At 60.2% G+C, this 205,590-nt stretch carries 203 protein-coding genes and 4 tRNA genes; 82 read left to right on the plus strand and 125 right to left on the minus strand.

Annotated elements, in window-relative coordinates:
• Nucleotides 1-282 precede the first annotated feature (282 nt).
• On the plus strand, nucleotides 283-696 hold the full coding sequence (gene mscL, locus KVG87_RS23135) for a large-conductance mechanosensitive channel protein MscL (protein ID WP_024014404.1): 414 nt from the start codon (nucleotides 283-285) through the stop codon (nucleotides 694-696).
• A gap of 45 nt (nucleotides 697-741) precedes the next feature.
• On the opposite strand, the gene KVG87_RS23140 is transcribed toward mscL, so the two are convergent.
• Nucleotides 742-1,518, minus strand: a complete 777-nt coding sequence (locus KVG87_RS23140) for a ferredoxin--NADP reductase (protein WP_217852749.1) — start codon at nucleotides 1,516-1,518, stop codon at nucleotides 742-744.
• A gap of 313 nt (nucleotides 1,519-1,831) precedes the next feature.
• Between KVG87_RS23140 and KVG87_RS23145 the strand changes: the two genes are divergently transcribed.
• Nucleotides 1,832-2,542 carry an autoinducer binding domain-containing protein gene (locus tag KVG87_RS23145; protein WP_041477771.1) on the plus strand — a complete coding sequence of 237 codons (711 nt, stop codon included), beginning with the start codon at nucleotides 1,832-1,834 and terminating at the stop codon, nucleotides 2,540-2,542.
• 174 nt (nucleotides 2,543-2,716) lie between these two features.
• Nucleotides 2,717-3,841 carry a methyltransferase gene (locus KVG87_RS23150; RefSeq protein ID WP_217852751.1) on the plus strand — a complete coding sequence of 375 codons (1,125 nt, stop codon included), beginning with the start codon at nucleotides 2,717-2,719 and terminating at the stop codon, nucleotides 3,839-3,841.
• Nucleotides 3,842-3,913: 72 nt separating this feature from the next.
• Here the strand turns inward: KVG87_RS23150 and KVG87_RS23155 are convergent, their stop codons facing one another.
• From KVG87_RS23155 to KVG87_RS23165, 3 genes are all read right to left on the minus strand, one after another.
• Entirely contained in the window at nucleotides 3,914-4,081 is a 168-nt protein-coding gene (locus KVG87_RS23155; RefSeq protein WP_016773090.1) for a DUF2474 domain-containing protein, read from the minus strand.
• 84 nt (nucleotides 4,082-4,165) lie between these two features.
• Nucleotides 4,166-5,173 carry a cytochrome d ubiquinol oxidase subunit II gene (gene cydB / locus KVG87_RS23160; protein WP_016773089.1) on the minus strand — a complete coding sequence of 336 codons (1,008 nt, stop codon included), beginning with the start codon at nucleotides 5,171-5,173 and terminating at the stop codon, nucleotides 4,166-4,168.
• A gap of 3 nt (nucleotides 5,174-5,176) precedes the next feature.
• The gene (locus KVG87_RS23165) at nucleotides 5,177-6,622 is read right to left on the minus strand and encodes a cytochrome ubiquinol oxidase subunit I (protein ID WP_024014409.1); all 1,446 of its coding nucleotides are present in this window, start codon (nucleotides 6,620-6,622) and stop codon (nucleotides 5,177-5,179) included.
• Nucleotides 6,623-7,092: 470 nt separating this feature from the next.
• Here KVG87_RS23165 and KVG87_RS23170 point away from each other — a divergent pair, with 470 nt between their 5' ends.
• From KVG87_RS23170 to KVG87_RS23180, 3 genes are all read left to right on the plus strand, one after another.
• Nucleotides 7,093-8,328: an MFS transporter gene (locus tag KVG87_RS23170; RefSeq protein WP_217852753.1), complete on the plus strand. Its 1,236-nt coding sequence runs from the start codon at nucleotides 7,093-7,095 to the stop codon at nucleotides 8,326-8,328.
• 100 nt (nucleotides 8,329-8,428) lie between these two features.
• The gene (locus KVG87_RS23175; RefSeq protein WP_041477766.1) at nucleotides 8,429-8,707 is read left to right on the plus strand and encodes a type II toxin-antitoxin system RelE/ParE family toxin; all 279 of its coding nucleotides are present in this window, start codon (nucleotides 8,429-8,431) and stop codon (nucleotides 8,705-8,707) included.
• A gap of 14 nt (nucleotides 8,708-8,721) precedes the next feature.
• Entirely contained in the window at nucleotides 8,722-9,009 is a 288-nt protein-coding gene (locus KVG87_RS23180; protein WP_016773085.1) for a HigA family addiction module antitoxin, read from the plus strand.
• A 4-nt stretch (nucleotides 9,010-9,013) separates the two neighbouring features.
• Here KVG87_RS23180 and KVG87_RS23185 read toward each other — a convergent pair whose 3' ends face one another.
• On the minus strand, nucleotides 9,014-9,565 hold the full coding sequence (locus tag KVG87_RS23185) for a DJ-1 family glyoxalase III (RefSeq protein ID WP_122506658.1): 552 nt from the start codon (nucleotides 9,563-9,565) through the stop codon (nucleotides 9,014-9,016).
• A 66-nt stretch (nucleotides 9,566-9,631) separates the two neighbouring features.
• On the minus strand, nucleotides 9,632-10,078 hold the full coding sequence (locus tag KVG87_RS23190) for a DUF4879 domain-containing protein (protein ID WP_095181869.1): 447 nt from the start codon (nucleotides 10,076-10,078) through the stop codon (nucleotides 9,632-9,634).
• A 220-nt stretch (nucleotides 10,079-10,298) separates the two neighbouring features.
• Between KVG87_RS23190 and KVG87_RS23195 the strand changes: the two genes are divergently transcribed.
• The 4 genes from KVG87_RS23195 to KVG87_RS23210 all read left to right on the plus strand — a co-directional run bounded on the left by KVG87_RS23195 (nucleotide 10,299) and on the right by KVG87_RS23210 (nucleotide 14,241).
• Nucleotides 10,299-11,594 (plus strand): NCS2 family permease, encoded by a 1,296-nt coding sequence (locus KVG87_RS23195; RefSeq protein ID WP_217852755.1) that lies wholly within the window; start codon nucleotides 10,299-10,301, stop codon nucleotides 11,592-11,594.
• Complete coding sequence (gene trmA / locus KVG87_RS23200) at nucleotides 11,591-12,670, plus strand: tRNA (uridine(54)-C5)-methyltransferase TrmA (RefSeq protein WP_217852757.1); 1,080 nt, start codon at nucleotides 11,591-11,593, stop codon at nucleotides 12,668-12,670. The genes KVG87_RS23195 and trmA overlap by 4 nt, the downstream gene beginning before the upstream one ends.
• A gap of 270 nt (nucleotides 12,671-12,940) precedes the next feature.
• Nucleotides 12,941-13,381, plus strand: a complete 441-nt coding sequence (gene aroQ / locus KVG87_RS23205) for a type II 3-dehydroquinate dehydratase (protein WP_076564187.1) — start codon at nucleotides 12,941-12,943, stop codon at nucleotides 13,379-13,381.
• Between the two features lie 5 nt (nucleotides 13,382-13,386).
• Nucleotides 13,387-14,241 carry a shikimate dehydrogenase gene (locus tag KVG87_RS23210; protein WP_217852760.1) on the plus strand — a complete coding sequence of 285 codons (855 nt, stop codon included), beginning with the start codon at nucleotides 13,387-13,389 and terminating at the stop codon, nucleotides 14,239-14,241.
• A gap of 118 nt (nucleotides 14,242-14,359) precedes the next feature.
• Here KVG87_RS23210 and KVG87_RS23215 read toward each other — a convergent pair whose 3' ends face one another.
• Both KVG87_RS23215 and quiC read right to left on the minus strand, forming a co-directional pair.
• Nucleotides 14,360-15,037 (minus strand): TetR/AcrR family transcriptional regulator, encoded by a 678-nt coding sequence (locus KVG87_RS23215; protein ID WP_217852762.1) that lies wholly within the window; start codon nucleotides 15,035-15,037, stop codon nucleotides 14,360-14,362.
• Nucleotides 15,038-15,138: 101 nt separating this feature from the next.
• A complete protein-coding gene (gene quiC / locus KVG87_RS23220; RefSeq protein WP_217852764.1) occupies nucleotides 15,139-17,040 on the minus strand; it encodes a 3-dehydroshikimate dehydratase QuiC in 1,902 nt (633 codons plus the stop codon).
• Nucleotides 17,041-17,314: 274 nt separating this feature from the next.
• On the opposite strand from quiC, the gene KVG87_RS23225 reads away from it, so the two are divergent.
• Nucleotides 17,315-18,652, plus strand: coding sequence for an MFS transporter (locus KVG87_RS23225; RefSeq protein WP_217852766.1), 1,338 nt, complete (start codon nucleotides 17,315-17,317; stop codon nucleotides 18,650-18,652).
• A gap of 131 nt (nucleotides 18,653-18,783) precedes the next feature.
• Here the strand turns inward: KVG87_RS23225 and KVG87_RS23230 are convergent, their stop codons facing one another.
• Nucleotides 18,784-19,662 carry a DMT family transporter gene (locus KVG87_RS23230; protein ID WP_041477756.1) on the minus strand — a complete coding sequence of 293 codons (879 nt, stop codon included), beginning with the start codon at nucleotides 19,660-19,662 and terminating at the stop codon, nucleotides 18,784-18,786.
• Between the two features lie 391 nt (nucleotides 19,663-20,053).
• Between KVG87_RS23230 and ypfJ the strand changes: the two genes are divergently transcribed.
• Both ypfJ and KVG87_RS23240 read left to right on the plus strand, forming a co-directional pair.
• Nucleotides 20,054-20,938, plus strand: coding sequence for a KPN_02809 family neutral zinc metallopeptidase (gene ypfJ, locus KVG87_RS23235; RefSeq protein WP_217852768.1), 885 nt, complete (start codon nucleotides 20,054-20,056; stop codon nucleotides 20,936-20,938).
• Nucleotides 20,939-21,892 carry an alpha/beta hydrolase gene (locus tag KVG87_RS23240; protein WP_217852770.1) on the plus strand — a complete coding sequence of 318 codons (954 nt, stop codon included), beginning with the start codon at nucleotides 20,939-20,941 and terminating at the stop codon, nucleotides 21,890-21,892.
• 133 nt (nucleotides 21,893-22,025) lie between these two features.
• On the opposite strand, the gene KVG87_RS23245 is transcribed toward KVG87_RS23240, so the two are convergent.
• From KVG87_RS23245 to KVG87_RS23255, 3 genes are all read right to left on the minus strand, one after another.
• Nucleotides 22,026-22,619: an HAD family hydrolase gene (locus KVG87_RS23245; RefSeq protein ID WP_056790576.1), complete on the minus strand. Its 594-nt coding sequence runs from the start codon at nucleotides 22,617-22,619 to the stop codon at nucleotides 22,026-22,028.
• Entirely contained in the window at nucleotides 22,616-23,485 is an 870-nt protein-coding gene (gene tesB, locus KVG87_RS23250; RefSeq protein WP_016773073.1) for an acyl-CoA thioesterase II, read from the minus strand. Before tesB ends, KVG87_RS23245 begins: the two co-directional genes overlap by 4 nt.
• A gap of 111 nt (nucleotides 23,486-23,596) precedes the next feature.
• On the minus strand, nucleotides 23,597-24,166 hold the full coding sequence (locus KVG87_RS23255) for a GNAT family N-acetyltransferase (protein WP_110603105.1): 570 nt from the start codon (nucleotides 24,164-24,166) through the stop codon (nucleotides 23,597-23,599).
• Between the two features lie 82 nt (nucleotides 24,167-24,248).
• Here KVG87_RS23255 and KVG87_RS23260 point away from each other — a divergent pair, with 82 nt between their 5' ends.
• Together KVG87_RS23260 and KVG87_RS23265 are read left to right on the plus strand one after the other, a co-directional pair.
• Nucleotides 24,249-25,169 carry a histone deacetylase family protein gene (locus KVG87_RS23260; protein WP_076564195.1) on the plus strand — a complete coding sequence of 307 codons (921 nt, stop codon included), beginning with the start codon at nucleotides 24,249-24,251 and terminating at the stop codon, nucleotides 25,167-25,169.
• A 280-nt stretch (nucleotides 25,170-25,449) separates the two neighbouring features.
• Nucleotides 25,450-26,697, plus strand: a complete 1,248-nt coding sequence (locus KVG87_RS23265) for a TIGR03862 family flavoprotein (protein WP_217852773.1) — start codon at nucleotides 25,450-25,452, stop codon at nucleotides 26,695-26,697.
• Nucleotides 26,698-26,766: 69 nt separating this feature from the next.
• Here the strand turns inward: KVG87_RS23265 and rhlE1 are convergent, their stop codons facing one another.
• From rhlE1 to KVG87_RS23290, 5 genes are all read right to left on the minus strand, one after another.
• Nucleotides 26,767-28,107 (minus strand): RNA helicase RhlE1, encoded by a 1,341-nt coding sequence (gene rhlE1, locus KVG87_RS23270; RefSeq protein ID WP_024014423.1) that lies wholly within the window; start codon nucleotides 28,105-28,107, stop codon nucleotides 26,767-26,769.
• A gap of 52 nt (nucleotides 28,108-28,159) precedes the next feature.
• Nucleotides 28,160-29,095, minus strand: a complete 936-nt coding sequence (gene yedA, locus KVG87_RS23275; protein WP_217852776.1) for a drug/metabolite exporter YedA — start codon at nucleotides 29,093-29,095, stop codon at nucleotides 28,160-28,162.
• 325 nt (nucleotides 29,096-29,420) lie between these two features.
• On the minus strand, nucleotides 29,421-30,026 hold the full coding sequence (locus tag KVG87_RS23280) for a 3'-5' exonuclease (RefSeq protein WP_217852778.1): 606 nt from the start codon (nucleotides 30,024-30,026) through the stop codon (nucleotides 29,421-29,423).
• Between the two features lie 35 nt (nucleotides 30,027-30,061).
• Complete coding sequence (locus KVG87_RS23285) at nucleotides 30,062-30,541, minus strand: LabA-like NYN domain-containing protein (protein WP_016773064.1); 480 nt, start codon at nucleotides 30,539-30,541, stop codon at nucleotides 30,062-30,064.
• A gap of 290 nt (nucleotides 30,542-30,831) precedes the next feature.
• Complete coding sequence (locus KVG87_RS23290) at nucleotides 30,832-31,593, minus strand: DUF2076 domain-containing protein (protein ID WP_076564199.1); 762 nt, start codon at nucleotides 31,591-31,593, stop codon at nucleotides 30,832-30,834.
• A 177-nt stretch (nucleotides 31,594-31,770) separates the two neighbouring features.
• Between KVG87_RS23290 and KVG87_RS23295 the strand changes: the two genes are divergently transcribed.
• Nucleotides 31,771-32,445 carry a YciC family protein gene (locus KVG87_RS23295; protein WP_217852780.1) on the plus strand — a complete coding sequence of 225 codons (675 nt, stop codon included), beginning with the start codon at nucleotides 31,771-31,773 and terminating at the stop codon, nucleotides 32,443-32,445.
• A gap of 75 nt (nucleotides 32,446-32,520) precedes the next feature.
• Nucleotides 32,521-33,600, plus strand: coding sequence for an endonuclease/exonuclease/phosphatase family protein (locus KVG87_RS23300; protein ID WP_217852783.1), 1,080 nt, complete (start codon nucleotides 32,521-32,523; stop codon nucleotides 33,598-33,600).
• Nucleotides 33,601-33,612: 12 nt separating this feature from the next.
• On the opposite strand, the gene KVG87_RS23305 is transcribed toward KVG87_RS23300, so the two are convergent.
• The 3 genes from KVG87_RS23305 to hrpB form a co-directional block, all read right to left on the minus strand.
• A complete protein-coding gene (locus KVG87_RS23305; protein ID WP_217852785.1) occupies nucleotides 33,613-34,038 on the minus strand; it encodes a hypothetical protein in 426 nt (141 codons plus the stop codon).
• Between the two features lie 13 nt (nucleotides 34,039-34,051).
• The gene (locus KVG87_RS23310) at nucleotides 34,052-34,624 is read right to left on the minus strand and encodes a hypothetical protein (RefSeq protein WP_217852787.1); all 573 of its coding nucleotides are present in this window, start codon (nucleotides 34,622-34,624) and stop codon (nucleotides 34,052-34,054) included.
• A gap of 129 nt (nucleotides 34,625-34,753) precedes the next feature.
• Entirely contained in the window at nucleotides 34,754-37,273 is a 2,520-nt protein-coding gene (gene hrpB, locus KVG87_RS23315; protein WP_217852790.1) for an ATP-dependent helicase HrpB, read from the minus strand.
• 110 nt (nucleotides 37,274-37,383) lie between these two features.
• Between hrpB and pmcY the strand changes: the two genes are divergently transcribed.
• Together pmcY and KVG87_RS23325 are read left to right on the plus strand one after the other, a co-directional pair.
• Nucleotides 37,384-37,803, plus strand: coding sequence for a periplasmic Zn2+ metallochaperone PmcY (pmcY, locus tag KVG87_RS23320; RefSeq protein WP_016773056.1), 420 nt, complete (start codon nucleotides 37,384-37,386; stop codon nucleotides 37,801-37,803).
• 13 nt (nucleotides 37,804-37,816) lie between these two features.
• Nucleotides 37,817-38,725 carry a cation diffusion facilitator family transporter gene (locus tag KVG87_RS23325; protein ID WP_217852792.1) on the plus strand — a complete coding sequence of 303 codons (909 nt, stop codon included), beginning with the start codon at nucleotides 37,817-37,819 and terminating at the stop codon, nucleotides 38,723-38,725.
• Nucleotides 38,726-38,773: 48 nt separating this feature from the next.
• On the opposite strand, the gene KVG87_RS23330 is transcribed toward KVG87_RS23325, so the two are convergent.
• Nucleotides 38,774-39,709 carry a DUF6515 family protein gene (locus KVG87_RS23330; RefSeq protein WP_150638423.1) on the minus strand — a complete coding sequence of 312 codons (936 nt, stop codon included), beginning with the start codon at nucleotides 39,707-39,709 and terminating at the stop codon, nucleotides 38,774-38,776.
• A 449-nt stretch (nucleotides 39,710-40,158) separates the two neighbouring features.
• On the opposite strand from KVG87_RS23330, the gene KVG87_RS23335 reads away from it, so the two are divergent.
• Complete coding sequence (locus KVG87_RS23335; protein WP_007909658.1) at nucleotides 40,159-40,638, plus strand: Lrp/AsnC family transcriptional regulator; 480 nt, start codon at nucleotides 40,159-40,161, stop codon at nucleotides 40,636-40,638.
• A gap of 171 nt (nucleotides 40,639-40,809) precedes the next feature.
• Complete coding sequence (locus KVG87_RS23340) at nucleotides 40,810-41,019, plus strand: DUF2788 domain-containing protein (protein WP_016773053.1); 210 nt, start codon at nucleotides 40,810-40,812, stop codon at nucleotides 41,017-41,019.
• Here KVG87_RS23340 and KVG87_RS23345 read toward each other — a convergent pair.
• From KVG87_RS23345 to KVG87_RS23360, 4 genes are all read right to left on the minus strand, one after another.
• Entirely contained in the window at nucleotides 41,014-41,649 is a 636-nt protein-coding gene (locus tag KVG87_RS23345) for a pseudouridine synthase (RefSeq protein ID WP_225930979.1), read from the minus strand. The genes KVG87_RS23340 and KVG87_RS23345 overlap by 6 nt on opposite strands.
• Nucleotides 41,650-41,721: 72 nt before the next feature.
• Nucleotides 41,722-43,221: an AMP nucleosidase gene (gene amn / locus KVG87_RS23350; protein WP_167351308.1), complete on the minus strand. Its 1,500-nt coding sequence runs from the start codon at nucleotides 43,219-43,221 to the stop codon at nucleotides 41,722-41,724.
• A gap of 183 nt (nucleotides 43,222-43,404) precedes the next feature.
• The gene (locus KVG87_RS23355; protein ID WP_217852794.1) at nucleotides 43,405-45,054 is read right to left on the minus strand and encodes an acyl-CoA dehydrogenase family protein; all 1,650 of its coding nucleotides are present in this window, start codon (nucleotides 45,052-45,054) and stop codon (nucleotides 43,405-43,407) included.
• Between the two features lie 95 nt (nucleotides 45,055-45,149).
• The gene (locus tag KVG87_RS23360; RefSeq protein WP_217852796.1) at nucleotides 45,150-47,501 is read right to left on the minus strand and encodes a hybrid sensor histidine kinase/response regulator; all 2,352 of its coding nucleotides are present in this window, start codon (nucleotides 47,499-47,501) and stop codon (nucleotides 45,150-45,152) included.
• 301 nt (nucleotides 47,502-47,802) lie between these two features.
• On the opposite strand from KVG87_RS23360, the gene KVG87_RS23365 reads away from it, so the two are divergent.
• The 4 genes from KVG87_RS23365 to KVG87_RS23380 all read left to right on the plus strand — a co-directional run bounded on the left by KVG87_RS23365 (nucleotide 47,803) and on the right by KVG87_RS23380 (nucleotide 51,320).
• Nucleotides 47,803-48,600 (plus strand): hydroxymethylpyrimidine/phosphomethylpyrimidine kinase, encoded by a 798-nt coding sequence (locus tag KVG87_RS23365; RefSeq protein ID WP_007909650.1) that lies wholly within the window; start codon nucleotides 47,803-47,805, stop codon nucleotides 48,598-48,600.
• An 18-nt stretch (nucleotides 48,601-48,618) separates the two neighbouring features.
• A complete protein-coding gene (gene thiE, locus KVG87_RS23370) occupies nucleotides 48,619-49,242 on the plus strand; it encodes a thiamine phosphate synthase (protein ID WP_076564266.1) in 624 nt (207 codons plus the stop codon).
• Between the two features lie 15 nt (nucleotides 49,243-49,257).
• Complete coding sequence (gene hemL / locus KVG87_RS23375) at nucleotides 49,258-50,541, plus strand: glutamate-1-semialdehyde 2,1-aminomutase (RefSeq protein WP_217852799.1); 1,284 nt, start codon at nucleotides 49,258-49,260, stop codon at nucleotides 50,539-50,541.
• A gap of 224 nt (nucleotides 50,542-50,765) precedes the next feature.
• Nucleotides 50,766-51,320, plus strand: a complete 555-nt coding sequence (locus KVG87_RS23380) for a tetratricopeptide repeat protein (RefSeq protein WP_041477733.1) — start codon at nucleotides 50,766-50,768, stop codon at nucleotides 51,318-51,320.
• Between the two features lie 176 nt (nucleotides 51,321-51,496).
• Here the strand turns inward: KVG87_RS23380 and KVG87_RS23385 are convergent, their stop codons facing one another.
• The gene (locus KVG87_RS23385; protein ID WP_016773045.1) at nucleotides 51,497-51,826 is read right to left on the minus strand and encodes a DUF1820 family protein; all 330 of its coding nucleotides are present in this window, start codon (nucleotides 51,824-51,826) and stop codon (nucleotides 51,497-51,499) included.
• A 132-nt stretch (nucleotides 51,827-51,958) separates the two neighbouring features.
• Here KVG87_RS23385 and miaB point away from each other — a divergent pair, with 132 nt between their 5' ends.
• From miaB to lnt, 5 genes are all read left to right on the plus strand, one after another.
• On the plus strand, nucleotides 51,959-53,287 hold the full coding sequence (miaB, locus tag KVG87_RS23390) for a tRNA (N6-isopentenyl adenosine(37)-C2)-methylthiotransferase MiaB (protein ID WP_041477732.1): 1,329 nt from the start codon (nucleotides 51,959-51,961) through the stop codon (nucleotides 53,285-53,287).
• 216 nt (nucleotides 53,288-53,503) lie between these two features.
• Nucleotides 53,504-54,496 carry a PhoH family protein gene (locus tag KVG87_RS23395; protein WP_217852801.1) on the plus strand — a complete coding sequence of 331 codons (993 nt, stop codon included), beginning with the start codon at nucleotides 53,504-53,506 and terminating at the stop codon, nucleotides 54,494-54,496.
• Nucleotides 54,489-54,983 carry an rRNA maturation RNase YbeY gene (gene ybeY, locus KVG87_RS23400; RefSeq protein WP_217852803.1) on the plus strand — a complete coding sequence of 165 codons (495 nt, stop codon included), beginning with the start codon at nucleotides 54,489-54,491 and terminating at the stop codon, nucleotides 54,981-54,983. Before KVG87_RS23395 ends, ybeY begins: the two co-directional genes overlap by 8 nt.
• A 5-nt stretch (nucleotides 54,984-54,988) precedes the next feature.
• Nucleotides 54,989-55,828 (plus strand): CorC family transporter, encoded by an 840-nt coding sequence (locus tag KVG87_RS23405; RefSeq protein WP_016773041.1) that lies wholly within the window; start codon nucleotides 54,989-54,991, stop codon nucleotides 55,826-55,828.
• 17 nt (nucleotides 55,829-55,845) lie between these two features.
• A complete protein-coding gene (gene lnt, locus KVG87_RS23410; RefSeq protein WP_217852805.1) occupies nucleotides 55,846-57,369 on the plus strand; it encodes an apolipoprotein N-acyltransferase in 1,524 nt (507 codons plus the stop codon).
• Between the two features lie 117 nt (nucleotides 57,370-57,486).
• On the opposite strand, the gene KVG87_RS23415 is transcribed toward lnt, so the two are convergent.
• Both KVG87_RS23415 and KVG87_RS23420 read right to left on the minus strand, forming a co-directional pair.
• The gene (locus KVG87_RS23415; protein WP_217852807.1) at nucleotides 57,487-58,248 is read right to left on the minus strand and encodes a YdcF family protein; all 762 of its coding nucleotides are present in this window, start codon (nucleotides 58,246-58,248) and stop codon (nucleotides 57,487-57,489) included.
• A gap of 104 nt (nucleotides 58,249-58,352) precedes the next feature.
• Complete coding sequence (locus KVG87_RS23420; protein WP_024014441.1) at nucleotides 58,353-58,676, minus strand: hypothetical protein; 324 nt, start codon at nucleotides 58,674-58,676, stop codon at nucleotides 58,353-58,355.
• A 255-nt stretch (nucleotides 58,677-58,931) separates the two neighbouring features.
• On the opposite strand from KVG87_RS23420, the gene leuS reads away from it, so the two are divergent.
• The 6 genes from leuS (at nucleotide 58,932) to KVG87_RS23450 (ending at nucleotide 66,317) form a co-directional block, all read left to right on the plus strand.
• Nucleotides 58,932-61,538: a leucine--tRNA ligase gene (leuS, locus tag KVG87_RS23425; RefSeq protein WP_217852810.1), complete on the plus strand. Its 2,607-nt coding sequence runs from the start codon at nucleotides 58,932-58,934 to the stop codon at nucleotides 61,536-61,538.
• Nucleotides 61,539-61,626: 88 nt separating this feature from the next.
• Nucleotides 61,627-62,232 (plus strand): LPS-assembly lipoprotein LptE, encoded by a 606-nt coding sequence (locus KVG87_RS23430; protein ID WP_073475660.1) that lies wholly within the window; start codon nucleotides 61,627-61,629, stop codon nucleotides 62,230-62,232.
• A gap of 39 nt (nucleotides 62,233-62,271) precedes the next feature.
• On the plus strand, nucleotides 62,272-63,309 hold the full coding sequence (gene holA / locus KVG87_RS23435) for a DNA polymerase III subunit delta (RefSeq protein ID WP_041477726.1): 1,038 nt from the start codon (nucleotides 62,272-62,274) through the stop codon (nucleotides 63,307-63,309).
• A gap of 309 nt (nucleotides 63,310-63,618) precedes the next feature.
• Entirely contained in the window at nucleotides 63,619-64,614 is a 996-nt protein-coding gene (locus KVG87_RS23440) for an IS110 family RNA-guided transposase (protein WP_217849813.1), read from the plus strand.
• 154 nt (nucleotides 64,615-64,768) lie between these two features.
• Nucleotides 64,769-64,933 carry an alternative ribosome rescue factor ArfA gene (arfA, locus tag KVG87_RS23445; RefSeq protein ID WP_016773035.1) on the plus strand — a complete coding sequence of 55 codons (165 nt, stop codon included), beginning with the start codon at nucleotides 64,769-64,771 and terminating at the stop codon, nucleotides 64,931-64,933.
• A gap of 61 nt (nucleotides 64,934-64,994) precedes the next feature.
• A complete protein-coding gene (locus KVG87_RS23450; protein WP_016773034.1) occupies nucleotides 64,995-66,317 on the plus strand; it encodes a lytic murein transglycosylase in 1,323 nt (440 codons plus the stop codon).
• A gap of 100 nt (nucleotides 66,318-66,417) precedes the next feature.
• Here KVG87_RS23450 and KVG87_RS23455 read toward each other — a convergent pair whose 3' ends face one another.
• The 13 genes from KVG87_RS23455 to KVG87_RS23515 all read right to left on the minus strand — a co-directional run bounded on the left by KVG87_RS23455 (nucleotide 66,418) and on the right by KVG87_RS23515 (nucleotide 78,979).
• Entirely contained in the window at nucleotides 66,418-67,383 is a 966-nt protein-coding gene (locus tag KVG87_RS23455; RefSeq protein ID WP_217852812.1) for a S66 peptidase family protein, read from the minus strand.
• A gap of 132 nt (nucleotides 67,384-67,515) precedes the next feature.
• A complete protein-coding gene (gene lipA, locus KVG87_RS23460; RefSeq protein ID WP_160768663.1) occupies nucleotides 67,516-68,514 on the minus strand; it encodes a lipoyl synthase in 999 nt (332 codons plus the stop codon).
• Nucleotides 68,515-68,539: 25 nt separating this feature from the next.
• Entirely contained in the window at nucleotides 68,540-69,187 is a 648-nt protein-coding gene (gene lipB / locus KVG87_RS23465) for a lipoyl(octanoyl) transferase LipB (protein WP_217852814.1), read from the minus strand.
• On the minus strand, nucleotides 69,187-69,462 hold the full coding sequence (locus tag KVG87_RS23470; protein WP_217852816.1) for a DUF493 domain-containing protein: 276 nt from the start codon (nucleotides 69,460-69,462) through the stop codon (nucleotides 69,187-69,189). The genes lipB and KVG87_RS23470 overlap by 1 nt, the downstream gene beginning before the upstream one ends.
• A gap of 86 nt (nucleotides 69,463-69,548) precedes the next feature.
• Entirely contained in the window at nucleotides 69,549-70,706 is a 1,158-nt protein-coding gene (locus KVG87_RS23475) for a D-alanyl-D-alanine carboxypeptidase family protein (RefSeq protein ID WP_016773028.1), read from the minus strand.
• Between the two features lie 187 nt (nucleotides 70,707-70,893).
• On the minus strand, nucleotides 70,894-71,904 hold the full coding sequence (locus KVG87_RS23480; protein WP_016773027.1) for a septal ring lytic transglycosylase RlpA family protein: 1,011 nt from the start codon (nucleotides 71,902-71,904) through the stop codon (nucleotides 70,894-70,896).
• Nucleotides 71,904-72,914 (minus strand): lytic murein transglycosylase B, encoded by a 1,011-nt coding sequence (gene mltB / locus KVG87_RS23485; protein ID WP_217852818.1) that lies wholly within the window; start codon nucleotides 72,912-72,914, stop codon nucleotides 71,904-71,906. The genes KVG87_RS23480 and mltB overlap by 1 nt, the downstream gene beginning before the upstream one ends.
• A 17-nt stretch (nucleotides 72,915-72,931) precedes the next feature.
• Nucleotides 72,932-74,035 carry a rod shape-determining protein RodA gene (gene rodA / locus KVG87_RS23490; protein ID WP_050977864.1) on the minus strand — a complete coding sequence of 368 codons (1,104 nt, stop codon included), beginning with the start codon at nucleotides 74,033-74,035 and terminating at the stop codon, nucleotides 72,932-72,934.
• Between the two features lie 31 nt (nucleotides 74,036-74,066).
• The gene (gene mrdA / locus KVG87_RS23495) at nucleotides 74,067-75,962 is read right to left on the minus strand and encodes a penicillin-binding protein 2 (RefSeq protein ID WP_217852820.1); all 1,896 of its coding nucleotides are present in this window, start codon (nucleotides 75,960-75,962) and stop codon (nucleotides 74,067-74,069) included.
• A gap of 10 nt (nucleotides 75,963-75,972) precedes the next feature.
• A complete protein-coding gene (gene rlmH / locus KVG87_RS23500; RefSeq protein WP_011063671.1) occupies nucleotides 75,973-76,440 on the minus strand; it encodes a 23S rRNA (pseudouridine(1915)-N(3))-methyltransferase RlmH in 468 nt (155 codons plus the stop codon).
• Nucleotides 76,441-76,449: 9 nt separating this feature from the next.
• Nucleotides 76,450-76,944 (minus strand): ribosome silencing factor, encoded by a 495-nt coding sequence (gene rsfS / locus KVG87_RS23505; RefSeq protein ID WP_016773024.1) that lies wholly within the window; start codon nucleotides 76,942-76,944, stop codon nucleotides 76,450-76,452.
• 72 nt (nucleotides 76,945-77,016) lie between these two features.
• Nucleotides 77,017-77,739: a nicotinate-nucleotide adenylyltransferase gene (nadD, locus tag KVG87_RS23510; protein WP_024014451.1), complete on the minus strand. Its 723-nt coding sequence runs from the start codon at nucleotides 77,737-77,739 to the stop codon at nucleotides 77,017-77,019.
• A complete protein-coding gene (locus KVG87_RS23515) occupies nucleotides 77,708-78,979 on the minus strand; it encodes a glutamate-5-semialdehyde dehydrogenase (RefSeq protein WP_217852822.1) in 1,272 nt (423 codons plus the stop codon). Before KVG87_RS23515 ends, nadD begins: the two co-directional genes overlap by 32 nt.
• A 177-nt stretch (nucleotides 78,980-79,156) precedes the next feature.
• Between KVG87_RS23515 and KVG87_RS23520 the strand changes: the two genes are divergently transcribed.
• From KVG87_RS23520 to KVG87_RS23535, 4 genes are all read left to right on the plus strand, one after another.
• On the plus strand, nucleotides 79,157-79,882 hold the full coding sequence (locus KVG87_RS23520) for a DNA-3-methyladenine glycosylase (RefSeq protein ID WP_076564277.1): 726 nt from the start codon (nucleotides 79,157-79,159) through the stop codon (nucleotides 79,880-79,882).
• Nucleotides 79,883-80,034: 152 nt separating this feature from the next.
• Complete coding sequence (locus KVG87_RS23525; RefSeq protein ID WP_217852825.1) at nucleotides 80,035-81,351, plus strand: bifunctional DedA family/phosphatase PAP2 family protein; 1,317 nt, start codon at nucleotides 80,035-80,037, stop codon at nucleotides 81,349-81,351.
• Between the two features lie 588 nt (nucleotides 81,352-81,939).
• Nucleotides 81,940-83,625 (plus strand): hypothetical protein, encoded by a 1,686-nt coding sequence (locus tag KVG87_RS23530; RefSeq protein WP_225930981.1) that lies wholly within the window; start codon nucleotides 81,940-81,942, stop codon nucleotides 83,623-83,625.
• A 68-nt stretch (nucleotides 83,626-83,693) separates the two neighbouring features.
• The gene (locus tag KVG87_RS23535) at nucleotides 83,694-87,164 is read left to right on the plus strand and encodes a calcium-binding protein (RefSeq protein WP_367616693.1); all 3,471 of its coding nucleotides are present in this window, start codon (nucleotides 83,694-83,696) and stop codon (nucleotides 87,162-87,164) included.
• A gap of 87 nt (nucleotides 87,165-87,251) precedes the next feature.
• On the opposite strand, the gene KVG87_RS23540 is transcribed toward KVG87_RS23535, so the two are convergent.
• Genes KVG87_RS23540 through KVG87_RS23550 form a run of 3 tightly spaced genes read right to left on the minus strand, consistent with a single transcriptional unit; the run spans nucleotide 87,252 to nucleotide 88,931 of the window.
• A complete protein-coding gene (locus tag KVG87_RS23540) occupies nucleotides 87,252-87,842 on the minus strand; it encodes an LON peptidase substrate-binding domain-containing protein (protein ID WP_217852828.1) in 591 nt (196 codons plus the stop codon).
• Between the two features lie 10 nt (nucleotides 87,843-87,852).
• Complete coding sequence (locus tag KVG87_RS23545) at nucleotides 87,853-88,569, minus strand: LrgB family protein (protein ID WP_016773013.1); 717 nt, start codon at nucleotides 88,567-88,569, stop codon at nucleotides 87,853-87,855.
• Nucleotides 88,569-88,931, minus strand: coding sequence for a CidA/LrgA family protein (locus tag KVG87_RS23550; RefSeq protein ID WP_217852831.1), 363 nt, complete (start codon nucleotides 88,929-88,931; stop codon nucleotides 88,569-88,571). Before KVG87_RS23550 ends, KVG87_RS23545 begins: the two co-directional genes overlap by 1 nt.
• Before the next feature lie 193 nt (nucleotides 88,932-89,124).
• Here KVG87_RS23550 and KVG87_RS23555 point away from each other — a divergent pair, with 193 nt between their 5' ends.
• From KVG87_RS23555 to KVG87_RS23565, 3 genes are all read left to right on the plus strand, one after another.
• Nucleotides 89,125-89,580 carry a MaoC family dehydratase gene (locus KVG87_RS23555; protein WP_016773011.1) on the plus strand — a complete coding sequence of 152 codons (456 nt, stop codon included), beginning with the start codon at nucleotides 89,125-89,127 and terminating at the stop codon, nucleotides 89,578-89,580.
• Nucleotides 89,581-89,682: 102 nt separating this feature from the next.
• Complete coding sequence (locus KVG87_RS23560; RefSeq protein ID WP_217852833.1) at nucleotides 89,683-91,410, plus strand: C13 family peptidase; 1,728 nt, start codon at nucleotides 89,683-89,685, stop codon at nucleotides 91,408-91,410.
• 27 nt (nucleotides 91,411-91,437) lie between these two features.
• Entirely contained in the window at nucleotides 91,438-92,079 is a 642-nt protein-coding gene (locus tag KVG87_RS23565) for an oxidoreductase (RefSeq protein WP_217852835.1), read from the plus strand.
• A 130-nt stretch (nucleotides 92,080-92,209) separates the two neighbouring features.
• Here KVG87_RS23565 and KVG87_RS23570 read toward each other — a convergent pair whose 3' ends face one another.
• The 4 genes from KVG87_RS23570 to KVG87_RS23585 form a co-directional block, all read right to left on the minus strand.
• Nucleotides 92,210-92,494 (minus strand): YceK/YidQ family lipoprotein, encoded by a 285-nt coding sequence (locus KVG87_RS23570; protein WP_024014461.1) that lies wholly within the window; start codon nucleotides 92,492-92,494, stop codon nucleotides 92,210-92,212.
• Nucleotides 92,487-93,134: a flavin prenyltransferase UbiX gene (gene ubiX, locus KVG87_RS23575; protein WP_217852837.1), complete on the minus strand. Its 648-nt coding sequence runs from the start codon at nucleotides 93,132-93,134 to the stop codon at nucleotides 92,487-92,489. The genes KVG87_RS23570 and ubiX overlap by 8 nt, the downstream gene beginning before the upstream one ends.
• Nucleotides 93,131-94,480, minus strand: coding sequence for a UDP-N-acetylmuramate:L-alanyl-gamma-D-glutamyl-meso-diaminopimelate ligase (gene mpl, locus KVG87_RS23580; RefSeq protein ID WP_016773007.1), 1,350 nt, complete (start codon nucleotides 94,478-94,480; stop codon nucleotides 93,131-93,133). The genes ubiX and mpl overlap by 4 nt, the downstream gene beginning before the upstream one ends.
• Nucleotides 94,481-94,677: 197 nt before the next feature.
• Nucleotides 94,678-96,576, minus strand: a complete 1,899-nt coding sequence (locus tag KVG87_RS23585) for a sigma-54-dependent Fis family transcriptional regulator (protein WP_217852839.1) — start codon at nucleotides 96,574-96,576, stop codon at nucleotides 94,678-94,680.
• A gap of 302 nt (nucleotides 96,577-96,878) precedes the next feature.
• Between KVG87_RS23585 and exaC the strand changes: the two genes are divergently transcribed.
• From exaC to KVG87_RS23635, 10 genes are all read left to right on the plus strand, one after another.
• Entirely contained in the window at nucleotides 96,879-98,399 is a 1,521-nt protein-coding gene (gene exaC / locus KVG87_RS23590) for an acetaldehyde dehydrogenase ExaC (RefSeq protein ID WP_024014465.1), read from the plus strand.
• Nucleotides 98,400-98,592: 193 nt separating this feature from the next.
• Complete coding sequence (gene eat, locus KVG87_RS23595) at nucleotides 98,593-100,044, plus strand: ethanolamine permease (RefSeq protein WP_016773005.1); 1,452 nt, start codon at nucleotides 98,593-98,595, stop codon at nucleotides 100,042-100,044.
• Nucleotides 100,045-100,096: 52 nt separating this feature from the next.
• Nucleotides 100,097-101,491, plus strand: a complete 1,395-nt coding sequence (locus KVG87_RS23600; protein WP_217852841.1) for an ethanolamine ammonia-lyase subunit EutB — start codon at nucleotides 100,097-100,099, stop codon at nucleotides 101,489-101,491.
• A gap of 5 nt (nucleotides 101,492-101,496) precedes the next feature.
• Nucleotides 101,497-102,321, plus strand: coding sequence for an ethanolamine ammonia-lyase subunit EutC (gene eutC, locus KVG87_RS23605; RefSeq protein ID WP_122610987.1), 825 nt, complete (start codon nucleotides 101,497-101,499; stop codon nucleotides 102,319-102,321).
• A gap of 115 nt (nucleotides 102,322-102,436) precedes the next feature.
• On the plus strand, nucleotides 102,437-102,898 hold the full coding sequence (locus tag KVG87_RS23610) for a GNAT family N-acetyltransferase (protein WP_016773002.1): 462 nt from the start codon (nucleotides 102,437-102,439) through the stop codon (nucleotides 102,896-102,898).
• A 228-nt stretch (nucleotides 102,899-103,126) separates the two neighbouring features.
• Complete coding sequence (locus KVG87_RS23615; RefSeq protein ID WP_016773001.1) at nucleotides 103,127-103,777, plus strand: DedA family protein; 651 nt, start codon at nucleotides 103,127-103,129, stop codon at nucleotides 103,775-103,777.
• A 4-nt stretch (nucleotides 103,778-103,781) separates the two neighbouring features.
• Entirely contained in the window at nucleotides 103,782-104,594 is an 813-nt protein-coding gene (locus KVG87_RS23620; protein WP_217852843.1) for a M90 family metallopeptidase, read from the plus strand.
• A gap of 112 nt (nucleotides 104,595-104,706) precedes the next feature.
• The gene (gene ppa / locus KVG87_RS23625) at nucleotides 104,707-105,234 is read left to right on the plus strand and encodes an inorganic diphosphatase (RefSeq protein WP_003205933.1); all 528 of its coding nucleotides are present in this window, start codon (nucleotides 104,707-104,709) and stop codon (nucleotides 105,232-105,234) included.
• Between the two features lie 217 nt (nucleotides 105,235-105,451).
• On the plus strand, nucleotides 105,452-106,198 hold the full coding sequence (locus tag KVG87_RS23630) for a S24 family peptidase (protein WP_071173711.1): 747 nt from the start codon (nucleotides 105,452-105,454) through the stop codon (nucleotides 106,196-106,198).
• Nucleotides 106,199-106,606: 408 nt separating this feature from the next.
• Complete coding sequence (locus KVG87_RS23635; protein WP_367616694.1) at nucleotides 106,607-107,041, plus strand: hypothetical protein; 435 nt, start codon at nucleotides 106,607-106,609, stop codon at nucleotides 107,039-107,041.
• Nucleotides 107,042-107,047: 6 nt separating this feature from the next.
• On the opposite strand, the gene KVG87_RS23640 is transcribed toward KVG87_RS23635, so the two are convergent.
• Genes KVG87_RS23640 through KVG87_RS23665 form a run of 6 tightly spaced genes read right to left on the minus strand, consistent with a single transcriptional unit; the run spans nucleotide 107,048 to nucleotide 117,239 of the window.
• The gene (locus KVG87_RS23640) at nucleotides 107,048-107,860 is read right to left on the minus strand and encodes a YfaP family protein (RefSeq protein WP_217852845.1); all 813 of its coding nucleotides are present in this window, start codon (nucleotides 107,858-107,860) and stop codon (nucleotides 107,048-107,050) included.
• Nucleotides 107,861-107,863: 3 nt separating this feature from the next.
• A complete protein-coding gene (locus KVG87_RS23645) occupies nucleotides 107,864-109,492 on the minus strand; it encodes a DUF2300 domain-containing protein (protein WP_217852847.1) in 1,629 nt (542 codons plus the stop codon).
• Nucleotide 109,493: 1 nt separating this feature from the next.
• Nucleotides 109,494-114,068 carry an alpha-2-macroglobulin family protein gene (locus KVG87_RS23650; protein ID WP_217852849.1) on the minus strand — a complete coding sequence of 1,525 codons (4,575 nt, stop codon included), beginning with the start codon at nucleotides 114,066-114,068 and terminating at the stop codon, nucleotides 109,494-109,496.
• Nucleotides 114,065-114,715, minus strand: coding sequence for a DUF1175 domain-containing protein (locus tag KVG87_RS23655; RefSeq protein WP_076564292.1), 651 nt, complete (start codon nucleotides 114,713-114,715; stop codon nucleotides 114,065-114,067). Before KVG87_RS23655 ends, KVG87_RS23650 begins: the two co-directional genes overlap by 4 nt.
• Entirely contained in the window at nucleotides 114,700-116,412 is a 1,713-nt protein-coding gene (locus KVG87_RS23660; protein WP_217852851.1) for a DUF2138 domain-containing protein, read from the minus strand. The genes KVG87_RS23655 and KVG87_RS23660 overlap by 16 nt, the downstream gene beginning before the upstream one ends.
• A 35-nt stretch (nucleotides 116,413-116,447) precedes the next feature.
• Entirely contained in the window at nucleotides 116,448-117,239 is a 792-nt protein-coding gene (locus tag KVG87_RS23665) for a YfaP family protein (RefSeq protein WP_217852853.1), read from the minus strand.
• Nucleotides 117,240-117,517: 278 nt separating this feature from the next.
• Between KVG87_RS23665 and KVG87_RS23670 the strand changes: the two genes are divergently transcribed.
• From KVG87_RS23670 to KVG87_RS23690, 5 genes are all read left to right on the plus strand, one after another.
• The gene (locus KVG87_RS23670; protein ID WP_217852855.1) at nucleotides 117,518-118,651 is read left to right on the plus strand and encodes a Fic family protein; all 1,134 of its coding nucleotides are present in this window, start codon (nucleotides 117,518-117,520) and stop codon (nucleotides 118,649-118,651) included.
• 105 nt (nucleotides 118,652-118,756) lie between these two features.
• Nucleotides 118,757-118,999 carry an exodeoxyribonuclease VII small subunit gene (locus KVG87_RS23675; RefSeq protein ID WP_016772991.1) on the plus strand — a complete coding sequence of 81 codons (243 nt, stop codon included), beginning with the start codon at nucleotides 118,757-118,759 and terminating at the stop codon, nucleotides 118,997-118,999.
• On the plus strand, nucleotides 118,996-119,883 hold the full coding sequence (gene ispA / locus KVG87_RS23680) for a (2E,6E)-farnesyl diphosphate synthase (protein WP_056790708.1): 888 nt from the start codon (nucleotides 118,996-118,998) through the stop codon (nucleotides 119,881-119,883). Before KVG87_RS23675 ends, ispA begins: the two co-directional genes overlap by 4 nt.
• A gap of 91 nt (nucleotides 119,884-119,974) precedes the next feature.
• A complete protein-coding gene (dxs, locus tag KVG87_RS23685) occupies nucleotides 119,975-121,873 on the plus strand; it encodes a 1-deoxy-D-xylulose-5-phosphate synthase (RefSeq protein ID WP_217852857.1) in 1,899 nt (632 codons plus the stop codon).
• Nucleotides 121,874-122,013: 140 nt separating this feature from the next.
• A complete protein-coding gene (locus KVG87_RS23690; RefSeq protein WP_217852860.1) occupies nucleotides 122,014-123,897 on the plus strand; it encodes a TonB-dependent receptor domain-containing protein in 1,884 nt (627 codons plus the stop codon).
• A gap of 136 nt (nucleotides 123,898-124,033) precedes the next feature.
• Here the strand turns inward: KVG87_RS23690 and KVG87_RS23695 are convergent, their stop codons facing one another.
• From KVG87_RS23695 to nrdR, 12 genes are all read right to left on the minus strand, one after another.
• The gene (locus KVG87_RS23695; protein WP_217852862.1) at nucleotides 124,034-124,834 is read right to left on the minus strand and encodes a cobalamin-binding protein; all 801 of its coding nucleotides are present in this window, start codon (nucleotides 124,832-124,834) and stop codon (nucleotides 124,034-124,036) included.
• Entirely contained in the window at nucleotides 124,834-125,253 is a 420-nt protein-coding gene (locus KVG87_RS23700; protein ID WP_217852864.1) for an MFS transporter, read from the minus strand. Before KVG87_RS23700 ends, KVG87_RS23695 begins: the two co-directional genes overlap by 1 nt.
• A complete protein-coding gene (ribA, locus tag KVG87_RS23705; RefSeq protein ID WP_024014485.1) occupies nucleotides 125,250-125,867 on the minus strand; it encodes a GTP cyclohydrolase II in 618 nt (205 codons plus the stop codon). The genes KVG87_RS23700 and ribA overlap by 4 nt, the downstream gene beginning before the upstream one ends.
• A 234-nt stretch (nucleotides 125,868-126,101) precedes the next feature.
• Nucleotides 126,102-126,839: a substrate-binding periplasmic protein gene (locus tag KVG87_RS23710; protein WP_217852866.1), complete on the minus strand. Its 738-nt coding sequence runs from the start codon at nucleotides 126,837-126,839 to the stop codon at nucleotides 126,102-126,104.
• Between the two features lie 25 nt (nucleotides 126,840-126,864).
• Entirely contained in the window at nucleotides 126,865-127,368 is a 504-nt protein-coding gene (locus KVG87_RS23715; protein ID WP_024014487.1) for a phosphatidylglycerophosphatase A family protein, read from the minus strand.
• Nucleotides 127,365-128,330, minus strand: a complete 966-nt coding sequence (gene thiL / locus KVG87_RS23720; protein WP_217852868.1) for a thiamine-phosphate kinase — start codon at nucleotides 128,328-128,330, stop codon at nucleotides 127,365-127,367. The genes KVG87_RS23715 and thiL overlap by 4 nt, the downstream gene beginning before the upstream one ends.
• Before the next feature lie 27 nt (nucleotides 128,331-128,357).
• On the minus strand, nucleotides 128,358-128,858 hold the full coding sequence (gene nusB / locus KVG87_RS23725; RefSeq protein WP_217852870.1) for a transcription antitermination factor NusB: 501 nt from the start codon (nucleotides 128,856-128,858) through the stop codon (nucleotides 128,358-128,360).
• Nucleotides 128,855-129,331, minus strand: coding sequence for a 6,7-dimethyl-8-ribityllumazine synthase (gene ribH / locus KVG87_RS23730; RefSeq protein WP_003228649.1), 477 nt, complete (start codon nucleotides 129,329-129,331; stop codon nucleotides 128,855-128,857). The genes nusB and ribH overlap by 4 nt, the downstream gene beginning before the upstream one ends.
• A gap of 90 nt (nucleotides 129,332-129,421) precedes the next feature.
• Entirely contained in the window at nucleotides 129,422-130,513 is a 1,092-nt protein-coding gene (ribBA, locus tag KVG87_RS23735; protein WP_039761895.1) for a bifunctional 3,4-dihydroxy-2-butanone-4-phosphate synthase/GTP cyclohydrolase II, read from the minus strand.
• A 21-nt stretch (nucleotides 130,514-130,534) separates the two neighbouring features.
• Nucleotides 130,535-131,197 carry a riboflavin synthase gene (locus tag KVG87_RS23740; protein WP_016772981.1) on the minus strand — a complete coding sequence of 221 codons (663 nt, stop codon included), beginning with the start codon at nucleotides 131,195-131,197 and terminating at the stop codon, nucleotides 130,535-130,537.
• Nucleotides 131,198-131,244: 47 nt separating this feature from the next.
• The gene (ribD, locus tag KVG87_RS23745) at nucleotides 131,245-132,378 is read right to left on the minus strand and encodes a bifunctional diaminohydroxyphosphoribosylaminopyrimidine deaminase/5-amino-6-(5-phosphoribosylamino)uracil reductase RibD (protein ID WP_217852872.1); all 1,134 of its coding nucleotides are present in this window, start codon (nucleotides 132,376-132,378) and stop codon (nucleotides 131,245-131,247) included.
• Entirely contained in the window at nucleotides 132,375-132,839 is a 465-nt protein-coding gene (nrdR, locus tag KVG87_RS23750; RefSeq protein ID WP_007910946.1) for a transcriptional regulator NrdR, read from the minus strand. Before nrdR ends, ribD begins: the two co-directional genes overlap by 4 nt.
• Nucleotides 132,840-132,967: 128 nt before the next feature.
• On the opposite strand from nrdR, the gene KVG87_RS23755 reads away from it, so the two are divergent.
• The 3 genes from KVG87_RS23755 to trxA all read left to right on the plus strand — a co-directional run bounded on the left by KVG87_RS23755 (nucleotide 132,968) and on the right by trxA (nucleotide 135,136).
• The gene (locus tag KVG87_RS23755) at nucleotides 132,968-133,432 is read left to right on the plus strand and encodes a YbaY family lipoprotein (protein WP_217852874.1); all 465 of its coding nucleotides are present in this window, start codon (nucleotides 132,968-132,970) and stop codon (nucleotides 133,430-133,432) included.
• On the plus strand, nucleotides 133,429-134,082 hold the full coding sequence (locus KVG87_RS23760) for a class I SAM-dependent methyltransferase (RefSeq protein WP_217852876.1): 654 nt from the start codon (nucleotides 133,429-133,431) through the stop codon (nucleotides 134,080-134,082). The genes KVG87_RS23755 and KVG87_RS23760 overlap by 4 nt, the downstream gene beginning before the upstream one ends.
• 181 nt (nucleotides 134,083-134,263) lie before the next feature.
• A complete protein-coding gene (gene trxA / locus KVG87_RS23765) occupies nucleotides 134,264-135,136 on the plus strand; it encodes a thioredoxin (RefSeq protein ID WP_217852878.1) in 873 nt (290 codons plus the stop codon).
• Between the two features lie 4 nt (nucleotides 135,137-135,140).
• Here trxA and KVG87_RS23770 read toward each other — a convergent pair whose 3' ends face one another.
• A complete protein-coding gene (locus tag KVG87_RS23770; RefSeq protein WP_217852880.1) occupies nucleotides 135,141-135,500 on the minus strand; it encodes a hypothetical protein in 360 nt (119 codons plus the stop codon).
• A 135-nt stretch (nucleotides 135,501-135,635) separates the two neighbouring features.
• On the opposite strand from KVG87_RS23770, the gene KVG87_RS25945 reads away from it, so the two are divergent.
• From KVG87_RS25945 to KVG87_RS23815, 8 genes are all read left to right on the plus strand, one after another.
• Complete coding sequence (locus KVG87_RS25945) at nucleotides 135,636-136,217, plus strand: PAAR domain-containing protein (RefSeq protein WP_225930982.1); 582 nt, start codon at nucleotides 135,636-135,638, stop codon at nucleotides 136,215-136,217.
• Nucleotides 136,214-137,161, plus strand: a complete 948-nt coding sequence (locus tag KVG87_RS23785; RefSeq protein WP_217852883.1) for a CHAP domain-containing protein — start codon at nucleotides 136,214-136,216, stop codon at nucleotides 137,159-137,161. Before KVG87_RS25945 ends, KVG87_RS23785 begins: the two co-directional genes overlap by 4 nt.
• A complete protein-coding gene (locus KVG87_RS23790) occupies nucleotides 137,158-137,724 on the plus strand; it encodes a hypothetical protein (RefSeq protein ID WP_024014498.1) in 567 nt (188 codons plus the stop codon). Before KVG87_RS23785 ends, KVG87_RS23790 begins: the two co-directional genes overlap by 4 nt.
• A gap of 155 nt (nucleotides 137,725-137,879) precedes the next feature.
• Nucleotides 137,880-138,473, plus strand: a complete 594-nt coding sequence (locus KVG87_RS23795) for a DUF2796 domain-containing protein (RefSeq protein WP_041477685.1) — start codon at nucleotides 137,880-137,882, stop codon at nucleotides 138,471-138,473.
• A 139-nt stretch (nucleotides 138,474-138,612) separates the two neighbouring features.
• Entirely contained in the window at nucleotides 138,613-139,323 is a 711-nt protein-coding gene (locus KVG87_RS23800; protein WP_056790807.1) for an ABC transporter ATP-binding protein, read from the plus strand.
• 1 nt (nucleotide 139,324) lies between these two features.
• Nucleotides 139,325-140,590 carry an ABC transporter permease gene (locus KVG87_RS23805; RefSeq protein WP_024014501.1) on the plus strand — a complete coding sequence of 422 codons (1,266 nt, stop codon included), beginning with the start codon at nucleotides 139,325-139,327 and terminating at the stop codon, nucleotides 140,588-140,590.
• An 11-nt stretch (nucleotides 140,591-140,601) separates the two neighbouring features.
• The gene (locus tag KVG87_RS23810; protein WP_217852885.1) at nucleotides 140,602-141,120 is read left to right on the plus strand and encodes a DUF3299 domain-containing protein; all 519 of its coding nucleotides are present in this window, start codon (nucleotides 140,602-140,604) and stop codon (nucleotides 141,118-141,120) included.
• Nucleotides 141,121-141,340: 220 nt separating this feature from the next.
• Nucleotides 141,341-142,039 carry an OmpW/AlkL family protein gene (locus KVG87_RS23815; RefSeq protein ID WP_016772968.1) on the plus strand — a complete coding sequence of 233 codons (699 nt, stop codon included), beginning with the start codon at nucleotides 141,341-141,343 and terminating at the stop codon, nucleotides 142,037-142,039.
• Between the two features lie 183 nt (nucleotides 142,040-142,222).
• Here KVG87_RS23815 and KVG87_RS23820 read toward each other — a convergent pair whose 3' ends face one another.
• The gene (locus tag KVG87_RS23820) at nucleotides 142,223-143,155 is read right to left on the minus strand and encodes an NAD-dependent epimerase/dehydratase family protein (RefSeq protein WP_217852887.1); all 933 of its coding nucleotides are present in this window, start codon (nucleotides 143,153-143,155) and stop codon (nucleotides 142,223-142,225) included.
• Nucleotides 143,148-144,032, minus strand: a complete 885-nt coding sequence (locus KVG87_RS23825; protein ID WP_130902598.1) for a sugar nucleotide-binding protein — start codon at nucleotides 144,030-144,032, stop codon at nucleotides 143,148-143,150. The genes KVG87_RS23820 and KVG87_RS23825 overlap by 8 nt, the downstream gene beginning before the upstream one ends.
• 303 nt (nucleotides 144,033-144,335) lie before the next feature.
• Between KVG87_RS23825 and KVG87_RS23830 the strand changes: the two genes are divergently transcribed.
• Entirely contained in the window at nucleotides 144,336-148,622 is a 4,287-nt protein-coding gene (locus tag KVG87_RS23830; RefSeq protein ID WP_217852889.1) for a DEAD/DEAH box helicase, read from the plus strand.
• 121 nt (nucleotides 148,623-148,743) lie between these two features.
• On the opposite strand, the gene KVG87_RS23835 is transcribed toward KVG87_RS23830, so the two are convergent.
• Entirely contained in the window at nucleotides 148,744-150,846 is a 2,103-nt protein-coding gene (locus KVG87_RS23835; protein WP_217852891.1) for a mechanosensitive ion channel family protein, read from the minus strand.
• A gap of 291 nt (nucleotides 150,847-151,137) precedes the next feature.
• On the opposite strand from KVG87_RS23835, the gene KVG87_RS23840 reads away from it, so the two are divergent.
• Genes KVG87_RS23840 through KVG87_RS23855 form a run of 4 tightly spaced genes read left to right on the plus strand, consistent with a single transcriptional unit; the run spans nucleotide 151,138 to nucleotide 155,112 of the window.
• Nucleotides 151,138-152,064, plus strand: a complete 927-nt coding sequence (locus KVG87_RS23840) for a DUF72 domain-containing protein (RefSeq protein WP_217852893.1) — start codon at nucleotides 151,138-151,140, stop codon at nucleotides 152,062-152,064.
• Nucleotides 152,061-152,858: an endonuclease/exonuclease/phosphatase family protein gene (locus KVG87_RS23845; RefSeq protein ID WP_217852895.1), complete on the plus strand. Its 798-nt coding sequence runs from the start codon at nucleotides 152,061-152,063 to the stop codon at nucleotides 152,856-152,858. The genes KVG87_RS23840 and KVG87_RS23845 overlap by 4 nt, the downstream gene beginning before the upstream one ends.
• A complete protein-coding gene (gene clsB / locus KVG87_RS23850) occupies nucleotides 152,855-154,129 on the plus strand; it encodes a cardiolipin synthase ClsB (RefSeq protein WP_071173735.1) in 1,275 nt (424 codons plus the stop codon). The genes KVG87_RS23845 and clsB overlap by 4 nt, the downstream gene beginning before the upstream one ends.
• The gene (locus KVG87_RS23855) at nucleotides 154,126-155,112 is read left to right on the plus strand and encodes a lysylphosphatidylglycerol synthase domain-containing protein (RefSeq protein ID WP_024014510.1); all 987 of its coding nucleotides are present in this window, start codon (nucleotides 154,126-154,128) and stop codon (nucleotides 155,110-155,112) included. The genes clsB and KVG87_RS23855 overlap by 4 nt, the downstream gene beginning before the upstream one ends.
• Before the next feature lie 111 nt (nucleotides 155,113-155,223).
• On the opposite strand, the gene KVG87_RS23860 is transcribed toward KVG87_RS23855, so the two are convergent.
• The 3 genes from KVG87_RS23860 to KVG87_RS23870 all read right to left on the minus strand — a co-directional run bounded on the left by KVG87_RS23860 (nucleotide 155,224) and on the right by KVG87_RS23870 (nucleotide 158,362).
• On the minus strand, nucleotides 155,224-155,982 hold the full coding sequence (locus tag KVG87_RS23860; RefSeq protein ID WP_042610641.1) for an alpha/beta hydrolase family protein: 759 nt from the start codon (nucleotides 155,980-155,982) through the stop codon (nucleotides 155,224-155,226).
• Nucleotides 155,972-157,081 carry a DUF3182 family protein gene (locus tag KVG87_RS23865; RefSeq protein ID WP_217852897.1) on the minus strand — a complete coding sequence of 370 codons (1,110 nt, stop codon included), beginning with the start codon at nucleotides 157,079-157,081 and terminating at the stop codon, nucleotides 155,972-155,974. The genes KVG87_RS23860 and KVG87_RS23865 overlap by 11 nt, the downstream gene beginning before the upstream one ends.
• Before the next feature lie 279 nt (nucleotides 157,082-157,360).
• The gene (locus tag KVG87_RS23870) at nucleotides 157,361-158,362 is read right to left on the minus strand and encodes a GlxA family transcriptional regulator (RefSeq protein ID WP_110646978.1); all 1,002 of its coding nucleotides are present in this window, start codon (nucleotides 158,360-158,362) and stop codon (nucleotides 157,361-157,363) included.
• A 101-nt stretch (nucleotides 158,363-158,463) separates the two neighbouring features.
• Between KVG87_RS23870 and KVG87_RS23875 the strand changes: the two genes are divergently transcribed.
• The 7 genes from KVG87_RS23875 to KVG87_RS23905 all read left to right on the plus strand — a co-directional run bounded on the left by KVG87_RS23875 (nucleotide 158,464) and on the right by KVG87_RS23905 (nucleotide 163,727).
• The gene (locus KVG87_RS23875) at nucleotides 158,464-159,018 is read left to right on the plus strand and encodes a cysteine hydrolase family protein (RefSeq protein ID WP_217852900.1); all 555 of its coding nucleotides are present in this window, start codon (nucleotides 158,464-158,466) and stop codon (nucleotides 159,016-159,018) included.
• 230 nt (nucleotides 159,019-159,248) lie between these two features.
• On the plus strand, nucleotides 159,249-159,830 hold the full coding sequence (locus KVG87_RS23880; RefSeq protein WP_225914461.1) for a YjfI family protein: 582 nt from the start codon (nucleotides 159,249-159,251) through the stop codon (nucleotides 159,828-159,830).
• A 17-nt stretch (nucleotides 159,831-159,847) separates the two neighbouring features.
• A complete protein-coding gene (locus tag KVG87_RS23885) occupies nucleotides 159,848-160,546 on the plus strand; it encodes a PspA/IM30 family protein (protein ID WP_041477670.1) in 699 nt (232 codons plus the stop codon).
• A 210-nt stretch (nucleotides 160,547-160,756) separates the two neighbouring features.
• Nucleotides 160,757-161,407 carry a DUF2491 family protein gene (locus KVG87_RS23890; protein WP_217852902.1) on the plus strand — a complete coding sequence of 217 codons (651 nt, stop codon included), beginning with the start codon at nucleotides 160,757-160,759 and terminating at the stop codon, nucleotides 161,405-161,407.
• A 15-nt stretch (nucleotides 161,408-161,422) separates the two neighbouring features.
• Nucleotides 161,423-161,848, plus strand: a complete 426-nt coding sequence (locus tag KVG87_RS23895; protein WP_016772952.1) for a DUF350 domain-containing protein — start codon at nucleotides 161,423-161,425, stop codon at nucleotides 161,846-161,848.
• A gap of 18 nt (nucleotides 161,849-161,866) precedes the next feature.
• Nucleotides 161,867-162,568: a DUF1190 domain-containing protein gene (locus KVG87_RS23900; protein WP_217852905.1), complete on the plus strand. Its 702-nt coding sequence runs from the start codon at nucleotides 161,867-161,869 to the stop codon at nucleotides 162,566-162,568.
• Between the two features lies 1 nt (nucleotide 162,569).
• Nucleotides 162,570-163,727: a glutathionylspermidine synthase family protein gene (locus tag KVG87_RS23905; RefSeq protein WP_217852907.1), complete on the plus strand. Its 1,158-nt coding sequence runs from the start codon at nucleotides 162,570-162,572 to the stop codon at nucleotides 163,725-163,727.
• A gap of 194 nt (nucleotides 163,728-163,921) precedes the next feature.
• Here KVG87_RS23905 and KVG87_RS23910 read toward each other — a convergent pair whose 3' ends face one another.
• Both KVG87_RS23910 and KVG87_RS23915 read right to left on the minus strand, forming a co-directional pair.
• A complete protein-coding gene (locus tag KVG87_RS23910) occupies nucleotides 163,922-164,443 on the minus strand; it encodes a single-stranded DNA-binding protein (protein WP_041477666.1) in 522 nt (173 codons plus the stop codon).
• Nucleotides 164,444-164,452: 9 nt separating this feature from the next.
• The gene (locus tag KVG87_RS23915; protein ID WP_041477665.1) at nucleotides 164,453-165,850 is read right to left on the minus strand and encodes an MFS transporter; all 1,398 of its coding nucleotides are present in this window, start codon (nucleotides 165,848-165,850) and stop codon (nucleotides 164,453-164,455) included.
• Between the two features lie 191 nt (nucleotides 165,851-166,041).
• Between KVG87_RS23915 and uvrA the strand changes: the two genes are divergently transcribed.
• A complete protein-coding gene (uvrA, locus tag KVG87_RS23920; protein WP_016772948.1) occupies nucleotides 166,042-168,876 on the plus strand; it encodes an excinuclease ABC subunit UvrA in 2,835 nt (944 codons plus the stop codon).
• A 64-nt stretch (nucleotides 168,877-168,940) separates the two neighbouring features.
• Here uvrA and bfr read toward each other — a convergent pair whose 3' ends face one another.
• From bfr to birA, 50 genes are all read right to left on the minus strand, one after another.
• On the minus strand, nucleotides 168,941-169,408 hold the full coding sequence (bfr, locus tag KVG87_RS23925) for a bacterioferritin (RefSeq protein WP_016772947.1): 468 nt from the start codon (nucleotides 169,406-169,408) through the stop codon (nucleotides 168,941-168,943).
• A 167-nt stretch (nucleotides 169,409-169,575) separates the two neighbouring features.
• A complete protein-coding gene (locus KVG87_RS23930) occupies nucleotides 169,576-171,012 on the minus strand; it encodes a catalase (RefSeq protein ID WP_024014520.1) in 1,437 nt (478 codons plus the stop codon).
• A 239-nt stretch (nucleotides 171,013-171,251) separates the two neighbouring features.
• Nucleotides 171,252-171,638 carry a 50S ribosomal protein L17 gene (rplQ, locus tag KVG87_RS23935; protein WP_003176402.1) on the minus strand — a complete coding sequence of 129 codons (387 nt, stop codon included), beginning with the start codon at nucleotides 171,636-171,638 and terminating at the stop codon, nucleotides 171,252-171,254.
• 42 nt (nucleotides 171,639-171,680) lie between these two features.
• Entirely contained in the window at nucleotides 171,681-172,682 is a 1,002-nt protein-coding gene (locus KVG87_RS23940) for a DNA-directed RNA polymerase subunit alpha (protein ID WP_016772946.1), read from the minus strand.
• 22 nt (nucleotides 172,683-172,704) lie between these two features.
• The gene (gene rpsD, locus KVG87_RS23945; protein ID WP_003176404.1) at nucleotides 172,705-173,325 is read right to left on the minus strand and encodes a 30S ribosomal protein S4; all 621 of its coding nucleotides are present in this window, start codon (nucleotides 173,323-173,325) and stop codon (nucleotides 172,705-172,707) included.
• Nucleotides 173,326-173,343: 18 nt separating this feature from the next.
• Complete coding sequence (gene rpsK / locus KVG87_RS23950) at nucleotides 173,344-173,733, minus strand: 30S ribosomal protein S11 (protein ID WP_002555466.1); 390 nt, start codon at nucleotides 173,731-173,733, stop codon at nucleotides 173,344-173,346.
• A 30-nt stretch (nucleotides 173,734-173,763) separates the two neighbouring features.
• Nucleotides 173,764-174,120: a 30S ribosomal protein S13 gene (gene rpsM, locus KVG87_RS23955; protein WP_003186020.1), complete on the minus strand. Its 357-nt coding sequence runs from the start codon at nucleotides 174,118-174,120 to the stop codon at nucleotides 173,764-173,766.
• 130 nt (nucleotides 174,121-174,250) lie between these two features.
• Nucleotides 174,251-174,367, minus strand: coding sequence for a 50S ribosomal protein L36 (rpmJ, locus tag KVG87_RS23960; protein WP_002555468.1), 117 nt, complete (start codon nucleotides 174,365-174,367; stop codon nucleotides 174,251-174,253).
• 27 nt (nucleotides 174,368-174,394) lie between these two features.
• Entirely contained in the window at nucleotides 174,395-175,723 is a 1,329-nt protein-coding gene (secY, locus tag KVG87_RS23965) for a preprotein translocase subunit SecY (protein ID WP_016772945.1), read from the minus strand.
• Nucleotides 175,724-176,161: a 50S ribosomal protein L15 gene (rplO, locus tag KVG87_RS23970; protein WP_003228720.1), complete on the minus strand. Its 438-nt coding sequence runs from the start codon at nucleotides 176,159-176,161 to the stop codon at nucleotides 175,724-175,726.
• Between the two features lie 3 nt (nucleotides 176,162-176,164).
• Entirely contained in the window at nucleotides 176,165-176,341 is a 177-nt protein-coding gene (rpmD, locus tag KVG87_RS23975; protein WP_003176408.1) for a 50S ribosomal protein L30, read from the minus strand.
• 2 nt (nucleotides 176,342-176,343) lie between these two features.
• Nucleotides 176,344-176,844, minus strand: coding sequence for a 30S ribosomal protein S5 (rpsE, locus tag KVG87_RS23980; protein ID WP_007955637.1), 501 nt, complete (start codon nucleotides 176,842-176,844; stop codon nucleotides 176,344-176,346).
• A 3-nt stretch (nucleotides 176,845-176,847) separates the two neighbouring features.
• Nucleotides 176,848-177,198 (minus strand): 50S ribosomal protein L18, encoded by a 351-nt coding sequence (gene rplR / locus KVG87_RS23985; protein WP_003186037.1) that lies wholly within the window; start codon nucleotides 177,196-177,198, stop codon nucleotides 176,848-176,850.
• 10 nt (nucleotides 177,199-177,208) lie between these two features.
• Complete coding sequence (gene rplF, locus KVG87_RS23990; RefSeq protein ID WP_003228722.1) at nucleotides 177,209-177,742, minus strand: 50S ribosomal protein L6; 534 nt, start codon at nucleotides 177,740-177,742, stop codon at nucleotides 177,209-177,211.
• 12 nt (nucleotides 177,743-177,754) lie between these two features.
• Nucleotides 177,755-178,147: a 30S ribosomal protein S8 gene (gene rpsH, locus KVG87_RS23995; protein ID WP_016772944.1), complete on the minus strand. Its 393-nt coding sequence runs from the start codon at nucleotides 178,145-178,147 to the stop codon at nucleotides 177,755-177,757.
• A gap of 208 nt (nucleotides 178,148-178,355) precedes the next feature.
• Complete coding sequence (gene rpsN / locus KVG87_RS24000) at nucleotides 178,356-178,661, minus strand: 30S ribosomal protein S14 (RefSeq protein WP_003186042.1); 306 nt, start codon at nucleotides 178,659-178,661, stop codon at nucleotides 178,356-178,358.
• A 13-nt stretch (nucleotides 178,662-178,674) separates the two neighbouring features.
• Nucleotides 178,675-179,214: a 50S ribosomal protein L5 gene (gene rplE, locus KVG87_RS24005; RefSeq protein ID WP_003210069.1), complete on the minus strand. Its 540-nt coding sequence runs from the start codon at nucleotides 179,212-179,214 to the stop codon at nucleotides 178,675-178,677.
• A gap of 20 nt (nucleotides 179,215-179,234) precedes the next feature.
• Entirely contained in the window at nucleotides 179,235-179,549 is a 315-nt protein-coding gene (gene rplX, locus KVG87_RS24010; protein ID WP_003186046.1) for a 50S ribosomal protein L24, read from the minus strand.
• Nucleotides 179,550-179,560: 11 nt separating this feature from the next.
• Entirely contained in the window at nucleotides 179,561-179,929 is a 369-nt protein-coding gene (gene rplN / locus KVG87_RS24015; protein WP_002555479.1) for a 50S ribosomal protein L14, read from the minus strand.
• A 23-nt stretch (nucleotides 179,930-179,952) separates the two neighbouring features.
• Nucleotides 179,953-180,219, minus strand: a complete 267-nt coding sequence (rpsQ, locus tag KVG87_RS24020; protein WP_003194644.1) for a 30S ribosomal protein S17 — start codon at nucleotides 180,217-180,219, stop codon at nucleotides 179,953-179,955.
• A gap of 2 nt (nucleotides 180,220-180,221) precedes the next feature.
• On the minus strand, nucleotides 180,222-180,413 hold the full coding sequence (rpmC, locus tag KVG87_RS24025) for a 50S ribosomal protein L29 (RefSeq protein WP_002555481.1): 192 nt from the start codon (nucleotides 180,411-180,413) through the stop codon (nucleotides 180,222-180,224).
• Nucleotides 180,413-180,826 carry a 50S ribosomal protein L16 gene (gene rplP / locus KVG87_RS24030; RefSeq protein ID WP_003228729.1) on the minus strand — a complete coding sequence of 138 codons (414 nt, stop codon included), beginning with the start codon at nucleotides 180,824-180,826 and terminating at the stop codon, nucleotides 180,413-180,415. The genes rpmC and rplP overlap by 1 nt, the downstream gene beginning before the upstream one ends.
• 12 nt (nucleotides 180,827-180,838) lie before the next feature.
• Nucleotides 180,839-181,525, minus strand: coding sequence for a 30S ribosomal protein S3 (rpsC, locus tag KVG87_RS24035; RefSeq protein WP_003176422.1), 687 nt, complete (start codon nucleotides 181,523-181,525; stop codon nucleotides 180,839-180,841).
• Between the two features lie 13 nt (nucleotides 181,526-181,538).
• Nucleotides 181,539-181,871, minus strand: a complete 333-nt coding sequence (rplV, locus tag KVG87_RS24040) for a 50S ribosomal protein L22 (protein ID WP_003103908.1) — start codon at nucleotides 181,869-181,871, stop codon at nucleotides 181,539-181,541.
• An 11-nt stretch (nucleotides 181,872-181,882) separates the two neighbouring features.
• Nucleotides 181,883-182,158, minus strand: coding sequence for a 30S ribosomal protein S19 (gene rpsS, locus KVG87_RS24045; RefSeq protein WP_011336172.1), 276 nt, complete (start codon nucleotides 182,156-182,158; stop codon nucleotides 181,883-181,885).
• 16 nt (nucleotides 182,159-182,174) lie between these two features.
• Nucleotides 182,175-182,999, minus strand: coding sequence for a 50S ribosomal protein L2 (rplB, locus tag KVG87_RS24050; protein ID WP_016772943.1), 825 nt, complete (start codon nucleotides 182,997-182,999; stop codon nucleotides 182,175-182,177).
• A 14-nt stretch (nucleotides 183,000-183,013) separates the two neighbouring features.
• The gene (gene rplW, locus KVG87_RS24055; RefSeq protein WP_002555488.1) at nucleotides 183,014-183,313 is read right to left on the minus strand and encodes a 50S ribosomal protein L23; all 300 of its coding nucleotides are present in this window, start codon (nucleotides 183,311-183,313) and stop codon (nucleotides 183,014-183,016) included.
• Entirely contained in the window at nucleotides 183,310-183,912 is a 603-nt protein-coding gene (gene rplD, locus KVG87_RS24060) for a 50S ribosomal protein L4 (RefSeq protein ID WP_003228735.1), read from the minus strand. The genes rplW and rplD overlap by 4 nt, the downstream gene beginning before the upstream one ends.
• Before the next feature lie 12 nt (nucleotides 183,913-183,924).
• Nucleotides 183,925-184,560: a 50S ribosomal protein L3 gene (rplC, locus tag KVG87_RS24065; RefSeq protein WP_003228738.1), complete on the minus strand. Its 636-nt coding sequence runs from the start codon at nucleotides 184,558-184,560 to the stop codon at nucleotides 183,925-183,927.
• A gap of 80 nt (nucleotides 184,561-184,640) precedes the next feature.
• Nucleotides 184,641-184,952: a 30S ribosomal protein S10 gene (rpsJ, locus tag KVG87_RS24070; protein ID WP_003186070.1), complete on the minus strand. Its 312-nt coding sequence runs from the start codon at nucleotides 184,950-184,952 to the stop codon at nucleotides 184,641-184,643.
• Between the two features lie 154 nt (nucleotides 184,953-185,106).
• Nucleotides 185,107-186,300: an elongation factor Tu gene (gene tuf / locus KVG87_RS24075; protein ID WP_064361246.1), complete on the minus strand. Its 1,194-nt coding sequence runs from the start codon at nucleotides 186,298-186,300 to the stop codon at nucleotides 185,107-185,109.
• Between the two features lie 31 nt (nucleotides 186,301-186,331).
• Nucleotides 186,332-188,437: an elongation factor G gene (gene fusA, locus KVG87_RS24080; protein WP_016772942.1), complete on the minus strand. Its 2,106-nt coding sequence runs from the start codon at nucleotides 188,435-188,437 to the stop codon at nucleotides 186,332-186,334.
• 30 nt (nucleotides 188,438-188,467) lie between these two features.
• Nucleotides 188,468-188,941 (minus strand): 30S ribosomal protein S7, encoded by a 474-nt coding sequence (gene rpsG, locus KVG87_RS24085; protein WP_016772941.1) that lies wholly within the window; start codon nucleotides 188,939-188,941, stop codon nucleotides 188,468-188,470.
• 107 nt (nucleotides 188,942-189,048) lie between these two features.
• On the minus strand, nucleotides 189,049-189,420 hold the full coding sequence (gene rpsL, locus KVG87_RS24090) for a 30S ribosomal protein S12 (RefSeq protein WP_003186084.1): 372 nt from the start codon (nucleotides 189,418-189,420) through the stop codon (nucleotides 189,049-189,051).
• 216 nt (nucleotides 189,421-189,636) lie between these two features.
• Complete coding sequence (gene rpoC / locus KVG87_RS24095; protein WP_016772940.1) at nucleotides 189,637-193,836, minus strand: DNA-directed RNA polymerase subunit beta'; 4,200 nt, start codon at nucleotides 193,834-193,836, stop codon at nucleotides 189,637-189,639.
• A 64-nt stretch (nucleotides 193,837-193,900) separates the two neighbouring features.
• A complete protein-coding gene (gene rpoB / locus KVG87_RS24100) occupies nucleotides 193,901-197,974 on the minus strand; it encodes a DNA-directed RNA polymerase subunit beta (protein ID WP_016772939.1) in 4,074 nt (1,357 codons plus the stop codon).
• Nucleotides 197,975-198,195: 221 nt separating this feature from the next.
• Entirely contained in the window at nucleotides 198,196-198,561 is a 366-nt protein-coding gene (gene rplL, locus KVG87_RS24105; RefSeq protein WP_007962228.1) for a 50S ribosomal protein L7/L12, read from the minus strand.
• 73 nt (nucleotides 198,562-198,634) lie between these two features.
• Nucleotides 198,635-199,135, minus strand: a complete 501-nt coding sequence (rplJ, locus tag KVG87_RS24110) for a 50S ribosomal protein L10 (protein WP_008081912.1) — start codon at nucleotides 199,133-199,135, stop codon at nucleotides 198,635-198,637.
• Between the two features lie 198 nt (nucleotides 199,136-199,333).
• Nucleotides 199,334-200,029, minus strand: coding sequence for a 50S ribosomal protein L1 (gene rplA, locus KVG87_RS24115; protein ID WP_024014523.1), 696 nt, complete (start codon nucleotides 200,027-200,029; stop codon nucleotides 199,334-199,336).
• Complete coding sequence (gene rplK, locus KVG87_RS24120; protein ID WP_003176435.1) at nucleotides 200,029-200,460, minus strand: 50S ribosomal protein L11; 432 nt, start codon at nucleotides 200,458-200,460, stop codon at nucleotides 200,029-200,031. Before rplK ends, rplA begins: the two co-directional genes overlap by 1 nt.
• A 118-nt stretch (nucleotides 200,461-200,578) precedes the next feature.
• The gene (nusG, locus tag KVG87_RS24125; protein ID WP_007957598.1) at nucleotides 200,579-201,112 is read right to left on the minus strand and encodes a transcription termination/antitermination protein NusG; all 534 of its coding nucleotides are present in this window, start codon (nucleotides 201,110-201,112) and stop codon (nucleotides 200,579-200,581) included.
• Nucleotides 201,113-201,121: 9 nt separating this feature from the next.
• Nucleotides 201,122-201,490, minus strand: coding sequence for a preprotein translocase subunit SecE (gene secE, locus KVG87_RS24130; RefSeq protein ID WP_016772937.1), 369 nt, complete (start codon nucleotides 201,488-201,490; stop codon nucleotides 201,122-201,124).
• Nucleotides 201,491-201,535: 45 nt separating this feature from the next.
• Nucleotides 201,536-201,611 (minus strand) — tRNA-Trp (locus KVG87_RS24135).
• Nucleotides 201,612-201,664: 53 nt separating this feature from the next.
• Nucleotides 201,665-202,858 carry an elongation factor Tu gene (gene tuf, locus KVG87_RS24140; RefSeq protein WP_064361246.1) on the minus strand — a complete coding sequence of 398 codons (1,194 nt, stop codon included), beginning with the start codon at nucleotides 202,856-202,858 and terminating at the stop codon, nucleotides 201,665-201,667.
• An 85-nt stretch (nucleotides 202,859-202,943) separates the two neighbouring features.
• A tRNA-Thr gene (locus tag KVG87_RS24145) sits at nucleotides 202,944-203,019 on the minus strand.
• Between the two features lie 27 nt (nucleotides 203,020-203,046).
• Nucleotides 203,047-203,120, minus strand: a tRNA-Gly gene (locus KVG87_RS24150).
• 25 nt (nucleotides 203,121-203,145) lie between these two features.
• A tRNA-Tyr gene (locus tag KVG87_RS24155) sits at nucleotides 203,146-203,230 on the minus strand.
• 142 nt (nucleotides 203,231-203,372) lie between these two features.
• Nucleotides 203,373-203,804 (minus strand): hypothetical protein, encoded by a 432-nt coding sequence (locus KVG87_RS24160; protein WP_217852909.1) that lies wholly within the window; start codon nucleotides 203,802-203,804, stop codon nucleotides 203,373-203,375.
• A gap of 7 nt (nucleotides 203,805-203,811) precedes the next feature.
• Complete coding sequence (locus KVG87_RS24165) at nucleotides 203,812-204,564, minus strand: pantothenate kinase (protein ID WP_217852911.1); 753 nt, start codon at nucleotides 204,562-204,564, stop codon at nucleotides 203,812-203,814.
• Nucleotides 204,554-205,507, minus strand: coding sequence for a bifunctional biotin--[acetyl-CoA-carboxylase] ligase/biotin operon repressor BirA (gene birA, locus KVG87_RS24170; protein ID WP_217852913.1), 954 nt, complete (start codon nucleotides 205,505-205,507; stop codon nucleotides 204,554-204,556). Before birA ends, KVG87_RS24165 begins: the two co-directional genes overlap by 11 nt.
• Nucleotides 205,508-205,590: the final 83 nt, after the last annotated feature.

Consider the following 205,590-nt stretch of genomic DNA (forward strand, 5'->3'; position numbering starts at 1 on the left):
AGGTTCCTCTGGTTTTATTGGGCGCATCCAGGTGCGCCACACCAAGGCTAGAGGCCTGTGCCGCAGAACATAAATAGAAAGAACGTAACACCATGATTGAAGAAATTGGCTTTCCCGTCAGCGGGTTAGCGCGTATTCCGCGCGCGATTGCTGGCAATTTGCAAACTAATCGTCAATCGATGTGTCGATAAAAACGGGCATTGTAAGAAGGTGTTTCGCGCAGGAGGCGTTTCGCTGATTTACACTGCCTACACCAAACTCATCTGTAACAAGGAAATAACTATGGGCGTGCTTAGCGAGTTCAAGGCCTTCGCGGTCAAAGGCAATGTGGTCGACATGGCCGTCGGTATCATCATCGGCGCGGCGTTCGGCAAGATCGTTTCGTCGTTTGTCGGCGACGTGATCATGCCGCCGATCGGCCTGTTGATCGGTGGGGTGGACTTCAGTGATCTGGCTGTCACGCTCAAAGCCGCCCAGGGCGATGCGCCCGCAGTGGTGCTGGCTTACGGCAAATTCCTGCAGACGGTGCTGGATTTCGTGATTGTCGCTTTCGCGATTTTCATGGGTGTCAAAGCCATCAACCGCCTCAAGCGCGAAGAAGCCGTAGCACCGACCGCGCCGCCGATCCCGAGCAAGGAAGAGCAACTGCTGGGCGAAATTCGCGACCTGCTCAAGGCGCAGAACGAGCGGCCCTGAGGCATTCGGTACTCGTCAAAACGGCACCCGCGGGTGCCGTTTTCGTTACCAGTAATTTTCCACCGCAACTTGCCCCGGCTTGCGCGTCAGGCTCAGGCGCATGTCGCGCTGTTTAAGCAAGGCGCGGGTGTCGTCGATCATCTGCGGGTTGCCGCACAACATCACACGCGAATGCTCTGGCGAGAGCTCAACGCCCGCCGCGCGTTCCAGTTCACCGTTTTCGATCAACGTGGTAATCCGGCCCTGCAGCGCGCCTGGGTGAGCTTGGCGGGTCACAGTGGGGATGAATTGCAGCTTGTGGGCGTATTCGCTCAGATAGTCCCGTTGCGCCAACCCGGCGATCAACTCCTGATAAGCCAGTTCCCGCGCCTCCCGCACGCTGTAAACCAGAATGATTCGCTCGAATTTCTCCCAGACCTCGAAGTCCTGCAGGATCGACAGAAACGGCGCCACCCCGGTGCCGGTCGACAATAACCACAGGTCACGGCCGTCGACAAAACGATCCAGCGTCAAATAGCCGAACGCCTGGCGCTCGACCATCAGGCTATCGCCGACCTGTAGCCGGCTCAGCTCACTGGTGAATTCGCCGCCCGGCACGACGATGGAAAAGAATTCGAGAAACTCGTCGAACGGCGACGACACCATCGAATAGGCGCGCCAGACCGTACTGCCATCGGCCTTGCTCACGCCCAGCCGGGCGAACTGGCCGGCACGGAAGCGAAAGCCGGGGTCGCGGCTGGTGCGCAGCGTGAACAGGTTCGGCGTCAACGTTTGCACATCGAGCAAGGTCTGGGTGGTGTACTTCTCGGCACTGGCAGTCATGAGGCACTCCTTGAAACGATTGCCTACAGTGTCCCGCAAAACCGCGCTGCCAAACACCTGCCATTGGTAATGATATTGACAGAATCAGCGCTGCACATTCGATGTGATGTCAATGTTAGATCTAGAGTAATAACTTTAAGATGGCAGTTAAAATATAACAGCGCGCATTGCTAAGAACACTTTATTAAAAACATTAAAGTTTCAATCTCGAAAAAATGTAAGGCGTTTCGCAGGAAAGATCCTACACTTCGATTCGTGCCGGATCTTTTGGATCCATTCCGCACCCCGATATCAAGATACAGAGGCAAAGTTCATGGAAACGTGGAAGGAATCACAATTGAAACAACTGACATTTGCCAAAGGCATTGAAGCGGCGTACCCGATACTGCTGAGATTTGCCGAGAATCTGGGCTTTAACTACTGTGCAATAGCAGTGACGTCCCCTCATCGTGATGTCCACCTGAATGCCTTGCAAATCAATAACTATCCAAAAGAATGGAACATCCAGTACAACAAAGAGAACTTCCGCAATATTGATCCGGTAATAGCGCATTGCAATCACTCAATATTACCCATCGTCTGGGAAGAAAGAGTCTTCAACGATGCACCCGAGTTGTGGCAGGCGTTGAAACAGAATGGGCTGCAGCATGGCTGGTCGCAGGCCTTTCATGACGAAACCAGCGGTTTGTGCAGCATCATCAGTCTGGCTCGAACCCACTGCCCGATCAGCCCGCTCGAACTGTATGAGCATTACGGTTATCTGTTTTTTGCCAACCGACACTTCAGTGACCTGTATGCCCGCACCGTGCCCACACCGGCCAAACCCAGCAAGCCGAGGCTATCGTCCCGGGAGCTGGAGATCATGAAATTGTCCGCCATGGGCAAAACCGCTCACGATATTTCGAGAATCCTCAGCCTGAGCGAACGCACCGTTAACTATCACGTACAAAACGTCATCGAAAAATTCAACGTCTGCAACAAGATTTCCGCAGTGATTGCCGCCGCTCGTGCCGGGATTATCTGACTGACGAGCGATATCGCACGGTAATCCTGCGAGTATTTACGCGCAAAAAAACGTACCATTCAGGCCTTTCCGAGTGATGACGCAACCTGCTTGCATCGCAGTCCACTCGGTCGGATCCCGTCGCACCATCTGCCGGCAACGGGATATCTGCCGAATATCCTGAGTCCCCGCCCCATGCCCTTGCTTGAAACGCCTTTCGCCCAGCTCGACCTGATCCGCCAGCCTGAACAGCAGAATGAACCGCTGCAAGCTTTCGATGCGGCGGACGAATACCTGCTCAATCATCTCGCCAGCGAACAACCTCAGAGCAGCACCCGCGTGCTGGTGCTCAATGACAGCTTTGGCGCCTTGGCGATCAGCCTGCTGGGCAAGGTCGAGGTGAGCAGCAGCGGCGACTCGTTCCTCGGTTTCGTCGGGCTGGAAAAGAATCTGCTGCGCAATGGCCAGGCGTTCGACGCGATCCGTCCGATTCCGGCCGGTGAGCCTTTGGTCGGGCCGTTTGACCGGGTGCTGATCCGCGTTCCCAAGACGCTGGCGCTATTGGAAGAGCAGTTGATCCGCCTGCAAGGGCAACTCGCTCCGGGCGCGCAAGTGATCGCCGCCGCCATGGTCAAGCATCTGCCGCGCGCTGCCGGCGATCTGCTCGAGCGCTACATTGGCCCGGTGCAGGCGTCGCTGGCCGTGAAGAAAGCCCGACTGCTGATCGCCACGCCTGAAAGCAAAGCGCCCGCCACATCGCCCTATCCGACTCGTTATCGTCTCGACGAACCAGCGATCGAATTGCTCAACCACGCCAATGTGTTCTGCCGTGAAGGCCTCGACATCGGCACCCGCGCCTTTCTGCCCCATCTGCCGAAGAACCTTGGCCACGCGCGAGTCGCCGACCTGGGTTGTGGCAACGGCGTTCTGGCAATCGCCAGCGCCTTGCAGAACCCGGATGCGCATTACACGCTGGTCGACGAATCGTTCATGGCGGTGCAATCGGCTGCCGAGAACTGGCGCGCGGCATTGGGCGATCGCGAAGTGATCGTGCGCGCTGGCGATGGTCTGGCCGGGCAGGCGCCGCAGTCGCTGGACGTGGTGCTGTGCAACCCACCGTTCCATCAGCAACAGGTGGTCGGCGACTTCCTCGCCTGGCGCATGTTCCAGCAGGCGCGCGAGGCATTGGTGGTCGGCGGTGCGCTGTACATTGTCGGCAATCGGCATCTGGGCTATCACAGCAAACTGGCGCGCCTGTTCCGCGGTGTCGAGCAAGTGGCGGCCACGCCGAAATTCGTCATCCTCAAGGCGCGCAAATAAATCTGCGGCATAAAAAAACCCTCCGTGAGGAGGGTCGCAAGTCCATACCCGAAGGCGCCGGGACGGGATGTTTCAGTGGGTGGTCAAACCTGCGGCATTCATGAACATGCGCATCAGGCTGGCGGCGATGAACAACACGCCGACACTGCCAACCCAGATCAGGGCCAACCAGCCGAGCCGCTGCCACAGCGGCTTTTTTTCAGCTTCTTCAATGTCGTGCAGGGAATGTTTGCCGGTCATTGCATCGATCTCCGTTAAGCCAAGGCGTCACTGCGGACGCCTTCGCGAGCAGGCTCGCTCCCACAGGGCAAGCCCAGCATGGGATTAGTGATAGCCGTCTTCGTGGGTGACCTTGCCGCGGAACACGTAGTAGCTCCAGAAGGTATACCCCAGGATGAACGGAATGATGAACAACGTGCCGACCAGCATGAAGCCCTGACTTTGCGGCGGCGCGGCGGCGTCCCAGATCGAGATCGACGGCGGCACGATGTTCGGCCACAGGCTGATGCCCAAGCCGCTGTAGCCGAGGAAGATCAGGACCAGAGTCAGCAGGAACGGCGTGTAGTTGGCGTTACGTGCCACCGCGCGGATCAGGCCGTACAAGGTGACCAGCACCAGGATCGGCACAGGCATGAACCAGAACAGATTCGGCATGCTGAACCAGCGCGAGGCGATTTCCGGATGCGACAGGGGTGTCCACAGGCTGACGATACCGATCACTGCCAGCAGGACGAACGCCAGCGGCCGCGCCAGGTCGTGCATTTGTTCCTGCAGCTTGCCTTCGGTTTTCATGATCAGCCAGGTGCAACCGAGCAAGGCATAAGCCACTACCAGCGCCGCGCCGCAAAACAGCGTGAACGGCGTCAGCCAGTCCAGTGAACCTCCAGCGAACTGGCGATTGACCACCGGCAAACCATCGATGAACGCTCCCAGCGCCACGCCCTGAAAGAACGTCGCCGCGATCGAACCACCGATAAATGCCTTGTCCCACAGGTGACGTTTTTCATCCTTGGCCTTGAAGCGGAATTCGAAAGCCACGCCGCGGAAAATCAGGCCCATCAGCATGAAGATCAGCGGCAGGTACAGCGCCGACAACACCACCGAATAGGCCAGCGGGAAGGCGCCGAACAACGCCGCGCCACCCAGCACCAGCCAGGTTTCGTTGCCGTCCCACACAGGGGCGACGGTGTTCATCATCACGTCGCGATCGGTCTTGCCGGGCACGAACGGGAAGAGAATGCCGATGCCCAGGTCGAAGCCGTCCATGACCACGTACATCATGATGCCGAAGATGATGATCACGGCCCAGATCAGCGGAAGATCGATACCCATGAGTCAAATCTCCTTGGTCAAGCGAGTGTTGTCTTCGTGCTCGCCCTCGGCCGGGTCGTCGGCTGCGGACAACGGACGCGCCGGGGTGCGTTTCTTGCCTGGACCACCATCCGGCGTTTCGCTGCCTTCGCTGATCTTCGGCCCTTTGCGCACCAGGCGCATCATGTAGCCGAGACCGGCGCCGAACAGGGCGAAATAGACCACCACGAACATGATCAGGGTGATGCTCATCTGCATGAAGCTGTGGTTCGACGAAGCATCGGCAGTGCGCATCAGGCCGTAGACCACCCACGGTTGACGGCCGATTTCCGTGGTGAACCAGCCGGCGAGAATCGCGATCAGGCCGGACGGCCCCATCCACAAGGCCAGATGCAGGAACGGCCGCGAGGTATACAGCGAGTCACGCTTGCGCAGCCACAGACTCCACAACCCGGTGAAGATCATCAGGAAGCCGAGGCCGACCATGATCCGGAACGACCAGAACACGATGGTCGAATTCGGCCGGTCTTCCGGTGGAAATTCCTTCAGCGCCGGTACTTGTTTATCCAGCGAGTGGGTCAGAATCAGGCTGCCCAGATACGGAATTTCTACGGCGAATTTGGTGCGCTCTTCTTTCATGTCCGGCCAGCCGAACAGGATCAGCGGCGTCGCTTCGTCGCCATGGTTTTCCCAGTGGCCTTCGATCGCAGCGATTTTTGCCGGCTGATGCTTGAGCGTATTGAGGCCGTGGAAGTCGCCGATCACAGCCTGGATCGGCGCGACGATCAATGCCATCCACATGGCCATCGACAGCATGGTGCGGATCGCCGGGTTGTCCCTGCCGCGCAGCAGGTGCCAGGCCGCTGACGAGCCGACGAAGAAGGCAGTGGCGACGAACGCCGCCGTGGCCATGTGCATCAGCCGGTAAGGGAATGACGGGTTGAAGATGATTGCCAGCCAGTCGGTGGGGATCACCTGACCGTTGACGATTTCAAAGCCTTGCGGGGTCTGCATCCAACTGTTGGAGGCGAGAATCCAGAAGGTCGAAATCAGCGTGCCGATCGCCACCATCACCGTCGAGAAGAAGTGCAGGCCGCGCCCGACCTTGTTCCAGCCAAACAGCATGACGCCGAGGAAACCGGCCTCAAGGAAGAACGCCGTAAGCACTTCATAGGTCAGCAACGGCCCGGTGACGGCACCGGCGAAGTCGGAAAAACGACTCCAGTTGGTGCCGAACTGATAAGCCATGACCAGCCCGGAAACCACGCCCATGCCGAAGTTGACGGCAAAAATCTTCGACCAGAAATGGTAGAGATCGCGGTAGGTGTCGTTGCGGGTCTTCAGCCACAAGCCTTCGAGCACCGCCAGGTAACTCGCCAGGCCAATGGTGATGGCCGGGAACAGAATGTGGAACGAGATGGTGAACGCGAACTGAATTCGGGCGAGATCGAGAGCCTCTAAACCGAACATATGGCTTCCTCTGTCAGGTAATACGGGTAGCTGGCCCGGAGGCCTGCACCACTGCCCCCACGGATATGGAGTGCGGCGAATTCGGATTCGTTCTTTTTTTGCAACCATCGCAACGCAGGGAGTCTGGCCAAATGGCCGCCAGATCAGTTCCGGTCGGGGTCTTGATCTGGATCAAGCAACGTTGAAAGAGTAGTCCCATTTTTGCCAATGAACTGCGTGGTGGTTTGCCGCGTGACAAGTTGCCTCACTCCCCTGTGGCGAGGGGATTTATCCCCGTTGGGTCGCGCAGTGGCCCCAAAATCTCGAAGCGACGACTGCTGCGCAGCCGAACGGGGATAAATCCCCTCACCACAGGGTTGATTGTCAGCATGAAAGATCGATGTCTGGCTAACTGAATTATTTCTCGTAGCAACTTCCTGTTACAGACTGGTGATAATCTCGCCGTTCATTCGTCTAAGACCTGCCTTCAGATGCCCACACAAGAGCCCCTGCTGTTACGTCACCATCGTCCGTTCATGGCTTTCTGGCTGGCGCGGATCTTTACCGCCAGCGGGTTCCAGATGCTCACCGTGGCGATCGGCTGGAATCTGTATCAACTGACCGGCAACGTGCTGGATCTGGGCCTGGTCGGGCTGGTCGAATTCGCCCCGCGGGTGCTGTTCATGCTGCACACCGGGCACGTCGCCGACCGCTATGACCGGCGCAAGGTCGCCGCACTCTGCCAGTCATTGCAGGCATTGATTGCCTTGGCGCTGGCCATCGGCAGCGCCACCGACCATGTCACCCGCGAGATGATTTTCATCCTCGCCTTCCTGCTCGGCGCCGCCCGTTCGTTCGAGATGCCGACGACTCAGGCCTTGCTGCCCAGCATCGTCCCCAGTGCGCTTTTCCCCCGTGCGGTTGCCGCCGCGCAATCGGCGCAGCAGTCGGCCACTATCGTCGCTCCGGCTCTTGGCGGTTTGCTCTACGCGTTCGGCAGCGTCTGGGTCTACGGCCCGACCGTGCTGCTGTACGTGATCGCCTGCACGCTGATGCTCAACCTGCCGGCACGCCAGACGCCATTGAACAAAGGCAAAGCCACGCTGGACTCGCTGCTGGCGGGAATTCGCTTCATCCGCAGCCGCCCGGACATCCTTGGCGCGATCTCGCTGGACCTGTTCGCCGTGTTGCTCGGTGGCGCCACGGCGTTGCTGCCGGTGTTCGCCAAGGACATTCTGCTGACCGGCCCGTGGGGTCTTGGCCTGTTACGCTCGGCGCCGGCGGTGGGTGCGTTGCTGATGTCGCTGTTTCTGGCGCGATTTGCCGTGGAACGCAATGTCGGCCGGGTGATGTTCACCGCCGTCGGCATCTTCGGCGTCGCCACTATCGCGTTTGGTTTGTCGACCTCGTTCTGGTTCTCCCTGGCGGTGCTGGTGGTGCTCGGCGCAGCGGACATGATCAGCATGGTCATCCGTGCCTCGTTCGTACAGCTGGAAACTCCGGACGAAATGCGCGGCCGGGTCAGCGCGGTGAACGGGCTGTTCATCGGCGCTTCGAACCAGTTGGGCGAATTCGAATCCGGCCTCACCGCCCACTGGTTCGGCACCGTGCCGGCCGTGGTGATGGGCGGGATCGGCACGCTGGTGGTGACGGGGACGTGGATCAAACTGTTTCCGACGTTGGCGAGTCGGGATCGGATGCATGTGCCGGTGGAAGAGAAGGTCTGAGTTTTTTGGAAAAAACTCACCTGCTCAGCACCTATCAAGCGACAACGTGCGGTACATAGTTACCGCACCAGGTGTAATGTATCGCCTTACACTCGCCGCCATGATCAAATCCTTTCAGCACAAAGGCCTTCGTGGCTTCTATGAAACAGGTACGACTCGTGGAATTCGTGCCGACCATGCAAAACGGCTTTCGCGCATGTTGCAGTTCATGGATCGAGCGACGCTTCCCGCAGACCTGGACTTGCCCGGCTGGCGCCTGCATCCGCTGAAAGGTGAGCTGAGCGAATATTGGTCGCTCAGCGTTTCAGGCAACTGGCGAGTGATCTTTCGTTTTGTCGGTTCGGATATCGAATTGGTCGATTATCTGGACTACCACTGACAGGAGGCAGGCTCATGCCCATGCACAACCCGCCACACCCCGGTGAAACCCTGCTGCTGGATGTCTTGCCCGAGCTTGGTATCAGCGTGAGCGAATTGGCCCGGCACCTTGGCTTTGCACGCCCGCATCTTTCGCGCGTACTGCACGGACACGCGCCGATCAGCCCGGATCTGGCAGTACGACTTGAGCGTGCAGGGATCGGCAAGGCGCGCGTTTGGCTAGGCGTCCAAACCGACTACGATCTTTGGCAAGCGGAGCACCGTGAGCAACCAATGATAGAACCCCTCGCAGCCCACGGCTGAACCGTCAGGCCATCAACTCCCCCGCCACCCTCGCCCGCAACGCCTTGCCACCAAGCTGCTCGACCAGGGTCAGGGCAAATTCCAGCGCCGCGCCCGAGCCTTGGGCGGTGATGCAGTTGCCGTCGACCACCACCGGTTGATCAACAAACGTACAGCCGGACAACTGATGGCTGGCGCCGGGCAGGCAGGTCATGCGTCGCTGGCGCAGCACGCCTGATGCCTGGAGGGCGGTGGCTGGGGCTTCGCCGATGGCGGCGAACAGGCGGCCGGCGCTGGCTTGATCCTTGAGCAATTGCTGCAAGGGCTGATGCGCCGCCAGATGCAGGGAACCGACGACACCGCCCGGCAGGACAATCAGGTCAAAAGTCTGTGCCAGTACATCGACCAGCATGCCGTCGGCAGTCAGCCGGGTGCCGCGCGCACAGGTCAGCATGCGTCGGCCTTCGATGCTGGCGGCGACCACTTCGATGCCGGCGCGGCGCAGCACGTCGATCAGGGTCACGCTTTGCAAATCGTCGATGCCCTCGGCGAGGGCAATCAGGGCTCTGGAAGTCATGGGCGCTTTCCGCTGGATAGTCAGTCAAGCGTAGTCAGCTTTGTCCACCCTGTTCGCAGACAGCCGTTACTTGATGTAAAGCTGAGTCGAAAGCGTGTTGCGCGGAGCGTTGATCGAGGTGTTGCTGAAGTTGAAGGTGCCTTCCTGTTTGCCGGCCAGATCGAAGGTATAAAGAGAGCCGACGGTTTTGCTACCAGGCGTGCATTCGGTGAGGTTGCCATTATCGAAGGCGCACACCGGACCTCGGGTGCCGTTGACCTCGAAGCCATCCAGAGTCACGTGTGGCTGGTTCTGGCCATAGCCGACTTCCAGCACGAAGACTTTGATATTCGGCCCGCTGTGATTGCATTGGGTTTGCGGCTGGTTATCGGCAATATCTTCCAAGCCGCACGACGGTGACTGCACTTTGATCACCTTCACCTCGGAGAGTGGCGGCGCCGATGCCGCGAACGCCGGAGCTGTCACCAGTAGTGCTGCAATCCATCCGAAAATCCTGATCCAACCGTTGCGCATGCCTGCCCACTCCAAAAAATCAGCGCGCAGTATGGCGCAGTTGTCGGCTGCGCAAAACTTCGCCGACGATCGACACCAACATCCGCCAAATTCCTCACGCGGCTGGTATGATGCGCGGCTTTTTCCGGCCCACGACAATTTTCCAGGCGCTTGCGACGGTCTGTGCTTTGCTGTTGAGGTCGATACATTCACGGCGCCACGCGCGCCACGGGGAGCAGACATGCTGGAAAGGCTGTTTCAACTCAAGGCACACAATACCAACGTGCGCACCGAAATTCTTGCGGGCGTCACGACTTTCCTGGCCATGGCTTACATTCTGTTCGTCAACCCGAGCATCCTCGGCGAGACCGGCATGGACAAAGGCGCGATCTTCGTCGCCACCTGTCTGGCGGCTGCAATCGGCTCGACCGTGATGGGCCTGATCGCCAACTACCCGATCGCTCTCGCTCCGGGCATGGGCCTGAACGCCTTCTTTACCTACACGGTGGTGCTGCACATGGGCCACACCTGGCAGGTGGCGCTGGGTGCGGTGTTCATTTCCGCCGTGCTGTTTTTCCTGCTGTCGATCTTCCGCATCCGCGAATGGATCATCAACGCCATTCCGCTGCCACTGCGCTCGGCGATCGCCGCGGGTATCGGCCTGTTCCTGGCGCTGATCGCCCTGCACAACGCCGGTATCGTGGTCAGCAACCCGGCGACCATGGTCGGCCTCGGCGATCTGACCAAGCCGGCGCCGATTCTTGCGACTATCGGTTTCGCAGTGATCGTTGCCCTCGAAGCGCTGAAAGTGCGCGGCGCGGTGCTGATCGGCATTCTCGCCGTAACCATCGCCTCGATCGTACTGAACGTCACCGAGTTCGGCGGCATCATGTCAATGCCGCCGTCGCTGGCGCCGACCTTCCTGCAACTGGACATCAAAGGCGCACTGGACATCGGTCTGGTCAGCGTGATTTTCGCCTTCCTGTTCGTCGACCTGTTCGACAACTCCGGAACCCTGATCGGCGTCGCCAAGCGCGCCGGCCTGATGGGCAAGGACGGCCACATGCCGAAAATGGGCCGCGCGCTGATCGCCGACAGTACGGCGGCCATGGCCGGCTCGCTGCTGGGTACGTCGACCACCACCAGTTACATCGAATCCGCTGCCGGCGTCAGTGCCGGTGGCCGCACAGGCCTGACCGCCATCGTCGTGGCGATCCTGTTCCTGCTGGCGCTGTTCTTCTCGCCCCTGGCGGCCAGCGTTCCGGCATTCGCCACCGCACCAGCGCTGCTGTTCGTCGCCGTGCTGATGACTTCCGGCCTAGCGGAAATAGACTGGGACGACATCACCGTGGCGGCGCCGGTTGTGGTCACCGCACTGGCCATGCCGTTCACCTATTCGATCGCCAACGGCATCGCCTTCGGCTTCATCGCCTGGACTGCCATCAAGCTGCTGTCCGGCCGTGCCCGTGAGCTGAACCCGGCACTGGTGATTCTGTCGATTCTGTTTGTGATCAAGTTGGGTTGGTTCAACGCATGAGTTTCGATTCCCAAGCCTACGCCGAACAACTCGAAGCCAAGGTCACGCGCTTGCGTGATCTGCTGGCACCGTTCGATGCACCCGAGCCGACGGTGTTTGATTCGCCGTTGCAGAACTTCCGCCTGCGCGCCGAATTCCGCCTGTGGCGCGAGGGCGGCGAACGCCACTACGCGATGTTCTCCCAGAACGACAAGCGCACGCCGATCCTCATCGAAGAATTCCCGATTGCCAGCCTGCGCATCAACCAGTTGATGCCGCAGTTGAAGGCCGCGTGGCAAGCCAGTTCGGCGCTGAGCCACAAGCTGTTCCAGGTCGAATTTCTGACCACACTGGCCGGCGACGCGATGATCACCCTGTGCTATCACCGTCCGCTGGACGAGCACTGGCATGCGGCAGCAACGAAGCTGTCGGCAGATCTCGGCGTGAGCATCATCGGCCGTTCCAAAGGCAAGCGCGAAGTGCTCGGTCAGGACTATGTCGTCGAGAAACTCGAAGTCGGCGGCCGCACCTTCAGCTATCGCCAGCCCGAAGGCGCGTTCACCCAGCCCAACGGCACGGTGAACCAGAAGATGCTCAATTGGGCATACGAAGCGCTGGGCGATCGCAGCGACGATCTGCTCGAGTTGTACTGCGGCAACGGCAACTTCACCCTGCCGCTGGCGACTCGCGTGCGCAAAGTGCTCGCTACCGAAATCAGCAAGACTTCGGTCAACGCGGCCCTGAGCAACCTCAGCGAAAACGCTGTGGATAACGTCACGCTGGTGCGTTTGTCCGCCGAGGAGCTGACCGAAGCGCTCAATGAAGTGCGCCCGTTCCGCCGCCTGCACGGCATCGATCTGAAGAGCTACGAATTCGGCAGCGTCTTCGTCGACCCACCGCGCGCCGGCATGGACCCGGACACCTGCGAACTGACCCGGCGCTTCGACAACATCCTCTACATCTCCTGTAACCCGGACACCCTGGCGGCCAACATCGCCCAGTTGCATGACACCCACCGCATTACCAAGTGCGCGATGTTTGACCAGTTCCCGTGGACCCATCACATGGAATCCGGTGTGCTGCTGACCCGACGCTAATCGCGGGTAGTTGGTACGAGAAAGCCGTCGTGATTGACGGCTTTTTTGTGGGTGCTCTAAAAGATCGCAGCCTTCGGCAGCTCCTACATGTGGAACGCGGTTATCTGTAGGAGCTGCCGAAGGCTGCGATCTTTTGATCTGTGCGATCACCGAACATAAAACGCCCAGGTCATTTCTGTTCAATTGACCGATGTAACCATCTAGTACATTTTATCTCCACAGGCCGGAACCTCTCGGCCCATGCCAAAAACAATAATTGGAGTTGCCCCCATGCCCCCTATCGTTCTGGTGCTTAACGGCCCGAACCTGAACCTGCTCGGCACCCGCGAGCCGGCGACTTATGGTCATGAAACCCTGGCGGATATTTCGGCGCTGTGTGGTCGCGCGGCTGACGAGTTCGGCCTGACCGTGGAATTTCGCCAGACCAATCATGAAGGCGAGCTGCTCGACTGGATTCACGCCGCGCGTGGTCGTTGTGCCGGGATCGTGATCAATCCGGCGGCGTGGACGCATACGTCCGTGGCAATTCGCGATGCACTGGTCGCCAGTGAATTGCCGGTGATCGAGGTGCACCTGTCCAATGTCCACGCCCGTGAGCCGTTTCGTCATCATTCGTTTGTTTCCGGCATCGCCACGGCCGTGATGTGCGGGTTCGGCAGCCATGGCTACCGCCTGGCGCTGGAGCATTTCGGTCAGCGGTTGCAGAGGTAAGAACCATGTCGCGTTCCAAGGTGATACTCGCCGGGCTGATCGGCGCCGGGATTCAGGCTTCACGTACACCGGCACTGCATGAGCACGAAGGTGATGCGCAGGGCCTGCGTTATCTGTACCAACTCATCGACCTCGATCAATTGCACCTCGACAGCACGGCCCTGCCCGACCTGCTGCAAGCGGCGGAGCGGATGAATTACACCGGACTGAACATCACTTTCCCGTGCAAACAGGCGGTCATCCCGCTGCTCGACGAATTGTCCCCGGAAGCACGCGGTATCGGCGCGGTCAACACCGTGGTGCTGAAGGACGGCAAGCGTGTCGGCCACAACACCGATTGCCTCGGTTTCGCCGAGGGTTTTCGCCGGGGTCTGACAGACGCTGCCCGAGAACGTGTAGTCCAGATGGGCGCCGGCGGGGCTGGCGCGGCGGTGGCCCACGCGCTGCTCAGCGAAGGCGTATGGCAATTGACGATTTTTGATGTCGACCGCGAGCGTGCCGAGAGCCTGGCAAACAATCTGAATCAACATTTTGGCGCCAGTCGCGCGCAGGCGGGACGGGATTTGCCCGGGGCGCTGGCGAAGGCCGATGGCCTGGTCAACACCACGCCGATGGGCATGGCCAAGCTGCCGGGTTCACCGGTGCCGGCCGGGTTGCTGCGCAGGGAAATGTGGGTCGCGGAGATTGTGTATTTCCCGCTGGAAACCGAACTGCTGCGCGACGCCCGCGCCTTGGGCTGCCGCACCCTGGATGGCGGCAACATGGCGGTGTTTCAGGCGGTGAAGGCGTTTGAACTGTTCAGCGGCGTGGTGGCGGATGCGCAGCGCATGCTTGAGCATTTTCAGAGCATGAATGGCTGAACAACAGGGTAACTCTTGTGGGAGCGAGCCTGCTCGCGAAGGCGTCGAGTCAGTCAACAAACAGGGCGACTGACGCACCGCTTTCGCGAGCAGGCTCGCTTCCACAGGGAAGATCGAGTCAGACCTTCAGGTAGCGCAACACCGATTCGCAGATCATCTCGCGGTGGCGCTGCTTGATGGTTTCGTCCGGCAGGTCGATCTGGAAGATTTCTCCCAGCGTGTGGCGGTTCGACACGCGATAGAAGCAAAACGAACTGATCAGCAGGTGCACGTCCAGCGCATCGATGCCACGCCGGAACAGACCTTCGTCCGCGCCCCGTTGCAGAATCCCGCCCAAGGTGTCGAGGATCGTGTTGTTCAGCGCCTTGATCGCATCGGAACGCTTTACGTATTCGGCGTTGTGGATGTTTTCGATGCTGACGATGCGCACGAAATCGACGTTGTGATCGTGGTGGTCGAAGGTGAATTCCACCAACCGACGGATCGCCAGCTCAGGCGGCAGTTCGTCCAGGTGCAGGCGGTTTTCCGTGCTGCGGATATCGCCGTAAAGCTTCTCCAGCACCTCGACGTACAACTGCTCCTTGCTGCCGAAGTAGTAATAAATCATGCGCTTGGAGGTGTGGATACGCTCGGCAATCGCGTCGACGCGGGCACCGGACAAGCCCTGCTGGACGAACTCGACGATCGCCTCCTGCAGAATGTTCTCGCGGGTCTTTTCCGGGTTGTTCTTGCGACTCTTGCGCGGCACTGCGTCGGACTCGACAGCAGCGGCGGAAAGTTCTGAATTCATGGTCATCGCGGGCTCACGGCCATCACTGCACAAGCGGCGATTATGGGCCGCGCGGGACAGTGAAGGAAGCCGCGCAGCCGGTGTTTGATCCCGCGTTTACGAATTCCCTACAACTTCGCCTGACGCACCGCACCGCTGCGGGATTTGGCCATCGCCGCCAGCCGCACCGCAACGTTGGCCGCGCCGTAGCCGGCATAGCCATTCTTGCGCTGGATGATCTCGAAGAAGAACCGCCCCTCGAACGGCTCGGTGTAGACATGAAACAACTCGCCGCCCTGGGCATCACGGTCGTAGAGCACGTTGTAATAGGCCAGTTCGCTGAGGAATTCATCGTCGAAATCGAAACGCGCGGCGAGGTCGTCGTAATAGTTCAGCGGGATGTCCAGCAGCGGCACACCGGCCTCCTTGGCGCGACTGACCTGGGCGAAAATGTCGTCACAATCGAAAGCGATGTGATGCACACCGGAGCCGCGATAACTCGACAGCGCGTGGGAGATGGCGGTGTTGCGGTTCTCGGAAATGTTCAGCGGCAGCCGGATCGAGCTGTCGCGGCTGCGCAGTGCGCGGCTCTTCACCAGACCGTACGGATCGGGCAAGACCACTTCATCGTCGGCTTCGAAATCCAGCAGGCTTTTATAGAACAGTACCCAGCTGTCGAGGCTGTCCGCCGGCAACGCCATGGCCATGTGATCGATACGCTTGAGGCCGCCGCCGGTCTGCGCGTCCGGCAACAGATTGAAATCGGTGCCGTACACGTCGGCGTCCGCATCGACCAGATAAATCAGGCTGCCGTCCGGTGCGCGCACCGCCGCCAGCTCCAGTTCATTCGGCCCGACCAGCCCGCGATAGGGCTGCCCCTTGTAAGCGACCGCCCGGGCCAGCGCACTGGCGCTGTCCTTGACCCGCACCGCCGTAGCGCACAGCGACGGGCCGTGGGCTTCGAAAAAGCTGTGGGCGAACGAATACGGCTCGGAGTTGAGGATCAGGTTGATATCGCCCTGACGCAGCAGGCTGACACTCTTGGAGCGATGCTGCCCGGCCTTGGCAAAGCCGAGGCGTTGCAGCCAGTGACTGAGCTTCGCGCCCAGCGCTTCGTCGACGGCAAACTCGAGAAATTCAACGCCGTTGTATTCGCTGGCCGGCGGCGTTTCGAAAAGGATTTCACGGTTGGCCACCGGCGCCGCTTCCTGCTCGAGACGCTGGCGGGTCTTCTCTTCCAGATACAGCAGCGAGCGCAAACCGTCGGCGGCATTGGCCCGTGGCGGCGCGGCGCGGAAGCCATCGTTAAAGATTTCCAGCGACAACGGCCCGGTATAACCACTCTTGATGATCGGCGCGAGGAAACCCGGCAGATCGAATTCGCCCTGCCCCGGGAAACAGCGGAAATGCCGGCTCCACTCCAGCACATCCATGGCCAGGATCGGCGCGTCGGCCATTTGCACGAAGAAGATCTTGTCGCCGGGAATGTCGGCGATCGCGCCGGGATCGCCCTTCAGCGACAGGGTGTGAAAGCTGTCGAGCAGCACGCCGAGGTTGGGGTGATCAGCCTGACGGACGATGTCCCAGACCTGTTGATAAGTATTGACGTGACGCCCCCACGCCAGCGCTTCGTAACCGATGCGCAAGCTACGGGCGCCGGCGCGTTCGGCCAGCAGGCGCAAATCATCGACGAGGATTTGCTGATCGCCGACACTGTCCGGCGAGGCGTTGCTGCAAACCAGCACCAGGTCGGTGCCGAGCTCCTGCATCAGATCGAACTTGCGCTCGGCACGCTCCAGGTTACGCGCCAGGCGATCGCGGCGGCAGCCTTCGAAGTCACGAAACGGCTGAAACAGGGTTATGGCGATCCCCAGATCGGCGCACATCTGTTTAATTTCCCGGGGACTGCCGTCGTAGTACAGGAGGTCGTTTTCGAAAATCTCCACGCCGTCGAACCCGGCGGCGGCAATGGCTTCGAGTTTTTCCGGCAGGGTGCCGCTCAAGGAAACGGTGGCAATGGAACGCTGCATGTTTCAACTCCCGTTTGGAGACGGCGGCTGCGTGAGCCGCGCCGCTTTTATAGGATGAGCAAATTATTGGCTGCATCCCTGCGCGCAGCAATTTAAAGTGTACTACCCGGTTAGTTTTGCGTGCGATTATCGAACACTAAGGCGATTTGGCGAATTGACGATTTTTTGTTCACTGCCCAACATCGGTTGCACATCGAGTCCGGCCACTAACCGCCGGGCAAGGTGTTCGACAGAAAAGAACACCAAATAACAAATCCAAAAACGGGTGGAACACATGATTCCTTCACAGACTTCCCGCATGGCTCCGGCCATGAGCACTGCCACGGGTGGCATAGGCGACAAGATCCGCGGCGCCATGGCTGTCGGCAAGACCCGCTGGGGCATGCTGGCGCTGGTGTTTTTCGCCACCACCCTCAACTACATCGACCGCGCCGCCCTCGGCGTCATGCAGCCGATCCTCGCCAAGGAAATGAGCTGGACGGCGATGGATTACGCCAACATCAACTTCTGGTTTCAGGTCGGCTACGCGATCGGGTTTGTCCTGCAGGGACGCCTGATCGACCGGGTCGGCGTCAAGCGCGTGTTCTTCTGCGCCGTACTGCTCTGGAGCCTGGCCACCGGCGCCCATGGCCTGGCGACCTCGGCGGTCGGCTTCATGGTCTGCCGCTTCATCCTCGGCCTGACGGAAGCGGCCAACTACCCGGCCTGTGTGAAAACCACGCGCCTGTGGTTCCCGGCTGGTGAACGTGCAGTCGCTACCGGCATTTTCAACGCCGGCACCAACGTCGGCGCGATGTTCACGCCGATGCTCCTGCCACTGGTCCTGCATGTGTGGGGCTGGCAAGCGGCGTTCCTGTGCATGGCGGCACTGGGTGGCATCTGGCTGTTGTTCTGGGGCTTGAAGTATTTCAATCCGGAAGACCATCCGACGGTGAAACAGTCGGAACTCGATTACATCCAGCAGCAAGTCGAACCGGAACAGGCCCGCGTGCCGTTCAGCAAGATCCTGCGCATGCGCGGCACCTGGGCCTTCGCCCTTGCCTACTCGCTGACCGCGCCGGTGTTCTGGTTCTATCTGTACTGGCTGCCGCCGTTTCTCAATCAGCAATACAACCTCGGCATCAACGTGACGCAGATGGGTATTCCACTGATCATCATTTATGTCACGGCTGACTTCGGCAGTGTCGGCGGCGGGATTCTGTCCTCGTTCCTGATCGGTCGCGGGATGAACTCGATCAAGGCGCGGCTGCTGTCGATGTTGCTGTTTGCCTGCTGCATCATCGGCGTGGTGATGGCCGCCGGCTCGGCGAATCTGTGGGTGGCGGTGGCGGCGATCTCGCTGGCGATCGGCGCGCATCAGGCCTGGACTGCGAACATCTGGAGCTTGGTGATGGACTACACGCCCAAGCACATGATGAGCACGGTGTTCGGCTTTGGCGGCATGTGCGCAGCGATCGGCGGGATGTTCATGACCCAGATCGTCGGCCACATCCTCACCGTTACCAACAACAACTACACGGTGCTGTTCACGCTGATCCCGGCGATGTACTTCCTCGCACTGACGTGGATGTACTTCATGGCACCGCGCAAGATTCCGACCATTTCCGAATAACCTGCCTGCATACATCCCATTGTGGGAGCGAGCCTGCTCGCGAAGGCGTCACGTCAGCCACCGAATATGGCGAGTGACACACCGCTTTCGCGAACAGGCTCGCTCCCACAAGTTGTACCGGGCCCCCTTCTTCAGCGCCGGCTCTGCTGCCACGCTGCCGCCAATCCGCTGCAACAGATCACCGCGATACCGATCACCGTCAACCCGCTCGGGGTGTGATTGAACAGCAGCCAGCCCAACAACCCGGCAAAGACGATCTGGCAATAGCCGAACGGCGCCAGCAATGCCGGCGCGGCGTGACGGAAGGCCTGAGTCAGAAACAAGTGCGCAGTCATCCCGCAACTGCCCAGCGCCAGCATCAGCGCGGCATGAGGCAACGTCGGCACCTGCCAGAAGAACGGCACCAGCGCGCTCATCACCAAGGTATTGCACAGCCCGGCAAAGAAGTTGCTGGTGGTCGGGCTGTCCACTTCGGCGAGTTTGCGCGTCAGCAATTGGTAGAAGCAGAAGAACAGTGCCGAGCAGAACGGCAGCAGGATCGCGGGGGTGAACAGTTCGCCGCCCGGGTGGACGATGATCAGCACGCCGATGAAACCGCAGATCACCGCGATCCACTGCCCGCGCGTCACGCGTTCCTTGAGCAGCGGCACCGACAATGCGGTGACCAATACCGGTGCGAGAAAGTTGACCGCCGTGGCTTCGGCCAGCGGGATGTACAGCAGCGCAGTGGTGAAAAACAGGCTGGTGCCGAGCAGGCACAGTGCACGGGCGAGCTGCCATAACGGTTTCTTGGTGCGCAGCACGCGCAAACCGGACTGCGGCAGGAAAATCCCCGCCATCAACAAGGTGTGCACCACATAGCGCGCCCAAACCACCATCACGATCGGATAAAAACCGGAGAGGTATTTCGACAACGCGTCGTGGCTGGAAAACAGGAACGTCGCCACGACAATCAGCAAGATCCCCTTGAAGGGCTGGTTGACACCGGAGAGCGGGGTGCTGACGGTCATTGGCAATCTCTGAAAAAATACCCGGGCGAGCGTTCGCGCTGGCGGCAATCGGTTTGGCAATCATAGTCGGCAGAGCTTTCAGCAACCGCACAGGTTGCACTCTTCTTCGCCGGGAAACCGCCGCCAGGCAAAACCTTGAGGCAAGATTCCCGCCACTTCGGCGCCCGGCCAGTGTGCAACATCACAGACTGCCGTCGAAACAGCGGGTTCATGAATTCGACGGAAGAAATTCCACTCGGGATTGAATTCACGGCCCGCTCGACCGTCAATACCAGGCCCGCACCATGTGGGCGCGTGTGCATGGACGGACGACCGGACTGGCGCCACACTCACACAGCGGCAACACTCATCACCAGCAGATTCATCACCGGCAATAAAAGAGGATTCCCACATGCTATGGAAAAAAGGCCGACGCAGTGACAACGTCGTCGACGCCCGGGGTGATGATGCCGGCGGTGGCGGCGGCATGCGCTTCGGTGGCGGCAAGGGCCTGAGCCTGACCGCTATTGTGCTGATTGTCGGCATCGGCTGGCTCACCGGCCAGGACCCGATGCAGATCCTCGGCCAGTTGACCGGGCAGATGGAGCAGCCGGCGCCCTCCTCGCAAACCCGTCACGCGCCACCGGCCAATGATGAACAGGCCGAATTCGTCCGCTCGATCCTCGGCGACACCGAAGACACTTGGGGTCCGATCTTCCAGCAGGCCGGACGCCAATACAAAGACCCGACACTGGTGCTGTTCAGCAATCGGGTGAACTCCGCGTGCGGCATGGCCACTTCTGCCACCGGCCCGTTCTACTGCCCGGCCGACCAGAAGGTCTATCTGGACATGGCGTTCTTTCAGGAAATGTCGCAGCGCTTCAAAGCCGCCGGCGATTTCGCTCAGGCTTACGTGATTGCGCACGAAGTCGGCCACCATGTGCAGACGCTGCTGGGCGTCTCGGCGAAGATGCAGACGGCGCGTCAGCAAGGCCGGCAAATGGAAGGCGACGGCGGCTTGCTGGTTCGTCAGGAATTGCAGGCCGACTGTCTCGCTGGCGTCTGGGCGTATAACGCGCAGAAACGCCTGAACTGGCTGGAGCCCGGCGACATCGAAGAAGCCTTGAATGCCGCCAACGCCATCGGCGATGATCGCTTGCAGCAACAGGGTCAGGGCCGCGTGGTGCCGGACTCGTTCACCCACGGTACGTCAGCGCAAAGAGTGCGCTGGTTCAAAACCGGATTCGCGCAAGGCCAGGTAAGCCAGTGCGACACCTTCGCGGCGAAAACCCTGTAAATGCATAAATGGCTTGTGGCGTTACTGTTCATCGCCGGCACTGCGCAAGCGGCCGGCGTCGATGCGATCAGCCCCGGTCGCCTGCAACTCAAGGCCGGGGAAATGGCGGTGGGCATCGGCCCGGCACCGGAGAAGATCGAGCGGGTGCTGATCGTCATTCACGGTCGCCTGCGCAACGCCGAGACCTACCGCAAAAGCGCGGAAAGCGCCGCCGAACTCGCCGGGCAGACCGCGCACACGCTGGTGATCGCTCCGCAGTTTCTCAATGAAAGCGACGTCACCCTGTATTCCTTGCCGCCGACGGTGCTGCGCTGGCAGGGCAACGAGTGGATGGGCGGCGGCTTGTCCACCGGGCCGAATCCGCTGAGTTCCTACGCGGCGCTGGACGAAATCGTCGCGCGGCTCAGCGACCGCAAACAGTTTCCGGACGTGAAGCAGATCGTGATCTTCGGCCACTCCGGTGGCGGTCAGGTGGTGCAGCGTTACGCCCTGCTGGCCAGGGATCAGCCAGCGCTCAAGGCCAACGGCATTCGCTTGCGCTATGTAGTGGCCAATCCTTCTTCTTATGCGTACTTCAACGAGCAGCGGCCAGTGGCGTTCGACCACGCACAATGCCCGGGCTTCAATCGCTGGAAGTACGGCCTGGCGGACATGCCGGTGTACGCCGGAGGGCAAACGCCGTTGCAGGTCGAGAGCGCTTACGTCAAACGCGAGGTGATTTATCTGCTCGGGCAGCAGGACGTCGACCCGGAACATCCGGCGCTGGACAAGAGCTGCGCGGCCGAGGCGCAAGGGGCTTACCGCTTGATGCGCGGAAAAATGTATTTCGGCTACTTACTGCGCCGGCATCCCGAGGGGGTCAATCAGCGGCTGATTGAAGTGCCCGGGGTCGGGCATGACGGGGATGGCATGCTGACGTCGGCGGAGGGGCAGAAGGCTTTGTTTGATCAGTGAGTTTTCTAATGAATCCACCGGCCCCTTCGCGAGCAGGCTCGCTCCCACATTTGGAATAAATGCCACACTCGGAATGCATTCCCCTGTGGGAGCGAGCCTGCTCGCGAAGGCGTCCGATCAGACAACAACGATCTCAGGCCTGCAGCATCCGCCGCAACTCAACACAATCCTTCGCATGCCAATCGGTCAACTCCGGCCACGGGTTATCCGGCAGGTTCACCAGCACCGTCCGCGCCCCCGCTGCTCGACCGCAATCCAGATCAAAGCGGTAATCGCCGACCATCACCATGTCACTGGCCGGCACTTGCCAGGCCTCGGCCAGTTTCAGCAAACCGCCCGGATGCGGCTTCGGCGGTGCTTCGTCGCGACCCAGCACATCCTCGACCGCAAAGCAGTCGGCCAGGCCGATCGCCTCCAGCGTGACATGTGCCAGCTCCCGCGCATTGCGCGTGAGAATGCCGAGGCGATAACCGCGCGCATGCAGGTCGCGCACCAGCTCCACCGCGCCGGTGGCCGGGGTCGAGCCCAACGCCAGATCGCGTTCATGCTCGAGCAACCAGGCATGCTTGGCCGCCGCTTCATCCGCTGGCAATGCGGCGAGATGGGTGAGGATGTCGTCCTCGGGTGGAATCGCCAGTGCCACACGAATCGCCGCGAAATCATGCACGGCGACAGTCAGCGTGCCGTCCATGTCGAACACCCAATGACGAACCTCGGTCAGGCTCATGCCCAGTCCTTGCGATGGCGGATCAGACCTTCCTGAGTCACCGAAGCGACCAGTTGCCCGGCGCGATTGAACACGCTGCCACGGGAAAAACCACGGGAGTTGCCGGCCCACGGGCTGTCCATCGCGTAGAGCAACCAGTCATCGGCGCGCAGATCATTGTGGAACCACAGCGCGTGATCGAGGCTGGCGACCTGCATGTCTTTCTGCCAGACCGACTTGCCGTGGGGCAGCATCGACGTGGTCAGCAGACCAAAGTCCGAGGCATACGCCAGCAGGTATTTGTGCAGCGCAGGAATGTCGGCCAGAGCGCCATCGGCGCGGAACCACACATATTTGATCGGATCGGCCGGTTGCGGGTTGTACGGGTCTTTTTCGGTAACCGGGCGTACTTCGATCGGTTTCGGACACAGCAGTTTTTCACGCATGTGCTCGGGAATCAGGTGCGCTCGCTGCTGGATCAGTTCCAGCTCCGAGGGCAGGTTTTCCGGGCCGACCACCGCCGGCATCTGGCCCTGATGCTCGAAGCCTTTTTCGTCGTACTGGAACGAAGCGCTGCACGTGAAGATCGGGTGGCCCTTCTGGATCGCCGTCACGCGGCGAGTGCTGAAGCTGCCGCCATCACGGACGCGATCAACCGAATAGACCACCGGCAACTTGGCATCGCCCGGGCGCAGGAAATAACCGTGCAGCGAGTGCACATGGCGCGCCTCTTCCACCGTCTGACTGGCGGCCGACAGCGACTGACCGAGCACCTGACCGCCGAACAACTGGCGGAACCCCAGATCCTGACTACGACCACGGAACAGGTTTTCTTCGATCGGTTCCAGGGTCAGCAGATCGACCAGATCTTCCAGCACTTGGCTCATTCAGACTCTCCTCACACAAAGCAATGGCCGCGCAGTCTTGGCTGCGGCGGACGATTCAGGTTCTGGCACGGGCCAAATACGATGGCGGCCATTGTAAACGTCCGTGTCGGCTTATTCATGCAAGGTTTGCAGCCATTGTTCGCGGCTGATGCGATACAGAACATGACGGCGCAACGGGTGATCGAGCGCAAGCCTGGGGTGATCGAAATCATCCTGCGGATCGTGATGCATGCCGATCGCCTGCATGACCTTCTCCGACTGCGCGTTCTGCCCGGCGGTAAACGAGACGATTTCCTCCAGTTTCAATTGGTCGAAACCCGCGCGCAGTGCCGTCCACGCCGCTTCGCTGGCGTAACCCAGGCCCCAGTGTTCCTTGGCCAGACGCCAGCCGATCTCCACCGCCGGGGTAAACGGCGCATCGAAGCCGACCACGCCTAACCCGGTGAAACCGATGAACTCGCCCGTGTCCTTGCGCTCCAGCGCCCACAGGCCAAAGCCGTGCTCGGCGAAATGCCCGCGCACGCGGCCGATCAATGCGGCGCTTTCGAGCCGGGTCAGCGGCGCCGGAAAGTAGCGCATCACCTGCGGATCGGCGCACATCGCGGCGAATGCCGGCAAATCCTCGTCCTGCCATTGACGCATCAACAAACGCGCGCTTTGCAGCTCCAGTATCGGCTCCATCGTCCCCTCCATTTCCATGCCGTTGAGTCTACATCGCTGGTAGGATCGTTCATTCTTTCCCTGGTTCTGCGCGAAACAAGCCATGCCCTTGCCGTTGATCTATCACGAAGACTACAGCCCCGAGTTTCCCGCGGATCACCGCTTTCCCATGGACAAGTTCCGGCTGCTGCGTGATCACCTGGTCGACAGCGGCCTGACCCGCGACGCCGACCTGCTGCGCCCGCAGATCTGTCCCAACGACATCCTCGCCCTCGCCCATGACCGCAGCTATATCGAACGCTACATGAGCGGCGAGTTGTCCCGCGAAGACCAACGGCGCCTCGGCCTGCCGTGGAACGAGGCGCTGGCGCGACGCACCGTACGTGCGGTGGGCGGTTCGATCCTCGCGGCAGAGCAAGCGCTGGAACATGGTCTGGCCTGTCATCTGGCCGGCGGCACCCATCACGCTCACTACGATTACCCCGCCGGGTTCTGCATCTTCAATGACCTGGCGATTATCAGCCAGTACCTGTTGCAGAGCGGCCGGGTCAATCGCGTGCTGATCTTCGACTGCGACGTGCATCAGGGCGACGGCACCGCGCGGATTCTCCACGACACGCCGGAGGCGATTACTGTTTCCCTGCACTGCGAAAAGAATTTTCCCGCACGCAAGGCAGAAAGTGACTGGGATATTCCGCTGCCCAAAGGCATGGGTGACGCCGATTATCTGCAGGTGGTCGATGACACGCTCAACTACCTGTTGCCGCTGTATCAACCGGATCTGGTGCTCTACGACGCTGGCGTTGATGTGCACAAGGACGATGCCCTTGGTTATCTGCAATTGACCGACTCCGGCGTGGCCGAGCGCGATGAACGGGTGATGCGCCATTGTCTGGGCCGCGACATCCCGGTGGTCGGGGTAATCGGCGGCGGCTACAGCAAGGACCGCCACGCCCTCGCCCGCCGCCACGGCATCCTCCATCACAGCGCGCAACGGGTCTGGGATTCACACGGCTGTCATTGAAACATGCTGCGTTACCCACAATCGCTGTGGAACTGCCTGTGGATAACCTGAGCGAAAGGGACTGCAGGCCATGCTGGGCAAGGCGCCCAGCGCACTGTTTTTTTTTTAACCAGCCTCGTAATACACCGCAGCCCCGGTGGGAGCGAGCCTGCTCGCGAAAGCTTTAGCACCTACAACATCTAATTGACTGACAGACCGCGTTCGCGAGCAGGCTCACTCCTACAGGGGTTCAGCGCTGTTAGAATGCGCGCCTTGTCCCGCCATACCGCAGCGCACGCCCATGACCCAGAATTCCGCCCCCGCCAACACCCACGTCGCCATCATCGGCGGTGGCCCCGCCGGCCTGATGGCCGCCGAAGTGCTGAGCCAGGCCGGAATCCGCGTCGACGTGTACGACGGCATGCCCTCGGTGGGGCGCAAGTTCCTGCTGGCCGGGGTCGGCGGCATGAACATCACCCACTCCGAAGCCTACCCGGCATTCCTCTCCCGCTACGCTGAGCGCGCACCGCAGATCGCCCCGCTGCTGCGCGCATTCGATGCCGATGCGCTGTGCCAGTGGATTAATGAACTGGGCATCGAAACCTTCATCGGCAGCTCCGGCCGCGTGTTCCCCACCGACATGAAAGCCGCCCCACTGTTGCGCGCCTGGCTCAAGCGCCTGCGCGACAGCGGCGTGGTTATCCACACCCGCCATCGCTGGCTCGGCTGGGACGCAAGCGGTGCACTGCGCATCGCCAGCCCGGAAGGCGAAATCAGCGTAAACCCCGACGCCACCCTGCTTGCCCTCGGCGGCGGCAGTTGGTCGCGCCTGGGCTCGGATGGCGCGTGGATGTTGCCGCTGGAGCAGCGCGGCGTGGATCTGGCGCCGTTGCAGCCAAGCAATTGCGGCTTCGAGGTGCAAGCTTGGAGCGAGCTGATGGTGAGCAAATTCGCCGGCGCGCCGCTGAAAAACATCGCCATCGGGTTAAACGACGATATCCCGCGTCTGGGCGAATGCGTCATCACCGCGACCGGGATCGAGGGCAGCCTGATCTATGCGCTGTCGGCGCCGATTCGTGAGGAAATCAACTGCTATGGCGCAGCGGTTATCCACATTGATCTGCTGCCAGGTCGCCCTGTGGATAAATTACAGGCAGCCCTGAGCAAACCACGCGGCTCGCGCTCGATGGCCAAGCATCTGCACAGTCAGGTGGGGATTGATGGGGTTAAAGCAGCGTTGTTGCGCGAGCTGACCGACGCCGAAACCTTCGCCGATCCGGCGCTCCTGGCGCGAGCGATCAAGGCATTACCGCTGACCTTGGTGAAAACCCGTCCGCTGGACGAAGCGATCAGCAGCGCCGGTGGCGTGCGGTTCGAGGCGATGGATGAACGCTTGATGCTCAAGGCGCTGCCGGGGGTGTTTTGCGCCGGCGAGATGCTTGATTGGGAAGCGCCGACCGGAGGGTATTTGCTGACCGGGTGTTTTGCCAGTGGGCGGGCGGCTGGGTTGGGAATCGTCCAGTGGTTCAAAAGCAGCAGCAAGTTCTGAGCTGCAAGCAGCAAGCCGAAGCAAAGCGCTTCTAACTTGCAACTTGCAGCTGAACGCTCGAAGCTGCTTTCAGGGTTTGCGCTTACGCGGCCCAGTATTGAACACCGGCACTTTGCGCACTGGCTTGATCGATGGCTCCGGTGCCGAGGTCTCGCCGCTGTCGACCCACTTGCCCAGATTGCGTTTACCACCGCCACCGCCCGACGCTTTCGGCTTCTTCGGTTTTTTCGGTTTCTTGATCACCTGACCGCTGGCATCGGTGTCCGGCACGCGGTGCTCGGGTTCGAAATCCGGTTCGTTCTGGCGCTTCAGGTTCTGCCGCGTCAGCATTTCGATCGCCGAGAGCATGTTCACTTCATCGGCACACACCAGCGAAATCGCCTCACCGGTGGCACCTGCGCGGCCAGTGCGGCCGATGCGGTGAATGTAATCCTCGGCGACGATCGGCAGATCGAAGTTGACCACCAGCGGCAGATCTTCGATGTCCAGACCACGGGCGGCGACGTCGGTCGCCACCAGAATCTGCACTTCGCTGAGCTTGAAACGGTCCAGCGCGCGCTGGCGCGTAGCCTGCGGTTTGTCGCCATGGATGCCGTCAGCATTCACACCGAGGCCCTGAAGTTTTTCCACCAGCGCATCGACGCCGTTGCGGGTCTTGGCGAACACCAGCACCTGCTTCCACTTGTTCTTGCGCATCAGGTGCACGAACAGTTCAGCCTTGCGCTTCTTGTCCACGGTGACGATCCACTGCTTGACCGTGTTGGCGGCGACGTTGCGCGGGCTGACTTCGACACTCAGCGGATCATTGAGCATCTGCCCGGCGAGCAGGCGGATGTCATCGGAGAAGGTCGCGGAGAACAGCAGGGTCTGGCGCTTTTTCGGCAGCATGCGATAAATGTTCGCCAGTTCTTCCGAGAAGCCCAGGTCGAGCATACGGTCGGCTTCATCCAGCACCAGCGTTTGCAGCTGATTGAGTTTCAGCGCGTTCTGGCGGAACAGGTCGATCAAGCGACCGGGCGTGGCGACCAGCACATCGACGCCGCCGCGCAGCTTCATCATCTGCGGGTTGATGCTGACACCGCCGTACACCGCATATGTGCGCAGCGGCAGGTTCTCGGCGTATTGGCGCACGGCTTCGTGGACCTGCTCGGCCAGTTCGCGGGTCGGCACCAGAATCAGCGCACGCGCCGAGTTGGCGGTGACTTTCGGCCCTTCCATGGCCAGCAACTGCAACAGCGGCAAGGCGAAACCGGCAGTTTTACCGGTGCCGGTCTGGGCCGCTGCCATCAGGTCGCGACCGGCCAGCACCGCCGGAATGGCTTGCGCCTGCACCGGCGTCGGGGTCTGGTAGCCGAGCGTCTCGAGGGAGCGCAGCAAGGGTTCGATCAGGCCAAGGGAGGCGAAAGTCATGGGAGTACCGTAGGAAAAAATGACGCGGGGATGCAATGCCGCGCAGTTTACCCTAATTCGTACGCGCTTCCGTCGGAACGGCTTTCGCCTCTTCCAAGGGTGGCTGCGCAGGTCGACGCCACTGCGGCAGGCTGATCAGCAGCACCGCGCTGATGATCACCAGCATCGCCAGCGCTTCTTCGATGCCGATGGTCTCGCCGACAAACACTACGCCGAGCAACACCGCCACCGCCGGGTTGACGTAGGCATAACTGGTCGCCGCCGCTGGGCGCACGTGTTTGAGCAGATACATGTAGGAATTGAAGGCGATGATTGAGCCAAAGAAGATCAGATAGGCCAGCGCCAGCCACCCTTCGAGCGGCGGCATGGCTTGCAGATGCTCGCCACTCAGCGCACTGCCGATCAGCAAGACCACGCCGCCGACGAGCATTTCCACCGCACTGGCCATCGCCCCCGCCGGCAATGGCAGGTATTTGCTCCACACCGAACCGAACGCCCAGCTCGCCGCCGCGAAGATCAGCAACATCGCGCCGAGCGGGCTCGATTGCAGGTTGGACCCCATGTTGAGCATGGCGATGCCAATAATCCCCAACGCCACACCGGCCCACTCCAGCCGCGTATTGCGCGCGCCCCAGAAGTAGCCGAACAACAAGGTGAACAGTGGCACCGTCGCCACCGCCAGCGCAGCAACACCTGAAGCCACCCCGGTGTGCTCTGCCACGCTGACCGCGCCGTTACCAAAACTGAGCAACAAAATGCCGACCAGCCCCGCCGCTTTCCACTGCGCCCAGGTCGGCGCCGCAGCCCCGCGCCAGCGCAGCCAGGCGTACATCAAGCTGCCGGCAATGACGAAGCGCACCCCGGCCAGCAACAGCGGCGGCCAGTATTCGACGCCGATGCGAATCACCAGATAGGTCGATCCCCAAATCACGTACAACGCAAAAAACGCAGCGATCAACGGCAGGGAAAAACGGCGCAAGGCAGGCATGCGCAGCTCGACAGTCAGATTTCTGTGGACCGGTCATTCTAGAAAGACCGCCACGCAAAAATAAGTTACAAAACCTGTTTTTCGCGCCGGTACACTTTTGCATGAAAGCAACTGAGACCGACAAGGTCCTTGTGGGAGCGAGCCTGCTCGCGAAAGCGGTGTATCAGTCACAGTTGCGTTGAATGACACACCGCATGGATCGTTCCCACGCTCCGCGTGGGAATGCCTCAACGGACGCTCTGCGTTCGGCTTTGAAAGGGACGCGGAGCGTCCCGGGCTTCATTCCCACGCAGAGCGTGGGAATGATCAGTCGGAGTACCCGGGATCAGCGATAACGCTGCAAATGCTCGCCCACTTTTGCGGCAGGGACTTTCTGCAATTTGCACAGCAGGTCGTGATTCAACTCGCGCACTCCATGTTTGCCCCGCAGCTCTTCAGCCAGATGCGCCATCAGATTGGCCGCCATCTCGGCATCGGCCATGGCCCGGTGAGCCTGGCCGGTATGCGGCAACCGCGCGAAAGTGGTGAGCGTGCCGAGCTTGTGATTCGGCGCCGCCGGCATCAGGCGCCGCGCCAGCAGCAGTGAACAGGCAAAGTTCTGCAAGCGCGTGCGCTTGATCCGGCCCAGTTCGAAATCCCAGAACTTCTGGTCGAACGAGGCGTTGTGCGCCAGCAGCGGCGTGCAGCCGACGAATTCGTTGACCTCTTCCATCACTCGCTCGGCCGACGGCGCGGTGCGCAGCATGGCGTTGCTGATGCCGGTCAGCTGCTCGATGAACGCGGGGACGCGCACGCCGGCGTTCATCAGGCTCTGGTAACGCTCGACGATGCGGCCGTTTTCCAGCATCACCACGGCAATTTCCGTGGCGCGGCAGCTGCTGTTCGGCGACAGGCCGGTGGTTTCAAAGTCGATGACTGCAATGCGTTCCAAACCGGGTTCAACTCCGTACAGATCAGTTCTTGAGCTTAATTCTTTAACAGCAGCGCGCCTTCGATCGGCACGTAGCGGCTGGCGGCGCGGATCAGCGAGTTGGCGGTCAGGCCGGGAACGCCGTAGGCCACCGCTTGCACGCCGTGCTTGTTGATGATGCGTTCGAGCAACATGTCGAAATCGCCGTCACCGGAGGCCAGCACCACTTCGTCGACATGGTCGGCGGCGTCCATGATGTCCAGGGTAATGCCCACGTCCCAGTCGCCCTTGGCCGAGCCGTCGCTGCGCTGGATGTAGGGCTTGAGCTTCACGGTGAAACCAAGGTTGCGCAGGATCTGCTGAAACTGCTGCTGCTTGCTGTCGCCACGGTCGATCGCGTAGGCATAGGCCTCGACGATCTGCCCGTTCTTGCTGATGTCGGCCCACAGTGCGGCGTAGTTGAAGTGGCAACCATAGGCCTGACGCACGGTGTAGTAGAGGTTCTGCACATCGGCGAACACTGCGATTTTTTTCACCGGAGTTCCTGTGGGCGCGCAAGCGCACGAAGCGGGGTCAGGCGATCAGGCCCGAAAAAGGCGCTCAGTATGCCAGCCCGAAGGAGGGTTCCGCGAATAATCGGCCACAGGCGCAAAGGTGCTGCTGACGAGTGGTGAGTGTGGCGAGGGGATTCATCCCCGTTGGGCTGCGCAGCAGCCCTCGCTCCAATCAGGAAAAGCGGGGCTGCTGCGCAGCCAACGGGGATGAATCCCCTCGCCACAGTGTTTATGTCAGCCTTCAGAGGCTATGTCAGCCTTCAAACACGATGTCAGACAAAGGAATCGTCGTCATCGAAGAACGACGAATTGTCGCTGCTGTAATCGGCGTCGCTGAAACCGCCCTGGTCATTGCCCGAGAAGCCGTTGTCCGCCACGCGCTGATCATCGCCCCAGCCGTTGTTGCTTTGATCGGCGACCTGCGCCGGTTCTTCCTTGATGACCTCGACGATTTCTTCCGGTTGCTGATTGTGGTGGAACAGGCTGCTGATGCCCTGCGCCAGCATCACACCACCCGCCACGCCAGCGGCGGTTTTCAGCGCACCGCCGAGAAAGCTGTTGCCCGCCGCCGGGGCTGCCTGCTGCGCATAGTTGGGCGGCGCAGCGGCGAAGTTCTGTTGCGGTGCCGGAGCCTGGTAGCTCTGCTGCGGCGCCGGTTCACGCCAGCCGCCGGTGGACGACGGCGCTGCGCTCTGGCTCGGCGCCGGACGCGAACTGCCACCGCCAAAAATGCTCGACAGGAAGCCACCGCCGCCGCTCGCCGCTGGCGCGCCGCTCTGGGCCTTGGCCGATTGCAGTTCGGCCTGCAGGCGCTGGACTTGCTGGGTCAGTTGCTTGTTCTGCTCGTCGAGGCTTTTCAGCGCGGCCTCTTGCACCAGAATCGCCTGGGTCATGAAATAGCCTGCCGCCGGTTGGCGCGTCAGGTGTTCCTTGATCCGCGCCTCGGCCTGGGCGTCGCGCGGGGCTGCCTCCGTTTCGGCCTGTTGCAGCCGGGAAAACAGTCCATCGATCAGGGTTTGCTCTTCGCTGTTCATGGCGACCTCGTAGATTGCCGGTAATAACGTGCCCGCACCCACTCTGGGCGTGGTGCTCTCCTGTAATGGAGACAGTGACAAAACGTTTCAATGACCTTTACCGAATGTTTACGTTTGTGTCGGCCCGCGTTGCATCGGTTAAAGTGAGCCACTGTTTTCGACCTGCGATACCGACTGATGAATGCCCTCGAAGTACTGCGCGACTCTTTGTATTTTTTCAAACGCCATCTGGGCAGCATCGTGCAGTTGTGCCTGCCGCTGGTGATTGTCGAAGCTTTCTTGCAGCAGGCGGTCGATCACGCCACCGGGCCGGACACCTTTGCCGGGGTCAGCATCATCGTCGGCCTGCTGGTGTATCCGCTGTACACCGCCGCGCTGATCCTGTTTCTCGATGCACGCAGCCGTGGCGAGTCGCCGCGCAACCGCGACCTGCTGGCGATGGCCGCAACCCTGTGGCCACGCTTCGCCGTGCTGACCGTGCTCAATACCTTGCTGATTCTGCTGGGCCTGTCGCTGTACTTCCTGCCGGGCCTGATGCTGATGGTCATGCTCGCCTTCGCTGAATATCTGCTGGTGCTGCGCGGCCTCGGGCCGTTGCAGGCAATGAAGGAAAGTCTGCGCCTGACGCGCGGGCACTTCTGGCGCATCCTGCTGTGCATTCTCTGCGTGATGACTCCGTTGTGGTTGCTCAAGGGCGCGACGCTGGCGGTGTACCCCGAACCGCAGAATCCGCTGATTGCCGGGCTGATCGACAGTGCCCACAGCTTTCTGCAACTGTTCACCAGTGTGGTGCTGTTCCGCCTGTTCATGCTGATCAGCGAATTGCCTGACAAACGTAACGGAGCGGTCTGACCGCGCCGTGCTTGGGCTTCGCGGCTGCCGTCAGGTATGCTCGGGGCCACTTTCTGTAACGCTATAAGCCGAGCCATGACCCGTCTGCTGCGCTACACCCTGCTCCTCGTCATCCTTGCCGTCGTCCTGTTCGGCGTACTGCTGTTCAGCCTGACCTGGCGCCCCGATGCCCGCGAAACCCTGCCGGTCCGTTGCAGCGCCACGGCGCCGTCGCTGGTGCCCGGGCAAGCGCTGAAAGTCATGACCTGGAACGTGCAGTTCCTCGCCGGCAAGCGCTACGTGTTCTGGAATGATCTGGCCGAAGGCGACGATGAAGCGCCGACCGCCGAAGACATGGCCTTCAGCCTCGACGAAGTAGCGCGGGTGATCCGTGACGAACAACCCGATGTGGTGCTGTTGCAGGAGCTCGACGACGGCGCCAAGGCCAGCGATTACCAGAACCAGCTCAAACTGTTGCAGGAACGTGTCGCCGATCTGTACCCGTGCAGCACCAGCGCCTTCGACTGGAAAGCCGATTTTGTCCCCGAGCCCCACATCTACGGCAGCGTCGGCCGCCAGTTGGCCACGCTGAGCCGCTATCGCATCGAACACGCCGAACGCCTGCAATTGCCCGTCGCCCCGAGCAACTTCATCAGCCGCCAGTTCCAGCCCAAAGACGCTTTGCTCGCAGTCAAACTGCCGCTCAGCGATGGCGGACAACTGACCGTGTTCAACACCCACTTGCAGCGCGCCAGCCAGGCGGACGGCAACGTGCAGGCGCAAGTGGCTGCCGTGGCCAAAATCCTCGACAAATATGAAAGCCAAGGACTGCCGTGGCTGATCGGTGGCGATTTCAATCTGTTGCCGCTGGGCCAGTATCGACGCCTGCCGGTTGAGCGGCGCACGCCCTATTCTGCCGACAGCGAACTGCATCTGCTGTGGGACAAGTACCCGATGATCCCGACCAACAACGAGGCCGGCGGTATCGACCGGGCGAAATGGCTGACCCATTACCCCAACGACCCCGGCCTCAACGGCCCGGATCGCACGGTGGACTATCTGTTCTACAGCCCCAAGCTCAAACGCCTGCAAGCGCAGGTGCGGCAGGACGATACCCTGCGCATCTCCGACCACTTGCCGGTGATTGCGCGGTTCCTCCTGCCCGCTGCGCCGTAATCGCTGTAGCCTTCACAGACCGGGCGGAACGTAGCCCGGAACATAGCGAACATTGGTGCACTTGCCATGCAGAATTCGCCCGTCTTCGATCAGGAACTGGGCGATTTTCTTCTGCTGATTGACCTTCGCCTGCAACTTGCAATTGGAGCTGTGCCCGACCTGCTGGTAATGCTCGGTGTACACCATGCCATTGCCGGTATGGTTCATCGAAGTGCCGGCCGCTTCGGTGGTAGTCCAGCTCGAGGACTTGTACCAGGTCAGCACAGCGAAGGGTTCGCCGTTCGGGCCGACTTCCTTCTTCATCGAGTCGGGCGTGCCGAACAGGTCCAGTGCTTCCTGCATATCACGGCCTTCCCAGCGGCTTTGCGCGATAGTGGAACAGCCGCTCAAGAGCAATCCTGCCAGCAGGGTTGCCAGCCATAAACGTGTGTAAGTCATTGGATGCCTCGGCTTATTTCTTCAGTTCGAGCAGGCTGTCGATGTTGTCCATCATCTGGCTCTTTTGCTGGATCGGCGCGAGCTTGAAAAACATCTGCTGCAGCATCTCGATCATCTGCAGGTATTCCATCTTGCCCACGGCGGCCATGTCGTTTTTCGCGCGACTGCCAGGGGCGCAGGCAAACTTCAGCGCTTGCTGGACCCAGAACTCTTTCGGGGTCTGCCATTGGTTGGCAACTTTCAGATGACGCATGGTGTAGGCCAGACGCTCGATGGATTGGCCATTGATAAAACGCACCTTGCCCGTAGAGCAGTGGGCTTCGAGGTTGTAGACGTCGATCATCGGTTTGCCGGGTTCTTCATACACCAGCGTCACCGCGACCATGGTCGCGCCTTTGGTTTTCTGCGAAGGCACCACCGAGGTGGCATCAGCGACGTACATGATGTTTTTCTGGGGCACGCCATTGCCGTAGATAATCCACCAGTCTCCAATCGGATTGGGCTCTTCGGCCATGGCCGGATTGGAGGCGGCCAGCAGCGCAGCCGACAAGAAGATCAACTTCTTGAGCTTGAAAAAAGAGGTCATGGGCAGTTCCGTTCCTTGGGCCAAGCTGCCAGGCAACAAGGCTTGTTATTGTTCAGGCGGCGATTTTGCGAGCCTGAACAACCAAGGGCAATTAGCACGGATGGGCTAATGGCGCGCAGCCATTGCGGGTCAGGTGCCCCGGGGTTTCGCCCGCGCCGTGGCTTCAGCCACCAGCGGATCATCCGGCCAGTAATGCTTGGGGTAGCGCCCCTTCAGATCCTTCTTCACCTCGGCATAGGTGCTGCGCCAGAAGTTGGCCAGGTCCTGCGTGACCTGCACCGGCCGCCGCGCTGGCGACAGCAGATGCAGCTTGACCACTTGCCGGCCGCCGGCAATCCGTGGCGTATCGGCCAGACCAAACAGCTCTTGCAAACGCACCGCGAGAATCGGTGGATGTTCGCTGTAATCCAGACGAATCGATGAACCCGACGGCACGCTCAAATGATGCGGCGCCAGTTCGTCGAGCTTCTGCGGCAGCGGCCACGGCAGCAGATTGCGCACGATGTTCGACAGGTCGAGGTTGGCGAAATGGCTCAGCCGCGCGACCTTGCCCAGATAGGGCATCAGCCAGTCTTCCAGGGTATTGAGCAGCGCTGCATCGCTGACATCCGGCCATTGGCTGTCGTCCTGAGTGCTCAGATCGAGCTGGCGCAACATCGCCACCCGCGCCTGCCACTGGCGCAGTTCCGAGGTCCACGGCAACAACTCCAGACCTTTGCGCCGCACCAGATTGACCAGTGCCTGACTGCGCGCGTTTTCATCGAGACCGGTCAACGGTTCGCGGCTGAGAATCAGCTCGCCGACCTTGCGCTGGCGCTCGGCACGCAGCACGCCTTCGCGTTCATCCCAATCGAGTTGGTCGACGCTGCGCACTTGCTCGGCGAGCACCGAATCGAACAGCGCCGGATCGAAATCCGCCGCCAGATAGATGCGTTCTTCGCGCTGGCCCTGGCGGCTGCCAAGGTCGGCGATGACGATCCACTCGTGCTTCATCAGGCTATCGGCCTCAGCGAACAGCGCCGCGCGACCGTTGGCCAAACGGAATTCAGCCCCACCGGAACGCCGTTGCTGGGCGACGCGATCCGGGTAGGCCAGCGCCAACAGAGCACCGAGCCAGCGCGGATGCTCGGCATCTTTGACCGGCTCGCTCGCCTTGCCGCGCAGATAACCGCGATATTGCCGAGCCAATTGCCGGGCACGTTGCACCCCGCCCTGCGTACCACGACCGGCGCGCTCTTCGCCGGAAAGCAGCACCAGCCTGCTGTGCAGATCCGCACCGGCACCGCGCAAGATATCGCGCTCGCCGAGCAGCGCCGCCACATCGCAGGCCATCGCCGCCAGCCCCAGCGCCTGACCGCGCAACAGCAAATGCGCAATGCGCGGATGCGCCGGCAATTCAGCCATGGCCTGGCCGTGGGTCGTCAGCGTGTCGCCGTGCAAGGCGCCGAGGCGTTGCAGCAGATCCTGCGCTTGCGCATACGCGGCCGCCGGCGGCACATCCAGCCAGACCAGTTCGCCCGGGGTCACGCCCCAGCGCCCCAGCTGCAAAGCGAGGCTGGCCAGATCCGCCGAGAGAATTTCCGCGCTGCCATAGGCCGCCAGTTGTTCGTGCTGATCCTGTGACCACAAGCGATAACACACGCCCGGCTCCAATCGCCCGGCGCGGCCGGCACGCTGGGTGGCGCTGGCCTTGGAGATGCGTTGAGTGTCGAGGCGGGTCATGCCGCTGCCCGGGTCGAAACGCGGCACCCGCGCCAGCCCGGCATCGATGACCACGCGCACGCCGTTGATGGTCAGGCTGGTCTCGGCGATGTTGGTTGCCAGCACCACTTTGCGCTGACCGGGCGGCGCCGGATCGATCGCCGCGCGTTGCGCATTGAGGTCGAGTTCGCCGTGCAACGGGCACAGCAAAACGTCCTTGCGCTCACCGATGGCGTCGGCCAATTGCTGGTGCACGCGGCGGATTTCCGCTTGTCCCGGCAGGAACACCAACAGGCTGCCGGTCTCGTCGTGCAGCGCTTCGAGCACGGTTTGGGTAACCCGCTGGTCGATATATTCGCCCGGCTGAAACGGCCGGCCCCAGCGCATCGTCACCGGGTACATGCGCCCTTCACTGCGCAGAATCGGCGCGTCATCGAGCAAGCCCGCCAGGCGCTCGCCTTCGAGGGTGGCCGACATCAGCAGAATCTTCAGCGGCTGTTCAGCGCGAAACAGCTCGCGACCGTTCAGACTGAGCGCCAGCGCCAGATCGGCGTCGAGGCTGCGTTCATGAAATTCGTCGAAGATCAGCAGACCCACGCCTTCCAGCGCCGGATCGTCCTGCAAGCGCCGGGTGAGAATGCCTTCGGTAACCACTTCGATACGCGTCTTCGGGCCGACCTTGCTGTCGAGGCGGATGCGATAGCCGACGGTTTCACCGACCTGCTCGCCGAGCTCGCTGGCCAAACGCTCCGCCGCCGCCCGCGCAGCCAGACGCCGAGGTTCGAGCATGACGATGGTCTGCCCGGCCAGCCAGGCTTCGTTGAGCAAGGCCAAAGGCACGCGGGTGGTTTTACCGGCGCCGGGCGGTGCTTCGAGCACGGCTTCGTGGCGTGACGCGAGGGTTTCACGCAGGGCGGGTAAAACATCGTCGATCGGCAAAGAAATCATGCTGGCTCCAAAACAGAGGGCCGAGTATAACGGCGAACTGCCGGGCGTTCGTCAGGGTCTTAACTTCACAAGACGAAGCTTCGTTATTTGATGACTCAGGAGACATTTCCATGCGCTTACCCTCTCGCCTGATCGGCGGTGTTCTGGTTGCCACTCTGCTCACGCAACTGTCGGCGTGCGGTTCGATTTTCTACCCGGACCGGCGTGGCCAGATCGACGGCAAGATCGACCCGGCGATTGCCGTGCTCGATGCCGTCGGCCTGCTGTTCTACATCATTCCCGGGCTGATCGCGTTTGCCGTCGACTTCGCCACCGGGGCGATCTATTTCGAACCGGGCCACACCGCGCAGATCGATCCGGCCAAGCTCAAGCAAGCCATCGGCCCGGATGGACAGGTCGACAATCACAAGTTGCAGGCGATTCTTGAGAGCGAGCTGGGAAGAGACTTTCCCCTCGACGATCCACGCCTGATCCAGCACAAGGGCAGCACCCAGCAACTGGCGATGTTCGGCCTGCAACCGGCCGCTTGAATAAGGACGTTCAATGACCTCCAGCCCCGAACACGCCCGCCTGCTGCGGCTGGCGACCCGCGCCTCGGTGGCGGTCGCCTGCACGCTGATCATCGCCAAAGCGATTGCCTGGTGGCTCAGCGGATCGGTGAGCATGCTCGCCGGCCTCACCGACTCGGCGCTGGATGGCGTCACCTCGATGCTCAATCTGCTGGCGGTGCATTACGCCTTGCGCCCGGCGGATGACGATCACCGTTATGGCCACGGCAAAGCCGAATCGCTGGCGGGCATGGCGCAGGCGTTGTTCATCGGTGGCAGCGCGGTGCTGATCGCGTTTCAGGCCTACCAACGCTTGCAGACGCCGGAGCCGCTTGGCGCACCGTGGCTGAGCATCGGCGTGATCGTGTTTTCCCTGCTGCTGACCGCGGCGCTGCTGATGTTGCAGCACCGGGTAATCAAGCAGACCGGCTCCAACGCCGTACGCGCCGACTCGCTGCATTACCGTTCGGACCTGCTGCTCAACGGCAGCATCCTGATCGCGCTGGTGTTGGCCGGGATGGGTTTTGCGCAACTGGATGCGTGGTTCGGTTTGGGCATCGCCGTGTACATTTTCTGGAGTGCGATCCAAATTGCTCGGGAAAGTTTTTCGGTGTTGATGGACGAGGAACTGCCGACCGATGTCAGCCAGCACATGCTCGAACTGGCGTGCAGCGTGCCGGGGGTGCTCGGTGCACATGACCTGCGCACGCGGATTTCCGGCAATCACTGGTTCGTGCAATTGCACCTGGAATTGCCGGGCGAACTGACCCTGTCAGTTGCCCATGGCATCAGCGATCAAGCGGCGGCGGCAATTCACAGGGCTTATCCGAAGGCCGAAGTGCTGGTGCACGCTGACCCTGTAAAAGCAGCCACAAGCGACAAGCCTCTAGCTTCAAGCTCGTAGCTCGTAGCTCGTAGCTCGTAGCTCGTAGCTTGCAGCTTGTAGCTGCCCCTATCTGACCTGATAACCGCGACTGCTCAGGCAATTGCCCTGCGCCTGGCGATAGGCCTGAACCACTTCGGGTGCCGGTTGGTAGGTCGCGGTGCGCGGGTCGAAACCGCTTTGCTGCACCGCGTACTGCGAGCACTGGTAACCGTCCTGTTGCACCTGCTGCGGCGACTGGCCGTTGGCCGGATAGGCTTCGACGTCATAGCCCTGAGCTTGCGGTTGCGGCGGTTGCTGCAGCGGCGGCTCGACCACCACGTAATCCTGCGTCGCCTCCTGATAGGCGTAATACGAGCCGGCGGCGAGGAACAGCAGCGAGCCGCCGATCCACACTTCACGGGCGTAATCCGGCAAATACTGGATGCGGATCCCGCGCGGTGGTTGCACGACGATGTAGCGCGGGCCTTGCGGGCGATACCAGTAGCCGCCGGAATAGAAGTAATCCTGACCGCGATACGGCACACGGTAATCACGATCCGGAAAACGATCGATCACATGGCCCGGACGATATTGCGGGCCAGGCCCCCAGCCATTGCCATGACCGTTCGGCCGTCCCGGCCAGCGGTTGTCATCGGGACGCGGCCGCGTCTGCCACTGTTGATTGTGGTAACCGTTCTGCGGGCGCTCGTCGCGGTAGTAACCCTGACGCGGCTCCTGAGTCTGGTGCACGGCGTCGGGTCGCGGCTGGATCGGCAGGTTGTTGCCCGGCTGGCGAGGCGGTTCTGGACGATCATCGACACGGTTGCGGTTCTGCCATTGACCGTCATTGTTGTGCGGCTGGCCGTTGTGCTCGAACTGACGGCTGTTGTCGCCACGGATGATCCCGTCGTTCTGCGGCCCGTTGCCAGGCCCACGATTCTGCGGCTCATCGGCCAGCGCTTGCGCACTGACACCCACACACAGCAAACCAACACCGGCCAGACGCCAGATGCGCGAATTCATGCTTTTCCTCACTGCGGGAGCCTGTCGTGGGCAGGGCTTGTTGCTGAGACTCGAAACAGCCCCACCGGGTTCTGCAACAGGTTATCAGTCGCGCGACTTATTTATTGAGGCGCCAACATGAAATCGCAGGCAAGAAAAAAGGGAGACCCGTCGGCCTCCCTTCTGAGAACTTCGTCCTGGCTCGACGCTTTTGACGTCGGCTCACCTCACGCCGTCTTCTGGACAGTGTGCAGCTCGGGGGCCGGCACATCCCCGGTGGGGGTGGCGGCCGCGGCGGGCCTGATTGGGCGGGCCGCGTGGACTGTGTTACCGAGCAGTGATTCTGGTGTTAAGAATAAGCCTGAGGCTGCGACAAAGGATTGCGAAAATTGCTCAATTAAACACCGCTTGCGCAATTTTTAACCCTGGATAGATAATCTGCCGCAATAGTTACGACCAAGGACAGATTGATGAGCAAACTTGACCGGTATGACCTGAGTATTTTGGCGGAATTGCAGCGCGACGCCCGTATCTCCAACCAGGAACTGGCCGAGCGCATCGGTCTGTCGCCATCGCCTTGCTCGCGCCGGGTCAAGCAACTGGAAGACGATGGCTATATCTCGCGCCAGGTGGCGCTGCTCGATCGCAAGATGCTCGGCTTGAGCCTGACCGCGTATGTGCTGATCGGCATGGACCGGCACACGCCGGAACGCTTCGAGAATTTCGAAGCGGCAATCCGCACATTGCCGCAAGTGCTGGAGTGCAGCCTGGTGACCGGAGTGGATGCCGACTACCAGTTGAAAGTGGTCGTACCGGATATGGATCACTATCAGAAATTACTGCTGGGGCACCTGACTCGGATCGAGGGGGTCACCAGCGTGCGGTCGAGTTTTGTGCTGAATCAGGTGCTCAACAGCACCGAACTGCCGCTGACTCATTTGCGTAGCTGATATCCCTTTCGCGAGCAGGCTCGCTCCCACATTTGGAATGCATTTCAACCTGTGGGAGCGAGCCTGCTCGCGAAGGGGCCGGCACAGGCGACGCAGATCAATACCCCGCCATCCGCCCTTGGCGTATACTCGCCGCCGCCCTTTCAGCCCTGTCCGCGCCGGAGATCGCCAATGGATCCAGCACTGTTCGAAGAGTGGATGATGACCGGTCTGGTCAGCATCCTGATCATTTTCATGGGTTTCATCGTCTGGGATCTGGCGAAGAAGTCCAAGGCCGGGCGGTTCGGCTCGTTCATTCTGTTTTTCGTGCTGGGCCTGGGCGTGGCCGCGTTCATCATCAAGAGTGTGGTGATCGGCCTGATCGAATCCGGCGCCTTATAAGCGCGCCGGCACTTCCCGCCACTGGCCCTGATCCAGCCCTTCAAGGGTCCAGTCGCCAATCCTCACCCGCACCAGACGCAACGTCGGCAACCCGACTGCCGCCGTCATGCGCCGCACCTGACGGTTGCGCCCTTCGCGAATCACCAGTTCCAGCCATGAAGTCGGTATGGTCGCGCGAAAGCGTACCGGCGGATTGCGCGGCCACAACTGCGGCTCAGCCAGTTGCCGCGCTTCAGCGGGCAGGGTCATGCCGTCATTCAGCTCGACGCCATCACGCAGGCGCTGCAACTGCTCGGCAGTCGGCTCGCCCTCCACCTGCACCCAATAGGTCTTCGCCAGTTTGTATTTCGGATCGGCGATGCGCGCCTGCAACTGGCCGTCGTTGGTCAGCAGCAACAAACCTTCGCTGTCACGATCCAGACGTCCGGCCGGATAAATCCCCGGCACATCGATGTAATCCTTGAGCGTCGCCCGCCCTTCACCGTCGCTGAATTGCGTCAGCACATCGAAGGGTTTGTTGAACAGGATCAGTTTCGGCTCGGCCGGTGGTGCCTTGGCAACACGGCGCGGGGCAGAAGACTGAGGCTTCACGCCGGGGCGGCGGGAAGGTGGACGCGGGGGACGGGACATAAGAGACAGAACATTTAGCGATCAGGGCTGACAATGCTAGTGCCCCGACCGCCAAATGACCACGACTAACCGTTAACGGAATGGCGGCTCGTCGAAGCTGCGCAACTTGCGCGAGTGCAGCGAGTTGAGTTCGGTACGCAGCAGATCCACCGCTTCGATGCCGATTTTCAAATGCTGGCTGACCGCGCGCTCATAGAAGGCGTTGGCCGAGCCCGGCAGTTTGATTTCGCTGTGCAGCGGCTTGTCCGAAACGCAGAGCAACGTGCCGTAAGGCACACGCAGGCGATAACCCTGCGCTGCAATCGTGCCGCTTTCCATGTCCACCGCAACCGCGCGGGACAGGTTGATCAGCGGCCGTTCCTGAGCCCAGCGCAGTTCCCAGTTACGGTCGTCGTAGGTCAGAACCGTGCCGGTGCGCAGGCGCTTCTTCAGATCGTCGCCCTTCTCGCCAGTGACATTCGCCGCTGCCTGTTGAAGCGCAAGCTGCACTTCGGCCAGTGCCGGGATGGGAATATTTGGCGGCACCACGCGATCAAGAATGCCGTCGCGACGCATGTAGGCGTGGGCCAGCACGTAATCGCCGATGGTCTGCGACTGACGCAGGCCGCCGCAGTGGCCGATCATCAGCCAGCAATGCGGGCGCAGCACGGCCAGGTGATCGGTGATGTTCTTGGCGTTGGAAGGGCCGACACCGATGTTCACCAGCGTGACGCCGTGGCCGTCGTTGGCGATCAGGTGATAGGCCGGCATCTGGTAACGGTGCCAGACCACACCGGCGGCAATCGCCGAGGCTTCGCCGTGGTCCATGCTCTTCTCGATGATCACGTTGCCCGGCAGGACCATGCGCACGAAACGCGGGTCGCGGCGCAACTGCTCCAGACCATGAACGATGAACTGGTCGACGTAGCGGTGATAGTTGGTCAGCAGAATCCACGGCTGCACATGGCGCCAGTCACTGCCGGTGTAATGCACCAGCCGGCGCAGCGAGAAGTCCACGCGCGCGGCGTCGAACAGTGCCAGTGGCAGCGGATCGGTGTTTTCCCAGTCGTAGAGACCGTCGGCAATGCCATCGGTAGCGGCGGACAGATCGGTACTCGGGAACACCCGCGCCAGCACCGCCGCAGTGACGCCGGAACCGGCCAGTTCATCGCCCTGCTCGACCACGTACGGATACGGAATGTTCTGCTGGCTGACGCCGACTTCGACGGTCACGGTGAAGTCGTGCATCAACGGCGTCAGTTGTTCAAGCAGGTATTTGCGAAACGCCGCCGGGTGGGTGACGGTGACGCTGTAAGTACCGGGCAACTGCACCTTGGCGTAAGCGCGGGTGGTCTGCGGCACTTCGCCCTGGCAGTGGTAGGTCAGACGCAGTTCGGGATAACGAAACAGGGCACGCTGTTCGGCGTCGGGCTCGACGCGGTCCTTGAGGTAACGCTTGAGGGCAGAATTCAGCGCAGTGGTGGCCCGCTCATGCAGCTCGGCCAGACGATCCACGGCTTGTTCGGCGGTTTGAACGACAATAAACGCTTCGGTCACGATCAGCTTCCTGTGTTCTGACTTGCAGAGCTTCATCTTGCCTGCATCGTGGACGCACGGGAACAGTGGCGTTGTGGCGACACTTAAATCTGCAGACCAATGATGTCCCTGTGGGAGCGAGCCTGCTCGCGAATGCGGTGGATCATCCAATAAAGATGTCGACTGACACACCGCTTTCGCGAGCAGGCTCGCTCCCACAGAGGGGGGATTTGAGGTGGGTCAGAAAAGCTGTGGAGTCGAGCGGGCGACAATCGCTTCGACGTCCAGCCCACGCGGCAACCCGCCGTAGACGCGACCGCCACCGCTCAGACGGCTGGCAATGAAAGCATCGCTTACGGCTGAATTCCCCGCTTCCAAAAGAAGCCTGGCCTGCAATCCAAGGGCGATGTCTTCGGTCAACTGCCGCGCCCGATACTGAATATCACTGGTGTCCTGGAACTGCGCCTGCAACTGCTGGATATGCGCGGCGAGACGCTTGTCGCCATGGCCATCGCCCAATTCGCTGAACAGCACATCCAACACACCCGGCTCCTTCGACAATGCGCGCAGCACATCCAGACATTGCACATTCCCCGAGCCTTCCCACGTCGAGTTCACCGGCGCTTCGCGGTAAAGGCGCGGCAGGATGCTGTCTTCGACATAACCGGCGCCGCCCATGCATTCGGCGGCTTCGTTGATCATTCCTGGCGCACGTTTGCAGATCCAGTATTTGCCCACCGCCGTCACCAGCCGCGCGAATTGCGCTTCGTGGCGATCATCCAGATGATCGAGCGCCTTGCCCATGCGCAGACTCAGGGCCAGCGCCGCTTCGCTCTCCAGCGCCAGATCGGCCAGCACGTTTTGCATCAGCGGCTGCTCGCTGAGCAGTTTGCCACCGACCTTGCGGTGCGCGCAGTGATGACTGGCCTGGGTCAGCGCCTGACGCATCAGCGAACTGGAGCCGACCATGCAATCGAAACGGGTCATCGCCACCATCTCGATAATGGTTGGTACGCCGCGCCCTTCTTCGCCGATCATCCACGCCAGCGCCCCACGAAACTCCACTTCGCTGGAGGCGTTGGACTGGTTGCCGAGTTTGTTTTTCAGACGCTGGATGTAGAACTGATTGCGCGTGTCGTCCGGGCGATGGCGCGGCAGCAGGAAGCAACTCAAGCCCTTGTCGGTTTGCGCCAATGTCAGGAAGGCATCGCACATCGGCGCCGAGCAGAACCACTTGTGCCCGACCAGTTCATAGGCCTGACCCGGGCCGCTGGCGCCGACCGGATAGGCTTTGGTGGTGTTGGCGCGAACGTCGGTGCCGCCCTGCTTCTCGGTCATCGCCATGCCGATGGTCACGCCGGCCTTGTGCGCCATGCCGACGTTGCGCGGATCGTATTCGGTGGCGAGGACTTTCGGCAGCCACTGCTCAGCCAGCTCCGGCTGCAAGCGCAGGGCCGGCACGCTGGCGAAAGTCATGGTCAGCGGGCAACCACTGCCGGCCTCGGCCTGGCTGTGCAGATAGGTCATCGACGCGCGGGCGACATGTGCGCCGTCCTGCGGATGTGCCCAAGGCAGCGAGGTCAGGCCATGTTCGATCGCCGTGCGCATCAGCTCGTGGTAGGCCGGGTGAAATTCGACCAGATCGATGCGATGACCGTAGCGATCATGGCTGGCGAATAGCGGTTTGTTCTGGTTGGCGAGAAACCCCGCTTCCATCAAAGGCCCACCCGCGAGTGCGCCATAGGCATCGATGCGCGACTCGGCCCAACCGGCGCCAAAACGCCGCGACCACTCCTGTAACGGCAGATCGATGCGGTACAGGTTGGTGCCGTCCAGCGACGGCGGCTGATTGGTGACTTCGTGGGTTTCGGCGAACTGATGCAGGTTCATGACGGCGCTCCGTGTTCAGCAATGGCATCAGTTAAGCACTGGTGCTTTTTTGAACAAAGTGTCATAGGCGCCGTTTTTGCGGCGCTTTTACCCCATCAGCAACTGAGCACGCGGCGCTGCAAGGCAGCCTGCAGATCCTCGAATTTCACTGGTTTGTGCAGATAGTCGATAGGCGCGCCCGGGGCGCATTGTTCGCGATCCGCACCCAGCGCCAGCATGAACACTGGCAAATGCGCGCAGCCTGGCAATGCATGGATCTGGCAGCACAGCGATGCACCTTCGTGGTTAGGCAACTGGCAATCGATCAGCACTGCATCGAAGCTTTCCCGTTGCAGGCAGTCCAGCGCGGCGGCGCCGTTATCCGCGCTGCGCACGCGGAAACCCAGCTTAAGCAACATGCCACGCATCACCAGTTGGTTGACGCTGTTGTCGTCCACCAGCAGCACCGTGCAGTCCTGCGGCGCACGAATGCAATCGCGGGGCGGCTGATCCGCAGGCGCTTCGATCACCGGCAGTTCGAATTCGACATCTAGCTGGAAGCGGCTGCCGCGACCCGGCTCGGAGCGATGGGTGAGTTTGCCGCCGAGCAATTCGATCAGTTGCCGACAGATCGCCAGACCAACACCGAGGCCGCCGTATTCGCGAGTCATCGAACCGTCGAGCTGGAAGAAACGCTGATACAGGGTCGCCTCGCCCAGATCGGTGAAACCGATACCGGTGTCGATAACCGCGAACGATAGCGCCATGCGCTCATCCGCCGACGGCCGCCCGGTAACGCGCAGTGCCAGCCCGCCGACGCGGGTGAACTTGATCGCATTGTCCAGCAGGCATTCCAGGCACTGCGCCAGTTTCGCGCTGTCGCCGAGCAAGCGATCCGGCAGGGTCGGCAGCACCTCGACCTTGAAGTCCAGCGACTTGCTCGCTGCATTACCTTCGAACTGCACGCGCAACGCCTCAACCACTGCGCGCAGGCTGAAACTGCCCGGCGTCGCCTTGAGTTTGCCGGCCTGCAATTCAGTGAGCGTGAGGATGCCATTGACCATGCGCATCATGTCGCGAGCAGAACCGGCGGCGGTTTGTTGATATTGCTCAAGCTCGGGATCGAGGTCGACGGTCTGCATCAGCTCCAGCGAACCGATCACGCCGTTCATCGGCGTGCGCAGTTCGTGGGTCAACGTCGCGAGGAATTCATCCTTGAGCTTGTTGCTGTGGGCCAGTTGCTGGTTGAGCACTTCGAGTTTCTGCCCGGCGTCGAACAAGGTCTGCGCCTGTTGCTCGCGCATCGCGTTGATGCGGTCGGCCAGCGCCAGCGACAGCAGCGCAACCTCGATGGCCGAGCCGATCTGGCTGGCGTACATGGTCAGGAACACGTTGGGCAGCAGGCCCAGCACCATCAGCGTATTGACGATGCCGCCGAGCAGAAACGCCGACCAGGCGATGATGAAGTAACGCGCCACGCGCAAGCCGCGCCACCAGGCAAGAATCCCGGCGGCGAAGATCACCACGGTGAAGGTCAGCGCCAGTGTGGTCGCCAGGCGCAGGGCCAGGGCGTAACTGGTCATCAGCGACAGGCCGATCACCAGCGCACTGAAGGCAATCAGGCCGATAAGCAAGCGATCCAGCCAGGGGCTGTGGGTCTTGGCCTGCAGGAAACTGCGGGCGAACTGGCTGCCGAACAGTCCGGCGCAACCGATGAAGAACGGTGTCGCGGCGTTGGCCCACCATGGGTTGTCCGGCCAGAAATACTCGACCGCCGCACCATTCACCGACAATTGATAGAGGCCGAACGAGCCAATATAGAAGATGTAATAGAGGTAACTGGTGTCGCGCACGCTCAGGTAGATGAACAGGTTGTAGACCAGCATCCCCAGCAGCACGCCATAAATGATGCCGAGTACGTACAGGCGCACCGGCTGGTCTTCGAGGTATGCGCTGCTCGACCACAACGTCACCGGCGCCTGGATCGAGCCTTCGCTGGCCAGGCGCAGGTACAGCGTCTGCTGTTGATCCGGTTTGAAGGGAAGGTCGAACAGGTAGTTGTTCTGGCGGATCTCGCGACTCGCGAAAGGCAAGGCATCGCCGGTCTGGCGCACCAGTCGGTATTCGCCGCTGGTGTCAGGCAAGTACAGGTCGAGGTGATCAAGCGGCGGATACGCCAGTTCCAGCAGCCAGGTGCGCTGGGCGGCCGGGTTGCTCGGGCGGTAATGCAGGTCGATCTTCAGCCAGAACGCCGAGCGCGAGTAACCGGCGTTGAGCGTGGCTTTGTCGTGGGCTTTGAACTGGCCGGCGGCATCTTGCGCGCGGACGTCGGCAATCGTCGCCTGACCGCTCGGGTCTTCGAACACTTGCAGCGATCGGCCCAGTGGCAGGCTCTGGGTGAATTCGTCGAATTCGACGGCGCTCGCCATAAGGGGCAAGCAGAACAGCAACATCAGCAAATAGCGCATTGAAGCCCCAGCGTGGCTCGTCCGGTTGTGTCAGGAAGCCCCCCATTCCCTTTGAGTAGACGTAAAACCGGTATTACCTGTGATTGTTTGGATCCAGCCTAGCATAGCCGTTGATGGCCATTGAGCACCATGGAAATTTTTCCTACAACGGCTCTAGAACGGGCGTTCCAGGGCAAAGCACTGAGATAGAGCTGTTGGAATGGTCAGGAACGTCAAAGATCGCAACCTCCGGCAGCTCCTGCATTTATCTTGCTCTGCCACCCACACCCCAAAATCAGCTTTGGTGGTAAGCTCGCGCACCATGAATATCTACAGCTCCCGCCCCGTTGTCCTCTGTCTCTCCGGCCACGACCCCAGTGGTGGCGCCGGCTTGCAGGCAGATATCGAAGCCTTGCTCGCGCAGGGTTGCCATGCGGCTCCAGCCGTCACCGCCCTGACCGTGCAAGACACCGTCAACGTCACTGACTTCCGCGTCCTCGACCGTGAGTGGGTATTGGCCCAGGCCAACGCCGTGCTCAACGACTCCGAAGTCGCCGCAGTGAAACTGGGCATGCTCGGGTCGCTGGAGATGGTCGACACGGTCGTCGAACTGCTCTCGGCGCACCCGCACCTGCCAGTGGTCTGCGACCCGGTGCTGCGTGCCGGCGGCGGCGGACGCCTCGGCAAGGACGAGGTCGGCTACGCGATGCGCGAGCGTCTGCTGCCGCTGTCGATCATTGCCACGCCCAATCTTCCTGAAGCGCGCATCCTCGCCGAACTGCCCGAAGGCACGGCCGACGAGTGCGCAGAAAAACTCCTGCCATTCGTCAAAAACCTGCTGATCACCGGCGGCCATGGCGACGAAACTGAAATCCACAACCGCGTTTACAGCCGCGACGGCCTGCGCGAAACCTTCATCTGCCAGCGCCTGCCGGGCAGCTATCACGGCTCCGGTTGTACGCTGGCCAGCGCCCTCGCCGGTCGCCTGGCTCAGGGCGAACACCTGGCCAGTGCCGTGCGCAGTGCGCTGGATTACACCTGGCGCACTTTGCGCGATGCCGAACAACTGGGCAAAGGCCAGTTCGTGCCGCGTCGCCTGCCGCTGGATTTCTGCTCGTAACGTCGTGAGGTCTGCCCGATGAAACTACGTGGCCTGTATGCCATTACCGACAGCCAGTTGCTGGCCGGCAAGTTTCTGTCTTACGTGGAGGCGGCGCTCGACGGCGGCGTCACCCTGCTGCAATACCGCGACAAGAGCAGCGACGAGGCCCGCCGTCTGCGCGAGGCCGAGGCGTTGCGCAACCTGTGCGAGCGCTACAAGACGCAGCTGATCATCAACGATGACGCCGAACTGGCCGCGCGCCTCAACGTCGGCGTGCACTTGGGCCAGACCGACGGCCCGCTGTCGCCGACCCGCGCCCTGCTCGGTTCGAAAGCGATCATCGGTTCCACTTGTCACGGGCAAATAGCTCTGGCCGAACAAGCCGCCAAAGAAGGTGCGAGCTATGTCGCCTTCGGCCGCTTCTTCAATTCCACCACCAAACCCGGTGCGCCGAGTTGCAGCCTCGACTTGCTCGACGAAGCCAAACGCACGCTGCACTTGCCGATCTGCGCGATCGGCGGCATCACCCTCGATAACGCCGCGCCACTGGTCGAGCACGGTGTCGATCTGCTCGCCGTGATCCACGGTTTGTTCGGCGCCGAGAGCAGCGCCGAAGTGACCCGCCGCGCCCGCGCCTTCAACGAACTTCTGAAAATCTGATTTGAGAGCCCGATCATGTCTCGTTCCGAAACCCTGTTTGCCAATGCTCAGAAACACATCCCCGGCGGCGTCAACTCGCCGGTGCGCGCGTTCAAGAGCGTCGGCGGCACCCCGCTGTTCTTCAAACACGCCGAAGGCGCTTACGTCACCGACGAAGATGACAAGCGTTATGTCGATTACGTGGGTTCGTGGGGTCCGATGATCCTTGGCCACAGCCATCCGGACGTGCTCGACGCGGTGCGCAATCAACTGCAACACGGCCTGTCCTACGGCGCACCGACGTCGATGGAAACCGAGATGGCCGATCTGGTCTGCTCGCTGGTGCCGTCGATAGACATGGTGCGCATGGTCAGCTCCGGCACCGAAGCCACCATGAGCGCGATCCGTCTGGCCCGTGGTTACACCGGTCGCGACAGCATCATCAAATTCGAAGGCTGCTACCACGGCCACTCCGACAGCCTGCTGGTCAAGGCCGGTTCCGGCGCTCTGACCCAGGGCGTACCAAGCTCGGCCGGCGTGCCGGCAGCGTTCGCCAAACACACCCTGACCCTGCCGTTCAACGACATCGACGCGGTTGAAGCGATGCTCGCCGAAGTGGGCGAAGAGGTGGCGTGCATCATCGTCGAACCGGTGGCCGGCAACATGAACTGCGTGCCGCCAGCGCCGGGCTTCCTCGAAGGCCTGCGTTCGCTGTGTGACAAGCACGGCGTGGTGTTGATTTTCGACGAAGTGATGACCGGTTTCCGCGTCGCCCTCGGCGGTGCCCAAGCGCACTACGGCGTGACGCCGGACCTGACCACGTTCGGCAAGATCATCGGCGGCGGCATGCCGGTGGGCTGCTTCGGTGGCAAGCGCGAGATCATGCAGCGCATCGCCCCGCTCGGTCCGGTGTATCAGGCAGGTACGTTGTCGGGTAATCCGCTGGCGATGGCTGCCGGCCTGACGACCTTGCGTCTGATCAGCCGCCCGGGCTTCCACGCCGAACTGACCGACTACACCGCGCGCATGCTCGATGGTCTGCAACAGCGCGCCGATGCCGCCGGCATCTCGTTCGTGACCACTCAGGCCGGCGGCATGTTCGGTCTGTACTTCAGCGGCGCCGACGACATTGTCACCTTCGACGACGTGATGGCCAGCGACGCAGCAATGTTCGGTCGCTTCTTCCACTTGATGCTGGAAGGTGGCGTGTACCTGGCGCCGAGCGCTTTCGAAGCCGGTTTCACCTCGATCGCCCATGGCGAAGCCGAGTTGCAACTGACACTGGACGCCGCCGAGCGCGCCTTTGCCGCATTGAAATAATCGCCGTACCGCTGACGTTGGCTATGGCCAGCGTCAGCTTTCGCCTACATCCGCTCGGTTTTTCCGACGTGCCTGCGAAAATCCTGCCCGAATCGGGCGATATATTCCCCACGCAGCAGAAAAACGAGTAAAGACTTTGTAAGGTTGGCCCTGCTTATTTCATAATGCGCGCTTATTGGATCCCTCGACGGGTCCGCGTGCCCTTCAGAGGTAAGTCGATTCCCATGAACCGCACCGGCCGCACCCTTGCATTGGGCTGCCTGTTGCTCCTTCAGCCCCTGCTCGCGCATGCACAAGCAGGCGGCAACTCGTTGTTGATCCCGGCGATGGGTCGTTGCACCCTCAATACTCAGCCGCAAGACGTCACGCAGGCATTGGCCGCCTGCCAGAAAGCGGCGGACGAAGGGGACGCGCAAGCGCAATACGAGTTGGGTGAGTTCTACTACGACGGCAAGAACGCGCCGCGCGACCTCAATCAAGCCCTGAGCTATTTCGAAAAGGCCTCGCTGCAAGGCCACGCCCAGGCGCAATACAAGCTCGGCAGCATGTTCTTTCACGGTGAAGGTGTGCAGGCCAACAATATCCAGGCCTACATCGTGCTGAAGATGGCAGCGGTCAACGGTGCCGAAGAGGCGCTGGACACGGCCGACGAAGTCTCGGAAAAGATGTCCCGCGAAGATCTCGAAACCGCCACTCAGGTGCTCGGGCAGATTTTCCGCAAATACCTGATGGAACTGCAGAACGCCGATGGGCGTACGCCATTCTCACCACTTCCATAAGCGCTGTGGAGATGACCTGTGGCGAGGGGATTTATCCCCGTTGGGCTGCGAAGCAGACGCAAATCCATTCAGCGAGATGTGTCAGACAGAACCGGATTGTAGTGTCTAGGGCCGCTTCGCAGCCCAGCGGGGATAAATCCCCTCACCACAAACTCATTCCAATCCAGAATCCGCTGTTACTTCTCAGGCATCGGCATCGGAAACGGCATGACATTGCCGACCGCGCCACGGGCTTCGCTGATTTTCGGTGTACCCAGACGTTCGACTTCATCGATGCGCACGATCGAATGCATCGGCACAAAACTGCGCACCACGCCTTCGAATTGCGCCTTGAGCTTTTCTTCGCTCGGATCGACGACCATTTGCGTGCGCTCGCCAAAGACGAATTCTTCAACTTCCAGGAAACCCCACAGATCACTTTGATAGATCTGCTTGGCGTACATTTCGAACACCTGGCCCTGGTTGAGGAAAATCACCTTGTAGATTGGAGCTTCGCGTTTGGTCATGGCGGGCGGATAACATCGGGGTAAAAATGAGGGCGCGAACTATAGCATAGCCACCGGACGCACAGCGGTAGGAACCTGACGGCTTGTTCCCTATAATGCGCGGTTCTTTGAATCACGTGACGACCCGAATCCATGGCCAAGAAGCTTTACATCGAAACCCACGGTTGCCAGATGAACGAGTACGACAGCTCGCGCATGGTCGATCTGCTGGGCGAACATCAGGCCCTGGAAGTCACCGCTCGCGCGGAAGACGCCGACGTGATTCTGCTCAACACCTGCTCGATCCGCGAACGCGCGCAAGACCGGGTGTATTCGCAGCTCGGCCGCTGGCGCGAATTGAAGCTGGCCAACCCGGACATGGTCATCGCCGTCGGCGGTTGCGTGGCCAGTCAGGAAGGCGCGGCGATCCGCGATCGCGCCCCCTACGTTGACGTGGTGTTCGGCCCGCAGACCCTGCACCGTCTGCCGGAAATGATCGACGCTGCGCGCAGCAGCAAGCTGCCGCAGGTCGACGTGTCGTTCCCGGAAATCGAAAAATTCGACCACCTGCCCGAGCCGCGTATCGACGGCCCGAGCGCTTATGTGTCAGTGATGGAAGGTTGCAGCAAGTACTGCACGTTCTGCGTGGTGCCGTACACCCGTGGCGAAGAGGTCAGCCGACCGTTCGACGACGTGATCGCGGAAATCATTCACCTGGCCGAACACGGCGTGCGTGAAGTGACCTTGCTCGGGCAGAACGTCAACGGCTATCGCGGCCAGACCCACGACGGTCGTCTGGCCGATCTGGCCGAACTGATCCGCGTGGTCGCCGCCGTCGATGGCATCGACCGCATCCGCTACACCACCTCGCACCCGCTGGAGTTCTCCGACAGCCTGATCCAGGCCCACGCCGAAGTGCCGGAACTGGTCAAGCACCTGCACTTGCCGGTGCAGTCGGGCTCGGACCGGATTCTAGCGGCGATGAAGCGCAACCACACGGCGCTGGAGTACAAATCCAAACTGCGCAAACTGCGCGCTGCGGTGCCAGGAATCTGCATCAGCTCGGACTTTATCGTCGGTTTCCCCGGCGAAACCGAGAAGGACTTCGAACAGACCATGAAGCTGATTGCCGATGTCGGCTTCGATTTCTCCTACTCGTTCGTTTACAGCCAGCGCCCGGGCACGCCCGCTGCCGATCTGGCCGACGACACCCCGGAAGAATTGAAGAAAGAACGTCTGAACGCGCTGCAACATCGTTTGAATCAGCAGGGCTTCGAGATCAGCCGACAAATGGTCGGCTCGATCCAGCGCATTCTGGTGACCGATTATTCGAAGAAAGACCCGGGCGAGCTGCAGGGCCGTACCGAGAATAACCGTATCGTCAACTTCCGCTGCGACAATCCCACGCTGATCGGTCAGTTCGCCGACGTGCACATCGACGCCGCGCAACCGCACTCGCTGCGTGGTTCGCTGGTTCAATAACACTGCATTTCTCCTGTGGGAGCGAGCCTGCTCGCGAAGGCGGCCTGTCAGACACATCAATGTTGAATGTGTCGCCGCCTTCGCGAGCAGGCTCGCTCCCACAGGTACAGCGTCAGAGGCATGAATCGGGCGGGCTCATTTAAGAGCTTTCGCACCCACGCCACTGGCGTTATCCTTGATTTCATCCTAATTGCCCCAGGGCGGCTAAATACGACCTTGAACGCACCCATCGAACCACATCGTTTTCTCCTCGAGCCTTTTGAGGCTCGCCGCTTCGCCAATCTGTGCGGGCAATTCGACGAGCATTTGCGCTTGATCGAACAGCGCCTGGCCATCGAGATCCGCAATCGCGGAAACCAGTTCGAGCTGATTGGCGATCCAAAACTCACCACGTCCGCGGAAAACCTGCTGCGCCGCCTGTACCGGGAAACCAAGGGTACAGAGCTGTCGCCAGACCTGGTGCACCTGTTCATTCAGGAATCAGCAGACATCGACAACCCGGCCCCTGCGGAAGCGACCGTCGCCCTGCGCACCAAGAAAGGCATGATTCGCCCGCGCGGCTTGAATCAGCAACGCTACGTGAAGGAAATCCTCGGCAACGACATCAACTTCGGCATCGGCCCGGCCGGTACCGGCAAGACCTATCTGGCCGTGGCCTGCGCGGTAGATGCGCTGGAGCGCGAGCAGATCCGCCGCATCCTGCTGGTGCGTCCGGCGGTCGAAGCGGGGGAAAAACTCGGCTTCCTGCCCGGCGACCTGTCGCAGAAGATCGACCCGTACCTGCGCCCGCTCTACGACGCGCTGTACGAAATGCTCGGTTTCGAATACGTCGCCAAGTTGATCGAGAAACAGGCGATCGAAGTCGCGCCGCTGGCCTACATGCGCGGTCGTACGCTGAACAACAGCTTCATCATTCTCGACGAAAGCCAGAACACCACCGTCGAGCAGATGAAGATGTTCCTCACCCGCATCGGCTTCGGCTCCACCGCCGTGATCACCGGCGACATCACCCAAGTCGACCTGCCGCGCGGCACCAAATCCGGGCTGCACCATGTGATCGAAGTGCTCAAAGACGTGCCGGGCATCAGCTTCACCCACTTCCAGCCCAAAGACGTCGTGCGCCACCCGTTGGTGCAGCGGATTGTCGAGGCCTACGAGCGCTTCGAAACCCGTGCCGAAGCCGCGAAGGAAGCCTCGCGCGATGCTTGAGCTGGATCTGCAAATCGCCACCGAGGCCAGCGCGCCGAGTGAAGCCGACTTCCGCCTGTGGTGCGAACTGGCCCTGCGCCAGCGCAGCGCTGATTCGGAAATGACCATTCGTCTGGTCGACGAGGAAGAAGGCCGCGAGCTCAATCACACCTGGCGCCACAAGGACTACGCGACCAACGTGTTGTCGTTCCCGGCGGAAGTGCCTGACGAGTTTCTCGATATCCCGCTGCTCGGCGATCTGGTCATTTGCGTGGCTGTGGTCGAACGCGAAGCCGCCGAGCAGGGCAAGGAACTAAAGGCCCACTGGGCACATCTGGTCATTCACGGCTGCTTGCATCTGTTGGGTTACGACCATATAGATGACGACGAAGCCGAAGAAATGGAAGCGCTGGAACGCGAGTTGCTTGCTGAACTGGGCTATCCCGATCCGTACGCGGACGACGAAACCGAACACTCCCCCATCGTTACAACAAAGGATTCAGAGTAATCGCTATGAGCGAAGATCGATCGAGCAACGGGCAGAAGTCATGGCTGGGTAAACTGACCCAGGCTTTTGCCCACGAGCCGAAGAACCGTCAGGAGCTCCTTGAGCTGCTGCGTGATGCACATCAGAACAAACTGCTGGACAGCGAAGCGCTGGCCATCGTCGAAGGCGCCATCCAGGTGGCTGACCTGCAAGTGCGCGACATCATGGTGCCGCGCTCGCAGATGGTCAGCATCAAGGCGACCCAGACACCCCGCGAATTCCTCCCTGCCGTGGTCGACTCGGCCCACTCGCGCTATCCGGTCATCGGCGAAAGCCATGACGACGTGATGGGCGTGCTGCTGGCCAAGGATCTGCTGCCGCTGATCCTCAAGGAGAACGGCGACAGCTTCAACATCAAGGACCTGCTGCGCCCGGCCACCTTCGTGCCGGAGTCCAAGCGTCTGAACGTGTTGCTGCGTGAGTTCCGCGCCAACCACAACCACATGGCCATCGTCATCGACGAATACGGCGGTGTGGCCGGTCTGGTGACCATCGAAGACGTGCTCGAGCAGATCGTCGGCGACATCGAGGACGAGCACGACGTCGAAGAAGACAGCTACATCAAGCCGCTGCCCAGCGGTGACTTCCTGATCAAGGCGTTGACGCCGATCGAGAACTTCAACGAGTTCTTCGACAGCGAATTCTCCGACGACGAGTTCGATACCGTTGGCGGTCTGGTGATGAGCGCGTTCGGCCACTTGCCAAAACGCAACGAAATCACTGAAATCGGCGCCTATCGCTTCCGCATCCTGAACGCCGACAGCCGTCGGATTCATTTGCTGCGACTGACCCCAATCGCCCGGTAAGAAATCTAAGGACTGAAATGCGCTGGACAACCCGCCCCGGCTGGCCCGGTAACCTGCTGGCCGTGGCGGCCGGTGCAATTACCACATTCGCTCTCGCCCCGTTCGACATCTGGCCGCTGGCATTGCTGGCGGTTGGTCTGTTCTATGCCGGTTTGCGTGAGCTGAGCCCGCGTCAGGCGCTCGGCCGTGGCTGGTGCTTCGGCTTCGGCCTGTTCGGTGCCGGCACCAGTTGGATCTATTACAGCATCCACCACTTTGGTGGCGCTTCGGTGTTGCTCGCCGGGTTCCTGATGCTGCTGTTCACCGCGGCGATTGCCTGGTTCTTCGCCCTGCCCGCGTGGCTGTGGGCACGCTGGTTGCGGCGTAACGAAGCACCGCTGGCGGATGCCTTGGCGTTTGCGGCGTTGTGGGTCGGCCAAGAAGCGTTTCGTGGTTGGTTCCTCACCGGTTTCCCATGGCTTTATTCCGGTTACAGCCAGCTCGACGGCCCGCTGGCCGGGCTCGCGCCAGTGGGCGGCATGTGGCTGGTGTCGTTTGTCCTGGCACTTACAGCAGCGCTGATCTACAACGCGCCGCGCTTGTTGCACGCTCGTCGCAAGGTTTTCATCGCGGCCGGTCTGGTACTTCTGGCGGGGCCTTGGGTAGCGGGCATTGCCCTCAAGGGCCACGCGTGGACCAGCCCGTCCGGCGCACCGCTGACGGTCGCCGCGATTCAGGGCAATGTCGCGCAAAGCATGAAATGGGACCCGGCCGAACTCAACGCGCAACTGGCGCTGTACCGTGATCTGAGCTTCCGCTCGAAACCGGTCGATCTGCTGATCTGGCCGGAAACCGCCGTGCCGGTGTTGAAGGAGTCCGCCGAGGGCTACCTGACGATGATGGGCAACTTCGCCGCCGAGCGTAAATCGGCGTTGATCACCGGTGTGCCGATCCGCCAGACCGTGCATCACGAACGGCGCTTCTTCAACGGCATCACCGTGGTCGGCGAAGGCGACGGCACTTACCTGAAGCAGAAACTGGTGCCGTTCGGCGAGTACGTGCCGTTGCAGGATGTGTTGCGCGGTTTGATCGCGTTCTTCGACCTGCCGATGTCGGACTTCGCTCGCGGCCCGTCCGATCAAGCGCTCTTGCAAGCCAAGGGTTACCAGATCGCACCGTTTATCTGCTACGAAGTGGTCTATCCGGAATTCGCCGCCGGCCTGTCGGCACGCAGTGATCTGCTGCTGACGATCAGCAACGACACCTGGTTCGGCACGTCGATCGGGCCGCTGCAGCATTTGCAGATGGCGCAGATGCGCGCGCTGGAGGCCGGACGCTGGATGATCCGCGCGACCAACAACGGCGTCACCGGCCTGATCAACCCGTTTGGGCAGATTACCGAACAGATTCCGCAGTTCGAACAAGGCGTGCTGTACGGCGAAGTGGTACCGATGCACGACCTCACGCCGTACCTGCAATGGCGCTCGTGGCCGCTGATCGTGTTGTGCCTGCTGCTGTTTGGCTGGGCGTTGATGGCGAGCCGGATGTCGAAGACCCTCTGAGAAATGTGGCGAGGGGATTTATCCCCGCTGGAGTGCGCAGCAGTCCTCTCTTCTGAAGGTAAGAGAGGGGGCCGCTACACGCCCCATCGGGGATAAATCCCCTCGCCAAAATGATTTTCAGCGGTAAAACAACGAATACCCCACCTGCCCCACCGCCTCATTGAGCAACTGCCCGCTCTGCCAGATCGACTTGAATTCCGGCAACCAGCCGCCAAACGGGCGAGCGTTATCCGTACCGAGGAAACCCACCGGCGCCGGCACCACCTCGAAACCCGCCTGCTCAAAGCTCCACACTGCACGCGGCATGTGCCACGCCTGCGTCACCACGACGACCCGCTTGATCCCTTGCGGCAAGAGGATATCTGCCGTCATCTTCGCGTTCTCCCATGTGGTGCGACTCTCGCCTTCCTGCCATCGCACCGTTACGTCGAAATCATCACGCAACGAATCTGCCATCAATTTCGCTTCGGTCGGCGGCGTGCCGTAGTGCAGGCCGCCGCTGGTCAGGATCGGCAGGCCCGAGGCCTTGGCCAGGCGCGCCGCGTAACGCTGCCGCTCCAGTCCAATGCCGGTCGGCTGGTCTTCGCCCCAGGCCAGATCACCGCGCTCGCGTCCCGAGCCCAGCACCACAATCGCATCGGCGCGTTGCGCCAGGTTCGTCCACTCTGACCGCGCCAGCGGCGGCTCACGTTCCAGCGCCTTGGCGCTCCACTGCACGACCACCGGCAGGCTCATCAGCAGCAGGCCACCAAAGCCAAGGGCAAAACACACGCCAGCCAGCCGTGGCCGTGAGCGGCGCAGCCACCAGGCGGCCAGCAACAGCAGCAAAAGAATGCCGGGCGGCAATAAAAGTTGTTTGATGAAATAGCGAAAGGGCATCGGGCATCTCCAAAGATGCCCGAAGCCTAAGAGTGTTGATTACGCGTTACAACCAATAGGCGGGATCCTGTTGCAAAAGATCCATTTCATGACCTGCCATGCGCTTACTTGGCCTGCACAGAACGCACCTTGCCGGTGTCTCTGCGCGGCGCCTTGTCCTTGAGCCAGATGACCTTGGCCGAATGTGCTGCATCGAGCTGCTTCACTGCTTGAGACAGGCATCCCTGCGTTTCACGTTCACTGCGATCCAGATAGGCCTTGACCAGTTTGAACTCGGCGGGACTCAAGCCACGCAATTCCAGTTCCAGGGGGCGCTCGTCGCGCAGCCGGTCAGCGGTTTTCACGGCGTCCAGCGCCATGCCCAGACGATCGATCAACCTTTCATACAACTCGGGTTTCGTTACGTTCTTTTTCCGTTGCTCCACCATCCCTCACCTCATTGAAGATAAGACTCACTCCCCAATTAGAGCTTAGCTTCGCTGCACGAACCGGCTACACGCCGCGACCAACGGCCCTCGTCGCCCAAAAGCTCTGGCAAACAGCTGTAATCAGGGTTTCCCTCGGCCAAGCGCGGTCATGTATGCTACGGCGCTTCCTGTCATTCCACTTCCAGCGCACCCGGGCCATCCCGGATGCTGCCGTCGAAGAGGATTAGGCCACCCCTATCCAGTACAAAAGTAGCCATGCACGAACAATATCAGCCACGTGAGATCGAAGCCGCCGCCCAGTCGTTCTGGGATGAGCAAAAGTCCTTTGAAGTCAGTGAACAGCCAGGCAAGGAAACCTACTACTGCCTGTCGATGTTCCCTTACCCCAGCGGCAAGCTGCACATGGGCCACGTGCGCAACTACACCATTGGCGATGTGATCTCGCGCTACCAGCGCATGCAGGGCAAGAATGTTCTGCAGCCAATGGGTTGGGATGCGTTCGGCATGCCGGCGGAAAACGCCGCAATGAAAAACAACGTAGCGCCCGCCAAGTGGACCTACGAGAACATCGCCTACATGAAGTCGCAGCTGCGCAGCCTCGGCCTCGCGGTGGACTGGTCCCGTGAAGTGACCACCTGCAAGCCGGACTACTACCGCTGGGAACAATGGCTGTTCACGCGCCTGTTCGAAAAAGGCGTGATCTACCGCAAGAACGGCACCGTGAACTGGGACCCGGTCGACCAGACCGTACTGGCCAATGAGCAAGTCATCGACGGCCGTGGCTGGCGCTCCGGGGCGCTGATCGAAAAGCGCGAAATCCCGATGTACTACTTCAAGATCACCGCTTACGCCGACGAGCTGCTGGAAAGCCTCGATGAACTGACTGGCTGGCCGGAACAGGTCAAGACCATGCAGCGCAATTGGATCGGCAAGTCCCGTGGCATGGAAGTGCAGTTCCCGTACAACGTCGATTCGATCGGCGAAGCCGGCACCCTGAAAGTCTTCACCACCCGTCCGGATACCCTGATGGGCGCGACCTATGTCGCCGTCGCTGCCGAGCACCCGCTGGCCACCCTGGCCGCGCAGAACAATCCCGAGCTGCAAGCGTTCATCGCTGAATGCAAGGGCGGCAGCGTTGCCGAAGCAGACGTCGCCACTCAGGAAAAGAAAGGCCTGCCGACCGGCCTGTTCGTCGAGCACCCGCTGACCGGCGAAAAGCTCCCGGTGTGGGTCGCCAACTACGTGCTGATGCATTACGGCGACGGCGCGGTCATGGCTGTTCCGGCGCACGACGAGCGCGATTTCGAGTTCGCTCACAAATACAACCTGCCGGTGAAATCGGTGGTGCGCACCAGCTCCGGTGACACCAACGCGGCGCCGTGGCAGGACGCCTATGGCGAGCACGGCACGCTGATCAACTCCGGTGAGTTCGACGGCCTCGACTTCGCCGGCGCGTTCGACGCCATGGAAGTGGCCCTGATCAAGAAACAACTGGGCGCCTCGCGCACCCAGTTCCGCCTGCGCGACTGGGGCATCAGCCGCCAGCGCTACTGGGGCTGCCCGATCCCGATCATCCACTGCGCCACGTGCGGCGACGTGCCGGTGCCGGAAGATCAACTGCCGGTCGTATTGCCGGAAGACGTGGTGCCGGACGGCGCCGGTTCGCCGCTGGCGCGCATGCCCGAGTTCTACGAATGCAGCTGCCCGAAATGCGGCGCGCCGGCCAAGCGTGAAACCGACACGATGGACACCTTCGTCGAGTCGTCGTGGTACTACGCCCGTTACGCCTCGCCGCATTTTGAAGGTGGCCTGGTAGAAAAATCCGCAGCCGATCACTGGCTGCCGGTGGATCAGTACATCGGTGGTATCGAACACGCCATTCTCCACCTGCTTTACGCGCGCTTCTTCCACAAGCTGATGCGTGACGAAGGTCTGGTCAGCTCCAATGAGCCGTTCAAGAACCTGCTGACCCAGGGCATGGTGATCGCCGAGACTTACTATCGTCGCGAAGCCAATGGCGCTTACACCTGGTTCAACCCGGCAGACGTGGAACTTGAGCGTGACAGCAAAGCCAAGGTGATCAGCGCCAAACTGAAGTCCGACGGCCTGCCGGTGGAAATCGGCGGCACCGAGAAGATGGCCAAGTCGAAGAACAACGGCGTCGACCCGCAGTCGATGATCGACCAGTTTGGTGCCGACACCTGCCGCCTGTTCATGATGTTCGCCTCGCCGCCTGACATGAGCGCGGAATGGTCCGATTCCGGCGTTGAAGGTTCGCACCGTTTCCTCAAGCGCGTCTGGCGCCTGGCGCAAGCTCACGTTACCCAAGGCCTGCCGGGCAAACTGGATATCGCTGCTCTGAGCGACGAGCAGAAAACCGTGCGTCGTGCGATCCACCTGGCGATCAAGCAGGCCAGCCATGACGTCGGCCAGAACCACAAATTCAACACCGCCATCGCTCAGGTGATGACGCTGATGAATGTGCTGGAAAAAGCCGCCCAAGGCACCGAACAGGAGCGCGCGCTGCTGCACGAGGGTCTGGAAGCGGTGACCCTGCTGCTGGCGCCGATCACCCCGCACATCAGCCATGAACTGTGGAAGCAGTTGGGTCACGCCGATGCGGTGATCGATGCAGGCTGGCCGGCCGTGGACGAAAGTGCCTTGGTGCAGGACAACCTGACCCTGGTCATTCAGGTCAACGGCAAGCTGCGCGGGCAAATCGAAATGCCGGCCAGTGCCACTCGCGAAGAGATCGAAGCCGCCGCGCGCATCAACGAGAACGTGCTGCGTTTCGTCGATGGCCTGACCATTCGCAAAGTGATCGTGGTGCCGGGCAAACTGGTCAACATCGTCGCCAGCTAAATTGGATCGGCTGCCAGGCTCGCCTGGCAGCCAGTAAAACCTTTCGGGCCGCAGAGTCGGCTCACCTGGTTTCAAGGGGAGCAACACAATGATCAAACGCAATCTGCTGGTGATGGGCCTCGCCGTTCTGCTGAGCGCCTGCGGTTTCCAGTTGCGTGGTACCGGCACCAACGAACTGTCGATCAAGGAAATCGACCTGAGCGCGCGTAACGCTTATGGCGAAACCGTAAGACAGCTGCGTCAGACGCTGGAGTCCAGCGGCGTCAAGGTTTACAGCGGCGCGCCGTACAAGCTGTATCTGGCTGACGAACAGGAAAGCCAGCGCATCCTCAGCTATGCCGGTGCCGGGCGCACAGGCGAGTATCAGGTCAACACTGTGCTGAGCTATGACATCCGCGGCGACAAAGACCTGTCCCTGCTTAGCGACAAGCTCGAAGTGCAGAAGGTGTTCATTCACGACGGCAACAACCTCGTCGGCTCCGATCAGGAAGCCAACGACGCCCGTCATGAAATCCGTCGCGAGCTGGTGCAGCGCATGATGCTGCGCCTGTCGCAGCTGACCCCGGGCCAGTTGCAGCAACTGCAGCAAACCGCCAACGACCGCGCCAAGGCTGAAGCCGATGCGCTGGAAGCGGCGCAGAAGGCTGAGGCGGAAACTCCGCGTCAGTCGCCGCTCGAAATCCCGCAGCAGTAAGACGGCCGGGGCGCTCAGGCGCCCCGCTCGCCCTTCTTTATGAAGCTCGCTCCCGCGCAACTCGGCAAACACCTGCAAGGCGCACTTGCGCCGGTCTACATCATCAGCGGCGATGATCCGTTGCTGTGTCAGGAAGCCGCCGACGCCATCCGCACCGCTGCTCGTCAGCAAGGTTTCGACGAACGTCAGGTCTTCGCCGCCGACGCCAATTTCGATTGGGGTACGTTGCTGCAGGCCGGCGCAAGCATGTCGCTGTTCGCCGAAAAACGCCTGTTGGAACTGCGCCTGCCGTCCGGTAAGCCTGGCGACAAAGGCGCCGCCGCGCTGATCGAATATTGCTCACGCCCCGCTGAAGACACGGTCCTGCTGATCAGCTTGCCGAAGCTCGATGGCAGCGCGCAGAAAACCAAGTGGGGCAAGGCACTGGTCGAAGGCCAGCAAACCCAGTTCGTGCAGATCTGGCCGGTGGATGCCAATCAGCTGCCGAGCTGGATTCGTCAGCGCCTGTCCCAAGCCGGTCTGTCGGCCAGTCAGGACGCGGTCGAATTGATTGCCGCGCGTGTCGAAGGCAACCTGCTCGCCGCCGCCCAGGAAATCGAAAAGCTCAAGTTGATGGCCGAAGGTGGGCAGATCACCGTTGAAACCGTGCAGGCCGCTGTGGCCGACAGTGCCCGGTTCGACGTATTCGGCCTGACCGACGCGGTACTCAACGGCGAACCGGCCCACGCCTTGCGCATGCTTGAGGGTTTGCGCGGCGAAGGCGTCGAGCCGCCGGTGATCCTCTGGGCATTGGCGCGAGAGTTGCGCCTGCTGGCCAACATCTCCCTGCAATACAGCCAGGGCACGCCACTGGACAAGTGTTTCAGCCAGTCGAAACCGCCGGTCTGGGACAAGCGCAAGCCGCTGATGAGCAAGGCTTTGCAACGCTACTCGGCGCAACGCTGGGCGCAATTGCTGCTCGAAGCGCAGCGTATCGATGCGCAGATCAAGGGCCAGGCGGCGGGTTCGCCGTGGATGAGCCTGAGTCGGTTGGCGCTGTTGATGGCTGGCCAGCGACTGTCTTTGCCTGCCGAATAAGGCAGTCGACCGCGCAGCGTCCATTCGCGGGCTCGCTCCTTGTATGTTCCCCACACACCAGCATGAATGAGATCTAAGCTCGCTGGTGCGACATACGAAGATGTGTTTCTGGGGGAGACCGATCGCTCCTTAAGGCAGGACTTGCTCCTGACCTTGTCTGTAGAGAGGTCCCCCCGCCTCATTGCCCACCACGAAGAGTATCGAGAAGCCGACGAGTCGGACTTCGCATTACAAGGTTGCAGTGGCATGAAGTTCGAGGTCAGGGGAACCAGGAAGCATTTTTAACTCAGTTCTCTTGGAGTTGAAAGCATGAACATGCACGTCGGCTTGGATGTGGGATCTCGCACTACAGCGATGGGCTGGCGCAATGGCGGCCGCTTTGCAGGTCAGTGCAATATCGACCAGACACCGGCGGGGCGCAAAGCTGCTGTCGGCAAATTGCTTGAGCTCAAGCCTATGTCTGTGGTGATGGAAGCCACAGGAATCTACTACCTGGACTTGGCCATGGAGCTCGCTGCGGCAGGTTTGCCAGTCTCGGTTATCAATCCGAAGAGTTTTCACAACTTTGCAAAACTGATGCTGAAAAACAGCAAAACGGACGCAATCGATGCCCAGTTATTAGCTGAGTACGGCGAACGCATGAGCCCAAGGTTGTGGACGCCGCCCACTTCAATACAACTTGAGCTGCGCGCTATTGGTCGCCACCTCAATCGTTTGACGGGTCATCGCACCCGCGCCAAAAACGAGCTGCATGCACTAAAAGCCACTCAAACAACTCTTCTGATGCTGATTGAGGACGAAGAAGAAGCCATCAACGCCTTTGACAAACGAATCGAGCGTTTCCGACTAGCGGGTCGGGCATTGATCGACAACTGCCCAACGTTGAGCGCCCAGTTCGCCCACATGATCACCGCCCCTGGCATGGGTGAGATCTCAGTATTTGCGGCGCTGGCTGAACTGACGACCTTACCGGTAACGCTCAAGTCAGCGCAGGTCAGCCGCCATGCCGGACTCGATGTCCGACTCACGCAATCAGGCACCAGCATTGATAAACCCGGCCGGATAAGTAAGGGCGGCAATGCCTATTTGCGCTCAGCGATGTACATGCCTGCGCTGACCGCCATACGTTGCGACCCAAACGTGAAAGCGTTTTACGAAGCCTTGGTGGCTCGAGGAAAGAGGAAGATGCAGGCTATTGTCGCAATCATGCGCAAATACCTGACCGGACTATGGGCCTGCATGCGGGCAGGCGAAGACTTCAGTACAGCCAAGCTTTTTAGCGGTAAACACACCCAAAAAGCTTGACCGTGAACAGAGTATCTACAGGTGACCGCGTACCCATGTGGGAGCGAGCCTGCTCGCCAAAGCGCCAGAATATTCCTACGCATGAGCTACTGGACAGATGCGCCACATCGGCAGATTATTCCCGGCGCAAAACCACCACACCGAGAGAACCCTCATGAGCAAAAAGCCAGCAAAGCATGGCCCCAACAAGGCCAAATCCATCGTCGCCCAGCCCTTGTTCCGCAGCCGCCAGGAACGACCAGCCAAGGGCAAAGGCAGCTACCGCCGCGAAGCCTTCCGGTCTGACAACCGGGAGGCTTTTTACTTTCTGGCTGCCTGAAGCGCACCACCCCCCGCTCATGTTAAGGTCTGCACCTGATTCGTTTCCCCTGGAACTGTGCATGCCCCCAAGTCTTTCCCGTCGTTGGCCGGTGCGCCAATTGATCGCTGCCTCTAGCTTCATTCTGCTTGTCGCCTGCGCGGAAAAACCCACCGCCGCCGATGCACAACCGCTTCAAGCCGCCCCGGTTACCACGGCCCCTGCGATCATTCCGCCGGTAGTGCCGTCCGCCGACCCGCTCGATATTCAACCGACCCAGACCTTTGCCGAATGGCAGGCGGGCTTCCGCAAGGACGCCCTCGCCGCCGGGATTCGCCCCGAGCTGTTCGATCAGGCATTTGCCAACATCAGCTTCGACGCCAGCGTGATCCGTGCCGATCGCAGTCAGCCGGAGTTTTCCCGCCCGGTGTGGGAATACCTCGATGGTGCGCTGTCACCGCTGCGTGTACGCAAAGGCCAGGCGCTGATCAACCAGTACGCCGACATTCTGCAAAGCATCGAGCAGCGCTATGGCGTTGATCGCCAGGCACTGGTGTCGGTGTGGGGCATGGAAAGCAATTTCGGTCAGTTTCAGGGCAGCAAGTCGGTGATCAACTCGTTGGCCACTCTCGCCTACGAGGGGCGTCGTCCGGGCTTTGCTCACGCGCAATTGATTGCCGCGCTGCAGATTCTGCAACAGGGCGATATCACCCCGGAGAAAATGCTCGGCTCCTGGGCCGGCGCGATGGGCCAGACCCAGTTCATTCCGACCACTTACAACACCCACGCCGTGGACTTTGACGGTGACGGTCGCCGCGACATCTGGGGCAGCCCGGCCGATGCGCTGGCCTCGACCGCGCATTACCTGCAAAGCTCGGGCTGGCAACGCGGCCAGCCGTGGGGTTTCGAAGTGCAATTGCCGAGCGGTTTCAACTACACGCTGGCCGATGGCGCGATTCGCAAAAGCGTCGCCGAATGGCGGCAACTGGGCGTGAACCTGCCCAATGGCGCGCAGGTGCCAGCCGGTTCCGAACAACTGTCCGCCGCCCTGCTGCTGCCGGCCGGTTATCGCGGCCCGGCGTTCCTGATCCTCGACAACTTCCGGGCGATCCTCAAGTACAACAATTCGTCGTCGTATGCGCTGGCGGTAAGCCTGTTGTCCGAGCGCTTTGAAGGCGCGGGCCTGATCAATGGCGACTGGCCGAAAGATGATCTGCCGCTGAGCCGCACCGAGCGCATCGAACTGCAGACGCTATTGAGCGCGCGTAATTATGACGCCGGCACGGCGGACGGGATTATCGGCGCCAATACGCGCAAGGCCATTCGCAGTGCCCAGCAGGCGCTGGGCTGGCCGGCGGATGGTTATCCGACGCACAAGTTGCTTGAGAGCCTGCGCGCCCAATAGAAAGACTGCCGTATGGCGGGTATCGCTTTCGCGAGCAGGCTCGCTCCCACAGTTGACCGTATTCCAATGTGGGAGCGAGCCTGCTCGCGAATACTGACTGTCAGGCAATAACCGTTTCAGCCTTGATTACCACATCCTGCTCCAGCAGCAACTCCTGCTTCCCTGCATCCAGGCGCACCAGCGCGCCCAACGGCAGTGTCAGGTTCGGGTCGCAATGGCCACTGCGCCAACCCGACAACACCGGAATTCGCAACGGCTCAAAGGTTTGCTTGAGCAGGCGATTCAGCGCGTCGACATCCACCCCGGCGATATCACCGACCAGCACACCGCGCAGTCTGGCCAGCTTGCCGGCCAGACGCATCTGGGTCAGCAGCCGATCAATCCGATACAGCGGCTCGTTGATGTCTTCGATAAACAGAATCACCCCTTCGACATCGATCTCGTAGGGCGTGCCGAGGGTTGCAGCAATCATCGCCAGATTGCCGCCAAGCAACCGCCCGTGAGCGATGCCCGGTTCGACGGTTGATAATGGATAAGCCGCCGGATGGCTCAGTACACTCCCTGACTTCATTTGCCCGCGCAGCATGGCGAAGAATGACGTGACGGTCGGCGGCTCCTTGTCGCCGAGCAGGTCGGCATTGAGCAGCGGGCCGTGAAAGGTCACAAACCCGGCGTAGCGACTGATGGCCAGGTGCAGCGCGGTGATGTCGCTGTAGCCGACAAACGGCTTGGCATGCCGGCTGAGCAGGTCGTAATCGATTCGGTCGAGCAGGCGCGGCGTGCCGTAGCCGCCGCGCAGGCAAATGATCGCGTCGACTTCGGGGTCAGCGAATGCCGCGTGCAGATCGCGCAGGCGTACGTCGTCACTGCCAGCCAGATAGCCGTCCTTCTCATAGACACCCGGAAACACCTTCAGCCCATAGCCGCGCGCGCGCATCCATTGCAGCGCTTTTTCAGTGTCGAGGGCACCGGGGCCGGCAGGCGCGATGACGCCGATCGTCCCTTCGGAGGGCAGCGCCGGTACGGGTCGGTGGGCAATCAGGGTGTGGCTCGGTCGAACGGTCATCCTTGGGCTCCAGCGGTAAAGTCATGCACACACAGTAGTCAGCTGTAGAGACAAACAAAAGCCCCTTGTCTCAGGCAAAAAAATGCCCGCCGAGGAACCGTCCTCGGCGGGCATTTTTACATCAGCAGTGAATCAGGAACCCAGCAGCTCGGCCTTGACCAGCTTCGCTTGCTCGTCGGCGTGGTAAGAGGAACGTACCAGCGGGCCAGACGCAACGTTCTTGAAGCCCATCTTGTAACCTTCTTCGGCGAACCAGGCGAAGGTGTCCGGGTGCACGAAACGCTGCACCGGCAAGTGGCTACGCGACGGTTGCAGGTATTGACCGAGGGTCAGCATGTCGATGTCGTGTTCGCGCATGCGCTTCATGACTTCGATGACTTCCTCGTCGGTCTCGCCCAGACCCAGCATCAGGCCGGACTTGGTCGGGATATGCGGCATCATCTGCTTGAAGCGTTGCAGCAGGGTCAGCGACCACTGGTAATCCGAGCCCGGACGCGCAGCCTTGTACAGACGCGGCACGGTTTCCAGGTTGTGGTTGAACACATCCGGCGGCTCGGCAGCGGTGATTTCCAGGGCGATGTCCATGCGGCCACGGTAGTCCGGGACCAGGGTCTCGAGCTGAACGTTCGGCGACAGTTTGCGGATTTCGCGGATGCAGTCGGCAAAGTGCTGGGCACCGCCGTCACGCAGGTCATCGCGGTCCACCGAAGTGATCACCACGTATTTGAGCTTGAGGTCGGCGATGGCGATGGCCAGGCTTTCCGGCTCGTTGACGTCCAGTGGCTTCGGACGACCGTGGCCAACGTCGCAGAACGGACAGCGACGGGTGCAGATGTCGCCCATGATCATGAAGGTCGCGGTGCCACCGGAGAAGCATTCGCCGAGGTTCGGGCAGGACGCTTCTTCGCAGACGCTGTGCAGCTTGTGCTTGCGCAGCAGGCTCTTGATGCGGTCGACTTCCGGCGAAACCGGGATGCGCACGCGGATCCAGTCGGGTTTCTTCGGCAGTTCGGTGGTCGGGATGATCTTGACCGGGATGCGTGCAACCTTCTCGGCGCCGCGCAGCTTGACGCCGGCTTCAACCTTGGGACGCGGGGCCGGGCGCTCGGTCACGTCGAGCGTCGGGATCATGGTTTGCACTGCATCAGTAGTCATATCAGTCGATTCCGCCCGTGAGGGTCGTCTGCTCAGCATAGTCGAGGTGTTTGACGAGCTGCGCGCGCAGCCGGGCACTTACCTCGGCAAATTCAATCGATCCTGCTTGATCGCTCAGCTGGGTCATGGCCAGCCCGGCGTAGCCGCAGGGATTAATCCGTCGAAACGGTTCCAGGTTCATATCCACGTTCAGGGCCAGGCCATGAAAGGAACAACCGTGGCGAATGCGCAAACCCAGAGAAGCGATTTTCGCTCCATCGACGTATACGCCGGGAGCATCTGGCTTGGCGGCGGCGGTGACGCCGTAGCTGGCCAGCAGTTCGATCACGCAGGCTTCCATGCGGCTGACCAGATCACGCACGCCGAAACCCAGCTTGCGCACATCCAGTAACAGATAGGCCACCAGCTGCCCGGGGCCATGATAAGTCACTTGGCCGCCACGATCGACCTGCACCACCGGAATATCTCCCGGCAGCAATAGATGCTCGGCCTTGCCGGCCTGGCCCTGAGTGAACACCGGCGGGTGTTCGACGAGCCAGATTTCGTCGGCGGCCGCATTGCCGCGTTCGTTGGTAAAGCGCTGCATGGCATGCCAGACCGGCTCGTAAGCCATCTGGCCCAGCTCGCGAAAGCCCAGCGTGCCGTGCATCACAACACCATGTGCACGAAGCCGGTCGCCCGCAGTGCGCTGTTGATGTTGTACAGCTGATCCTGATCAGTGGCGACGATGTGCAACTGGATAGTGGTGTATTTGCCGTTGCTGCTTAGACGCTCGTCGATGCGCTCATCATTGATGCTCGCGTATTTCTTGACGATGTCGATGATCTCGTCTTTGTTGCCGACGCCCGTATCGCTGATCACCTTGATCGGGTAATCAGTCTGGGGAAATTCGATCTTTGGCGCCTGTACTTCGGTATCGGTCATGGCGTAACGGCCTCTATAGCGCAAGCCGTGGTAACGCACATGGCCCCGCACCGGATCGGGGCGGGGCCATGCAGGTCAACACAAAATCAGTTGAACAAGCCGTAGAAGAATAGACGGATGCTATCCCACATGCGGCGGAAGATACCACCCTCCTCGACGCCATCCAGAGCGATCAGGTCGGCGCTGTGCACCACCTTGTCTTCCAGTTTGACTTCGACTTTACCGATCACGTCGCCCTTGGCAATTGGCGCAACCAGTTGCGGGTTCATGGTCATGCTGGCAGCGAGCTTCTTCAGCTGGCCTTTTGGCAGAGTCATGGTCAGGTCTTGCGCCAGACCGGCCTTGACCTGGCTGGTGGTGCCTTTCCATACCGGCGCCTGCGCCAGTTCAGTGCCCTTCTGGTAGAAGGTCTGGGTTTCGAAGAAGCGGAAACCGTAGGTCAGCAGCTTCTGGGTTTCAGCCGCACGAGCCACTTCGCTGTTGGTGCCGAACACCACGGCGATCAGGCGCTGGCCGTCACGTACCGCCGAGGACACCATGCAGTAGCCGGCTTCATCGGTGTGGCCGGTTTTCAGACCGTCAACGGTCTTGTCGCGCCACAGCAGCAGGTTGCGGTTAGGCTGCTTGATGCCGTTCCAGAAGAACTCTTTCTGCGAGTAGATCGCATAGTGAGCCGGGTCTTCGTGGATGATCGCACGGGCCAGAATCGCCATGTCGTGCGCCGACGAGTAGTGCTCAGGGTTTGGCAGACCGGTCGGGTTCATGAAGTGGGTATTGGTCATGCCCAGTTCGGTGACGGTCTTGTTCATCAGATCGGCGAACGCGTCTTCGCTGCCGGCGATGTGCTCGGCCAGGGCGACACTGGCGTCGTTACCGGACTGGATGATGATGCCATGCAGCAGGTCGCTGACAGTCACCTGCGAACCGACCTTGATGAACATCCGCGAACCGCCGGTGCGCCAGGCGTTTTCGCTGACGGTCACCGGGTCGTTTTCACCGATCTGGCCGCGACGGATTTCCAGGGTCGCGATATAGGCGGTCATCAGCTTGGTCAGGCTGGCCGGTGGCAGACGCTGGTCGCCGTTGTTTTCGACCAGCACGTTGCCGCTGCTGGCGTCCATCAGAACGTAGGCCTTGGCGGCCAGTTGTGGTGGCGACGGCATCATCTCGGCCGCGAAGGCGGCTGGCGAGAGGAGCAGCGGGACTAGCAGACACAGGCGTTTGGCAAAGGTGGTGATGTTCATCCGTCTCTCGAAATCGCTAATGGAAACTTGCCCGAAGGCAAAACTTATTCAGACAGCCTTCTAAAGGGCCATCGCGTGTTCAGTTGCTCACTCCAGTCACCCTTGCCGGGCTTTTGTTCTTCGACGAGCCAACAACCTGGTTCACCCCCCGAATACCGCAAGTGAACCGTCAATCAAGGTCTACGTGTTACTCGGTGACCACGCTGGGCGAACCCAGATTGGCCAGCCGCACACTGTTCTGCACCTGGGCGATCTCACCCGGCGAGCCGATCGGCCCCAGGCGTACCCGGTGCAGGGTCTGCTGATTGCGCACGATCGAGCTGATGAACACCGGCGCGCTCACCATCCCGCTGAGCTTCGACCTCAGCAGCTCGGCAGCGTCCGGGTTGGCGAACGCGCCCACCTGCAGATACTGGCCAGACGCTGGTGCAGAAGCGTTTTTTTTTGCATCGATCTGCACGGGCACCACGGCCGCGGCGTGTTGCTGCGGCGGCGGTGTCCATTGCTCGACGGTGCCGGCCGAAGCCGTAATCACTGGCGCGCTATTCTGCGCCACTTGCGGCTCATTGAGCATCAGCGGCGCCGGACGGCCCTTGGCCGCCCACCACTGCTGCGGATCGATGCCTTCGACCTTGACCCGCGCGGTGCCGGTTTCGGCATAGCCGAGCTTCTTCGCCGCTGCGTAGGACAAGTCGATGATGCGATCGGAGTAGAACGGCCCACGGTCGTTGACGCGCAGGATCACGGTCTTGTTGTTGTCCAGGTTGGTCACCCGGACGTAACTCGGCAGCGGCAAGGTCTTGTGCGCGGCACTCATGCCGTACAGGTCATACACTTCGCCGTTGGCGGTGTTCTGGCCATGGAACTTGGTGCCGTACCAGGACGCCGTGCCCGAAGCCACGTAGGTCTTGGATTCCTGCAACGGAAAATAGGTCTTGCCCAGCACGGTGTACGGGTTGGCCTTGTACGGGCCGGTGTGCAGGGTCGGTGTCGCATCCGGGATGCGCGAAACATCGACATCCCACCACGGCGCGCCGTCTTTGTGCGCGCGGTTGATGTCCAGGCCCGGTTGGGCGCGGACAGCGGTGGACGGGGTTTTCTGCGTCGGCGTACGGCTGGTCGTGCAACTGGCGACCAGGACTGCCAACGCAGCGAAAGCCACCAGCTTCAGGGGTTTATTGTTAGGCAATGCCTGCATTACTTGACGCCCCGTGCTTGTACCAGCTGTTCAGACAGTTGATGTACGGCCATGGCGTACATCACGCTGCGGTTATAACGCGTGATCGCGTAGAAATTCTGCAGGCCCATCCAGTATTCAGGGCCGTTGTCGCCTTCGAGGCGAAATGCGGTAACCGGCATATCATCGCGCAGCGCATCATGACTTGACCAGCCCAGCGCCCGCAACTCTGCGACCGTCTTCACCGGTTCGATACCAGTAGTCAGGCCTTCATCAGTTTGCTCGCCGCGTACATCGGCACGGCTGACCACCGGTTCGCCGGCGACCCAGCCGTGGCGCTTGAAATAGCTGGCGACGCTGCCAATGGCATCGTCCGGATTGTTCCAGATATTGATGTGGCCATCACCGTCGAAATCCACCGCGTAGGCGCGAAAGCTGCTCGGCATGAACTGCGGCAGGCCCATGGCCCCGGCGTACGAGCCTTTCAGGGTCAGCGGGTCGACCTGCTCTTCACGGGCCAGCAGCAGGAACTCACGCAGTTCCTTGCGGAAAAATTCGGCACGGGGAGGATAGTCGAAGCCGAGGGTCGACAATGCGTCGATCACTCGGAAATTACCGGTATTACGTCCGAAAAAGGTCTCGACGCCGATGATCGACACGATCACTTGTGCCGGCACGCCGTATTCCTGCTCGGCACGGGCCAGGGTCGCCTCGTGCTGACGCCAGAAGTCGACACCACGGGCGATACGCGCGTCAGTAATGAACATCGGGCGATATTCATTCCACTGCTTGACCCGTTCGGCGGGTCTGGAGATGGCGTCGAGAATCGACTGCTTGCGTTGCGCCTCGCGGAACACACCCATCAGTTGTTCACCGGCGAAACCGTAGTCGCGGGTCATTTCACCGACGAATTCGGCCACCTGCGGCGAGCCTTCATAGTCGCCGGCCAGCGCTTCCTGCACGCTCCCCAGCAGGCCCATCAGGCCAACCAGCGGCGCGCATCGAGTCGCCCAGCCACGCATTACTTGCATTGCACTCTTCACCTTATTCAAACCTGTGCGATCCACTTGCGATGGGTATGGATCGACATCAAAACCCCAAACGCTGACAGCAGTGTCACCAGCGAAGTTCCTCCGTAGCTAATGAACGGCAACGGCACCCCCACGACCGGCAACAGGCCACTGACCATACCGATGTTGACGAAAACGTAAACAAAAAAAGTCATGGTCAACGCGCCGGCGAGCAATTTGCCGAACAGCGTTTGCGCTTGAGCGGTGATCACCAGCCCGCGACCGATCAACAACAGATAGATCAGCAGCAGCGCGCAAATCCCCACCAGACCGAACTCTTCGCCAAGCACGGCAATGATGAAGTCGGTGTGGCTTTCCGGGAGAAAGTCCAGGTGTGACTGGGTGCCGAGCAGCCAGCCTTTGCCGAATACGCCACCGGAACCGATCGCGGCTTTGGACTGGATGATGTTCCAGCCGGTGCCGAGCGGATCGCTTTCCGGGTCGAGGAAAGTCAGGACACGCTGCTTCTGATAGTCGTGCATGACGAAGAACCACATCGCCACCGACACCGGCACCGCCGCCGCCAGCACGCTGAGAATCCAGCGCCAGCGCAGGCCGCCCATGAACAGGACGAAGGCGCCACCCGCGAGAATCAGCAACGAGGTACCGAGATCGGGCTGGCGCACGATCAGAATGAACGGCACGCCGATCAGCATCAGGCTGATGCCGACGTGCTTGAGCTGCGGCGGCAAGGTGCGTTTGGACAGATACCAGGCGATGGTCGCCGGCATGAGGATTTTCATGAATTCCGAGGGCTGGAAGCGGATCACCCCGGGGATGTTGATCCAGCGCGTGGCGCCCATGGCGTTGTGGCCCATGATGTCGACGACGATCAGCAATATCACGCCGATCACGTAACCGAGCGGCACCCAGCGCGCCATGAAACGCGGTTCGAACTGGGCGATGACGATCATTGCCACCAGACCGATGCCGAAAGATGTGGCCTGCTTGCCGAGCAGATCCCAGCTCTTGCCGCTGGCCGAATACAGCACGAACAGGCTGCCGGCGGCGAGGATCAGCAACAGGATCAATAGCGGGCCATCGATATGCAGTCTTTGCAGCAACGTCGCGCGGCGACGCATCACATCCTCGCTGGAGAGCATGCGATCGAAGTTATTCATCACGGGCCGGGGCCTCCGCAGTGATAGGGCTGGCGTACTCGGCTTTCAGGTGGCCGTCCTGGTCGAGCAACCAGGCGTCCATGACCTGGCGCACCACGGGCGCGGCAACGCCGGAACCGGACTCACCGTTCTCGAGCATCACCGACACGACGATTTTCGGATCATCGGCCGGGGCGAAGCCGACGAACAGGGCGTGGTCGCGGTGGCGTTCCTGGACCTTGGAGCGGTCGTATTTCTCGCCCTGCTTGATCGCCACCACCTGCGCGGTACCGGACTTGCCGGCGATGCGGTATTGCGCGCCGATCGCCGCTTTGCGCGCGGTACCACGGGCACCGTGCATCACCTGCTGCATGCCGTGGTTGACCTTGTTCCAGTCGGACGGGTCGCGCAGGACGATATTCGGCATCGGGTTTTCATCCACCGGCTTCACCCCGTCGAGAGACTTGGCCAAGTGCGGACGATTCCAGATGCCCTTGTTGGCCACCAGCGCCGTGGCCTGGGCCAGTTGCAGCGGCGTCGACTGCATGTAGCCTTGGCCGATCCCGAGAATCAGGGTTTCGCCGGGGAACCACGCCTGTTTACGCGTCGCCCGTTTCCATTCGCGGGACGGCATCAGGCCCGGGGACTCTTCGAACATGTCCAGCGAGACCTTCTGGCCGATGCCGAACTTGTTCATATAGGTCGACAGCCGATCGATGCCGAGCTTGTGCGCCAGGTCATAGAAGTAGGTGTCGTTGGAACGCATGATCGCCGTGTCGAGGTCGACGAAGCCGTCACCAGTGCGATTCCAGTTGCGATACTTGTGGTCGTAGTTGGGCAGCATGTAATAGCCCGGGTCGAACACCCGGCTCGAAGCCGTGACTACGCCAGCGTCGAGACCGGCAATTGCCACCGCCGGTTTGATCGTCGAGCCCGGCGGATACAGACCGCGCAGCACGCGGTTGAACAGCGGCCGGTCGATGGAATCACGCAACTCGGCGTAGGCCTTGAAGCTGATCCCGGTGACGAACAGGTTAGGGTCGAAACTCGGCTGACTGACCATCGCCAGCACTTCGCCGGTTTTCGGATCGAGCGCCACCACCGCGCCACGTCGCCCGCCCAGCGCGGCCTCGGCGGCTTCCTGCAACTTGATATCGAGGCTCAGGACGATGTCCTTGCCGGGAATCGGATCGGTGCGCTTGAGCACCCGCAACACGCGGCCACGGGCGTTGGTCTCGACTTCCTCGTAACCGACCTGACCGTGCAATTCCGGCTCGTAGAAACGCTCGATGCCAGTCTTGCCAATATGGTGGGTGCCGCTGTAGTTGACCGGATCCAGCGACTTCAGCTCTTTCTCGTTGATCCGCCCCATGTAGCCCACCGAATGCGCAAAGTGCGCGCCCTGCGGGTAATGCCGGACCAGTTGCGCGACCACTTCCACCCCGGGCAGGCGGAACTGGTTCACCGCAATCCGGGCGATCTGCTCTTCGGTCAGCTCGAACAGGATCGGCACCGGCTCGAACGGCCGACGCCCCTGCCGCATGCGTTTCTCGAAGATCACCCGGTCCTCGGGCGTCAGCTCCAGCACCTCGACGATGACGTCGAGCACCTGTTGCCAGTCGCCGGAGCGCTCGCGGGTCATGCTCAGGCTGAAGCTCGGCCGGTTGTCGGCCACGACCACGCCGTTGCGGTCGAAAATCAGTCCGCGCGTCGGCGGAATCGGCTGCACATGGACGCGGTTGTTTTCCGAGAGGGTCGAGTGGTACTCGTACTGAATCACCTGCAGGTAATACAGACGCGCGATCAGCACACAGATCAGCGCCACGATCACGATCGCACCGAACACGACACGGCTGCGCACCAGACGGGCGTCCTTTTCGTGGTCCTTGATGCGGATCGGCTGAGACATGAGGGCAGACTTACTTGTGGTAAGGGTGGCCGGACAACACGGTCCAGGCACGGTACAACTGTTCGCCGATCAGGATCCGCACCAGCGGGTGCGGCAAGGTCAGCGGCGACAACGACCAGCGCTGGTCAGCGCGGGCACAGACTTCCGGTGCCAGCCCTTCCGGACCGCCGACCATGAAGTTGACCGTGCGCGAATCCAGGCGCCAGCGATCGAGTTCGACCGCCAGTTGCTCGGTGCTCCACGGCTTGCCGTGAACCTCCAGCGTGACGATCCGCTCGTTGTGCCCGACCTTGGCCAGCATGGCTTCGCCTTCCTGGCGGATGAAACGGGCCACGTCGGCATTCTTGCCACGGGTGTTGAGCGGAATTTCCACCAGTTCCAGCGCCAGCTCGGACGGAAGACGCTTGGCATATTCATGCCAGCCTTCTTCCACCCACTTGGGCATGCGTGAACCGACGGCGATCAGGCGCAGTCGCACAGCAATCCCTTAGAACTGGTCTTTGTTGAGCTTGGTGAAATGCTCGTGGGTGTTTTCCGGGCTGTGGTGCTTGGCATCGGCCGCACGGCTTTGCTCGGCACCGGCCCACAGGCGCTCCAGGTCGTAGAACTGACGCGCAGAGGCAGTCATCATGTGCACGATCACCAGATCGAGGTCGAGCAGAACCCAGTCGCTGTCGCCCTTGCCTTCTTCGCCCAGTGGCTTGGCGCCCTGCTTCTTCACTTCCTCACGGACCTTGTCCAGCATCGCGTTGATCTGGCGATTGGAGGTACCGGTGGCGATGATCATGTAGTCAGTGATGCTCTGCTTGTCGCGCACATCAATGATCTGGATGTCCTGGGCCTTAACGTCTTCCAGCGCGGCGACGGCAATCTTGACCAGTTCGTCGCCCTTGAGCGGCTCGTTGGTGTTGACGGCTTCCGGCAGTGGTGCGCTCTTGAACGTGCCTTTGCGCTTTACTTTCGGTAGATCTTTATCAGTCATATGTAACTCGTTTTGCTCATGTATTCGGCGGCTTGGGGATACGGTGATCCGTATCGGTGAAGCGCGCCTTGTTCAGTTCGACGCACGGTACAGACCGTGCGCATCGATGTAGGCCAGGACCGCGTCGGGCACCAGGAAACGTACCGACTTACCGCTGGCCAGCAGTTGACGGATCTGGGTGGCGGAAACCGCGAGCGGTGTCTGCCAGACGAATGCAATCTGTCCGCTCGGCCCTTTCAGGGCCAGCGGGTCGCTCACCGAACGCGCTGCCAGCAGGTTGCGCAAGGCATCCGGCGGTTCGCTGTCGGCGTCCGGGCGCTGTAGCACCAGGATGTGGCAATGCTGGAGCAACTCTTCCCAGCGGTGCCAAGTGGGCAGGCCGCAAAATGCGTCCCAGCCCAAAAGCAGAAAAACCTGGGTCTCGGCGGGCATCTCTGCGCGCAGCGACTCCAGGGTATCGATGGTCCAGGACGGTTTGTCCCGCTGCAATTCGCGGGCGTCCACCACCAGCGGCGGCAATCCGGCCACCGCGCACTCGACCATCGCCAGCCGGTCCTGCGCCGATACCTGCGGCGTCCCGCGATGTGGCGGGCGCGCGTTCGGCATCAGGCGCAACTCGTCCAGCGCCAGCGCTTCGACGACTTCCAGCGCGCCACGCAAATGGCCGATGTGCACCGGGTCGAACGTACCGCCCAGCACGCCAATGCGTTGCGGGCGCGACTCGCTGCCGGTGTGCGGCGCTGTCAGGTCGAGGTCGGTCAAGTCAGACCGTCGCCTGGCCGCGCAACTGGCCATCGCCGACCACGATGTACTTCTCGCAGGTCAGCCCCTCAAGCCCGACCGGGCCGCGGGCGTGCAGCTTATCAGTAGAAATGCCGATCTCGGCACCCAATCCGTATTCAAATCCATCGGCAAAGCAGGTCGGCGTGTTGATCATCACCGAGGCCGAGTCGACTTCCGCCACGAACCGGCGGGTGTCAGCGAGGTTTTCGCTGACAATCGAGTCGGTGTGATGGGAGCCGTAATGGTTGATGTGTTCGATCGCCTGCTCCAGACCGTCGACCACGCGGATCGACAGAATCGGCGCCAGGTACTCGGTGTGCCAGTCGTCTTCGCTGGCCGCGACCGCTTCGATGATCGCCCGGGTGCGCTCGCAACCGCGCAGCTCGACGCCTTTGTCGCGGAACTGCGCGGCCATCGAAGGCAGGAAATCCCTGGCAACAGCCTGATCGACCAGCAGGGTTTCCATCGCGCCGCAGATGCCATAACGGTAGGTCTTGGCGTTGAAGGCGATGCTTTGGGCTTTGGCCAGATCGGCATGTTCACTGACGTAAACGTGGCAAATGCCGTCCAGGTGCTTGATCACCGGTACGCGAGCATCGCGGCTGATGCGTTCGATCAGGCCACGACCGCCACGGGGCACGATGACGTCGACGTACTCAGGCATGCTGATCAGCGCGCCGACGGCGGCACGGTCAGTGGTTTCGACCACTTGCACCACAGCGGCGGGCAGTTCGGCTTCGGCCAGACCGCGCTGAATGCACGCGGCAATCGCGCGATTGGAATGAATTGCCTCGGAGCCACCGCGCAGAATGGTCGCGTTGCCGGACTTCAGACACAGGCTGGCGGCATCGATGGTCACGTTCGGACGGGATTCGTAGATGATCCCGATCACGCCCAGCGGTACACGCATCTTGCCGACCTGAATGCCCGACGGACGGAAGCTCATGTCGCGGATCGCGCCCACCGGATCCGCCAGTGCAGCAACCTGACGCAAGCCGACGATCATGCCGTCGATGCGTGCCGGGGTCAGTTCCAGACGCTCCAGCAGCGCCGGCTCAAGACCGCTGGTGCGACCGGCAGCCAAATCCAGCTCATTGGCTGCGGCCAGCTCGGCGCGCGCAGCGTCCAGAGCATTGGCGGCAGCCTGCAAGGCGCGGTTTTTCTGCGCGGTGCTGGCGCGACCGATGACCTTGGAGGCAGCGCGGGCGGCGCGACCCAATCGGGTCATGTAGTCAAGAACGGACTCAGTCATGGTCTGCTGGGGTCTTGGCAAAGAGGAAAGCGGCAGATTATAGCTGCCGCGTCCCGGGACTAACAGCGGTGACGGGCGGATGGTCGAAATGAGCTGCGTTTGCCCGTCGTTCAGACGTAATTAAGCTCAGCGTTGTTATCATCACGACCTCTTGAGCCTGGATCAACCTTGCCCATCATGACCAACGTGCCCCTTTGCCCCGAGTCCGCGCGCCTGCCCGTGGGCCTGCCGGACAGTTTTTTCGACCGCGACGCCCAGGTTCTGGCGCAGGCGCTGCTCGGCAAAGTCATCCGCCATCGCGTCGGCGATCTGTGGCTGAGTGCGCGAATCATCGAAACCGAAGCCTATTACTGCGCGGAAAAAGGTAGCCACGCCTCGCTCGGCTATACAGAAAAGCGTAAGGCTTTGTTTCTGGATGGCGGCCACATCTATATGTACTACGCACGCGGCGGTGATTCGCTGAACTTCAGTGCGCAGGGGCCGGGCAACGCGGTGCTGATCAAATCCGCCTATCCGTGGGTCGACGAAGTCAGCGGCCCGGCGAGCCTGGCGCAGATGCTGCTGAACAATCCCGATGCCCAGGGCCGACCGCGTCCGACACAGAAGCTCTGCGCCGGACAGACCCTGCTGTGCAAGGCGCTGGGTTTGAAAGTGCCGATGTGGGACGCCAAGCGTTTCGATCATGAACTGTTGCTGGTCGAGGACCCGGGACCGCCACCCGCGCAGATCATTCAAACCACTCGGCTGGGCATCCCGCTGGGCCGCGATGAACACTTGATGTATCGCTTCGTTGACGCTGCGTATGCGCAATGGTGCACGCGGAACCCGCTGCGACGGGGTCAGGTCGAAGGCCGGGATTATTGCCTGCTTCCCGGCGCTGAAGCCGAATCCGCAAATAAATGATGTCCCCCTGTGGGAGCGAGCCTGCTCGCGAAGGGGTTGTGCCAGCCAACGCTTCTACCGCCTGACACAGCGCGTTCGCGAGCAGGCTCGCTCCCACGGATCAGCAGTGAAACGCGTAACAATTACTTAAAGAATGAATGGAGTTTTTCTGTATGGGCCCATGGCTCGATAGCATCACCGGATGGCTCGGCGCCAATCCGCAGTGGTTGGCCGCAGCGGTGTTCATCGTTGCGTGCGTGGAATGTCTGGCGATCGCCGGGCTGATCGTGCCGGGCACGGTGCTGTTGTTCGGCGTGGCGGTATTGGCCGGCAGTGGCGCGCTGTCATTGAGCGAAACACTGTTGCTGGGCTTTCTTGGCGGCATTCTTGGCGATCTGATGTCGTATTTCCTCGGCCGCCATTTTCACCAGAACATCCGCCGCCTTCCCGGGCTGCGCCATCACCCGGAATGGATGGCCGGCGCCGAGTCGTACTTCCAGCGCTATGGCATCGCCAGCTTGCTGGTCGGGCGTTTCATCGGCCCGCTACGACCCATGCTGCCGATGGTCGCCGGGATGTGCGACATGCCCTTCCCGCGTTTCTTCGCCGTCAGTCTGCTGGCCGCTGCTGGCTGGAGCCTGGCTTATCTGTTGCCTGGCTGGGCCACGGGCGCGGCGTTCCGTCTGCCATTGCCTGAAGGGTTCTGGCTGGAGGCCGGGATTGTCGCGGCCAGCATCGCGATAATGGTCGGCCTGAGCGTCAACAGCAGCGTGCGCCGCCATCGTCGCGCGACGATCTGGATCGGCGGCATGAGCCTGCTGATCCTGATCGGTCTGTTCATCGGCTATCCATACCTCACCGCGCTCGACAACGGCGTGATGACCCTGGTGCAGGAGCACCGCCAGCCAGCGCTGGACGAAATCGCCGTGACGCTGACCCTGATCGGCGAATTCCGCAACATGCTGCTGTTCAGTGCCCTGCTCGTCATTCTGCTGGTGCTGTGCAAGCAGTGGCGCCAGGCAATGTTCGCGGGCGCCACCATGTTGGTCACCGCAATGGCCAATACCGGAACCAAGTATTTTTTCGCCCGGGTGCGCCCGGAAGTGCTCAGCGATCCATTGACCACCTACAGCATGCCCAGCGGCCACGCTTCTGGCGCGTTCGCTCTGTTCCTGACGCTGGGCGTGCTGGCCGGGCGCGGTCAGCCGCCGCGCATGCGCCTGACCTGGCTGCTGATTGCCTGCATCCCGGCACTCTCTATCGCCCTGTCGCGGGTCTATCTCGGCGCGCACTGGCCAACCGACATATTGGCCGGGGCGATGCTTGCCAGCTGCGTGTGTGCTGCGATGCTGTGGTTGAGCCAACGGCAGGCGTCCCTTAATGCGATGCCGTTCAAGATCTGGTGGCTGATCCTGCCATCGATGGTTGCTCTGTTCGGCTTCTTCGTACTGCGCCACTTGCCACATACATTGTTGCGTTACGCCTACTAAACCAGACAACTTACAAGCCAGATGTTTTATACGTCGCTCTTTCGGAATATTCCGACAAGAGCGGCGTTGATAACCTACGCAAACTTCCCCTCCTGCGGTTAACTTTCCTGGTTATAAAACCGACATTTCCGCATTCCCAACCAACGCGAAACTAGCGTTATATAGTCCAGCCGGAACACGGTCGCGAAGTATTTCGCGCTATGAAAAAACCGTGAGTTCAATCCGCCCGGCTTGAGCACTTGCCAACAATCAATATTTATCCGGACCCGGCATTGAAGTTCTGCCGAGGCATTTATCAATTCATTCTTTGTCGAGTTATTCATGAGTCCAAAGATACCCCGCAAGACGCCTGTTACAACGCCGCATCAAACTGATCCGCACGCACCGACACCACATCGCCCCTTGATCGATGCCAGCGCCGTTGAAATATCGAGAAGGACCGGTAGCCACGATCAGACGCTGCCCCCAACAACTTCCGGCAGCCCCCTCGCCGATGCAAACCCGAGACTTCCGGCGATCGAAATCTTCCAGTTACCGGCACATGGCGCTTATCGTTCGGAACATTCCACTTCAATAAACGATTACTGGTTGTCGGAAGCTTTTCTGCGTGGGATGAAGCCCGCTGACCCCGATGGATTTCGCTGGGTCGTTGGCAGAAAGTTCGTCGACGTCGAATATCAGGGCGTTTTGCAAACCACTCACGTCGGCGTGGATGAAACCGGCACATGGCGCAGCAAGTTGCTGACCGAGCGCGTGCCCTCCGGACCGCTTTTGTATAAAAACGCAGACAGCCCCACCTGGCGCCTGACCGAACATCCAACGCCGAAGCGAGCACGCCTCGCGCCCGTGACAACGCCCATCAATCAAAGCCGTTACAGTCCATCGGGGCGTTCGCCGGATGCTCAGGGTTACTACGAAATGCATCCGCTTTTTGCAGCGCGCACAGACGCCCCCCTGTTCGCCTTCAGGGATTCATTTGGCAATTTCATTCCGGTAGATCCTCCGTCGGGGGGATTCGCGGCGTCGCCGACCCACCTCAAACAGTGGACCGATCATGAGATCTGGCAGCTATATGGCTTGCAGGGCCAGGACATCGCGCGCTTTCGTGTCGAAGCTCAGGCCAGCGGCATGCCGCCACAGTGGGCACATCCCACAACCACCGGAAATCCGCTGACCGATCTGCTGCGCGACTCACTGCGCTGGCTGCATCCGCAGATGAGCCGTGCAGAGCGCGAAGCCTTTCTGCAATCGTTCAATCTGCTGCCCAGGCAATTGACCCGCTTGCAGCAGGACATGCGCGGCCATCTGGCGATTCCAGCCTGGGTACTGGCGCACAAGCGCCTGTTGGATGACGTTACCCACCCGCGACGCTTCGAGCAATTGGCCAAGGATGCGGTCGAGCAGCTCAACCTCAAGCGCAATGCCCGCCACGACTGGTACGACGCAGAACAAGGCCTGACCCCCGAGGTCCGCGAGGCGCTGTTGAAACAGCTCGGTTACCTGCGCAACAAACACAATTGCCTGTATCGCACGGACATCCCGGCACTGTTTCGCGGTGACGAGCGCACGCCGTTCGAGCTGGCGAATGACGGCACCATGCTGCCCCGCTACCACCACGAACCCGGCGCCACCACGCACAAGCCGATCAGCGCGACGTTCAGTCTCGAGCAGGGCCAGATGTATGCCAGCGCCCCCGATCCCGCATACCTGCGCTTCAACAGCCAGACCCACAAATATCCGGGGCGCGACGCGGGTGACAGCAGCTCAGACAGCGGCGCAAGCGACGCCGATGATTCAAGCAGTTCCTCATCCGACTGGTCTGATCCTGAGAGTCCCGTCGCCTGGGATCACGAGCGGGGTTATCGGTCCTCGCGCACGCGGCAGACAGAAATGTTCATGTACGCCCTCGACACGCGCAATCTGGAAGTCGTCCCGCACGAAGAGAACATGGCGTTCAATTCCGCTGCGCGTGAGAACCCGCCGACCTGGTTTCCCTCCGACGATTTCGAGGGGCTGATTTCGGTCACCCGCAGCGGAGTTCCAGCCGAGCGTATCTGGTTACTGAACACAGACCTGAGCAAAGGCGCCAGGGTCGCAGACATCAAAGAACAGGCCGGCGCGGACGCTGAGCGCATTGAGGCGGCGACCCATGCCGGGCACGCCAACAAATTCCAATACGACCGACTGATCGACAAAGCGGAAGCGGCAGGACTGCCAATCCTCAAGCTGTCGGGCAATAAAAACGAGTTTGCATACGACATCGCCTGGCCCTGAACCGGGCACGCCATACAACGCCGGACAGGAGACCGGCACCCTCATGCACACCATTAAAGGATTAATACGTGTCGAAACTCATTGTCCCTGCGACCCATATCGCCCACGTTCGCGCACTTGAAGTTACCCCCATCGACGTCTCGGCGAATCCCCATGCCCCGCCCACCCATATGCGCAATCAGACGCAGGCGCCTGACATTGATCCGTCGCTTCGCAAAACCCTCAAAGCCCTGGACAAGCATCTGGGCCTGCTACGCATCGGTGAGATCATGATCAGTCGGGTCGAATTGCAAGCGCTGGGGGCGACCATTGACGGTCAACCGGTCAGTGCGGCGAACGCCCACATCAAAAGCGTGGATCAGGCATTTCTGGACGGACTCAATTTCGAATCGGCGCAGGTACAGTCGCGCTTGCAGGCCGTGGATTTCCCCGCCAATGACATGGCGGCAATGCTGTTCTACGAAATTGCCTGCAAGCGCTCGATTGATGCCGGCCCACTGTTCATCAGTGATACACCACTGGTTTCCGGCAGCGCCATGGATCGTCTCAACAAGCTGGGCAAGGCTGCGCAAAAGCTGGAAATCCACCGTGCGGACGCGTTTGAAAACACACCGGGCTGGATCAACAAGAGCAAAAGCTATTTGATGAGCGGCGCAGGCGTCGGCATGCAAGCCTTCGGCATCTACAGCAGTTACATGGCGCTGACCGATGCGATCAAGAAAGGCGAGGCACTGGAAATGCTGTACTACGGCGGATCCATTGCTGCAGAACTCGGCTCGCTGATCATCGAGCAGGGCCTGACCAGAACAGGCCAGGCGATGCTCACTCAGGGCAGCAATGTACTGAAGGGTTTTGCGCTGACCTCAATCGGCAAATACATGAGCCGTGGTGCGGGACTGTTCGCCAGCGCGATTACCTTGCCGTTCGACATCGTTGACGCGATCAAATCCTTCAACGCCGCCGCCGCGACATCGGGCAAACAAGCTCAGGATCATTATTTCAACGGTGCCCTGAGTGTAGCGGGCGCGGGTATCAGCCTGGTGCTGGGCGCCGCCGCGCTGGCCGGCTTCGGCAGCGTTGCCGGCCCGCTCGGCCTTGCGGCCGCTGCGCTGCTCATCGGCGGGTCGATGATTTATCAGGCCGCCAGGGTCGTCGACGATATCGACGACTACATCGAACTGACGACACTCGAGCGTCTGCGCTCGGGATGGTTCGCCTTCACCGGCAAGGAACTGGACACCGAGGTGATGGATCGCTTCAAGCTGTCCAGGCTTTCCAGTGACTACGAAAAACAGCTCGAAACGTCGGCCAAAGACATGCTTGCCGGCGCTTACAAGGACTCCATCGCCCAAGTAGTCAATGGCACGTTCCGCGCCGAATTGCGCCCTGTCGAACTGTGGCGTTACCAGTGGGACGAAAGCGCCGGGCAGTTGCCGTTCAGACTCGACAGCCAGGCGGTGATCGTCGGCGGCGACGATGCAGTCGACGCAAGCCTCGGATTACCCGACAACCTCAAAGGCATGATCAGCGGCAGCCCAGGCGAAGGCAAAGGCGTGTTCTGGCGTCTGGGTGATGGCAACGACCGCGTGGTTGGCGTCAAGGCGCGGCCCAACCTCTTCACTTACCGCGACGGCCATAAGGCACTGACGGGCGGCGACACAAATGATGCGTTCTACCAAGAAGTCTCTGATCAGGAACTGGATCGATCGAGCAAGCCGCCGCACATCAATGTGCTGGATGGCGGCTCGGGCGACGACCTGGTTGCGTTCGAAGGCATCCGCCCGATTACCGACACGCGTTACATCGGTCACGACGTCAACCTGCAGACCGGCAAGGTCTCACTTCGCGGCCCGGACTCTGCGAACGACACCCTCGAAGTCGCCCATCTGACCTCCATTGAAAACGTTGCGACCTTGCGCAAAGGCACGAGCACTATCACGGGCAATGACCAGCCCAACCAGATTTCCGCCAACGGTTACGACCGCATCAGCGCCGGCGACGGCAACGACACGATCGCAATCTCTGGTACCGAGTGCACGGTGGAGGGCGGCGGCGGCGAAGATCGCTATTACATCGCCGACACCAATGCACGTACAACGATCATCGAGTGTGGCGACCATTCGAGCCTGATCGAATTCGGCTGGCCGATGGCGGTCATTCAACGCTGGCAAATCATCGGCACCTCACTGGTGGTCAATTCTTTGCGCGGCAGGGACGGCAGCGACCCCGACCATGTGCTGACCCTCGAAAACGTTTACCAGACAGTCAACGGTCAGCGCCAATTGAACAATGCTCGGTGGGTGTTCCGCACTCTCGATGGCTATGAACTGCGCGCGCAACTGCCCACTCGACCTGGTGAAGCATTGAGTCAGGACATCGAGGTTGCCGTCACTGTCAGCGGACGGCCAGCACCCGCCCCGGCAATCGTCAACGGTGGCACCGTGGCGCTGGACGGTCAGGGCGTGCAGCGCCACTTCGTCGCACGTACCGAGCACAGGGTCGAATTCGTCGCCACAGGCAACGCTACCGGCGCCCGTACCATTTACCTGGATTACCAGGACAGCGAGATTGTCGACGTGGTGGTCAGCTATGGCGTGGAAGTGCGCCGAGGTGTTTCGGGCAATACGCACCTGACCTACAACTACATCAGCCTGTCGATTCTGCTGCCCTCCAGAGTGCTGGCCTTCAAAGGCGTGATCCAGACGATTGCCGCCGCGATGGGCTACAGCGGCCAAAACAGCCTGAAGGTCACGACACCGCTTCTGGCCCGGGACATCGTGCTGGTCATGCAGAATGACGTTTCATACCGCGTGCAGGTGCCCGCGTTCGATTACCGGGACGACGCCAGAAATCCCGGCATCCGTGTGCTCAGCTCGCGGAGCTGGTTGAAGCGGCGCAACGGAAAATATCCATTCATCCGTCCGCTGGTCAGCGAGAGACCATCACTGGGCGCCCAGAACAGCAAAGTGGTCATCGAATCGCGGCCGCACACCGGGATTTATCTGCTCGAAGGCAAAAGCGCGACTTACGACGTTTATCTCGCCAGCAACAGCATCCTGCGTCTGGCCACACCGGGCGCTGCGGCAAAAACGGCCGATGCATCGAGATGGAATCTGTTCACCCGTACCCTGACAGAAACCGTCACGCGCGCCGACATTCAGCTCCAGGACAACCGCCTGCGCATTGCCAGCGTCACGGTGGAGTTGCCGGACATCTTGGATGACACCCCGGTGGAGTCCATTTGTGTGGTGACGTCAGCCGGCAACACTTATGAAGTCTCGCTGCTGTTTGAGGTGTTGCAGCTGTATGTGATCGACGCTCGTGGCTACGCCAGTGTCGAGGCATTGCTGGCAGATATCGACAAGCACAAACAACGCCACGAACTGGCCGCACGGGTCTACGTCACCCACATCGGTTACAAACCCGAGACAGCGGGCACGCTGGTTTACAACTCGGTGAGCAATCAATGGAGCCTGCTGAATGATCTGCAAGAGCGCGTCGACCGCGAAGGTCTGTTCATCCCGGTCAACATGAGCTGACGGTGCGCTGCCGGTTTCAACATCGTGCCAGTGTGGGCCTGCGCTGATCTTCGTTTGCGCGTTGAGTCATGCGTTTTCCAAGTGAAACTAGGCGAACAGTTCGCCCTGCAACTCGTCGAGTAATGCCTGGATCGCATCCAGCCGTTGCTGTGGGTCGTCGAGTTGCAGCAGATCGATCTTGTCTTCCTCGGCGAAGGGCAAGAGATAGGCAAGCTGATTGGCTAGCGCCTGTTGCCCGGCGGCTTCGGTGCCCATGTTCAACGCCTCGACCATCGGGTGTTCGGCCAGCGCCTTGAGCAGCGCGACCAGATCGGCGTCCTCGTCCTGCAACGGTTGCTCAGGCTCATCGTCCAGCCATTCGACGTCGGCGACAATCAACTGATCGCGCTGCACTTCGGTGCGCAGCACAGTGAAGCGCCGTCCGCCTTGCACGCGAATGCCGAGCAGGCCGTTGTCCTGTTGCTCGAAATCGGTGATCCGCGCTTCGCAGCCAACCAGCGCAAAACCTTCCGGCGCGACGCCGACTTCGCTGCCCTCAAGGATGCACACCACCCCGAAGCCGACGCCCTGTTTCATGCAGCGGCCGATCATGTCGAGGTAGCGCGCCTCGAAGATCTGCAGATCGAGGTTGCAGCCGGGGAACAGCACCGTGTTCAGCGGAAAAAGCGGCAGACTCATAGACATTTCCTTACACCACCATCGACACCGCCAACGGCAGGAACACCGCCGTGGCCACGCCCATCAGACTCATTGCCAGCGCGGCGAACGCGCCGCACTCATCGTTTTCCTGCATCGCCACCGCCGTGCCGACCGCATGCGCGGTCATGCCCAGCGCCATGCCGCGCGCTTCGGGGCTGTGCACGCCAAGGCGGGTCAGCAGCGCCGGGCCGAAGATCGCGCCAATCACCCCGGTGATCAGCACGAACACCGCGGCCAGCGCCGCCACGCCACCGATCTGCTCGGCGACCAGCATGGCGATCGGCGAGGTCACCGATTTAGGCGCCATGGTCATCAGGATCATGTGATCGGCACCGAACCACCAGCCCAGCGCCACGCCCATGCCCGTTGCGACCACCCCGCCTATCACCAGCGTAGTAAAAATCGGCCAGAACAATTGGCGGATGCGCCGCAGATTCAGGTAGAGCGGCACCGCCAGCGCCACCGTGGCCGGTCCCAGCAGAATGCTGAGGATTTCGGTGCTCTTGCGGTACTCCGCGTAGGTCAGGCCGCAGCCGACCAGCACACCGATCACCAACAACATGGAGACCAGCACCGGTTGCAGAAAGATCCAGCGGGTTTTCTCGAACGCCGCCAGCACCAGTTGATAGGCACCGAGGGTGATGCCAATGCCGAACAGCGGATGATGAATCACCGACGCCCACGCGCCTTGCCAGTCAAACAGCATCAGGACTCCTCCGCCGGCGGCGCCTGACGTTTGACCAGCCGCTGCATGAGCACGCCGGCAAACGCCATCGACAGGATCAGCGAGACCACCAGCGCGCCAACGATCGCCCAGAAATCCGCAGCAATCGCCGTGGCATACACCATCACGCCCACCGCCGGCGGCACCAGCAGCAACGGCAGATAACGCAGCAGGCTGCCCGCCGCCTGATTCAGCGGCTCGCCGACTTCACCGCGAATGATCAGGAACACCAGCAACAGCAGCAGCCCGATGATCGGCCCCGGCAATATCGGCAACAGCAAATGATTGAGCGCCGTGCCGAGCAGTTGGAACAGCACCAGCAGGGTCAGGCCACGTAACAACATCTGACATCTCCGTCTTCTATCTCACCCAGCAGGGGCTCGGCATTATAAGCATGCCGGCGCTATGGACCGGCATTCGCCAAAAGCATGGTCGGTTGACCTGAGCAAATCGCCATGATGATCTACAGTGGTTCGCAGGCCGGTCAAATCCGCCCCCTGAAAAACTATAAAACCGATGAACCCAAGGAGAGTCTCAATGCCCTATGTTCCCGTTGCAGAGCTCAAAGATTATGTCGGCAAGGAACTTGGACGTTCCGAATGGCTCACCATCGATCAGGAGCGCATCAACCTGTTCGCCGAAGCCACCGGTGATTTTCAGTTCATTCACGTAGATCCGGTCAAGGCTGCGCAAACGCCGTTTGGCAGCACGATTGCCCATGGTTTCCTGTCGCTGTCGCTGATGCCGAAATTGATGGAAGACATCCTCGTGCTGCCCGAAGGCGTGAAGATGGTCGTCAACTATGGCCTGGACAGCGTGCGTTTCATCCAGCCGGTCAAGGTCAACTCGAAAGTCCGACTGAAGGTCGACATGGTCGAAGTCACCGAGAAAAAACCCGGCCAGTGGTTGCTCAAGGCTACCGCGACACTGGAGATAGAAGGCTCGGACAAACCGGCCTACATCGCCGAGCCGCTGTCACTCTGCTTCGTCTGATCATCCCGGATGCGAAGCAGCGCACGCTGTTTCGCGTCACGTCTGTATATATGCGACGCATAGCTGCGGCATACTCGGTCGCCTAATTGCCCGGATCCCGCTATGCGCTCAATCGCTCGACTTGCACCCCTTGCCCTGACCCTGATGCTCACCGCTTGCGGCGACGGCGAATCGCTGTTGCCGCCGGATGCGCGCCTGCCCGATGGCGGTCGCTATCGCGGTGAACTGGTCGACGGCTTGCTGCAAGGTCAGGGCCGCGTCGACTACCCCAACGGCAGCTGGTACGCCGGAGAGTTCGACAAGGGTCAGTGGCACGGGCAAGGCGAATGGCATGGCAGCAACGGCGAGGTCTATCGCGGCCAGTTTCAGCAAGGGCTGTTCGATGGTCAGGGCAGCCTGAGCACCAATGCCAGCAGTTACACCGGTGGCTTCAAGCAGGGCCGGCGCGATGGCGAAGGCACGCTGAAAGAAAACGGCATGACCTATCGCGGCGAGTTCAAGGCTGACCAGTATTCCGGCCTCGGCCGCCTGGAAATGGACGACGGCAGCTCCTATCAAGGCCAGTTCGCCCACGGCAAACCCAACGGCGAAGGCCAGCGCGGCGATGCCAGCGGCAATTCGTTCACGGGCCATTTCGTCAACGGCCAACTGGAAGGCAACGGCACCTACAACAGCGCCGACGGCGATATCTACGTCGGCGGTTTCAAGAACAATCAACTGCACGGCAAGGGCCGCTACGAGAACGCCGACGGCGACGTCTGGCTCGGCCAGTTCAAGGAAGGCGCGCTGACCGGCAAGGGCGAATTGATCGGCGCTGATGGCAGCCATTACATCGGTGTATTCAATGACTGGCGCTTTACCGGCCAAGGCCGTTTGAACCTCGCCGATGGCAGCTTCTACATCGGCGGCTTCGACAACGACAGCTATTCAGGACGCGGCACGCTGGTGCTGACCGATGGCAGCGTGCTCAGCGGCACCTGGATCAACGGCCAACGCGTGCGCGACGCCGACGGCAAATTGCTCCCCGACACCCTCGAACTCGGTTTGCTCGCCCAAGGCCGGTTGCTGGACGACGCACTGGCGGCGATCCCCGCTTCGACTCCGGCAGTCGAGTTGTACACCCTGACCCTCGGTGGCGACGGCAAGCAAAGCGTGTTCCTGCGTGAATCCGACTACGTCGCCAACATGCTCAACACGCGCTTCGGCGCCTTCGGCCAGATCCGCCTGGTCAATCATCGCGATCATCTCGGTGACCGGCCGATGGCCACCCGCGAAAATCTGCGCCGCGCCGCGCAAGCCCTTGCCGAACGCAGCGGGCCGGAAGATCTGCTGTTCATTTATCTGACCAGCCACGGCACCGCCGAGCATGAACTGGTGCTCGATCAGCCGCGCATGGAACTGGCCGATCTGCCGGCCGATGAACTCGCCGCCGTGCTCGCGCCGCTGAAGCATCGCGACAAGGTCATCGTGATTTCTTCGTGCTATTCCGGCGGCTTCATCCCGGCGCTGAAAGACGAACGCACGCTGATCATGACTGCCTCGCGCGCCGATCGGGTGTCGTTCGGTTGCTCGGAAGAAGCCAACTTCACTTATTTCGGCGATGCGCTGTTTGCCCAGGCACTGAACCAGACCGACGACCTTGAGCAGGCATTCAAACTGGCCAAGGCGACCGTCGCCGAACGTGAGCTGGCCGACGGTTTCGAAGCCTCGGAGCCGCAGATCTGGGCGCCGAAAACCGTGCTATCGCATTGGCAACTGCTGCGCAAACAGCAAGCGCGCAAAGCATTGCAAAGCAGCGCATTGAACGACGCGGCGAAAAAAGGCAACTAAGCTGAACAGTATCAAGGGAGAGACACTATGTACTTGACGCCTCAGCACGTATTGCTTGCCGGAGCCACCGGACTGACCGGTGAACATCTGCTCGACCGTTTGCTCAACGAACCAACCATTACCCGTGTCCTCGCCCCTTCGCGCCGGCCGCTGGCCGAGCATCCCCATCTGGAAAACCCGGTCGGCGACCCGCAAGCGTTTCTGCCGCAACTCAGTGGCCGGGTCGATATCGCCTACTGCTGCCTCGGTACCACGATCAAACAGGCCGGCTCCGAAGAAGCCTTTCGCGCAGTCGATCTGGACATGGTCGTGGCGTTTGCCAAGCGCGCCCGGGAGATGGGCGCGCGGCATCTGATCGTGATCAGTGCGATTGGCGCCGATCCGAATTCCTCGGTGCTCTACAACCGGGTCAAGGGTGAAATGGAACAGGCGCTGCGCGCGCAGAACTGGCCGCAGCTGACCATTTGCCGGCCTTCGCTGTTGCTTGGCGAACGCACCGAACCACGCTTGGTCGAGCAACTGGCCGGGCCATTGTCGAAGCTGATTCCGGGGAAATACCACGGCATCGAAGCGTGCCAGTTGGCCCGAGCGATGTGGCGCCTGGCGCTGGAAGAACAGGATGGGGTGCGGGTGATCGAGTCGGATGAACTGCGCAAGTTAGGCAAATAATCCATCCGCCCATGATGATCGTTCCCACGCTCTGCGTGGGAATGCAGCTATGGACGCTCTGCGTCCTAAAAAGCGTGACGCGGAGCGTCACAGGATGCGTTACCACGCAGAGCGTGGGAACGATCAGTCACTACAATCCACCAGTCGCTTGAAAACCTACGCCAATCACGGTGAGCAACGACAACGGCAACAACAGCGTATCGAGCAGCGCACTGGCCGGCAGGTCCACGCCCGGATAGCTCGGCGCTTCGGCACCGAACCGGTCCATCGCACAGCAGCCGCCGTTCAACGCATACAAATCCAGCCGCGTCCCGGCGTACACCACCGGTGCGCCGGGTTTGGCTGCATCCAGGGTGCGCACGGTAGCGCATCCAGCCAATTGCAGCGCCAGCACAAGTACCAGCAGCTTATTCATCGCTGCTCAGGTGATGCTCGCCCCAACGCGGCAGCATGTCCTGCGGGATGCCGAGCAGATTGAGGATCCGCGCCACAACGAAGTCGATCAGATCATCGATAGTCTGCGGCTGGTGATAGAAGCCCGGCGAGGCCGGCAGAATCGTCACGCCCATATTCGACAGCTTGAGCATGTGCTCCAGATGAATGCTCGAGTACGGCGCCTCGCGCGGCACCAGAATCAACTGACGGCGCTCTTTCAGGGTGACGTCCGCCGCGCGTTCGATCAGGTTGTTGCAGGCGCCGGTGGCAATCGCCGACAGCGTGCCGGTCGAGCACGGCACCACCACCATGGCTGCCGGCGAGCCGGAGCCCGAAGCCACCGGCGACATCCAGTCTTCCTTGCCATACACGCGAATCTGCCCGGCAGCGGCGCCGGTGTATTCGGTCAGAAAGGCCTGCATCATCTGCGGTTTGTTCGGCAGCGACACGTCGGTCTCGGTGGCCATTACCAGTTGCGCGGCCTTGGAGATCAGGAAGTGCACTTCGCGATCCTCGCGCACCAGGCAATCGAGCAGGCGCAAGCCGTACTGCGCGCCCGAGGCGCCGGTCATCGCCAGGGTGATGCGTTCCGGTCCGCCGGCCTGGGAAAAGGTGTTCATTGCAGTGCCTCGGCAAGCTTGCCGTGCAGGCCGCCGAAGCCGCCGTTGCTCATGATCACCACGTGAGTGCCGGGCTGCGCCTGGCTCTTCACGCGTTCGATGATGCCTTCCAGGGAATCGCTGACAATCGACGGCACCGTGCACAATGCGGCGGTGGCGCCGAGGTCCCAACCGAGGTTGGCCGGGGCGTACCAGATCACCTGATCGGCATCGACCACGCTGTCCGGCAGACCGTCACGGTGGGCGCCGAGCTTCATCGAATTGGAGCGCGGCTCGATGATCGCAATCAGTGGCGCGTCGCCGATGCGTTTGCGCAGGCCATCAAGCGTGGTGGCGATGGCGGTCGGGTGGTGAGCGAAGTCGTCGTAAATGGTGATGCCGCGCACCTCGGCGACTTTCTCCATGCGTCGTTTGACGTTCTTGAACGCGCTCAAACCGGCGATGCCCATGGACGGCACCACGCCAACGTGACGCGCTGCGGCCAGAGCAGCCAAGGCATTGGCGACGTTGTGTTGACCGGTCAATTCCCACTCGACGGTGCCCTGGGACACGCCTTCGAACATCACTTCGAACGCCGAGCCGTCCTCGCTCAGCAGCTTGACCTGCCACTGACCGCCGGCGCCGGTGGTTTGCACCGGCGTCCAGCAGCCCATTTCGATCACGCGCTGCAACGCTGGCTCGGTGGTCGGGTGGATGACCAGCCCTTCGCTCGGGATGGTTCGCACCAAGTGGTGGAACTGACGTTCGATGGCCGGCAGATCGGGGAAGATGTCTGCGTGATCGAATTCAAGGTTGTTCAGGATCGCGGTGCGCGGACGGTAGTGGACGAACTTCGAGCGCTTGTCGAAGAACGCGCTGTCGTATTCGTCAGCCTCGATCACAAAAAACGGCGTACCGCCCAGGCGTGCCGACACCGAGAAATTCTGCGGCACGCCGCCGATGAGGAAACCCGGGCTCATGCCGGCATGTTCCAGCACCCAGGCAAGCATGCTGCTCGTGGTGGTCTTGCCATGCGTACCGGCCACGGCCAATACCCAGCGACCTTGCAGCACGTGGTCAGCCAGCCACTGCGGGCCGGAGACGTACGGCAGGCCTTTGTTCAGCACATATTCCACCGCCGGGTTGCCACGGGACATGGCATTGCCGATTACCACCAGATCCGGCGCCGGATCGAGCTGCGCCGGGTCATAACCCTGCGTCAGCTGAATGCCCTGGGCCTCGAGCTGTGTGCTCATCGGCGGATAGACGTTGGCGTCGGAGCCGGTGACGTGATGGCCCAGCTCTTTGGCCAACACCGCCATCGAGCCCATGAAAGTCCCGCAGATACCCAGAATATGAATGTGCATAGTCGACCTCGTAAAACATGGCCGCAGGTTAGCGTAGGGAGGGGGAAATGGCACTCTTTAGCTGAGGGGCGGGCCTGTTCGACCTGATCGTTCCCACGCTCTGCGTGGGAATGCAGCACGGGACGCTCTGCGTCCCAAAGCGGACGCGGAGCGTCCGGGGAGGCGTTACCACGCGGAGCTGGGAACGATCAGGTCGGTCAGGCAGAGCGAGCGATGCCGTGCTTGCGAAGCTTTCTGTACAGCGTATTGCGGCTGACGCCCAGCTGTTCAGCGGTATGGGTCATATGCCAGCGCGTCTGCTCAAGCGCACTGAGCAAGGCCAGTCGTTCGGCATCTTCCAATGGCTGCGCCGCCACAACCACCGGCCGCGCCTGCCGAATCATCACCGGCAAATCCTCAACCCCGATCCGGCCGCCATCACACAACGCCGCCAGGGTGCGCAGGACATTGCGCAACTGCCGCACATTGCCCGGCCAGTTGAATGCCAATAACGCCTGCCGCGCCGCTTCGTCGATCAGAATCGTTTCGCCTCCCGCCTCCTCGGCCAGGAGAAAATCCAGCAACTGCGATTTATCACTGCGCTCACGCAACGCCGGCAACGCCACTTCCAGCCCGTTCAAGCGGTAATACAGGTCTTCACGGAAACTGCCGTCCTCGACTCGTTCGAGCAAATTGCGGTGCGTCGCACTGATGATGCGCACGTCTACCGCTTGCGGTTCACCGCCAATCGGCACTACTTGCCGATCCTCCAGCACTCGCAGCAAACGCGTTTGCAACGCCAGTGGCATGTCGCCAATTTCGTCGAGGAACAAGGTGCCGCCATCGGCCTGTTGCAGCTTGCCGCGCATGCCGTCCTTGCGCGCGCCGGTGAAGCTGCCGCCGCGATAACCGAACAATTCGCTCTCGATCAGGCTTTCCGGAATGGCCGCGCAATTGAGTGCGACGAAAGCATTGCCGCAGCGCTGGCTGGCCTGGTGCACAGCCTTGGCAAACGCCTCCTTGCCCGAGCCGGTTTCGCCGTTGATCAACAGCGGCACGTCGCGCTCGAACACGCGCAGGGCTTTGCGAAATTCCGCCTGCAACGCTTCATCGCCGAGGCAGATGCCGGACAGGCGTGGCGCTGGAGCAGCGATTGGCGTTGGAACGATGGCCGTCGGCTTGCGCGATTCGCCGCGCAACACGGCAAACAGATGCCGGCCATCACGGGTGCGCAGCGGCCAACTGGCGCTGGCGTTGGCACTCGCCCGCCCGAGCAGGTCATCCAGCGAACAATCGAAAAACGCTTCCACCGGTTTACCGAGCAAACCACCGCGAATATGCCCGAGCAGGTTCAGCGCGCTCTGGTTGACTGCGCTGATCCGCCCTTCGCCGTCAAACGCCAGCAGCCCTTCGCTGAACAGGCCGACGGACTCGGCCTGCAGATGAAAACGCAGCAACCATTGGTTGTCGAAACAGCGCAAAAAATAGCAGCTCTCGATCATCTTCGCCGACAGATTGACCAGCGCCATAGTGTGGAACTGGCTCTGCCGCGAGACGTCCGGCCGCGCCGAAGACACATCGAGTACCGCCAGCAGTTCACCATGGGGATCGAACACCGGGCTCGCCGAACAGGTCAGCCCGGTGTGGCGGCCGCGAAAGTGTTCGTCCTGGTGAATGGTCAGCGCCTGACGCTCGACCAGGCAGGTACCGATGCCGTTGGTGCCTTCGCAGGCTTCGCTCCAGTCAGCGCCGAGCCAGAGACCGGCGCGCTCGAAAATCTTCCGTTCGGCCGGCGCGGTCACGCAATTGAGGATCACACCGCGCGCGTCAGTCAGCAGCACCGCATGGCCGGCACCGGAGAGTTGCTGATGCAGGCTGCTCATCTCGGTGCCGGCGATTTGCAGCACTTGTTGCAGACGTTCGCGACTTTCCAGCACTCGGCCATGCTCGAGCACGGTCGGCGCGATGGTCACAGAAGGATCGAGGTGATAGTCCTCAAGGCAACGCAGCCACGAACGGGCGATCGATGGATCGGCGCCGGGGCCGTGCAGGTGCGGTTTGCCCTGGGTGACGGTGAGAACCTGGCGGGCATGGCGACTCAAATGGTTGTCGTGCATTTCTTATTGTTCTCCCCGGGGCGCGATGGCCCAAAGCATGAGGTGACGCCCAGCATCCTCCAGCGGCCCCGGCATTGCAATGCTGGCAAGACCGCCCGGTCACGGGCTGTGTCGCAAGCGGTACAAACTGTCACCCGTGCTGTACCGAAACCGTCACAGCGCCACTCCATTCGTCCGAGACAAACCGGCCAAGCCCTTGATTTGCCTGACCTGCACGGCAGTGGCCCGAGCCTTGCTCTACGCTTAAAGCAAGCGCACTTGCGCGTTTCTCTAATAAGTACAAAGCCAAGGAGAACATCATCATGCGTTACGCCCACCCCGGTACCGACGGCGCCAAAGTCTCGTTCAAGAGCAAGTACGGTAACTACATCGGCGGCGAATTCGTCGCGCCGGTCAAAGGTCAGTACTTCACCAATACCTCGCCAGTCAATGGCCAGCCAATTGCCGAATTCCCCCGGTCCACCGCCGAAGACATCGACAAGGCGCTGGACGCTGCCCACGCCGCCGCCGATGCGTGGGGCGCCACTTCCGTGCAGGCGCGCTCGCTGATCCTGCTGAAAATCGCCGACCGCATCGAAGAGAATCTCGAACTGCTGGCAATCACCGAAACCTGGGACAACGGTAAAGCCATCCGCGAAACCCTCAACGCCGACATCCCCCTGGCCGCTGACCATTTCCGTTATTTCGCCGGTTGCCTGCGCGCTCAGGAAGGCAGCGCTGCGGAAATCGACGGCAACACCGTGGCCTACCACATTCACGAACCGCTGGGCGTCGTCGGCCAGATCATTCCGTGGAACTTCCCGCTGCTGATGGCCGCGTGGAAACTTGCGCCAGCGCTGGCCGCCGGTAACTGCGTGGTGCTCAAGCCTGCCGAGCAAACCCCGCTGGGCATCTGCGTGCTGATGGAACTGATCGGCGACCTGCTGCCGCCGGGCGTGCTCAACGTCGTGCAGGGCTTCGGCAAAGAAGCCGGCGAAGCCTTGGCGACCAGCAAGCGCATCGCCAAGATCGCCTTCACCGGCTCGACCCCGGTCGGCTCGCACATCATGAAATGCGCAGCGGAAAACATCATTCCGTCGACCGTGGAACTGGGCGGCAAGTCGCCGAACATCTTCTTCGAAGACATCATGCAGGCCGAGCCGAGCTTCATCGAAAAAGCCGCCGAAGGCCTGGTGCTGGCGTTCTTCAACCAGGGCGAAGTGTGCACCTGCCCTTCCCGCGCACTGGTGCAGGAATCGATCTATGACGAATTCATGCAGGCCGTGATGAAGAAAGTCAGCCAGATCAAACGCGGCGACCCACTGGACACCGACACCATGGTCGGCGCCCAAGCGTCGGAGCAGCAATTCGACAAGATCCTCTCGTACCTGGAAATCGCCAAGGGCGAAGGCGCGGAACTGTTGACCGGCGGCAAGGTGGAAAAACTCGAGGGCAGCCTGGCCACCGGTTATTACATCCAGCCGACCCTGCTCAAGGGCACCAACAAGATGCGCGTGTTCCAGGAAGAAATCTTCGGCCCGGTGGTGAGCATCACCACTTTCAAGGACGAAGCCGAAGCCCTGGCGATTGCCAACGACACCGAGTTCGGCCTCGGCGCCGGCCTGTGGACCCGCGACATCAACCGCGCGTACCGGATGGGCCGGGCGATCAAGGCCGGTCGCGTGTGGACCAACTGCTACCACCTGTATCCGGCGCATGCAGCATTCGGCGGTTACAAGAAGTCCGGCGTCGGGCGTGAAACCCACAAAATGATGCTCGACCATTACCAGCAGACCAAGAACCTGCTGGTGAGCTACGACATCAATCCGCTGGGATTCTTCTGATCCAGACGGGGTGAGGCAGGTGTTTACTGCTTCGCCCTCTGGATTGTCTTCGCGAGCAGGCTCGCTCCCACAGGTGATTCATGGTCGTACGCAATCCCCTGTGGGAGCGAGCCTGCTCGCGAAAGCGTTGTGCCATTCAACCCAATGGCCTGGCTGTAGCCAGGCCAATAAAACAATAAAAATGGTGAACCCTATGCCAAGCGAATCCCCGGCCGGCGCTCCGGCGACCGGCTCCTCCGTCGACTTCGAAAAAGTCGGCACCGATTACTTCCAACAACGCGAACTGAAAAAAGGCGCCGCCGGCTGGGTGCTGCTGGTGGGCCTCGGCGTCGCTTATGTGATTTCCGGAGATTACGCCGGCTGGAACTTCGGCCTCGCCCAGGGTGGCTGGGGCGGCATGTTTCTGGCCACGCTGCTGATGGCGACCATGTACCTGTGCATGTGTTTTTCCCTGGCCGAATTGTCCTCAATGATTCCCACCGCTGGCGGCGGCTACGGATTCGCCCGCAGTGCTTTCGGACCGTGGGGCGGTTTTCTCACCGGCACCGCGATCCTCATCGAATACGCCATCGCCCCCGCTGCCATCGCGGTGTTCATCGGTGCGTATTGCGAGTCGCTGTTCGGTATTGGCGGCTGGATGATTTATCTGGCGTTCTACATCATCTTCATCGCCATCCATATTTTCGGGGTCGGCGAAGCGCTCAAGCTGATGTTCATCATCACCGCCGTCGCCGCGCTGGCGCTGGGGGTGTTTCTGGTGGCGATGGTGCCGCACTTCGACGTCGCCAACCTGCTCGACATCCCGGTGACCACTGCGGTCGGCGCCAGTGCGTTTCTGCCGTTCGGCTATGTCGGCGTATGGGCGGCAATTCCCTATGCGATCTGGTTTTTCCTTGCCGTTGAAGGCGTGCCATTGGCCGCCGAAGAAACCAAAAACCCCAAGCGCGACCTGCCGCGTGGCCTGATCGGGGCGATGCTGGTGCTGCTGATGTTTGCCCTGCTGATTCTGATCGTCGGCCCCGGCGGCGCCGGTGCGAATTCGCTGCTGACCTCCGGTAATCCATTGGTCGAAGCGTTGAGCAAGGCCTACGGTGGCTCGACCTGGATGGGCAGCTTCGTCAATCTCGTCGGTCTGGCCGGGCTGATTGCCAGTTTCTTCTCGATCATCTACGCCTACTCGCGCCAGATCTTCGCGCTGTCGCGGGCCGGTTACCTGCCGCGCAAACTGTCGCAGACCAACAAGAGCAAGGCACCGGTGCTGGCTCTGGTGATTCCCGGCATCATCGGCTTTGGTCTGTCGCTGACCGGCCAGGGCGATTTGCTGATTCTGGTCGCGGTGTTCGGCGCGACCATTTCCTATGTGCTGATGATGGCCGCGCACATCACCCTGCGCATCCGTCGCCCCAAAATGGACCGGCCGTACCGCACGCCGGGCGGCATTTTCACCTCGGGTGTGGCGCTGGTATTGGCGTGCATCGCCGTGGTGGCGGGCTTCCTCGTCGATCCACGGGTGGTGATCGGCGCGGCGATCATCTATGGAGTGTTAATTGCTTACTTTGCTTTCTACAGTCGGCATCACTTGGTAGCAGGCACGCCGGAAGAAGAATTCGCGGCGATTCAAAAAGCTGAACAAGCCTTGCACTGATTGTCGAAAACCACGGCGCAGACGCATTCTGCGCCGTCATGGAGAACGCTGAATGGCCAGTTTTGCTCACACGGTCGGCGCGCAGACTTACCGCTTCGACAGCCTCAAAGACGTCATGGCCAAGGCCAGCCCCGCCCGCTCGGGGGATTTTCTCGCCGAGATCGCAGCGCTCAACGACGGCGAACGGGTGGCCGCGCAAATGGCCCTGGCGGACATCTCGCTCACCCACTTCCTGCAGGAAGCGCTGATTCCCTACGAAGCCGATGAAGTCACTCGACTGATCATCGACACCCACGACAAGCAAGCCTTCGCCGTGGTCAGTCACCTGACCGTTGGCGGCTTTCGTGACTGGCTGCTCAGTGACGCGGCGGACGAAACCAGCCTGCGCGCCCTCGCACCCGGCCTGACCCCGGAAATGGTCGCCGCCGTGTCGAAAATCATGCGCGTGCAGGATCTGGTGCTGGTCGCGCAGAAAATCCGCGTGGTCACCCAATTTCGCGGCACCCTCGGTTTACGCGGGCGCCTGTCGACCCGCCTGCAACCCAACCACCCGACTGACGAGCCGTCCGGCATCGCCGCGAGCATTCTCGACGGCCTGCTCTACGGCAACGGCGATGCGATGATCGGGGTCAACCCGGCCACTGACAGCATCGCTTCGATCTGCGCGATGCTGGAGATGCTCGACGCGATCATCCAGCGCTACGACATCCCGACCCAAGCCTGCGTGCTGACCCACGTCACCACCTCGATCGAGGCGATCAACCGTGGCGTGCCGCTGGATCTGGTGTTCCAGTCGATTGCCGGCACTGAGGCGGCCAATGCCAGTTTCGGCATCAACCTCAACGTGCTGCAGGAAGGCTACGACGCCGGGCTCAGTCTCAAGCGCGGCACCCTCGGGCAGAACCTGATGTATTTCGAAACCGGTCAGGGCAGCGCGCTGTCGGCCAACGCCCACCACGGCGTCGATCAACAGACTTGCGAGACAAGGGCTTACGCCGTGGCGCGCCATTTCAAGCCGTTCCTGGTGAACACCGTCGTAGGATTTATCGGCCCGGAGTACCTATACAACGGCAAGCAGATCATCCGCGCCGGCCTCGAAGACCACTTCTGCGGCAAGCTGCTCGGTGTGCCGATGGGCTGCGACATCTGCTACACCAACCACGCCGAAGCCGATCAGGACGATATGGACACCCTGCTGACGTTGCTCGGCGTCGCCGGGATCAACTTCATCATGGGCATCCCCGGCTCGGACGACATCATGCTCAATTACCAGACCACTTCGTTTCACGACGCTTTGTACGCCCGCCAGACCCTGGGCCTGAAACCGGCGCCGGAGTTCGAGCAATGGCTGGCCAACATGGGCATCTTCACCCAGGCGGACGGCAAGGTTCGCTTCGGCAACAACCTGCCGCCGGCCTTCCGCCAGGCCTTGGCGCACTTGGGATGAGTCTTATGGAAAAACCACCGGTCGATCCGCAAAACCCCTGGCTGGAACTGCGCCGCCTGACCCCGGCACGCATTGCCCTGGGCCGCACCGGCACCAGTCTGCCGACGCGGGCGCAGCTGGATTTTCAGTTTGCCCACGCCCAGGCCCGCGATGCCGTGCACCTGGCCTTCGATCACAGCGAAATCAGCGCACAACTGAGCGAGCGCGGGCGGGAAACTCTGGCACTGCAAAGCGCCGCGCCGGACCGACACACCTATCTGCAACGGCCGGACCTGGGGCGCAAGCTCAGCGATGAATCGGCGCAGACCTTGCGCGACTACGCCAGCAAACACCCGGGCGGCGTCGATCTGGTGATGGTCGTCGCTGATGGCCTGTCGGCACTGGCGGTGCACCGCCACACCCTGCCGTTCCTAACGCGCCTGGAAGAGCAGATGAGCGGCGACGGCTGGTCCGTGGCGCCGGTGGTGCTGGTGGAACAGGGCCGCGTCGCCATCGGTGACGAGATCGGCCAGTTGCTAGGGGCGAAAATGGTGGTGATGCTGATCGGCGAGCGCCCGGGCTTGAGTTCACCGGACAGCCTCGGGCTGTATTTCACCTACGCGCCGAAGGTCGGCCTCACCGACGCCTATCGCAATTGCATTTCCAATGTCCGGCTTGAAGGTTTGAGCTACGGCATGGCGGCGCATCGCTTGCTGTATCTGATGCGCGAGGCCTGTCGGCGCCAGCTGTCGGGGGTCAATCTGAAGGATGAAGCTCAACTGCACACATTGGAGGCGGACGACGCTGTCGACATGAAAGGCAATTTCCTGCTCGATCCACCGCCAGCCTGAACCGTTTCCGCATTGCCTTTCTGCGCTGCTTTCAGGCAGGATCGACGCACGGCCGCCCGGGTTTCCCATCGCCGTCAGAGCAGTTGAAGACAGCCACTTGAAGACGAGACCTATCATGCGGATTATTCAAGCGACCCTCGAACATCTGGATTTGCTGACTCCTTTGTTCGTCAAATATCGCGAGTTCTACGGCTCCCTGCCTTACCCGGATTCCTCCCGCGCGTTCCTCGAAAAACGCCTGCGCCGCAAAGAGTCAGTGATCTATCTGGCCCTGGCCGACGATGACGACAAAAAACTCATGGGCTTCTGCCAGCTCTATCCGAGCTTCTCTTCGTTGTCGCTCAAACGCGTGTGGATTCTCAACGACATCTACGTTGCCGAAGATGCGCGCCGGCAACTGGTCGCCGACAACCTGATCCGCACCGCAAAGAAAATGGCCAAGGAAACCCAGGCCGTGCGCATGCGCGTCTCGACCAGCGCGAACAACGAAGTGGCGCAGAAAACCTACGAATCAATCGGCTTCAAGGAAGACACCGAGTTCAAGAACTACGTACTGCCGATCAGCGACGAGCTCTGACTCCAACGGCTTCGGTGATGAGGGAGCTCGCTCCCTCGCCACGGCCAACCGCTTCCTGACAATTGCTCACTTCGCGACACTCCCCGCTACAAAACCGGCGCGCTTTTCAGCGATCAGACCGTATAATCCCGATCTTTCCGGCTTGTAAGAAAAACTACACCCCGCTGTAGGCTTACACGAAGTCATCCGCACAGGCCTGCCGAGTCGGGCCGTCATACAGGTGCCCCCATGGATTTCAACCCGCTCGACCTTATCCTGCATCTCGATGTGTACCTCGATTTGCTGGTGAACAACTATGGGCCATGGATCTACGCCATCCTGTTTCTGGTGATCTTCTGTGAAACCGGTCTGGTGGTGATGCCGTTCCTGCCGGGTGACTCGCTGCTGTTCATCGCTGGCGCAGTGGCGGCCGGCGGCGGCATGGATCCGGTGCTGCTCGGTGGCCTGCTGATGCTGGCGGCGATCATGGGCGACAGTACCAACTACGTGATCGGACGCACGGCCGGGGAGAAGCTGTTCAGCAACCCGAACTCGAAAATCTTCCGTCGCGATTACCTGCAAAAAACCCACGACTTCTACGACAAGCATGGCGGCAAAACCGTGACCATGGCGCGTTTCCTGCCGATCATCCGCACCTTCGCGCCGTTCGTCGCGGGCGTGGCGCGGATGCCGTACCCGCGTTTCTTCGGCTTCAGCGTGCTCGGCACCATCCTCTGGGTCGGCGGTCTGGTCACCCTGGGTTACTTCTTCGGCAACGTGCCGTTCATCAAGAAAAACCTCTCGTTACTGGTGGTGGCAATCATCCTGCTGTCGCTGGTGCCGATGATCATCGGCGTGGTGCGCAGCCGGTTCGGCGGCACCAAAGTGCAATCGCACTGATCCGATGTGGTCACTGAGCGCCTGGCGACGCCGGCGCCTCCTGGCCAGGCACCCGATTGCCGACGACCTGTGGCAACGGGTGCGCCATCAACTCTCCTTCCTCGATGGCATCAGCGCTGCTGAAGACCAGTGGTTGCGCGAAGCCTGTGTGCTGTTTCTCGACGACAAACACCTGACCGCCCTGCCCGGCGTCGAACTGCATCAGGAACAGCGCCTGCTGCTCGCCGCGCAAGCACAGTTGCCGTTGCTGCATCTCGGTGATCTGAACTGGTACCAGGGTTTCCACGAGATCGTGCTGTACCCGGATGACTTCCTCAGCCCGCAACGTCATCGCGATGCCAGCGGCGTCGAGCATGAGTGGGACGGCGAACACAGCGGCGAAGCCTGGCAGCAGGGGCCGGTGATTCTCGCCTGGCCCGGCGTACAGGCCAGCGGTGGCTGGGAAGGCTACAACCTGGTGATCCACGAACTGGCGCACAAGCTCGACATGCTCAACGGCGATGCCAACGGCCTGCCGCCGCTGCATGCCGACATGCGCGTCAGCGACTGGGCCACGGTGATGCAGGCCGCTTACGACGACCTCAATCGCCAGCTCGACCATGATCCCGACACCGAAACCGCCATCGATCCCTATGCCGCCGAGAACCCGGCGGAGTTCTTCGCCGTCACCAGCGAATACTTCTTCAGCGCCCCGGATCTGCTGCATGAGGCTTATCCACAGGTCTACTTGCAACTGCAGCTTTTCTACCGGCAGGATCCGTTGGGCAGACTGCGGCAACTTCAGGCCACAGACCCGGTCTATCAGGCGCACGACTAAGCTCTGCACGACTTCTGGTACGTGGCGTCGGCGTAGGAATGTGCCTATAATCGCCGCCACTTTTTGGTCAATCCGGCCAAGTGTTTTTGGTCAACTACGGGGGCAACGCCCAATGAGCTACAGCAAGATTCCGGCTGGCAAAGACCTGCCGAACGACATCTACGTCGCGATCGAGATCCCGGCCAACCACGCGCCGATCAAATACGAAATCGACAAAGACAGCGATTGCCTGTTCGTTGACCGTTTCATGGCCACCCCAATGTTCTACCCGGCCAACTACGGTTACATCCCGAACACCCTGGCTGACGACGGTGATCCCCTCGACGTGCTGGTCGTGACTCCTTACCCGGTTGCTCCAGGCTCGGTAATCCGCGCCCGTCCAGTCGGCATCCTGAACATGACCGACGACGGCGGCGGCGATGCCAAAGTCATCGCCGTGCCACACGACAAGCTGTCGCAGCTGTACGTCGATGTGAAGGAATACACCGACCTGCCACCCCTGCTGATCCAGCAGATCGAGCACTTCTTCGCGAACTACAAGGATCTCGAGAAGGGCAAGTGGGTCAAGATCGAAGGCTGGGCCGGTGCAGACGCCGCCCGCGAAGCGATCACCAAGTCGGTTGCCGCCTACAAGGGCTAAGCAATTGCGCTTTGCGTGACGCTTGAAAAAAACCCCGGATTTCCGGGGTTTTTTGTGTCTGCGAGCTTCGAATAAACAAAGCGTTTAAATTCCTACATGCAGTTTTAATCTGTTTAATTTCCCACAAGTACGTCTTACATCCCGTCGCAAAATACAGGCTTTTTTTGAACGCCCGGTTTATTCAAACCGCTCTAGTCCGGCCGTAGACTCCGTGTTTATGAGAAAGAACACTAGCGGTCCACGATTCAAGGCACTCCTGGAAGCAGCGAACATCAGCACCACGGATTTCGCAAGGTTCTGGGGCACGGAAGCCCAAAACGTTCATAACTGGTACACCCGGGGCGTCCCGGCGTATCGCATGGAAGAAGTCTCACGCCTGTTGTCGGTCAATAGTGAATGGCTGAAAACCGGGGAAGGCGTCAAGGAGGTCGCGCGCCTGCACCCACCCGCCAGCAACGGCGACACGTTCGATGCCCAGTCCATCTGCGGCGTCTACACCGTCATCAACCCCAGCGACATCGACCTGGCATTTTTCAAGGAAACCCCGATCGCCAACGGCGATGGCAAAACCCACGTCATCCTCGACCCCGACCAGTCCCTGCGCCTGCCCCGCGCGCACCTCGATCAACTCGACATCCAGCACGCCAACGCCATCTGCGCGCACATGATCGGCAACAGCATGGCCGATCGCATCGAAGACGGCTCCATCGTCGCCATCGACCGCGGCCTGACCCAGGTCGTCGACGGCGAAATCTACGCCATCGAACACGACGGCATGCTGCGCATCAAATACCTGCACCGCATGCCCGGCAATGGCCTGCGCATGCGCAGCCACAACAGCGCCGAATACCCCGACGAGGTCTTCCGGCCGGCGCAGATCGAAGAGCAGCGGATTCACATTCTTGGCTGGGTATTCTGGTGGTCGACACTGGGCAAGCGCCGGCCGGTGGTGCCGTTTCTGTGATTGTTTGCCAGAACCTGTGGGAGCGGGCTTGCCCGCGAAGATGGCCCTGATAACCGGTACAAATCCAGGATTTGTACCGCTTCAGTCGCTCTAAACCGCACTCGAGGCTGGGAATCCAGAGCAAAACTCAGTATCCTGCGCCCCACATTCGCGCATCGACCCGCCCTGCGGCTCGGATGACGCCCGACGCGGCAGACCAACGTCTGACCAAGTCCCACAGCCGGACGCAGATCCGGATGTACGTTTTGAAGGCTGGCGCGGTTTACCAAAAATAAACCAAGCCAGTCCCCGAGAAGCCGGCCACAAGCCGGCTTTTTAATACCTGCAAAAAGGCTACGCCTCTCGCTTGGAAGGAATCGAACAAGCTGGGCACTACAGTTCCGAAGCGCTTCACAAGGAAGTTAAAACGTGCGATTCGCCCCTCGTTTCACACTGCTTGGACCGGTCATCCTGATCGCTGCGATAAGTTTTTATCTCTCAGGCTGCGTCGGTGCCATCGTGGCTTTGCCTGAGAAAATCACACTCAGAACTGACGAGTACAAAGCTCTAAGCGCTCGTTCGCTCACGCCAGCGATTACCCGAACCGCGCAATCAGCGCCTACCCGAGAATGGTGTGGCATCACGGTTTGGGCGTTGATCATTCCTGTTCCGCTGAAATTGCCCGTGTGTACGTCGTACTCCGAGCAGTCCTTTGGCAGCAACGAATCTGGAAATGAAATCGTTTTGCTCTATTCAAAACAAGCGGTGCCGTCGCCGTTCTACGCCTGCGGCCCGTTCATGATGCTGGGGCCAATCGTGCATGGTTATCAGGGCAACGCGCTTTGCGGCGTTTTTCCTGATTAGCCGGATTCACGGATAACTGAACGACTTCACCAACGTCAGTTCCCCCGCCGTCCGCATCGGCACTACAAACGTCTCCATCTTCTCGCTCGGCGTGCCTTCTTCAGTAATCACCGTCACCTGCGCCGTGGTCAGCGCCTGCACCACTGCATCCCCACCTTCGTCATCTCCGCGATACCCGCCGCCGTAATAATTCACATAGACCAGATATTGCCCCTTGATCGGCGCGGGCATGGCGGCGATTTCCGGGCCGTAGCCGGTGGTGACGTCGACGTCGAGGGCGGCGCCGTTGGCGGCGCTGCGGTTGCCGTACCAGATGTGGCCGCCATCGGGGGTGATCAGGTGCAGGTCGAGGTCGGTGCCGTCGCTGTCCCAGGCCAGCAGGACGCGCAGTTTGGCCGGGGTGGCGCCGCCGCGGGCGTTGAGGAATTGCGTGCGGTGGCGTTGCTGGCCGTCGGCGCTGCGCACTTCGACGCTGTTGCTGCCGTTGGGGAAGGAGAACGGGCGATCGAAGCCGCCGGCGGGGTCGATTTTCAGCGGCATGCTGACGCCGTTGACGATCAGGCGGCCGGGTTCGTTGTTCTTCGGCACGGCTTTGATCTGGCCGCTGATTCTGGCGGTATTGGCCTGGCCAAGCGGTGTGTTGACCGACGAGGCCGGGTAGTTGACGGTCTGGCGGAAGCTCTCGCCCTCGCCTTGCGGTGCGCCGCTGCGCCAGCCGCCCACCGGGGTGTCGAGTTTGACGCCATCGGCGGCGAACGCTTGCGGCAGTACATTGAGGGCACAGAGCAGCAGCAAGACCTGTGGATAACGGAGTGTCATGGTCTATTCCAGCAAAAGGTGACGGGCGAGCCCTTCGATGTAGGTTTCATCCTGGCCGTTGGGGTGTGCTTCGAAGGCCAGGTGCAGATATTCGTGGGTCAGGTCGAGGCGATCCTGCAGGGTCAGCACGCCGCGCACATAAATGCGCTGGCGTTCGCGGTCGACGAAGGGCCGGCCGAAGGCGAGTTTGCATACGGCGAAAGTGCTGACTTCGTTGTAGCCGGTTTCGCTTTCGAGCCTCGGACGCCAGCCGCGTCGCTGCTTTTGCAGCCAGTCTTGCGCGGCGGGTAATGCTTCGCAGGAGGCGACCGGGTTGTCCCAGCGGCTGAGGCTGGCGCGTGGATAGGCGTGCAGCAGAATCGCGTCGTAGCGCTGGCCGGCATTCGCTTGCTCGACGGCTTGCTGCCAGGCGAGTTTGTCTGGGCCCGGCTGGTCGGAGTGATAGGTGACGGTGCTGCCGGCCAGTACCAGATCCGCCGTCCACGCCGCGATGTTGCGTGACTCGGCCGAGGCTGGACGCGGGGCGACGCGCTGGCGATTGCTGCTGTCGTCAATGCTCAGGCAATCGCCGTTGCGTCTGGCGTTTTGCAGCAGATAAGTGCGGATCGCTACGGCCAGCGCCTTGGCGGCTTCGGCGGGTTGCGGTTTGGCTTCGCGCTCAAGAACGCGAGCGACATATTCTTCGCGATCAAGTCTTGCGACGAGTTTTTCGTTGAGCAGAAACAGTTCGCCATCGCTGTGGATGTCCAGCGCGTTGCCGTTGGCGAATTCGACACGGTAGTCGCCGCGCAATGGCCCGGACGTGGCAACACGATCTCCGGCCAGAACTTTCGACACCGGGTATTTCGAGAACAGCCCGACTTCCACACAACGCCCTGAGTCCGCTGGCCATGCCGTCGGCAACACGCTGGCAAGCGCCTGAGCGTAATGGCGCAGAACCATTTGACTGGTACCGCGTCCACCCGCCCAGATCGGTGCGCCGTCGGCGGTCCAACCGGCGAATCCACCTTGCCGCGATAGTGCATCCTGGTCGCCGAGCCAGCTCCAGGTTTTCACCCGCAGGCGCCCGCCCAACTCGCCGACGACATTGCCATCCGCCGCGTTCAGTACGACATCGAGCAGCACGCGGCGCGTCTGATCCTGCGCTGGCAGCAATGCCAGAACGCTCAATAACTCGGCAACCGAAACCCTTGTTGCCGGTTGCACGGCTGGCAAATCCAGCAACCACGACGGCGCCTGCCGCGCCTGCCGCGCCTGCCAATACGCTCGCCAATCCGTCGCTGCAATGCCCAACCGCGCCGGTTCGAAATACAGACCGCAGGACTTCACCAGTGCCTGATCCCGCTCTATCCTGCCGCCCGCCGAGCAGCAATAAACTTCTTCTTTGGACTGCCCGCGACATTCATACGCCGGTTCCCGTGCACCGGTATCCACCAGCCACGCGTAGACCAACAACTTCCACAGACTGCCCAGCGGCGCATCCAGCGACGCTGGCAACGGTTCGCGCTTGATCAGTTGCGTCTGACTCAACGACAACAACTCACCCTGATAGGCCACGCGCAACGGCTCATCCTGCGCTGTCGCCAGCGCAGGCATCACGCACATCAGCAGCCACAACAGCGGCCGGGGCATGTCAGTTGACCGTGACCTGACCGAGGGCGGCTTTCGCCTCCTGGGCCTGATGCTGCGGTGCATACAATTGCTTGAAGCGTACCGGCGGCAGGTTGAACTGGCCCTTCTGTGAGAAGCGCACCAGATGGCGCAGGCGCAACTCACCGCTCAATGCATCGACCGGCACCGCGTAAGCCAACTGACCCGGTTCGAAACGCGCCTTCTCCAGCGCGGTCGGCTCGGTGCCGTCCTTGCCCTGCAATTTGATGCCCCACGTCGTGCGCTCGACATCCGCGCCCGGTGGCAGCGGCACTTCAAGCATGCCGTAGCGCAGCGGTTTCGGTGCCTTGCTGGTGAGGATCACCTCATCCAGGTACAGGCTGTCGCTGGACAGCGGTTTAGTGCCGACCGGCTCGAGTTTGAAGGTGAACGCTTCGTCGCCCGGCACCAGCCGCGACAGGCGCCGGGTGATGGTCACGGCCATCGGATCGACCTGCGGCTGTTGCGTCTGGAAGCTCAAAGCTGCACGCAGCGGCCGCTCTTGCGTGCCGGACACGCTCAGCACATTCGGCAACGGCGTCGCGCCTTGCCATATCCAGTACATCTCGCCGCTGGCGCCGTAGTTTTTCTTCCAGCCCTCACCCGGCATCAGCGCGATGGTGGGCGAAGCCTGAGCGATGCTGCGTTGCAGCCAGGTCAGCGCCAGTGCACGTTCCAGCGTCGATTGCTGCGGCAACAGGCGTTGCAACAACGCCGTCGCACGGGCCTGATCAAACGGTTGCAGCGACAGGTTCAGTGCTTCGACGAAGGGCTGCGAGCTGACCGCCAGACGTTGTTGCGCTGCGCCCAGTTGCCGATTGAACGCCTCCGGCAAAGCAACTTTCGCCTGCGTCGCCAACGATGCAGTGAGTACCCACGCCGCCGCTAGACCCAGCGCCGAATCCGGGTCGTTCATCACCAGACTGTCCTGGCCGTCGTCGAGCAAGGTTTCGGCAGCGCCTTCACCGGCCTTGACCAGATCCTCAATCAAACCGCTGAGCAGCGTGTTCACTGGCAGCTGCATCTGTTTGGCGAACGACAGAATCAGCGCCCGCTGCAGCAATGGCGTATTCGGCGCTTGCTTGGCGTACACCTCGAGTACGCGCTGCCAGTGCTCCGGCGGCAGGGTCAGGTCGAGTACGCGGCTGGCATTCCAGTCGGCGTAGTAGGCATAGGCGGTGAGAAATGCATCCGGCTCGCCGTCGTAGCCCCACCAGGTGAAGCTCGCCGACGGCCCGGCCATTTGCACCAGACGCAGGCGGCTGTTCTGCATGATCAGGCGCAAGCGATCGCGAATCTGCGGGTTCGACGCCAGCGATGGATAGGCGATGCTCAACGGCAGCAAGCGACTGGCGGTCTGCTCGACGCCGCCGTACGGGTAGCTGAGCAGATCATCGAGGGCGGAACGGAACAGCGCTTGCGAACTGTCATCCAGACGCAGGCGGATATCCGTGGCATCCGCCGGCAAACTCAACGGCGTATCGCCGCTGACCACGTCGAGGCTTTGTGTCTGGGTGACCTGCCAGCCTTCACCGGTGGCACTCAAGCGCACAGCCAGGGCATCGGCGACTTTGCCATCCTGCACCAGCTCCGCCGTCCACTCGCCAGAGGCCAGGGCAAACGCCGGCAGCGGCAAATAATTGATGCCGCTGTTCAGGGTCACCGGCAGACGTCGTTCGGTACCGGCATAGTGAGTCACCAGTTCCGCCTTGACCGGTTTCTCTGCCTGACTGAAAGCGAACACACCCAGCTGCGGCTGATCGCCCTTGCGGAATCTGCTCGGCCCGCTCCACTTCAGGTACAGCGGTTTTTCCGAACGGACGAACTGCTTCTTCTGCCCGACCTGACCGTCATCGGCAATCGCCCGCGCGGTGATGCGCCAGCGGGTCAGCGAGTCCGGCATCTTGAAGGTGAAGCGGGTTTTGCCGTCGGCGCCGGTCAACAGCTCCGGCTGCCACGCAGCAGTGTCGACGTCTTCACGGCGCGGACGCTCAAGCACCTTCACGCCGCGCTCGCTGCGATTGGCCTTGCCCGGAGCGCCGGGGCTACCCGGCAATGCCACGTCGTAACTGATGAATGACAGGCTGGCACTGGTACGCACGTTGTTGCGCCGTGGGTGATAGAAGAACTGGTCGATGCTCGGCGCGACTTCCGGTTGCAGCGCGTAGACCATTTCGTCGACCACGCTGACCGTCAGATGCGCCGGAACCGCTTTGCCGGCGAACTGCGTGGTGAGGTCGACCGTGACCGTATCGCCCGGCAGGTATACCGCTTTGTCGGTGCTGATCGCCACGTCGATTTGCGGCGCGACCACTTTGATCCCGGCGTTCTGGAAGCTGTACTGACCGCCCTTGGTGTAAAGCACGGAGAAGGTCAGGTTCGGCGCGAAGTTATCCTTCACCGCAATGCGCGCGCGGTATTGGGTGTCGCTGAGTTTTTCCAGCTTCAACCAGTCAGCGCCCTTGGCCAGCAGCGCAGTGGCCTCGACCTTGTCGCGCTCCAGCGACAGCAGTGCATCGCTGACCGGCTCAGGGAAGGTGATCAGCGCCAGCGCTTCTTCGCCCGCCTTGTACTCGGGCTTGTCGAGGACGATTTCCACGGTACCCGGCACCGCTTTCACACCGTCGCCGGTGACCGAATGGCCGGTGGCGCCGAGGACGCGACCGTGTTGATCCTTCAGCGTCAGGTTGTAGGTGCCCGGACGTTCGAAGGCGAGGCTGAAGCCTTTGTCCGTTGCGGCGAGTTTGCCTTCGCCGGTGCTCTGATCTTCCAGGCGCACCCAGGCGTAGCTGCTCGGCGTCACGGCTTTGCTCTGCTCGGTGCCAGCCTCATTCGCGTAGCTGAAGGCAACCTTGTCACCGACCGCGCTGAAACGCTGCGGCGCACTCAAGCGGAAACTCGCCGCGCCACGGTCGATGAGGATTTCCTTGGTGGTCTTGACCCGATACGCCGCGCCGTCGCTGGCGAACACGGTGAGCATGTAGCGGCTCGGTTTATCGGCTGCCGGCAAATCGAGGGTCGCGTTGCCCTTGCTGTCGGTGGTCAGTTCGGTGCTGGTCAGCTCCACCGGAAATTGCCCGAGGTATTGCAGCTCGTTGTCGACCATGGACAGTTGCTGGGCGCGCAGGCTCAGGCTCAATTTGGCATTGGCCACCGGTTTGCCATCGGGGTAGAGCAGCACCAGACTGCCTTTCACCGGCTCACCGGTGCGGTAATCCTGCTTGGCCAGATTCAGCGAGATTTCGAAGTGCGGCTTGATGTATTCGGCAACGCGGAAAGCACTGCTGTAGGCCTGCTCCTTGTAGTTGAAACGGATCTCGTAACCACCGGCCACGGCGTTATCCGGCAACTGGAAACGGCCCTGGGTACCTGCTTTCGAATCAAGCTTCAGATCGAGGGTCTGCAGTTCGGTCCCCGTGGCATCAAGCACGCTGACACTGACATCCGCCGCGCCCGGCAGAACCGAATCCCGGGCATTCTTGAACTCGCGACCGACGATTTTCAGCGACACCCAATCACCCGGGCGATACAGCGGCCGATCGGTGAAGGCATACAGTTTGGTGTCGTAGATTTCGCTGTCGTAGTAGAAGTTTTCCGAGACGAACACGCCGCCCTCTTCGTCCTCGCCGATGACGAACGAGCGTTCCGGGCTGACGTGTTTCAGGCGCAGCAAACCGTCGGCATCGGTAGCACCGCTGCTCATCACGCCGAGGCCATCGGTCCACAGCACATTGACCTTCGGCACCGAACTGCCTTCGTGCTTGCGCGCGGCCCAGACCAGCAGTTCATCACCGGCAATCTTGCTCACTGCGACGGTGTTGGAGACGAACACCATGGTGGTCGCGCGATACTTGCCGATCAGCGCTTCAACCAGATACAGCCCCGGCTTCAGGTTACCCAACGGGATGTAAACGTTGCCCGGCGCGACGCTGACGAAGTCACTGGACGAGCCGGCCAGATTGACCCCGGCCGGCGGCTGGATAGGCTTGGCCTGCCACAGCGGATAACGGAACTGGCTGACCACCGGCAGACCCGGGATCAGCGCGAATTGCGGCTGCGCGTCGTACGGCGTCGGCGCGGCCATGGCCTCGCCCATTTTCAGCTCCGGCACTTCTTCGGTGACCTGCTTGCGCGACTCGTAGGAGAACGCACGCTGCATCACCCGGCGGGATTTGCGATACCAGTTGTCCCACAGATACGCGAGGGTGTTGGACAGACCTTCGCCCTTGAACTGGCCGTCGCTGACGACGCGATGCAGGTTCTTCTGGCGCTTTAGGAAATCCAGCGGCTTGTCGATGCGATACACGCGAATGTCGGCGCCGCCGTACGGTTCCATGCGAAAGCGCCGGTAGTCACGACCCGGGGCTTCGAGGCGGACCATCGCCGGCTCGTCGCTGGCAAAACTGCTGTCGGCAAGCAGGAAGAAACTCTCACCGGCCACCGGCGTGTAATTGCTCGGTTCCACCGAGTCTTCGGCGTTGACGCAGGAAAACGGCAGCAACAACGCCAACAGCAAAGAAATTCGCGAACAGATACGCAACATGCGGGCACCGGTCATTGGGAGAGAAAGTTCAGTCGATAGACGCCGATGAAGTTGGGGTTGGCTGCGTCGGGTATCCATCGGGTGTCCTTCCATGTCATGAGTTGCTGCAGGCTTGCCGAACGCATGCCGTTGTCAGTGGGGGTGGTGGTGCCGGTGTGATAGGCGATGTAGCGGCCCATCCAGATCATCAGGTGCTGATCGTCGCCCTGATCGAAAAACATCAGGTCGCCGGGCCGCGCCTGCGCCACATCGCGGCCGACCAGGTGGCTGTTGAACTGAATCAGTTTGATCGCGTTGACGTACGGCCCGACCTTGCCGTCGCCCTGCTGCCACTGTTGCGCGAGCTTGCGTTGCGCGTTGCTCAGGGTCAGTTCCGGCGGCAGATAGCGATTGGACAGACCATTGCTGCGCAGCCATTTGTCGTCGTGGACTTTCAGCGCTTCGTTGGCGGCAAAGCGCACCAGGCCGGCGCAGTCCTGCTGATACCAGCGCGGGCTTGGGCCTTGGCTCAATTGCTCTTGAGCAATACGCACAAACCAGGCGCGAAACACTTGGGATTGCGCCGGGTCGAGCGCTGGCGCTTCAACCGCACGGGCGCCTGCGCTCAGCAGCAAAGCAAGCAAGCCGAGGCTGCGGATCAGTGCGCTCACAACGCCTTCCATTCCAGCGGCAGCCATTGCCAGTGGCCGTCCGGCTCACTGCCTTCCGGCAGGGTCAGGGCATATTTGCCGTAGCCGCCGAGGGTGCGCAGTTTCGGCATCAGGTAGGTTTGCGCAGCGTTATAAAACACCGGCTCCATGTCCTGCGGCAGGCTGTCGAGGGTTTCGCGCTGCATCAGTTGCGCCATCGCGTCCGGGCCGAAGTAGATCGGCATCAGTACGTCTTTTGGCAAAACGTCGGCCATCGGCGGGAAGCGCTTGTCGAGGGTGCCGAGGGCTTTATCGACGAGTTTGTCGTCGAGGGAAAACAGCAGCGTCGAGCCATGACGGGCGAGGCTGACTTTCATGAACGCCTTGCCGGAAATCGCCTCCGGGTTCTCGGCGGTCTTCGCCGCGTACGGCCCGAAACTGGAACTGACCTGCCGCTGCCAGACGTGGCTCTGGCCTTCCTGCTTGTCGATCACCGGGAATACGCTTTCGGCGACATTCGCTTCGAACGCGCCGACCATCGAGCCGAACAATTTGCCCAGATCACCGTCAAGCTTGCTGCTGTCCTCGTCTTTTAGGCTGGCGACCAGCAGCGGTGTGTACAACCGCGAATCGGCGTACCAGCACAGGCCGGCCGCGCCAGCGACGTGTTCGGTCAGCGTTTGCGCAACAGCTTCATCGGCACCGAGCTTGATCAATATCGGTTTCTGCGGCTCGGCCGCCACCGGCAGGGTCACGCAAGCGCTCGCCCCCAACGGCATCGCCTGCCAGACCGGTTTGAAATCGAAGTCCGGCTGGTTTTCCAGTTCATCCATGGCCAGATAGCTGTGCCAGCCCTTGTCGTCCATGTCGAAACGCAGCCCGGCGAAATTCGGGATGAAGCGCTGATAGCCCATCGCGAGCACGCTGGAATTGACCGACAGACGCTGCTTGGTTTCCGGGTTCTTCGCTGGCAAGCCGAACGCTTCGGGGAAGAGTTTTTCACCGTTGAGCAACGCCGCCAGCGCTTGCGCGGAAACGCGGCCCGACTCTTCCGAGACGCCGCTCTCGGGGTCGTAGTACTTGGCTGGATTGGACAACACCACCAGTTTGTCGCCGCGCGACGCGAACAGCAGTGATTTGCTGGCGTTGTAGCTGAGTTGATACAGCGGCACTTCGTCGCTGCCGACTTTGAGAGTGCCGAAGACGCTGAGCTGGGTGTCATCCAGCGCTACTTTGGCCAGTGGTTCGAGCAGCTTGGCCAATCCGCCGCGATCCATCACCAACAGGAAATCCTTCAAGCGGCCATCGGCGCCACGCCACAACGCCACATCGGCCGGTTGATCGAAAAGCTGCTCGATCAGGCTGTCCTGCAACTTCAGGTCATGCTCGTAGATAATCCGGCGCAGGCTGCCGATCAGGCCGAGGCGGTCGGCGTGGGTTTCGTAATAGAAGACGAAGTCCTCGGTGAGCGTGGCCTTGAGAAACGGCACCGTCAGCAGGTCCTTGGGCAACTGGCTCAGTGAACGGGTTTCGAGCAAGGCGTCTGGACGGCCGAGGCCGAGCTTGTCACTGGCAAGTGTCGCTGGCGGCGCTTTGGGCTTGAGCAGCAGCCAGCCGAAACCGCCCGCCACACCGGCCACCAGGCACAGGCCAAGCAATACCAGCGGCCAGCGCCGCGAAGATTTGGCCGCCGGTGTCGCGGCAGCTGGAGTCACAGTGTTATCGCTCATGTTCACAACATCCGAGTTCATCCGTGGCGGGATGCTTAATAGTTGAAAGTCTTGACCAGCAACAGATCACCGATCGCCCGCAGGGGCACGATGAAGGTTTCGCGTTTTTCGTCGACGGTGTTTTCGTTGAGCACCAGGGTGATCTGCGAGGTGATCACCTCGTTCTGATTACTGGTTTGCTCGAAGTTATAGCCACCATCGCCGTAGTTGCCCCAATAGTTGACGTAGACCAGATACGTGCCGTGCAGCGGCGCGGTCATGGTGAACATTTCCGGGCCGGGGCCGTCGACACCATCCGGGTCGAGGCCGCCGCCATTGCTCAGCGCCGGCCGTGCCCAAAAGGCATGCTGACCGTCGGGGGTGACAATATGCAGATCCAGCTCGGCTTTCGGGTCGTCCCATCCCAAGACAAGACGAATCTTCGCCGGCGTGCGCAGATTATTTGCTTCATAAAATTGCACGCGCTTGAGCGACTGGCCCTCGGCGCTGATCACTTCAACGCTGTTGGAGCCGGCGCCGAAGGCGTAGGGCCGGGCAAAACGCCCCTGATCGTCGGTGTACAGATTCAATGGATTGCCGTTGACGGCGAGGCTGTGCCGCGGACGCATGTGCCCGAGGGCTTTGAGCTGGCCCTGGATCATCGTGCGATTGCGCTGAATGCCGCGATCGATCGGCGGCGTCGGGTAGGCGACCTGCGGATTTTCCGAGCGATCGAGCAAGCCGTGATAACGCCAGCCGCCGACCGGCTCGGACAATTGCGCAGTCGGCGCGGCCCACAGCACAGGCGCGCAGGCGAAGCCGATCAGCAGCAAAAGAAATGAACGCATGTGACGCCTCCTGCCATGCCTTGAACGAAACCTTGCACCCGATCCTCGGTACTTCACAGCGGTGAACTGCGTTTCGTCTGAATGCCCCGCAACTGTCGGGGCCGTAGAAGCCGCGAAGATTAGCGATTCGGCAGTTTTTTAACAATCGGATACATGTGTGATTGCTGTAGGAATCGCGCCATCCGGGTAGACGATGAGCCGAATAGCCGGCATATTCGGCTCACCGAATGAGCCGAATAGCGTTTTTATTCGGCTCACGCTTCTACGACAGGTGATCAATGACCGCGCACTGGATCTGGCAACAACCGGATTGGCCCGACTTCAACTGGCAAGCAGAGCGCCTCGCCCCGCTGCTGCGCGAGTGCGTGCAGACGCAGGGCCGACTCTTGGGAATGGCCGGCTCAGTGGGCGATTCGATGAGCGCACAGAGCGAGCTCGATGCGTTGCTTCAGAACATCGTCACCTCCTCCGCCATCGAAGGTGAGCAACTGAATGTCGGCTCCGTGCGTTCTTCTCTGGCCCGGCGCCTGAGTCTGGAATGGGTTGATCGCGATAGCGTCAGCCAGCGTAGCGAGGGCTTGGCGAAATTGATGCTCGATGCCACCCATGGCTTCGACGAGCCGCTGACCCTGGCCCGATTGCTGGAATGGCACACCTGGCTTTTCCCCGCCGAGGAAGCGATGTTGAGCGCGCGGCCAATGCTCGTCGGTACCTTGCGCGGCGACGAACCGATGCAGGTGGTGTCCGGACGACTCGACCGGCCAACGGTTCACTTTGAGGCGCCACCGCGCCAAGGGCTGGAACAGCAAATTGAGCGTTTTTTGAGCTGGTTCGAAACCAGCCGCGATCAGGTTTCGCTGGATCCGCTGTTACGCGCTGGCATCGCGCATTTCTGGTTTGTCACTCTGCACCCTTTCGACGATGGCAACGGTCGTCTGACCCGCACCATCACCGATCTGGCGCTGGCTCAAGGCGAAGCGCAGGCGATCCGCTTCTATGCGATGTCCGCAAGCATTCTCGAGGATCGCGCCGGTTATTACCGGATTCTGGAGTCGAGCCAAAAGGCCACGCTCGATATCACCGAATGGCTGACCTGGTTTTTGCAGACACTGCTGCGCAGCCTGCAGCAAGCCATCACCCGTATAGATTCGGTATTGGGCAAGACTCGCTTCTGGCAGGCGCACCGCGAGTCCGATCTTTCAGCGGAGCAGATCAAAGTGCTCAATCGCTTGCTCGATGGCGGTGAGCGCGGTTTCGAACAGGGCCTCAGCGCAGGGCAATATCAAGCGGTTGCGAAAGTTTCCAAAGCCACCGCGACGCGGCATCTGGCGGAGTTGCTGGACAAGGGCTGCCTGCAACGTCTGCCGGGCGGCGGACGCAGTACGCGTTACAAAATCAGCTATCCGGATTGACTCGCCGACCGTTATGGAGAGGCTTGGCGACGGCCCGCTCATTTGCCCATACCCCCCCTATCTGCTAGTGTCGCGCCGGTTTAACGTCTACCGGAAATTGCCGCCATGGCCCGCAAAAAAGCTGCACTGGATTTCGAACAATCCCTCGCCGACCTGCAAACACTGGTCGAGCGTCTGGAGAACGGTGAATTGTCGCTGGAAGACTCGCTGACCGCTTTCGAGCAGGGCATCGGTCTGACCCGTGACTGCCAGGCGGCGCTGGCCCAGGCCGAGCAGAAAGTGCAGGTGCTGCTGGAGCGCGATGGCGAGCTCGCCGAGGAACCCTTCGACGCGGATGAGCCAGAATGATCGCGGCGTATTCGGCGAGCAGTCAGGCCCGGGTCAACGCGGCGCTGGAGACGCTGTTCAACGCGCCGCTGCCGGAACTGGCGCGGCTCTACGAAGCGATGCGCTACAGCGTGATGAACGGCGGCAAACGCGTGCGCCCGTTGCTGGCTTACGCGGCGTGCGAAGCCCTCGGTGGCCAGGCTGAACAGGCCAGCGGCGCGGCCTGTGCGGTCGAACTGATCCACGCCTACTCGCTGGTGCATGACGATTTGCCGGCGATGGACGATGACGATCTGCGTCGCGGCCAGCCGACCACCCACAAGAAATTCGACGAAGCCTGCGCGATCCTTGCCGGTGACGGCTTGCAGAGCCTGGCCTTCAGCGCCCTGCTCGACCCGCGCCTGAGCGATTGCAGCAGCGAAATCCGTCTGCAGATGGTCACGGCGCTGGCCCACGCAGCCGGTCCGGCGGGCATGGTCGGTGGCCAGGCCATCGACCTCGGCTCGGTCGGTCTCAAGCTCGATCAAACGGCCCTCGAGCAGATGCACCGACACAAGACCGGCGCGCTGATTGAAGTCAGCGTCAAGCTTGGTGCCCTGGCCAGCGGCCGCGCCCAACCCGATCAGCTACAGGCCCTGCAGACTTATGCACAGGCCATCGGCCTGGCCTTTCAGGTGCAGGACGACATCCTCGACGTGGAAAGCGATACCGCTACCCTCGGCAAACGTCAGGGCGCCGACATTGCCCGGGACAAACCGACCTACCCGGCCCTGCTCGGCCTCGACGCTGCCAAGGCCTACGCTCTGGAACTGCGCGATCAGGCCCTGCAGGCGCTGCGACCGTTTGACGCGGCCGCCGAGCCGTTGCGCGAGCTGGCGCGGTATATCGTCGAGCGACGCAACTGACGGCGTATCGGCCAAAAAAGACCAACGCGTGGGCAGGGGGCGATGCATCAGGTAAACTGCCGCATCTTTTATACCTATAACGATTCGCCTGATGCCCACGACGTTTCATGAGATTCCCCGCAAGCGCCCGACCACGCCCCTGCTCGACCGCGCGAACACGCCGGACGGCCTGCGCCGGTTAGGCGAAGCCGAGCTGGAAACCCTGGCCGATGAGTTGCGCCTGGAATTGCTCTACACGGTCGGCCAGACCGGTGGGCATTTCGGTGCCGGCCTGGGCGTGATCGAGCTGACCATCGCGCTGCATTACGTCTTCGACACCCCGGACGACCGTCTGCTGTGGGACGTCGGGCATCAGGCGTATCCGCACAAGATCCTCACCGGTCGCCGCGAGCGCATGGCCAGCCTGCGTCAGAAGGACGGCATTGCCGCATTCCCGCGCCGCTCCGAGAGCGAGTACGACACCTTCGGCGTCGGCCACTCCAGCACCTCGATCAGTGCCGCGCTGGGCATGGCCATTGCCGCCCGTCTGCAGGACAGCGATCGCAAGGCTATCGCCGTGATCGGCGACGGCGCGCTGACCGCCGGCATGGCTTTCGAGGCGCTGAACCATGCGCCTGAAGTCAACGCCAACATGCTGGTGATCCTCAACGACAACGATATGTCGATCTCGCGCAACGTCGGCGGGCTGTCGAACTATCTGGCGAAGATCCTTTCCAGCCGCACCTACGCAAGCATGCGCGAGGGCAGCAAGAAAGTCCTGTCTCGCCTGCCCGGAGCCTGGGAAATCGCCCGTCGCACCGAAGAATATGCCAAGGGCATGCTTGTTCCCGGCACCCTTTTCGAAGAGCTGGGCTGGAACTACATCGGCCCGATCGACGGCCACGATCTGCCCACCTTGATCGCCACCCTGCGCAACATGCGCGATCTCAAAGGCCCGCAGTTCCTGCACATCGTCACCAAGAAAGGCAAAGGCTTCGCCCCGGCGGAAGTCGACCCGATCGGCTACCACGCCATCACCAAACTCGAACCTCTGGACGCCCCGGCCGCTGCGCCGAAAGCCACCAGCGGGCCGAAGTATTCGGCGGTGTTCGGCGAGTGGCTGTGCGACATGGCGGCGGCTGATGCTCGTCTGGTCGGGATCACCCCGGCGATGAAGGAAGGCTCGGATCTGGTGGCGTTCAGCGAGCGTTTCCCGGAGCGTTATTTCGATGTGGCGATTGCCGAGCAGCACGCGGTAACGTTCGCCGCCGGCATGGCCTGCGAAGGCGCGAAACCGGTGGTGGCGATCTATTCGACGTTCCTGCAACGCGGTTACGACCAGTTGGTACACGACGTCGCCGTGCAGAACCTGGACGTGCTGTTCGCCATTGACCGCGCTGGCCTGGTCGGCGAAGACGGCCCGACCCACGCTGGCAGCTATGACCTGTCCTACCTGCGCTGCATCCCGGGCATGCTCATCATGACCCCGAGCGATGAAAACGAATTGCGCAAGATGCTCACCACCGGCCACCTCTACAACGGCCCGGCGGCAGTGCGCTACCCACGCGGCAGCGGGCCGAATGCAGTCATCGAAAAAGATCTCGAAGCGATCGAAATCGGCAAGGGCATTGTCCGTCGTCAGGGCAGCAAGGTCGCCATGCTGGTGTTCGGCGTGCAACTGAGCGAAGCCTTGAAAGTTGCCGAGAAGCTCGACGCCACCGTGGTCGACATGCGTTTCGTCAAACCGCTGGATGAAGCGCTGGTGCACGAGATCGCCGCTAGCCACGAGTTGCTGGTGACCATCGAAGAGAACGCAATCATGGGCGGCGCCGGCGGTGCGGTCAGCGAATTCCTCGCCCGCGAGAACATCCTCAAGTCGATGCTGCATCTGGGCTTGCCGGATATCTATGTCGAGCATGCGAAACCGGCGCAGATGCTCGCCGAGTGCGGGCTGGATGAGGCCGGGATCGAAGCGTCGGTTCGCCAGCGCCTGGCATTGCTCGCCCAATAAACGCAATACCCTTGTGGGAGCGAGCCTGCTCGCGAAAGCGGACTGTCAGTCACAGACGAACTGACTGATACACCGCCTTCGCGAGCAGGCTCGCTCCCACATTTGATTTGTGTACACCTGAAACTCCCGTTGGACTGTCCATGAACCTCTCGCGCCTCGCCCTGCCCTTCCTCCTGCTGCCAACCGCCAGCGCCCTTGCCGATACATTCGAGCGCGATCAGGCGCTGAAGCTGCCGGACACGTTGATCAGCGCCAATCGTCAGGTCGAGGCGCGCAACGACAGCAGCGCCGCCAACACCGTGTTCACCCGCGAAGACATTGATCGCCTGCAACCAAGCGATGTGCCCGATCTGCTGCGGCGCGTGCCCGGCGTGCAAGTGGCGCAGACCGGCGGGCGCGGCAGTCTGCCGGGGATCTACATTCGCGGCACGCAATCGGCGCAGAGCCTGGTGCTGGTCGATGGCCAGCGCATCGGCAATTCGACTTCCGGCGACAGCAACCTGCAGCATCTGAACATCGAGCAGATCGAGCGCGTCGAAGTGCTGCGTGGTTCACGCTCGGTGATTTATGGCAGCGATGCAATCGGCGGGGTGATCCAGATTTTCACCCGGCGCGGCACTGGGCAAGGCTTGCAGCCACGCCTGCACTTCGGCTTCGGCAGCCAACAGAGTTGGCAGCGCAGCCTCGGTTTGTCCGGCGGTGACGACAAAACCCGTTTCAACCTCGGCACCAGCCTCGACGAAAGCGCCGGGATCGACCGCACCCACGACTCGTTTCCAAGCGATGGCGATCATGACGCCTACCGCAACAAATCCCTGAGCCTGAGCCTCAGCCACGCGCTGACCGATGACGTCGAAGTCGGCGCCAACCTGCTGGACAACCGTGGCAAGGGCGAATTCGACAATCCGTTCGGTCGCTTCGACATGGACACGTTTGAGTCGGTGCAACAGCAGCCCTACAGCGACTTCAATGTCAGCAGCGTGAGCACTTACGTCGATGCCCGGGTCAACGAAACCTGGAAAACCCGCGTCGAATTCGGCCACAGCGAAAACCGCGAGAAGACCTTCGACAAGCTCAGCGACGAGCGCACGGTGTTCAACACCTATCGCGACTCGGTGAACTGGCAGAACGACCTGACGCTGGACGCGCGCAACAGCCTGATTCTGGGCGGCGACTGGTATGAAGACCGGGTCAACAGCAGCACTGCGTTTGACGAGGACAGCCGCTGGAATCGCGCCGCGTTCATCCAGCATCGCTACCAGGCCGACAGCTTCTCTACCGAGATCGGCCTGCGCCACGACGACAACCAGCAGTTCGGCAGCCAGAACACTTGGAGCGGCACCTTCACCCTGCCGCTGAACCCGGACAACGACGTGCTGCTGAGCTACAGCGAAGGTTTCCGCGCGCCGACCTTCAACGACCTGTACTACCCGGATTTCAGCAATCCCGACCTGAAACCGGAAACTTCGAAAAGCTACGAACTGCAATGGCGCAGCCAGTTGAGCGACAGCGCGCGCCTGGAAGCCTCGATTTACCGCACCGACCTGGAAGACGCGATCATCTTCGGCAGCAACTCACGCCCGCAGAACGTTGCGTCAGCGCGCATCAACGGTTTTGAAACAGCGCTGAAGCAGGAGCTGTTTGGCTGGCAGAGCAATCTCGGCGTGGCGATCATTGACCCACGTGATCGCGATACCGGGCATACCCTGGCCCGACGGGCGCGGCGCACGGCCAGTTGGGATCTGGATCGGCAGTTCGATCGCTTGGGTGTGGGCGCCAGTTGGCAATTGGTCAGTGGCAGTTACGATGATTTGAAAAACACCCAGTCGCTGGGAGGCTACGGCACGCTCGGGCTGCGCAGCAGTTGGGCGCTGAACCGTGAGATCAAGCTGGATCTGAAGGTGGATAACTTGCTGGACAAGGGCTACAGCCGGGCGAATTACAGCTATGACGGCGCGCAGTATGGCTATCGCGAGGAAGGTCGGGCGTGGATGTTCGGGGTGACGTGGACCCCTGAACTCTGAGCTGAGATTTGTATTGGCTGGCTAGCCTCTTCGCGAGCAGGCTCGCTCCCACGGTAGATTGAGTGCGGCCCACCTTTTGTTTTCAGCGAAAATCCAGTGTGGGAGCGAGCCTGCTCGCGAATACAGGCGATGCGGTCTACCGATCCGGCGCGATCAATTGGCAGAGTTTGGCGGTCGCACTGATCATCTGACCACTGGGCCTTTCCAGACCTTTGTCAGTGACCAATAGCAGTCTCCCCTGCCTGACCGCCGCCACCTGCGGCCAGGCCTTCCACGCCCCTAGCTGCGCCTGATCACCGGCGACAATCACTTCGGGATCACGCTGCAACACTGCTTCAATACTTACCTGCGGCGCCGGCAGATTCAGGTCGGCGAATACGTTGCGCGCACCGCAAATTTCAAGCGCATCGCTGATGATCTGACCGCCACCGATGGTATACAGCGGCTTGTCCCAGACTTGATAAAACACCCGCAGCGGCACATCACGACGGTAACGCTGACGAAGGTCATCCAGTTGTTTACGCAATTCGGCCGCTCGTTTCGCCCCACGTTCTGGACGCCCGAGCTGTTTGCTGATCGCTTCAATTTGCGTCGCCAGTTGCGCCAACGTATGCGGCTCGGCGACGAAGGTTGGAATGTTCAGGCGCTTGAGCTGATCACGCTGCCCGGCGCCGACGCTGCCGGGCCAGAGCAGCAGCAAATCCGGTTTCAGGCTTAGCAAGCGCTCCATATCGAGCTGGCCGTAGCGGCCCACTGATGGAACATCGGCAATGGCTGCCGGCCGCTCGCCCGCATCCAGCACGCCGACCAACAGGTCGGCAGAGTCCAGTTCAACGACGATTTCAGACAGCGAGGGGGCGAGGCTGACCACCCGCAATGCAGCCAGCACCGGGCTGCTCAGAACGAGCAGCACAACCGCCAGCCACAGGCGAGGCATCAACCGAGTTGACGCGGAATACGATAGAGGTAGAACAGCACGGCGGTGGACAGCGCCAGCAGCATCAACGGCACGGCTTCGAGGCCGACGAACACCGCCAGTGCGCCAATCCAGGCCGGCAAGGACGCTACCAGCAACGCCGTACGCCGACGCGCCGCAAGGGCAATCCAGGCGGCGGGTTCTTCGGCAGTATCGAGGGCTTTTTGCGTGGCGATCAACGCGTGTTTGTAGCGGGCGAAATACTTGAGGCTGACAAACATCGAGGCGACGCCAGCGATGAAGAAAGGCATCGCCAGCACCGGCAGGAGGCCCTGGCCTTCACCGAACAGCGCGTTAAGCACAAACAGCGGCAACAGGACCAGCGCCAGGTATTGCCACCAGGCCACCGCCAACCGCCGCCGCACCTGGCCGCGGGTCACGCGCGGTCGACCTCGCCCTGATGCTCGTTGCCCATCATGTGGTCGAGCTTGCTGGCCTTGGTGGCCAGATAGAGTTTGTTGTGCGGATTGTGCCCGGTGTGCAGCGGCACGCGCTCGGCGACGACGATGCCCATGTCGGTCAGCGCTTTGACCTTGCGCGGGTTGTTGGTCATCAGGCGCAGGGATTTCACGCCCAGATGTTCGAGCATCGGCAGGCACATGGCGTAGTCGCGCTGATCGGCAGCAAAGCCCAGACGCTCGTTGGCTTCCACGGTGTCGGCGCCGCCGTCCTGCAATTCGTAGGCGCGGATCTTGTTCAGCAGCCCGATGCCGCGCCCTTCCTGACGCAGATACAGCAGCACGCCACGGCCTTCGCGGGCAATCGCCTGCAAAGCTGCCTCCAATTGCGAGCCGCAGTCGCAACGCTGGCTGAACAAGGCATCGCCGGTCAGGCATTCGGAATGCAGACGACCGAGTACCGGGGCGCCATCGGCAATTTCACCGAGGCTCAGCACGACGTGCTCACGCCCGGTGCTCTCATCGAGAAAGCCGTGCATGGTGAATTGCGCAAAAGGCGTTGGCAGCTTGGAAGCGGCGACGAAGACGACAGGCACCGATGTGCTCCTGATCTAGAAGACTGAAAATTCGCAGGCCGGCATTGTAACAGCAGGTTCCTGTAGACGCTTAGGCTGAATTATCGGGCATAACCATCAAAAAGCTTGATGACAGCTGCCACGCGCTGGTCCTCTGTGGGAGCGAGCCTGCTCGCGAAGGCGGCGTGTCAGTCGATTCAAATGCGGCTGAACCAATGCCTTCGCGAGCAGGCTCGCTCCCACAGGACATTGTGATCATTTTGGATCAAACGGATACGGCTGCTGCCACCTCTCAAAGATCGGCTTCAACTCCCCGCTCTTGACCAGCTCCGCCATGCGCCGGTCATACAGCGCCATCAACGCGCGAGCCTGTGGGGTATCGGCGAAACCGAGAAACAGCGGCAACTCAGCCAGATGCGAATAGCGATACTGCGCTGGATCCGCGGCATCGCGCACGACCGCTTCAATCTCGGTCAGCGCATCGATGTAGTAATCCGCCCGGCCCTGCTTGAGCATCAGCAGAATGCCGGTACGTCGTTCGATCTGGTTGAAACGCTGGATGTTCGGCAAGTAGTTCTCGTAGCGATAGCCGCGCACCCAGGCCAGACGATATTTGCCCAAGGTCGCCTGGGTCGGCGGCGGGCTGCTCGCCAGGCCCAGCGCGTAGATGTGATCAGAATCGAACTTCGATTGCGGGTACAGCACGTGCTCGGCTTCGTCGCGGTAGGAGCCGACCAGCGCGTCGACTTCCTTCAACTGCACCAGCCCGATCGAACGGGTGTACGGCACCGTGCGGATATCCAGCTTGACCCCGGCCGGCTCGAACACTTTGCGCAACACGTCCCAGGCCAGACCATGGCCATCGGCGGCGGTGTAATCCTCCCAGTCTTCGCTGGCCAGATGGATGACCGCAGGCACAGGCGCGGCGGCCTGCGCATGGGCGAACGTGCCCAGCAGAGCCAGAAGCAGCAGCGCCAACCCGCGTCGCAGCATTGCGTGTTTCCTCACGTGAGTCGAATCAGGCGAATATCCAGACCAGCCCTTGCATCGCCAGCCAGGCGAACACACCGGCCAGCACGTCGTCGAGCATGATGCCGACGCCGCCATGCACGTGCTTGTCGATCCAGCGGATCGGCCACGGCTTGAGAATATCGAAGAAGCGGAACACCAGAAAACCCGCGAGCAACCAGTACCAGCCTTCCGGCACCAGCCACAGGGTGATCCACATGCCGACCATTTCGTCCCAGACGATGCCTTCGTGGTCGTGCACGCGCAAATCGTCAGCGACTTTGCCGCACAGCCAGAAGCCGAACAGCATGGTGATGCCGAGCATCAGCCAGTAACCCCAGTCGGGCAGCATCTGCCACAGCGGAATGAACGGCAGCGCCACCAGCGAGCCCCACGTGCCCGGCGCTTTTGGCAAGGTGCCGGAGCCGAAGCCGAACGCGAGGAAATGCCACGGATTGCGCCAGACCGAGGGAGGCACGAATTCGGCAGGGACCTGTTTCGGGTGATCTGTCACGGTGTCTCCTGAAAATGTTGGTAGCCGCGAATCTGCGGAGTGATGTCGTGCCCGTCGCGGTCCAGCAGCAGCACGCCTTGGCCCGGCAGCACTCGCCCGATCACATGGATCGGCCAGCCGTCGGCCAACAGTGCCGGCAACTCGGCGGACGGCAAGGTGAAGGCCAGTACGTAATCATCACCACCGCTCAATGCCGCGCGCTCGGCACCGCGCTGGCCGAGAAACGCGACTAAAGCATCCGACAACGGTACACGCTCGCGTTCAATCTCAAGTCGCACCTTCGACGCCAGCGCGATATGCCCGCAATCGGCGAGCAGGCCGTCGGAGATGTCCAGTGCCGCCGTGGCCTTGCCGCGCAGGGCCTGACCGAGCGCCAGTTGCGGCTGCGGCGACCAGTAATGCTCGAGCAGCGGCCGGGCGATATGCGCTTCGGCATCACGTTGAGCCAATACCAGCGGCAAGGCGCCGGCGGCATTGCCCAGTTCGCCGCCGACGCAGAGCAGATCACCGGCCTGCGCACCGCTGCGGGTCAAGGCCTGGCCAGAGGGTACGCGGCCGAACACGGTGACCGTCAGGCTCAACGGTCCGCGCGTGGTGTCGCCGCCGACCAGCGCGACGCCGCAGCTTTGCGCCATGCGGTTCAGACCACGGGCATAGGCTTGCAGCCAATCGGCGGTTACCGTCGGTAAGGTCAGGGCAAGGGTGAAGGCAACGGGCGCGGCGCCCATGGCGGCCAGGTCACTGACCGCGACGGCCAGCGAGCGCTGACCGAGCAGAAACGGATCGCAGGGGTCGGCGAAATGCACACCGGCCACCAGCGTATCGGTAGAAACCGCCAGCTGTTCCCCAGCGGGAACCGCCAGCAAGGCGCAGTCGTCGCCGATCCCCAGAGCAACGCCTTCGCCGCCCTGCGCACAAGGCGCGGCGGCGAAGAAATTGCGGATCAGCTCAAACTCGCCCATGGCTGAGAAAAAGTATTCAAGCGCCGATCAGCGCTTGAACGCCTTCACTTCAGCTTCACGCAGGCGCGGGGCCAGCTTGTCGAGCACGCCGTTGACGAACTTGTGGCCGTCGGTCGAACCGAACACTTTGGCCAGTTCGATACCTTCGTTGATCACAACGCGGTACGGCACGTCGACGCGCTTGAGCAGTTCCCAGGTCGACAGGCGCAGAACCGCCAGTTCAACCGGGTCCAGCTCTTCGATCGCCAGATCCAGGCACGGCGTCAGGGCGGCGTCGATTTCGGTCTTGAACTGCGGAACCCCGTGAAGGATTTCACGGAAGTAGGCACCGTCTACATCGGTGAAATCGTTATCAACGCGAAACTGCGCTTCGATCTCGTTCAGCGATTGCCGGGCCATGTGCCACTGGTACAGCGCTTGAGTCGCGAGCTGACGGGCTTCGCGACGCTTGGCGCTTTTCGACGGCTTGCCGGCATCCGCAGGTTTCGGATCGCGCGGGTTGAAACGATCGCTTTCGTCGCTAATCACTTGGCCTCCAACTGCGCCAGCAGGCTGACCATTTCCAGAGCGGACAGGGCAGCTTCGGCACCTTTGTTACCGGCCTTGGTGCCGGAACGTTCGATGGCTTGCTCGATGGAATCGACGGTCAGCACGCCGAACGCGACCGGTACGCCGAACTCCATGGAGACTTGGGCCAGGCCTTTGGTGCACTCGCCAGCCACGTATTCGAAGTGCGGAGTACCGCCACGAATGACTGCGCCAAGGGCGATGATCGCTGCGAACTCGCCTTTCTGGGCGACTTTCTGCGCAACCAGCGGGATTTCGAAGGCGCCCGGTGCGCGGATGATGGTGATGTCGCTTTCGCTCACGCCGTGGCGAACCAGGGCATCAACGGCACCGCTGACCAGGCTTTCAACCACGAAGCTGTTGAAGCGGCCCACTACCAGAGCGTAGCGGCCTTTGGGGGCGATGAAGGTACCTTCGATGGTCTTCAGGGTCATTCGTCAGTTCTCTTAAAGAGCCGGGACGCGTCTGCTACGCGTCCCTCAGTGATTATTTGCCGCGAATCGGAGTCCGGAAACAGCCGGTCATTATTCGGAGGGCACGTATTCTACAACTTCCAGATCGAAACCGGATATCGCATTGAACTTCATTGGTGCCGACATCAAGCGCATTTTGCGCACGCCGAGGTCACGCAGGATCTGCGAACCGGCACCGACAATGCTGTAAGTGGTCGGTTTTTTCGGCGCTGCCTGCTCACCGGTTTCACGGATATGCGCCAGCAGCACGTCGCCATCGAGCGGGTGACCGAGCAGCAGCACCACACCGCTGCCGGCCTCGGCGACCGCAGCCATGGCGGCGCGCAGGCTCCAGCGGCCCGGTTGCTTGACCATCAGCAGGTCGCGCAGCGGGTCCATGTTGTGCACGCGAACCAGCGTCGGCTCCTCAGCGCAGACAGTGCCCAGCGTCAGGGCCATGTGCACGTCGCCTTCCACCGAATCACGATAGGTCACCAGGTTGAATTGGCCCAGTTCGCTGTCCAGCGGCTGCTCGGCAATCCGCTGAACGGTACGTTCGTGGATCATCCGGTAGTGAATCAGGTCGGCGATGGTGCCGATCTTGATGTTGTGTTCGGCGGCGAATGCTTCGAGTTCAGCGCGACGGGACATAGTGCCGTCGTCGTTCATCACTTCGCAGATCACCCCGCTCGGCTCGAAACCGGCCATGCGCGCCAGGTCGCAAGCGGCTTCGGTGTGGCCGGCGCGAGCGAGGGTGCCGCCGGCCTGGGCCATCAGCGGGAAAATGTGACCCGGGCTGACGATGTCTTCAGCCTTGGCGTCTTTGGCGGCTGCCGCTTGCACGGTGCGCGCGCGATCGGCGGCGGAGATGCCGGTGGTCACGCCTTCGGCGGCTTCGATCGAAACGGTGAACTTGGTGCCGAAACCGGAACCGTTGCGTGGCGCCATCAGTGGCAGCTTCAACAGTTCGCAGCGCTCGCGGCTCATCGGCATGCAGATCAGGCCACGGGCGTGCTTGGCCATGAAGTTGATGTGTTCGGCCTGGCAGCATTCGGCGGCCATGATCAGGTCGCCTTCGTTCTCGCGGTCTTCGTCATCCATGAGGATGACCATCTTGCCTTGGCGGATGTCTTCAACCAGTTCTTCGATGCTATTGAGCGCCACAAGGCACCCCCTTCTTTTGAATTATTTGAGGTAGCCGTTTTGGGCCAGAAAGCTTTCGGTGATGGTGCTGCCGGCGGTCTTTTCTGCAGCCTTGTCACCCAGCAGCAGACGCTCCAGATAACGCGCCAGCAGGTCGACTTCCAGATTCACCCGGCGGCCCGGCTTGTAAGAAGCCATGATGGTTTCGCTGAGGGTGTGCGGAATGATCGTCAGCATGAATTCGGCGCCATCGACTTCGTTCACGGTCAGGCTGGTGCCGTCGACGGTGATCGAGCCTTTGTGGGCGATGTACTTGGCCAGCTCCTTCGGCGCGCGGATGCGAAATTCCACGGCGCGGGCATTGTCGCTGCGCGATACCACTTCACCGACGCCATCGACGTGACCGCTGACCAGATGCCCGCCGAGGCGAGTGGTCGGGGTCAGGGCTTTTTCCAGATTGACCGGGCTGCCGCTTTTCAGGTCATTCATGGCAGTGCAATCGAGGGTTTCACGGCTGACGTCGGCGGCGAAACCGTCGCCCGGCAACTCGACGGCGGTCAGGCAAACGCCGTTGACCGCGATGCTGTCGCCCAGTTTGACGTCGCTCAGATCGAGCTTGCCGGTTGCGACGTGCACCCGCACATCACCGCCCTTTGGGGTCAGTGCGCGGATACTGCCGATGGATTCGATGATGCCGGTGAACATGGGGTTCTCCTTGAGAACGAGGCCAGCGCTAACGCGATGGCCGGGAATTATACGCGGGCTGAAGGGACAGGGATCGCAGTGACTCTCCAGTCATCGCCCACCGCGCGGATTTCAGTGATTTTCAGCTCCGGCGCATCTTTCATCTGCGCCAGCGGCCAGTCGAGCAGCGGACGCGCCGTGGAGCCGAGGAACTTGCCGGCAATGAAGATCACGAACTCGTCGACCAGCCCCAGTTGCGCAAAGGCGCCGGCCAGACGCGGCCCGGCCTCGACCAGCACCTCGTTGGTGCCACGGTTGGCCAGTTCGATGAGCAATTGATGCAGATCGACCTGGCCATCGTCACTCGGCACGATCAGGCATTCCGGGCCATTGGCGTATTGCTCCTCGACCGCGACACAGGTGGCGACCAGCGCCGGCCCGGCCTTGAAGAACGGCGCATCCAGCGGCACCCGCAGGCGGCCATCGATCAATACGCGCAATGGCGGGCGACTCATGACCAGCGCGGTTTGCTCGCTGTCGAGACCGAGTTCGTCCGCGCGCACGGTCAAGCGTGCGCCGTCAGCCAGCACCGTATCGGCGCCGGTCAGCACCACCGCCGCCTCAGCGCGCAAACGCTGTACTGCAGAACGCGCCGCCGGGCCGGTGATCCATTGGCTCTCGCCGCTTTCCATCGCCGTGCGCCCGTCGAGGCTCATGGCCAACTTGACCCGCACGAACGGCAAGCCATGTTCCATGCGCTTCAGAAAACCTTGATTGAGCTTGCGTGCTTCAGCCTCCAGCACACCACTTTCGGTGGCAATACCAGCCTCGGCCAAGCGCTGCAAACCGCGCCCGGCGACCTGCGGATTGGGATCACGCATCGCCGCCACGACCCGGGCAACGCCAGCGGTCACCAAGGCATCGGCACACGGCGGCGTGCGCCCGTGGTGGCTGCAAGGCTCGAGGGTGACATACGCCGTCGCGCCCCGGGCCTGCTCGCCAGCGGCGCGCAGAGCGTGGACTTCGGCATGGGGTTCGCCAGCGCGCTCATGCCAGCCTTCGCCGACAATCTGGCCGTCACGCACCACCACGCAACCGACTCGCGGATTGGGATGGGTGGTGTAGTGGCCCTTGCGCGCCAGTTCCAGCGCGCGGGCCATGAAATGCGCGTCGAGGATCGCCTGCTCGGCGGCGGTGGTCATTCTTTCACCGGTTCGCGGGCGAGGCGGTCGATCTCTTCGCGGAATTCATTGAGGTCCTGGAAGCGCTTGTACACCGAGGCAAAACGGATATAGGCGACTTCATCAAGCTTTTGCAGCTCGGCCATCACCAGCTCGCCGACCACGAGGGATTTGACCTCGCGTTCGCCGGTGGCGCGCAGCTTGTGCTTGATGTGAACCAGAGAGGATTCGAGGCGCTCGACGCTGACCGGACGTTTCTCCAGCGCGCGTTGCATGCCGGCGCGGAGTTTTTCTTCGTCGAACGGTTGGCGGCTGCCGTCGGTTTTGATCAGGCGCGGCAACACCAGTTCGGCCGTCTCGAACGTCGTGAAACGTTCGCCGCAGGCCAGGCATTCACGCCGGCGGCGCACCTGTTCGCCCTCGGCGACCAGACGCGAGTCGATGACCTTGGTGTCGTTGGCACCGCAGAAGGGACAGTGCATGGTGGCTGGCAACAAAAAATGGGAGGGCCATGGTAGCGCATCCCCGTGGCAAGACAAGCCATAGGCTTTGCGGTATACAGAACGGCATGATCGTCTGATCCATGGAATTCATTCTGCCGGAGCCTCCAATGCCGTTACGTCCGCTCGTTCTGCTCAGTCTTTTCAGCCTGCTGGTGGCCTGTGGCAGCGACGCACCCAAGCCGCAACCGCCGACGCCAGGCCCCGCGCCGCAGCAGGCGCAGAAAAAAGCCAAAGAGGCTGCCGAACTCGGCCCGCTGCCGGCGCATCAGCGCGAATTGAGCGGCAGCCTGCAAGGGGTGCCGGCCGGCGCCGAAGTCGAACTGGCGCTGCTGGTGATCGATAAAAAGGACCGCCCACAGCAACTGCTCGCCAGTTCCAGCCTGATCGGCAACAACCAGATTCTGCCGTTCCACCTGCGGTTCAACCCCGAGGCGTTTCCGGCCGGCGCACGGGTCGAGCTGCGCGGGCGCGCCAGCCAGTCCGGGCAATTGATCCTGCACCTGCCGTCGCAGACCATCACCCAACCGACCACTCAGGCGTTGGGCCAGCTGCAATTCGTCAAAGCGCCATGACAGCACCGCTCGACCTGCAACAGGCCTTGGGGGAATTGCTCGGCGACGCCAGACTGAAAGCCTGCGCGTTGCCCGGCACCGATTTGCAGCTGTGGCTGATCGACGGTGACAACATGGCCCGCGAATTCAGCCAGGAAGAAACCCAGCGCATCCTGCATGAACCGCCCTATTGGAGCTTTTGCTGGGCCAGCGGCTTGGCCGTGGCGCGTTATCTGGCACAGTTTCCAGAGTGGGTGCGCGGCAAGCGCGTGCTGGATTTCCGCGCCGGTTCCGGGATCGCCGGGATCGCGGCGGTGAGGGCCGGGGCGCTGGAAGTGGTGGCCTGCGATCTCGATCCGCTGGCGATTTCCGCGTGCAAGGTGAACGCCGAGCTCAACGATGTGCAGATGAGTTATTCGACGGATTTCTTTGCCGAGGCCGATCGCTTCGATCTGATTCTGGTCGCCGACGTGCTGTACGACCGCGCCAATCTGCCGCTGCTCGACGCGTTTCTCAGTCGCGGACGCGAGGCGCTGGTGGCGGATTCACGGGTGCGGGATTTTCGGCATCCGTTGTATGAACGGATCGAGATGCTGGAGGCGATGACCCTCCCCGATCTGGCCGAGCCCGAAGAATTCAGACATGTCAGCCTCTACCATGCACGGCGCTAGCTAAAAGCTTCGCGAGCAGGCTCGCTCCCACACTGGATCTGTGTCGTTCATAAATCCCCTGTGGGAGCGAGCCTGCTCGCGAAGGCGTCCGCCCATGCAACACACCTCTCGACCCGCCCCGCTTCCGGCCACCCCCACCAAGCCTTATAGTTGCCCCATCCACGCTTTGACGAGATCCCCCATGAGTGAGCAAATGCCGTACATCTTCGACGCCACGACTGCCGATTTCGACCAGTCGGTGATCGAAGCCTCCTTCAACAAACCGGTGCTGGTGGATTTCTGGGCCGAATGGTGTGCGCCGTGCAAGGCGTTGATGCCGATGTTGCAAGGCATTGCCGAGAGCTATCAGGGCGAGTTGCTGCTGGCCAAGGTCAACTGCGACATCGAGCAGGACATCGTCGCCCGCTTCGGCATTCGCAGCCTGCCGACCGTGGTGCTGTTCAAGGATGGTCAGCCGGTCGACGGCTTTGCCGGGGCACAACCGGAATCCGCCGTGCGCGCCCTGCTGGAACCGCATGTGCAGATGCCGCCACCGGCCGCTGCCGACCCGTTCGAACAGGCCCAAGCGATGTTCGACGACGGTCACTTCGCCGAGGCGGAAGCGGCGCTGGTGACCCTGCTCAATGAAGACAATACCAACGCCAGGGCGCTGATCCTTTACGCACGCTGCCTGACCGAACGCGGTGAGCTGGGCGAAGCGCAAACCGTGCTCGACGCGGTCAAGAGCGATGAGCACAAAGCCGCACTCGCTGGGGCCAAGGCGCAGATCCAGTTCCTCGGCCTCGCCCGCGACCTGCCGGACGCCGCCGACCTTAAGAGCCGCCTGGCGCAAAATCCGCAGGATGATGAAGCGGTGTACCAACTGGCGATCCAGCAACTGGCGCGCCAGCAATACGAAGCGGCGCTGGACGCCTTGCTCAAACTGTTCATCCGCAACCGCAGCTACGGCGAAGGCTTGCCGCACAAGACCTTGCTGCAGGTGTTCGAACTGCTGGGCAATGATCATCCGTTGGTGACGGCTTACCGTCGCAAAGTGTTTGCGGCGCTGTATTAAGGCCTTACCCGATCCAGCTATAGAGCGGCGTATCCCCGCCGCTCGCCACTTTCACATCGGCACTGTGGCGCAGACGCACGAGCAAACGCTTGCCCGCTGCCGCACTGCCGGTGAGCGCCTCCAACTGATCGAGCAGATCCGGCCCGCTAAGTTGCCCGGCGTTGCGCAACAAGTCTTTGGCCACCTGCCACAGCGCATCATCCTGATTCACCGGCTTCGCCGCCGGAGCGGGCGCAACCGCCTCAGACTGCGCGACCGGCGCCTGCCCGCTCAGCGCCGAACCCAGCCTGGCCCAATCGCTGTCATCCAGCTCCACCGTCAAATCCACCGGCACCTCGCCGACCGTTCCGCGTATCCGCAACATCGAGTTCGCTCCTGCACTTTTCTGACCTGCATGCTCCCACGGGACTTGTGCAACGCCAAGTAAAGGGCGCCAAACACATCTGGTAATTCCCGGTTGATCGGCTAAATTAATCTCTTTTTGCGGGAAGGATTCCCAATGTCTTCAGGACGAAAACTGGCCTCTAAAGGAGGCCCGACCTCTACAGGTGGCGTGATACTTGAAGGAAATGAGAACCTCAATATCGAAGGAAGAATAATCGCTTCCATTGGACAACTCGCCAGTTGTCCGGTCTGTGGGCCTGGCAAAGGCCCCATCGTAGCAGTGGGTGAAAGAACGCTGATTTTACCTGCCGGACCAGCTGCGCTAGAGGGTGACTACGTCGCCTGCGGTTGTCCGCCCATGACCAATAAGCTGCTCACTCAGCAACACAGTGGTTTCGCAGGAATTGGCCGGCCCGCTCCAATTGACATGGGGCCACCGATTGCTGCCCTGACCTCTTATCGCTACTTGCAGGTCATCATCGAACGCCTTGATGACACGGAAAAGCCAGGTTTGGCTTACAAACTCAAGGACAAGGCGAAGGTTGCCGTTTTACAAGACAGCACTTGCAACCTCACAGGCGAAGGCTGCGAACACCCGGTAAAAAACGCTTCGGATTACGACACCCTGTTGGTAGGGGAAGATTCCGAATGGACTTTCTATGCCTATGAAGAGCCCCTGACACAGGATTTGTCATGAAATCGGAAATCAAACTCATCTTTAAAGACTTTCTGATGCAGCCACCGCCAGGCGTAAAATTTCAGCTGCTTATCGACGGTCAGGTCGTAGATGACAACATCGTTCAAAACGATGACAGGCCTCGCATTTATTCATTGATATCCAAAAACGGCCAGATCGCTATAACGCTCGCGGGCAAGGAACTACCGTCGATCAAAACCCGAGACACCCACGAAGTGACGGTTCAGATTGTGGGGAACTCCGGTACAAAAAAAGATATGCACACTGCTACGTTGAATCCAGGGAAGTCTCTTTCGATCGTAGCGATATCACCGTGGGTAAAAGTCCCGCTAACGACCAGCGGCGCTGTCTCGAACGACGCGTTCTACGAAGTCGAATATGGTGTGAAACGTACAAATGAAACCCGAACGGTGAAAGTCGTCATTCAGGACATGCCGCGCAGGATACTGATGGAGGCGCTGTCACACCGGGGATCAACACAGTGGGCAGGGAATAAAAGCAAAAAGTCGCTGCCACACCCTACGCTCAGGCAGAGCGTGGAATTTCCACCAAACACAAATAAATGCAATCTGTTCGTCTACGACGTGCTGACCGCAATTGGGGTCAACGTGGCGTTGATTGAACATGGCAAATCGAAATACCTGCCATATTTCTCCAAGGTTAGTCCTCCGCTCGCGGGTGAATGGGCGAATGGACAACGATTGCTCAACAGCTGGAAAGTCGAGCGCACGCCGTTGCCCGGGGACGTCGGCGCTTACGCAATGAATTATTCCGACGCCAGCGGCCATGTCGGCTTCGTTCTAACGAAGGGCGTATGCATTTCTGCAGGGTGGGAAAAAGTTGAAGTTAACGACGCAGGTTTTCGCCATGCGACCGGTAATGCAAATCCCAGTGACCATGACTTCACTATTTTCCGACGCTACAAACACAGCACGCCACAATGAAACGCCCTTATTCGCTCCTCCTCATAATTCCGTTTTTGCTCATCGTGGCATGGCGCATCTGGTTGCCTGCCGATCTTTCGGCTTGTCCCGCTGACGGGGAAACTGCAGGTCCACTGACCCTTGTTATTCGTGATTACTTTGAGCGCAATAGCCGGACCGACTGGCGAGACATGGATGATCGTTTCGACATACTTTCAACCCCCGAAGGCCAGAGCATAGCGAGTCAACCGAATTCACACACTTGCGAAGCATTGCGGGTACTGCAGAGTCCGGCGTTCAGTCAGAGTGAAAAAATCTTCACCATGGCACTTATGTTCAGACTGCCAATCGACCAGTACATGGCCCTGATGGATCGCAGTCATCAACTCTACACGCAGGGCAAAATGGATAAGGAGGTGCTGACTCTGGTGGTATTTCCGCGCGGAACAGCCATCAACTACTGGTGGCTTCCGGCTTGGCGACAGCGTTTCAGTCGCGATGCCCCGAGCGTGCTCGACGCAAATCTGATCAACGATGTTCTTTCGGGACACTATTGGTTCGACTATCCCGGCGCAGGCTTCTGATTCTGCAAGCATGACATCCAATCCCAGCACCGCCCGCGAACTCATCCCGGGCGGTGCTTAGCCATGTCTTGCGCAATCTCAAGCGCACGGGCACACTCTGCGCACTTTCGTTATAAGATTACATAACAAACTTTTCATTTTTCTCGGAGTCCGTCATGCGTCGTTTGCTGCTCGCTTTGCCGTTTGCCCTGTTGCCGCTGGCCGCTGCCCATGCGGTGGATGAGCACGATCACGATCATGAGCACGGCAGCCTCGGCGCTCACGAACATGGCGTGGGTCGCCTGAATGCCGCACTAGATGGTCAGACCCTGGAGCTTGAGCTGGAAAGTCCAGCGATGAATCTGGTGGGTTTTGAACACGCCGCGACGTCGGATGCCGACAAGGCCAAAGTGGCCGCCGCTCGTGCGCAACTGGAAAAACCATTGGCCCTGTTCAGTCTGCCCGCTGCGGCCGGTTGCAAGGTGGTCAGCCAGGAACTGGAAAGCCCACTGTTCGGCGACAAGCCGGACGCCGATGATCACGACGAAGATGAAGCGGACAAGGACGGTCACGAGCATCACCACGACCACAGCGAAATCCATGCGCATTACCAATTCAGCTGCGCCACACCGGGCGCGCTGAACACGCTGAACCTGGCCAACATCTTCAAAACCTTCCCGGCAACGCAGAAGATTCAGGTACAACTAATCAGCGCGACCGGCCAGCAAGGTACCGAAGTGACGGCGAAATCGGCTGCGCTGAAATTCTAGGATCCACCGAAATCCCCTGTGGGAGCGAGCCTGCTCGCGAAGGCGGCGTGTCAGTTGACAGGTGGGTGTCTGACCCAGCGCTTTCGCGAGCAGGCTCGCTTCCACAGGGTTATGTGTTCACTTCATGAAAATCGGTGCCATGACCCAAGCACTCATCGAACTTTCCGACCTTGGCTTCAACTGGCCCGGTCACCCGCCGCTGCTGGACATCCCGGCGTTTCGTCTGGAAGCCGGCGAAACCCTGTTTCTCAAAGGCCCCAGCGGCAGTGGCAAGACCACCCTGCTCGGCCTGCTTGGCGGGGTGCAGAAGCCCAATCGGGGCAGCATTCGCCTGCTCGGCCAGGAGCTGACCGAGCTTTCTGCCGGCAAGCGCGATACGTTTCGTGTCGATCACACTGGCTACATTTTCCAGCAATTCAACCTGCTGCCGTTTCTCTCGGTGCGCGAGAACGTTGAGTTGCCGTGTCATTTTTCAAAACTGCGTGCGCAACGGGCGAAACAGCGCCACGGCAGCGTCGATCAAGCCGCCGCCACGTTGCTCGCCCACCTGGGTCTGAAAGACGAAAGCATCCTCAGCCGCCGCGCCGACTCGCTGTCGATCGGCCAGCAACAACGGGTCGCCGCCGCACGCGCATTGATCGGCCAACCGGAGCTGGTGATCGCCGACGAACCGACCTCGGCGCTGGATTACGACGCCCGCGAAAACTTCATTCGCCTGCTGTTTGCCGAGTGCCGCGAGGCCGGATCGAGTCTGTTGTTCGTCAGCCACGACCAGAGCCTGGCGCCGCTGTTCGACCGTCATCTGTCCCTGGCCGATCTCAATCGCGCCGCTACGTCCGCCGAGGTCTGAGATGTATCTGTTTCGTCTGGCCATGGCCAGCCTGGCCAACCGCCGTTTCACCGCATTGCTCACCGCTTTCGCCATCGCCCTGTCGGTGTGCCTGCTGCTCGCCGTCGAGCGCGTGCGCACCGAAGCCAAGGCCAGTTTCGCCAGCACCATCAGCGGCACTGACCTGATCGTCGGTGCCCGCTCCGGCTCGGTAAACCTGCTGCTGTATTCGGTGTTCCGCATCGGCAACGCTACCAACAACATCCGTTGGGACAGCTTTGAACACTTCGCCAACAACCCGAAAGTGAAGTGGGCAATCCCCATGTCCCTCGGCGATTCCCATCGCGGCTATCGCGTGATGGGCACCACCGAAGCCTACTTCGAGCACTACCAGTACGGGCGCCAGCAACACCTGGCGCTGGCCGACGGTCGCGCGTTTGCCACCGATCCTTTCGAAGTGGTGCTCGGTGCCGAAGTCGCCGAAGCGCTGCACTACAAGCTCGGCGACAAACTGGTACTGGCCCACGGCGTGGCGGCGATCAGCCTGGTCAAGCATGACGACAAACCCTTCACCGTGGTCGGCATCCTCCAGCGTACCGGCACCCCGGTGGACCGCACGTTGCACATCAGCCTCGGCGGCATGGAGGCGATCCACATCGACTGGCACAACGGCGTGCCGGCGCGCGGCAACGGCAGGATCAGCGCTGATCAGGCGCGCAACATGGACCTGACGCCGCAAGCGATCACCGCGTTCATGCTCGGCCTCAACAGCAAGATTTCCACCTTTGCCTTGCAGCGCGAGATCAACGAATACCGTGGCGAACCGATGCTGGCGATTCTGCCGGGCGTGGCCTTGCAGGAATTGTGGAGCCTGATGAGTACGGCCGAGAAAGCGCTGTTCGTGGTCTCGCTGTTCGTTGTGCTGACCGGGCTGATCGGCATGCTCACGGCGATTCTCACCAGCCTCAACGAGCGCCGCCGCGAGATGGCGATTCTGCGTTCGGTGGGCGCGCGGCCGTGGCACATCGCAAGTCTGCTGGTGCTGGAAGCTTTCGCCTTGGCGCTGACCGGGGTGATTGCCGGGCTGGCGTTGCTGTACGTCGGCATCGCCGCTGCGCAAGGGTACGTGCAGGCCAATTACGGTTTATACCTGCCGCTGGCATGGCCGAGCGAGTATGAATGGACGCTGCTCGGTGGCATTCTGGCGGCCGCGCTGCTGATGGGCAGCGTGCCGGCCTGGCGCGCGTATCGCCAATCATTGGCCGATGGCCTGTCGATCCGTTTATGAGGATGTTCACCATGCCCCGCGCCCTGCTTGCGCTGCTGATGCTGGTCGCCCTGCCCGTGTGGACGGCGGCGCCGAAAGACCTGACCTGGTCGGAAATGATCCCGCCGGACGCCGCGCCGGAAGTGCCGAACATGACCCCGCTGCACGACCTGTCGAAGATGGGCGACGCACTCTCTGCCGAGTCCGCGCCGGCGGCCAAGCAGGACATGCCCAACGCTCCGGTAGTGAAAAGCCTCGACGGGCAGAACATTCGCCTGCCGGGTTACATCGTGCCGCTGGAAGTCAGCGAAGAGGGGCGCACCACGGACTTCTTGCTGGTGCCGTATTTCGGCGCCTGCATCCACGTCCCGCCACCGCCGTCGAACCAGATCGTCCACGTGAAAAGCGAACTGGGCGTGAAGCTCGATGAGCTGTATCAGCCGTATTGGGTTGAGGGACCGTTGCAGGTGAAAGCCTCGAGCAGTGAGCTGGCCGATGCCGGGTATCAGATGGAGGCGGAGAAGATTTATGCGTATGAACTGCCGGAGTGAGTCCCGGTAGTTTTGTATTGGCTGGTCTATCGTCTTCGCGAGCAGGCTCGCTCCCACAGGTAATCACATTCCAAAGTGGGAGCGAGCCTGCTCGCGAATAGGCCCTCAAAGGTTTCACAGAAACCCGCCCCTTCACTGTTTCATTGAGCTGAGTCAAAACACCGTATCAGACGGCTTCGTACCCTAGGACATCGAATTTTTATGTCCTTTCGGAGCCCCCATGAACAAGTCCTTGCTCAGCGCCTCGCTGTTTGCCCTCGCGCTCGCAGCCCCGCTCGCCCACGCCCACGAAGCCGGTGACATCCTTGTGCGCGCCGGTGCGATCACCGTCAACCCTAAGGCCGACAGCTCCAGCGTCAAGGTCGATCAGGGTCCGCTGAGCGGCACCAATCTGGGCGGCAAGGCGACCATGAGCAGCGACACCCAACTGGGTCTGAACTTCGCTTACATGCTCACCAACAACATCGGTATCGAGTTGCTGGCGGCGACGCCGTTCGAGCACGACGTCAAGCTCAAGGGCACCGCCCTGCCCGCCGCCAACGGCAAGCTGGGCACCCTGAAACACCTGCCGCCGACCCTCAGCGTCGTCTACTACCCGCTGGATTCGAAATCGGCCTTCCAGCCGTATGTGGGTGGTGGCATCAACTACACCTGGATCTACGACGAACACGTCGGCAGCGAAGCCAGCGCCAACGGCTTCAGCAACTTCAAGGCGAAAAACTCCTGGGGTCTGGCCTGGCAGGTCGGCGCCGACTACATGATCACCGACAACATCATGCTCAACGCCCAAGTGCGCTACATCGATATCGATACCCGCGCGACCGTCGAGAACAACGCCGTCGCACCGGGCACCCGCGCACGGGTGAATGTGGATGTCGATCCGTTCATCTACATGGTCGGTTTGGGCTATAAGTTCTAAGCTGACTTTGACCGAACGTTCACGTGGTGGTGAATGAGGCTTGGTGGCGGGCAGGCACAGACCTGACGACGACCGTACGCAGTCGATCGGGGGATAACATTCCCTCGCCACAGGGATAGCGATATTCCGGCCGTGAAAAAGGCGCCTGATGAAGGGCGCCTTTTTCATGTCCGAAAGCTTGTTTCATCCGCGCCCGAGCAAGCGCGCCAAGCCCACACTCATCGGCGTCTGCGGCGGCATTTCGAAGCGCTGCAGCAAGCGTCGGTTATCGGCTCGCGAATGGCGGATATCGCCCGAACGCGCCGGCCCGTAGCTCACGGGCGGCAGTTCACCGACCACTGATTTCAATGCTTCGAGCATCTGCTTCAGGCTCATCGCCTGATTCCAGCCAACATTGACCGCACCTTCCTGCACTTCAGGCTTTTCCAGCGCCTGCACCAGCAAATCCACCAGATCACCGACATAAAGAAAATCGCGGGTCTGCTCGCCATCGCCAAACACGGTGATCGGCAAACCTTTCGACGCGCGTTCGCTGAAGATGCTGATCACCCCGGAATACGGCGAGGACGGATCCTGGCGTGGGCCGAAGATGTTGAAGAAGCGAAAAATTGCCGGTTCCAGGCCATGCTGGCGCCGGTAGAAATCGAAGTACTGCTCACCGGCCAGTTTGTCCGAGGCATAGGGTGTCAGCGGCGCTTTTGGCGTGTCTTCATCGATCGACTCGCCCTCGCCATTGTTGCCGTACACCGCCGCGCTGGAGGCATACACCACGCGCTTGACCCCGGCCAGACGCATGGCTTCGCAGACATTCAGGGTGCCGATGAAATTGCTCTGGTGGGTTTTCACCGGATCGTCCACCGAGGCCTGCACCGAGGCCACGGCCGCCAGATGCGCGACAGCGTTGCAACCTTGCATGGCGCGGGCGACCAAAGCGGCATCGGCGACATCGCCGACCACCAGTTCGACCTTGGGATTGTCCAGCGGCAGGTTGCTGCGCTTGCCGGTCGACAGGTCGTCGAGCACGCGTACCGCATAGCCCTTGGCGAGCAAGGCATCGGTCAGGTGCGAGCCGATGAATCCGGCTCCGCCAGTGATTAGAACCGTTGCTTCAGCCATGTCGGTAGAACCTGTCCAATAGACCCGGGAGTGCAGCACGCCAGGCGCGCGGTTTGATCCCGAAAGTGTGGAGAATTTTCTTGCAGGCCAGCACTGCATGTTGCGGCTCTTCGGCGGCGTCCGGGCGCGCGGCATGTGCCTGCGCAGTCGGTGCTTCGATCGCCAGCGGATGCAGGCTGCGTGCTTCGGTGAGAATCGCCTGGCCCAGCGCCAGCGGGGTGGTCGCTTCGTGGCCGGCGTAATGGTAAGTGCCCCACAGCGGCGCGGCGCAGTCGAGTTGCTTGAGCACGGAGATGATCACTCGCGCGGCGTCATCGACCGGAGTCGGATTGCCGCGACGATCATCGGCCAGCAACAACTCTTCGGGTTGTTCCGCACGGGCGAGGAAGCGTCCGAGGGTGCCGTCCGGACTGTCGTCGAGCAGCCAGCCGAAACGCAGCAGCACATGTTGCGGGCAGGTCGCGCGCACACTTTGCTCGATGCGCCACAAGGCCTGACCGCGCAGGCCCAGCGGCACCGGTTCGTCTTTTTCGCTGTAGGCCGTGGCCCGCGAGCCGTCGAACACGCGATAGCTCGACGGCTGCACGAGGACAATGTTGTGGTGCTGGCACAGTTCGGCCAGACGCTCGATGGCGCGTTCCTGGCCAGTCATGCGGCTTTCGCTGACGCTCTCGGCCTGGAACCAGTCGAAATAGTAGGCGAGATTGATCAACGCATCGGGACGGGTGTCGTCGAGCAATTGGGTGAGGCTCGCGGCATCCCAGCCGTTTTCGGGCGGGCGGGGGGCGAGGAAACCGATGTCTTCTTCCGCACCGAGGCGAATCAGCGCCTGCCCAAGGGCATTTCCGCCGCCCAGTAACATAAGGCGCATTCGCATAGAGTCAGCAGGCCCAGTCTGATTGGAACGATGGCTTTAGCGACGGTTCTCGTGGAACAGTCGTCGATAATTGCCGGAATCGTTGCATTTTGCGGGTTTAGTGCGCAACCGTCATCCGTAAAGTGTAGAAGCTGGAAATTGTATCGAGGCCACCGGCCCCATCGCTGGCAAGCCAGCTCCCACAGGTTTTGTGCCAGGCATGAATCCTGTGGGAGTTGGCTTGCCGACGATGAGGGCCTGACTGTCGCTGAAGATCCCCAGCGGTACTTGCATCTTCCCGCCCCCGCCCGCATAACTTCAGTCATGAATCTGCCCCTCCCCGCCAACAGCGCGCTGGCCGGTTTCCACCCCGCCGTCAGCGCCTGGTTCAACAAGACTTTCCCGGCGGTCACCGCCGCTCAGGCCCGTGCGTGGCCGTTGATCCGCCAGCGCCGGTCGACGCTGATCGCCGCGCCCACTGGCTCCGGCAAAACCCTGACCGCGTTCCTCGCCGTGCTTGATGAGCTTGTCCATCGAGGTCTGGAACAGCACGATGGTCTGCCCGCCGAAACCCTGGTGGTCTATGTCTCGCCGCTGAAGGCACTGTCCAACGACATTCAGATCAACCTGCAGAATCCGCTCGCTGGCATTACCGCGCATTTGCGCGAAATGGGCCTGCCGGAGCTGACCATCACCACCGCCGTGCGCACGGGCGACACGCCACAGAAAGACCGCGCCGCGATGCGCAAGAGCGCGCCGCATATTCTGGTGACCACCCCGGAATCGCTGTACGTGCTGCTCGGCTCGGAATCCGGGCGCAGGATGCTCGGCACCACGCGCACGGTGATCATCGACGAAATCCACGCGATGGCCGCCGGCAAGCGTGGCAGTCATCTGTCCTTGAGCCTTGAACGACTGCAAGCGTTGTGCGCCGAACCGCTGACCCGCATCGGCCTGTCCGCCACGCAGAAACCGGTAGAAGCCGTGGCGCAATTCCTGGTCGGTCACGATCGCCCCTGCGAAATCGTCGACATAGGCCACGCCCGCCCTCGGGATCTGGGCATCGAAGTGCCGCCGGTGCCGCTGTCGGCGGTGATGGCCAATGATGTCTGGGAACTGGTGTACGAGCGCCTCGCCGAACTCGCTCGCGAGCATCGCACCACACTGATTTTCGTCAACACCCGACGCCTTGCCGAGCGCCTCAGCCGGCATCTGAGCGAACGCCTCGGCAAGCAGGCCGTGGCGGCGCACCACGGCAGCCTGGCCAAAGAGTTTCGCCTCGATGCGGAACAACGGCTCAAGCGCGGCGAGCTGCAAGTGCTGATCGCCACCGCGTCGCTGGAACTGGGCATCGATATCGGTGAGGTCGACCTGGTCTGCCAGATCAGTTCGCCGCGTTCGATTGCTGCGTTTCTGCAAAGGGTTGGCCGTTCCGGACATCAGGTCGGCGGCACGCCCAAGGGGCGTTTGTTCGCCACCACCCGCGACGACCTGATCGAGTGCGCCGCCCTGCTCGATTGCGTGCGCCGGGGCGAGCTGGATACGCTGCACATTCCGGAAAAGCCGCTGGACGTGCTGGCGCAGCAGATCATTGCCGAGGTCAGTTGCCAGGAATGGTCGGAGGACGCGTTGCTGGCAATGTTCCGCCGAGCGTGGCCCTATCGCGATCTCGACGAAAAACACTATCAGGCACTGCTGAGCATGCTCGCCGAGGGTTACAACGGTCGCCAAGGCATCCGCAGCGCCTACCTGCATCGCGACGCCGTCAGCCGCACCTTGCGTGGCCGGCGTGGTGCGCAACTGACCGCCGTGACCAGTGGCGGCACCATCCCGGACAACGCCGACTACAGCGTGCTGCTCGAACCCCAGGGTTTGAACATCGGCAGCGTCAACGAAGACTTCGCCGTGGAAAGTATCGCCGGCGACGTGTTCCAGCTCGGCAATACCTCGTATCGCATCCTGCGCGTGGAAAGCGGCAAAGTGCGGGTCGAGGATGCGCAGGGCATGCCACCGACCATTCCGTTCTGGCTCGGCGAAGCGCCGGGACGCAGTGACGAACTATCGGCCGCCGTCGCGCGCCTGCAAGCGCAGCTGGATGAGCTGCTCAGCGCCAGCCCCGGCAATCTGCAACCGGCGCTCGACTGGCTGACCACCACACTCGGCCTCAACCTCGCCAGCGCCGAGCAACTGGTCGAATATCTGGCGCGCGCGCGGCAAACACTCGGCGCCCTGCCCTCGCAGGACACGCTGTTGATGGAGCGGTTTTTCGACGAGTCCGGCGGCACCCAACTGATCATTCACACGCCGTTCGGCAGCCGCATCAACCGCGCCTGGGGCCTGGCCTTGCGCAAGCGTTTCTGCCGCACCTTCAACTTCGAGTTGCAGGCCGCCGCCAGCGAAGACGCGATCGTGCTGTCGCTGTCCACCAGCCACAGCTTCGAGCTCGACGAAGTCTGGCGTTACCTGCACAGCAACAGCGCCGAACACACGCTCATTCAAGCGGTGCTTGATGCGCCGTTGTTCGGCGTGCGCTGGCGCTGGAATGCCGGAGTGGCGCTGGCGTTGCCGCGCTTCACCGGCGGGCGCAAAGTCGCTCCGCAACTGCAACGGATGAAAAGCGAAGACCTCATCGCCAGCGTCTTCCCCGACCAGATCGCCTGCCTGGAAAACCTCGCCGGCGAGCGTGAAGTCCCCGAACATCCGCTGGTGGAACAGACCCTCGACGATTGCCTGCACGAAGCGATGGACAGCGAAGGCTGGCTGACCCTGCTGCGGCGCATGGAGCGTGGCGAGGTACGCCTGATCGCCCGGGATTTGCCGGCGCCGTCGCCACTGGCGGCAGAAATCCTCAGCGCCCGGCCGTACACGTTTCTCGACGATGCGCCGCTGGAGGAACGCCGCACGCAAGCGGTGATCAATCGACGCTGGAGCGATCCGCAGTCGACCAATGATCTCGGCGCGCTCGATGCCGATGCGATCACCGCAGTGCGCGAAGAAGCCTGGCCGTCGCCCAATTCCATGGATGAAATGCACGAAGCGCTGATGAGCCTCGCCTGCATCAGCGACGCCGAAGCCCGCGCCAACGCGGGTTGGCCGGACTGGCTGCAAACGCTGATGGCCAGCGGCCGCGCCTGCCTGTTGCAGATCGACGCCGAGCATCAGTTATGGCTGGCCCGCGAACGCTTGAGTTGCCTGCAGGCACTTTATCCACAGGCCACGTTGCTGACCGAGGCGGTGGCGCTGCCCGGGTTCGACGAAGCGTGGACATTCGATGAGGCGCTGGTCGAAGTGATCCGCGCCCGCCTCGGTGCCTTTGGGCCAATCCCGTTGCCCGCCATTGCCGAGCCGCTCGCCCTGCCAGTTGCGCAAGTCAATCAGGCCCTCGCGCAACTAGAGCGTGAAGGTTATGTGTTGCGCGGCCAGTTCACGCCAAACAGCGCGATTGAAGAATGGTGCGAACGCCATCTGCTCGCGCGCATCCACCGCTACACGGTCAAGCGCCTGCGCCGGGAAATCGAACCGGTGGCGTTGCAGGACTTCATGCGTTTCCTGTTCGACTGGCAGCATCTGACGCCGGCCACCCAAGGCCAGGGCAGTGCGGTGTTGCCGGCGATTGTCGGCCAGTTCGAAGGTTACCCGGCGGCAGCTTCGGCGTGGGACAGCGACATCCTGCCGGCCCGCCTCAAGGACTATTCGCCGAGCTGGCTGGATGAACTGTGCCGCAACGGCAAACTGGTGTGGACGCGCATCAGCGCGCGGCAGAAGCTCAGCGGCTCGGCATTGCGCAGTACACCGATTGTGTTGCTGCCGCGTAGCCAGGTGGGTTTGTGGAGTGCGTTGGCTGAACAGACGCCAGTGAGTGAGTTATCGCCGAAAACACAGAAAGTCTTTGAGGCGCTGAGTCAGCATGGCGCGCTGTTTTTCGATGAGCTGATTCATGAAGCGCGCCTGCTGCGCAGCGAACTGGAAATCGCCTTGCAGGAACTGGTCGCCGCAGGTTTGGTGAACGCCGACAGCTTCGCCGGCCTGCGCGCGCTGATCACGCCGGCAAGCAAGCGCCAGCAGCGCAGTAGCCGACGCGGGCGCGGCGCGTTTATCGGCGGCATGGACGATGCCGGGCGCTGGGCATTGCTGCGCCGAGGTTCGTCAGCCGATGCCGCCGAGACGCTCGAACACGTCGCCATGACCCTGCTGCGCCGCTACGGCGTGGTGTTCTGGCGTCTGCTGGAACGCGAAGCGGACTGGTTGCCGAGCTGGCGGGAATTGCTGCGCACCTTTCATCGTCTGGAGGCGCGGGGCGAGATTCGTGGCGGGCGGTTTGTCAGTGGTCTGGCTGGCGAGCAGTTTGCCTTGCCCGAAGCCATTCCCTTGCTGCGCGAAGTACGCCGCCGCCCGCAGGACGGCAGCCTGGTGGCGGTGTGTGGGGTTGATCCATTGAATCTGGCCGGGACGTTGTTGCCGGGGGCGAAAGTGCCGGCGCTGGTGAGCAATCGGCTGGTGTATCGCGATGGGGTGCCGGTGGCCGCTATGGTTGCGGGCAAGCCGCAGATTTGGGGGGAATGGGATCAGGTGGTCGTTGAGCAGATAGGCAGGAAACTCATCCGCAATTGAGGGTCTGGTCTGGCCTCATCGCGGGCAAGCCCGCTCCCACAGGGTTCTGCGGCGTACACAAAACCAATGTGGGAGCGGGCTTGCCCGCGATGAGGCCGGGACATGCAACGCAAAATTCAGATCAGGTCCGTGTCTCCTGCGGCACCTCACCCGCAACCACCGCCCCTTGCTCCTGCCGCTTAGGCAACAACACCTGCTGTGGATAAGTCTGCGCAAAATGCACATTCGGTGTGTTATCCACAAGCTTCTTCAAGCGCTGGTTGAACGCGCGGCTCACCGCATATTGCCCACCGGACACCGTGCGGAATTGCGCCGTCAGCACCACGCCGTTGAGGTCCATCTTATCCACGCCAAACACATCCAGCGGCCCTTGCAGGTTGTACTTGAGGAACGGGTCTTCGCGGATCGAATCGCCGGCCTCGCGGATCAGCTCGATGGCTCTGTCGACATCGGTGTCGTAGGTGAACTGCACCGAGAAAAATGCGAAGGCGAACTGGCGTGATTGGTTGGTCACAGCCTTGATCTGGCCGAACGGCACCGAGTGCACAAAGCCTTTGCCGTCACGCAGGCGCAAGGTGCGAATGGTCAGGCCTTCCACGGTGCCGGCGTGGCCGGAATCAAGCACCACCCAGTCGCCGATCGACAGGGTGTCTTCGATGATGATGAACAACCCGGTGATGACGTCCTGCACCAGTTGCTGCGAACCGAAACCGATCGCCAGGCCGACCACGCCGGCACCGGCCAATAGCGGCGCGACGTTGATACCGAGATTGGCCATGGTGGTAATCGCGCAGATCACCACGAGGATGATTTTGATCGCGTTGCGCAGCAGCGGCAGGATGGTTTTCACCCGCGTGCTCGGCTGGCGTGCCGCGCGTTTGCTCAGCGGCGGTTTCAGCGCTTCCTGAATCGCCGTGTCGAGCACCACCCACAGCAGCCACGTCACCAGGAAGATCAGACCGATGCTGCTCAAGGCGTTGCTGATCGCCCGGCCGACCGTGCTGCTCTGGGCGAAATCGAGCAACGACACGCCCCAGATCCGCCCGAGAATATCGATGAACACAATCGCCATGACGATCCGCAGCAACGCATGCAACAGGCTGAGAAAACGTTCCTTGTAGGCACTGCTGCGCTGGATCGCCTCGGCCTTGCGTGATTTGAACAAGTGCTGCAACACGGTGCTGAGAAACACTGTGGCGATCAGCAGCACGGTAGTGAACAAGGCGCAGCGCAGGGCTTTCTGATTGTCCTCGCCGATGCCGATCAGGCTGACTGCCGAGACCAGCACCATCAGCACGATCGGCCAATACCACAGCCCGGAAAATATCCGCAGTGACTCCTGCAGCGACGGTTGTTTCAAACGCTGACTGAGCGGGCGATTGCGGATCAGATGTGCCACCGGCCGGCGCAGGCGAATCACCAGCAAACCGAAGATCACCGAGGCGATCAGCCCGGTGAACACGGCGATGCTGCTGGTGATATTGCCGCCCAGTTGCCGGGCGATCTGCGGGCTGGTCAGGGCATCACTGAGGGCGGCGAGAAAGCCGATCAGGAACAGCGGGCGCGGGCAGTATTCACGGATGATTCGCGCGGCGGCGCGCTTGTGGCCGACGTTGAACATCACCACCACGCACAACAACATCGACGTGGAAAAGATGCCGCTGCTGGTGGCATAGGCCAGACACAACGCCAGCGCACGGCCCACCGAAGCTTGCAGAAAATGGCTGACATACAGCGTCAGCGGCAGGCAGATCAGCGCCGGCACGGTGTACGGCAGCACATAGCCGAGCAGATCCTGACTGCGCTGGCGGGTGCGCAACCAGCGGCCCTCACGCAGACGCTTGGCCAACAGACTGCCGAGCACGGTGAGCAGGGCGAAACTGCCCAGCCACACTCCCGACAACGTGAGGAAATCCCCGGCCACGCTCCAGCCCGAGCGGTTCGACGGTTGCTTGACCAGCCTGTCGACCTCATCCGCCGCGCGGTCGGCGCGCAGCCGCCAGGCATCGACCAGGTGTTCGTTGAGATCGAGTTTTTCCTGCACATCGTCGATGCTCGTACTGATCGCCCCGAGCAGACCGCCCTGCACCAGCGGTTCCGGTTCGGCGGGTTTTTCCGCCGTATCGGCGGCAGCCGGAACGCCCGGCAGCGCGACGGCTTGCGATGTGTTGACGCCCAAGCACAGCAGCGCTCCCAGCAGAATGGCGATCCTGAAATTGCGCAAAGCTCCGATCTCCCGTGGCTGACCCTGGTAAGGAACTGATCGGTAATTGCGCGGCAAGTTCAGCGACCAGAGCCACACACATCCCCTGTGGGAGCGAGCCTGCTCGCGAAAGCGCTGGGACAGTCGATGGATCGTCTACTGACAGTCCGTATTCACGAGCAGGCTCGCTCCCACAATGGATCGGCGGCAATTGCCAATCGCGACCGCCCGTAACACCACCGAAACTTTCCCGCCCCCGCCGCAGTCATCACAGAACATCGGCAACACGAGGACTTTCTACGGGAGGATGGGATGGCGACGATTCACATCGGTATTTCAGGCTGGCGCTACGCCCCGTGGCGCGGGGATTTCTACCCGAAGGGACTGGCGCAGAAGCGCGAATTGCAGTTCGCCTCCCGCGCGGTCAACAGCATCGAAATCAATGGATCGTTCTACGCCCTGCAACGCCCTGAACGTTACGCCCAGTGGTACGCCGAAACCCCTGATGACTTCGTGTTCAGCGTGAAGGCGCCGCGCTTCATCACCCACGTGCGCCGTTTGCGCGAAATCGAAAAACCGCTGGCAAATTTCTTTGCCTCGGGCGTGCTGGAGCTGAAGGAAAAACTCGGGCCGATCCTCTGGCAGTTTCCGCCGAATTTCAAATTCGACGCCGAGCGCTTCGATCACTTTCTCGCGCAACTGCCCCACGATACCCAAGCCGCAGCCGCCCTCGCCCGTCAGCACGACTCGCATCTGCCCGGACACGCTAGCGTCAAAGCTTGGCGCAAGAAGCCGTTGCGCCATGCCGTGGAAATCCGTCACGAGAGCTTTATCGACCCGGAGTTCGTGCGCCTGCTCAAGCGCCATAACACCGCGCTGGTGGTCGCCGACACCGCCGGCAAATGGCCGTACCGCGAAGACCTCACCAGCGACTTCGTCTATCTGCGCCTGCACGGCGCCGAAAAGCTCTACGCCAGCGGTTATTCCGAGCAAGCGCTCAAGCGCTGGGCCGAGCGCATCGACGCCTGGCATCACGGTAAACAGCCAGAGGACGCCCACCTGATAGCGCCACGCCTGAAACCCCGCGCGCGCAAATCCCGCGAAGTGTTCTGCTACTTCGACAACGACATCAAAGTCCGCGCGCCCTACGACGCACGCAACCTGTTGCAGCGCTTCAACCTCGACAAAGACCTCGCCACAACTCCCGGGCAAGTCGCCGCAGAAGGAGTTCTGTCATGAGCATTCCCGAACCGGTCGGTTTTACCGACGAAGGCTCCGTAGTTGCGCCCTCGGTGCGCACCTTCACCGTACTGACCGTCAACACCCACAAGGGCTTCACCGCACTAAACCGGCGCTTCATCCTGCCGGAGCTGCGTGAAGCGGTCCGCAGCGTCGCCGCCGACGTGGTGTTTCTGCAGGAAGTCCACGGCACGCACGAGCAGCATCCGAAACGCTACGACAACTGGCCGACGATGCCGCAATACGAATTTCTCGCCGACAGCCTCTGGCCGCAATTCGCCTACGGGCGCAACGCCGTGTACCCGGCGGGCGATCACGGCAATGCGCTGTTGTCGAAATTCCAGATCATCCGCCACGACAACCTCGACGTGTCGATCAGCGGCCATGAAAACCGTGGTCTGCTGCATTGCGTGCTGCGCCTGCCTGGCGACGGCACCGAAGTGCACGCGATCTGCGTGCACCTTGGCCTGCGCGAGAGCCACCGCAACGCGCAACTGGATCTGCTGATGCAACGCCTCGCCGAACTGCCCGCTGGTGCCCCGGTGATCGTCGCTGGCGATTTCAACGACTGGCGCCAGCGCGCCGATGCGCAGCTCAAGCCCTGTGGCCTGCGCGAAGTGTTCGCCGAGCAGTACGGCAAACCCGCGCGCAGTTTTCCCGCGCGGCTGCCAGCGCTACGACTCGACCGCATCTACGTACGCAACCTCAAGGCCAGCCGGCCGAAAGTTTTGACCAACCGGCCCTGGTCCCACCTTTCCGACCACGCACCGTTATCGGTGGAGATTGAACTATGAACAGTGCGCCACTGGAAAAATCCGCCGTCGACCCGGTCCCGTTGAACCCGCCGGTGCGCGAGCCCGGCCACGTTGACGTCGAGTATCAATGGCACAGCAACAACCGCGTGCAATTGCTGGAAAACGGCGAGGAGTATTTCCCACGCGTATTTGAGGCGATGCGCGCAGCCAAAAGCGAGATCCTGCTGGAGACCTTCATCGTTTTCGAAGACAAGGTCGGCGCCGAGTTGCAGCAAATCCTCATCGAAGCCGCCCAGCGCGGCGTGCGCACCACGGTCAGCCTCGACGGCTTCGGCTGTGGCGAGCTGAGCACCGGCTATCTGTCGGCCTTGAGCGATGCCGGCGTGCATCTGCAAATCTTCGATCCGGCGCCAAAGCATTTGGGCATTCGCACCAACTGGTTCCGCCGCTTGCACCGCAAGATCGTGGTGGTCGACGGCTTGATCGCGTTCATCGGCGGGATCAACTTTTCCGGCGATCACCTGGCCGACTTCGGCCCTGAAGCCAAGCAGGATTATTCGGTGGAGATCCAGGGCCCGGTGGTCGCCGATATCCATCACTTCGCCCTGCTGCAAAGCGGTCGCCCCGGGCGCGCGCGGTTCTGGTGGCAGCGCCGGCGCCAGCGTCTGGAGGAAATGGCCTTCACCGACCACGACGGCCAGGTGCGCCTGGTGTTCCGCGATAACGATCAACACAACACCGATATCGAAGACGTGTATTTGCAGGTGCTGCGCAAGGCCAAGCGCCGGGTAATCATCGCCAACGCCTACTTCTTTCCCGGCTACCGTTTGCTGCGCGAAATCCGCAACGCCGCCCGCCGTGGCGTCGAGGTGCGGCTGATCCTGCAGGGCCAGCCGGACATGCTCGTGGCGAAACTGGCGGCGCGCATGACCTACGATTATCTGTTGCGTGCCGGCGTGCAGATTCACGAATACTGCCAACGCCCGCTGCACGGCAAGGTCGCGCTGGTCGACGAAGACTGGAGCACCGTGGGCTCGAGCAATCTCGACCCGCTGAGCCTGTCGCTGAATCTGGAAGCCAACGTGCTGATCCGCGACCGCGCATTCAATCAGCACCTGTACGAACGCCTCGAAGACCTCAGCCAGAACCACTGCAAGGCCATGGACGCCAAACTGTTGCCGCGTGGGCGCATCTGGCACATGACCGTGGGCTTTCTGGTGTTCCACTTCCTGCGGCACTTCCCGGCCATGGCCGGTTGGCTGCCGGCGCATAAACCGCGTCTGAAGCCTTTCCGAGGTGCGCGTCCATGAGTCATTCCGAAGTGCACTCCGATAGCCATTCGGCACAAGCGGCGCCGTCAAAATGGAGCCGCTGGAAACGTCCGCTGACCATCCTGTTTTTTCTCGCGCTGATCGTCCTGTTGACGATGTTCGCTACGCGCATCGAGTGGGCCGAGGTGCTGGAGACCCTCGCCGATTTCAAGGTGCGCACGCTGATCATCGCCGCCAGCCTGACCCTGCTGAGTTTTCTGGTGTACGCCAGTTTCGACCTGATCGGCCGCACCTACATTCGTCAGGACCTGACCTGGAAGCAGATCCTGCCGGTGGGCATCATCAGCTACGCCTTCAATCTCAATCTCAGCGCCTGGGTCGGCGGCATCGCCATGCGTTATCGCTTGTATTCGCGGCTGGGCGTGAGCAAAGGCAACATCGCCAAGATTCTCGGCCTGAGCCTGGCGACCAACTGGTTCGGCTACATGACCATCGCTGGCGTAGTGTTCAGCAGCGGTCTGGTGACGATGCCGCCGGGCTGGAAACTCAGCAGTTCGGCCTTGCAACTGGTCGGTGTGTTATTGCTGCTGGTCAGCGCCGGCTATCTGGCGGCGTGTCAGTTTTCCAAGCGCCGCGAGTGGTCGATACGCGGCGTGGAAATCAACCTGCCGTCGCTGCGCATGGCGGTGCTGCAATTGCTGCTGGGGGCGTTGAACTGGTCGCTGATGGCGGCGGTGATCTTCACTCTGCTGCCAAGCAAACTGGATTATCCGCTGGTGCTCGGCGTGCTGTTGATCAGCGCGATTGCCGGGGTCATCACGCATATTCCGGCGGGGCTGGGGGTGCTGGAAGCTGTGTTTGTGGCGTTGCTGCAGCACGAGGCATCGCGCGGCAGTCTGGTCGCGGGGTTGCTGGCATATCGGGCGATTTATTTTCTGCTGCCGCTGTTGATTACGGTGGTGATGTATCTGGTAGTGGAAGCGAAGGCCAAGGCGTTGCGGATCGAGAAGAAACCTTCCTGACCATGCATTGCTGCGGATGGCCCTTTCGCGAGCAGGCTCGCTCCCACAGTTGAAATGCGTTCAACCTGTGGGAGCGAGCCTGCTCGCGAAAGGGCCGGTACATGCGTAACATCATCTGGATTGGATAATGCTCAACCGCTCCCCCACCACCATCTCGGTAATCCAGTCCACCAGAATCGAGGTGTAGGCCTGCTGCGACACCGGGTCACTCAACGCGTGATCCGCGCCATCGATGATCCGGTGGGTCAACGAGTGGGTCTGCTGACACGCGGCGCGGTAACTCATGATCGTCGCGTGGGGCACGAAATCGTCGGTTTCCGATTCCACCAACAGCACGTCGCCGGTGAATTGCGAACAGGCATGCAGGGCGCGATTGCTGTCGGCGCGCACTAGCGTATTGCGATAATCGCGCAGGTCGGCCTTGTCCAGATCGCGTTTGGGCGTGTGCCATTGCTCGTCGCGGTACAGCGCCGGCACGCGCAGCGCCAGCCAGCGCACCGGGCGCAATGACGTCAGGATCGAGGCCAGATAACCGCCATAACTGGTGCCGACCACGGCGATTGCCGAGGTATCCAGCGCCGGGTGCGCCAGCAGACGATCGTAGGCCGCCAGCAAATCACGCAGATTGTCTTCACGGGTCACCCGGGTCAGCGGGATTCCGGTGCCGCCGGTATGCCCGCGCAGGTCGAAGGTCAGGCAAACGCAACCCAGGCCGGCGATGCCTTTGGCCCGCTCCAGATCACGCTCCTGACTGCCGCCCCAACCGTGAACAAACAACACCCCCGGGACTTTCGACTTGGGACTGAGAAAAGTCCCGCTCATCTGTTCGTCATCAATGTCGATTTGAATGCTTTCGCTTCTAGCCGTCATAGGATTGGACCGTCACATATTTGAGAAGAAACGCGCTGTTTTCCGCCGGGCCGCGATAGACCTCGATGGCGTCCGCCGGCAGCGCCTGATCGATGTAGGTTTCCACCGACGACACACGGATGGCGCGCATCTGTGGATCGTTGACGAAGCTTTGCAGCGCCGCCACTTCGGCGCTGCTCGCGCCGCCCATGCGCCAGGATTGTTCGAGCACGCCGCTGCGCGGGTTGCCGCTGGCGTCGAGGCCTTGGGCGATATCGTAATTGCGCCGCGAGGCGAAGAAGTGCGGGTAGGCTTCGTTGGCGGCGCTGTCGAAGACCTGTGCCTGTTCGATGGCCAGACGCACATCATCAGGCAGATCCAGCGCGAGCAATTGATCATAGCCGCCCTGCACCACCAGCAGATTCGAGCCGCCGTAGACCTCTTCGCCCTGACCGTCCTCAGTCAAGTATTGATCACCGCAGTAGCTCAACACTTTGCCGCCGATGAACGACTGGCCGACGCTGTGGGTGACGACGTTGCTCAAGTCCTGCTCCAGCACTACGCCGTCCTTGAACAGATTTTGCGCCTCGGGCCGCGCGAGGATCTCATCGAACGCGTCGAGGCTTTTGATCACTTCCTGACCGCGACCGGCGCAAGCGTGAATCGGCTTCAAGCGAATCGGCCCGGCGTACAACAGATGCTCGGCGGCGGGCCGCGCATCTTCCAGGGCAAATACGCTGAGACCGTCGAGCACGACGTTGCGCACCCGCTCCGAGAACAGCGGCGACCAGCCCTGCGGCGCGTGCGCCAGATGACTGCGCAAACCGTGGCTGATGGCTTTGGTGCAGATGAAATCGTAGTCGACGTAACCGCCCCACAAGTCATCGGGGCCTTTGATGCCCAGCGCTTGAGCGTGGGCGGCGCCAACGATGGTTTGCGTTGGCAGCAGATACAGCTCGCGGCCCTGATGTTTGTCCGGATCGAAACTGCCGCCGAATTTGCAGCCGAGAATCTGCGCCAACCAGCGCGCCAGAGCCTTGTTGGTCTCGACTTCATGTTGCGGCGCCTCGGCACGCACCGAATGGGCAACGACGATTTTGTTGCTGGGTGTCGGGGTCATGGGTTCCCCTTGCATCAGTCGATGGGTTCACTCAGGGAATTTGCAGAGATCAGGCCAATCAACGATCCCCACGAACCGCCCGATAATCGGGAGTTTGCCGTGACTGTGCTGGCATCACGCCTGTTTCAAAGTGCACGACAGCGCGCAAAACTCCGGCAAATTGCACGATCTCTCATCCTGCCGCGATCATTGTGGGAGCGAGCCTGCTCGCGAAAGCGTAGTGTCAGCCGACTACAATTCTGTAGATCCAGCGCCTTCGCGAGCAGGCTCGCTCCCACATTAGTTCATCGTCGTTCTGGGAGCGGGATTCACACCAAACCGCCCCCGGTACTCACTCGGCCCCAGCCCGGTAATCTTCTTGAAGATCGCACGAAACGCGCCCGGATCCTGATAGCCCACCGTCCAGGCAATGTGGTCGATCGTGCCATTGGTGAACTCGAGCATTTCTCGCGCTTTGCCAACCCGCAGGTGCTGGCAATACTCGGTCGGTTTCAAGCCTGTCGCGGCGCGGAATCGGCGCAGGAAAGTGCGTTCTTCAAGGCCCGCGCGCTCGGCCATCGCGTTCAGCGAAACATCCGTCGCCCCGGTGCTTTGCAGCCAGTGCTGGACCTTGAGAATCGCCGCGTCGCCATGGCTGAGGATCGGCGCGAAATTGCTCCCGCATTCACTGGCGCTGTCGCTGTGTTCCATCACCAGAAAACGCGCGGTCGCGGTGGCGATGCTCGGGCCGAGCAAGCGATCGACCAGGCGCAGTCCCAGTTCCGACCAGGCCATCAGCCCGGCCGTGGTGATCAGGTCACCGTCGTCGACAATCGGCGTGTCGGCCTTCAGTTTGATCTTCGGGTAACGCTCGGCAAACGCCTGGGCCGAGGTCCAGTGCGTGGTGGCGCTGCGACCGTCGAGCAAGCCGCTTTCAGCGAGCATCAACGAGCCTACGCAAACACCACCAAGGGTCGCGCCGCGCGCATGCTGATCGCGCAGCCATTGCGCAAGACTCGCGGTCATCTGCGCCGCATCGAACCCGCCGAGGGACGGCGGAATCAGCACGGCGAGCAAAGCGTCTTCGGCACCGGGATGACTGTCGTAAACCCGCGTCGGCAACTGCTCGCCCTCGACCTGCCAGTGACTGACCCGCAGCAAGGGCAATTGCACAGCCTGATACTCGGCGGCAATGCGGTTGGCCACCGCGAACAGGTCGGTCAGACCGTGCACCGCCGCCAGTTGCGCGCCGGGGTAAATCAGCACGCCCAGTTCAGCGGTGGCGGCTCTTTGTGCAGCCATTGTCAGTTTTCCCCCGTCTATTGTCGGTGCGGCCAATCCTCGAATCCTCGGCCAGCGTCAATACTGAGGCCACACCCAATCACCGTCTCGAGGACAATCCCATGGCCAAGCAAGCGCTCATCGTAGTCGATATCCAGAACGACTACTTCCCCCAAGGCAAGTGGCCGCTGGTCGGCGCCGACGCCGCTGCCGACAACGCCGCACGGCTGATCGCAGCCTTTCGCGAAGCGGGCAATCCGGTGGTGCACATTCGGCACGAATTCACCTCCGACGACGCGCCGTTTTTCACTCCCGGCTCCGAGGGCGCGAAACTGCATCCGAAAGTGCTCAACCGCGCCAACGAGCCGGTGGTGCTCAAGCATTTCGTCAACTCGTTCCGTGAAACCGAACTGAAAGCGGTGCTCGACGAACACGGCATCACCGACCTGGTCGTGGTGGGCAGCATGAGCCATATGTGCGTCGATGGCATCACCCGCGCGGCGGCAGACATGGGTTACAGCGTGACCGTGATTCACGATGCCTGCGCCAGCCGTGACCTGGAATTCAACGGCCTGACGGTGCCGGCCGCTCATGTGCACGCAGCATTCATGGCGGCGCTGGGTTTTGCCTACGCCAGCGTGGTATCGACTGAGCAGTTCCTGGGCAGCAACGCCTAGCAACAACTGCGCAATCCCCTGGCCCGCCCCGTTGCGGGCCTTTTTGCGTCTGTCATGAAAATCTCACGCGTGAGTCATTGATGGCACTTTGCATTGGTTGTAGTGTGGCCCACGCGTGAGACGCTCATAACCGGATTCCAGCCATGACAAGCCGCACTCCGACGCCTGCCGCAGCCAGCCCCAAGGGCGAGCGTGGCAAGACGTCAGCGAAAAAACCGTCGAGCTTCTACATGAAGCAGATGCGCGCAGGCCTGGCCGCCGCCGGTTATGTGAAACACGAAACTTGGGTGCTTCCGGAAAACCGAAGCTTGCTCAAGCAAATGGAGCAACAGCTACGCCAACCGATTCTGGCTGGCTCTTTCATGTCGGAGAAATACATGAGCGCAGGCAACAACTGGACCATCGACAGCCTCTTCAATGCCCTCAAAGCGCTGGACGAGGTGGCTTCCCAAGAGATTTCGCTGTCCCTGATCCAGAGCTCCGAACCGAGCATCAAGCTGGAAATGAACGAATTCGGTGGTCTGCCGATTCACATCGCCCTGGCCGGCCAGCAGATCATCGTCGACACCGTGCTGGTGGACATCGATTCGATCAGCAATGTCCAGGCGTTCAACGATGCCGTGCTGCGCAGCCGCGAGATGTTCCCGCTGTCGTCGATCGGGATCGAATCGATGCCGAACGGACAGACCGTCTACAACATGTTCGGCGCCCTCAGTGCTGATTCGAGCCTGACCAACGTCGTCACCGAGGTGAAAACCCTGGTCGACAACGTGCAGCGCGCCAGCGAAGCCTTCGAACACTTCTTCAAGTAATCAACAGGGAATATCCAATGACTCAGTCCATCTGGAGCAAGTTGTTCACCGCACTGCGCGGCGGCGCCAATGAAGTTGGCGAAGCCATCGCCGACCAGCAGGCCCTGCGCATCCTCGATCAGGAAATCCGCGACGCGGACACCGCGCTGTCCAATGCCCGCCGCGAACTGGTAACGATCATGGCCAAGCACAAACTGGCCGCCGACCGCGTCAGCGAATACGACGCCAAGATCAAGGACCTCGAAGCCAAGGCTGTGGCCGCGTTGAATGCCGGACGTGAAGACCTGGCGCTGGAAGTGGCCGAAGCGATTTCGACCCTGACCAACGACCTCGCTGCCGAGAAGAAACTCAGCGATGAATTCGGCGCCTACGCCGACAACATGCGCAAAGACATCAGCAAAGCCGAATCGCGGATCAAGAGCCTGCGCCAGCAAGTGGACATGGCCAAGGCCCGCGACAGCGTGCAGAAAGCCCAGGTCAGCGCCTCGATTGCCAGCGGCGGCGCCAACGGCAAACTGGAAACCGCAGTCGGCACCCTGAACCGCCTGCAAGCCAAGCAGCAGCAACGCGCTGCCGAACTGAGCGCAGCGGACGAACTGGCCGACGCCTCCACCGGCAACGATCTGGAACGCAAACTGCGCGACGCCGGCATCACGCCGAACGAAGGCAGCGCCAATGCGATCCTTGAGCGGCTGAAGCAGAAGTCCGCGCAGTAATGACTGATCGGTAACCTGTGGGAGCGAGCCTGCTCGCGAAAGCGTCGTGACAGTCAAAGAATCGAGTGACTGACACAACCCATTCGCGAGCAGGCTCGCTCCCACATGGTTTTGCGGCGTAATTGCCCCTGCTCGTTCACCGCTTCGCCCGGTACACTACCGCCACTTTTTCACCCCCGAACACCTCCACCCGCTTCAAGGAACGTACCCATGGGATGGTTTAAAGACTTGCTCGGCACCAGCAATTGGCAGACCGCTGCGCCAACGACCACCGCCGCCAGCGGCCCACTGGGCATGGCACAAGGCAAAGGCGTGCGCTTCGACACGACCCTGGCATTGCTGCTGGAAGGCTCGACGTCGGTGCGGGTGCCATTCGATCAAGCGGTGTGGAGCGCCGGTTGGGTCGACCTCGGTCAGTCCAACAAACTGCATCGCTATTACATGAACGACGAGGATTTCTGGGTGCAGATCCACGTCACCGGCGATGATCAGGTCGAGTCGGTCACCCTGTTCAATTACCTCAGCTACGTGACGGTCAACAGTGACGCCGAACTGCAGCGTCTGGCCGGCCCGAACAGCCTGATCGGTCTGCCGACCTACAACCACGACGGTGTCGAATACACCCGTGAATGGGGCACCGAACTGCAGCAGACCGAACTGGTGCCGATGACCGAGCACGTGGTCAATCCGGACGAGTCCTACACCATCAAGCACCACGCCATGCTGTATGCCCGCGACACCGGCCTGACCGATCGCCGCGAACTACTGCTGTTCTCCGTCGAACAGGACGAAGAAGGCACCGTCAGCCTGAGCACCTCGCTGGGCATCTCGCTGTACACGACTGATTTGAGCGCCATCTAAAAAAGGAAGTTTTTCATGCTGGAAGTCTTGGCCGTTTCCCTGAACAAAACCGCGCTGGTCGGTTTTGTCGTCTACCTGATCGGCGCCGTGTTGCTGTTCATGCTGTTTCAATTCGTCTACACGCGCATTACCGCACACAAGGAATTCGAACTGATCCGTGCCGGCAACACTGCCGCCGCCATTGCCCTGTCCGGGGCGATCATCGGTTTCGCGATTCCGGCGAGCAACGTGATCGCCTACTCGGTCAACGTGCTCGACTTCGTCCTCTGGGCAGTCATCGCTGCAGTCGTGCAGCTGTTGGCGTTCGTTGCGACCGGGCTGGTGCTCAAGGGCACTTCCCAGCGCATCGCCAACGGCGAAGTCGCCGCCGGCATCTATGTGGCGGCCGTGGCGATCAGCGTCGGCATGCTCAATGCCGCGTGCATGACCCCGTCCCACTGACCGGCAGGAAGCCTCTCGATGAAACGCAGTAAATACGTGCAATTGTCCCTCGCCGCATCGGTGGCGATGGCGATTTCCGGTGAAGCAGCGGCGCTGGATCAGCCGCGCAATTTCCAGAGCGTTGAACAGTGTGTCGACGCCGAAGTGGCCGCCGATCTCTGCTCCAGCGCCTACGTCGCCGCCCTGAACGAGCACCGGCGCATCGCCCCGGCCTACACCGACAAGGCCAAGTGCGACGCAGACTTTGCCGCTGGCTGGTGTCAGAAAAATTCCGATGGCCGTTTCGTGCCGAAACTCGGCGGCTTCAAAGTGCCCGGCAATGCCGAGACGCCGCAAGATCTCGATGCCATCGCCAATTCGCAAATGCCCGCGGGCGACACCACCACCAGCAGCAGTGCCAGCCACGGCGGCTCGCACTATTCCGGTGGCTCAGGTGGTGGCGGCAATGGCTGGCTGACCGGCTGGCTGATCGGCAACGCAATGAGCAACAACGCCGAACGCACCGTTTACCGTGATCGCGAAACGCGCCAGCCGTACAACACCTCAACGCAGTACCGCCGAGCTGACACAACCTCGCGCAGCCAGTCGGATTACGAGAGCAGCAAGAGCAAACCGGTGAACGTTGCGTCGTCGACTTCGCGCGGCGGTTTCGGCAGCCAGTCCAGTGCCCGCAGCGGTTGGGGTGGCTGGGGCAGCAGTTCCGGACGCTCGAGCAGCTGACATGAAAAAGATCCACTGCGCCGAGCGCCCCGACTGGAAACACACCGCCGAAAGCCTCGGTTTCCTGTTCCACACCATCGACGACGAACCGTACTGGGACGAAAGCGCCTACTACCAGTTCAGCCTCGCGCAGATCGAAAACGATCTCGAAGACCCGACCACCGAACTGCACGAGATGTGCATGGATCTGGTGGATCGCGTTGTCAACAGCGAGGAGTTGCTCGATCGCCTGAGTATCCCGGCGGGGTACTACGACATGATCCGCACCTCCTGGCGAGAGGGTCATCCGCATCTGTACGGTCGCATGGACTTTTCCTACAGCGGCAACGGGCCGGCGAAACTGTTGGAGCTCAATTACGACACGCCGACCAGCCTTTATGAGGCGGCGGCGTTTCAGTGGGGCTGGCTGGAACAATGCATCGAGCGTGGCACGCTGCCGCCGCATGCTGACCAGTTCAACAGCATCGACACCAAGCTGCATCAGGCCTTCGCCGAATTGCAGTTGAAGCGGCCGTTCTACTTTGCCTCGATGAAGGACTCGGTCGAGGACAAAGGCACCACCGACTACCTGCGGCTGATCGCGGAAAAGGTCGGCATCGAATCACGCCATATCGATATCGAAGACATCGGCCTGACGGCTGAGGGTCGTTTCGTCGATCTGCAGGATCGCTGGATCCCGCACCTGTTCAAGCTGCACGCCTGGGAATTCATCTTCCACGAACCGTTCGGCGCAGCGATCGCCGAATGCGATACGCAGTTTTTCGAACCGGCGTGGAAGGCGATTCTGTCGAACAAGGGTGCGCTGCCGCTGCTGTGGGAATTGCACAAGGGACATCCGAATCTGCTCGCTGCGCACCTTGATCCGAATCCGCAGAGTGCGGTGCCGAAGGGTTGGGTACGCAAGCCGTACTTTTCTCGCGAAGGTGCCAACATTGAACTGCAAACAGTGGAAGGTCTGATCGTCAAAGAGGACGGGCCTTACACCGATGCGCCGTTCATCTTGCAGGAGTTCGCGCCGCTGCCGAAGTTTGGCGATAGCTACACGCTGATTGGCTCGTGGGTGATTGGTGATGAGGCGGCGGGGATTGGTGTGCGTGAGGACAATAGTCTGATCACCAAAGACTCCAGCCGCTTCCTGCCCCACCTGATCCTGGATTAAGACGAAATTACCTTGTGGGAGCGAGCCTGCTCGCGAAAGCGCCCTGTCAGTTACAGGTGCATCGACTGATCTGACGCATTCGCGAGCAGGCTCGCTCCCACAGGAGATTGTGAGTAGCCAGGAATTTCCTGAACAAAAAAGGCCCGTCGTTTAAGCGACGGGCCTTTTTCATTCAAGACGGTTACAGCGGCAAATCAGAACGGAATATCGTCATCGAAGCTGTCAAAATCCGGAGCCGGTTGCGGTGCGGCCTGCTGCGGTGCTTGCGGAGCCGAACGCTGCTGTGGAGCCGACTGCTGCGGGCGCGGTGCCTGCTGACGTGGCGCCTGCTGCTGGTAGTTGTTGCCGCCGCCTTGCTGGTCGCCCTGTTGTGGACGGCCGCCGAGCAGTTGCATGGTGCCTTGCATGTCAACCACGATTTCAGTGGTGTAACGCTTGATACCGTCCTTTTCCCACTCGCGGGTCTGCAGCTTGCCTTCGATGTACACCTGCGAACCCTTGCGCAGGTATTCACCGGCGATCTCGGCAACCTTGCCGAACATCGATACGCGGTGCCATTCGGTCTTCTCGACCTTCTGACCGGTCTGCTTGTCGGTCCATTGTTCGCTGGTGGCCAGACTCAGGTTGGTCACGGCATTACCGTTAGGCAGGTAGCGAACTTCGGGATCCTGGCCGCAAGTGCCGACCAATATGACTTTGTTAACCCCACGGGCCATAACGTTCTCCTAAGCGTCGCACGCAGCCCCTGCCGGGTTGTTGACCAGGCGTTCGAGGGTGGTGCGATCCACTAATTCTTTGTCCAGTTTGATGTAAACAGCCGCCTCTTCGGCGACTATCACTGCATCTGTTACCCCTACCAGGGCCTTGAGGCGCTCGACCAGACCCGCTTCGCGGATCGCTTCGGGCGACAACGGCAAGCGCAGGCTCGTCACGTAGGGAGGTTCGCGCATGGTAACAGCAAAGGCCAGCCAAAGTGCAGCCAGCGCGGCGCATCCGAGGAACACAACCGACAGACCGCCATGCTGGAACAACCAGCCGCCGAGTATCCCGCCGAGTGCCGAACCGAGGAACTGGCTGGTGGAGTACACGCCCATGGCCGTGCCCTTGCCGCCTGCCGGTGAAACCTTGCTGATCAGCGACGGCAACGATGCCTCGAGCAGATTGAACGCGGTGAAAAACACCACCGTACCGATCACCAGAGCACGCAGGCTGTCGCCGAACTGCCAGAAGAATAGTTCAGTCAGCATCAATGTCATGACGGCGCCGAGCAAAACTCGTTTCATTTTGCGTTTCTTCTCGCCGTAGATAATGAACGGGATCATGGCGAAGAACGAAATCAGCAGCGCGGTGAGGTAGACCCACCAATGCTGCTCCTTGGGCAAACCGGCTTTTTCCACCAGTGCCAGCGGCAAGGCGACGAAGCTCGACATCAACATGGCATGTAACACAAAGATGCCCAGATCCAGGCGCAGCAGGTCCGGGTGTTTGAGCGTCGGCATCAGTGCCTGTCGGGCCACGCCGGACTCACGGTGCTGCAACGGCCCGGTGGATTGCGGCACCATGAACATGATGATCAGGATGCCGACCAGCGCCATGGCGCCAGTGGCGAGGAACAGCCCGGACAGCCCGAACGCACTGGTCAGTAACGGCCCGACCACCATGGCCACGGCGAACGACAGGCCGATGGTCATGCCGATCATCGCCATGGCTTTGGTCCGATGCTGCTCGCGAGTCAGGTCGGAAAGCAGCGCCATCACCGCTGCGGAAATCGCCCCGGCGCCTTGCAGGATCCGCCCGGCGATCACACCCCAGATCGAATCGGCCTGCGAAGCCAGAACACTGCCGAGAGCGAACACGATCAGGCCGAGGTAGATCACCGGCCGGCGACCGATGCGGTCGGAAATGATCCCGAACGGAATCTGGAAAATTGCCTGGGTCAGACCGTAAGCGCCAATCGCCAGCCCTATCAGGGCCGGGGTCGCTCCCGCCAGATCCATGCCATAGGTCGCCAGCACCGGCAACACCATGAACATGCCAAGCATACGGAAGGCGAACACCAGGGCCAGACCGCTCGCCGCGCGGGTCTCGCTGCCACTCATGCGTTCGCTGTGGGGATCGTGCATGGAAAAACCTCGTGTGAACCGGCGGCGATTCTACCAGTCCCATCGGAAGACGGGGTATATCGCGACGCTATGACGCGTATAGATGAAACTCTCTTCATGAACGGCAAAACGCCCTTCGTTTGATAGTGTGCATCCATCCAGTATTTGCCCGTATACTCCTACGTTTTCGACGCCCGCCAAGCGAGGCCACTTTGGACAAGATCCTGATACGTGGGGCCCGTACCCACAACCTGAAGAACATCGACCTGACCCTGCCACGGGACAAACTGATCGTCATCACCGGCCTGTCCGGATCCGGCAAGTCGTCCCTGGCGTTCGACACGCTGTATGCCGAAGGTCAGCGCCGCTATGTCGAATCGCTGTCGGCCTATGCCCGGCAGTTCCTGTCGATGATGGAAAAACCCGACGTCGACACCATCGAAGGCCTGTCGCCGGCGATCTCCATCGAACAGAAGTCGACCTCGCACAACCCGCGTTCGACGGTCGGCACCATCACCGAAATCTACGACTACCTGCGCTTGCTCTATGCCCGCGTGGGTACGCCGCGTTGCCCGGATCACGACATTCCACTGGAGGCGCAGACCGTCAGCCAGATGGTCGATCTGGTGCTGGCGCAGCCGGAAGGCAGCAAACTGATGTTGCTGGCACCGGTGATCCGCGAACGCAAAGGCGAACACCTGTCGGTCTTCGAAGAATTGCGTGCGCAGGGTTTCGTCCGCGCCCGGGTCAACGGACGCATTTGCGAGCTCGACGAGCTGCCGAAGCTGGATAAACAGAAGAAGCATTCGATCGATGTGATCGTTGACCGCTTCAAGGTCCGCGCCGATCTGCAGCAGCGCCTCGCCGAGTCTTTCGAGACTGCGCTGAAACTCGCCGACGGCATTGCCCTGGTCGCGCCGATGGACGACGAGCCGGGCGAAGAAATGATCTTCTCCGCACGCTTCGCCTGCCCGATCTGCGGCCATGCGATCAGCGAACTGGAACCCAAGCTGTTTTCCTTCAACAACCCGGCGGGCGCCTGCCCGACCTGCGATGGCCTGGGTGTGAAGCAGTTCTTCGACATCAAGCGTCTGGTCAATGGCGAGCTGACCCTGGCCGAGGGCGCGATCCGTGGCTGGGACCGGCGCAACGTCTATTACTTCCAGATGCTTGGCTCACTCGCCTCGCACTACAAGTTCAGCCTGGACAAGCCCTTCAACGAGCTGAGCGCCGAGCAGCAGAAGTTCATCCTGCATGGCAGCGGCTCGCAGAACGTCGACTTCAAATACCTGAACGACCGTGGCGACATCGTCAAACGCTCGCACCCGTTCGAGGGCATCGTGCCGAATCTTGAGCGTCGCTATCGCGAAACCGAATCGGCGAGCGTGCGCGAAGAGCTGGCCAAATTCCTCAGCCATCAGGCCTGCCCGGATTGCCGTGGCACGCGTCTGCGCCGTGAAGCGCGGCACGTCTGGGTCGGCGAGAAAACCTTGCCGGCAGTGACCAATTTGCCGATCGGCGATGCCTGCGAATATTTCGGCGCGCTGAAGATGACCGGTCGCCGCGGCGAGATCGCCGACAAGATCCTCAAGGAAATCCGCGAGCGCCTGCAATTCCTGGTCAACGTCGGCCTCGACTATCTGTCGCTGGATCGCAGTGCCGACACATTGTCCGGTGGCGAGGCGCAACGGATTCGTCTGGCCAGCCAGATTGGCGCCGGTCTGGTCGGCGTTCTGTATATCCTTGATGAACCGTCCATTGGTCTGCATCAGCGCGACAACGATCGGCTGCTCGGTACGCTCAAGCATTTGCGCGATATTGGCAACACGGTGATCGTGGTCGAGCATGATGAAGACGCGATTCGTCTGGCTGACTATGTCGTCGATATCGGTCCTGGCGCAGGTGTACACGGCGGGCGGATCGTTGCCGAGGGCACGCCGGATGAAGTCATGGCGCACCCGGATTCGCTGACTGGCAAATACCTGTCCGGCCGGGTGAAGATCGAAGTGCCGGCCAAACGCACGCCGCGCAACAAGAAGCTCAACCTGTCGCTCAAAGGTGCGCGTGGCAACAACCTGCGCAACGTCGATCTGGACATCCCGATCGGCCTGCTGACTTGCGTGACTGGCGTATCCGGTTCGGGCAAATCGACACTGATCAACAACACGCTGTTCCCGCTCAGCGCCACGGCGCTCAATGGCGCGACCACGCTGGAAGCGGCTGCGCATGACAGCATCAAAGGCCTGGAACATCTCGACAAAGTCGTCGACATCGACCAGAGCCCGATCGGCCGCACGCCGCGTTCCAACCCGGCGACCTACACCGGGCTGTTCACGCCGATCCGCGAACTGTTTGCCGGCGTGCCCGAGTCGCGCTCCCGGGGTTACGGCCCAGGGCGTTTCTCGTTCAACGTCAAGGGCGGTCGCTGCGAAGCGTGCCAGGGCGATGGCCTGATCAAGGTGGAAATGCACTTCCTGCCGGACATCTACGTGCCCTGCGATGTGTGCAAGAGCAAGCGTTACAACCGCGAAACCCTTGAGATCAAATACAAGGGCAAGAGCATCCATGAAACCCTCGAAATGACCATTGAGGAAGCACGGGAATTCTTCGACGCGGTTCCGGCACTGGCGCGCAAGCTGCAAACGCTGATGGATGTCGGCCTGTCCTACATCAAGCTAGGGCAGTCGGCAACGACCCTGTCCGGCGGTGAAGCACAGCGGGTCAAGTTGTCGCGCGAGCTGTCCAAACGCGATACCGGCAAGACCCTGTACATCCTCGATGAGCCGACCACCGGTCTGCACTTTGCCGATATCCAGCAATTGCTCGACGTCCTCCATCGTCTGCGCGACCACGGCAACACCGTGGTGGTCATCGAGCACAACCTCGATGTGATCAAGACCGCTGACTGGCTGGTGGACCTCGGTCCTGAAGGCGGTTCCAAGGGCGGGCAGATCATTGCCACCGGTACGCCGGAGGAAGTCGCCGAGATGAAGCAATCTCACACCGGCCATTACCTCAAGCCACTGCTGATCCGCGATCGGGCTTAACTGCCAGGCATGAAAAAGCCCCTGTCACCGTTGAAGTGACAGGGGCTTTTTTGTAGCCGTGCAATCAGGACGCGTGGGATTGCAGGTAGTTCTCGAGACCGATCAGCTTGATCAGGCCCAGCTGCTTTTCCAGCCAGTAGGTGTGATCTTCTTCGGTGTCGTTGAGCTGAACCCGCAGAATTTCGCGGCTGACATAGTCCTTGTGTTGCTCGCAAAGTTCGATGCCTTTGCACAGCGCAGCGCGGACTTTGTATTCGAGGCGCAGATCCGCTTCGAGCATCGTAGGCACCGTGGTGCCGACATCCAGATCGTCCGGACGCATGCGCGGCGTGCCTTCGAGCATCAGAATCCGCCGCATCAACGCATCGGCGTGGCCGGCTTCTTCTTCCATCTCGTGGTTGATGCGCTCGTAGAGCTTGGTAAACCCCCAGTCCTCATACATCCGCGAATGAACGAAATACTGGTCACGCGCGGCCAGCTCGCCGGTCAGCAACGTATTGAGGTAATCGATTACATCTGGGTGGCCTTGCATCGCCCTACATCTCCCTTCCTGAAAGTCCGTAGTTTGAACCAACCTGACCGGAAGGTCACTCGCTTCGCGCAATAAAAGCGAAGATATTCTGAGAAAAGCAGGCCAAATAACGCAAAAACCGCCCAAATGAGGGCGGTTCTGCTTCTCGTTTAGACTACGTTAAGCTGTCAGTTGAGCAGCTTTGCGATTGCTTCTCCATACGCCGGATCGGCTTTGTAGAAATGCTGCAACTGACGATCAACGACGTCGCTGGAAACACCCGCCATCGCACCGGCGATGTTGCTGACCAGCAGCGCTTTTTGCTCGTCGCTCATCAAGCGGAACAAGGCACCGGCATGGCTGTAGTAGTCGGTGTCTTCGCGATGATCATAACGATCAGCGGCACCGCTCAAGGCCAGCGCTGGCTCAGCGTAATGTGGCGCTTGTTTCGGCGACTCAACGTAGCTGTTCGGTTCATAGTTAGGCGCCGCGCCGCCGTTGCTGCCGAACGCCATGGAGCCGTCACGTTGATAAGTATTCACCGGGCTGCGCGGAGCGTTCACCGGCAATTGCTGGTGATTGGTACCTACGCGATAGCGGTGTGCGTCAGCGTAGGCGAATACGCGACCTTGCAGCATGCGGTCTGGCGACAGACCCACGCCTGGCACCATGTTGCTCGGGCCAAACGCCGCCTGCTCGACTTCAGCGAAATAGTTAAGCGGGTTGCGGTTCAATTCCAGCTCACCAACTTCGATCAACGGAAACTCCTTCTGCGACCAGGTCTTGGTCACATCAAACGGATTCTCGTAATGAGCCGCCGCCTGCGCTTCGGTCATGATCTGAATGCACACGCGCCATTTCGGGAATTCACCGCGTTCGATGGCCTCGAACAGGTCACGCTGCGCATAGTCCGGGTCGGTACCGGCCAAACGGGCGGCCTCGGCTGGCGCCAGGTTCTTGATGCCCTGCTGGGTCTTGTAGTGCCACTTCACCCAGTGACGCTCGCCTTTGGCGTTGATCAGGCTGTAGGTGTGGCTACCGAAGCCGTGCATGTGACGATAGCCGTCAGGGATGCCACGATCAGAAAACAGGATGGTGACCTGGTGCAGCGCTTCAGGCGAATGCGACCAGAAATCCCACATCATTTGCGCGCTTTTCAGATTGCTTTGCGGCAGACGCTTTTGCGTGTGGATAAAGTCAGGAAACTTCAACGGATCACGGATGAAGAACACTGGCGTGTTGTTGCCGACGATGTCCCAGTTGCCTTCCTCGGTGTAGAACTTTAAGGCGAAGCCGCGCGGATCGCGCTCAGTGTCGGCCGAACCACGCTCGCCACCTACGGTAGAAAAGCGCAAAAAGGTTGGCGTTTGTTTGCCTACCGACTCGAACAACTTCGCACTGGTGTATTCAGTGATGTCACGGGTGACAGTGAACGTACCGTAAGCGCCCGAACCTTTAGCGTGGACACGGCGCTCGGGAATGTTTTCACGGTTGAAGTGCGCGAGTTTTTCGATGAGATGGAAATCGTCGAGAAGCAGCGGACCGCGTGGGCCGGCGGAGCGGGAATTCTGGTTGTCAGCGACTGGCGCGCCACTGGCGGTTGTAAGCGTCTTGGTCTGGCTCATGCGGTCTTCTTCCTCTGTCAGTCTTGAACTGCCGGCTTGTGGGCTTGGTGGGAAGTATTGATCATCGACGTTACAGCTACAAATTCATTAACCTGTAAGCATCGATAGATAATTACTAATTATGTTTTCCCGGCACATAGTGGCAGTTCAACCATGTCAGAAACTTGTACGGACGGCGCATTTCTTACAGACACAAAAAACCGGGCACTAGGCCCGGTTTTTCGTTTCAGACTGACGTCTTACTCGGCGGATACAGCTTCGCCAGCAGTAGCACGATCAACCAACTCGACGTACGCCATAGGCGCGTTGTCGCCAGCGCGGAAACCGCACTTGAGGATGCGCAGGTAGCCACCCTCACGGGTAGCGTAACGCTTGCCCAGGTCGTTGAAGAGCTTACCAACGATAGCTTTCGAACGAGTACGGTCGAAAGCCAGACGGCGGTTAGCCAGGCTGTCTGTCTTGGCCAGAGTGATCAGCGGCTCGGCAACGCGGCGCAGTTCTTTGGCTTTTGGCAGAGTAGTTTTGATCAGCTCGTGCTCGAACAGCGACACCGCCATGTTTTGGAACATGGCCTTGCGGTGCGAGCTGGTGCGGCTCAGGTGACGACCACTTTTACGATGACGCATGGTTCATTCCTTACCAAACACTACGTTCGGTGATTACGACGATCAGGCAGTCGCCTTGTCGTCCTTCTTAAGACTTGCAGGCGGCCAGTTGTCGAGGCGCATGCCGAGGGACAGACCGCGGGAGGCCAGAACGTCCTTGATTTCAGTCAAGGATTTCTTGCCCAGGTTCGGAGTCTTCAACAGCTCTACTTCGGTACGCTGAATCAGGTCGCCGATGTAGTAGATGTTTTCCGCCTTAAGGCAGTTAGCCGAACGTACAGTCAGTTCCAGATCGTCAACCGGGCGAAGCAGGATCGGATCGATCTCGTCTTCCTGCTCGACAACCAGCGGCTCACTTTCACCTTTGAGGTCGACGAACGCAGCCAGCTGCTGTTGCAGGATGGTTGCAGCGCGACGGATAGCCTCTTCAGGATCCAGGGTACCGTTGGTTTCCAGATCAATAACCAGCTTGTCCAGGTTGGTACGCTGTTCGACACGGGCGTTTTCCACCACGTAAGCGATACGGCGAACCGGGCTGAACGAAGAGTCGAGCTGCAAGCGACCGATGCTGCGGCTTTCGTCTTCATCGCTCTGACGCGAGTCGGCTGGTTCATAACCACGACCACGAGCTACGGTGAGCTTCATGTTCAGGGCGCCGTTAGACGCCAGGTTAGCGATTACGTGATCGGGATTAACGATCTCGACATCATGATCCAGCTGAATATCGGCAGCGGTAACCACCCCCGAACCCTTCTTCGACAAGGTCAGCGTAACTTCGTCACGACCGTGCAGCTTGATGGCCAGACCTTTAAGGTTCAACAGGATTTCAATTACGTCTTCCTGTACACCTTCGATGGCGCTGTACTCGTGGAGCACACCGTCAATCTCGGCCTCGACTACTGCGCAGCCGGGCATTGAGGACAACAGGATGCGGCGCAGCGCGTTGCCCAGGGTGTGGCCAAAACCACGCTCGAGAGGCTCGAGAGTGATCTTGGCGCGGGTTGGACTGACAACCTGCACATCAATGTGGCGGGGTGTCAGGAACTCATTTACCGAAATCTGCATGGATGCACCTATTTTCTAGCCCTTACTTGGAGTAGAGCTCGACAATCAGGCTTTCGTTGATGTCGGCGGACAGATCACTGCGAGCAGGAACGTTCTTGAAAACGCCCGACTTCTTCTCAGTGTCTACTTCTACCCATTCTACGCGGCCACGTTGGGCACACAGATCGAGAGCTTGGACAATGCGAAGCTGGTTTTTTGCTTTCTCGCGAACTGCAACCACGTCACCAGCACGAACCTGATACGACGGAACGTTTACGGTCTGACCGTTAACGCTGATCGACTTGTGCGATACCAGTTGACGGGATTCGGCACGAGTCGAACCAAAGCCCATACGGTATACAACGTTGTCCAGACGGCATTCGAGCAGTTGCAGCAGGTTTTCACCGGTTGCACCTTTCTTGCCAGCAGCTTCTTTGTAGTAGCCGCTGAACTGACGCTCGAGAACGCCGTAGATACGACGGACCTTCTGCTTTTCACGCAGTTGGGTGCCGTAGTCGGACTGGCGACCGCGGCGCTGGCCGTGGATACCAGGTGCTGCTTCAATGTTGCACTTCGATTCGATCGCGCGCACGCCGCTCTTCAGGAAGAGATCGGTGCCTTCGCGACGAGCGAGTTTGCATTTTGGACCAATGTAACGAGCCATTCTTTACAATCTCCTGGATTACACGCGGCGCTTCTTCGGCGGACGGCACCCGTTGTGCGGGATTGGCGTCACGTCGGTGATGCTGGCGATCTTGTAGCCACAGCCGTTCAAAGCGCGGACTGCGGATTCACGACCTGGACCTGGACCCTTGACGTTGACGTCGAGGTTTTTCAGGCCGTATTCCAGCGCAGCTTGACCAGCACGTTCAGCAGCTACTTGAGCAGCGAACGGGGTGGACTTGCGGGAACCGCGGAAACCCGAACCACCGGAGGTAGCCCAGGAAAGAGCGTTACCTTGACGGTCGGTAATGGTCACGATGGTGTTGTTAAAAGATGCATGGATGTGGGCGATGCCATCAACCACTGTCTTTTTAACTTTTTTACGAGGACGAGCAGCAGGTTTTGCCATGATTAAATTCCTGTCGATTCGCTGGGGCGATTACTTGCGGATCGGCTTACGCGGACCTTTACGGGTACGCGCGTTGGTCTTGGTACGCTGACCGCGTACTGGCAGACCACGACGATGACGCAGACCGCGATAGCAACCGAGGTCCATCAAGCGCTTGATTTTCATGTTGATTTCGCGACGCAGGTCACCTTCAGTGGTGAACTTCGCCACTTCGCCACGCAGCTGTTCAATTTGCTCGTCGCTCAGATCTTTGATCTTTGCTGCTGGGTTTACCCCAGTCACTGCACAGATCTTCTGCGCAGTAGTGCGACCAACACCATAGATGTAGGTCAGCGAGATAACAGTATGCTTGTTATCTGGAATGTTAACGCCTGCAATACGGGCCATTCAGTGGGACTCCAATTGACAGCTACCTACGCCCCGGAAGCCAAGAAATAGGGCGCGAGATAATATCGCTGTAATAACAAATAATCAACCCGGTAGCGCACTAGCTACCGGGCTTGAAGCACAATCACACTCAGCCTTGGCGCTGTTTGTGACGCGGTTCCGCGCTGCAAATTACTCGAACAACACCTTCGCGGCGAATAATCTTGCAGTTACGGCACAGCTTTTTCACCGATGCACGAACTTTCATCACCAACTCCTCGAACCTTATGGGTACTCAGCGCAACATGCCGCTGCCGTAACCCTTCAGGTTGGCTTTCTTCATCAGGGATTCGTACTGGTGCGAAACGAGGTGCGATTGTACTTGGGACATGAAGTCCATCACAACCACGACCACGATCAGCAACGAGGTCCCGCCAAGGTAGAACGGAACGTTTGCTGCAACCACCAGGAATTGGGGCAACAGGCACACGGCCGTCATGTAAAGAGCACCGAACAGGGTCAAGCGGGTCAGAACGCCATCAATATAGCGCGCAGACTGCTCACCTGGACGAATGCCCGGAATAAAGGCACCGGACTTCTTCAGGTTTTCCGCTACGTCTTTCGGATTGAACATCAACGCCGTATAGAAGAAGCAGAAGAAAATAATCCCTGCACTAAACAGCAGAATATTCAACGGCTGACCAGGAGCGATCGACTGCGAGATGTCCTGCAACCAGCCCATACCTTCAGACTGACCGAACCAGGCACCCAACGAAGCCGGGAACAGCAAAATGCTGCTCGCGAAAATAGCCGGAATAACACCGGCCATGTTCACCTTCAGCGGCAAGTGGCTTGTCTGCGCAGCAAAAACCTTGCGGCCCTGCTGACGCTTGGCGTAGTGAACAGCGATACGACGCTGACCACGCTCAATGAACACCACGAAACCGATAATCGCTACTGCCAGCAAACCGATGGCAACCAGGGCGAAGATGTTGATATCGCCCTGACGCGCAGACTCGAAAGACTGCCCGATTGCTCTCGGAAGACCGGCGACGATACCCGAAAAAATCAACATCGAGATACCGTTGCCAACACCACGCTCAGTAATCTGCTCACCCAGCCACATCATGAACATCGCACCAGCCACAAATGTGGTTACCGCGACGAAATGGAAGCCAAAGTCACCAGTGAACGCGACGCCCTGCCCGGCCAGACCAATGGACATGCCAATAGCCTGGACCAGAGCGAGAGCGACGGTGAGGTAGCGGGTGTACTGGCTAATCTTGCGACGGCCAGCTTCACCTTCCTTCTTCAACTGCTCCAGCTGCGGGCTGACGGCGGTCATCAGTTGCATGATGATCGATGCCGAAATGTACGGCATGATCCCCAGTGCAAAGATGCTCATCCGTTCCAGCGCGCCGCCGGAGAACATGTTGAACAAGCTAAGAATGGTCCCCTCATTCTGTCGAAACAGGTCTGCGAGTCGGTCCGGGTTGATACCTGGAACCGGGATGTGTGCGCCTATTCGGTAGACGATAATCGCCAGGAACAGAAAACGCAGACGAGCCCAGAGTTCAGACATACCGCCTTTGCCGAGCGCAGAGAGAGCACCTTGCTTAGCCATTTATTCCTCGAACTTGCCGCCAGCTGCTTCGATAGCCGCACGCGCACCTTTGGTGGCGCCGATTCCCTTGCCGATAGTGACAGCGCGAGTCACTTCACCGGACAGCATGATTTTCACACGCTGTACGTTGACGTTGATCACGTTGGCATCTTTCAGGGACTGCACAGTAACGATGTCGCCTTCCACTTTGGCCAGCTCGGACAAACGCACTTCTGCGCGATCCATGGCTTTCAGGGAAACGAAACCGAACTTAGGCAGACGACGATGCAGCGGCTGTTGACCGCCTTCAAAGCCTGGAGCGATGGTGCCACCGGAGCGGGAGGTCTGACCTTTGTGACCACGGCCACCAGTCTTGCCCAAACCACTACCGATACCACGGCCCGGACGATGCTTTTCGCGACGGGAACCCGGCGCTGGACTCAGATCATTGAGTTTCATCGATTAACCCTCGACACGCAGCATGTAGTAAGCCTTGTTGATCATCCCGCGATTCTCGGGAGTATCCTGGACTTCTACAGTGTGACCGATGCGACGCAGACCCAGACCCTTAACGCACAGTTTGTGGTTAGGGATGCGGCCGGTCATGCTTTTGATCAGCGTAACTTTAACGGTAGCCATGATTACTTGATCTCCTCAACACGCAGGCCACGCTTGGCAGCGATGGACTCAGGAGACTGCATAGCCTTCAGACCCTTGAAAGTGGCGTGAACCACGTTTACCGGGTTAGTCGAGCCGTAGCACTTGGCCAGAACGTTCTGAACGCCAGCAACTTCGAGGACAGCACGCATAGCGCCGCCAGCGATGATACCGGTACCTTCAGAAGCAGGCTGCATGTACACCTTCGAAGCGCCGTGAGCGGACTTCATTGCGTACTGCAGAGTGGTGCCGTTCAGGTCAACTTGAATCATGTTGCGGCGAGCAGCTTCCATTGCCTTCTGGATCGCAGCAGGCACTTCACGCGACTTGCCACGGCCGAAGCCAACACGCCCTTTACCATCACCAACCACGGTCAACGCGGTGAAAGTGAAGATACGGCCGCCTTTAACGGTTTTGGCTACGCGGTTAACTTGAACCAGCTTCTCGATGTAGCCTTCGTCGCGCTTTTGGTCGTTATTTGACATAACTTAGAACTCCAGCCCAGCTTCACGAGCAGCATCAGCCAGCGCTTTAACGCGGCCATGGTACTTGAAGCCAGAGCGGTCGAAAGCCACTTGCGATACGCCAGCGGCCTTAGCACGCGTAGCGACCAGCTGGCCAACCTTTGTGGCCGCGTCGATGTTGCCAGTGGCACCATCACGCAGTTCTTTATCCAAAGTCGAGGCACTTGCCAGGACTTTGTTGCCGTCGGCCGAGATGACCTGGGCGTAGATGTGCTGCGACGAGCGGAACACGCAGAGACGCACGACTTCGAGTTCGTGCATTTTCAGGCGTGCTTTGCGAGCGCGACGCAGTCGAGTAACTTTTTTGTCGGTCATTTGCTATGCCCTACTTCTTCTTGGCTTCTTTACGACGGACGACTTCGTCCGCGTAGCGCACACCTTTGCCTTTGTACGGCTCTGGTGGACGGAAGTCGCGGATCTCGGCGGCCACTTGACCTACCAGCTGCTTGTCGATGCCCTTGATCAGGATATCGGTCTGGCTAGGAGTCTCAGCGGTGATGCCTTCCGGCAGTTCGTAATCCACTGGGTGCGAGAAGCCAAGAGCCAGGTTCAGAACCTGACCTTTTGCTTGCGCTTTGTAACCAACACCGACCAGCTGGAGCTTGCGCTCGAAGCCTTGGCTTACGCCTTGGACCATGTTGTTTACCAACGCACGCGTGGTACCGGCCATTGCGCGAGTTTGTTGATCGCCATTGCGAGCAGCGAAACGCAGCTCACCAGCTTCTTCAACGATCTCAACGGACGAATGGATGTTCAGTTCAAGAGTGCCCTTGGCACCCTTCACCGAAAGCTGTTGGCCTGCGAATTTGACTTCGACACCGGCTGGCAGCTTAACGGGGTTCTTAGCGACGCGAGACATGCTTATCCCCCCTTAGAACACAGTGCAAAGAACTTCGCCGCCGACACCGGCAGCGCGCGCAGCACGATCAGTCATCACACCTTTGTTGGTGGAGACGATAGACACGCCAAGACCGCCACGAACTTTCGGCAGATCTTCAACGGACTTGTACTGACGCAGGCCTGGACGACTAACGCGCTTCACTTCTTCGATAACCGGACGGCCTTCGAAGTACTTCAGCGAGATGGACAGCGACGGCTTGGCGTCGGTGGTGATCTGAAAATCCGCGATGTAACCTTCGTCCTTCAGGACTTTTGCTACAGCAGCCTTCAACGTGGAAGACGGCATGCTTACGACAGACTTTTCAGCCATCTGGGCATTACGGATTCGAGTTAGCATGTCCGCTAACGGGTCCTGCATACTCATGGGCTAGACGCTCCTAATACAAAAAAATTAGCCTTGCGGCTACTACTTGTCGCCGAGAACTTCCGGGCAGAAAAACACGGGCTCAGGCGAGCCGGTCATTCTAGACACACCCCAGAAATGAATCAAGCCCCAAAAGGGGCTTGATTCAGATTCAAGGCCACCGATGGTCAGGTTCTTGCGAACCCGAACATCGAGACTTTGACAACTGTTACCAGCTGGCTTTAACCAGACCTGGTACGTCACCACGCATTGCAGCTTGACGCAGCATGTTACGGCCGAGGCCGAACTTGCGGTACACGCCGTGCGGACGACCAGTCAGGCGGCAACGGTTACGCATGCGCGAAGCGCTTGCGTCACGTGGTTGCTTCTGCAGAGCTACGGTAGCTTCCCAACGCGCTTCTGGACTTGCGTTCAGATCGACGATGATAGCTTTCAGCGCTGCACGCTTGGTGGCGTACTTGGCAACGGTGAGCTGACGCTTCAGCTCACGGTTCTTCATGCTCTTCTTGGCCATTTTCCTACTCCAATCAGTTGCGGAACGGGAATTTGAAAGCACGCAGCAGAGCGCGGCCTTCATCATCGTTCTTGGCAGTGGTGGTCAGGGTAATGTCCAGACCGCGGAGAGCATCGATCTTGTCGTAGTCGATTTCCGGGAAAATGATCTGCTCTTTCACGCCCATGCTGTAGTTGCCACGACCATCGAAGGACTTGGCATTCAGGCCGCGGAAGTCGCGAACCCGAGGCAGGGAGATCGACAGCAGACGATCCAGGAACTCGTACATACGCTCACGACGCAGGGTCACTTTGACGCCGATCGGCCATCCTTCGCGGACTTTGAAGCCAGCGATGGATTTACGAGCGTAGGTCACAACGACTTTCTGGCCGGTGATCTTTTCCAGGTCAGCAACAGCGTGCTCGATGACTTTTTTGTCGCCGATCGCTTCGCCCAGACCCATGTTCAGGGTGATTTTGGTAACGCGCGGAACTTCCATCACGTTCGAAAGCTTAAGTTCTTCCTTAAGTTTCGGAGCGATTTCCTTCCGGTAAATCTCTTTTAGTCGTGCCATGGTCTTCTACCTAGCAGTGTTCAAGCATCAACCGCTTTTTGGGTCGACTTGAAGACACGAATTTTCTTACCGTCTTCTACTTTGAAACCAACGCGGTCAGCCTTGTTGGTTTCGCCGTTGAAGATGGCGACGTTGGAAGCGTGCAGTGGCGCTTCTTTCTCGACGATACCGCCCTGTACGCCCGACATCGGGTTAGGCTTGGTATGACGCTTGACCAGGTTCAGACCACCAACAACCAGACGGTTGTCAGCAAGAACCTTCAGCACCTTACCGCGCTTACCTTTGTCTTTGCCGGCGATCACGATGATCTCGTCGTCACGACGAATCTTTTGCATGTCGGATCTCCTTACAGCACTTCTGGGGCGAGCGAGACGATCTTCATGAACTTCTCAGTACGAAGCTCACGGGTCACTGGCCCAAAGATACGGGTGCCGATCGGCTCTTGCTTGTTGTTCAGAAGAACAGCAGCGTTGCCATCAAAGCGGATAATGGAGCCATCAGCACGACGTACGCCGTGACGAGTGCGGACTACAACAGCAGTCATCACTTGGCCTTTTTTCACTTTACCGCGAGGAATTGCTTCCTTCACGGTAACTTTGATGATGTCACCGATACCAGCGTAACGACGATGGGAGCCACCCAGCACCTTGATGCACATAACACGGCGAGCGCCGCTGTTATCGGCCACATCGAGCATGGATTGAGTCTGAATCATATAATTTCTCCGACCCCTAGCCCTTAGACTTCCACAGCGCGTTCGAGAACATCAACCAGCGCCCAAGACTTGGTCTTGGCCATCGGACGAGTTTCACGAATAGTGACTTTGTCGCCGATGTGGCACTGATTGGTTTCGTCGTGCGCGTGCAGCTTAGTCGAACGCTTAACGTATTTACCGTAGATCGGGTGCTTTACGCGACGCTCGATCAGAACGGTGATGGTTTTGTCCATCTTGTCGCTGACAACACGGCCAGTCAGCGTACGGACAGTTTTTTCGGCTTCAGCCATGATCACTTACCTGCCTGCTGGTTGAGCACAGTCTTCACGCGAGCGATGTCACGCTTAACTTGCGAGAGCAGATGAGACTGCCCCAACTGGCCAGTTGCTTTCTGCATACGCAGATTGAACTGGTCGCGCAGCAAGCCGAGCAGTTGCTCGTTCAGCTGCTGTGCGGATTTTTCACGAAGTTCATTCGCTTTCATCACATCACCGTCCGTTTAACAAAGGAGGTGGCGAGCGGCAGCTTTGCAGCAGCCAGGGCGAAAGCCTCACGCGCCAGCTCTTCAGAAACACCCTCGATTTCATACAGGACTTTGCCTGGCTGAATCTGGGCAACCCAGTACTCCACGTTACCCTTACCTTTACCCATACGAACCTCGAGAGGTTTCTTGGAGATCGGCTTGTCCGGGAATACACGGATCCAGATCTTGCCGCCACGTTTTACGTGACGGGTCAGAGCACGACGCGCTGACTCGATCTGACGAGCGGTGAGACGACCACGAGCAACAGACTTCAGCGCGAACTCGCCGAAGCTGACTTTGCTACCGCGCAGTGCCAGACCACGGTTGTGGCCGGTCATCTGCTTGCGGAACTTCGTACGCTTTGGTTGCAACATTTGGCGTACCCCTTACTTAGCAGCTTTTTTACGAGGCGCTGGTGCTTGTGGTTTCAGTTCTTCTTGGCGACCACCAATAACTTCGCCTTTGAAGATCCAAACCTTTACACCGATCACACCGTAAGTGGTGTGAGCTTCGTAGTTGGCATAGTCGATGTCGGCACGCAGGGTGTGCAGTGGCACACGACCTTCGCGATACCATTCAGTACGTGCGATTTCAGCACCGCCGAGACGACCGCTCACTTGGATTTTGATGCCTTTGGCACCAATGCGCATGGCGTTCTGTACAGCGCGCTTCATAGCGCGACGGAACATTACACGACGCTCCAGCTGCTGAGCTACGCTCTGCGCAACCAGCATACCGTCGAGTTCCGGCTTGCGGATCTCTTCGATATTGATGTGCACAGGCACACCCATTTGCTTGGTCAGGTCCTGACGCAGTTTCTCAACATCTTCACCTTTCTTCCCGATAACGATACCTGGACGAGCGGTGTGGATGGTGATGCGTGCAGTTTGGGCCGGACGATGGATATCGATACGGCTTACGGACGCGCTTTTTAGTTTGTCTTGGAGATACTCACGCACTTTCAGATCTGCGAACAAGTAGTCCGCATAAGTCCGACCGTCTGCGTACCAGACGGAGGTGTGCTCCTTGACGATTCCCAGGCGAATGCCAATGGGATGTACTTTCTGACCCATCTCTTCGACTCCGTTACTTGTCAGCAACCTTGACAGTGATATGGCAAGACCGCTTGACGATGCGATCAGCACGGCCTTTGGCACGTGGCATGATGCGCTTCAGCGAACGCCCTTCGTTGACGAAAACGGTGCTGACCTTGAGGTCATCAACGTCTGCGCCTTCGTTATGCTCGGCGTTGGCTACGGCCGACTCCAGCACTTTCTTCATGATCTCGGCGGCTTTCTTACTGCTGAAAGCCAACAGGTTGAGCGCTTCGCCCACCTTCTTCCCGCGGATCTGGTCGGCGACCAAGCGGGCTTTCTGGGCGGAGATTCGAGCGCCCGACAACTTAGCGGCTACTTCCATTTCCTTACCCCTTAACGCTTGGCTTTCTTGTCAGCCACGTGCCCGCGATAGTTGCGGGTACCGGCGAACTCGCCCAGTTTGTGGCCGACCATGTCTTCGTTAACGAGAACTGGGACGTGCTGACGACCGTTGTGTACTGCGATGGTCAGACCGACCATTTGTGGCAGGATCATCGAACGACGCGACCAGGTTTTAATTGGTTTGCGATCGTTCTTTTCCGCCGCCACTTCGATCTTCTTCAGTAGGTGAAGATCAATAAAAGGACCTTTTTTCAGAGAACGTGGCACTGTCGTATCCCTCTATTTACTTGCGACGACGGACGATCATTTTGTCGGTACGCTTATTACCACGAGTCTTCGCGCCCTTAGTCGGGAAGCCCCATGGCGATACCGGATGACGACCACCAGAGGTACGACCTTCACCACCACCATGTGGGTGGTCAACCGGGTTCATGGCAACACCACGAACGGTTGGGCGAACGCCACGCCAGCGTTTGGCACCAGCTTTACCCAGCGAACGCAGGCTGTGCTCGGAGTTCGAGACCTCACCCAGGGTCGCACGGCATTCAGCCAGGACTTTACGCATTTCACCGGAACGCAGACGCAGGGTCACGTAGACACCTTCACGAGCGATCAGCTGAGCCGAAGCACCAGCGGAACGAGCGATCTGTGCACCTTTACCTGGCTTCAATTCGATGCCGTGTACGGTAGAACCGACTGGAATGTTGCGCAGTTGCAGAGCGTTGCCTGGCTTGATTGGAGCCAGAGCGCCTGCGATCAGCTGGTCGCCAGCACTCACGCCTTTAGGGGCGATGATGTAGCGGCGCTCGCCGTCTGCGTAGCACAGCAGTGCGATGTGAGCAGTACGGTTTGGATCGTATTCGATACGCTCGACAGTGGCGACGATGCCATCTTTGTCGTTGCGACGGAAATCGACCATACGGTAATGCTGCTTATGACCACCACCGATGTGACGAGTGGTAATACGGCCATTGTTGTTACGACCACCAGACTTCGATTTTTTCTCGAGCAGCGGTGCGTGAGGAGCGCCTTTATGCAGCTCCTGGTTGACCACCTTGACCACAAAACGGCGGCCAGGGGAAGTCGGTTTGCATTTAACGATTGCCATGATGCACCCCTTCCTTACTCAGCACTGCTGCTGAAATCGAGATCTTGGCCTGGCTGAAGGGAGATAACTGCCTTCTTCCAGTCATTACGCTTGCCCAGACCGCGAGCAGTGCGCTTGCTCTTACCCAGAACATTCAGGGTAGTGACGCGCTCTACTTTCACGCTGAACAGGCTTTCGACGGCCTTCTTGATTTCCAGCTTGGTTGCATCGGTAGCAACCTTGAAAACGAACTGGCCTTTCTTGTCTGCCAGAACCGTAGCCTTCTCGGAAACGTGCGGGCCAAGCAGAACTTTAAATACGCGTTCCTGGTTCATCCCAGCAGCTCCTCGAATTTCTTCACGGCCGACACGGTGATCAACACCTTGTCGTATGCGATCAGACTAACTGGATCGGAACCTTGCACGTCACGTACATCTACGTGCGGCAGGTTGCGAGCAGCCAGGTACAGGTTCTGATCAACAGCGTCCGACACGATCAGAACGTCGGTCAGGCTCATGTTGTTCAGTTTGCCCAGCAGATCTTTGGTTTTCGGAGTTTCAACAGCGAAATCCTGAACCACGACCAGACGATCAGTACGCACCAGCTCAGCAAGGATGGAACGCATTGCTGCGCGATACATCTTCTTGTTCAGCTTCTGGGAGTGATCCTGTGGACGAGCTGCGAAAGTGGTACCGCCGCCACGCCAGATTGGGCTACGGATAGTACCGGCACGAGCACGGCCAGTACCTTTCTGACGCCATGGGCGCTTGCCGCCACCACGAACGTCGGAACGGGTCTTCTGCTGCTTGCTACCTTGACGGCCGCCGGCCATGTAGGCCACGACTGCTTGGTGAACCAGCGTCTCGTTGAATTCGCCGCCAAATGTCAGTTCGGAAACTTCGATCGCTTGAGCGTCATTTACATTTAATTGCATGTCAGCTTCCCCTTAACCGCGAGCCTTGGCTGCTGGACGTACAACCAGGTTGCCGCCAGTAGCGCCAGGAACAGCACCCTTGACCAACAACAGATTGCGTTCAGCGTCCACGCGCACTACTTCCAGGGACTGCACGGTCACGCGCTCAGCGCCCATATGACCGGACATTTTTTTGCCCTTGAATACACGACCAGGAGTCTGGCACTGGCCGATAGAGCCTGGGACGCGGTGGGATACGGAGTTACCGTGGGTGTTATCTTGCCCGCGGAAATTCCAACGCTTGATCGTACCCTGGAAGCCTTTACCCTTGGACTGACCGGTTACATCAACCAGTTGACCAGCGGCGAAGATTTCAGCGTTGATCAGATCGCCAGCCTGGTACTCGCCTTCTTCAAGGCGGAATTCCATGGTGGTGCGACCAGCGGCAACGTTCGCTTTAGCGAAGTGGCCAGCCTGAGCTGCTGTTACACGCGAAGCGCGACGCTCGCCGACAGTGACTTGCACTGCACGATAGCCATCGGTCTCTTCAGTTTTGAACTGGGTGACGCGATTCGGCTCGATCTCAATGACCGTGACCGGAATGGAGACACCTTCTTCGGTGAAAATACGGGTCATACCGCATTTACGACCGACTACACCAATAGTCATGTTGTAAACCTCATGAGTGTACGGGGCTTTCACCCGCTATGGCCGCCCATTTCAGAGCGTTACACGACCAAGACCGAGTCTTAGCCGAGGCTGATCTGCACTTCCACACCGGCCGCAAGATCAAGCTTCATCAGCGCGTCAACGGTTTTATCCGTTGGCTGGACGATGTCCAGAACACGCTTATGAGTGCGGATCTCGTACTGGTCACGCGCGTCTTTGTTGACGTGCGGGGAAACCAGAACGGTGAACCGCTCTTTACGGGTAGGCAGTGGAATTGGACCACGCACTTGAGCACCAGTACGTTTCGCGGTTTCCACGATTTCCTGGGTTGATTGGTCGATCAGGCGATGGTCAAAAGCCTTCAACCTGATACGGATTTGCTGATTTTGCATTGGATTTCAGACTCCGGCTGCTATTCCCACCGGGCGCAATACGCCCGTTAAAAGGAGGCGCAATTCTATAGACGCCCCCGATAGGTGTCAACCCAATAAAAAAGCCCCCGCTGAGCGGGGGCTTTTTCAATCCATCAAGCTGACTTTAAAAGTCTTACTCGATGATTTTGGCTACGACGCCAGCGCCGACGGTACGACCGCCTTCACGGATAGCGAAACGCAGACCATCTTCCATCGCGATGGTTTTGATCAGGGTAACAGTCATCTGAATGTTGTCACCTGGCATTACCATTTCAACGCCTTCTGGCAGCTCGCAGTTACCAGTCACGTCAGTAGTACGGAAGTAGAACTGTGGACGGTAGCCTTTGAAGAACGGAGTGTGACGACCGCCTTCTTCCTTGCTCAGAACGTAAACTTCTGCGGTGAACTTGGTGTGCGGCTTGACCGAACCTGGCTTGACCAGAACCTGGCCACGCTCAACGTCGTCACGCTTGGTACCACGCAGCAGAACGCCGCAGTTCTCGCCAGCACGACCTTCGTCGAGCAGCTTGCGGAACATTTCAACACCGGTGCAAGTAGTAACGGTGGTGTCACGCAGACCAACGATTTCCAGCGGATCCTGAACGCGAACGATACCGCGCTCGATACGACCAGTCACAACAGTACCGCGACCCGAGATCGAGAATACGTCTTCGATTGGCATCAGGAATGGCTTGTCGATCATACGAACTGGTTCTGGGATGTAGGCATCCAGAGTTTCAACCAGTTTCTTGACGGCAGTGGTGCCCATCTCGTTGTCGTCTTTGCCTTCCAGCGCCATACGAGCCGAACCGATGATGATCGGAGTGTCGTCGCCCGGGAAGTCGTAAGTCGACAGCAGGTCACGAACCTCCATCTCAACCAGCTCCAGCAGCTCAGCGTCGTCTACCAGGTCAGCCTTGTTCAGGAAGACCACGATGTACGGAACGCCAACCTGACGGGACAGCAGGATGTGCTCACGGGTTTGCGGCATCGGACCATCAGCGGCCGAGCAAACCAGGATAGCGCCGTCCATCTGAGCAGCACCGGTGATCATGTTCTTCACGTAGTCAGCGTGACCTGGGCAGTCAACGTGAGCGTAGTGACGGATCTTCGAGTTGTACTCAACGTGCGCGGTGTTGATGGTGATACCGCGAGCTTTTTCTTCTGGTGCGCTGTCGATCTTGTCGAAGTCAACGATTGCAGAACCGAAAACTTCGGAGCAAACGCGAGTCAGAGCAGCAGTCAGAGTGGTTTTACCGTGGTCAACGTGACCGATGGTGCCAACGTTGACGTGCGGTAGGGAACGATCAAATTTTTCTTTAGCCACGACAATTAACTCCTAGCCTAAAGGGGCTGAATCAGCCTTGTTTTTTGGTTACGGATTCGACGATGTGCGACGGAGCCGTATCATATTTTTTGAATTCCATAGAGTAGCTTGCGCGACCCTGGGACATGGAACGAACGTCGGTCGCATAACCGAACATCTCACCCAGTGGAACCTCGGCACGGATAACCTTGCCGGACACTGTGTCTTCCATACCCTGGATCATGCCGCGACGACGGTTAAGGTCGCCCATCACATCACCCATATAGTCTTCAGGCGTAACAACCTCTACCGCCATGATCGGCTCGAGCAACTCACCACCACCCTTCTGGGCCAGTTGCTTGGTCGCCATGGAAGCAGCCACTTTAAACGCCATCTCGTTGGAGTCGACGTCGTGGTAAGAACCATCGAACACGGTAGCCTTCAGGCCGATCAGCGGATAGCCGGCAACAACGCCGTTCTTCATCTGCTCTTCGATACCCTTCTGGATAGCCGGGATGTATTCCTTAGGAACCACACCACCTACAACTTCGTTCACGAATTGCAGACCTTCCTGACCTTCGTCAGCAGGAGCAAAACGGATCCAGCAGTGACCGAACTGGCCGCGACCACCGGACTGACGAACGAACTTGCCTTCGATTTCACAGTTCTTCGTGATGCGCTCACGATACGAAACCTGAGGCTTGCCGATGTTGGCTTCGACGTTGAACTCACGGCGCATCCGGTCAACCAGGATGTCCAGGTGCAGCTCGCCCATGCCGGAGATGATCGTCTGACCAGTCTCTTCATCAGTTTTAACACGGAAAGACGGGTCTTCCTGAGCAAGCTTGCCCAGAGCGATACCCATTTTTTCCTGGTCATCCTTGGTCTTAGGCTCTACGGCAACCGAAATAACCGGCTCCGGGAAGTCCATGCGAACCAGGATGATTGGCTTGTCAGCGTTGCAGAGGGTTTCACCAGTGGTGACGTCCTTCATGCCGATCAGGGCCGCGATGTCACCAGCGCGTACTTCCTTGATCTCTTCACGGGCGTTTGCGTGCATTTGCACCATACGACCCACGCGCTCTTTCTTGCCTTTGACCGAGTTGATCACGCCGTCGCCGGAGTTCAACACGCCCGAGTAAACGCGAACGAAGGTCAGAGTACCCACGAATGGGTCGGTAGCGATCTTGAACGCCAGAGCCGCGAAAGGCTCGTTGTCGTCTGCATGACGCTCCATCTCTTCTTCCTCGTTATCAGGGTTGGAACCCTTGATAGCAGGAATGTCGGTCGGAGCAGGCAGGTAGTCGATAACGGCGTCGAGAACCAGGGGAACGCCCTTGTTCTTGAACGAAGAACCGCAAACGGCCAGAACGATTTCGCCGGCGATAGTACGCTGACGCAAAGCAGCCTTGATCTCTTCGATCGACAGCTCTTCGCCTTCCAGGTACTTGTTCATCAGCTCTTCGTTGGCTTCGGCGGCAGCTTCAACCATGTTGTTGCGCCACTCTTCCGCCAGCTCCTGCAGCTCGGCAGGAATGTCCTTGCGAACAGGGACCATACCTTTGTCAGAGTCATTCCAGTAAACAGCTTGCATGTTGATCAGATCGATCTGACCCTGGAAGTTGTCTTCGGAACCGATGGCCAACTGGATCGGCACCGGAGTGTGACCCAGACGCTGCTTGATCTGACCGATCACGCGCAGGAAGTTGGCGCCGGCACGGTCCATCTTGTTTACGTAAACAAGACGTGGAACGCCGTATTTGTTGGCTTGACGCCATACGGTTTCCGACTGCGGCTCAACACCCGAAGTACCGCAGAACACAACGACAGCGCCGTCGAGTACGCGCAGGGAACGCTCAACTTCAATGGTGAAGTCAACGTGGCCCGGGGTATCGATTACGTTGAAACGGTGCTCGTGAGAGTACTGCTTCTCGGAACCTTTCCAGAAGGCGGTAATGGCAGCAGAAGTAATGGTAATACCACGCTCCTGCTCCTGAACCATCCAGTCTGTGGTCGCGGCGCCATCATGCACCTCGCCCATTTTGTGACTTTTGCCGGTGTAAAACAGCACGCGCTCGGTGGTGGTGGTTTTACCAGCATCCACGTGAGCGACGATACCGATGTTACGGTAGCGGCTAATCGGAGTAGTACGAGCCATAAAGCCCTCGCAAAATTAGTGAAGCTAAAATTAGAAGCGGTAGTGCGAGAAAGCTTTGTTAGCTTCGGCCATACGGTGCACGTCTTCACGCTTCTTAACAGCAGCACCTTTACCTTCAGCAGCATCCAGCAGTTCGCCAGCCAAACGCAGAGCCATAGACTTCTCGCCGCGCTTACGGGCGAAGTCTACCAACCAGCGCATTGCCAGAGCGTTACGACGGGAAGGACGAACCTCGACCGGAACCTGGTAAGTAGCACCACCAACGCGGCGCGACTTCACTTCGACCAGCGGAGCGATGGCGTCGAGTGCTTTTTCGAAGAGTTCCAGGGGATCGGTGCCAGCCTTACGGGCCGCAACGGTTTCCAGGGCACCATAAACGATACGCTCGGCAACGGCTTTCTTGCCGCTTTCCATAACGTGGTTCATGAATTTGGCGAGGATCTGGCTTCCGTATTTCGGATCGTCCAGAATCTCACGCTTTGCTGCTACGCGACGTCTTGGCATGATAAGCCCTCAAGCGGTCTTCAGGTTAGCTCGGGACAGATCCAGAGGATGCGTGCCCGACCTTACTCTTATCGACTCAATAAAATAAAAATCTGCAAAACGGCCGATTACTTCGGACGCTTGGTACCGTACTTCGAGCGACCCTGGTTACGGCCTTTAACGCCGGAAGTATCCAAGGAGCCGCGAACGGTGTGGTAACGAACACCTGGCAAGTCTTTTACACGACCGCCGCGGATCAGTACCACGCTGTGCTCTTGCAGGTTGTGGCCTTCACCACCGATGTACGAGGAAACCTCGAAACCGTTGGTCAGACGCACACGGCATACTTTACGCAGTGCCGAGTTAGGTTTTTTCGGCGTGGTGGTGTACACACGGGTGCACACGCCACGACGTTGCGGGCAGTTCTGCAGCGCAGGTACGTCGGATTTCTCGACGATACGCTTACGCGGCTGACGTACCAGCTGGTTGATAGTTGCCATCTACTAGCTCCACTGTTGTCTTGCGACGCTATTGTCTTGCAAGAAAAGCAAAATGGCAGGAACGAATTCCCGCCAAATTTAGGGGATCAAGAGTCTAAAGAGGATCTTGATTCCAGTCAAGGCAAGGCCCCGACCTCCCCGCCCATCGAACCTTGACTTGATGTCTCGATTCGACGAACGGAGCGATCAGGGCCTCACGCTCGTTTATCGCAGAACTCAGTTACCGCTCGAGTTCAGCGCTTCGGTCAGTGCAGCTTCCACTTCACTGGCGCTTACGCGCAACGGCTTGTCGGCATCACGGCGACGCTTGCGCTCGCTGTGATAGGCAAGACCGGTACCGGCCGGGATCAGACGACCCACGACTACGTTTTCTTTCAGGCCGCGCAGGTAATCGCGCTTGCCGGTGACTGCCGCTTCGGTCAGTACGCGGGTGGTTTCCTGGAAGGAAGCCGCCGAGATGAACGATTCGGTGGACAACGACGCCTTGGTGATACCCAGCAGAACGCGAGTGAACTTGGAGACAAACTTGTCTTCCGCGCTCAGACGCTCGTTCTCGACCAGAACGTGAGTCAGTTCCATCTGGTCGCCCTTGATGAAGCTGGAATCGCCGGACTCGGAGATCTCAACTTTACGCAGCATCTGACGCAGGATGGTCTCGATGTGCTTGTCGTTGATCTTCACGCCTTGCAGACGATAAACGTCCTGGATCTCGTTGACGATGTACTTGGCCAGCGCGCTTACACCCAGCAGACGCAGGATGTCGTGCGGATCGCTTGGACCGTCGGAGATAACTTCGCCGCGGTTTACCTGTTCGCCTTCGAAGACGTTCAGGTGACGCCACTTCGGAATCAGCTCTTCGTACGGATCGCTACCGTCGTTCGGGGTAATGACCAGACGGCGCTTGCCCTTGGTCTCTTTACCGAACGCGATGGTGCCGCTGACTTCAGCCAGAATCGACGCTTCTTTCGGACGACGGGCTTCGAACAGGTCGGCAACACGCGGCAGACCACCGGTGATGTCACGGGTCTTCGAAGTTTCCTGCGGGATACGAGCGATAACGTCACCGATCGCAATCTTCGCACCGTCAGCCACACCGACCAGGGCGTTGGCTGGCAGGAAGTACTGAGCGATAACGTCAGTGCCTGGCAGCAACAGATCCTTGCCGTTGTCGTCGACCATCTTCACTGCTGGACGGATTTCCTTACCGGCAGCTGGACGATCTTTCGCGTCAAGTACTTCAATGTTGGTCATACCGGTCAATTCGTCAGTCTGACGCTTGATCGTGATGCCTTCTTCCATGCCCACGTAGGTCACGGTACCTTTCATTTCGGTAACGATCGGGTGAGTGTGCGGATCCCACTTGGCCACGATTGCGCCAGCGTCGACCTTGTCACCTTCCTTAACCGAAATCACAGCACCGTACGGCAGCTTGTAACGCTCGCGCTCACGACCGAAGTCGTCCGCGATTGCCAGCTCACCGGAACGGGACACAGCAACCAGGTGACCATCCACTCGCTCAACGTGCTTCAGGTTGTGCAGACGGACAGTACCGCCATTCTTCACCTGAACGCTGTCGGCTGCGGAAGTACGGCTTGCCGCACCACCGATGTGGAACGTACGCATGGTCAGCTGTGTACCCGGCTCACCGATGGACTGGGCAGCGATAACGCCGACCGCTTCACCGATGTTCACCTGGTGACCACGAGCCAGATCACGGCCGTAGCACTTGGCGCAGATACCGTAGCGGGTTTCGCAGCTGATCGGCGAACGCACGATCACTTCGTCGATGCTGTTCAGCTCGATGAACTCGACCCACTTCTCGTCAACCAGAGTGCCAGCAGGAACGATAACGTCCTCGGTACCCGGCTTGAACACGTCACGGGCAATGACACGACCCAATACGCGCTCACCCAACGGTTCTACAACGTCACCGCCTTCAATGTGCGGAGTCATCAGCAGACCGTGTTCGGTGCCGCAATCGATCTCGGTTACTACCAGATCCTGCGCCACGTCTACCAGACGACGAGTCAGGTAACCGGAGTTCGCAGTTTTCAACGCGGTATCCGCCAGACCTTTACGAGCACCGTGAGTCGAGATGAAGTACTGAAGTACGCTCAGACCTTCACGGAAGTTCGCAGTAATCGGCGTTTCAATGATGGAACCGTCCGGCTTGGCCATCAGACCACGCATACCGGCCAGCTGACGAATCTGTGCTGCGGAACCCCGCGCACCCGAGTCGGCCATCATGTACATCGAGTTGAAAGACTCTTGGTCGACTTCGTCGCCGTGACGGTCGATGACTTTCTCTTTCGAGAGGTTGGCCATCATCGCCTTGGAAACTTCGTCGTTCGCTTTCGACCAGAGGTCGATCACTTTGTTGTACTTCTCGCCCTGGGTTACCAGGCCGGAGGCGTACTGGCTCTCGATCTCTTTCACTTCGTCGGTGGCTGCACCGATGATGCGGGCTTTTTCATCCGGGATAACGAAGTCGTTAACACCGATGGAAACGCCGGAGATGGTCGAGTAAGCGAAACCGGTGTACATCAACTGGTCAGCGAAGATCACGGTCTCTTTCAGACCAACCACGCGGTAGCACTGGTTGATCAGCTTGGAGATCGCCTTTTTCTTCATCGGCAGGTTGACGACGTCGAACGACAGACCTTTCGGCACAACCTGGAACAGCAGCGCACGGCCGACAGTGGTGTCGACGATACGGGTACCGCTCACGCTGTTGCCGTCACGGTCGTTGACGGTTTCGTTGATACGAACCTTGACCTTGGCGTGCAGTGCGGCTTCGCCGGCACGGAACACACGGTCGACTTCCTGCAGATCCGCGAACACACGACCTTCGCCCTTGGCGTTGATCGCTTCACGAGTCATGTAGTACAGACCCAATACAACGTCCTGCGACGGAACGATGATTGGCTCACCGTTGGCTGGCGACAGAATGTTGTTGGTCGACATCATCAACGCACGCGCTTCGAGCTGGGCTTCCAGTGTCAGCGGTACGTGCACGGCCATTTGGTCGCCGTCGAAGTCGGCGTTGTACGCGGCGCAGACCAGCGGGTGCAGCTGGATAGCCTTACCTTCGATCAGTACCGGTTCAAACGCCTGGATACCCAGACGGTGAAGGGTCGGTGCACGGTTGAGAAGAACCGGGTGTTCGCGAATCACTTCAGCAAGAACGTCCCAAACCTCTGGCAGTTCGCGCTCGACCATTTTCTTGGCCGCTTTGATGGTGGTCGCCAGACCACGCATTTCCAGCTTGCCGAAAATGAACGGCTTGAACAGCTCGAGAGCCATCTTCTTCGGCAGACCGCACTGGTGCAGACGCAGGGTCGGGCCTACGGTAATTACCGAACGACCGGAGTAGTCAACACGCTTACCGAGCAAGTTCTGACGGAAACGACCTTGCTTACCCTTGATCATGTCAGCCAGGGATTTCAGAGGACGCTTGTTGGAACCAGTGATTGCGCGACCACGACGACCGTTGTCGAGCAGTGCATCGACCGCTTCCTGCAACATACGCTTTTCGTTGCGCACGATGATGTCCGGCGCGGACAGATCCAGCAGGCGCTTCAAACGGTTGTTACGGTTGATCACTCGACGATACAGATCGTTGAGGTCGGAGGTCGCGAAACGACCGCCATCCAGCGGGACCAGTGGACGCAGATCTGGCGGCAGAACCGGCAGAACGGTCAGCACCATCCACTCTGGCAGGTTGCCGGAACCCTGGAAGGCTTCCATCAACTTCAGACGCTTGGACAGCTTCTTGATCTTGGTTTCCGAGTTGGTTTGCGGAATCTCTTCGCGCAGACGGCCAATCTCGTGCTCCAGGTCGATAGCGTGCAGCAGTTCACGGACAGCTTCGGCACCCATGCGGGCGTCGAAATCGTCACCGAACTCTTCCAGCGCTTCGAAGTACTGCTCGTCGTTCAGCAGCTGACCTTTTTCAAGGGTGGTCATGCCTGGATCGATAACGACATAGCTCTCGAAGTAGAGAACGCGCTCGATATCACGCAGGGTCATGTCCATCAGCAGGCCGATACGCGACGGCAGCGATTTCAGGAACCAGATGTGGGCAACCGGCGAAGCCAGCTCGATGTGCGCCATGCGCTCACGACGAACCTTGGCCAGTGCGACTTCAACACCGCACTTCTCGCAGATCACACCACGGTGCTTCAAGCGCTTGTACTTACCGCACAGGCACTCGTAATCCTTTACCGGGCCAAAGATCTTGGCGCAGAACAGGCCGTCACGCTCAGGTTTGAACGTACGGTAGTTGATGGTTTCCGGCTTTTTAACTTCACCGAACGACCACGAACGGATCATCTCCGGCGAGGCCAATCCGATACGGATGGCGTCGAACTCTTCGACTTGACCCTGGTTTTTCAGCAAATTCAGTAGGTCTTTCAAGGCCTTTCCTCCTGGCGGAGCAGAGAGCGGGCAATCCTGCCCCGCTCTCGATTCGCGTCACGTGTTATTCGGTTTCCAGATCGATATCGATGCCGAGGGAACGAATTTCCTTGATCAACACGTTGAAGGACTCGGGCATGCCCGGCTCCATACGGTGATCGCCATCCACGATGTTCTTGTACATCTTGGTACGGCCGTTCACATCGTCCGACTTCACTGTGAGCATTTCTTGCAGAGTGTAAGCAGCACCGTATGCTTCCAGTGCCCAGACCTCCATCTCCCCGAAACGCTGACCACCGAACTGCGCCTTACCACCCAGCGGCTGCTGGGTAACCAGGCTGTAAGAACCGGTAGAACGCGCGTGCATCTTGTCGTCTACCAAGTGGTTCAGCTTCAGCATGTACATGTAGCCAACGGTAACTGGACGCTCGAACTTGTTGCCGGTACGGCCGTCGGTCAGCTGCATCTGGCCGCTTTCCGGCAGGTCTGCCAGTTTCAGCATGGCCTTGATTTCGCTTTCCTTGGCGCCGTCGAACACTGGAGTGGCCATTGGAACGCCGCCACGCAGGTTGTTCGCCAGATCGAGGATTTCCTGATCGGAGAAGCTGTCCAGATCTTCGTTACGACCGCCGATCTGGTTGTAGATCTCGTCCAGGAAGGTGCGCAGTTCAGCGACTTTACGCTGCTCTTCGACCATCCGGTTGATCTTCTCGCCCAGACCTTTGGCCGCGAGGCCCAGGTGGGTTTCGAGAATCTGACCAACGTTCATACGCGAAGGTACGCCCAGCGGGTTGAGGACCACGTCGACCGGGGTGCCATTGGCATCGTGCGGCATGTCTTCAACCGGCATGATCACGGAGACCACACCCTTGTTACCGTGACGACCGGCCATCTTGTCGCCCGGCTGGATGCGGCGACGGATTGCCAGGTAAACCTTGACGATTTTCAGCACGCCTGGAGCCAGGTCATCGCCCTGCTGCAGTTTGCGCTTCTTGTCTTCGAACTTGTCGTCCAGCAGACGGCGACGATCAACGATGTAGGCCTGAGCCTTCTCGAGCTGCTCGTTCAGCGCATCTTCAGCCATGCGCAGTTTGAACCACTGGCCGTGCTCAAGACCGTCGAGTACTTCGTCGGTGATGTCCTGACCTTTCTTCAGGCCGGCGCCGCCTTCGGCCTTGTGGCCTACCAGTGCGGAACGCAGACGTTCGAAAGTCGCGCCTTCAACGATGCGGAACTCTTCGTTCAGATCCTTGCGGATCTCGTCCAGCTGGGACTTCTCGATCGACAGTGCACGAGCATCACGCTCAACGCCGTCGCGGGTGAAGACCTGTACGTCGATGACAGTACCTTTGGTGCCGGTTGGCACGCGCAGGGAGGTGTCTTTAACGTCGCTGGCTTTTTCACCGAAGATTGCACGCAGCAGTTTTTCTTCCGGAGTCAGCTGGGTCTCGCCTTTCGGAGTGACCTTACCCACCAGGATGTCGCCTGCGCCTACTTCAGCACCTACGTAAACGATACCGGCTTCGTCCAGCTTGTTCAGTGCAGCTTCACCCACGTTCGGGATGTCCGCAGTGATTTCCTCTGGGCCAAGCTTGGTGTCACGGGCCACACAGGTCAGTTCCTGAATGTGGATCGTGGTGAAACGGTCTTCCTGAACCACACGCTCGGACAGGCAGATGGAGTCTTCGAAGTTGAAGCCGTTCCATGCCATGAACGCGATGCGCATGTTCTGACCCAGCGCCAGTTCACCCATGTCGGTGGACGGGCCGTCGGCCATGATGTCGCTACGCTGAACGCGATCACCTTTACGCACCAGCGGACGCTGGTTGATGCAGGTGTTCTGGTTCGAGCGGGTGTATTTGGTCAGGTTGTAGATGTCGACACCGGCTTCACCGGTTTCAACTTCGTCATCGGCAACACGAACCACGATACGGCTGGCATCGACGGAATCGATCACGCCACCACGACGAGCCACGACGCAAACGCCGGAGTCACGGGCTACGTTACGCTCCATGCCGGTACCTACCAGCGGCTTGTCAGCGCGCAGAGTCGGTACAGCCTGACGCTGCATGTTCGAACCCATCAACGCACGGTTGGCGTCGTCGTGCTCGAGGAACGGAATCAGCGACGCTGCAACCGACACAACCTGCTTCGGCGAAACGTCCATCAGGGTGACGTCTTCCGGCGCCTTGACGGTGAATTCGTTCAGGTGACGTACGGCAACCAGTTCGTCGATCAGGACTTTCTGCTCGTTCATGGTCGCCGAAGCCTGCGCGATCACGTGATCGGCTTCTTCAATAGCGGACAGGAACACGATCTCGTCGGTGACCACACCCTCTTTCACCACACGGTACGGGCTTTCCAGGAAGCCGTACTGGTTGGTGCGAGCGTACGCAGCCAAGGAGTTGATCAGACCGATGTTCGGACCTTCCGGCGTTTCAATCGGGCAGACACGACCGTAGTGAGTCGGGTGTACGTCACGGACTTCGAAGCCTGCGCGCTCACGAGTCAGACCGCCAGGGCCGAGTGCAGAGACACGACGCTTGTGGGTGATCTCGGACAGCGGGTTGTTCTGGTCCATGAACTGCGACAGCTGGCTGGAACCGAAGAACTCTTTCACCGCCGCAGCCACTGGCTTGGCGTTGATCAGGTCTTGCGGCATCAGGCCTTCGCTTTCAGCCATCGACAGACGCTCTTTGACCGCACGCTCAACACGTACCAGGCCAACGCGGAACTGGTTCTCGGCCATTTCGCCTACGCAGCGAACACGACGGTTACCCAGGTGGTCGATGTCATCGACGATGCCTTTACCGTTGCGGATGTCGACCAGAGTCTTCAGGACCGCGACGATGTCTTCCTTGCACAGCACGCCCGAACCTTCGATCTCGGTACGACCGATACGACGGTTGAACTTCATCCGGCCGACCGCAGACAGGTCATAACGCTCAGGGCTGAAGAACAGGTTGTTGAACAGGGTCTCGGCAGCGTCTTTGGTTGGCGGCTCGCCTGGACGCATCATGCGATAGATCTCGACCAGCGCTTCCAATTGGTTGCTGGTGGAGTCGATCTTCAGTGTGTCGGAGACGAACGGACCGCAGTCGATGTCGTTGGTGTACAGGGTCTCGATGCGAACGACCTGGGCCTTGGCGATCTTTGCCAGGACTTCAGTGTTCAGCTCGGTGTTGCATTCGGCCAGGATTTCGCCGGTAGCCGGGTGCACGATAGCCTTGGCGGTGGTGCGGCCGAGGACGTAGTCCAGTGGCACGTCCAGCGTCTTGATACCGGCTTTCTCGATCTGGTTGATGTGGCGCGCGGTAATACGGCGGCCTTGCTCAACGATGACCTTGCCCTTCTCGTCCTGGATGTCCAGAACCGCAACTTCACCACGCAGGCGCGATGGCACCAGTTCCAGGCTGAGGGTTTCGCCGCTCAGGTGGAATACGTTGGTGGTGTAGAACGCGTCCAGCACCTCTTCGGTGGTGTAACCGAGTGCGCGCAGCAGTACCGAAGCCGGCAGTTTGCGACGACGGTCGATACGCACGAAGACGCAGTCTTTCGGGTCGAATTCGAAGTCCAGCCACGAACCGCGGTAAGGAATGATGCGAGCCGAGTAAAGCAGTTTGCCGGAGCTGTGCGTCTTGCCGCGGTCGTGGTCGAAGAACACGCCCGGGGAACGGTGCAGCTGGGAAACGATAACACGCTCGGTACCGTTGATTACGAAGGTACCGTTCTCAGTCATCAGGGGGATTTCACCCATGTAGACTTCTTGCTCTTTGATGTCCTTGATCGCTTTGTTCGACGATTCTTTGTCGAAAATGATCAGGCGCACTTTTACCCGCAAAGGTACGGCGAAAGTTACACCGCGCAATACGCATTCTTTGACATCAAATGCCGGTTCGCCCAGGCGATAACCGACGTACTCCAGCGCAGCATTGCCGGAGTAGCTGATGATCGGGAAAACGGATTTGAAGGCCGCATGCAGGCCCACGTCGCGGAACTGATCTTTAGTCGCTCCCGCTTGCAAGAATTCACGATACGAATCCAGCTGGATGGCCAGGAGGTAAGGCACATCCATGACGTCCGGCAACTTGCTAAAGTCCTTGCGGATACGTTTTTTCTCAGTATATGAGTAAGCCATCAGCGTTCCCCAGCTTGGTCACCTGCTTGTTTGGCCCCTCCCGACGGGAGCAGCCAGAAAATCGTGCAAACCCCATGGTTTGCGCCACCGCATCGGGTGGTTACAGCGCCTTTATCAGCACCGACCCAGTCGGCTGCCAATAACGGAAAAAGGCCGGTGGCAAGAGCCACCAGCCATCAGCCTGTCGCTTGACGCTCGGGCTGGAGGAGCAAAGTCGATGCTTACTTCAGCTCGACTTTAGCGCCTGCTTCTTCCAGCTTCTTCTTGGCGTCTTCAGCCGCTTCTTTCGAAACGCCTTCAGCTACAACCTGAGGAGCGCCGTCTACTTTCTCTTTGGCTTCTTTCAGGCCCAGACCGGTCAGTTCACGAACTGCCTTGATCACGTTAACCTTCTTCTCGCCAGCTTCCAGCAGAACAACGTTGAACTCGGTTTGCTCTTCAACAGCAGCAGCAGCTACAGCTGGGCCAGCCGAAGCGGCAGCAGCGGTAACACCGAAGGTTTCTTCCATCGCTTTGATCAGCTCAACGATTTCCACTACGGATTTCTGGCCGATTGCTTCGATGATTTGTTCGTTAGTCAGAGACATGACTCAATTCCTGAATTGGGGGACGGCCTACGCGACCATCGAAATAAACAAAAAACGCGAGAAGTGACGAGCCTTAGGCTGCGGCAGCTTCTTTCTGGTCGCGAATTGCCGCCAGAGTACGAGCCAATTTGCTGGTTGCGCCTTGAATCACGCTCATCAGCTGAGAAATTGCTTCGTCACGGGTCGGCAGAGTTGCCAGTACGTCGATCTGATTAGCTGCGAGGAACTTGCCCTCGAACGCAGCTGCCTTGATCTCGAACTTGTCCTGACCCTTGGCAAACTCTTTGAAGATACGGGCAGCAGCGCCCGGATGTTCGTTCGAGAATGCAATCAGGGTCGGGCCGGTGAACACGTCGTTGAGGACACTGTATTGAGTGTCAGCAACAGCGCGCTTGAGCAGGGTGTTACGTACAACACGTACGTAAACGCCAGCTTCACGAGCCTCTTTACGGAGTCCGGTCATTGCGCCTACTGTTACGCCACGTGCATCAACCACGACAGCGGACAGAGCGACTTTGGCAGCCTCGTTGACTTCAGCGACGATGGCCTTCTTGTCTTCGAGATTAATTGCCACGGGTTTAACTCCTGCTTGTTACCGTTTCATTCGATCGGAACCGAATGTCGTTTTGGTGTCTGATTCGGTAAGGAACCGGGAGCACCATCTGCGTAGGCTTGAGGTTTAAGGCTTGCGCCGCCTACGGTCTTGGATAGCCCCCGCCAGGCAGGGACCCCAATCTTCCAATTGGCGCGGCAATCCGCGCCAACCTTTGTCTTACGCGTCGAGCGAGCTCTGGTCGATAACCAGACCTGGGCCCATAGTGGTGCTCAGGGTAACGCGCTTGACGTAAATACCTTTCGAGGAAGCTGGCTTGATACGCTTCAGATCAGCGATCAGGGCTTCAACGTTTTCCTTCAGCTTGACGGCGTCGAAGCCGATCTTGCCAACGGAAGTGTGGATGATGCCGTTTTTGTCGGTGCGATAACGAACCTGACCAGCCTTGGCGTTCTTGACCGCGTTGGCTACGTCTGGAGTTACGGTGCCGACTTTAGGGTTAGGCATCAGGCCACGTGGACCGAGGATCTGACCCAACTGACCTACAACGCGCATGGCATCCGGGGACGCGATCACTACGTCATAGTTCAGGTCGCCGCCTTTCATTTCGGCAGCCAGGTCGTCCATACCTACACGGTCAGCGCCGGCAGCCAGAGCGGCCTCAGCAGCTGGACCCTGGGTGAACACAGCAACGCGAACAGTCTTGCCAGTGCCGTGTGGCAGCACAGTAGCGCTACGAACAACCTGGTCGGATTTACGCGGATCTACACCCAGGTTTACAGCAACGTCGAACGACTCGCTGAACTTGACTGTCGACAGCTCGGCCAGCAGAGCAGCGGCGTCTACAATGTTGTAGGCCTTGCCTGCTTCGATTTTGCCGGCGATAGCCTTTTGACGCTTGGTCAGCTTAGCCATTACACACCCTCCACGTTAAGGCCCATGCTACGAGCAGAACCGGCGATAGTACGCACGGCTGCATCCATATCAGCTGCAGTCAGATCCGCGTTTTTGGTTTTCGCGATTTCTTCCAGCTGAGCACGGGTAACAGTGCCAACCTTAACGGTGTTCGGACGAGCGGAACCGCTGGTCAGACCGGCCGCCTTCTTCAGCAGAACCGAAGCAGGGGTGGATTTGGTTTCGAAAGTGAAGCTACGGTCGCTGTAGACAGTGATGATCACTGGAGTCGGCAGACCTGGCTCAAGACCCTGGGTACGGGCGTTGAAAGCCTTGCAGAATTCCATGATGTTCACGCCGTGCTGACCCAGAGCAGGACCAACCGGTGGACTTGGGTTAGCCTGAGCGGCCTTCACTTGCAGCTTGATGTAAGCGGTAATCTTCTTGGCCATGAGGCACTCCAATTACGGGTTCGAACGCCTCGAAAGGCTCCCCGGTTACTTGCGCGTTTATCCCAGTGACGACAAAACCCCACAGCCTAAGGCTGCGGGGTTGGGATTGCTTGTCCAGTTAGACCTTCTCGACCTGACTGAACTCGAGCTCCACCGGAGTAGAGCGACCGAAAATGAGCACAGCCACTTGGATCCGGCTCTTTTCGTAGTTAACTTCTTCCACAACGCCATTGAAATCAGCGAATGGACCGTCATTGACACGCACCGTCTCACCTGGCTCGAACAATGTCTTCGGTTTAGGCTTGTCGCTGCCATCAGCAACGCGACGCAGAATCGCTTCTGCCTCTTTATCGGTAATTGGTGCAGGCTTGTCGGCAGTACCGCCGATGAAACCCATCACCCGAGGAGTATCCTTGACCAAATGCCAAGTACCCTCGTTCATATCCATCTGGACCAGCACATAGCCTGGAAAGAACTTCCGCTCGCTTTTGCGCTTCTGGCCGTTACGCATCTCTACCACTTCTTCAGTGGGAACCAGAATTTCGCCGAAGCCATCTTCCATGCCAGCCAGCTTTACGCGCTCGATCAGCGAGCGCATCACATGCTTCTCGTAACCCGAGTAAGCATGCACAACATACCAACGCTTAGCCACGGGACACCCTTAGCCGACAATCAAGGAAACAAGCCAGCCGAGCAGGGAATCAAGACCCCACAACAGCAACGCCATAACCAGAACAACAGCCACGACAATCAGCGTGGTCTGCGTGGTTTCTTGGCGAGTTGGCCACACGACTTTACGAATCTCGGTGCGAGCTTCCTTAACCAGTACAAAGAAAGACTTGCCCTTCGCGGTCTGCAGGCCTACAAAGGCAGCTACGGCAGCAATGGCAAGCAAAGCGAGTACACGGTACAGGATCGGCGAAGCAGCGTAATACTGATTGCCAACAACGCCAACAACTACCAAAGCGACTACTACAAGCCACTTGAGCAGATCGAAGCGAGAGCCTTGAGCTTCAGCTTTAGGAGTCATCTATGAAGATCCTGTGAAAAGAAAGCCAGACACACCGAGTGAATCTGGCAGGTCAGGAGGGAATCGAACCCCCAACCTACGGTTTTGGAGACCGTCGCTCTGCCAATTGAGCTACTGACCTAAAACAAAATCAGGCCGACCATTATGCCGGCCCGAAAAATACATTACAACCGCTTATTCGATGATTTTGGCTACGACGCCAGCGCCGACGGTACGACCGCCTTCACGGATAGCGAAACGCAGACCGTCTTCCATCGCAATGGTTTTGATCAGGGTAACAGTCATCTGAATGTTGTCACCTGGCATTACCATTTCAACGCCTTCTGGCAGCTCGCAGTTACCAGTCACGTCAGTAGTACGGAAGTAGAACTGTGGACGGTAGCCTTTGAAGAACGGAGTATGACGACCGCCTTCTTCCTTGCTCAGAACGTAAACTTCTGCGGTGAACTTGGTGTGCGGCTTGACCGAACCTGGCTTGACCAGAACCTGGCCACGCTCAACGTCGTCACGCTTGGTACCACGCAGCAGAACGCCGCAGTTCTCGCCAGCACGACCTTCGTCGAGCAGCTTGCGGAACATTTCAACACCGGTGCAAGTAGTAACGGTGGTATCACGCAGACCAACGATTTCCAGCGGATCCTGAACGCGAACGATACCGCGCTCGATACGACCAGTCACAACAGTACCGCGACCCGAGATCGAGAATACGTCTTCGATTGGCATCAGGAATGGCTTGTCGATCATACGAACTGGTTCCGGGATGTAGGCATCCAGAGTTTCAACCAGTTTCTTGACGGCAGTGGTGCCCATCTCGTTGTCGTCTTTGCCTTCCAGCGCCATACGAGCCGAACCGATGATGATCGGAGTGTCGTCGCCCGGGAAGTCGTAAGTCGACAGCAGGTCACGAACTTCCATCTCAACCAGTTCCAGCAGCTCAGCGTCGTCTACCAGGTCAGCCTTGTTCAGGAAGACCACGATGTACGGAACGCCAACCTGACGGGACAGCAGGATGTGCTCACGGGTTTGCGGCATCGGACCATCAGCGGCCGAGCAAACCAGGATAGCGCCGTCCATCTGAGCAGCACCGGTGATCATGTTCTTCACGTAGTCAGCGTGACCTGGGCAGTCAACGTGAGCGTAGTGACGGATCTTCGAGTTGTACTCAACGTGCGCGGTGTTGATGGTGATACCGCGAGCTTTTTCTTCTGGTGCGCTGTCGATCTTGTCGAAGTCAACGATTGCAGAACCGAAAACTTCGGAGCAAACGCGAGTCAGAGCAGCAGTCAGAGTGGTTTTACCGTGGTCAACGTGACCAATGGTCCCAACGTTGACGTGGGGCAGGGAACGATCAAATTTTTCCTTAGCCATCGATATCACCCTCTACAGAAGAAATTAGACAAACAATATCAACCATTAAAACAAAGGCAGATATTTTCATATCTGCCTTGTTATATGGAGCTCTTGAGCGGATTTGAACCGCTGACCTCACCCTTACCAAGGGTGTGCTCTACCAACTGAGCTACAAGAGCAAAACCCTTTTGCACAACCTGCAAACTTGGAGCGGGTAGCGGGAATCGAACCCGCATCATCAGCTTGGAAGGCTGAGGTTCTACCACTAAACTATACCCGCGGAGCCTGCAGCTCACGCTTAAATCTGGTGGAGGGAGAAGGATTCGAACCTTCGAAGTCGTAGACGTCAGATTTACAGTCTGATCCCTTTGGCCGCTCGGGAACCCCTCCTAATCAGGCCGGCATTCTATATCATGCCAAACCCCTGTCAAGCATTTTCTCATTTAAAAACCTGAGGTTAGCTGCGTTGACACACTTCACTTCGAATCCCGATTAAGGTGTTCGCTGTGGAGCGGGCGCCATTCTATGCAAACTATTGAGCAGGTGCAACCCCTTCGCACAGCATTATTTTATGTTTTAACTCATTGAATTCCTTGGAAAGGTTTTGCAACTGCTGATCGCCTAACAAACGCTGGCTGTCCGGCGCAGCTGCCAGCCAGTACCCGCTTCCGGCAGCATCTTTCGGCACAGATTGCACATTGACTTTCATCGCCACCAGACGCTGTTGCAACCTGGCAATTGAATCTTCGTCAGAAAATCCACCAAGGAACAAGCACTGCTGACGCGGCGCCACCTCGCCTCTTCGCCCCTCACCTGCAGTTTCGCTCAGCAGACGGATATCCTGCTGCGACCCACGATACAGATTAAGCGGCGTTACATCTTTGGCTCGCAAGGGAGCTTCTTGCTGATGCCAGACATAGTAAAAAACATTGAGTACAACCAGCAGCAGGAACAACCAACGCATATAAACCTCAAGACAAGGGACAAGCCATCGCCAAGCCGACAAAAACCAGGTCGGGCACAACCCTGGCGTCAGGCACGACGCCTTTAACCAGCTCGGCATCCCCTCCCGTAATAAAGACGGTGAATTGCTCTCCCCAGTACGCTCGAGCCAGCTCTAATTGAGTGAGAACGAAGCCCCTCAGCATCAAAGAACAACCACGCTCCACCGCTTCAACGGTGGTCCGTCCCGGGACGTGACTGGAAAGGGCGCGCTCTGCTGCTTCATCACCATAACGAATTTTACGGGTATGGGTGCGCAACTGGTTTCGCATCAAAGGCATACCAGGACAAATGAACCCCCCGAGATGCTCACCGTCAGCCGCGACAAAATCGGCAGTGACCGCGGTACCGAAGTCGAGAACCAGGCAAGCACTTCCGGCAGCCAAGTGGAAGCCGCCGAGCATCGCCAGCCAGCGATCAAGCCCCAGACGCTCATAGTCTTCATAGCCGTTTCGAACACCGGACATCTCGCGGGCGGGTTTCGCACACACGATAGGAATACCGAACGCACGCTCAAGCATTTCGGTTAAAGCGCTGGTTTCCTCGTTAGTCCTGACGCTTACCAAACGACACTTGCGCAACGAGAGCGGCTTTATGATCCGTAGACTCTCAAGCAAAGCCTGATTGGAATCTACAACCCCTTCCGAAACCAGCCCACTCGCCGACGCATCCAGCACGCGCCATTTGATAAAACTATTGCCGCAGTCAAGCTCAAGAATCATCACGCAACCTCAGGCTGAGCTCTCCACCACTAAAGACTTTTTCAAAACCATCTACAATCAAGCGCAACCCGCCTTGGTTATCAATCCCGAGCACTATCCCATCGATATGGCTGTTACCCGCGATCAACGACACGGATCGACCCTGCCACAGATGATTTTCCGCCCATTCTGCCTGCAGACTTGCGAACCCGTTGAGCTGGTGTTTATGGGTATAAGCTTTGAGTTGATTACTCAAATCAACCACCAGAGCATTGCGATCGCAGGCTTTCCCTGACTCGAGCTTTATAGAAGTCCATTGCTGGTCGACCTCATCGGCAACCTGCATATTCACGTTGATTCCTATACCCAATACAACATGACATACATCCGCCGGATCGCCGACGAGTTCGAGCAGGATGCCGGCTATTTTCTTGTTACCCACCAAAACATCGTTGGGCCACTTCAAACCGGCATTGGGCACGCCGGCGCTTCGCAAGGTCTGCATCACGGCCAAGCCAACAACAAGGCTCAATCCCTCAAGCTGACGCATGCCGCCATCTATTCGAAGAACCAGGCTGTAATAAAGATTTTCCGCAAATGGGCTCACCCACTTGCGGCCTCGACGACCACGGCCTGCCAATTGTCGCTCCGCGAGCACCAAAAACGGCGCGGGGGCGCCCTCACTGATGGAGCGCAGAGCTTCGGCATTTGTCGAGTCGACGGAGTCGAACACACGCACCGGCCATTGGGGCATCTTCCTGGTTATTTCAAGAGGATCAAGGAGCATCAGAGGCGCCGACAATTGATATCCGCGACCGCGAACTTTATGGATCGACAGGCCAAGTTCAGCTTCAAGCTGTTGTAGCTGCTTCCATACAGCACTTCGGCTTATTCCCAGGGCAACGCCCAGGTCCTGTCCGGAATGGAATCGTCCATCCTTCAGTAGATTCAACAACGTCAGCATGCAGGTATCGCCTCACAATGAGGCCCGCATAATAGCCATGCCCCGGGCCGTTGCATAGAAATCAAGCGGACACATTTCTCGCA

Source organism: Pseudomonas siliginis, assembly GCF_019145195.1.
Taxonomy (GTDB): Bacteria; Pseudomonadota; Gammaproteobacteria; order Pseudomonadales; family Pseudomonadaceae; genus Aquipseudomonas; species Aquipseudomonas siliginis.

Coding starts and splice junctions, on each gene's coding strand:
- mscL (WP_024014404.1), top strand. CDS start 283: ATGGGCGTGCTTAGCGAGTTCAAGGCCTTCGCGGTCAAAGGCAATGTG.
- KVG87_RS23140 (WP_217852749.1), bottom strand. CDS start 1,518: ATGACTGCCAGTGCCGAGAAGTACACCACCCAGACCTTGCTCGATGTG.
- KVG87_RS23145 (WP_041477771.1), top strand. CDS start 1,832: ATGGAAACGTGGAAGGAATCACAATTGAAACAACTGACATTTGCCAAA.
- KVG87_RS23150 (WP_217852751.1), top strand. CDS start 2,717: ATGCCCTTGCTTGAAACGCCTTTCGCCCAGCTCGACCTGATCCGCCAG.
- KVG87_RS23155 (WP_016773090.1), bottom strand. CDS start 4,081: ATGACCGGCAAACATTCCCTGCACGACATTGAAGAAGCTGAAAAAAAG.
- cydB (WP_016773089.1), bottom strand. CDS start 5,173: ATGGGTATCGATCTTCCGCTGATCTGGGCCGTGATCATCATCTTCGGC.
- KVG87_RS23165 (WP_024014409.1), bottom strand. CDS start 6,622: ATGTTCGGTTTAGAGGCTCTCGATCTCGCCCGAATTCAGTTCGCGTTC.
- KVG87_RS23170 (WP_217852753.1), top strand. CDS start 7,093: ATGCCCACACAAGAGCCCCTGCTGTTACGTCACCATCGTCCGTTCATG.
- KVG87_RS23175 (WP_041477766.1), top strand. CDS start 8,429: ATGATCAAATCCTTTCAGCACAAAGGCCTTCGTGGCTTCTATGAAACA.
- KVG87_RS23180 (WP_016773085.1), top strand. CDS start 8,722: ATGCCCATGCACAACCCGCCACACCCCGGTGAAACCCTGCTGCTGGAT.
- KVG87_RS23185 (WP_122506658.1), bottom strand. CDS start 9,565: ATGACTTCCAGAGCCCTGATTGCCCTCGCCGAGGGCATCGACGATTTG.
- KVG87_RS23190 (WP_095181869.1), bottom strand. CDS start 10,078: ATGCGCAACGGTTGGATCAGGATTTTCGGATGGATTGCAGCACTACTG.
- KVG87_RS23195 (WP_217852755.1), top strand. CDS start 10,299: ATGCTGGAAAGGCTGTTTCAACTCAAGGCACACAATACCAACGTGCGC.
- trmA (WP_217852757.1), top strand. CDS start 11,591: ATGAGTTTCGATTCCCAAGCCTACGCCGAACAACTCGAAGCCAAGGTC.
- aroQ (WP_076564187.1), top strand. CDS start 12,941: ATGCCCCCTATCGTTCTGGTGCTTAACGGCCCGAACCTGAACCTGCTC.
- KVG87_RS23210 (WP_217852760.1), top strand. CDS start 13,387: ATGTCGCGTTCCAAGGTGATACTCGCCGGGCTGATCGGCGCCGGGATT.
- KVG87_RS23215 (WP_217852762.1), bottom strand. CDS start 15,037: ATGACCATGAATTCAGAACTTTCCGCCGCTGCTGTCGAGTCCGACGCA.
- quiC (WP_217852764.1), bottom strand. CDS start 17,040: ATGCAGCGTTCCATTGCCACCGTTTCCTTGAGCGGCACCCTGCCGGAA.
- KVG87_RS23225 (WP_217852766.1), top strand. CDS start 17,315: ATGATTCCTTCACAGACTTCCCGCATGGCTCCGGCCATGAGCACTGCC.
- KVG87_RS23230 (WP_041477756.1), bottom strand. CDS start 19,662: ATGACCGTCAGCACCCCGCTCTCCGGTGTCAACCAGCCCTTCAAGGGG.
- ypfJ (WP_217852768.1), top strand. CDS start 20,054: ATGCTATGGAAAAAAGGCCGACGCAGTGACAACGTCGTCGACGCCCGG.
- KVG87_RS23240 (WP_217852770.1), top strand. CDS start 20,939: ATGCATAAATGGCTTGTGGCGTTACTGTTCATCGCCGGCACTGCGCAA.
- KVG87_RS23245 (WP_056790576.1), bottom strand. CDS start 22,619: ATGAGCCTGACCGAGGTTCGTCATTGGGTGTTCGACATGGACGGCACG.
- tesB (WP_016773073.1), bottom strand. CDS start 23,485: ATGAGCCAAGTGCTGGAAGATCTGGTCGATCTGCTGACCCTGGAACCG.
- KVG87_RS23255 (WP_110603105.1), bottom strand. CDS start 24,166: ATGGAGCCGATACTGGAGCTGCAAAGCGCGCGTTTGTTGATGCGTCAA.
- KVG87_RS23260 (WP_076564195.1), top strand. CDS start 24,249: ATGCCCTTGCCGTTGATCTATCACGAAGACTACAGCCCCGAGTTTCCC.
- KVG87_RS23265 (WP_217852773.1), top strand. CDS start 25,450: ATGACCCAGAATTCCGCCCCCGCCAACACCCACGTCGCCATCATCGGC.
- rhlE1 (WP_024014423.1), bottom strand. CDS start 28,107: ATGACTTTCGCCTCCCTTGGCCTGATCGAACCCTTGCTGCGCTCCCTC.
- yedA (WP_217852776.1), bottom strand. CDS start 29,095: ATGCCTGCCTTGCGCCGTTTTTCCCTGCCGTTGATCGCTGCGTTTTTT.
- KVG87_RS23290 (WP_076564199.1), bottom strand. CDS start 31,593: ATGAACAGCGAAGAGCAAACCCTGATCGATGGACTGTTTTCCCGGCTG.
- KVG87_RS23295 (WP_217852780.1), top strand. CDS start 31,771: ATGAATGCCCTCGAAGTACTGCGCGACTCTTTGTATTTTTTCAAACGC.
- KVG87_RS23300 (WP_217852783.1), top strand. CDS start 32,521: ATGACCCGTCTGCTGCGCTACACCCTGCTCCTCGTCATCCTTGCCGTC.
- KVG87_RS23305 (WP_217852785.1), bottom strand. CDS start 34,038: ATGACTTACACACGTTTATGGCTGGCAACCCTGCTGGCAGGATTGCTC.
- KVG87_RS23310 (WP_217852787.1), bottom strand. CDS start 34,624: ATGACCTCTTTTTTCAAGCTCAAGAAGTTGATCTTCTTGTCGGCTGCG.
- hrpB (WP_217852790.1), bottom strand. CDS start 37,273: ATGATTTCTTTGCCGATCGACGATGTTTTACCCGCCCTGCGTGAAACC.
- pmcY (WP_016773056.1), top strand. CDS start 37,384: ATGCGCTTACCCTCTCGCCTGATCGGCGGTGTTCTGGTTGCCACTCTG.
- KVG87_RS23325 (WP_217852792.1), top strand. CDS start 37,817: ATGACCTCCAGCCCCGAACACGCCCGCCTGCTGCGGCTGGCGACCCGC.
- KVG87_RS23330 (WP_150638423.1), bottom strand. CDS start 39,709: ATGAATTCGCGCATCTGGCGTCTGGCCGGTGTTGGTTTGCTGTGTGTG.
- KVG87_RS23335 (WP_007909658.1), top strand. CDS start 40,159: ATGAGCAAACTTGACCGGTATGACCTGAGTATTTTGGCGGAATTGCAG.
- KVG87_RS23340 (WP_016773053.1), top strand. CDS start 40,810: ATGGATCCAGCACTGTTCGAAGAGTGGATGATGACCGGTCTGGTCAGC.
- KVG87_RS23345 (WP_225930979.1), bottom strand. CDS start 41,649: ATGTCCCGTCCCCCGCGTCCACCTTCCCGCCGCCCCGGCGTGAAGCCT.
- amn (WP_167351308.1), bottom strand. CDS start 43,221: ATGAAGCTCTGCAAGTCAGAACACAGGAAGCTGATCGTGACCGAAGCG.
- KVG87_RS23355 (WP_217852794.1), bottom strand. CDS start 45,054: ATGAACCTGCATCAGTTCGCCGAAACCCACGAAGTCACCAATCAGCCG.
- KVG87_RS23360 (WP_217852796.1), bottom strand. CDS start 47,501: ATGCGCTATTTGCTGATGTTGCTGTTCTGCTTGCCCCTTATGGCGAGC.
- KVG87_RS23365 (WP_007909650.1), top strand. CDS start 47,803: ATGAATATCTACAGCTCCCGCCCCGTTGTCCTCTGTCTCTCCGGCCAC.
- thiE (WP_076564266.1), top strand. CDS start 48,619: ATGAAACTACGTGGCCTGTATGCCATTACCGACAGCCAGTTGCTGGCC.
- hemL (WP_217852799.1), top strand. CDS start 49,258: ATGTCTCGTTCCGAAACCCTGTTTGCCAATGCTCAGAAACACATCCCC.
- KVG87_RS23380 (WP_041477733.1), top strand. CDS start 50,766: ATGAACCGCACCGGCCGCACCCTTGCATTGGGCTGCCTGTTGCTCCTT.
- KVG87_RS23385 (WP_016773045.1), bottom strand. CDS start 51,826: ATGACCAAACGCGAAGCTCCAATCTACAAGGTGATTTTCCTCAACCAG.
- miaB (WP_041477732.1), top strand. CDS start 51,959: ATGGCCAAGAAGCTTTACATCGAAACCCACGGTTGCCAGATGAACGAG.
- ybeY (WP_217852803.1), top strand. CDS start 54,489: ATGCTTGAGCTGGATCTGCAAATCGCCACCGAGGCCAGCGCGCCGAGT.
- KVG87_RS23405 (WP_016773041.1), top strand. CDS start 54,989: ATGAGCGAAGATCGATCGAGCAACGGGCAGAAGTCATGGCTGGGTAAA.
- lnt (WP_217852805.1), top strand. CDS start 55,846: ATGCGCTGGACAACCCGCCCCGGCTGGCCCGGTAACCTGCTGGCCGTG.
- KVG87_RS23415 (WP_217852807.1), bottom strand. CDS start 58,248: ATGCCCTTTCGCTATTTCATCAAACAACTTTTATTGCCGCCCGGCATT.
- KVG87_RS23420 (WP_024014441.1), bottom strand. CDS start 58,676: ATGGTGGAGCAACGGAAAAAGAACGTAACGAAACCCGAGTTGTATGAA.
- leuS (WP_217852810.1), top strand. CDS start 58,932: ATGCACGAACAATATCAGCCACGTGAGATCGAAGCCGCCGCCCAGTCG.
- KVG87_RS23430 (WP_073475660.1), top strand. CDS start 61,627: ATGATCAAACGCAATCTGCTGGTGATGGGCCTCGCCGTTCTGCTGAGC.
- holA (WP_041477726.1), top strand. CDS start 62,272: ATGAAGCTCGCTCCCGCGCAACTCGGCAAACACCTGCAAGGCGCACTT.
- KVG87_RS23440 (WP_217849813.1), top strand. CDS start 63,619: ATGAACATGCACGTCGGCTTGGATGTGGGATCTCGCACTACAGCGATG.
- arfA (WP_016773035.1), top strand. CDS start 64,769: ATGAGCAAAAAGCCAGCAAAGCATGGCCCCAACAAGGCCAAATCCATC.
- KVG87_RS23450 (WP_016773034.1), top strand. CDS start 64,995: ATGCCCCCAAGTCTTTCCCGTCGTTGGCCGGTGCGCCAATTGATCGCT.
- KVG87_RS23455 (WP_217852812.1), bottom strand. CDS start 67,383: ATGACCGTTCGACCGAGCCACACCCTGATTGCCCACCGACCCGTACCG.
- lipA (WP_160768663.1), bottom strand. CDS start 68,514: ATGATCCCGACGCTCGACGTGACCGAGCGCCCGGCCCCGCGTCCCAAG.
- lipB (WP_217852814.1), bottom strand. CDS start 69,187: ATGCACGGCACGCTGGGCTTTCGCGAGCTGGGCCAGATGGCTTACGAG.
- KVG87_RS23470 (WP_217852816.1), bottom strand. CDS start 69,462: ATGACCGATACCGAAGTACAGGCGCCAAAGATCGAATTTCCCCAGACT.
- KVG87_RS23475 (WP_016773028.1), bottom strand. CDS start 70,706: ATGAACATCACCACCTTTGCCAAACGCCTGTGTCTGCTAGTCCCGCTG.
- KVG87_RS23480 (WP_016773027.1), bottom strand. CDS start 71,904: ATGCAGGCATTGCCTAACAATAAACCCCTGAAGCTGGTGGCTTTCGCT.
- mltB (WP_217852818.1), bottom strand. CDS start 72,914: ATGCAAGTAATGCGTGGCTGGGCGACTCGATGCGCGCCGCTGGTTGGC.
- rodA (WP_050977864.1), bottom strand. CDS start 74,035: ATGCGTCGCCGCGCGACGTTGCTGCAAAGACTGCATATCGATGGCCCG.
- mrdA (WP_217852820.1), bottom strand. CDS start 75,962: ATGTCTCAGCCGATCCGCATCAAGGACCACGAAAAGGACGCCCGTCTG.
- rsfS (WP_016773024.1), bottom strand. CDS start 76,944: ATGACTGATAAAGATCTACCGAAAGTAAAGCGCAAAGGCACGTTCAAG.
- nadD (WP_024014451.1), bottom strand. CDS start 77,739: ATGGCCAGTTGCGCGGCCAGGCGACGGTCTGACTTGACCGACCTCGAC.
- KVG87_RS23515 (WP_217852822.1), bottom strand. CDS start 78,979: ATGACTGAGTCCGTTCTTGACTACATGACCCGATTGGGTCGCGCCGCC.
- KVG87_RS23520 (WP_076564277.1), top strand. CDS start 79,157: ATGACCAACGTGCCCCTTTGCCCCGAGTCCGCGCGCCTGCCCGTGGGC.
- KVG87_RS23525 (WP_217852825.1), top strand. CDS start 80,035: ATGGGCCCATGGCTCGATAGCATCACCGGATGGCTCGGCGCCAATCCG.
- KVG87_RS23540 (WP_217852828.1), bottom strand. CDS start 87,842: ATGAGTCTGCCGCTTTTTCCGCTGAACACGGTGCTGTTCCCCGGCTGC.
- KVG87_RS23545 (WP_016773013.1), bottom strand. CDS start 88,569: ATGCTGTTTGACTGGCAAGGCGCGTGGGCGTCGGTGATTCATCATCCG.
- KVG87_RS23550 (WP_217852831.1), bottom strand. CDS start 88,931: ATGTTGTTACGTGGCCTGACCCTGCTGGTGCTGTTCCAACTGCTCGGC.
- KVG87_RS23555 (WP_016773011.1), top strand. CDS start 89,125: ATGCCCTATGTTCCCGTTGCAGAGCTCAAAGATTATGTCGGCAAGGAA.
- KVG87_RS23560 (WP_217852833.1), top strand. CDS start 89,683: ATGCGCTCAATCGCTCGACTTGCACCCCTTGCCCTGACCCTGATGCTC.
- KVG87_RS23565 (WP_217852835.1), top strand. CDS start 91,438: ATGTACTTGACGCCTCAGCACGTATTGCTTGCCGGAGCCACCGGACTG.
- KVG87_RS23570 (WP_024014461.1), bottom strand. CDS start 92,494: ATGAATAAGCTGCTGGTACTTGTGCTGGCGCTGCAATTGGCTGGATGC.
- ubiX (WP_217852837.1), bottom strand. CDS start 93,134: ATGAACACCTTTTCCCAGGCCGGCGGACCGGAACGCATCACCCTGGCG.
- mpl (WP_016773007.1), bottom strand. CDS start 94,480: ATGCACATTCATATTCTGGGTATCTGCGGGACTTTCATGGGCTCGATG.
- KVG87_RS23585 (WP_217852839.1), bottom strand. CDS start 96,576: ATGCACGACAACCATTTGAGTCGCCATGCCCGCCAGGTTCTCACCGTC.
- exaC (WP_024014465.1), top strand. CDS start 96,879: ATGCGTTACGCCCACCCCGGTACCGACGGCGCCAAAGTCTCGTTCAAG.
- eat (WP_016773005.1), top strand. CDS start 98,593: ATGCCAAGCGAATCCCCGGCCGGCGCTCCGGCGACCGGCTCCTCCGTC.
- KVG87_RS23600 (WP_217852841.1), top strand. CDS start 100,097: ATGGCCAGTTTTGCTCACACGGTCGGCGCGCAGACTTACCGCTTCGAC.
- eutC (WP_122610987.1), top strand. CDS start 101,497: ATGGAAAAACCACCGGTCGATCCGCAAAACCCCTGGCTGGAACTGCGC.
- KVG87_RS23610 (WP_016773002.1), top strand. CDS start 102,437: ATGCGGATTATTCAAGCGACCCTCGAACATCTGGATTTGCTGACTCCT.
- KVG87_RS23615 (WP_016773001.1), top strand. CDS start 103,127: ATGGATTTCAACCCGCTCGACCTTATCCTGCATCTCGATGTGTACCTC.
- KVG87_RS23620 (WP_217852843.1), top strand. CDS start 103,782: ATGTGGTCACTGAGCGCCTGGCGACGCCGGCGCCTCCTGGCCAGGCAC.
- ppa (WP_003205933.1), top strand. CDS start 104,707: ATGAGCTACAGCAAGATTCCGGCTGGCAAAGACCTGCCGAACGACATC.
- KVG87_RS23630 (WP_071173711.1), top strand. CDS start 105,452: ATGAGAAAGAACACTAGCGGTCCACGATTCAAGGCACTCCTGGAAGCA.
- KVG87_RS23640 (WP_217852845.1), bottom strand. CDS start 107,860: ATGACACTCCGTTATCCACAGGTCTTGCTGCTGCTCTGTGCCCTCAAT.
- KVG87_RS23645 (WP_217852847.1), bottom strand. CDS start 109,492: ATGCCCCGGCCGCTGTTGTGGCTGCTGATGTGCGTGATGCCTGCGCTG.
- KVG87_RS23650 (WP_217852849.1), bottom strand. CDS start 114,068: ATGACCGGTGCCCGCATGTTGCGTATCTGTTCGCGAATTTCTTTGCTG.
- KVG87_RS23655 (WP_076564292.1), bottom strand. CDS start 114,715: ATGGAAGGCGTTGTGAGCGCACTGATCCGCAGCCTCGGCTTGCTTGCT.
- KVG87_RS23660 (WP_217852851.1), bottom strand. CDS start 116,412: ATGAGCGATAACACTGTGACTCCAGCTGCCGCGACACCGGCGGCCAAA.
- KVG87_RS23665 (WP_217852853.1), bottom strand. CDS start 117,239: ATGCGTTCATTTCTTTTGCTGCTGATCGGCTTCGCCTGCGCGCCTGTG.
- KVG87_RS23670 (WP_217852855.1), top strand. CDS start 117,518: ATGACCGCGCACTGGATCTGGCAACAACCGGATTGGCCCGACTTCAAC.
- KVG87_RS23675 (WP_016772991.1), top strand. CDS start 118,757: ATGGCCCGCAAAAAAGCTGCACTGGATTTCGAACAATCCCTCGCCGAC.
- ispA (WP_056790708.1), top strand. CDS start 118,996: ATGATCGCGGCGTATTCGGCGAGCAGTCAGGCCCGGGTCAACGCGGCG.
- dxs (WP_217852857.1), top strand. CDS start 119,975: ATGCCCACGACGTTTCATGAGATTCCCCGCAAGCGCCCGACCACGCCC.
- KVG87_RS23690 (WP_217852860.1), top strand. CDS start 122,014: ATGAACCTCTCGCGCCTCGCCCTGCCCTTCCTCCTGCTGCCAACCGCC.
- KVG87_RS23695 (WP_217852862.1), bottom strand. CDS start 124,834: ATGCCTCGCCTGTGGCTGGCGGTTGTGCTGCTCGTTCTGAGCAGCCCG.
- KVG87_RS23710 (WP_217852866.1), bottom strand. CDS start 126,839: ATGCTGCGACGCGGGTTGGCGCTGCTGCTTCTGGCTCTGCTGGGCACG.
- thiL (WP_217852868.1), bottom strand. CDS start 128,330: ATGGGCGAGTTTGAGCTGATCCGCAATTTCTTCGCCGCCGCGCCTTGT.
- ribH (WP_003228649.1), bottom strand. CDS start 129,331: ATGACCCTGAAGACCATCGAAGGTACCTTCATCGCCCCCAAAGGCCGC.
- KVG87_RS23740 (WP_016772981.1), bottom strand. CDS start 131,197: ATGTTCACCGGCATCATCGAATCCATCGGCAGTATCCGCGCACTGACC.
- ribD (WP_217852872.1), bottom strand. CDS start 132,378: ATGACCACCGCCGCCGAGCAGGCGATCCTCGACGCGCATTTCATGGCC.
- nrdR (WP_007910946.1), bottom strand. CDS start 132,839: ATGCACTGTCCCTTCTGCGGTGCCAACGACACCAAGGTCATCGACTCG.
- KVG87_RS23755 (WP_217852874.1), top strand. CDS start 132,968: ATGCCGTTACGTCCGCTCGTTCTGCTCAGTCTTTTCAGCCTGCTGGTG.
- KVG87_RS23760 (WP_217852876.1), top strand. CDS start 133,429: ATGACAGCACCGCTCGACCTGCAACAGGCCTTGGGGGAATTGCTCGGC.
- trxA (WP_217852878.1), top strand. CDS start 134,264: ATGAGTGAGCAAATGCCGTACATCTTCGACGCCACGACTGCCGATTTC.
- KVG87_RS23770 (WP_217852880.1), bottom strand. CDS start 135,500: ATGTTGCGGATACGCGGAACGGTCGGCGAGGTGCCGGTGGATTTGACG.
- KVG87_RS25945 (WP_225930982.1), top strand. CDS start 135,636: ATGTCTTCAGGACGAAAACTGGCCTCTAAAGGAGGCCCGACCTCTACA.
- KVG87_RS23785 (WP_217852883.1), top strand. CDS start 136,214: ATGAAATCGGAAATCAAACTCATCTTTAAAGACTTTCTGATGCAGCCA.
- KVG87_RS23790 (WP_024014498.1), top strand. CDS start 137,158: ATGAAACGCCCTTATTCGCTCCTCCTCATAATTCCGTTTTTGCTCATC.
- KVG87_RS23795 (WP_041477685.1), top strand. CDS start 137,880: ATGCGTCGTTTGCTGCTCGCTTTGCCGTTTGCCCTGTTGCCGCTGGCC.
- KVG87_RS23800 (WP_056790807.1), top strand. CDS start 138,613: ATGACCCAAGCACTCATCGAACTTTCCGACCTTGGCTTCAACTGGCCC.
- KVG87_RS23805 (WP_024014501.1), top strand. CDS start 139,325: ATGTATCTGTTTCGTCTGGCCATGGCCAGCCTGGCCAACCGCCGTTTC.
- KVG87_RS23810 (WP_217852885.1), top strand. CDS start 140,602: ATGCCCCGCGCCCTGCTTGCGCTGCTGATGCTGGTCGCCCTGCCCGTG.
- KVG87_RS23815 (WP_016772968.1), top strand. CDS start 141,341: ATGAACAAGTCCTTGCTCAGCGCCTCGCTGTTTGCCCTCGCGCTCGCA.
- KVG87_RS23820 (WP_217852887.1), bottom strand. CDS start 143,155: ATGGCTGAAGCAACGGTTCTAATCACTGGCGGAGCCGGATTCATCGGC.
- KVG87_RS23825 (WP_130902598.1), bottom strand. CDS start 144,032: ATGCGAATGCGCCTTATGTTACTGGGCGGCGGAAATGCCCTTGGGCAG.
- KVG87_RS23830 (WP_217852889.1), top strand. CDS start 144,336: ATGAATCTGCCCCTCCCCGCCAACAGCGCGCTGGCCGGTTTCCACCCC.
- KVG87_RS23840 (WP_217852893.1), top strand. CDS start 151,138: ATGGCGACGATTCACATCGGTATTTCAGGCTGGCGCTACGCCCCGTGG.
- KVG87_RS23845 (WP_217852895.1), top strand. CDS start 152,061: ATGAGCATTCCCGAACCGGTCGGTTTTACCGACGAAGGCTCCGTAGTT.
- clsB (WP_071173735.1), top strand. CDS start 152,855: ATGAACAGTGCGCCACTGGAAAAATCCGCCGTCGACCCGGTCCCGTTG.
- KVG87_RS23855 (WP_024014510.1), top strand. CDS start 154,126: ATGAGTCATTCCGAAGTGCACTCCGATAGCCATTCGGCACAAGCGGCG.
- KVG87_RS23860 (WP_042610641.1), bottom strand. CDS start 155,982: ATGACGGCTAGAAGCGAAAGCATTCAAATCGACATTGATGACGAACAG.
- KVG87_RS23865 (WP_217852897.1), bottom strand. CDS start 157,081: ATGACCCCGACACCCAGCAACAAAATCGTCGTTGCCCATTCGGTGCGT.
- KVG87_RS23870 (WP_110646978.1), bottom strand. CDS start 158,362: ATGGCTGCACAAAGAGCCGCCACCGCTGAACTGGGCGTGCTGATTTAC.
- KVG87_RS23875 (WP_217852900.1), top strand. CDS start 158,464: ATGGCCAAGCAAGCGCTCATCGTAGTCGATATCCAGAACGACTACTTC.
- KVG87_RS23880 (WP_225914461.1), top strand. CDS start 159,249: ATGAAGCAGATGCGCGCAGGCCTGGCCGCCGCCGGTTATGTGAAACAC.
- KVG87_RS23885 (WP_041477670.1), top strand. CDS start 159,848: ATGACTCAGTCCATCTGGAGCAAGTTGTTCACCGCACTGCGCGGCGGC.
- KVG87_RS23890 (WP_217852902.1), top strand. CDS start 160,757: ATGGGATGGTTTAAAGACTTGCTCGGCACCAGCAATTGGCAGACCGCT.
- KVG87_RS23895 (WP_016772952.1), top strand. CDS start 161,423: ATGCTGGAAGTCTTGGCCGTTTCCCTGAACAAAACCGCGCTGGTCGGT.
- KVG87_RS23900 (WP_217852905.1), top strand. CDS start 161,867: ATGAAACGCAGTAAATACGTGCAATTGTCCCTCGCCGCATCGGTGGCG.
- KVG87_RS23905 (WP_217852907.1), top strand. CDS start 162,570: ATGAAAAAGATCCACTGCGCCGAGCGCCCCGACTGGAAACACACCGCC.
- KVG87_RS23910 (WP_041477666.1), bottom strand. CDS start 164,443: ATGGCCCGTGGGGTTAACAAAGTCATATTGGTCGGCACTTGCGGCCAG.
- KVG87_RS23915 (WP_041477665.1), bottom strand. CDS start 165,850: ATGCACGATCCCCACAGCGAACGCATGAGTGGCAGCGAGACCCGCGCG.
- bfr (WP_016772947.1), bottom strand. CDS start 169,408: ATGCAAGGCCACCCAGATGTAATCGATTACCTCAATACGTTGCTGACC.
- KVG87_RS23930 (WP_024014520.1), bottom strand. CDS start 171,012: ATGAGCCAGACCAAGACGCTTACAACCGCCAGTGGCGCGCCAGTCGCT.
- rplQ (WP_003176402.1), bottom strand. CDS start 171,638: ATGCGTCATCGTAAAAGTGGTCGTCACCTGAGCCGCACCAGCTCGCAC.
- KVG87_RS23940 (WP_016772946.1), bottom strand. CDS start 172,682: ATGCAGATTTCGGTAAATGAGTTCCTGACACCCCGCCACATTGATGTG.
- rpsD (WP_003176404.1), bottom strand. CDS start 173,325: ATGGCTCGTTACATTGGTCCAAAATGCAAACTCGCTCGTCGCGAAGGC.
- rpsK (WP_002555466.1), bottom strand. CDS start 173,733: ATGGCAAAACCTGCTGCTCGTCCTCGTAAAAAAGTTAAAAAGACAGTG.
- rpsM (WP_003186020.1), bottom strand. CDS start 174,120: ATGGCCCGTATTGCAGGCGTTAACATTCCAGATAACAAGCATACTGTT.
- rpmJ (WP_002555468.1), bottom strand. CDS start 174,367: ATGAAAGTTCGTGCATCGGTGAAAAAGCTGTGCCGTAACTGCAAGATT.
- secY (WP_016772945.1), bottom strand. CDS start 175,723: ATGGCTAAGCAAGGTGCTCTCTCTGCGCTCGGCAAAGGCGGTATGTCT.
- rplO (WP_003228720.1), bottom strand. CDS start 176,161: ATGAAACTCAATGATCTGAGTCCAGCGCCGGGTTCCCGTCGCGAAAAG.
- rpmD (WP_003176408.1), bottom strand. CDS start 176,341: ATGGCTACCGTTAAAGTTACGCTGATCAAAAGCATGACCGGCCGCATC.
- rpsE (WP_007955637.1), bottom strand. CDS start 176,844: ATGTCAAATAACGACCAAAAGCGCGACGAAGGCTACATCGAGAAGCTG.
- rplR (WP_003186037.1), bottom strand. CDS start 177,198: ATGACCGACAAAAAAGTTACTCGACTGCGTCGCGCTCGCAAAGCACGC.
- rplF (WP_003228722.1), bottom strand. CDS start 177,742: ATGTCTCGCGTCGCTAAGAACCCCGTTAAGCTGCCAGCCGGTGTCGAA.
- rpsH (WP_016772944.1), bottom strand. CDS start 178,147: ATGAGTATGCAGGACCCGTTAGCGGACATGCTAACTCGAATCCGTAAT.
- rpsN (WP_003186042.1), bottom strand. CDS start 178,661: ATGGCCAAGAAGAGCATGAAGAACCGTGAGCTGAAGCGTCAGCTCACC.
- rplE (WP_003210069.1), bottom strand. CDS start 179,214: ATGGCACGACTAAAAGAGATTTACCGGAAGGAAATCGCTCCGAAACTT.
- rplX (WP_003186046.1), bottom strand. CDS start 179,549: ATGCAAAAGATTCGTCGTGACGACGAGATCATCGTGATCGCCGGCAAA.
- rplN (WP_002555479.1), bottom strand. CDS start 179,929: ATGATTCAGACTCAATCCATGCTCGATGTGGCCGATAACAGCGGCGCT.
- rpsQ (WP_003194644.1), bottom strand. CDS start 180,219: ATGGCTGAAGCCGAAAAAACTGTCCGTACGCTGACTGGCCGTGTTGTC.
- rpmC (WP_002555481.1), bottom strand. CDS start 180,413: ATGAAAGCGAATGAACTTCGTGAAAAATCCGCACAGCAGCTGAACGAG.
- rplP (WP_003228729.1), bottom strand. CDS start 180,826: ATGTTGCAACCAAAGCGTACGAAGTTCCGCAAGCAGATGACCGGCCAC.
- rpsC (WP_003176422.1), bottom strand. CDS start 181,525: ATGGGTCAGAAAGTACATCCCATTGGCATTCGCCTGGGAATCGTCAAG.
- rplV (WP_003103908.1), bottom strand. CDS start 181,871: ATGGAAGTAGCCGCTAAGTTGTCGGGCGCTCGAATCTCCGCCCAGAAA.
- rplB (WP_016772943.1), bottom strand. CDS start 182,999: ATGGCAATCGTTAAATGCAAACCGACTTCCCCTGGCCGCCGTTTTGTG.
- rplW (WP_002555488.1), bottom strand. CDS start 183,313: ATGAACCAGGAACGCGTATTTAAAGTTCTGCTTGGCCCGCACGTTTCC.
- rplD (WP_003228735.1), bottom strand. CDS start 183,912: ATGCAATTAAATGTAAATGACGCTCAAGCGATCGAAGTTTCCGAACTG.
- rplC (WP_003228738.1), bottom strand. CDS start 184,560: ATGACTATTGGTGTAGTCGGTCGTAAATGCGGTATGACCCGTATTTTC.
- rpsJ (WP_003186070.1), bottom strand. CDS start 184,952: ATGCAAAATCAGCAAATCCGTATCAGGTTGAAGGCTTTTGACCATCGC.
- fusA (WP_016772942.1), bottom strand. CDS start 188,437: ATGGCTCGTACTACTCCGATTAGCCGCTACCGTAACATCGGTATCGTC.
- rpsG (WP_016772941.1), bottom strand. CDS start 188,941: ATGCCAAGACGTCGCGTAGCAGCAAAGCGTGAGATTCTGGACGATCCG.
- rpsL (WP_003186084.1), bottom strand. CDS start 189,420: ATGGCAACTATCAACCAGCTGGTACGTCAGCCGCGTAAGCGTATCGTC.
- rpoB (WP_016772939.1), bottom strand. CDS start 197,974: ATGGCTTACTCATATACTGAGAAAAAACGTATCCGCAAGGACTTTAGC.
- rplL (WP_007962228.1), bottom strand. CDS start 198,561: ATGTCTCTGACTAACGAACAAATCATCGAAGCAATCGGCCAGAAATCC.
- rplA (WP_024014523.1), bottom strand. CDS start 200,029: ATGGCTAAGCTGACCAAGCGTCAAAAGGCTATCGCCGGCAAAATCGAA.
- rplK (WP_003176435.1), bottom strand. CDS start 200,460: ATGGCCAAGAAGATTACCGCTTACATCAAGCTGCAAGTGAAGGCCGCT.
- secE (WP_016772937.1), bottom strand. CDS start 201,490: ATGACTCCTAAAGCTGAAGCTCAAGGCTCTCGCTTCGATCTGCTCAAG.
- tuf (WP_064361246.1), bottom strand. CDS start 202,858: ATGGCTAAGGAAAAATTTGATCGTTCCCTGCCCCACGTCAACGTTGGG.
- KVG87_RS24160 (WP_217852909.1), bottom strand. CDS start 203,804: ATGCGTTGGTTGTTCCTGCTGCTGGTTGTACTCAATGTTTTTTACTAT.
- KVG87_RS24165 (WP_217852911.1), bottom strand. CDS start 204,564: ATGATTCTTGAGCTTGACTGCGGCAATAGTTTTATCAAATGGCGCGTG.
- birA (WP_217852913.1), bottom strand. CDS start 205,507: ATGCTGACGTTGTTGAATCTACTGAAGGATGGACGATTCCATTCCGGA.